Genomic DNA, 215,711 nt, shown 5'->3' with positions numbered 1-215,711 from the left:
AGTGCAGTAGATGAATTTACATCTACTGCACTTTTTAATTTACTTGATATTTAGATTTATAACAAAGCTATAATAAATGAAAGCCTACACAGAAGGATTAAACTGTGTAGGCTTGTTGTTTTTCAAATTAGCGATTAAATTTTTCGCCCTTTTCCATATGGGATGCAAAGAGGTGTACCAAAGATTGGATCTGTCGTCATTTGGCAATCAAGGTCAAACACATGATTAACTAAATCAGTGGTCATAATTTCTTCTGGTTTCCCTTGACGATAGACACCACGGTCACGCACTGTAATAATATGATCGGCATAGCGACAAGCAAGATTAATATCATGTAGTACCATAATAATAGTTCGCTTTTGCTGTTGGTTCAATTCGAATAGTAAATCTAAAACGTCTATTTGATGAGTTAAATCTAAGTATGTCGTAGGCTCGTCTAAAAGAATGATATCTGTATCTTGAGCAAGCGTCATAGCTATCCAAGCACGTTGACGTTGTCCTCCTGATAGCTCATCTACTGGTCTATCTTGTAAATGCTCTGTACCTGTAGCTTTTAAAGCGCTTAAAACGATTTCTTCATCCTTTTCAGTCCACTGTTGTCGCCAACTTTGGTAAGGATAGCGACCTTGTTTCACAAGTTGTAGGACAGTTAAGCCTTCTGGTGCAACAGGAGATTGAGGAAGAATAGAGAGGTTTTTAGCCACTTGTTTTGTAGATAATTTAAAAATATCCTCACCGTCTAATAAAACGGAGCCTTTTTTAGGTTTTAATAATCGAGCAATGGAGCGTAAGAGTGTGGATTTACCACAGCCATTCGCTCCGATTAATACAGTAATTTCATTCAAAGGAATAGATAAATTGAGATCTTCGATAATATTGAAATCACCATAACTTAATGTTAGAGATTTGGTTAATAAAGATTCAGTCATGTAGTATAGACTCCTTTATTTTTTAGGGTTTCTAAATAATAAATAGATAAAGTAAGGAGCACCGATAGCAGCAGTAAAGACGCCTGCGGGTACTTCTAATGGGCTAAATGCTGTACGACCTATAATATCTGCAACCATTACAAGCAATGCACCAATTGCTGCGGATGCCGGAATAAGTACACCGAACGATGAACCAACAATGCGTCGTGCAATATGAGGAGCCATTAATCCTACAAACCCAATAGCACCAGCAAATGCTATGGCACTCGCTACTAAACTGGAGCATAATAGAATTAAGTAAAGGCGTGTTTTTTGAACAGGCTGCCCTAGGCTTGATGCTGTATCATCACCTAATTCTTGAACATTTAACTGCCGAGTAATAAAAAAGGTGATAAGTAGAAGTACAATAATCAATGGAACAACGATTTGTACTTGATCCCAATCCGAACTTTTGACACTACCCGTAATCCATTTATTCGCTTCACTTGCTTGATAAATTGGGCCGATAATCATTAACATTGTAGTAATTGCTTGCATGAATGCCGACACGCTAATACCGATTAAGACAAGACGATTTGGTGTGACACCATCTTTCCAAGCAAATAGGTAGACTATACATCCGACGATAGTAGCACCTATGAATCCTGCTAATGGCAACCACTCTATACTAACTGTTAAAGAGTGATTAGAATCACTGAAAATGGCTAAGAAACCAACAACCGCTGCCCCACCACCAGCAGATATGCCGATTATATCAGGTGAGGCAAGTGGATTTTTAATGATTCCTTGTAAAACTGCACCTGCGACGGCTAACGCCATTCCAGCAAACAAGGCCATGAAAATTCGAGGCATTCGAAAATCAATAATAATCAGTTGATCAAAATCTGAGCCGTAACCAAAAAAAGCTTGTAAAACTTTAAATGGATTGATGAATGAATCACCAAATGATGCACTAAGAAAGAACACGGCAAGAGTTAGTATGCAAATCACTGTTAATTTTTTTATAGCTTGTACATCTATTAAAAATGAAATTTTTTGTTGAAGTAAACGAATTGTTTTTACATGTTTCATTATTTTTTTCCACCTTTTCGCGCAAGGTAAATAAAGAATGGTGTGCCAATCATAGCAGTCATGACTCCTACTGGAACTTCTTGTGGCATGATAATATAACGAGCCGCAACATCAGCCAGCAATAAAAGTATCCCCCCAAGTAAAGCAGCCATAGGAATAAGCCATCGATGATCAGTGCCGACAAACTTACGCGCAAAATGGGGAACGACAATCCCTATAAAACCAATGGGGCCAGCAATTGCAACTGCTCCCCCTGCTAAAAAAATAACAATAAGACCGACCAATATCTTCATAAGTCCTAAACGTAAACCAAGACCTCTTGCTACATCATCTCCAAGAGCGAGAATATTCATTTTGGGGGAAATGATGAGGGCAGCAATCCACCCAATTACTAGATACGGTAGAACAGATAGTAGAATTTCAAGTTTTCTACCTTGTACAGAACCTGCTAACCAAAACAAAACTTGATCAAGCTCTGCTTCATTTGTAGCGAGTAAACCTTGCGTAAATGATGCAAATAGGGCACTGATGGCAGCACCAGCTAAAGTTATTTTCACTGGAGTAACAGCATCTCTACCTGAGAAACTAATTCCATAAACGGATAAAGCAGCGATTGCTGCACCAAGAAATGCAATCCACGCAAAAGATTGCAAGCTTGAAATGTGGAAAAAAATCATGGCAAAGACAACAGCAAAGCCTGCTCCTGCATTAATGCCCAAAATTCCAGGAGAGGCTAATGGATTTTTCGTTAAGGTCTGCATAAGCACGCCTGTAATAGCTAATGAAGCACCAACGCAACTGGCTATAAGAGCTCTTGGAATTCGAACATTTTGAATAATAAGATGCTCATTTGAATTGTTAAATTGTCTAAAAGATTCATACGTAGTTTGAATAGAAGTATTTGCATAACCATACACAATACTGATCCCCATAGAAAGAAGTAATAGTATGACTCCTACTAGTAAAGCAATCATTTTAGAATAATTATTTTTTAATATCATATTTAACGTGTACTCTTTTCTTGGAAAATTAATAAATTAGTTATTGACTTTGATAGTTACATACAATACGATTAATATCGTTCTTAGACAGATGAAAGTGATTTTCATTCTCGTCAAATATGCTTAAATATTTTATCATATACAATGGAGGAAGAAAAGGTGCAAAAAGCTTTTCAAAAACTATTAGTTTTACTAGCTGTGGTTGCTATTTTTGTTCTGGCAGCATGCGGTACTTCTAAAGATAATGCCAAAGAAGAAAGTACAAAAGAAAGCAATGCTTACAGTATTGACCATGCAATGGGGACAACTGAAGTAAAAGACACACCAAAACGTATCGTTGTTTTAACTAATGAAGGAACAGAAGCATTATTAGCTCTAGGTATTAAACCAGTAGGTGCTGTTCAATCTTGGACAGGCGATCCATGGTATGATCACATCAAGGATCAAATGGAAGGTGTAGAGGTTGTCGGTATTGAACATGAAATAAATATCGAAAAAATTGCTTCTTTAAAGCCAGATTTAATCATTGGCAATAAATTACGACAAGAAAAAGATTATGCTAAACTTAGCAAAATTGCTCCAACTGTGTTTTCTGATACATTACGTGGTGACTGGAAAGAGAATTTTAAATTATACGCTAAAGCAGTAAATCAAGAAACAAAAGGTGAAGAAGTTCTAAAAGCTTACGAAGATAAGTTACAAGCTCTGAAAGAAGAACTTGGAGAACAAACCAACCAAGAAGTTTCATTTGTACGCTTTATGGCCGATAAATCTCGTATCTATTACACAGATTCATTCTCAGGTGTGATTTTTGATGCTTTAGGATTTAAACGTGTTGCAGCGCAAGCAGATTTATTTAAAGATAATGCTAAACTAGGAAACTTAGCGATTGAAGTAGGGAAAGAAGCGATCCCTCAAATGGATGGGGATGTTATTTTCTACTTCACGTACATGCCAACAGGCGATGATTCAGCACTAGCAACTGAACAAGAGTGGACACAAGACCCGCTTTGGAAAAACTTAACAGCAGTCCAAAAAGGCAATGCACATAAGGTGGATGATGTCATTTGGAATACGGCTGGAGGCATTTTAGCTGCGAATATTATGCTAGATCAAGTGAAAGAAATCTTTGTTAAATAATTTTCTTATAAACTATACATTTATCGATGTTCGATAAATGTATAGTTTTTTTACTTCCTAATATATACTCTCCTGGTACTTTAAAGTTAGATAGACTATGATGTAGATATTGACCATAAATTGAGGGGGATGACGATGAAGGAAAAATTAAGGTGGGTTTATAATCAGCATTATTTAGAGCAAGATCATATAAAACAAGCAACAGCAATACTTCCATATTTTTCACTAGATCAAGTGAGGAAAGTTGGTCAATTTCAGCGTACATATGAGCAATTTGAGAAGACACCACTCCATCATCTTGAGGCACTATCTTCATATATAGATGTAGAAAAAATTATGATTAAAGATGAATCTTATCGATTTGGTTTAAATGCCTTTAAAGTTTTAGGAGGTATTTATGCAATTGCGCAATATGTTGCCAATAAGCTTGGAAGGAATATAGAGGAGCTATCGTTTGAACAGTTAAAAACTCCAGAAGTAAGAGCGCAAGTAGGCAATTTAACATTTATTTCAACGACTGATGGAAATCATGGTCGTGGTGTGGCATGGGCTGCAAGAGAACTGGGTTTTCAAGCAAGAATATATATGCCAGCTGGTAGCGCCGCTGAGCGGTTACTGCATATTAAAAGTGAAGGGGCTTTTGCTGAAATTACGACAATGAATTATGACGATACTGTTCGTTATACCTCACAGCTTGCACTAGAAAATGGTTGGGTTTTGATTCAGGATACAATGTGGCAAGGCTATGATGAAATTCCATTATGGATTATGCAGGGGTACACAACCCTTGTACAGGAGATTGTTGAACAGATACAGCAAGCCCCAACACATGTATTTTTGCAAGCTGGTGTGGGGTCCTTTGCCGGAGCAGTAGTAGCATTTTTACAGCAATACTATGAGCAGGATATTACATTTGTCTTGGTTGAGCCACATGTCGCTAATTGCTATTATGAAAGCTTTAAGAAAAATACAGATCAATTTGTCACTGTTGGTGGAGAGATGCAAACTATAATGGCAGGTCTTGCTTGTGGTGAACCGAATCCACAGGCTTGGCAAATCTTAAAAGCCTACACAAAAATAAGTATCTCCTGTGAGGAAGAAATAGCAGCAACAGGTATGCGCGTTCTAGGAAATCCTTTAGCTACAGACACTCGCATTATAGCTGGTGAATCAGGAGCGGCGCCATTTGGTTGCTTTTATGAAATAATGACTAATGAACAATATAAGGAATTAAAACATGCCTTGCACCTAAATGAACAAGCAAGGGTGCTGTTTATTAATACAGAGGGTGATACAGATAAAGAGAGTTATCGAGAAATAGTATGGCATGGGAAATATGCGAATCAATAGCAAACTAGTGATTTACTAGTTTGCTATTTTCCTTTTGTAAAAGGATTTGAAAGTATAATTAAGTTTAATTAAATTTTTTTATTTTAACTCTTGACCTTAACGTTGCGTCAAAGCTTACAGTAGCATTAGTGGAGGTGATGAGATGGAATATACCATTCAGGAGCTTGCTCAACTATCGGGCGTTAGTACAAGAACATTGCGTTATTATGATGAAATTGGATTGCTGAAACCAGCAAGAACCAATAAGGCAGGTTATCGATTTTATGGCCAATGGGAGGTCGATATGTTGCAGCAGATTTTATTTTACCGTGCTTTGGATATGAAATTAGCGACAATTCAGGCTATTATTCAAGCACCAAATTTTCAGCATGCTGAGGCGCTCAAAACACATAGAGCTGCTTTGCTTCAACGCAAAGAGCAGTTGGAAACGATCTTACAGACAGTAGAAAAAACAATACAATCCATTGAGGAGGAACAACCAATGTCTAATGAAGAAAAATTTAAAGGCTTTAAAGAAAAGTTAATTGAGAATAACGAAAAGCAGTACGGCAAAGAAATCCGTGAGAAATATGGGAATGAAACAGTGGATGCATCCAATGCTAAGCTTATGAACATGACGGAGCAACAATATCAAGCGATGCAACAGCTAGAACAGCAAATGTTTGAACGTTTAGCAGAGGCAATGAAACTTGGAGATACTACAAGTGACATTGCGATGGAAGTTGCAGAGTTGCATAAACGCTGGCTCAACTTTACGTGGAAAGAGTATTCCAAAGAGGCACATGCAGGGCTGGCACAAATGTATATTGCTGATGAACGCTTTACAGCTTATTATGATGAACGTGGTGAAACAGGAGCAGCGCAATTTTTGCATGACGCCATTATAGCTTATACAAGTAAGTAAATAGGTCTTCCTTATGCTGACATGTTTTAGAAATCGTAAAATAGGAAAAAATGAAAGCATGAGGAGGAGATTATTGTGGATCAACAAATAATGCAACAATTAAAAAGACAACTAGAGCAAGAATTACAAGAAATAGAACAACGAATAGAAGAATCAGAGCGACCTCAAGCGACAGAATTATCGAATTATGATAATCATCCAGCTGATAATGCAAGTGATTTAACGGATCAGCTTACAGAAATGGCTATTGATGAGCATCGTGGTGATAATGCTGAAGAAATAAAAGAAGCTCTTCAAGCAATGGCAGACGGTACATATGGCAATTGTACAGTCTGTGGTAAAGAAATTCCAATTGGTCGCTTAAAGGCAATGCCGCAAGCTCTGACATGTGTGGAACATGCAGAAAAGAAAGAAGACAATTTACGACCAGTGGAAGAAGATGTTCTTTCTTCAACACCAAAATCAGATGATTTTATTGAGCTGGAGGAATTCGGCTCTTCTGATACACCACAGGATAAAATTTAGTAAGTTTTTCCTCGCAGAAGCAGTATAATAACTGTAGAGGTGAGGATATGAAGATTATTGATTTACATTGTGATGCGCTTTTAAAGTTAACTACTCTTGAAACGGCAAATTTTGCTGAGGATGTGCGAATACATGCTAATCAAAAAAGATTGCAATTAGGGCAAGTAGAGGCTCAAGTATTCGCTATCTTTATTGACCCAACAATCCCACAAAGTCTACAATTTCTTGAGGTCATGCGCCAAATCGAAGCATTCCATACTCACGTATTACAAACAGAGGGCATGGTGCATATTACAGATTGGGCACAGTTAGATCAATTAGCTCCCCACGAAATAGGAGCCATTTTAAGCTTAGAGGGCTGTAGTGCCATTGGCGAAGATTTAACAAAACTGACAGCTGTACTGGATGCAGGGGTGAAGTTGGTAGGTTTAACATGGAATGAAGGAAATGCTGTGGCCCATGGTGCTGAACAGGATGCAACTCTTGGTTTAAAGCCATTTGGTAAAGAAGTTATACAATTATTAAATGAACGCGATATTATTATTGATGTGTCCCATCTAAATGAGCAAAGCTTTTGGGATGTCTTGCCGCTTGCAAAGCATATTATTGCAAGCCATAGTAATGCACGTGCACTATGTGATCACCCGCGTAACTTAACTGATGCCCAGGCAAAGGCACTTGTTGAGGCGGGAGGACATATCCATGTAGTTTATTTCCCACTCTTTATAGGCAAAGGTGCAACACTAGACCATTTAGTGGGGCATGTGGAGCATTTAGCTAAACTGGTAGGTGTGGAGCATATTGGATTAGGCTCCGATTTTGATGGGATTGATAGGACTGTCAGTGGCTTAGCCCATGCAGGAGAGGCACAAAATTTACTAGAGGCATTACGTACACGCTTTTCAGATGAAGAAGTGTATGGTATTGCAAGCCAAAATTTCCGACGCTATGTAAAAAAAGCAGCAACCCGTTAAGGCTGCCGCATCTTAATAAAAGAAATAATGAATTAATAAACCGATTCCTAATAGGAAGCCGAAGAATGTATTTGTTTGCGCTGTATATTTCATCGCAGGCATTACCTCTTTGGCTTCTTTTTTGTCTCGGAAAATTTGAATGGCACGTAATGGTTTTGGAACACTTAGGAAGATGATTAATGCCCAAAAAGTAATACCATCAACTGCTACAAGAGCAATCACCCATAAATAAGAGACGATAAAAAAGCCTGATAACACGGAAATTGCATTATCACGTCCTACCAAAATAGCTAAAGTTTTTCGTCCGCCTTCTGTATCGCCAACAATATCACGTATATTGTTCGATAGCATAATGGCACCGACTAAAATCATGCTTGGTACAGAGAGCAAGACAGCATCTAGTGTTACTGTAAGCGCTTGAATATAGAAGGCAATTAATACAATGCCCATCCCCATTACTGCGCCAGAAACAATTTCACCAAATGGCGAATAGGCGATTGGGTATGGTCCACCTGTATATAAAAAGCCAATAAGCATACAAACAAGTCCGACAACAGCTAACCACCAAGATGTTGAGGCACATATGTAAATGCCAAGAAGCATGGCAATAGCATAAAAGCTTAATGCAATCATCATAATTGTTTTTGGCTGTACACCATGACGGACAATCGTTCCGCCAATCCCGACGGAATGCTCGTTATCTAATCCTAATTTGTAATCATAATATTCATTGAACATATTCGTTGCTGCTTGTATAAGCATACTTGCAATGAGCATAGCAAAAAATAGTCCAAAATCAATTGTTTCTTTTTCAATTGCTAAGGCAATTGCTGTTCCTAGGAATACAGGAACAAATGAAGCGGTTAAAGTATGTGGACGTGTTAAATGCCACCACACTTTAAAACCCCTATCAGCTTCAATGACTTTGGTCATAAGGTCTTTCTCTCCTTCAAATGTTGTCGACTCTTCTTATTTTAAACGAAGATTGAGAAAATGGGTAGGTTCACAGCTTATTACATACTGTTTAATGAAAAAAAGTGATACAATAGAACATGCATTTATGAACTGAAAATAAAAAAGAACAATTAGCAACAGTACGAATAACGTGTTGCCAACTAAAATATGATGTGTTATTTAACCATCATTCATTATGTACATTGCAACAACGGAGGTAATTTTCATGCAACAGAAGTGGTACCAAGCCACAGAAGTAGAAGTGGACTCTTTGGGCCAAAGCCTTCATTTTTATATGGAAACAATTGAAGTAAGTCGCCTATCTGCACTGGCGTTCTATGCAGCTGGCGAGGAATGTTATAAAGGTGAACGATTTTATTGGCAAAATAGAGAAAAAACAATGACATTAGTTGGGCTAGGACATGCTCATACTATTCAAAACAACGCTAAAGAAAACCGCTTTGATGCAGTTGAAGCGGAATGGAAAAACATAACGAAAAACTGTCCAAAAGGTCAACAAGCGGTACAACCAATTTTGTTTGGCGGTTTTACATTTGATCCTCAAAATAATGTAGACGGGGAATGGACGGATTTCCCAGAGGCTTATTTTGCATTAGCAACGTTTCAACTGGTGATACGCGATGATAAAGCATACGTAAGTATTCACCTTTTGACACAAGACCAACAGGCTGAGGATCAGTTCGAAGCGCTAAGAAAAGAGCGCGATCATTTAATCCATGCAGCTCAGGTTAAAGAAGTGAAAACGTATACAAAACCTGAAATCATAAGTTATTTTGAACCATATAAAGAGCCTTATTTAGCCTCAATCGATCAAGTGACAGCATTAATTAAACAGAAAAAGGCAGATAAAGTGGTCATTGCACGATCACTTGCTTTGCAATTTAAAGAGTATGTATCCGCACCACAAGTACTTTCTCAAATTATTCATGAACAACCAGAAAGCTATTTATTTGGTTTAGAGCATAGACATTTATTATTTTTCGGAGCATCACCTGAACGACTTGTGAAAGTAGAAGATGGTCGAGCATTTTCTTCTTGTGTTGCTGGCTCAATTAAACGAGGTAAGACTGCAGAGGAAGATGAGGCTTTTGGACAAAGTTTATTAAATGACCCTAAAAATGGCGGAGAACATCAGTATGTTGTGGATATGATTGCGGAAACATTCCGTAAAAATTGTGTGGACATGACGGTGCCAGATAGACCACGCTTGTTAAAAATACGAGATATTCAACATCTGTATACGCCTGTTGAAGGTCAGTTAAATCAGGATGCAACAATCTTACAATTGACTAAATCATTACATCCAACACCCGCTTTAGGTGGTGTACCACGCAAAGAAGCATTGGCAGCCATCCGTAAATATGAGCCGATGAATCGGGGACTGTATGCTGCGCCAATAGGCTGGCTAGATGCAGAGGGTAACGGTGAGTTTGCAGTTGCCATACGTTCAGCAGCCTTACTAAATGATAAAGCTTATTTATATGCAGGCGGTGGAATCGTCGCAGATTCAGAACCGCAATCTGAATATGAAGAAACATTAGTAAAATTCCGTCCAATGCTTCGTGCGCTAGGGGGACAATTACATGAGTGAACGAAAAATACTAACAGATTATGTTTATAAAATGGTCGCATCGCTAGTGCAAGCTGGTGTAGAGAATGTTGTCGTTAGTCCAGGCTCACGTTCAACACCGCTTGCTTATGCGGTTGCTTCTACTAAACAAGTAAAAATGTATCGGCAGGTAGACGAGCGCTCAGCAGCATTCTTTGCGCTAGGGCTTGCTAAGGCAACTACTAAGCCTGTGGTTCTTTTATGTACATCTGGTACAGCAGCAGCTAACTATTTTCCTGCGATTGTGGAGGCAAGCTATGCACGTGTACCATTAATCATTATAACAGCTGATCGCCCACATGAATTACGTGAGGTAGGCGCCCCACAGGCTATCAACCAACCCAATTTATATGGTTCACATGTAAAGTGGAGTGTTGATTTTCCGTTAGCAGATGGTGCTGAACCAACATTGCCTTTTATTGAGCGTCATCTTGCTCGTGCGGTAGCCATTGCCACGAGCGCACCTTTTGGACCAGTCCATATTAATGTACCTTTCCGTGAACCACTATTAATTGATTTACAGCAGGAGCTACCAGCAGTGACGTTTAAGCACAGCAGTATGGGACAATTAACCCCAACACGCGGGGATCAACAGGAACTATCCTCTATTATACAATCAACTAAAAGAGGTTTTATGATCATTGGTGAGTTAGCTCTTGGTACAGAATTATCCATAGTTTGGGAATTTGTACGTCAGCTGAAGTGGCCTGTCATTGTTGAAAGTTTATCGAATATGCGTACATCCGTACCAGAGGATTGTTTACCATTTATCGTGACAACCTATGATGCCATTATGAAGAGTGATGACTTCAAAGCACTGGTACAACCAGATACAGTAATCCGAATAGGGGCACAACCAGTTTCGAAGTTTATAATGCAATTTATTACAAAGTCACGCCCAAATGCGTATGTGATTATCGATGAAGACCCTATGTTTAGAGATGCTACAGGCGTATCTACGCATTTTATTCATGCGAATGTCAATCAGTGGCTAACAGAATTAGCTATCACTGAAACGGCTATCGAGGAAACATACTTAGCCGAATGGCAAAAAGCAAATCAGCTTGCTTCTATGTTTATTGAACAATACGCAGAGGTAGAAAAAGATGAAGGGGCTATAGTCAGTCGTTTACTCAAAATGATTCCTGACGGTAGTGATATTTTCGTTAGCAGTAGTATGCCAGTACGGGATATTGATACATTTTTATTGGCTACACCGAAAGATTTACGTGTTTTTGCCAATCGAGGAACGAACGGGATTGATGGTGTCGTATCAACAGCAATCGGTTTCAGTCAGGGAAATAATCGAGAAAGTTATTTACTGATTGGTGATTTAGCCTTTTTACATGATGTGAATGGACTCATTGCTTCCAGATATCAGGAATGTAACTTAACGATTATTGTGATGAATAATGATGGCGGTGGTATTTTTTCCTATTTACCACAGTCAACTGTTGAAGATCACTATGAGGATTTATTTGGCACACCAACAGCCCTTGAATTCCGTGACATTGCACATATGTATGATATGGACTATGTACGTGTGGAAACAATTTCTGAGCTTTCTGAGAAATTTTCAACATGTAAAAACCATTCTTTACGATTAGTTGAAATATTTACAGATAGAACCGAGAATGTGAATGCACATCGAGGTTTATGGAATCGAATTAATGCGGAGTTAAAAGCATGACAAAGTGGATGATTCGTGGTCTTGAAACCCATGTAGATATATGGAATGAAAACGGTGAATATACAGTCGTTGCCTTACATGGATTTACTGGTAGCTCAGCAACATGGCATAATCTAGCACAAGCTCTACCTCATGTGCGTGTTATTGCCGTTGATTTAATCGGACATGGTCAAACAGCTATTCCACAGCACGTACAGCGTTTTTCTATGGAGGAGCAATTACAGGATTTAGAAGAACTATTTTGCCAGCTTCATTTAGAGAAATTTACGCTGTTGGGCTATTCAATGGGTGGAAGAATCGCTTTATCTTATGCCATTTCGTATCCAGCTCGTATACATCAGCTCATTTTAGAAAGTGCATCTCCTGGCTTGCGAACAATGGAAGAGCAAAATGAACGTTGTAAGCGAGATGAAGCACTAGCGCAAAAAATAATGACGAATGGTGTACTGTCCTTTGTCAATGCTTGGGAAAGCATACCTCTTTTTGCTTCACAGCAACGTCTACCTAAAACTGTAAGAGAAACTATTCGAGAAGAGCGACTATCACAGAAAGAAGAGGGACTTGCTGGTAGCTTGAGAGGTATCGGGACAGGCGTTCAACCTTCAAATTGGGATAGATTGTCGCAACTAGAAATACCTGTCCTGTTAATTACAGGTTCATTGGATGAGAAATTTTGTAAAATTGCACTAGAAATGAAAGCGCTATTAAATACTGTTAAGCATTTAACAGTAAATGACGCTGGACATGCAATTCATGTGGAAAATCCCGCTGAGTTTGCTACAATAGTAGAGGAGTATTTAACGTAATATACGATTACGTTAGCGCCTCGCTAGAAACGAGACGAATTTAATGATATAGGAGGCAATTCAATGACACGTCAATGGACAACATTACATTCTTATGAAGATATTAAGTATGAGTTCTATAACGGTATCGCAAAAATTACGATTAACCGTCCAGAAGTGCGTAATGCATTCCGCCCAAAAACGGTAATGGAAATGATTGACGCATTCTCACGTGCACGCGATGATAAAAATATCGGTGTTATTATTCTAACTGGTGAAGGTGAACATGCTTTCTGCTCAGGCGGAGACCAAAAAGTTCGCGGTCACGGTGGCTACGTAGGAGAAGATGAAATTCCACGTCTAAACGTTCTTGATTTACAACGTTTAATCCGTGTAATTCCAAAACCAGTAGTAGCAATGGTAGCTGGCTACGCAATTGGTGGAGGTCACGTTTTACATGTTGTCTGTGACTTAACAATTGCAGCTGACAATGCTCGCTTTGGACAAACTGGACCAAAAGTGGGTTCATTCGATGCTGGTTATGGCTCAGGCTATCTTGCTCGTATTATTGGTCATAAAAAGGCACGCGAAATTTGGTACCTATGCCGTCAGTACGATGCACAACAAGCACTTGATATGGGCTTAGTCAATACAGTTGTGCCTTATGCGCAATTGGAAGATGAGACAGTTCAATGGTGTGAAGAAATGCTTCAAATGTCACCAACTGCACTACGCTTCTTAAAAGCAGCGATGAATGCAGATACAGATGGTTTAGCAGGTCTTCAACAAATGGCTGGAGATGCTACACTTCTTTACTACACAACTGATGAAGCAAAAGAAGGCCGCGATGCATTCAAAGAAAAACGTCAACCAGATTTCGGTCAATTCCCAAGATTCCCTTGATTAGTATGGGGTTTAAAGCTCGTATCTTTTGGAGATACGAGCTTTTTATATGTCTTAAACAGATTGAAGATAAAAATAGGGGATAGAAGTGTCTAAGAGGTGGATAAAACTCAATAGGTGAAGGATAGAGGTATTCATTAAAAAGCTAGATACTACATGGATAATAGACAAACTATATGGGAAAGCGTTAAGATGTAGGGTGATTGGAGTGACAAAGATGTATCCTAACTGGATTTTACAAAGAGCTTATTTAACACCTTTCCGTAAGGCACTTACTTTTAAAAAGCAAAGCTGGACTTTTCAAGAATTGAATGATGAATCGATAAAACGTGCTCGACAATTAGTGACACTCGGTATTCAACAGGGTGATCGAATTGCTATTATGGGGCCAAGTAAGCCTGAGCTTGTAATCATGATGTATGCCTGTATGCATCTGCAATGTGAAATGGTGATGCTTAATCGTAGACTATCACAGGATGAGCTGGCTTATCAGCTAGAGGATTCAGAGGCTGTAGCGGTATTAGTTGCCGATGAGGATGTAGAAAAGCTACCATTTGAAACAACCTATCATTTATTTTCAGCAATTGAAAAGGGTGCAGAGGGTGCAGTAGATATTGTCAAGGAATGGCCTCTTCATCAAACAACAACTATTATGTATACGTCTGGTACAACCGGCTTCCCAAAAGGGGTTCGCCAAACAGTTGGAAATCATCAGGCTAGTGCCACTGCCTCCGTTTTAAATATTGGGCTACAGGCTCAGGACGTTTGGCTATGCGCGGTCCCTTTATTCCATATTAGTGGGTTCTCCATTTTAGTGCGTTCACTGCTATATGGAAATCAAATCTTTTTATATGAGCAATTTGATGTGGAATCTATCGCACAAAATATTATGGATGGGGATGTCACCCATATGTCTGTTGTAGCGGTGACCTTGGAACGAATTCTACATACGCTAGAGCAACGCAATGCGAAAGCGTCATCTTATTTTAAGTTAATGTTAGCTGGAGGTGGACCTGTTCCCGTTGATTATTTAGCGAGAGCACATGCGTTAAATTTAGCTGTCGCACAAACGTATGGGATGACAGAAACCTCCTCACAAACAGCCACATTGGCAAGTGAAGATGCTATGAGGAAAATTGGTTCTGCTGGAAAGCCTTTATTTTTTAATCAAATTATGATTGCTGAGCCAAATGCTAAAGGTGAAGGGGAAATTTGCATACGAGGTCCTCATGTCACACCTGGCTATATTGGACGTTTTGCACAAAAAAATGCAACGAAGGCTGGCTGGCTTCATACAGGTGATATTGGTTATGTGGATGAAGAGGGTTATTTATTCGTCATTGATCGAAGGGCAGATTTAATCATTTCAGGGGGAGAAAATATTTATCCTGCAGAAATAGAAAATGTACTACTCACACACCCAGCTGTCAAAGAGGCGGGTGTATGCGGTATGCCTGATGAACAATGGGGTCAGGTACCCATTGCATTTATCGTGTTAAATGAGCAGGTATCTGTTGAGCAACTAAAGGCCTTTTGTTTACAGAAACTTGCTAAATATAAAGTGCCTAAAGAAATGATTATTACAGACAGTCTTCCGCGCAATGGTGCGGATAAATTGTTGAGACGGAAATTATTACAATAAAAATCTTGTTAAGAAGTCTTCTAAAAAGGAAGGCTTCTTTTTTATTTGAACTTTTAGCATGAAATTAATCATTTATTAACATAATAAAAAAAGAGAGGCATAAACTATTTAGTAAAGGAGAATGACTCATATGAGGAAATATATATATAATGTTGTCATTATATTATTTGTTCTACAAATGAGTCATGTGCAAGTATTTGCAAACTATGAAAAAGAAGATGTAGCAACAGCTCATTCAATTGAAACACTACAATCTCTCATTAATAAAGAAGTTATGCATCTATCATCCGAATTCTCGATTCGTTATACTGGTGACTTAGCCGAGATAAAAGATGAACTAACAGAAATTACTAAAAATGCAATTGAAAACTCTTATATTTATACTAATATTTCAAGTTTCCAATGGAAGTACGAAGGTTATAGCAATAATATTGTCATTGCCTTTGCATTTACGTACCATCTATCACAAACAGAGGCGTTATTTGTCGAGCAAACTTTGGAAAATATTATTGCACCTATGCATGGATTAAGTGACATAGAAAAACTACAGGCTGCACATGATTTTATTGTATTGTCCGCGGAATACTCTAAGGAAACAGAAGGAAGTCAATATTCTCCATATACATTATTAACGGAGAATAAGGGCGTCTGTCAGGCATATGCTTTAGTGCTATATCGAATGTTAGAAATGCTGGGTTTTGAGGTACAATATGTACCAGGAAAAGTAGGAGAACAGCTACATGCCTGGGTATTAGTGAAACTTGATCATGCTTGGTATCATATTGATGTAACATGGGATGACCCTTTGCCTGATCGTAAAGGAGAAGTTCGCTATCAATATTTTTTAGTGTCGGATCGCCAATTAGCACAAGATCATACCTGGGATTATGCAAGTTTCCCTGCTGCAACAAGCGAAAAATATATAGATTTACAGGAAGAAACAAAAAGACAAAGTTTAGCGTCACCTATACAACATCAATTGAATGAAATTATGGGGTTATCAATCATCGGAGAAAATCGGTTAGCCGTACAACCATTAGTGGAGCAGCCGATGAAGCTTGTTACTCAAAAAACAAATAAACAAGACAATTTAGTTCAGTTTAACTTTACTGAGTGGCCACCTATGCTAGTAGAAAGTAGTATAATGGCTTTTGTTGTCCTTCAGCCAAAAGCTAAGCATGTGACTAAGCAAAAAACAATGAAGTGGCTAGGGTCTTTTTATCGAACGGAAAAACGGATGCCACAAGAAAAATACGTCATAATAAAGGAGGTGTCCCAATAGAGGGGCACCTCCTTACTCATATTATTGAACGCTTAAAGCTTTTTCTAATGTTTGAATATTTTTTTGCATCAATGTGAAATAGGTTTCCTTATTTTTTTCATCATCAGCTGTTAATACGCTTAAATTATGCAAGACAAGAGATTCTGCACCAACTTCTTTTTGAATAATCTCTGCTAATTTGGAAGAGACATTTTGTTCAAATAAAATATAGTGAATGTGCAATTCATTTGCTTTGTCTACAATCTTTGTTAATTCCTTTTGAGATGGCTCATTTTGTGAATTCAAGCCAGCAATCGGCACTTGAGTTAAGCCGTATTGACCAGCAATATAGCCAAATGCAGCATGTGATACAAAGAATGTTTTATTTTGTGCTTTGTCAGTCATTGCTTCGAAATCTTGATCTAAATCCTGTAATTCTTTTACTAATGCATCATAATTAGTGTTAAAAGTTGCCTCCTGAGCTGGCATTTTTTCAACTAGTGTGTTTTTAATAGCCAGTGCTAAATCTTGACTAATTGTAGGAGATAACCAAACATGCGGATCGATATCGCCATGTTCATGCTCATCATGTCCATGTTCTTCAGCTTCATGTTCATGCTCTTCCTCGGTTGTACCGTGCTCATGCTCATCATGTGCGTCTGCTTCATGTTCTTCATCTTCTGCATGAACATGTCCTGTGCTTACAGCTAATTTATCATCTGAAACGTCATCAGCAGTTGCCACCATTGTGACATCTTCGTTCGCTAAAGTTTTTTTAGCGTTTTCTACAAAGCCTTCAAGTCCTAAACCAATATAGAAAAAGATATCAGCATCTGCTAATTTCATCATATCTTTTTGAGTTGGCTCGAAGGTGTGTTCATTCGCACCAGCTGGGTAAATTGAAGCTACTTCAACATAATCTCCACCAATGCGCTGTGCAAAATAGCTTAATGGATAAACCGTTGTATAAATACTTAATTTATCTTTTTCCTCAGTCTTTTGGGATGTGGACGATTTGTCTCCACAAGCGGCAGTAAATAAAGCAAGAACTGCGACTAACAATAATACAGATAGTTTTTTCATATAAGTAAGATACCTCTCTTAAATAGTAATCATTACGATTTGTTTTTTAGAACAGTTATTATGATAACGCACAACTTAAAAAAGTACAAGAAAAAAATGCCCTCCGAAATTAATTCTTTTTCGAAGGCCATTTTTCAGGCACAGGATCAAAGCCACCAGGATGAAATGGATGGCATTTGGATATACGTGTAATGGTTAAGAGGAAGCCTTTGAAGGCACCGTGCTTTTGAAAAGCTTCGAGCCCATAAGAAGAACAGGTAGGATGAAAACGACAAGTAGGTGGCGTCATAGGTGAAATAAATTTTCTATAAAACTGGATGAGCCAAATAAAGGGGTATTTCATCGTTGCTCTTCCTTTTGCTGAGACGTATGTTGTTCAGGCTTTGGATCAATTGTTTGTGTAAAAATATTATTTTTTTTCTTCATAATGATAATGACAGAAACACCAAACATTAGCATCATCATCGCAATCATAATGATAATTGGTAAAGGTACGCCCATTTCTTTCACTCCAAATTCAGTAATGGTATTTAATTTTCCTCTTGATGATAGTTTTGCTTCGGTTTTTCATCAACAGTATGTTTAAAGGCATAGGCACGGTTGACACTGATAATTGTCGCAATGGTGATTAAAATAACGATGATAACTGCGACTATTAAGAGCGTAGTTAAACTCATAGTATTCACTCCGTTCTTTATTCATCATACCTATTATAAATTATCTGGTTCTATTAATTGTGAAGGAAGTTTGACATAAAAGCGAATAAAACACCACCTATCACCCCATACTATGGAAAAAGGAGTGAATCGTAAAGATGGATCGTCAGCGCGTATATTTTTCACTTGCCAATAGAACGTATTATACCAACCCATATGCAGGGCCATGGAATTTCGAACTCAATGTAGATCGACAAGCATTAGATGTATTTGAGAGAATCTTTCAGCAAATGCAACTGTTAGAAATTTCGAATGCATGGCGTGCACAGTTACCGTATATACAGTATCACCAAGACAGAGAAAATGATGAAATAGATAAAAGATTAATGAAAATCTATGCACTTGTTCATGAATATGGAGATGATGATACGAAGGCATTCGTTGAGCAGCTTCCTTATTTCAACAAACGTGTCTAGCGAATAGGGGAAAAGGTCACTGAATCAGGAGTGACCTTTTCTTCTATTAACAAATGGCTTTTAAAATTGTAAAAACCGCTTCTCGAGGGACGATGATGGGGATAGTGAGTTGATCTTTAATCATGTTTTTCATTGTTGTGGAATAGCCCATACAATCAAGAATAAGCAAATCGGCTCCTTGCTCTTCTAATTGTTGTGCTTTTGACAATAAATGTTGGTTATCAAAGTGGTATGGGGAGCTTGCTGAAAAAGTTACATCGAACTGTGCTTTTTGCCATTTCTCTGCAACCGTTCGATGTTGTTCGGGTTCGGGGCCTATTAAACCAATGGCTAATTCTGTATGTAAGCCCTTCACTAAATTAGTCATCATACGATCAGGTAGTAAAAGATTTTTATAGGATAATTTATTCGTAAAATCTCCTGTACACATAAGTAGTATCCAAGTGAATTCATGTAGATCATCAATGCAGCTTTGAATATAAGGCATGAGCTTTTGTTTACTGAGCTTTACTTGTCGACCATTGGTAAGAAGTGTCACTAAAACATCTGAGTCCTCAAGAGAAGGCGAAAGTGTAGCAATTTCCTCTGAGGATAGTGAATCAAGTACACCGAATTCATGAACATGTAAACCTGCTTCTCTTAATTGCTGTATATCCTCAGCCATATCTTTACGAGGTGCCTGACCAATTGTTACAACGGCAATTTTCGAATGTTGCATTGCGCTCACTCCGCTTCGTAATATTTTTGTCCATTTACATAAGTTTGTAAAACCTTTGCTTCTGTTTCAAAAATAGGGTGCGACCAAACAACAAAATCAGCATCTTTGCCTTCCTCAAGGCTGCCAATGCGGTGATCAAGCTGTACAAGCTTAGCTGCATTGATCGTAATACTTTTGAGGGCTGTGTCTTCATCTAAACCATAACAAATCGCTTCTGTGGCACAATACTTTAAGTATTGAATTGGTACAAATGGATGATCTGTCATGATAGCAAATGGAATATTATGTTCTTTAAAAACGGCAGCAATTGCTGGTGTAGAATGACGCGTTTCGTATTTAGATGGCGTTAACATATAGGGCCCAAGCGTTGCATGGAATCCACTTTCTTTAACGGCATCCACAATGAGATAGCCTTCTGTGCAGTGCTCTAAATGAAGCTTCACATTAAATTCTTTGGCAATTCTAATTGCTGTCATAATGTCATCTGCTCTATGGCAGTGAAGGCGAAGTGGCATGTCGCCTCGAAGTACTTCAATAAACGGGCGTAACTCAGCATTTTCTTTAATTTGCTCAGTTTGTTGTTGTTCATTGAGTTGACTTGCACGTTGGAAACCATCTCGTAAAAGCTGTGCAATGGCCATACGAGTCATCGGCTTGCGCTTATACTGATTGCCAAAGACGTTTTTCGGATTTTCCCCTAGGGCCCCCTTTAAACCGCTCCGCTCTAATAAAACACGAGAGGAAAGGGTAGGTCCTGCTGTTTTAAGAATGCTCCAAATACCACCTATGACATTGGCACTACCTGGCCCAGTTTGCACAGTGGTTACGCCCCCTTCTAACGCATGTTGAAAGGAAAAGTGTCGGATATCTACACTGTCTAAAGCGTGCATAAGAGGTGTAAAGGGTTCGCTATATTCATTGGCATCATTAATGTCTTCAGTGACTTCAGCCCATGTTCCGACATGTGCATGAATATCAATTAATCCTGGTGTAACATAAGCTCCCTGTAGATCAACTAGCTCTGCTTGTGGGGGAAATTCTTTGGCTGGTCCAATATAGACAATACGCCCATCTTCGATCCATAACTGTTCACAAGTATCGTTCTGCTCATTGACTGTATGAAACTTTGCATGATGATAAATAATCATTGTGTAAACCCTTCTTCCCGTGCATAAACTTTTGTTCCTTTAATATAGGTTGCGACAACCTGGGCATCTAAATTTAATGGATGCTTATCCCAAATAACAAAATCAGCAAGAAGACCATCACGAATAGCACCTGTTTTATGGGCAATCCCTAGAAAATTTGCAGCCCCGGTTGTCAGAGCATATAGCACGTCCTGGCGTGCCATACCTTCTCTTACAGCTAAGCATCCTTCTAATGTTAGATGCGAGGTGCTACTAACAGGATGATCCGTACAAAAAACGAATGGAATATTGTTCTTATACAGTTGATGATACAGTTTGGGTGATAGTGCCATCATCTCATTGTGCTCAATATATCGAAATGTAGGACCAGCTATAACCGTATTAAAGGATGTTTCATGAAGGAATGTAATTTCAGTGCCATGGATAATATGAAAATCAAAAATTGACCCAAATTCTTGTTGAAGGCGGCTAATGAATTCAAGATCAACGGCTTTGTGCGCTCGAATAACGATTTTCGTAATGGACGGCTCCTGTTGCTGAATTTGTTGTAATGTTTCTCTTAAAATTTTGGCGATGCCCATACGAGTGAGTGGTTTTTTCTTTTCAGCGAAAAAAGTACTTTTTGCCTGATGTCCAATAGAGAAGGAATAAGCCACATCTTTTGAAATAACCATTTCATCAACCGTTGTATGTGTATGGTGAATAATAGCCGTTTTTGCACCTATCAAGCTTTTAGGAGAGGGAACAATATGAGATGCAGTCACCCCATGAGAAACAGCTTTTTGAAAAGCAGTATCAAATGGGTATATGCCATCAACTACAGAGTATTGCAAATGTGAGTCAAATTCATAGCTATCATCACCTTCCCAACGAATCCCTATTTCAGCTAGACCGATTTGTGAGCAGCTATCGATAAAACCTGGTGTAATATAGTAGCCATCTAAATCCAACTCTGTTTCAGGTGAATGAGTAGCGGGTTCAAAGTATTGCCCTTGCACTTGAAAAGATTGCTTATTAAAGCTACGAGTCTCAGAATTAAAAACAAGTCCATTTATATAGCGTGTCATCGGGTCAAATCTCTCCTTATGAAGAGAAAAGCGGAGACTGGTATCTCCACTTTTCAAGTTTAATTATTTAGTAATGGATACGTTTGTACCATTTGGATGCACAATTTGTACGGAGTTATCAGCAGAAACCTCAAAGCCCTGTACTTTTTTGTTTACACCTGCAACCGTTTGTGTTGCCTCTAATTCAATACGAGGAACATCCGCTAAAATCAGCTTTAATGCTTCTTGGTATAATTTTGCACGTTCTTCTTGCACTACTGTTTCTGATACGGCGCGTTCTAATAATTTATCCACTTCTGGATTGCTGTAGCCTTTACCATTTCCTAACGCACCAATTTGATTTGTGTGGAATAATTGATAAAGGAAGAAATAAGGATCTGGGTACCAAGTCCAGCCACCAATATTCATTGGCGCATTACCCTTTGCCACAGTATCACTGTAAGTACCCCATTCAAGCACTTTTATTTCCACATCAATATTTAAGTTCTTCTTTAACTGACTTTGGAAAATCGTTGCGTAAGGAACACGTGCTTCTGATACGAAAATCTCTGTCTTGAAGCCATCAGCGTAACCAGCCTCTGCTAGTAATTTTTTTGCTTCTTCTGGATTATATTTTGGTACCATATCAACTAACGATTTATCATATCCCCATGAACCAGGTGGTAATGGTAAATAAGAAACATCGCCGCCACCCCATTGGTTAACGCCAGAAATAATTTCCTCTACATTTGTTGCCATATAAATCGCTTCACGAACGCGTTTGTCAGCAGTTGGACCTACTTTGTTATTAAGATCAAGATAAACAATCGATAGACCTGGATTTGTTAAAAGCTCAAGGTTACTATCTTGGTTGATGATTTCTCGGTTTTGACCTTTAACGTCCATGGCAATATCAATATCACCAGAACGTAATGCGTTTGTCATCATATTTTGATCGGAGATAAACTTCATTGTTAAGTTATCGACATTTGGCTTATCGCCCCAGTAATTATCGTGACGAACTAATTTTACTTCTTGGTCTTTTTTCCATTCTGTTAGTTGGAATGGACCTGTACCAACAAAGTGTTCAGAAAAATTATCGCCCCATCCTTCAACTTCTTCTTTTGGAATAATAATATTCCCTGCATCCGTTAGCATAGCAAGTAGGGCAGCATTTGGTGTAGCTAAGTGAATCTCTACTTCATAATCCGATAACACTTTCACTTCTGTTACACCACTTAAACGATTCATAGCAGATTCTTTAGCAGAGCGTTCTAAAGAGTATTTCACATCTTCAGCTGTCATTTCACGGCCATCCTGATACTGACCTTTTTGGAATTTAACACCTTCGCGTAATTTGAATGTGTAGACTAACATATCCTCTGATACATTCCATTCAGTTGCTAACGAAGGGATGATATCAGATAGATCTTTGTTATAAACAACTAACGTATCACCCATTTGGCGCATCACCTGTGATTCATAAACCCCTGTATATTTGATAGGATCAAATGTTTTTGCATTGGCTGACAAACCAATATTTAATGTGCCTCCAGAAGTAGCTTCTCCCTCTTTTTCATCCGTTGTAGTACTTTTCTCAGTGTTTCCACCACAAGCAGCTAAAACACCAATTAGTAAAGTTAAAAAGAGTAGTAGTAAAGACTTTCTTACGTTTAATTTCTTCATATGCACTAGCCTCCTTAGTTTTTGTTTCACAATATGAACCGTTGATTCAAAAATGGTAGGTTCGAGATTAAAATTAGCACACTTGTAAATAGAAAGTAAATATAAAATTACAAAGATTCAGAAAAAAATATATTTACAAACAATTATTAAGTGGTGTACTATGTGGTTATTCACAATATGAACCACTGATTCTAATAATGAAAAGGAGGTCTTGCTAAGATGGGCTCATTTATTTTAAAAAGATTAGTTAACCTCATCCCGACACTGCTAGTAGTAGGAATTATCGTCTTTATTATTACGCGAATGATTCCTGGTGACCCGGCTTCAGTCATGCTTGGACCACAAGCGAGTGTAGAAGATGTAGAGAATTTAAGAGAAGAGCTAGGATTAAATAAATCCATGCCTTCGCAATTTATTTCATATGTAGGAGATCTAGCACAGTTAAATTTAGGATATTCCTATTCTTATAGTGAGTCTGTCATCGGACTTATTCTCGAAAGGTTCCCTAATACAGTGATATTGGCATTGGCAGCGCTGTTAATAGCAGTCGTGATTGGCATCCCAGCAGGAATATTTGCAGCGAGAAAGCAAAATACCATCATTGATTATGTTGTAATGCTTGTGTCATTAGTTGGTGTATCTATGCCAATTTTCTGGTTGGGCATCATGCTTGTCTTATTCTTTAGTGTTAACCTTGGTTGGTTCCCAGCAACTGGGATGGGGAATATCAGCGATGGCCTGTGGACCTATTTGAAGCATTTAATTTTGCCAGCATTTGCTTTAGCAACGATTCCAATGGCGACATTTGCACGGATTACCCGTTCAAGTATGTTAGAGGTTATTTCGCAAGATTATATTAAAACAGCTCGTTCTAAAGGTATTAAAGAATATTTAGTAATTGGTAAACATGCATTTAAGAATGCGCTAACACCGATTTTAACCGTGTTAGGAATGCAAATTTCTAATTTACTGGGCGGAGCGGTTTTAACAGAAACAATTTTTAGTTGGCCTGGGATGGGTCGATTAATTGTAGATGCCATTGATAAACGTGACTTTGTAGTCGTCCAAGGTACTGTTATTTTCATTGCGTTTATCTTTGTGCTTGTTAACTTAGTAGTCGATGTACTTTATAAAGTGGTTAATCCTAAGGTCAATTTAGAATCGGATGGGGGGAAAAAATAACAATGACTCAAGCAATCGTCCAAGAAACGAAAAAAAGAAATACGTTATTGCGCAAGTTGCTAAAAAATAAATTAGCGACAATTGGGTTAATCATTGTCACTTTAATGGGTATTGTTGCTATTTTTGCCCCATTAATTGCTACCCATCCACCGAATGAAATGATTGTCGGTAAATCGTTTTTACCGATGAATACAGAAGGACATTTATTAGGAACAGATAACTATGGCCGTGATCTGTTTAGTCGCTTAGTTTACGGTACACGAATCTCAATGATTGTTGGGATTGCGGCGGTGCTATTTGGTGCTGTGTTTGGCACACTGCTAGGCTTAGTGGCAGGGTATTTTGGTGGACGCATTGATTCCATTATTATGCGCACAATGGATGGTCTTTTCGCATTCCCATTTATATTACTAGCTATTACATTAATGACGGTATTAGGGCAAGGACTTGTCAATGTTATTGTTGCGATTGGTATTGCTAATATTCCAGGTTTCGCACGACTTATTCGAGGACAGGTGTTAAGTGTAAAAGAGGAAGAATTCGTTGAAGTAACGCATTCTTTAGGTGCTACACATACGAGGATCATTTTTAGCCATATATTACCGAACTGTTTAGCCCCTTTAATTGTCTATGGAACGATGAGTACAGCTGGCGCTATTATTTCAGAAGCTGCCCTTAGCTTTTTAGGATTAGGCGTTCAACCACCGACAGCTTCATGGGGCAGTATTTTAAAAGATGGCAAAGACTTTTTAGTATTAAATCCCCAAATGGCAACATTTTCAGGCATTTGTATTTTATTAACAGTTCTTGGAATTAACCTATTAGGGGATGGATTACGAGATGCATTAGATCCGAAAATGAAAGTTTAATGGAAGGGGGTGGAGTCATGACTGAACGTTTACTAGATGTAGAAAACTTAACAGTAGAATTTAAAAGTGGCGGCTCTACAATGAAAGCTGTTAATGGAGTAAATTTACAATTAAATAAGAAGGAAACACTAGGTATTGTGGGAGAGTCAGGATCAGGAAAAAGTGTTACAGCCACTGCTCTCATGCGTTTAATTCCATCTCCGCCAGGAAAAATAACGAATGGAAAAATTCTATTTAATGGCCGCGATTTAATCGAAATTTCTGAAAAGGAAATGCGCAATGTGCGAGGCAATGACATCTCAATGATTTTCCAAGATCCAATTACAAGTTTGAATCCTGTCTTAACAGTGGGCAATCAAATTATTGAAGTCATCCAAGCACATGAAACAATATCGAAGAAAGATGCCGCTATCAAAGCCGTCGATATGTTAAAAATGGTTGGGATTCCTGAGCCAGAGAAACGATTAAAAATGTATCCTCACGAATTTTCAGGTGGAATGCGTCAGCGTGTCATGATTGCTATTGCCCTAGCTTGTAACCCGAAACTACTCATTGCTGATGAGCCAACAACTGCACTAGATGTAACTGTACAAGCTCAAATTCTTGATTTAATGAAAAAATTACAACAAGAACATGATACAGCCATCATTATGATTACGCACGATTTAGGTGTAGTTTGGGAGCTATGTGACAAAGTAAATGTTATGTATGCAGGTCGTACAGTAGAGTCTACTACAACAAGACAGCTCTATGAAAAACCTTTACATCCCTATACGTGGGGATTATTAGAGTCTCAAATTACAATGGGGACTCAAGAGCAACAAAGGCTGCCGGCTATTCCTGGTAGTCCACCAGATTTAACAATGCCACATAGTGGCTGTCACTTCTCAGCACGATGTCCTTTAGCGACAGATATTTGTCGTAGTACTGTGCCTGATTTAGTGGAAGTACAGGATAACCATTTTGTAGCCTGCCATTTACAAGCAAAAGATCAAATTGTCCCTAGGAAGGAGGGAATTTTTAATGCAACAGTACAATGAACTTGTCTTAAAGGTAAGTAATTTAAAAAAGCATTTTCCCATTAAAAGTTCAATTCCTTTTAAAAAACCAACACAATTTGTGAAGGCGGTAGATGGTGTAAGTTTTGAGTTATATAAAGGTGAGACACTGGGGATTGTGGGAGAGTCGGGGTGTGGTAAATCAACGGTTGCCCGTTTAATCAACCAGCTAATTTCACCAACAGAGGGAGTAGTTGAATTTAAGGGAACGGATTTAGCAAGCTTAAATTCAAAAGATATCCGCTCTGCTCGAAAATCCATCCAAATGGTTTTCCAAAATCCTTATGCATCACTCGATCCTCGTAAAACGATTGAATATCTTATTGCTGAGCCATTAGTGATCCATGGGATTGGTGATGAGGCATCCCGTAAAAAGCGAGTGGTTGAATTACTTGAAACAGTCGGATTAAGTGCATACCATGCAAAACGCCATCCACATGAATTTTCTGGTGGACAAAGACAACGTATAAATATTGCTCGGGCTCTTGCACTGAATCCAGATATTGTGGTGTGTGATGAACCTGTTTCAGCATTAGATGTCTCTGTACAGGCTCAGGTTATCAATCTATTAAAAGATTTACAGAAAGAATTCGGTTTAACCTATATTTTTATTTCACATGATTTGAATGTGGTGAACTACATGTGTGATCGTATTGCTGTCATGTATTTAGGAAAAATAGTGGAAATTGGCACATACAAGGAAATTTATAAGAACCCTCAGCATCCTTACACACAAGCCTTGTTATCGGCCATACCTAAGGAAAATCCTTTTGATAAAAAGGACCGTATTATTTTATCTGGCGATGTTCCAAGCCCGGTTAATCCCCCGAGTGGCTGTGCATTCCATAAGCGTTGTCGTTTTGCTACAGAAAAATGTGCAGAGGTCCAACCGACACTTGATACAGTATCAGCTACACATCAAGTATCGTGTCATTTATATAAGTCGATACAGCAAGAAGTATCATCAATTTAACGAAAGATAAAATTTATTGAAGCAGAAAAAGGAGCGGACTGATTATGTCATTGAAGCATGTTATTGAATTATACGAGGTAATGGATAGTATTTATGTAAACGGAGACACGATTAAGAAGTATTTACACAATATTGATTCCACAGCAGATGTCAAGGTAAAAACTATTCAAGGCGAAAGCGGCTCAACAGATTTTGTTCGCGTCCTCGTGAAAGGAAAGAATGGCAAATCCTCTGGCGGAAATGCACCTACATTAGGAATTATTGGACGATTAGGTGGTATCGGAGCACGCCCTGAAATGACAGGTTTTGTATCAGATGGAGACGGCGCACTGGCATGTCTGGCAGGAGCAGCAAAAGCTATTGATATGGCCTTAAAGGGTGATCAATTAGAGGGTGACGTTATTTTCTCCACACATATTTGTCCAACAGCTCCAACCTTACCACATGAGCCAGTGCCATTTATGAACTCGCCAGTGGATATTAGTGTCATGAACGAAAATGAAGTAGAAGATACAATGGATGCTATTCTATCAATTGATACAACAAAAGGCAATCAAGTATGTAACCATAAAGGATTTGCGATAACGCCAACTGTCAAAGAAGGTTACATATTAAAAATTAGTGATGATTTATTGCACGTATATACACAATCTGCTGGCATTTCTCCAGTTGTCCTGCCAATCACGATGCAAGACATTACACCCTATGGTAATGGTTTATTCCATATCAATAGTATTTTACAACCAGCAGTTGCAACATCTAGCCCTGTTGTAGGTGTAGCGATTACAACTGAATCTGTTGTGGCAGGCTGTGCAACAGGTGCAACCCATGTCACAGATGTAGAAAATGTTGTGCGATTTGTGTTAGAGGTAGCAAAAACTTACGGTGCTAATAAATGCTCTTTCTTTGATGAAACACAATTTACACATATGAAAGGCTTATATGGTAGCATGAGTCATCTACAAACGAAAGGAAACGAGGTACACACACATGAATGATTTACAAGCACTTAAAGCTCAATTAGTAGAGGCAGTTGAAAATCATCAAGATGAATTGATAGCGTTTTGTTCAAAGCTCATTCAAATCCCAAGTGTCAATCCTCCAGGGGATACGACTGAAATAACAGCTTTTATCGAAAACTATTTAAATGATGTAGGCATTACTTATCAAAAATATGAAGCTGCTGATAAAATGTTTAATTTAGTAGCTTCTATTGGAAATGGGGAAGGAAAAGAACTCGTTTATTGTGGCCATACCGATGTTGTTCCTGTCGGTGATCTATCAAAATGGGATTTTGATCCGTTTTCAGGAGAAGTGAAGGATGGCTGGATGCTTGGACGTGGGGCGAGTGATATGAAAGCCGGTTTAGCAGGTATTATTTTTGCAACAAAGTTATTAAAGAAACTGAACATTGAACTACCAGGGAAATTAACTTTGGCGATCGTACCAGATGAAGAAACTGGCGGTGAATTTGGTGTTCCTTGGCTGTTAGAGCGAGGCTATGTGCAGGGAGATGGTTGTTTAATCGCTGAGCCCTCTTCACCTTTAAACCCAACTATTGGACAAAAGGGATCTTACTGGTTTGAATTAGAGGTGCGTGGGGAACCTGGTCATGGAAGCCTATCACCATTGGCTGGACGAAATGCCATTGTTGATGCAATCCGAGCTATACAAGAGATTCGTACACTATGGGATGTAGAAATCACAATTCCTGAAGAGGTAAAGCCACTTATCGAGGTATCAAAAAAATACATGCGTGAAGTGGAGAAAGATCGCTTGAAATATCAAGAAGTTTTAGAGAAAATTACTGTAAATATTGGTACAATTGAGGGAGGTACGAAGTCAAACGTAATCCCAGATTACTGTAAGGTCCAGGTCGATTGTCGTTTACCATTTGGTATTACACAAGAAGAAGTAACAGAAATCTTGACAACTAAACTAGATGGCTTGGCTATCGATTATTCAATCCAACGTTTTGGCTTTAAAAGCGTAGCCAATTATACGCCTGCTGAAAATCCTGTATGCCAATCGATAGTGGAAAATATATCATATGTTACAGGGCAAGAGGCATATGGTGTCATGCAATGGGCAAGCAGTGACGCTCGTCATTTCAGACAATATGATATTCCTGTATTGCAATACGGCCCAGCTTATTTACCAAGTATTCATGGTTATAATGAAAAAGTGCGTGTTGAGGATATCGTACGCTGTGCAAAAGTTTATATAACTGCTGTTGTTGATTTCCTATATCAAAAGTAAGAGATTAGCTACTCTCTTACTTTTGATAAAGTGATATCAGGTGCTGACGGCTGCTAAATCTGTCGATTATTTCCCCCTTAAGAGAGAGATTTGCAGCCGTTTGTACAGATAAATAGTTCAGAAGGATGAGAGATATGCTAAAGACATTAAATTTATCAATTGCGGTTTTAAAAATGTTTACAAAGGAAAAGCCCACATGGGGTGGTCGAGAGTTAGCACTGGCGATGAACATGAATCATACAAATTTATATCGCATTCTTGAAACCTTCGAAAATAATGGGTTTATAACAAAAGATCCTATAACAAAAAAATATTCTCTTGGTATTGCATTATGGGAAATAGGTATGAATATGTATGATTCATTAAACATAGATCAGCTATGTATGCCAGTTCTTGAGAAATTAAAGGATGTCACTGGTGAAACAGCTATTTTTACCGTACTGAATGGACTGGAAGCGTTAACATTACTGAAAGCAGAGCCTGTAAATAAGGTGAAGTTTACAGTTTCAAGAGGAAGTAGATCGCCACTGTATGTAGGAGCATCTTACCGTTCAATGCTTGCTTTTTTAAATGAAGAGCAAATTGCAAAGGTCATAGATGAACCATTAACAGCTTATACAAATAATACGATGACAGATGCCACAGAAATAAGGGCAGAGCTAGAAAAAATTAGAACATGTGGCTATGCACTTAGTAACAGTGAGTATTCGGTCGATGTATTGGCGCTAGCTATGCCTATATTTAATAGCGAGGAACAGGTCGTAGCGTCTATTACCGTTTCTGGACCAATTTATCGTTTTACAGAGCAACGTGTTCCTGATTTTTTGGGACCTTTAACGGAAGCTAGAAATGAAATAGAAGGAATTATTCGTAGATATCATTTGAATTTTAATTAAGGAGCCCTATTATGCATCATTTACATGATATTGCACTAAATGTTTTAAAAGGCAATTTAAATGTTCAATCTTCTGAGTCACTATTAATTTTGACAGATAGCCACAAACAAGACATCGCAAAAATTTTTTATGAAGCTGGACTGTCAATTACTGCAAATACAATGTTCATGGTGATGCCCCTGTTAGAGAAATCTGGGCAGGAGCCAATCCATGCAGTTTCTGAGCTTATGGCAAATGCCGATGTTACACTGTGTATTACCTCCCACTCCCTAACACATACACTGGCTCGTAAACATGCCTGTGAAAAGGGTGGACGTGTAGCAACAATGCCAGGGGTAACATTGGAGATGCTGGAGCAAGGTGCCCTTCATGCAGATGCACAGGAGATCGAAGCTACGGTAGAAAAATATGTCCTTTTACTTAATACGACAAAAGATATTCGTATTGTCAAGGATGGTCATGAGCTGACGTTTAGTGTAGACGGCCGTTTCGGAATTCGTTCTACAGGGGTTATTCGTCAACCTGGTGAGTACGGGAATATTCCTTCAGGAGAATCGTATATTGCACCAATAGAAACATCTGCGAATGGAGAGATTTTAGTAGATGGCTCTATTGCTAATATTGGTGTTTTAAAGGAACCATTATTATTAAAAATAAAGAATGGTCGCTTAGAAGAAGCAATCGGTCCTGATGGTCCACGACTACTGGCATTACTTGGTGAAGGCAATGGTAGAGTCATTGCAGAGTTTGGCATCGGAGCCAATAAAAGTGCTATCCTATGTGGCAATGTATTAGAGGATGAGAAGGTGTATGGGACCATCCATATCGCTTTTGGCAGTAATGCGCCATTTGGTGGAGCCAATGCGTCAGATGTTCATATTGATTGTGTTGTGAAAAGTCCTATCGTCTATTTTGACGGTCAGCAAGTAATCTAAAGAAAAGCGTGTCTTCCTATGAAGCACGCTTTTTTTCATGCTTTACAAGACTGTAGCTTAGGGTTGCTTGTCATTGTAGGTTTACAATATAGTTAATATAGATAGGAATAGGAATGATGATTAAATTTCGTCCATAAAATAGAAGTAATGATAAAGAAAGTAACTTTTGTTTTGCAACAAGAAAGAACGTGAGGTTGAAGAGATGTTAACATTTACAGATTTACATGGCCTACAAGTAGATTTGAGTTTTACAAGAGGCGAATTTAAAGTAGAACCTAAACACGTCCTTGTCCTTTTAAAGCATGAAAATAAATGGTTATGTACTGTCCATAAACGACGTGGTGTAGAAGTGCCAGGAGGGAAATTAGAAGAAGGGGAAACCTTAGAGGAGGCGGCGATTCGAGAAGTTTTTGAAGAGACAGGTGTTCATGTGAAGAATCTTCAATGGTTTGCAGAGTATGCAGTGTATGATGAAATCGTTTTTTGTAAATCCGTTTTCACTGCACAATTTTTAGCGCAAGAGGATATAGAATTTGATTTAGAAACGTCAGGCATGCTTTGGTTAACCGATGAAGAATTTGCTCAGCATCCTAACTTGAGTTTTCACATGAAGGATGAGGGGATGAAGAAAATGCTGGAGGAGCTGAAACATCGTGACACACAATGGTGATATTATCGAAAAACGCCCCTATCCTTCACCAAATCCAGCTATACGTTTAACGGAAATAACCTATCTTTCACAGGGCTTACGTATAAAAGGACTATTAGCAGAGCCAAAGACTGAAGGTACATATGATGGCTTTTTATATTTAAGAGGCGGCATGCAAAGCATTGGGATGGTAAGACCCTCTCGTATTGCACAATTTGCGGCGCAGGGCTTTATCGTATTTGCCCCATATTATCGTGGGAATCGTGGGGGAGAGGGGCGTGACGAGTTTGCAGGGGCAGACCGTTACGATGCGGTCTATGCCGTAGATGTACTCAAACAATTCTGCAATGACAATATCCATGTTTTTGGTTTTTCACGAGGTGGTATTATGGCTCTGTGGACAGCTATTTTAAGAAGGGATATTACTTCTGTTGTAACATGGGCAGGTGTTTCTGATGCAACGGCCACTTATTGGGAGCGTACAGATATGCGCAGAATGATGAAGCGTGTTATTGGAGGAACACCTAATCGTGTACCAGAAGCGTATGATGCAAGAACACCACTTTTTGAGATAGAGCGTATAACAGCTCCCGTTCTTATCATTCATGGCTATCGTGATGAAAATGTGGATATTGAACATGCCAGACAATTGGCATTTTTTTTAGAGGAAGCAAATAAATCATTCGAAACTTGGTATGATCTTAACTATGCACATCAATATCCACCAGCAAAAAATCGTGAAACTGTCCGTGCTCTTTGCAAGTGGATGAAACAACAATAAAGCATAGAGAAAACAAAAAGACAAAGGGAACGAATAAATTGTTCCCTTTGTCTTTTATATAGACGTTATTTTAATGGACCACCAAGTGTAGTGATGGCTTCAGAAACGTTTGAGAATTTCTTGAAGTTTTCGTTGAATAAGCCTGCAAGCTCAGCAGCTTTTGCATCGTATGCAGCTTTATCTGCCCAAGCTTCACGAGGATTTAACACTTCTGAAGGTACGCCTTCAACTGCTTTTGGAATGTGTAAACCAAACACAGCATCTTGTGTTGTTTCAACATCTGCTAATTTACCATCGATTGCTGCACGGACCATTGTACGTGTGTAAGATAGTTTCATACGGCTACCTGTGCCATATTCGCCACCAGTCCAACCAGTGTTTACTAAGTATACCTGTGCACCGTGCTCGTCAATTTTTTGTCCTAACATTTCTGCGTATACTGTTGCAGGAAGTGGAAGGAATGGAGACCCGAAGCAAGTAGAGAATACTGGTTCTGGCTCAGTCACACCACGTTCAGTTCCAGCAAGTTTAGAAGTGAACCCGCTTAGGAAGTGATACATCGCTTGTTCTTTTGTTAATTTACTGATTGGAGGTAACACGCCAAATGCATCAGCTGTTAGGAAGATGATTGTTTTTGGATGACCTGCAACAGAAGGATCAACGATATTTTCGATGTATTGGATTGGATAAGCTACACGTGTATTTTCTGTTAGTGAACCATCATCATAGTCACAAATACGAGTTTCTGGATCAACAGCTACGTTTTCTAATACAGAGCCGAAGCGGATTGCATTGTAGATTTCTGGTTCTTTTTCAGCAGAAAGGTTGATTGTTTTTGCATAGCAGCCACCCTCAATGTTGAATACACCATTATCAGACCAACCGTGTTCATCGTCACCGATTAGCTTACGATCAGGATCAGCTGATAACGTCGTTTTACCAGTACCAGATAGACCGAAGAATAACGCTACATCGCCAGCTTCACCAACGTTTGCTGAGCAGTGCATTGAAAGAATACCTTGTTGTGGTAATAAGTAGTTCATGATACCAAAGATAGATTTTTTCATTTCACCAGCATATTCTGTACCACCAATTAAAATAATTTTCTTTTCAAGTGATACGATGATGAATGTTTCAGAAGCAGTACCATCAACCGCAGGATCTGCTTTAAAGTTAGGAGCTGAGATGACAGTGAAGTCGGCAACATGAGAAGCTAATTCATCTGCTGTTGGACGGATAAATAATTGATGAGCAAAAAGATTGTGCCATGCGTATTCATTGATAACTTGAATGCTTAATTGTGAGTCTTTGTCAGCACCTGCAAAGCCTTTGAATACGAATAACTCGTCACGTTCTTTTAAATATTTTATTACTTTTACATATAGGTTATCGAACACTTCAGAAGAAATCGGTTGGTTGACTTTACCCCAGTCAATTTGATCTTTTGTGCTTTCTTCTTCTACCGTATATTTATCTTTAGGTGAACGACCAGTGTATTTGCCAGTTTCTGCACGAACTGCGCCATCTACTGTTAACATTGCTTCACCACGAGATGTAGCTTTTTCTGCTAATTGTGGTACTGAAAGTTGAACATTTATGTTACCGCCGTTTAATAATTCCTTCAGTTCGTTTGCAATTTCTACTGAATTCATCGATTAAATACCATCCTTTTTTATAGTATTCCCTTGATTTAGAGGGATTTTTTCTTAATTTCAAAAATAGTATAACACAATTGCTTAAATAATCTATACTAATTAAGAAATTATTTTAGAGTTTTTACCACTTTTCAATAAACTGACAAAAAATAATGTTTTTCGAGTAGAATACCATCAATCCTACTGTAATTAGGCACGAAAATTGAGCCACACATATGTTACCACAAGTAGCTAGGTATGTTGTAGGGATTAATTTGCTTCTATTTACATCATCATCCAAGTATGAAAAGTTTTTGTGTAATAAGTTCTTTCCTTTCTATACAGTAATACATAAGAAAATATTTGACAACGTTCGACCTTTTCAGTAACATGAGATTGAACGGATACTCTTATCCCGAGCTGGTGGAGGGTCAGGCCCTGTGAAACCCGGCAACCTGCATGAACTATTTCACGACATGCGTTGGTGCCAACCTGATGCAAGGGAACATCCCTTGAACGATAAGAGTGAAAGGTTACGCAGTCATTATTCCTTTCCTCATGTAAAGTAACGTGAGAAAAGGATTTTTTTATTGCTATAAATCAATGTAAAGGTAAGTATATGTAGTTCTTTCCTTATTATAATGACGGATCTTTCGAAATCCTCGTGTTAAAAGCAGCAGTAACGGCTTGAGAGTTCAATCCTTAGGAGCGGACTTGACATGGGTAATGAGTACCGTATTCATACACAACTACTTATTGTAAGAGTATTTAGGAGGAAAACCAAATGACAAACCGTCGACTGTTTACATCAGAGAGTGTAACAGAAGGACATCCAGATAAGATTTGTGACCAAATCTCGGATGCCATTTTAGATGCTATTTTAGCAGAAGATCCAAATGCACGTGTAGCGTGTGAAACAACTGTAACAACAGGATTAGTATTAGTAGCAGGAGAAATTACTACTTCTACTTATGTGGATATTAAAGGTATTGTTCGTGACACTGTAGCTGAAATTGGCTATACACGAGGTAAATATGGCTTTGATGCTGAGAACTTAGCGGTGCTTGTGGCAATTGGCGAACAATCACCTGATATAGCTCAAGGTGTTGATCAGGCATTAGAGGCACGTGAAGGCTCTATGACAGATGCTGATATAGAAGCAATTGGTGCTGGTGACCAAGGCTTAATGTTTGGCTATGCATGTAATGAAACACCAGAGCTAATGCCATTACCAATTAGCTTGGCACACAAATTAGCACGCCGTTTAACAGAAGTACGTAAATCAGGTGAACTTGCCTATTTACGTCCTGATGGTAAAACGCAAGTAACGATTGAATATGATGACAATAATGTACCGGTTCGCGTGGATACAATTGTTATTTCAACACAGCATGATGAAGAAGCAACACTTGAACAAATTCAAGCAGATTTAAAAGAATTTGTTATTGCACCAGTTGTACCGAGTGAATTATTAGATGCTAATACGAAATACTTCATCAATCCAACTGGCCGTTTTGTAATTGGTGGGCCAAAAGGTGATGCTGGATTAACAGGACGTAAAATCATTGTTGATACATACGGTGGTTATGCACGTCACGGTGGTGGTGCCTTCTCAGGTAAGGATGCAACCAAGGTAGACCGTTCGGCGGCATATGCAGCACGTTATGTAGCAAAAAACATCGTAGCAGCTGGCTTAGCAGAGCGTGCTGAAGTGCAACTTGCCTATGCGATTGGCGTTGCTCAGCCTGTTTCCATTGCTGTCGATACATTTGGCACAGGTAGAGTGAAAGAAAGCGAGATCGTTGAATGGGTACGCGAGTTATTCGATTTACGCCCAGCAGGTATCATTAAAATGCTTGATCTTCGTCGTCCAATTTATAAACAAACTGCTGCGTATGGACATTTTGGTCGTACAGATTTAAATGTACCATGGGAGCAAATTGATAAAGCAGACGCGCTACGAGAAAAAGCACGTTTATAAACTATTGAACTAAAGTAATGAAGTCATTAGAAAATTATTCTGATGTATTAATAAGCAAAGGGGCAACATTGCTCCTTTTGTTTTTTTTACAAAAATACCTCGCTAGGATTCGTGAACATATTCGGTACACGAAAACGCGAGGGATTTTTTCGTTAGTATTGATTTTTTGTGTAGGTTATTTATTTCTGAAGTGATTTATAATATTGACCTTTTTCTGCGTATTCTCGTACGATGCGTTCCATATCCTCTTTATCTTCAGCATTTAATTCTCGGACAACTTTTGCTGGACGACCTAATGCTAAACTATTTGGAGGAATGACTTTACCAGGAGGTACTAGGCTTCCAGCTCCAATAAATGCACCTTCTCCAATCTCAGCTCCGTCTAAAATAATGGATCCCATACCAATTAAGGCATTTTTGCGAATTGTACAACTATGTAAAGTGACTTGGTGTCCAACTGTTACCTCATCTTCAATAATGAGCGGATATTTTGGGCTTTGGTGTAAACAGCAAAGATCCTGGATACTGACACGTTTACCAATAATCGTTGGGGAAACATCACCACGAATAACCGTATTAAACCAAATAGTTGTTTCGGCGCCAATTGTTACGTCGCCCGTAACAGTTGCGTAATCAGCAATGAAAACAGACGGATCGATCTTTGGCGTTTTATCTTTAAATGGATAAATCATGAAAATCGCCTCTTTTCTTTCTATAATGTAGTATTATCGTATCAAATACGCAACTTTATGGAAATATAAAATTAAAATGTGCTATTTATTTCGATATAATCAAAGTGTAATCATTTTTTAGGAGGACTATGTAATGTGGAAATGGGAAGCTGATGGACAAGCAAAAGCTGTGATTGCTATTCTTCATGGTGCTTATGAAAATCACCGTTGGTATGCATGGCTGATAGAGAAATTAAGATTAGAAGGCTTCCACATAGTCATGGGAGATTTACCGAATCATGGAGGTAATGCAAGGTTTGCTCGAGTCCATGATGAAGACTTCAAATTGTACAATAAGTATACAAGAAACCTGATTGAAAATGCTTTTTCATATAATTTACCAACCTTTGTAATAGGGCATGGACTAGGTGCAACATTAATCCTCCATACACTGCAAAAGAGACAATATGAATGTGCAGGCATTATTTTAACATCACCTTGGTTGCAACTAAAGCTATTACCAGGTAAATTAACAAATGCTTTAACAAGTCTAAGTGCGTTAACAGCCAATGTTAAGTTGACACATGATATTACATTAGAGAAATTAACGCGTAGTGTTGAAGGCAGAGAAGAAATGAAAGATGATGTACCCCTCATGTCTGTTGTTTCTGTGAAATGGTATCGAGAACTTCAGCAGATGATGAAAAATTTAGTGATGCTGCCTAAAGGTGAAATGCCTAATATGCCTATGCTAATTATGACAGCTGAGAAGGATAAAATTACGGACACTCGCCAAACTCGAAATTGGCTTCATCAACAGGAATTCACGGAATTTCAGTTTAAAGAATGGGCAAATTGTTATCATAATTTATTTCATGAGGGAGAGCGCGAAGAGATTTTTATGTATATACGAGATTTTATTAATAATGCTCTTCGAAGAATTGGTTATATAATTAAATAGGTTTATACCCTTCCATTTACTAGGTTACTTACTTAAATATTGTTACTTAAAAATAATATTGTAATTTTCAGAAAAGTGTAATACTATAATGACTTAAAGTAAGGTAATTCAAATTGGAGGGGTAAAATGGATGTAATTGTAGAGAAGTTGAATGGTATTTTATGGGGACCATGGTTTATTTATGGCATCTTATTAATTGGGTTATTTTTCTCAATTATTACAAGGTTCCTACAAGTAAGGCACATTAAAGATATGTTTGTTTTAATGTTTAAAGGGGAGAAGTCAGAAAAGGGAATATCTTCATTCCAAGCAATGTCTATCGCATTATCAGGACGTGTAGGTACAGGTAATATTGCTGGTACTGCGACAGCGATTGGAATGGGAGGACCTGGTGCTGTCTTTTGGATGTGGGCAATCGCTTTCATAGGTGCGGCTACCGCGTATGTAGAGTCAACATTAGCTCAAATCTATAAAGAAGAGAAAGATACAGAATATCGTGGTGGACCAGCCTTTTACATAGAAAAAGGAATGGGCCAAAAATGGTTTGCAGTTATTTTTGCTGTGGCGGCTTTAATAGCAATGTTAATTTTGATGCCTGGTGTGCAGTCGAATGCCATCGCAGGTGCTGTTGAAAACGCTTTCGGTTTGGAAACATGGATCACAGGACTTATTATTGTTGTTTTATTAGGTGCTATTATCATCGGGGGTGTTAAATCAATCGCAAATGCTGCCCAGATTATTGTACCGTTTATGGCATTAGCCTATATCATTATGGCCATTATCATTATTTTTATGAATATTTCACAAGTACCAACGGTTATCGGATTAATTTTTTCTAGTGCATTTGGGGCTCAAGAAATTTTTGGAGGCATTATTGGTTCAGCGATTGCTTGGGGTGTTAAACGTGGAATTTACTCTAATGAGGCTGGTCAAGGAACTGGTGCTCACCCTGCGGCAGCTGCGGAAGTATCACATCCTGCTAAGCAAGGAATTGTACAAGCGGCGTCTGTTTATATTGATACATTATTAATTTGTTCTGCTACGGCATTTATGATTTTATTTACAGGCATGTACAATGTACAAGATGAAAAGGCAGCTGAGGGAGCAGATCCATTTATCCATATTGGAGAATTTAATAGTGGTGGATTAGCAGGCGATGAGCAAATGACTTTTGCGAAAAGTATTGAAGCAGGTGCAGCCTATACACAATATGCAGTTGACTCATCATTACCTGGCTTTGGTGCTCCATTTGTAGCCATTGCGTTATTCTTCTTTGCCTTTACAACAATCATGGCTTACTACTATATTGCAGAGACAAATGTCGCTTACTTATTTAGAGGTAGCACAGAAAAGGTATTCATTTGGATTGCGAAAATTGCCATTTTAGTTGCAGCCTTTTATGGTACAATCCGTACGTCTGGTCTGGCATGGGCAATGGGAGATGTAGGTCTTGGTTTGATGGTTTGGATTAACGTTATAGCTATTTTAATTATCATGAAACCAGCTATTGTCGCATTAAAAGATTACGAGAAACAGAAAAAAGAAGGAAAAGACCCAGTCTTTGATCCTCGTAAACTAGGAATTAAAGGTGCAGATTTCTGGGTTGACTATAATGAAAAACGCAATAACAAGTAGATAAAGAGCAAGGCGATCAGCTAGTTTGATAGAAACTAGCTGATCGCCTTTTAGCATGTAATTATTGAATAGGATGTTCTTTCATTTTCTCTAATGCAATGACGAAGGGTGGATCATTTTGTTGATTCAGAAATGCATATTTTAAGACATGAACATATTTTTGTGGCAGTTGGCTTACATAATCAATGACCTTATCACGCTCTTCTTTTCCACCTGGATGACCATGATAAATAACAAGAACAATCAAACCGCCCACTTTTAAGAGCTTTAATATATTCTCAATGGCTTGGATTGTTGTATTAGGTCTTGTAATAATATCATGGTTGCTACCAGGTAAATAGCCGAGATTGAAGATTGCCGCAGTTACTGGCTTGTGTACAAACTGCGTAACTTCTTCATGCCCTTTATTTAAAACGAGTGCTCGATGTTCTAAACCATGATCTAAAAGTCGGAGGAGTGTCGCGTCAACCGCCTCTTTTTGGACATCAAAGGCATAAACTTGCCCTTCATCCCCAACAAGCTGTGCCAGAAACAATGTGTCATGGCCGTTTCCAGCAGTTGCATCAACAACTGTATCTCCCTCTTTTATATTATCTTTTAATAACTGCTGGGCATATTGTAAAACGCGTTGTAGTATCATTTCATAACCTCTGCCTTATACAACTTCCCTTGCCAACTACCACGACGTTCAAGCTCAGCATCAATGCCATTCAGTACTTCCCATTTATTTACACTCCACATGGGTCCAATCATTAAATCAATCGGTCCATCACCTGTAATACGATGAATGACCATCTCTGGTGGTAAAATTTCTAATTGGTCTGCTACTAGTTTTGTATATACATCTTGATCTAAAAATTCTAGCATACCTTTTTCATATTGCTTCACCATAGGCGTTCCTTTTAATAGATGAAGTAAGTGGATTTTAATGCCTTGGACATCTAATTGTGCAACTGCTCGTGCCGTTTCCATCATCATGTCATAGTCTTCGAGAGGCAATCCGTTAATGATATGTGAGCAAACACGAATGCCATGCTTACGCAATTTTTCAACGCCTTCCACATACGTTGCATAATCATGGGCACGATTAATAAGATTAGCCGTTTTCTCATGCACCGTTTGTAGACCGAGCTCAATCCATAAATACGTCCGCTCATTTAGCTCTGCTAAATATTCGACAACATCATCGGGTAAACAGTCAGGACGAGTAGCAATAGAAAGACCTACTACACCTTCTTGCGCTAAAGCTGCCTCAAATTTTTCTTTTAAAACTGGCAAAGGGGCATGTGTATTTGTGTAGGCTTGGAAATAGGCCATGTATTTGCCATCCTTCCATTTCTGGTGCATTTTGTCTCGGATTTCAGCAAATTGAACATCAATTGGATCTACCTTATTACCAGCAAAATCACCAGAACCTGCAGCACTGCAAAATGTACAGCCACCGAAAGCGACTGTGCCATCGCGGTTAGGGCAATCAAATCCTGCATCTAATGCCACTTTAAATACTTTATGACCAAATTGGTCACGTAAATAGCGATTCCATGTATAGTATCTTTTCCCCTCTGAAGGAAAAGGAAAATTCGTCTCTGTCATTTATTTCACTCCTCTAACGCTCTATTCTATCATGTGCATTTCGTTCCGTCATGGGGTAAGGGTAATATCATGATTTGGATAAAGAAAAATGGAAAGGAACAAAACTAAATACGATTGAAAATAGGATAGAAGTCTTGTAAAAAAGGTAAAATTATTTTCCTTGTACTTTTAAGTATTTCAGCATACACTAACTATTTAGAGAAGCGAAATAATGGAGGTCATCCTATGCCAAAACGTGTTTGGTTTTTAATTATCGGAATGCTTGTGAACACAACAGGCAACTCTTTTTTATGGCCTTTGAATGCCATTTATATGCATGATTATTTAGGCAAATCTTTAGCTATGGCTGGTTTTGTCTTAATGCTGAATTCTGCTGCTGGCGTATTAGGTAATCTATTAGGTGGTTACTTATTTGATAGAATTGGTGGCTATAAAGCTATTATGCTTGGTATCCTGTTAACGATTGCTTCATTAATTGGCTTAACAATTTGGCACGGTTGGCCACATTATGTGTGGTTTTTAACGATACTAGGCTTTAGTGGGGGTATTGTTTTCCCAGGTATGTTTGCCTTAGCTGGGGCTGCCTGGCCAGAAGGTGGACGTAAGGCTTTTAATACTATCTATTTAGCACAAAATGTCGGTGTTGCCGTAGGTCCCGCTCTTGCCGGTATAGTGGCAGATTATCAATTTGACTATGTGTTTAAAGTGAATTTAGGTATGTATATTTTATTCTTTTTCATTGCCTTATTTACATTTAAGCGTTTGGAGGCGGGCAGTATTGCACCTAAAAATGTCTTGAGCGAAAGTAAGCGAATCGTAAACAAGGCACCTTTCTATGCTTTGTTAATAATTAGTGCATCCTCCGTTTTATGCTGGCTAGCATATTCTCAATGGAGTGCAACCATTTCATCTTATACACAAGATTTAGGATTGGGATTAAAGCAATATAGCTTACTTTGGACAATCAACGGTCTTCTAATTGTCATTGGGCAACCACTCATTGCACCGCTCGTAAAGCGGTGGGAACACAATTTAAAGCGTCAGTTAGTATTTGGTGTAACGCTGATTGCACTTTCCTTTGGTATTATTGCCTTTGCAAACGATTTTAAAATGTTTGGAGCAGCGATGCTTGTCTTAACATTTGGTGAAATGTTTTATACGCCTGCATTACCAACGATTGCTAATCAACTGGCACCAAAAGGTCGTCAAGGATTCTATCAAGGGATTATCAATAGTGCTGCTACTGGAGGACGGATGATTGGTCCACTATTTGGTGGTATTATGGTAGATCAATTTGGCATGATTCCTCTCGTTTTAACATTGGTGGTCATCGTACTATTGGCGATTATTCCATGTTTAACATACGATTATCCTTTAAAGAAGAACAAAATAGTAGCAGATTAATAATGTCGCACTGAAAAGAGCAAAAACAAGTGTTAAGCACTTGTTTTTGTTCTTTTTTTAATAGTAGATATTGAAAAAATGTTGTGACAGGATTACAATCATACATATTCAAATATTTGAATATGTAGTTATATGGAGGGGTTTTTTATGGACGAGGGCTTACAACAGTTCAAAGCGGATTTTTTCAAAGCATTAGCACATCCGTTACGCATCAGAATACTTGAACTCCTTGTAGATGGACAGAAAAGTGTCAATGAGATTCAAGATTGCTTAGAGAAAGAGGGTTCTGCTGTTTCTCAGCAATTAAGTGTATTGCGTGCTAAAAATATTGTTTATGGCGTGAAGGAAGGAAAAAAAGTTTATTATTCTTTAAGTGACCCAATGATTGGTGCATTACTTGGGGTGGCAAAGGATATTTTTAATAACCATTTGGTTAATACCATTTCGAGATTAGAGGAAATGACAAGTAATGAAGGTGACGAAGAGAATAAGTAAATCAATGATGATGAAAAATTGGGCTTTGCTTATTATTTCGAAGGGAAGATTTATCTATGAAGTCACTGTTTACAGGACGCTTTGAAGGATATTCAGTTCAACATGTAAAGAAGGATTTATTGTCAGGGATTATTGTGGGAATCGTTGCTATTCCACTTGCCATGTCCTTTGCCATAGCATCGGGTGTGAAACCTGAATATGGGATTTATACGGCTTGCATTGCAGGTATTCTTATTTCTCTCTTTGGAGGTTCTAAATATCAAATAGGTGGGCCTACGGGGGCGTTTGTGCCAATTCTATTGGGGATTGTTCTTACCTATGGCTATGAAGATTTATTACTTGCGGGTTTGATGGCAGGGGTATTGCTTTGTGTCATGGGCTTTTTTAAGTTAGGGACTTTAATTAAGTTTATTCCACGTCCTGTAACAGTTGGTTTTACAGCAGGGATAGCAGTGATTATTTTTACAGGTCAAATCGCTAACTTTCTAGGGCTCACAAATGTTAAAAGGCATGAATATTTTATCGCCAACATACAGGAAATCATTAAGCAGCTTGGTACGACAAATACGTATAGTATTCTTACTGCTGTCGTATGCTTGGCGACAATAATGATAACTCCAAAGTTTTTTCCAAAGGTTCCAGGAGCATTAGCGGGTATCGTTGTCTCTACACTTATGGCAACTTTCTTCTTTTCAGGACAAGTTGCTACCATTGCAACGGCTTATGGGCAAATTCCTAATACATTACCTCATTTCGCCTTACCAAACATCACGCTCGAACGATTACAACAACTTATTGGCCCAGCGTTTGTCATTGCAATGCTAGGTGGTATTGAGTCTCTATTATCGGCAGTTGTGGCGGATGGGATGACAAATAGTAAGCATAACAGTAATCGTGAGTTAATTGGTCAGGGGATTGCTAATATTGTGACGCCTTTATTCGGTGGTATTCCAGCAACAGGCGCCATTGCACGCACAGCGACCAATATCAAAACAGGCGCAGTATCTCCTATGTCGGGTATCATTCATGGTGTGTTTGTTTTAATCACATTATTGTTATTAGCTCCATATGCATCTCATATTCCGTTAGCAAGCATGGCTCCGGTACTGATGGTCGTAGCTTGGAATATGAGTGAACGACATCATTTTTCACATATCGCAAAACTAAAATCAGGCGACTCACTGGTATTATTGATTACCTTTTTATTAACGGTATTCACTAGTCTTACATTAGCAGTAGAGGTAGGGCTTGTGCTGGCTGTGCTATTATTTGCGAAACGCATGAGTGAAAAGCTTGTTGTTACAAAAGTACTTCCAGATCATTCAAATAAAAGTGAAAAGGTACAGCCACATGTAGTGCATCAGCAGCATGATTGCCCGCAAATTAGTATGTACACAATTGAAGGGCCGTTGTTTTTTGGTGCTGCACAAATGTTTGAACAAACGATTGAAAGTACTTTGCATCAGCAACCAAGAGTTTTGATATTACGGATGGGGAAAGTGCCCTTTATGGATTCTACTGGAGAAGCATATTTTAGCAATATCATTGAAAATTATACAGCACAGGGCGGTACTATTTTGGTAACGGGTGTGCAAGGAGATTTAAAGGATGCTCTTCAGCACAATGGACTTTACGATAAAATAGGCGCGCAGCATTTTTTTCAGCATACTGGAGAAGCGATTACAAAAGCTTTCCATTATTTAAACGTCAATCAATGTATTGGTTGTCAGCACTTTGCTTTTCATGAATGTCAGGATTTATCAAAGTCTAAGGAAGAAAAGGATTTAATTGTTCAGTAATGGGTAAGCTGTAAACAAAGGCTTGTGCTTTTCAATACTTTCCATTAGAATAAATGCAATATCATGTAAAGACTGTGATGAGGAATAGTAGATTTGTGGTTCTTTTTAGAGAGCTAGCGGTTGGTGGGAGCTAGTAAGAATGCAAGTTGAACTCGCCTTCTGAGTCTGCCCGCGTGAAACAACGTGTGTCGTTTCTTCCGCGTTAAGGAAGCTTGAGCCGAGTGTAATCACTAATTTGGGTGGTACCGCGGGAGTACAAATTCTCTCGTCCCTTCTATAAGAAAGGGGCGAGTTTTTTTATTTTTTAAATATTTTGTCAATTATGATGGAGAGCAGCACGATCAATCGAAGGAGGAAAAAAAATGAGTTTTAATCATGAACAAATTGAAAAAAAGTGGCAGCAATATTGGGCTGATAACAAAACATTTAAAACTGAAAATGAAACAGCGAAGCCTAAATTCTTTGCTTTAGATATGTTCCCTTATCCATCTGGCGCAGGACTACATGTAGGCCATCCAGAGGGGTATACGGCAACTGATATTCTATCACGCTTTAAACGTATGCAAGGCTATAATGTACTTCATCCAATGGGCTGGGATGCTTTTGGTTTACCAGCTGAGCAATATGCACTTGATACAGGGAATGATCCAGCTGAATTTACAGCTAAAAATATTGCGACATTTAAACGTCAAATTCAAGAGCTAGGCTTCAGCTATGATTGGGATCGCGAAATTAACACAACTGATCCAGAGTATTATAAATGGACACAATGGATTTTTATCCAGCTTTATAAGAAAGGTTTAGCTTATGTAGATGAAGTAGCTGTTAACTGGTGTCCAGCACTTGGCACGGTATTAGCTAACGAAGAAGTAATTGATGGGAAATCAGAGCGTGGTGGTCATCCAGTAGAACGCAGACCAATGAAGCAGTGGATGCTTAAAATTACAGCCTATGCTGATCGTTTAATCGATGACTTAGAAGAAGTTGATTGGCCTGAATCTATTAAAGATATGCAACGCAATTGGATTGGCCGTTCAGAAGGGGCAGAAGTGACATTTGCCATTGACGGTTCTGATCAAAACTTCACAGTTTTCACAACACGTCCTGATACATTGTTTGGTGCTACATACTGTGTGCTTGCACCAGAGCATAAATTAGTGGAACAAATTACAACAGCTGACCAACGCCAAGCTGTTGAGGCTTATTTAGAGAAAGTTAAAATGAAATCCGACTTAGAGCGTACAGATTTAGCGAAAGAAAAAACAGGTGTATTTACAGGTGCTTATGCAGTGAATCCGATTAACGGTAAAAAAGTGCCGATTTGGATTGCTGACTATGTGTTAGTGTCTTATGGTACAGGTGCTATTATGGCGGTGCCAGCACATGATGAACGTGACTATGAATTCGCAACTGAATTTGGCTTAGACATCGTTCCTGTACTTGAAGGTGGAGACATTAGCAAAGAAGCATTTACAGGTGATGGTCAACATATTAACTCTGAATTCCTGAATGGCTTAAATAAAGCAGATGGCATTGCGAAAGCCATTGAATGGTTAGCGGAAAAAGGTGTAGGGGAGAAGAAAATTTCTTATCGTCTACGTGACTGGTTATTCTCCCGTCAGCGTTATTGGGGTGAACCAATTCCAATGATTCATTGGGAAGATGGCACGATTACGCCAGTTCCAGAATCAGAATTACCTTTAATGCTACCAAAAACAGATAATATCCGTCCATCAGGTACTGGTGAATCACCATTAGCAAATATTGAAGAATGGGTAAATGTTGTCGATCCAGAGACAGGTAAAAAAGGACGTCGTGAAACAAATACAATGCCGCAGTGGGCAGGTTCGAGCTGGTACTTCCTACGCTATATCGACCCTACAAATACAGAGGCGATTGCAGACCCAGAGTTACTAAAACGTTGGTTACCTGTTGATATTTATATTGGTGGTGCGGAGCATGCTGTATTACATTTACTATACGCTCGCTTCTGGCATAAAGTTCTCTATGATTTAGGTGTTGTTCATACAAAAGAGCCATTCCAAAAATTATTTAACCAGGGAATGATTCTAGGTGAAGGTAACGAGAAAATGTCTAAATCTAAGGGCAATGTTGTCAACCCGGATGAAATCATTACGTCACATGGTGCCGATACATTACGTTTATATGAAATGTTCATGGGCCCACTAGAGGCTTCTGTTGCATGGTCTACAAATGGTTTAGATGGAGCACGTCGCTTCTTAGACCGTATCTGGCGTCTATTTGTCAGTGAAGAAGATGGCGCAATTTCAGCAAAAATTCAAGTGTCTAACGATCAATCACTTGAAAAATCATACCACCAAACAGTGAAAAAAGTGACAGAGGATTATGAAGGCATCCGCTTTAACACAGCTATTTCACAAATGATGGTCTTTATTAATGATTGCTATAAAGCTGATGTGATTCCAACGACTTATGCTGAAGGCTTTGTGAAAATGCTAGCTCCAATCGCTCCACATATTGCAGAAGAACTATGGCAACTATTAGGACACGATTCAACTCTTTCATATGAGCAATGGCCAACATATGATGAAGCAAAGCTTGTGGATGATGAAGTAGAAATTGCTGTACAAGTTGCTGGTAAAGTTCGTGCTAAGATCGTCGTAGCAAAAGATGCTTCAAAAGAGGATATTGAAAAAGTAGCACTTGCCGATGAAAAGGTTCAAGAATACATGGCAGGAAAGAGCTTAGTGAAAATCATCGTTATTCCAGGCAAACTTGTCAATATTGTCGTAAAATAAAGAGATATAAAGTAAAAATGTACATTACTAAATTCAATTTTAGTAATGTACATTTTTTAATTTAGAGCTTAAGCAATAAAATAAGGATTGCACCCATCTAACTGAGTGCAGTTCAATAAATAGCTCCTGATACAATTAAATAATCAATCCCACAATAATAGCTGTTAGGATACTTACGAGTGTAGCACCGTACAACAACTTTAGTCCAAATCGAGCAACGACATTCCCTTGCCTTTCATTCAAACCTTTTACAGCTCCCGAAATAATCCCGATTGATGAAAAGTTGGCAAAAGATACGAGGAATACAGAAATAATACCTAATGTACGTTCACTCATGGACTCAGCAACATCGCCAAGGTTAATCATAGCAACAAATTCGTTTGTTACTAATTTGGTTGCCATAATACCGCCAGCAGCCACAGCATCTGCCCATGGGATACCCATTAGGAAAGCGATTGGCGCAAAGATATAGCCTAATATTTCTTGGAAAGATATACCGATAATCATATCGAATAATGAATTGATTAAATCCATTAATGCTACGAAACCAATAAGCATTGCCCCAACAATGATGGCTACCTTAAAGCCATCCATAATATATTCGCCAATCATTTGAAAGAAAGCTTGCTTCTGTTCATCTTCAATTGTTAAGATATCTTCTTTTTCATCCACAGTATATGGATTAATGATGGAAACAATAATAAATCCACCAAACAGGTTTAATACAATGGCCGTAACAACATACTTTGGCTCAATCATCGTCATATAAGCTCCAACTACTGACATCGAAACAGTCGACATAGCAGAAGCGCATAATGTATACATACGTTGTGGTGCAATCTTATCTAATTGCTTTTTAACAGTTATGAACACTTCGGATTGGCCTACCATAGCAGAAGCAACAGCATTATAGGATTCCAATTTCCCCATGCCACTTACTTTACTTAAAAATAAACCTACCCATTTCATCAGAAAAGGAAGAATTTTAAAATGCTGCAAGATCCCAATCAGAACAGATATAAAGACGATCGGTAATAAAACTGTTAAAAAGAAGGGTGATTCGCCTTCATTTGCTAAGCCACCAAAAACAAATGATATACCTGCATTTGCATAGGACAATAAGTGATCAAACACTTTGGTGATTCCTTTGATTAGCACATAGCCGACCGTTGTATTAAGTAGTAAAGCTGCCAATAAAAATTGGATGATCAACATAATCACTATATATTTATATTTTATTTCTTTTTTGTTTTTACTCATTAATAAAGCTAAGGCAAAAACAAGTAACAATCCACAAAAGGATATTAAGTATCTCATAAGTTCCTCCATAAGTTCGGTGATATTTTGTCCTGATGTTCCAATTTCAGAAGAACAGCTAAAGATCTTAATTAGTCAGACGTCAGACAAACAATCTCACTATAACAGTTTTTTTGCTAGTTATTCAATAGATAAAAGAAAAAAAGTATGCAACATGGCATACAAATAAATTCACTCTTAAAAATGTAGGTTATTTCTTTAGGAGTTACTATTCATAAAAAATACCCTCTTATTGTGTGAGGATTTTTTCTTTTTATGACCTTCATGTTAACGAAACTTTTCGATTTTTTTTGAAACCAACTAAGTTCGGATTACGACTATAGGGTGAATGTTTATAGGAGGTGTTTGGATGAGTGAGCATTTAGTGGCCATTATGGAAGAACACGGAGAATATTGCTTACGAGTGGCTTATCTTTATGTAAAGGATTGGGCGATGGCAGAAGAAATAGTCCAGGATGTCTTTTTTTCTTATTATCTGCAGCAGGATCGCTTTGAACAAAGAGCATCTCTAAAGACCTATTTAGTTAAAATAACTGTACATAAAAGTCATGATTATTTGCGAAGCTGGAAAAATAAACGCCATCAACTGTTGGAAAAATTGCATATTGGTGCAAGTAAACGAACACCAGAAACGATGCTATTAGCACAGGATGAACGGACAACATTAACAAATGCTTTATTTGAGTTACCTATTACTTATAGAGAAGTCGTCATCCTTTATTATTATCAGGAATTAAAGGTTAGAGAAATTGCAGATATTCTTACATGTGCAGAAAATACAGTTAAAACCAGATTGCATCGAGCAAGAAAAATGTTACAGGAAAAATTAGCGAATAATAAGTGGGAGGTGTTAATGAATGACAACTTTTAAAGAGAAATTGGATCAAGAACTTGGCGAAGCACCACGATTTACGAAATCCTTACAGGAGGATATTTTACGGCAAGTGCGGCAAACAAAAAAGACAAGACGCTGGTCATATCCATTGATTATCATAGGCGCGATAGTTATGTTTCTATTGATAATAGAAATCGGTCCATTAGGGCAGATAGAGCAAACGCAACATGCTTCAATTGTTCAATTAGCACAGCAGCAATCAATAAAAAAATATACAATGATTTACAATTCGGATGAGGAGATCTTTAAGGCTGGAAGACCTGGGTGGGTCATTGGACAACGAGTAATGGAGCAAAGTTCAGAAAAAGTGTTATTACAACAACTATTACAGCAAGCTACAGTGACTCAAATGAATGAGCGTACTTTTTTTAGATTACAACGTGATGTCTGGGTAGAATTTGAAAAAGGTCAGGTTATGAAGCTGAAAATGTTCATAAACGAGGAGGATATCGGAATTGTTGATTATGATAACAATTCATTTTATAAAGTAGAAAATAAAGATTTGGCCAAGGCTTATTTAGATCTTATTCTCAATGATGATGCTAAATTTGGAATGTCAGGTTTAATCGTTATGCTAGTTATTTTTCTAGCTATCCAAATGCTTGGCGATAAACTAATGAGGAAAATGTTTAATATACCAAAGGAGTATGTCAATAGTCATCATAGACGTGCTGTTTGGGCTATTAAAATTTTGAATACCATGATGCTCATGGTGATCATAATTAAAGGGTGGATTTTATTTACTGTTATCATTGGAGGATATTTAGTTGTCAGCCTTTTCAGCTCTATTTTCATTGACTATTACTATGGTCGAGAGGAAAAAAGACATTATCTTTCCATTAGTTCGGCCATTGTTGGCTTGCTATCACTAATCCTATTTTTATTTTATATCAGTTAAATAACTTATAAACCTGAACCCGAATAAATCTCGAGTTCAGGTATTTTTTTCTATCGTTTCAGTCTGAAGCATTAATTGATAAATACTCGAGATCATAAAGCTGGTAGCTAATCCGTAAAGCGTATTAAAGCTTAAACCAACACCAATTCCAATGATGATGGATAGCAGGATGACAAGCCAGCTATGCTTATGAATATGGCGATTCGTAAATAAAAGGATTAACACAAACGGTAGCATGGTAATGTGCAGAAAGGCAAAAGAATAAATAACACCTAAAATCGTTAAATCGATAGATAAGAAACAGGTGAATAAAATAATCATCAGGCCAATCAAATAGAAATAATAGGGTCTTTTCGTCACAAAAAAACGTTTCGTTGCCCGCATGTCTACAAGCAAGGTTGTGACAATGGCTAATAGGACAATGACGAGAAAAGCAAATGTCAGAAAGCCTGGTTGTACTTCATATAAAAACGTAAAAATCAGTACTTGGAATTGGCCAAATGATCCGCTGTATAGAGCAATCATTAAAATTGCCGTAAATGATAGCGTTAATAACGCTAAAATTACACCTGAGGAAAACAGACTGCTACGTACTTTTTTAGGTTTTATAAAGGCAATTAAATACCATGTTGATTTATCAAAAAATACTTGTCCTAAAACGGCTAGTTGAATAATGACATAGAACAGCAGAATTTCGCTATTTTTAAAATAAAATAAATAAGGGTGATATAAGCGAATACCCTCATATACGGTGCTTGCCCCATTTAGTACAAAGTAATAAATAGGGATAAAAATAAGTAATGAAAAAAGAGCAATAATAAATAAAATTTCCAACCATAGTATACTTTTCACTGACATGATGCGGTCAAGAAGTAAGATGCTGATTAAAAAGAAAAAAAGTGTAATAGGGACTGGAATATTTAACATAATTTCAGACAATACACTAATGCTTATTAATTGAATAAGCCAAAGTTCAATACCTGTTAACAAGTAAAATAGACGTATAACCTTTAAATTCATTCCAGACAATTTACGCTGTATGGTAAAGAGCAAAAAGCTTTGTGTATGCTGATTTTGTGTGTAATCGCTCTTATTCAGCAATGAGCCAAGTATGATAAACGAAATAGCTGTTGCTAATGTATAACAAATGCCCGCCATAAAACCAAAAGAAATAAGGGCTGAAGGAGAGGACAATAATAAATTACCATTAATCCATCTCGCTAAAAGAATAATGACTCCTGCTGCTGTGCTTAAACTTGCAAATGGAACAAGCAATGAAAACTTCCTTAGCATACTATTAAAGACCTTTACTCATTTTAGAGGATTTATATTGACGTGGTGATTGATTATATTTTTTCTTAAACGCAACACTAAAATAGTGCTGACTATTAAAACCACAGCTCTCAGCAATTGCAGACATACTTGTGTCTAGATTTTCATTGATTTTCTTTACAGCCATTTCTAGGCGATAATTATTAATATATTCATTAATGCCAATAGACTGCTCCTCCAAAAATTTACGACTTAAATAGCTCGGATTCAAATGAATTTTTTCAGCAATAATATTGAGACTCAGTTTTTCATAATAGTTTTCATGAATATAGGAAAGTGCGCTTTGAATCGCATCATGGTTAGAACTCCACACCTTATATTTCTCCACAATAGCATCTAATTCACTTGCAATGACTGGTTTTGTAAGATAATCCTTTACCCCGATACGCAATGCTTGTTGGGCATATTCAAAGGTTTGATAAGCTGTTACCATGATGATGTCTACCTCATAAAGCGCTTTTAATTCCTTGCTCAACGTGATTCCATCTTTCCCAGGCATTTGAATATCCAAAAAGGCGATAGTCATACGGTGCTTCTTAGCTAATTGCAGAGCTTGTGAGGCATCTTGGGCAGTATGGAAGGTCCAATTCGGAAAATGTGGCTTTAATAAATAAATCATTTGCTCAAGCTCTAATGGCTCATCATCTGCGATTAAAATATTCATGGCGAGATACTCCTTTCTCCTTCCAGTTGATAGAATGCCTAAGCGGGAACATGGATGGTAACAGTGTAATGCTGTTCATTGTTTTGAATCGAGAATAAAATATTTTCGAGCCCGTAAATGAGCTCAAGCCGTTTTCTAATATTTTCGAGCCCATAACCTTGCTGCAGTTCGTCTACTACCTGTTCAGTAGTCATTTCTATTTTTTCTAAAGGCTGTGTATTTTTAATTTCAATTAATAAGCTATTATCCATTTTTTTGATTGTAATGGATAGCTCTGCAGGTCCTATATGTTTTTCAAAGCTATGTTTATAGGCATTTTCAATAATAGTCTGCAGAATAAAAGGTGGTATTTGGACGGATAGTGCTTCATCATCAACATATTTATTTACAGTCAAACGATGGCCAAATCGCAAATGTTGAATATTTAAATAACTATCGACAAATTGTACCTCGTTCTTTAACGCAATTAACACCTCATGATTATTATATTTAAATTTAAAAAATGTTGCCAAAGCCTCAATGCCCGCAACCAAATCTTCCTTCCGATTGATGCGAGCTAGGCTTAATAATGAATTTAATGCATTAAAAAAGAAATGTGGCTGTATTTGCTGATTCAACTGGAGAATATTTGCTCTTTGTAAATCCTGCTCAAGCTCTAAATTTCTTTTTTCCTCCTCAAGGCTATCGATTTGCTTTTCGAAAATAAATATAAAAGTAAGCAGAAAAGCTCCAATAATTGGAGCAATTACACATAGGAGAATATATATGTTGAAGGTTTCTGGTTGTAACATAATGACCTCTCCGTTTATTTTGTAAGTGTAAGATACATTAAACTAAATTTTCTGCGAAATGGCAAGCTACCTTATGTGTTGCAGTGATCGCTCGTAGTGCTGGCACTTCTGCTTTACATTTATCCGTTGCGAATGGGCAACGTGTGTGAAAGCTACAGCCAGTAGGGGGACTAAGAGGTGATGGTAGGTCACCTTTTAAAATAATACGCTCCTTACGATACTGCTTATCAATAACAGGTATAGAAGAAAACAGTGCTTTTGTATAAGGATGATGTGGCTGAGTAAAAAGGGGATGCTTATCAGCAATTTCTACGACCTTTCCAAGATACATCACCATAATTCGGTCTGAAATATGTCGAACAACACTTAAATCGTGTGAGATAAATAAAAAGGTTAAATCTAAATCTCTTTGTAGTTGTTTTAGTAAATTTAGTATTTGAGCTTGAATGGAAACATCTAGGGCAGAAACAGACTCATCACAAATAATAATTTTAGGATTAACAGCAAGGGCTCTGGCAATACCAATCCGCTGACGCTGACCACCCGAAAATTCATGTGGATAACGCTCTAAGTATTCAGGACGTAACCCGACAAGAGACATTAATTCAATCATGCGTGCTTCTTGATGCTCAGGTGGTACAATTTTTTGAATAGACATGGCCTCTGTTAACATTTTACGAATGGTTCTTCGTGGGTTAAGGGACGCATAGGGATCTTGGAAAATAATTTGAATGTCCTTGCGTGCAGCACGAAGCTCTTTTTTGTTCATATTCACTAAATTTTTACCGAATAATAATACCTCTCCAGCAGTAGGCTCATCTAATCTTAAAATAGAACGACCAGTAGTTGATTTTCCGCAGCCAGATTCTCCAACAATACTGAGCGTCTCACCAGGCATGATGTCGAAAGACACCCCATCCACAGCTTTTACAACCTGCTGTGGACCGAAGAGCTTTTCTTTTTTTAAGAAAAAATGCTGCTTTAAATCATTTACTTGTAATAGTGGTTGTGTATGTTGCGCTGTTGTCATACTGTCAGCTCCTTCATAAGTGTTTCTCCTTGCCATTCATTACTGTACATCCAGCATCTTACCTTTTTTCCTTGCTCAACAGTCAAAAGCTCAGGCTGTTGTTCACGACATAAATCTGTAGCAAATGGGCAACGTTCTGCATAACGGCAGCCAATTGGATAATTATAGGGACTTGGGACAGTTCCGTGAATAGTAGATAATTCTTCTTGGTCTTCATATAGCTTTGGTAATGATTGAATTAATCCATTTGTATAAGGGTGTAGCGGTTTTTCAAAAAGACTTTCTGTTGTGCCTTCTTCTACAACCTGTCCCGCATACATAACAGCAATCTTATCGCAGATTTCTGCTACAACACCAAGGTCATGGGTAATGAAGATAATGCTCATGCCTAGTTGTTTTTGCAGGTTTTGAATAATATCAATAATTTGAGCTTGAATAGTTACATCAAGGGCAGTTGTCGGTTCGTCAGCAATTAACACATCTGGTGTACACGCTAGTGCCATGGCAATCATAATGCGCTGTCGCATCCCACCACTTAACTGATAAGGCTCCTGCTTCGCTCTTTTTTCGGGTGCAGGAATCCCAACTAGGCGAATCATATCGACAGCCTTTTGCCATGCTTCTTTACGTGATAAGCCTTGGTGCAATCGAATGGATTCAGCAATTTGCTCTCCAACGGATAATACAGGATTTAAGCTTGTCATAGGCTCTTGAAAAATCATCGATATTTTATTGCCCCGAATTTTACGTAGCTCTTCATCTGAGAGCTTCAAAATGTCTGTATTATTTAATAAAATTTCGCCATTGATGATTTTACCAGGAGGCGATGGTACTAAACGAAGTAATGACAGGGAAGTCATGGATTTTCCACAACCAGATTCACCAACAATGCCCAGTGTTTCTCCTTTTTGAAGAGTAAAGGATACCCCATCGACAGCTTTGGCAACCCCTTCACTCGAATAAAAATAGGTTTGTAAATTTTTTACTTCCAACACGGTTTCTTGTTTCATCCGTTTTTCCCCTCCTTAGTTTAAATCCATTCGTTTATTAAAGAATCGGTACAATATGTCTACAAAAAGATTAATGAAAACAAATATTAATGAGGCAACAAGAACGCCACCTTGTACGACTGGTATATCACGTGTTCGAATGGCATCTACAATCATTCGTCCTAATCCGTTTACAGCGAAAACCGATTCAACTAAAACTGTTCCGCCAAGTAAACTACCAAACTGTAAGCCTACTACTGTAATAACTGGAATCAAGGCATTGCGTAATGCGTGCTTTAAAATGATGATGTATCCTTTTAAGCCTTTTGCTTTCGCTGTTCGTATATAGTCTTGGTTTACAACCTCTAACATACTAGAGCGAGTCATACGAGCGACGATGGCAGCTCCACCAGCACCAAGTGTGACAGCTGGTAGAATAATATGTTTGGCACTATCCCAGCCTGCTACAGGAAGCCAGTGTAACTGTACAGAGAATACATACATTAATAAAATTCCTAACCAGAAGCTTGGAAGGGAAATCCCTAATAAAGCGACAACCATTAATCCTACATCCATCAAAGAATAAGGACGGATAGCGGAGATAATACCCGCAATAAGCCCCAGAACAATGGTGATTAAAATACTATAAAAGGCTAGCTCTATGGTAATCGGTAATCGGGAGGTAATTTCCTCGAATACTGGTTGATTATTTTTTAAAGAGTTACCCATATCTCCTTGTAGAAGATTTTTAATATAGTCTGTATATTGAACTGCTAATGGTTTATTGAGCCCTAAATTTTCACGTAATTCTGCAACCGTTTCTTGAGAAGCTCCTTCTCCTGCTAAAATAATCGCTGGGTCTCCGGGAATCATCTGCATAATTAGAAAAACAACAAGCGTTACACCAAGTGTTACAGGAATAATTTGAGCTAGTCGTTTTAAGATAAATAATGTCATGTGTCTTCTCTCCTTTAATTTTTCATTCTTGGGTCTAGCGCATCGCGTAAACCGTCACCAAATAAGTTAAAGCCTAATACAAGTATAGAAATCATAATACCTGGGAATAGCGCCATATAAGGAGCAGTAAATAGGAAATCTCGTCCGTTAGAAAGCATGGCACCCCATTCAGGAGATGGTGGCTGAGCACCTAAACCTAAGAATGATAGTCCTGCTGCAGATAGAATAGCGGTTGCTAAGCGCATTGATGCTTGTACAATAATAGGTGATAAAATATTTGGAAAAATATGCTTAATTAAAATCGTCATATCATTTGCTCCAAGTGTTTTGACAGCATCGATATATTCTAATTTTTTAACCTCCATTGTTGAGCCACGTACAATACGAGCAAACATAGGAATAGAGAAAAAACCAACAGCAATTGTGACATTGATAAGGCTCGGCCCCAATGCACTAACAATCGCTAAAGCTAGCAAAATACCTGGGAACGCAAGCATGATATCTAAAATTCGACTAATAATAGAATCAACCCATCTGCCATAATAGCCAGCAATAAGACCTAAGAAAGTGCCGATTGTACCACCGAATAAAACAGCTGAAATACCAACACCAATTGATAAACGTGATCCATATAAAATTCGACTTAAAATATCTCGCCCTTTGTCATCCGTTCCCATTAGATGTTCAACGCTTGGTCCTTGTAATTTTTGATCTAATTGTACGTCGTAGGGATCGTAAGGGGCTAAAATGGGCCCGATAAGAAACATCAATATATATAGAAGAATGATGATGCCTCCTACGACAGCTGCTTTATTCTTTTTGATTTTGTTTAGGAAAGAAACAAGATTCTTTTTTCTAGATGCCTTGCGTGCATTCACTAAAACAGAATGATCAATAGTAGTTGTTACTTTATTCATATCGAATACTCCTTTTCTATTTGATTTGATTTCAATTTAGTGAAAAGCGTAAAGAATGTAAATATTTTATGGCTTATTAGTCAGAAAATTTAAAAAACACGTAAAAATTTTAAAAAACAAGTGAATTTTATTTCTTTATAATTCGAAATGTAAGGAACAAATCACACAAGGAGGAAATGTTGATGAAGAAAATGAAGTTGTTTTTATTCATGTCACTAATAACTGTACTTATTCTGCAAGCCTGCTCTACTGCTAGCAATAATAGTACAGAAGGTTCCAAAGAGGGATCAAAAAGCGTAGGAGGAGAATTAGTTGTTCTAAGAGCAGCAGATGCGACAAGTCTTGATCCTCACTTTATTACAGATATTCCATCAGCAAATATTATTCATGGCAAGGTATATGAAACACTTGTCGCTTTTGATAGAGATCGTAAAATTGTTCCATTACTTGCAAAAGAGTGGGAGCAAAAAGATGAAGTCACTTGGACATTTACATTAAATGAAGGCATTAAATTCCATGATGGAGCAGATTTTAATGCAGAGGCTGTAAAAGCGACATTTGACCGAATTCTAGATCCTGCAACTGGATCACCACAGCGTGATAAATTATCTATGATTAGTGAAGTAGTGGTAGATGATGAATATGTTGTAACGTTGAAATTAAAAGAACCATATGCTCCGCTTCTATCTATTTTAGCCAGTCAAGAGGGTAGCATGATAAGCCCGAAAGCGATTGCTGAAGCAGCGGACGAATTAGCAACTCATCCAGTAGGGACAGGCCCATTTGTATTTGAAACTTGGAAATCTGGTCAAGAAATTACTTTAACTTCGAATAAAGACTATTGGGGAACTGTACCGAAAGTAGATAAAGTAACATTTAAAGTTGTACCAGAGGATTCTACTCGTCTAGCAATGATTGAAAGTGGAGAAGCACATATTGCTGAACAAGTACCTGTAACAGAGATTGATCGTATTGAAAATTCTTCAACGATGAATTTATTCCGTGCAGAAGGACTAGCAGTAGAATTTATCGGATTCAACGTGAAAGATACGTTATTATCTGATGTAAAAGTACGTCAAGCTATTAGCTATGCTGTTGACCGTGAAGCAATTATTAGCGGTATTTATGATAATGTAGGAACACTTGCAAATTCTGCAATGAGTCCAAAAATTATTGGATATTCTAGTGAAACGAAACCGTATGACTATGATGTAGTGAAGGCTAAAGAATTGTTAAAAGAAGCTGGCGTTCAAGAGGGAACAAAAGTTAAATTACTGACAAGTGACCGTAAAGAGCGTATCAACATGGCGGAGGTTATTCAATCTCAATTAAAAGGAATCGGATTAGATGTTGATATTCAAGTAATGGAGTATGGTGCCTTTATTTCTGAAATTACGAAAGAACAGCATCAAATCTTTATTAGTGGTTGGGGTAATGCAACGGGTGATGCTGATTATAACCAATACAATCTATTCCACACTGCATCTATGGGGCCTCCAGGAAACCATTTCTACTATTCAAATCCAGAAGTAGACAAGCTAATTGAGCAAGGGCGTTCTGAAGCAAACCAAGAGGCACGTAATGAAATCTACAAAAAAGCAATGCAAATCGAGTTAGACGAAGCTGTGTATATTCCAGTGCGTAACTATGAGCATTTAGCAGTTTACAGCAATGCTGTAAAAGGTTTCTGGTTAGATGCATCTAACTACACGATGATCAGTGGCGTTGAAATTGTAGAGTAATCAAATTTGGTGATAGACGAAAAAATACCAATTGGGAGGAAACTATGAGTAAACTATTGCTGAAAAATGTGAGATTAGAAGAAGCATATGAGCGCGAAAATGAACACATTGTTGCTACTCGTACAGGTATTTATGATGTTCTAATCGAAGATGGACATGTTCAACAAGTAGATAAGGATATAGTGGCTGATGAAGATGTAGAAGTAATAGATGCACAACAGCAATTATTAGTCCCTTCATTCCGAGAAATGCATATTCATATTGATAAAACGTATTTCGGCGGAGAATGGCAGGCACCAAGACCCATTACTAAAGGGATTTTAACACGCATTGAAGAAGAAAGAACACTACTACCTAAACAATTGCCGACAGCTGCTTATCGAGCTGAGGAAATGGTGAAGTGGCTCATTTCCCAAGGACACACACATATTCGTTCACATTGTAATGTTGACCCACAAATTGGGACAAAGCATATTGAAATTACAAAACAGGTTTTAGCAAACTATCAAGATCAAATCACCTATGATATTGTAGCCTTTCCACAGCATGGCTTATTACGCTCCAATGTAGAGGGACTAATCCGTGAGGCAATGGCGATGGGAGCAACGCTTGTTGGAGGCGTTGACCCATCCATTGTAGATCGCAATATCGAAAAGTCATTGCAAACAACGATGGGTATTGCACAAGACTATAATGCAGGGATCGATATTCATATTCACACAGCAAACACACTAGGCGAATTTGAATTTTATAAACTGATTGAGTTAACGAAACAGGCGAAAAAAGAAGGTCAAGTCACAATTAGCCATGCGATGGCACTTGCTGATTTAGAACAGTCACGTTTAGAGAATTTAGTTCAAGCCATGGCTGAGGTACAAATGGATGTAACAACAACTGTACCAATCGATTTGAACCGTTCGACAATACCAATTCCTTATCTTTATAACAATGGTGTAAAGGTATCTGTGGGACATGATAGCTTAACAGATCATTGGTCACCATATGGTACTGGTAATACGATTATGAAATTAAATGTCATGGCGGAGAGATTCCGTTTTATTGATGAATATTCATTAAGTCGAGCTTGGAAATACGCCTCTGGCGGTATCACACCATTGAATGATGCAGGAGAACGTGTTTGGCCACAAGTTGGTGATAAAGCGAATATGCTGTTAGTGGATGGCGTGAGCACTGCACATGCGATAGCAAGAAGATGCCCAATTACTACGGTCATTTCACAAGGCAAAATGATTCACCAACAGGATGTAGGAGAGTTGAAAGGAGAATTCAGATGAAGCACTGGCTTACAAATGTTCTACTTGAAACAGGAGAATATCTAAAGGAAAATGATACAGTTGGAACGAAAGTGGAGCTTTTTCACCTTGAAATTACAGATGGCTTCATTTCGCAAATTGTACCCGCAACAGACGCAATCGATTCTCAAAACGAAGTCACAGATATGAAAGGGAAGCTGCTATTACCTGCCTTTAAGGAAATGCATAATCATTTAGATAAAACATACTTATCTTTACCGTGGAAGGCTTGTGTGCCCGTAAAGAATTTAAAGGAACGACTTGATCGTGAAGCACAAAAGTTATCCGTTCTTGCTACAACAGGTAAACAACGTGCGGCTGCAATGATTGAAAAAATCCTTAAGAATGGTGCGAATCATATTCGTACACATGTCAATATCGATCCATACATTGGATTAAAAAATTTAGAAGGTGTACTAGCGGCATTGGACGATTATAAAGATGTCGTGACATCCGAAGTCATTGCCTTTCCACAGCATGGTCTACTAAGAGATGATGTCCCTAAATTATTGCGTGAAGCTTTACGCAATGGAGCGACGATGATTGGCGGCCTAGATCCAGCTGGCATCGATAACTCGATCGAGCCTTCTCTTTATGAAGTGATGGATATTGCACAGGAATTTAATGTTGATGTCGATATTCATTTACATGATGGTGGACATGTTGGGTATTATACAATCGATAAATGGATAGACATCGTGGAGGATGCCAAATATCAGGGGAGAACGGCAATAAGTCATGCCTTTTCACTTGGTGATGTATCAATCATGGAGCAACATAAAATTGCAGATCGTTTAGCACAACAACAAGTAAAAATAATGTCAACGGTGCCATTTGATTTGCGACGTTTAATTCCACCGATTGAATTACTAACAGAGCACGGCGTGGATGTCCATTTTGGTTGTGACGGCTTTTATGATTCTTGGAGTCCTAATGGCTCAGGAGATATTTTAGAAAAAGCGACTACTTTTGCAGATATTTCTCGTAAACTTGATGAACGCTCTATTCGACAAACATTAAAATATATTACAAGTGGTGTCACGCCATTAGATGCAAATGGTCAGAAGGTTTGGCCGAATGTGAAGGACGAAGCAAGTTTTGTATTCTTTGACGCAGTATCAAGCGCGGAAGTTATTGCACGTAAACCATCCAACCGAGTGGTTATGTCTAAAGGAAAGTTTATCAATTAAGCATAAATCTAAATCCCCCTTATTTAGATAACATAGCAAACTAGAAATTTTCTAGTTTGCTATACTTATGTTTTAATAGAAAAGATGAATAAAGGAAAGGGAAGTAGATTTGCCATTACTTATGTAGAAATCTCTTTATTTGCGGGTGCGATAAAATATGAAACAACTAACAATCTATATGATTTTATTTAGCTGTGTATTTTTTTGGGCCAGTAACTTCATTATTGGCTCTATTTTAATTGAACATTGGGATCCTTTAACGGTTGCCATTTTTAGATTGATTGTCATTGTTCTCTTTTTAGGAGGGATTAGTTGGAAAGCAATCTACCGAACAACATTTACAAGAATTGATTTATTGTTATTGATCCTTGCAGGAATACTGGGCGTTTCCATTAATCACTATAGCTTTTATGCTAGTCTCCAGCACACTTCTCCTATCACTGCGGCTTTAATATTAGCCTGTGCACCGATTGTCACATCTCTGCTGAATAAAATGATCTATCATGAATCACGTAACGGCATATTTTGGCTAGGTGCAATACTTTCATTTGTTGGTGTTGGCCTCATCATTACAAAAGGGGCACTTATCACCATTTCAATCGGTAAGGGTGAGGTGCTGAGCTTAATTACAATGCTAAGCTTTGCTTTGTTCCTCATTATTGTCAATCATCTTAGTCTGAAAATGTCAGCCCAGTCGATTACGTTCTATACAAATTTAATAGGTTTACTGGTGCTTGTGCCGTTTTCATTTACTATTTTGCCGCAGACGAATTGGCAAGTTGCAATACCCTACTGGTTTTTGCTCATTTTATCAGCGATTATTATTCATGGGGTAAGCAATTTAATGTGGAATCAAAAAATGAAAGAGGTCGGCTCAACAAATGCGTCGCTGTTGTTAAACTTTGAGCCAGCTATAGCCATGCTATTGAGTGCTGTATTTTTAAAACAATTCCCTACAAGTGTTCAAATATATGGCTCTTTATTAATTTTAGTAGGAATTTTGTTGTGTATTTATTATAAAGAAATTAAAGCAATTGTCCTTGTAAAAAAAACAATGAATTAGCAAAAAAAGAGATGCTCATTTTTTGAGTACATCTCTTTTTTGCTGTTTCTGTAGCGAATTTAAAATAAATAGGTATGTTATTGGCAGAAAAGCAGTAATGATTACGATACCATGCCACTGAAATAATGACCAAACAGGGCTTAGTATTGTACTTCCAGAGGCCACCCCAAGGTAATAAGCGACCAAATATAGACTAGAGGCGCTTCCTTTTTGATAAAGAGCTAGCCGACTTACCAATGAGGAAGTTAATGCATGAGCAGTAAAAAAACCTAAACATGCTAGACAAAGTCCAATTACAATAATGAACAGTGACTTGCTTAATGTAAAAAGTATTCCCACAGTTAATAAACAAACACCAAATGTTCGAATGGTATGTAATCCAACTTTTCCTGCAAGTGCATTAGCAATAGGCGAACCAATAATACCTAAACCATAGGCTAAAAAAATAAAAGAAATGCTTTGTAAAGATAATAGAAAAGGAGGCGCTGTTAAGTAATAGGGAATAAATGACCAAACTCCAGTAAAGGATAATTGTAAAATAACTCCTAATCCAAAAAGCATCAATAATTGAGGGTTTTTCAAATGAAACCAAAAGCCTTGTAAATCCTGTTGAATCGTACGCTGTTGTACCGAAAAATTTTTGGATTTAGGTAGCATCCACCAGACAATTACCATAACGATGCACCCCATAATGGCTAATGAAACAAATGCCATTTTCCATGAAAAATATTCAGTGACATACCCCATCATGAGTCTACCAATTGTTCCGCCTAGTGCATTACAAGAAATATATAATGCAGTGGCAAAGCCCATTGATTGTTGATTAATTTCTTCGCTAAGATAGGCAAGTGCTGCTGCAGGTACACCTGCAATAGCAAAGCCCTGAATAAAGCGTAATAAAATAATAGTAGAAAAAGAATCAGTTAGTGGCATGAAAAAAAAAGGTATGATAGTAAAAACTATGGATAAATGAATGAACAAAACTCTTCCATAACGATCTGATAAAAAACCTAGCACGATTAATCCAAGAATTACTGATAGAGTAGTCATAGATACGGATAGACTTGCAACGGATACAGAAATATGAAATTGCTCTGTAAAGAAGGGGAGCAGGGGCTGAACAGAATACATTGCTGCAAAGACAAAAACAGAAGCCCCGCCCAAACTAATGACAATTGTCCAAAAAGAGCGATCTCTTATTGAATAACCCTTTGTATTTATGCCCATCTTAAAACCTTATTTCATTTGCTCTGGTAACCAGAGAGAAAGTTGTGGGATTAAGACAACAAGTGCTAAGAAGATAATCATTAAAATGATAAACGGTATAACGCCTTTTACCACTTCCCCAAGTTTTTCTTTTGCAATACCGCTAACCACGAAGAGATTCAATCCAACTGGTGGAGTGATCATTCCTAATTCCATATTAATCGTCATAATAATGGCAAAGTGGATTAAATTTATATCGAAGTGTGCAAGGATTGGTAATAAAATTGGTAAAGTAATTAGAATAATGGAGACGGCTTCTAAGAACATACCCATGATAAAGAACAAAATATTGACAACTATCATAAAAATCCACTTATTTAAATCACTTTCTGCAATCCATGCACCCACTTGCTGTGGTACTTGTGCATTTGTTAAATAGAGTCCAAATAACGAAGCGGCACCTATTATTAAGAAAATCATAGCGGTAATATTAATAGATTCTACTAATACTTCGCGGAAATCCTTTAGCTTCATTTCACGATAGATAAACAAGGATACAATAAGACCATAGAAAACAGCTATCACCGCTGATTCAGTTGGTGTCACAACTCCTGAATAGATTGTTCCTAAAATTAAAAAAGGTAAAAATGCTCCCCAAATGGCTTTTAAAGATTTACGCCCACGTTCTTCCCAAGAAGCTGGTTGATCTCCATTAAATCCATTGCGTTTCGCATAAACGATAGCAGCAATAATTAAAATTCCTGTTAAAGCTAATCCAGGAAGAACCCCAGCCATAAATAACTCACCAATTGATTGCTCCGAGGTGATACCATAAATAATTAGTGGAACACTCGGTGGTATTAAAATTCCTAATGTACCACCTGCTGCCACAAGTCCCATGGAATAACGTTTTTTATAGCCTGCTGAAATCATTGCAGGGATCATAATAGAGCCGATTGCTGCTGCTGTGGCAGGTGAAGAGCCTGAAATAGCGGCAAAAATAGCACATGCAACAATTGTAACAACTGCAAGACCACCTGGAAGGTGCCCAATCCATGCACGTAAAGCTTCAATTAAATATTTTGATATCCCACCGCGCGCCATTAATACGCCAGCCAGCACGAATCCTGGGATGGCCATCATAGGGAAGGAATCTAATGCAGTAAAAATGCGCTGTGGAATCATATTCATATTAAAATCTATTTGGAAGAACACTAGAATTGTCGAAAGTGCTAAGCTAATAGCAACAGGTACGCGTAGAAATAATAGCAAAAAGAAACTAAGTAAGAGGATTAGCATATTCTTCATCCTTTCCTCGTAGAATATTAACTAATCGTTCTACGAATCTTAGTAAAAATAAAATACCTGAAAGAGGTAGGACTAAATATACAATCCACATTGGAATCCCGATATCAAGTGAAACCATACCAGATGTATAGCGATTTTCCACTAAAACAAAACCATAGTACGTGTAAATTAAGCAAAAGGCGATGCTCAAGCCTGTTGCTACTAAATCTAATAGACGTTTTTTCGATGGCTTTAATTTGTCATATAGAATATCCACCTGTATATGCTGATTGTGGCGAAGAGCTAAGCCAAACCCCAAAAATGTACCCCAAATTATAGAATAGCGTGCTAATTCCTCTACCCATGCTTGTGGTTCATTAAATATGTAGCGCATAATAACCCCATAAAAAATGAGCACGACACCTGCTACGAAAAAAATTCCAGCAAGAATTTCTTCTAAGTAGCCCCATATTTTATAAACGGCCTTCATGTTGTAGCCTCCTTTATTTAAAGTTAAAAACGGATGCTTTTATTCCCACTGTAAATGTTGCTGTTTGAAGTGAGCTTCTTAGCACCCGTTTGTAAGTAAGCGATATACTAATAAAATTATTGATATTGACGATAACTCACTACTACGGGCAACTTCCTAACAAAGAATACCCAAGAAATTGTTGCGATTTCCTATTCCTTACATCAACTAATTGTTGGAATAGTAAGTTTTTTTAAGAACCATGTTTATTTTAAATCACGAATACCATTAATTAGTTCTTCTGTGATAACATCAGTAAACTCTTCATAAACTGGTTCCAGTTGTTTTTTGATGGCTTCTTTTTCAGCATCTGATAGCTCAAGGACTTCAATACCAGAGTTTTTAATGTTTTCGAATGATTTTTCGTTTTCTTCCGCAGCTAAATCCCAAGCTAACGTTGTTGCCTCATTTAATGATTCTTCAACTGCTGTCAATAGCTCTGAAGGTATTTTTTCCCAGAATGTTTTGTTTACAAAGATAGCATAGTCTAGACGACCATGTTCAGATACGGAGAAGTATTTTTGAACTTCTTGATATTTTTGAGTATCAAAGTTATTAAATGTGTTTTCTTGTCCATCTACTGTTCCTTGTTGTAAGGCAGCGTACGTTTCACCAAATGCAATGGTCGCAGAACCAGCATTCAAAGCTTTAAACTGCGATTCTAAAACTTTACCTGCTTGTGCTCTGAATTTTAGTCCTTTAAAATCGTCCACTGTCACAAGTGGATGTTTGTTATTGGAAAAGTGTTTAAAGCCATTTTCCCAGAACACGAGACCTTTAATATCGTTAGCTGCTAGTTGGTCAGATTCTAGAATCAGTTTTGCAACATCTGAATTAAAGAACTTACGAGCATGCTCTTGATTTTCAAAAAGGTATGGCATATCAACATATTGCCAACGAGGATCGATTTTTACCATTTTCGTTACAGAAGGAGCAATCATATGCACATTTCCTGATACTAAGGCATCTAATTCATCATTATCTCCATATAGTTGTGAGGATGGATAAACCTCAACGTTCACTTTACCTTCTGTTTTTTCATCCACTAGTTTTGCAAATGCCTCAGCTGCTTTACCTTTAACACTATCAATTGAAGTTACATGAGAGAATTTAATAACAAGAGGTTTTTCTTTGGTGTAGCCACCATCTCCCTCAGCTGCTGGAGCAGAAGCTGCTTCTTTTTTGTCGCCACCACAAGCCGCAAGTACTAGTAAAAGCAAAGCCATGAATGACATGAAAAGCCATTTTTTCATTCTATATCCCCCTAAAATTTATATTTATAGTTAAAAGGGCAACCTTTTAAACCCTAGTTAATGAAATTGATTTTTAGGAAGTGCCTCAATATATTTAAAACCATAATTTTCTGCATAATAGTCGTATACAGGTTTAAAGGCGTTCTCCCAATCCTCTATTTCTTCCTCCGTTAAATAATGAATTTGTATGCATTGACATGCTTCCATTTCCTGAAGTCTTTCCGTACTTAAATTCTCTGCTTGTTGCCACTCCCATTTTTGTACTTCCTCAAGAGTATCAATCAAAAGCTCCTGTACATTTTTAGGGAGGGAATTCCAAAATTCATTATTCATTAATAACAAATAGCCTAGATAACCATGATTACTAATAGTTAAGTAATCTTGAAGTGAATGTAGATTTTTGCTTGTAATATTAGTGAGCGTATTTTCTTGCCCATCAACATTGCCTTTTTGTAGTTGATGGAAGACCGTATTAAAATCAATTCGTCTAGGATAGGCACCGGCAATGGAAAATTGCTCTGCTAAAATATCACTTGGCATTATTCTCATGCGTAAACCTTGTAGATCAGTTAAGTTTTGGATGGGACGAATACTATTACTTAACTGTTTAAAGCCACTATCCCATACGCCCATCGAGATTAGATTGTGTTTATTTAATCTCTTCATTAATGATTGTCCAACTTCGCTTTCAACATATGTATGAACTTCTTGTGCATTTTTAAATGCATAAGGTAAATCCATGACAGACCATTCGGGTACAAACGTAGTAATTTTTGAAATGGCAGGGGCAATCATCTGAATATCTCCTCTTAAAAGAGCATTCATCTCCTCACCATCCTTGTACAGTACACCATTCGGGAAAACTTGAATTTCTACATGACCATTACTTCGTTCCTTAATAAGCTCTGCAAATTTAATTGCTGCCATTCCTTTAGGGGTGTTTTCACCAACAACATGTGAAAAGCGAATGACAATTTGTTCTTCATGACTTAATTGCTCATTGTCAGTTGGATAGGTCTGCTGTTGACAACCTATGAGGATGGTTAAAAAACATAAGTTTAAGAAAAGTACTTTTATAGGGTTACGCCACATGTTAATTCACTCCTAACTGTATAAGATGTGAACGCTTTCTATTGTATTTTATACGAATAAATATTCAATATTATGGTTATAATGAACATTTTGGTATTTATGGTATATAACAATTAGTTATATTGATAAATTGTTATAATACAAGATAATTGCTAGAGAAAAAAGAATCTGCTTACTTTTCTTTTATTAATGTGCATAGTAAAGCATCATAAACCTATGCATAATAAGAAAAATAGCAGATTCTATATGAGTTTTTATTTTAATAACTATTTATGCTTAACTATTTTATGGAATAATATTTCGTTGGTCGTCCAACTGTTCCATATTGTAGTTCAATGCTAACGGTTCCTTTAGTTGCTAAAAAATCTAAATATTTCCTAACTGTGACCCTTGCCATTCCAACATTTTGAGCCAGCTGCTCGGAGGTTATAGCTACTCGATATGTTGTTAAATAATCTAATATTTGTTTCATCGTTAAATTGTTTAAGCCTTTAGGTAATTCATTTGACTCTTGTTGTATACCTAGCCAACTATCAATATCCTCTTGATTGAAGGCTGTGCAATTAGTAAACAATTTAGAGCTATTTTTATATTGCTGTAAAGCTTTTTCAAAACGTTCGAAGCGAAAGGGCTTAATGAGATAATCGCTTGCACCAAATCGTAAAGCCTCTTGAACAGTCGGTGCATCTCGCGCAGCAGTTATCAGAATAATATCTGAGGGAATCCTTTCTGAACGGAGTTTTAAAAATAAATCCATACCGGTCATATCTGGTAAAAACATGTCTAGTAAAATTAAATCTGGTTTTTTCACTTTAATTTTTTCGTAAGCATCACGACCAGTGATAGATTCGCCTACAAGCTGAAAACCAATCATTTTATTTAAAAAACCTTTATTTATTTCAAGCACCATTGGATCATCTTCTACAATAAAAACTGAAAGTTTGCTCATTGTTCTTCTATCACCCCTACCTCAATAGTAATATTTGTACCGATATTGACCGTTGATTCAACTTGTATATTTCCGTTATTAGATTCTACAATTTGTTTAACAAGTGCAAGGCCAATACCATGTCCTTCCTTTTGTTTGGTAGTAAAACCATATTCGAAAATTCGTTGCGGTAAACCTATTATCCCCAAGCCACTATCCTGTACTTCTATATATAGATAATGCTTATCGCCAATTAACGTTAATCGTACATCTTTATACGTACATTCAAAGCATGCTTCCATCGCGTTATCAAGCAAATTTCCAATTATAGTTACCAAATCACCACTAGAAAAACCGCTCATAATATCGGCTAGCTTTGAATCATCATCAATGGTCAGTTCCACGCCGAGTTCTTTTGCTCGCGAGTACTTCCCAAGTAGTAAACCTTGAATCGAGTAATCAAGTATTTTATCATGTAAAATTTGTATAATTTCCTCTTCATCAGTAATTTCATCAATAATAAGACTCAGAGCTTCATCATTACGATCTAGTTGAATTAATCCTGCAATACTATGTAAACGGTTCATATATTCATGTTGTTGAGCTCGTAAGGAATCCACAAGCATTTTAATCCCTGTTAATTCTTCAGCTAACATATTTGCCTCTTTACGATCCGTTAACATTATAAGATATCCGGCATTTTGATCTAAAATTCGAATAGGGAAGGTGCGTACTAAATACATCTGGTCATGTATAAGTAGAGGTCTATATATTTCATGCTGCTGTAAAATGTCTTCCGCAAGCCATGTCCCATTAAATAATTCTTTGCGAGAAATACTCTGTTCAAAGAAATGAGTATATTGCCTTGCGAGGCGGTTAATAAATGATACATTACCTCTTTCGTCGGTTGCTAATATACCAATATCCATTGCCTGTATAATGCCAGATCGCTCTTCCACTAAGCGAGCGATTTCGTATGGCTCTAAATTAAATGTTTGACGCTTTAGGTGATTAGCCACCCAGACTGAACCACCTAATCCAATAGCTAGTCCCCAAAAAAGAGAAATCAATATATCAAATTGATATTCATCTAGTAGGTTGTACCATTTTGGGGTGAGTAACCCAACTGTAATAACACCAACTTGTTGTGTACCTTCTTCATTCATTATAGGAACGAATGCACGGATGGAATAGCCAAGCACTCCCTGAGCTTTTGATATGTATTCATGCTGTGAAAAAGCTTCTATTTCGTCTCCACCCTCAAAAACTGTGCCAAGTTTGCTCTCAGAAGGGTGAGAATAGCGGATTTTCTTCATATCAATAATCACGATATAATCAACATCAGTTGTTAAACGAATTCTCTCTGCAATGGGTTGAATAACTTCAAATCCATTCGGTTTCCCAACATTATTTTGTACATCTGTCAGTTGTGAAACGGTTCTCGCAATAGCAATGGCTCGTGCTCCAAATTCTTTCTCAAATGCACCCGAAAGGTTATGGATCATGATAGCACCACTTGTTGCTATAGAAAAAAGGACAATAATAAATGAAAAAATAAACATTTTTAGACGTAAAGATATATTTTTCATAGACATATAAAAGAGCGATAGCTATTAGCTTTCTTTTATACATTCATCACCCCAATTCTACAAAATAAGCATGTTTACCTTAAAACCTGCTAAAAATTCTTAGTTTATACTAAATTACCATAAATAACAAAGCTGTTGTAATACAAGATTTGTTGAAGAGTATTTTTTTTATTGTGTAGTATAACAAAACAAATGATAAATATGATTTATATTGTTGTAGTGGCGTACATATGCCAGAAAATTGCACTCTAATATATATATTTGAATAATAAAAAATATTTCACTTTCAATAAATAATTTGAAATATACATTGATTGTATTGTTGATTTTTTAAATAAAATAAAAAATATGGAAATAAAAGACGGGAATCAGCTTTTTATTCATACATATAAAAGTGAAAATCTTGTAGAAAATAGTTTCGAATTTCTCTTCTGTTCTTAAAAATTCTAGCGTAAATAAACTAAAGAAAACGTTCTTTCTGTAGATAAATAATAGAATTAATATTCTAATTAAGATTTTATTCATAAACAGTATGTGAATATATACACAAAAATAATTATTTAAGAATAATTAATATATAACGATAAAGTAGAGTAGAAAAATAATAAAATCTAGTATATGCGGATTTTTTAGTTTGTAAAACTTCATTTTTCTTAGAGGCTGTAAGATTTGTTTGATTTTAATTTTTAAGAAAAGAATGAAAAACTTTTTGGAGAAATAATATTTTTTAGAAAAACATCTTGCATTTGAATAATTCTAAGTGGTAAATTGTTTTACATGGACGTTCATAGAATTTTCACAGGTAGCAAAAGAGGGGAGAAATGAGAATTTATGAATAAAAATAGATGGTTAATTGCATTATCTGCAATCGCTATTCACCTTTCAATCGGTGGAGCCTATGCATACAGTGTATACAAGCTACCGATTGTCACAGAAATGGGATGGAGTGAAACAAAGGTAACGATTGCCTTTACCATTATGATGGGATTAGCTGGTTTCTCAGCTGCATTATTTGGTAGTTTAGTAGAAAAAATGGGACCACGTAAATCGGCGATGGTAGCAGCTGTCTTATTTGGAGCAGGACAAGCTGGTGCTGGTGTAGCCATTTCAATGGATTCTGTTGTTATGTATTGGTTAACATATGGTGTTCTTAGTGGATTAGGAATGGGGATTGGCTATATTGCACCTGTATCAACACTTGTAAAATGGTTCCCAGACCGTCGTGGTCTAGCAACAGGTATGGCCGTACTTGGTTTTGGATCGGGTGCACTTATTACAGCACCAGTCGCAGCCAACTTAATGGAGGCAGTTGGCATTTCTACAACATACTTTATTCTAGGGGCAAGTTACTTCACGTTAATGATTTTAGGGGCTTCATATATAGCACCACCTAAGCCAGGTTATATGCCTGCTAATATGAAAGCAGCTGCCAATAATGGTAAGGACGTAGTTAAGAAAGATTTAGCTGTTATGTCAGCACGAGAAGCTGTTAAAACAAAGCACTTCTGGATGCTTTGGTCCATGCATTTAGTTAATGTAACAGCAGGGATTATGATGATTTCTGTTGCTTCACCAATGGCACAGGAAATTGTCGGTCTATCAGTAGCAGGTGCTGCCGCAATGGTAGGAATTATGGGGTTATTTAATGGTGGTGGTCGTTTAATCTGGGCCGCTGTGTCTGATTATATCGGTCGTTCTAACGTTTTCGTTATTTTCTTTACTGCACAGCTAATCACATTTATCGTTTTACCACATACAACTAACGTAATTATTTTCCAAGCACTTATCTTCTTAGTTGTTAGTTGCTATGGTGGTGGGTTCTCAAATCTACCTGCATTTGCAAGTGATTTATTTGGCACAAAGCAACTTGGTGTGATTCATGGTTATTTATTAACAACGTGGTCATTGGGTGGAGTTTTTGGACCATTGTTAGTAAGTGCAATCAAAAATGCGTATGGAAGCTATATTCCTGTATTCTATGTATTCGCAGGTTTAATCGCAGCTTCGTTGATTATTTCCTTAACGTTACGTGCAGATGTACGTAAGCAAACAGCTTTAAAAGCAGCGCAAAATGTTGGAGATGTATCTGCTACACAATAATATGAACTTTCAATTACTATATAGGTGTCATTTCGTGGATGGCACTTATATAGTTATTTTTTTGAAGTGCTTGTTATATAACAATTGTAATTTCTTTGTTTAATGTATAACAGCACATGTCTGAAGTCAATAACATTACTGGAAATAAAGTGATTTCGTAATTAAAAGAGAAATTTTGTAACGAAATGCACGATGAGGAACAAACTATTAAAAATTGAATCTTTTCTCAAAGAACAACGTATATAAAGTAATTAGGGAGGGATCAATCATGGGGAAATTTTCTTTAGATGAATTTGTTCATAAAACACAGCAGGACGATAATGAGAATGATTATTTTGAATTGGAAACTGAACGTGTATTAGAGGTTAATCTAAACGGTGAAGTGTGGTCAAAAATGGGCGCTATGATTTCCTATACAGGTGATATTAAATTTGAACGTGAGCGCGTCTTGGAGCATGGTCTTGGCAAAATGTTTAAAAAGGCTTTAACGGGTGAAGGTACGCAATTGATGAAAGCTAGTGGAAAGGGCAGACTTTACTTAGCGGATCAAGGAAAGAAAGTAACTGTTTTTGATTTGAAAAACGACAGTATTTGTGTCAATGGCAATGATTTACTTGCCTTTGAGCCTAGCATCGAATGGGATATACGTTTGATGCGTAAAATGGCTGGCATCATGTCAGGTGGTTTATTTAATGTAACCCTTCAAGGAACAGGGAAGGTTGCGATTACAACTCATTTTGAACCACTGACATTATTAGTGAAACCAGGTGAAACAGTATATACTGATCCGCATGCTACTGTTGCATGGTCAGGCAACTTAACACCTGAATTTAAAACAGATATTAGCTTCCGTACATTTATCGGCCGAGGCAGTGGAGAATCCATCCAGATGGCGTTTTCTGGTGAGGGCTTTGTTATTATCCAACCATTTGAAGAAGTTTATATGTCTAGTGAAAGCTAAAAAAGCGTGTCCGTTGTTCCACGGACACGCTTTTTCTCCTATTATAATGCCGCATGCATTCCTGCAATACGTCCCGTTACGAGGGCTGAAGTGATGTTATAGCCGCCTGTATAGCCATGAATATCAAGAATTTCTCCACAAAAGAACAGTCCTTCTTTTTTCTTTGAGGCCATTGTTTTTGGCTCGATTTCTTTTACGGAGACACCGCCACCTGTTACAAACGCCTTATCAAGTGACTGTGTGCCACTCACTGTTAACGTGAAGTTTACTAGTAAACGTGCTAGTTGACGAATTTTCTCTTGGGATAATTCAGCGCCAGTCAATTGAACATCAATATGTGCTCGCTCACATAAGAACAAGAGCCATCGTTCAGGTGCTATGCCTTTCCAAACATTTTTCACAGCCTTTTTCGGATCTTCTTTTATTAATTTATTTAAATATTGTAGACATGTTTCTTCATTATAATGTACCAGTGTTTGAATACGCATTGTCACGGGCTCATAGCCTGTTTTCATTAATTCTTTCACAACGAATTGACTACAACGCAAAATAGCAGGACCACTTAAACCAAAATGGGTAAAGAGCATATCCATTTGATGGGTGACGAGTGTCTTGCCTTTTTTATTTAGCACGGAAACAGCAACATCACGCAATGCTAGTCCTTGTAGTTCACGTGCTTGAATAAAATCTTCTTTTGAAATAACAGGGACTTCTGTTGGGAATAAGGTAGTGATTGTATGACCCGCACGTTCAGCCCAAGGATAGCCATCACCTGTTGAGCCTGTTTGTGGAACCGCCTTGCCCCCAACGGCTACAACGACTGCTTGACTACGGACTTCGGTGCCATCAGCAAGACGTACACCCAAAATTTTATCTTCATCCATTAGAAGCTTACTGACAGCTGTGTGTAAACGAACTTCAATATGAAGACGCTGTAGCTGTCTAATCAGCGCATCAACGACATCTTGTGCGCGATTGGATACAGGGAACATTCTACCGTGGTCCTCTTCCTTTAGGGCGACACCAAGCCCTTCAAAAAATGCAATTATATCTTCATTATTATAAACGGTAAATGGACTATAGAGAAAACGGCCATTACCGGGTATATGCTTCACAATTTCTTCAACAGGCAAACGATTTGTAACATTACAGCGTCCTCCGCCAGAAATGGCCAATTTCTTGCCTAGTTTTGTGCCTTTTTCTAACAATAACACCTTCTTTTTGCGCTCTCCAGCAGCAATCGCCGCCATTAAACCAGATGGGCCACCACCAATCACGATTACATCATACATAGTTAGAAACTCACTTTCTGTTCAAATTAGGAATCTTTCCTATTATACATGAAGTCTATATAGAGAGGGACTTTCTTTGACATTGAAAATAATAGAAAAGTGTTTTATAATTCTTTATCTCTTCTTTTGGGATGAAGAGCTTATACAGTAGAATGAAACACAATATTCTTTGTTATACAATTGGATGAATGAAAGTTTTCCTTTATTAGCATTGTCAGCATGAAATGAATGTCTTTTCGTGCTATTATGGTAAAGGTTATGCACTAAATTATGAGGTGAAAAATAGAATGTGCGGATTTATAGGTTATATTAATGGAACAAATGTGATTGATCATCATCAGACGATAGAAAATATGATGAATACAATTATTCACCGCGGACCGGATAGCGGCGGTATTCATAGTGACGATAAAGTAACGTTAGGTTTCCGTCGATTAAGTATTATTGACTTATCAGACGTAGCGAATCAACCATTATATAGTGAAGACGGCAATATCGTGCTTGTATTTAATGGAGAGATTTTTAACTTCCAAGAGCTGCGTGCAGATTTAATTGAAAAAGGTCATACGTTTAAAACGCAGTCAGATAGTGAAGTCATTATTTATGGCTATGTAGAATATGGCGTAGATTTTGTGAAGAAACTGCGTGGGATGTTTGCCTTCTGTATTTGGGATAAAAAGAATGATTTACAGTTCATTGCGCGCGATGGCTTTGGAATCAAACCATTGTATTACTCTGAGCATACAACAGACGGTACGTTTATTTTTGGCTCTGAGATTAAATCATTTTTACCACACCCATCATTTATTAAAGAGTTAAATAAACAGGCACTTCGCCCCTATTTAACATTCCAGTATTCATCTATGGATGAAACATTCTTTAAAGGTGTCTTTAAATTACCACCAGCTCACTATATGCTGATACAAAATGGACAAAAGCAAATCGTGCAATATTGGGATAAAAAATTCCATGCAAAAGAAGCACCAATCGAAAAATATATTGAAGAAATTCGTTCAACTGTTAAAGAATCTGTAGAGGCTCATCAAATCAGTGATGTAAAAGTTGGTTCATTCTTATCGGGTGGTATTGACTCTAGTTATATTACGTCTTTATTACGCCCAGATAAATCCTTCTCAGTCGGGTTTGCGGACTATGAAGATATGTTCAATGAGACAAATCTTGCAAAAGATTTATCAGATACGTTGAATATTCAAAATGAACGTAGATACATTACCGCTGATGAGTGCTTTGAAGCGCTACCTAAAATTCAATGGCATATGGATGAACCACAATCCAATCCATCTTCAGTGCCACTTTACTTCCTTTCGGAGCTTGCTTCAAAAGATGTAACGGTTGTCTTATCAGGTGAAGGTGCTGATGAAATTTTTGGTGGGTATGCTTGGTATCAAAACTCAGGAAGAATGCAAAAATACGAAAAATTACCATTAGGTCTTCGTAAAACATTACGTGGAATGGCAGAAGCCCTACCGAAAAATCAATACACGAATTTCCTTATTAAAGGTGCTCAAACAGTAGAAGAGCGTTTTATTGGGGAAGCGGTAGTTTGGGATGAAGTGGATGCTATTAATGTTTTAAAGCCAGCTTATAAAAATGCGCCATCTGTAAAATCGATTACAAAACGTATTTATGATGAAGTACCTGGCGATGATGATGTGACAAAAATGCAGTATCTAGATCTAAATCTTTGGATGCCTGGTGATATTTTATTAAAGGCAGATAAAATGAGTATGGCACACTCAATTGAATTACGTGTACCATTTTTAGATAAAGAAGTAATGGAGTTAGCGAAAAATATTCCTTCAAGATACCGTGTGAATGATATCGATACAAAATATGTTCTACGTCAAGCTGCGCATCAGGAATTGCCAGAAGAATGGGCAAAGCGTCCGAAGCTTGGATTCCCAGTGCCAATTCGTCACTGGTTACGTGAAGAAAAGTATTACAGTATGGTAAAAGAAATGTTTACAACTGACTTTGCAAATGAATTTTTTGATACAAAACAATTAGTTGGCTATCTAGATGAGCACTACGAAGGGAAAGCAAATCGCGGTCGTTATATTTGGACAGTTTATGTATTCCTAGTATGGTACAAAAAGTTCTTTGTGGACATGGTATAAGAAATACCTAATCGGTGGGGATGTTCAATTCCTCACCGATTATTTTAAGGCCTTTTTTCATCAAGTTTCTTTATGAATGAACTTTTTGGTGTTTTTATGCGTCTCATTTCCTATAAATATGTTAAGATTACAGTTGGTTTACTTTATTGCTTTTAGAGTGACAGCGCTTGCATATCGTTTGTTTTAAAACGAAAAAGTTTTATAAGTATGCTTTGAAGTGTTACGATAATAATATTGATTTTACAATGAATGGATGGGTATGATGTCCAATTTAATGAAAGGTACTGCGATATTAACAATGGGGATGTTTTTATCGAAGGTACTCGGATTAATTTATATTTTTCCGTTTTATGCAATTGTTGGCGAGAAGAACATTGCGCTTTACCAATATGCATATATTCCCTATTCAATTATGCTGGCAATCGCCATTTCAGGTGCGCCAATAGCCGTCTCTAAATTTGTATCCAAATATAACGCAATGGGAGATTATCAATCGGGTCGCAAGCTGATGAAATCTGGCATTCTTATTATGATGATGACTGGCTTTGCAGCATTTATTGCCCTCTTTCTACTTGCTACGCCAATTGCAGGGCTAGTTATTAAGAGTGAGGAACAGGTCTTTACAGTTGAACAAATTGCTTCAGTAATACGATGGGTTAGTTTTGCCTTAATCGTAGTGCCATTTATGAGTCTATGGCGGGGCTTCTTCCAAGGCTACGACAAAATGGAGCCTACTGCCGTTTCACAATTGGTGGAACAAATTGTGCGAATTGTTGTGTTACTTGGTGGATCTTTCATAGTGGTGATTGTGTTTAAAGGAAAACCAGAGACAGCCATCTCCTTTGCTGTGTTTGCTGCATTTATCGGAGCAATCGGTGGATTAGGTGTTCTTTATTACTACTGGAAAAAATATCAGCCTGAATTTAATCTACTACGTAGCCAAAGTGTGACTTCCACACAGCTACCAATGTCCAATATTTATAAAGAAGTGATTACCTATTCCATCCCAATGGTGTTTGTAGGGGTGGCGAATCCATTGTTCCAATTAGTCGACATGCTTACGTTTAATGGAGCAATGACGTCCATTGGTTTAGCAGAAGTAACAGATACTTATTTATCAATGATTAACTTTATGACACATAAAGTTGTTATCATCCCTGTTATGCTAGCGACTGGATTTTCGATGGCGCTTGTACCAACAATTACAAAGTATTTTACACAGGGGGAGTATTTAGCGCTCCGCCATGCAATGGATAAGACCTATCAAATTTTAATCTTTATTACATTGCCAGCTGTGGTTGGTATTTCTTTATTAGCCAATGAAATTTATTTTATGCTTTATTCAGAAAGCGAAATGGGGGCAACCATTTTAGCGCATTATGCACCTGTTGCGATTTTATTTGCGTTATTCCAAGTCACAGCAGCCTTACTTCAAGGAATTGATTTTCAAAAGTGGATTGTTTTTAGCTTATTATCCGGAATTTTCGTAAAGCTAGCATTAAATATTCCTTTAATTCGCTGGTTAGAGGCTGATGGTGCTATAGTAGCTACAGCTATTGGCTACAGTGTTTCGATTATCATTAATATGCTTGTTTTGCGAAAAACGTTGAATTATCGATCAGAAATGGTTGTGCGTCGTGTCATGCTAATTGCTTTATTGACAATGGCGATGGCCATTAGCGTGCTGATTGTGCATAAATTATTGGAATTACTAATGGGACCAGTTGATAGTAAATTCTCAGCATTACTATTCTCAATTATTTGTGCGGGTGTTGGTGCGGCTGTTTATGGCTTTTTATCATTACGCCTAGGTTTAGCCCAAAAGCTATTAGGTGAACGATTAACCCGTATTATGAGTAAACTGGGATTGAAATAGGAGTGGAACGATGCGTTTAGATAAATTACTAGCAAATATGGGGTACGGCTCTCGTAAGGAAGTGAAGCAGCTATTAAAGCAAAAAGCTGTCACAGTAGACGGTGATTATGTCAAGGATGCAGCTTTACACGTAGACCCAGAAAAGCAAATTGTATCAGTGTTTGGAGAGCGCGTTGTTTATACAGAATTTGTTTATTTTATAATGAATAAACCGCCTGGTGTTATTTCTGCCACTGAAGATTTAAGAGATGAAACAGTCATTGATTTATTAGAGCCATTACACCAGCATTTTCAACCGTTTCCTGTTGGTCGATTAGATAAAGACACAGAAGGGTTGCTGTTATTAACAAACGATGGTCAATTAGCTCATAATTTATTGTCTCCCAAAAAGCATGTGCCAAAAGTTTATTACGCACAGATTGAAGGCGTTGTGACAGAAGAAGATGCCCAGAAATTTGCAAATGGTGTTGAGCTAGATGATGGCTATGTTACAAAGCCTGGAAAGCTTGTGATCTTAAAGTCTGCACAGCAATCTGAAATAGAGCTAACGATTCAAGAAGGCAAGTTTCATCAGGTAAAGCGAATGTTTGAGGCTGTAGGAAAACGTGTAACATATTTAAAGCGTATTTCCATGGGAAGCCTGAAATTAGATGAAAATCTAGCGTTAGGTGAATATCGTGAGCTCACTGCTGAAGAGCTAAACGGTCTACAAAACAATCATTAAACATATTATTCCTCGATGCATCACATAGCATCGGGGATTTTTATATACAGTAATATGACTGTAACTGTATAATATGAAATGAGTTATTGTGATATAGTCATAGAATGTATCATATTTTGAAATATTCCCCAAAAGACGATGGTATAAAATAAGTAGAGGACAATTAAATGAAGAACCTGCGTATTAAATTATTACTATCTCTAATAGCATTTGCAGTCATACTTGTTGCTGTTATTTCATATGTGAACCGACAAATACTGGTAACAGAGATAGAAAAGCAAGTGAGCATGAATAAAATATTAATTGAAAATCATATTTTGACAGATATGCAAACTGTCGATGATGCCCATTTTTATTTTGATAATAATATTTCAGACAAAATGGAACAGGAGCTTAGACAGCTAAAAAACTATTACCATGAAAACCCTAATGTTTCTACTTGGGATTTGCAGCAAATGAAAAAGAAACATGGTATGGATATTTACATAGTGGATCAATCAAATACAGTAGTTTACACAACTTTTGCCAAAGATATTGGCTTGAATTTCTCGCTTTGCTGTCAACGTTTTTCTGCTTTATTAGATGAACGGCGCGCTAGTGGCGAATTTTTTACAGATGGACTCGATATTTCAACATCAACAGGTGAATATCGGAAATTTGGCTATCTGGCAACACATGATAAGAAATATTTGCTCGAGTTAGGTATAGACCTACTAAATGATCCTGTCTTCCAAACCTTTAATTTTGAGAAAACTGCACAGTACTTAATAGGTAAGTATATTGATTTAGTGGATGTGCAAGCTATTAATGCAGGTGGCGTTTTCTTTAATGATTCAAGATCAAAGAGAATCACTGTACAGGAGCAATCTAAGAAATTTCAAGAATACTTCGAGCTAGCAAAGAAAACAATGGAGCCAGTTGAGTATGAAAAGGCTTTAGACAATGGTTATATAGAAACACATCGTTTTCTGCCCTATGAAGCAGAGACAGTGAGAGGGGAGTCATCCAAAAGAATTGTCTATGTGAAATTTATCAATTTCACTAAAATGGAAGCTCTCCAAAAAAATACGAAACAATTTTGGATTCTACTGTCTATTGCCCTACTAACATCCTTTATTATGCTGTTAGTTATTAATAAAATTTTATCTAAAACAATACACCTAGCTACCTTCGATCCGTTAACTGGTGTCTTTAACCGTGCTACATATATTAGGAAAATTGATAATTTATTAAGAAAAAGAAAATTGAATGTGCCAGGTTTATTGTTAATTGATTTAGATAACTTTAAACAAGTAAACGATCAATTTGGTCATGTAGAAGGAGATCATATCCTCATTGAAACAGCGAAAATTTTAAAGCATGTTGTGAAACAAAGTGGCTTTGTTGTACGCTTCGGTGGGGATGAATTTGCCATTGTTTTATACGATACAACAGAGGAACAGATGCAGCACATAGCAGAGGACATTTTGACTCAAATAAGGTCAGTTAGATATGATGGCCAAGCTAGCGAGAAATGGTCTGTGTTGTCTGTGAGCATGGGCGGAGCCATTTATAATCATGCTGAGGATACAGAAATGAGCTTATTTGAACGGGCCGATAAAGCGCTTTATCAATCCAAAAATGCTGGTAAGGATCAATATTCTAGTTTTGCAGAGGTCGCTGCTGACGAGGATTATATTAGTTAAAAAACGCCCCATTCTATCGATAGCATAATTAGCTATTTTGATAGCAATGGGGCGTTTATTAATGAGCAGCTATTTTTGTTCTATAAAAGATACAACTACATAATACAAGAACAGCGATGACTGGAAACATAGCGTTCATATAATGAGTCAAGAGCCAACCGCCTATTATTGGGCCAACAAAGCCACCTAAATTTTTAAATTGTGCAGCACCTAAATAGGTTGCCTTTTGAGTATCTGGCGCAATTTCATCAATCATGACATTCATTGTAGGGAAGGCAAAGATTTCACCTATGGTAAAAATAATCATGGCAATGATATAGAGCGTATAATTATTGGAGAATCCAAACATACATAATCCAATAGCAAAGAACAGTACACCTACTAATAATGTTGCTGTAGATGAAAAGCGCTCTGATACTATACTAATAGGTAATTGTAGTAATAACACAACTGCTGCATTGAGAGAGATTAATAACGAATAAAGTTTCGCACCTTCATCAATTTTTAATTCGATAATTTGTGGTAGCGTTGAGTCAAATTGCGAGTAACCAATATTGATTAAAATGGCACCCAATATGAAGCTAAGCAGCACACGATTTGTCAAAAGAATCGTGAATGTACTGAGTATTTTTGTTTGTGTAACCGCTTTGGGCTGCTGCATTTGATAGCGATTTAACACAAAAAATAAAAAGACTGCGTAAATAATATACATCATCCCTGTCAGCATAAAAGGGATACTTGGACTGGAGAGCTGTGAGATATACACGCCAATAATTGGACCAATAACCGCTGCAATATTAATGGCTGTATAACGTAAGGAAAATAGTCTTTTTCTTTTATCGGCAGGTGTAAAATCAATCATCAATGCCTGTGTGGAAGGTTCAAAAAATGATCGACAAAGTCCATTCAAAGCATTGAATAGGATAAAAAGCCAAACAGCATGAACTGTTGCGAAGCCAAAGAACACAAGACTCCAAACGATAATTGTTAATAGAATAACGCTTTTTCTACCAAAGCGATCTGTTAAATAACCCCCGAAAAATCCACCTACTGTGGAAATGAGCGGCGCGATACCAATTGTCAATCCAATTTGTAAGGGAGAGGCTTGAATTTCATTATGTAAATAAATTGCTAAAAAAGGCATTGCCATAAAGCTTGCAATACGTGTAAAAATTGTTCCACCTAAAATAATCCAAACTAATGGATGAAACAACTTTGACAAAGTCATATAAAATCCTCCTCTCAACATTTAGAATGTTTCGAGTTTAACGGATTGTTAAGCAACTGTAAATAGTTAAAATAATCTTGAAAGAGCACAGAGCAGATAATGGCGCGCAGATTTATGTTGCTATGCTAAGATGTGAAGCTTAGATTGAAGGGTAAAGGAGCAATGTAAATAATCGTTTTATATAGATGAATGGAAGTAAGATAAAAATCATTGCTTTGCATAGATAGATGACTAAAAAAGTGATGTAAATAATTACTTTACACAGAAAGCAAGCTGGAGAAGTCAGTAAGCAAAGTGGGAAAAAAATCTAAAAATCTTCTAACGACAAAAAAGAATGACCCCGACGAAAGGTCATTCTTTTTCCATACACAATGCTTTACGTACAAAACGTAAAACTAAGACGTTAATTTTACTTTTTTCTTCGTCGTTGTCCATCTGCCTCGACTTGGACTCGTCACCAAATCGTTAAAGGCTAACACGTTCAAATCTCTTTGAACGGTGCGAGGAGTGATACTAAACTCTTCGACTAAATCCTGTGTAGACACGGTTCCTTTGTCTAAAATAAACATGTACACGTCTTTAATACGATTAAGCATTCGATCAGTAGTTGGTTTCATTAAATGAACCACTCCTTCATCTTAATTCTCTTGGCAAAGACTAGCGGACGACAATATGTGCGGAGTGCACTTAGGCTAATAAGTAGCTGCCTTAGACATCCCCTTTTCTAATTTTATAGTCAGAACAATTATTCTGATAACTTTATTATATAGAAAAACTACTTAATTTTCTAGTGAATGCAAGAGAAATTTACAATTAATATATAAAATTTATACTGTATTTTGTGGGAATACGTGAAAAACGTGCTATATATGGTAGTGACAGTAGAAGTTACTGAAAATAGTTGTCAGAAAGCTGATTGTCATATATGTTGTAAGGTGTAGAATAATGTTAATACTTTGAAGGAGGTACATGGTATGGATTGGTTACAAGCTGCAAAAGAAAGGCAAGACGAATTAATACAAGAGTTACAGGAGCTTGTGCAAATAAATAGTGTGCTCGATGAGGATACAATAACTACTGAAGTACCTTTTGGAGATGGTCCACTTCAAGCGCTTGAATGGTTACTAGCAAAAGGTCAAAGTGAAGGCCTGCTCACGAAAAATGTTAATAATTATGCTGGACATATTGAAATGGGAACTGGTGAAGATTTACTTGGTATTTTATGTCATGTTGATGTTGTCCCAATTGGAGAAGAAGCAGATTGGACTTACCCTCCTTTCAGCGGCACAGTAGCTGATGGTAAATTATTTGCACGTGGTGCGATTGACGATAAAGGGCCTACGATTGCGGCATGGATGGCCATGAAACTTGTGAAAGATGCAGGTATTCCGTTAGAAAAAAGAGTACGAATGATTATTGGTACAGACGAAGAAACAGGATTCCGCTGTGTCGACCACTATTTTAAACAGGAGGAAATGCCGACAATTGGTTTTGCACCAGATGCGGATTTCCCGCTCATCAATGCAGAAAAAGGCATTGCAGAGCTTGTGTTCTCTCAAAATAAAGTGGGTGATGCAACGAAAGAACAACTACTACTATTTAATGCAGGAAAGCGCCCAAATATGGTACCTGATTTTGCAAAAGCAATAATTCAGCACGTAACAGCATCATTCGAACAGAATTTTCAAACATTTTTAAGTAAAAATCAGCTAGAAGGCTCTTTATTAATGGAGGAGTCTCGCTATATAATAACTATCAAAGGTAAAGCAGCCCATGCAATGGAACCAGATAAAGGTATCAATGCAGCTGTTTATCTTGCAGCATTTTTACAACAAGAGTTGACGACAGAAGCAAGTAAACAATTTGTCGACTTTATTGCAGATGTTTTTTATCAGGATCATTATGGTAGTCAGCTCGATCTGCAGTTTGAGGATACAATGTCAGGACAAACAACATTAAATCCAGGGATCGTAAGCTATGATGTCCATAAAGGCGGCAGTTTAGTAATTAGTATGCGCTATTCAGTTTCCTATCCATTCGATGAAAAAATAACAGCAGCACAACGCTTAACGGTAGAAAAAGGGTTTTCTCTAGACATACAAGACGACTCCAAGCCACATTATGTCAGCGAAGATGATCCGTTCATCCAGACATTAGCAGCTATCTATAGACGTCAAACGGGAGATACAGAAACACCTTTATTATCAACTGGTGGTGGGACGTATGCACGTGTGATGAAAAAAGGCGTGGCATTTGGCATGCTCTTCCCAGGGGAGCCAGATGTAGCGCATCGAGCGGATGAGTTTGTTGTCGTTGAAAACCTTGTAAAAGCAGCGGCAATTTATGCTGAAGCAATTGTTGAACTTGCAGGAAAAAAATAACTCAAAGACGAAAAGGATGAACAAAACATGGCATATTCATTATGGAATGATCAAATTGTTGAAGAAGGATCCATTGCAGTATCACCAGAAGATAGAGGCTATCAATTTGGTGACGGTATTTATGAAGTAATCAAAGTTTATAACGGAAATATGTTTACAGCACAAGAGCATATTGATCGTTTCTATGCAAGCGCCGAAAAAATTCGTCTTGTTATTCCTTATACAAAAGACGTTTTACACAAATTATTACATGAGCTGATTGAAAAAAATAATCTTGATACAGGGCATGTTTATTTCCAAATTACACGTGGTGCCAATTCACGTAATCACGTTTTCCCAGATGCAAGTGTTCCAGCTGTATTAACGGGTAATGTGAAAGCTGGTGAACGTGCATATGAAAACTTTGAAAAAGGGGTTAAGGCTACGTTTGTAGAGGATATTCGTTGGTTGCGCTGTGATATCAAATCTTTAAACTTACTTGGTGCAGTATTAGCAAAACAAGAGGCAGCTGAAAAGGGCTGCTACGAAGCAATTTTACATCGCGGGGATATCGTAACAGAATGTTCATCAGCAAATGTTTATGGGATTAAAGACGGTAAGCTTTATACACACCCAGCAAATAACTTCATTTTAAACGGTATTACTCGTCAAGTCATTTTAAAATGTGCAGAAGAGATTAGTTTACCTGTAGTTGAAGAACCAATGACAAAAGCTGATTTATTAACAATGGATGAAATTATTGTATCCTCTGTATCTTCAGAAGTTACTCCTGTTATTGATGTGGATGGAAACCAAATCGGTACTGGTGTGCCAGGTGAATGGACGCGTAAATTGCAACAAGCTTTTGAGGCGAAATTACCACTTTCTTTGAATACAAAATAAAAGAACCGTTTAAGAGAACTATCGATAAGGGTAGTTCTCTTTTTTATGGATGTAATGTTTGGTATCGTCATGTAAAATAAAAAGGATAGTAATGAATAATTTTACAGATTGAAATTTGTAGAATAATTGTCGATGTATTGAATACAATGCCTCTTTTCTACCAAAGCAATCTAGATAAAAAGAGAACTATAGATATGGTGAGTAAGAATGGAGTGACCTTTACATGGCACAATTGGTGAAATTACAAGATTACATTTCACGCTATCAAATTGATTTAGCGAGATACCCAACACAATTTGTGCGCTTGAAGAAAAACCAATGGGAGCGCATTAAGCGACAGTGGGAATTGGGAGAAGATATTAGCGAGTGGCAACATGTCGACAATGAGGTGGAAGCGGAGGCTTACGAGGAAAAAGAACGTTTTACCTTCATAAAAAAATGGTTTGCTGGGCGGCAAAAGGAAACAACAGATGATGTTGAAGAAGTAGAAATATCAAATGAGCTTGTCAGCGATGAGGATATAATTCCTGAAGAAGAAACGACACTCACATTTGAACCTAAAATTGTGTATGCACCACAATCCATCCATGAGTTGAAACGAATGTTTATTGATCAGTTCTTTCATTTTCAAATGAAATGGGCTAGTTCAACATTACGGGAAAAATCATATGTAGATCCTCGCTTCATGCGTGACTCATTGCTCCGTATGCTATTGCAAACATTGCCAGATAATTATCTATTGTTTTATTATCCAATACTACAAATTAGAAAAGCACCTATAGAGCTAGATGTAGTGTTAATGTCGCCGACAGAGTGTATTTGTATTACGGTCTTAGAGGCTGAAAATCAAGCTGTATATGTAGGTGGCAGCGATCGCTTCTGGATTAAAAAAGTAGGGACGAAGGATTCTAAAGTTTTGAATCCAACGATTAACTTAGGGCGGATGGAATCGGTACTGTCGCAATTATTTAAACAAGAGGATATTGATATGCCCATCCGTAAGGTTGTGCTATCTCGTAATGGGTATTTTGATTATCCTGGTTCACCATTTGGGGTACGCTTTGTTGATCGTCGAAATTACCATGAATGGATAGAGCATTTAAGAAAAGTTTCCTCTCCTATGAAGCATATGCAAATCCGAGCTGCACAGACAATTTTAAATACGGTCCAAACCACCTCCTTTAACCGAGATATATGGCAGCAAGCATCTCAGCCAACAGAGGAATGATGTATGAACGTTCTATTTATTGTCAATGAGGCCGCTGGGAATGGAAAAGGAAAAAAAGTTTGGCTCCAACTTCAAGAGCATCTAACGATTTCCTATCAAGTGGCTTTTACTGAATATGCAGGACATGGACAGGAAATCGCTCAACAATGGGCACACCAGCAACAAGAGAAGAAATTGCTTGTCGTTGTTGGTGGTGATGGCACCATTCATGAAGTAGTTAGTGGTGTTATACATAATAAACACATCATAATTGGTGTAGTTCGTGCTGGCTCTGGTAATGACTTTGCACGTTATTTTCATACCTTTTCCAATGCCCAGCAAATCGAGGATTATGTAAAGACTACCTTGGCTAATGTAAGAATGGATGCAGGGATCGTTCAGATTGATAATCAACGAAAAGAAATATTTGTTAATAATGCTGGCATAGGCTTCGATGCCTTTGTGACAAAATCAATTAACACTTCTCCTCTTAAGTTTTATCTCAATAAGATTGGACTAGGGAAACTTTCGTATGCTGTCGCTGTAATTAGAGGGTTATTTCGCTTTGAACGCTTTGACATAACGATACGTTCAGAGGGACAGGAATGGCAATTTCAGCAGACGTGGTTTGTGGCGATGAGTAATCAACCTTATTTTGGAGGCGGCATGAAAATATCACCTGCCGCAAAAGCAGATGATGGGCAAGTGGATATCACAATTGTACATGGTATTTCTCGTATCAAATTATTACTGGTATTTGTCACTGTGTTTTTTGAAAAACATACAAAATTTAAGGAAGTTACTTTTTTACAGGGGCAGGTCTTTGATCTTATCGTAGCAGATAAGGTTGACTGCCATACGGATGGTAATTATATTGGCATTGTCAATCAAGAGACCAATATCCACTGTACAATACAACAAAATGCTTGGCAGGTTATTGTTAAGGATTCATAAAAATATCATTGTGCAATAATTTCATGCGAATTATAAGGGAATACGTTATACTATAAAAAAATCAATAATTTCACAAGAAAGAAATGAGGAACAACATTGAGATTAAGAAATAAGCCTTGGGCAGAGGAAATGATTACAGATCACCCAGAGGTGATTATTCCAAATCCTGAAGACTTTAAAGGAAATTGGCAGGCTGTTTTCGGCAATGACAACCCTATTCATATTGAAGTAGGGTCTGGAAAAGGACAATTTGTGACCGGTATGGCTTTGCAAAATCCAACAATCAATTATATTGGCATTGAACTTTACGATAGTGTGATTGTTTGTGCACTAGAAAAAGTGCTAGAGGCAAAATCTCCAGCGAATTTACGTTTACTAAAAGTAAATGGCGCAGATTTATATAAATTCTTTGACAAAAACGATGTATCACGTGTATACCTGAATTTCTCAGATCCTTGGCCAAAAACACGACATGCAAAAAGACGTTTAACGCACGGGGATTTTTTGAAATTATATGAGTCGATTTTAGTGGATAATGGGGAAGTCCATTTTAAAACGGATAACCGAGGTCTTTTCGAGTATTCTTTAATCAGTATGTCTGAATATGGGATGTTATTAAAGTATGTATCTCTCGACCTGCATGCAAATATGCCAGAGGATAATGTGATGACAGAATATGAAGAGAAGTTTTCTGCGAAGGGGCAGCCGATTTATCGCTTAGAATCGCAATTTATCACTAAATTGTAGGGGGAATATGGATGGATCAGTTACAGTTTCACAATATGTCATTATCATGGCTAAACGGGGGTGTTACGTGCCTAGATGGTGGTGCGATGTTTGGTGTTGTACCAAAGCCTCTTTGGTCCCGCAAATATCCAGTCAATGAAAAAAACCAAATTGAATTACCAACAGAACCTATTCTTATTCAATTTGGGGGCAAAAACTACCTTATTGATACGGGTGTTGGCTTTAACAAATTAAATGAAAAGCAGCTACGAAACTTTGGTGTAACAGAAGAATCTTCGTTAGCTGATAGCTTACAAGAGTTAGGATTAACGACAGCAGATATTGATGCAGTGTTAATGACGCATTTACATTTTGATCACGCTGGGGGGTTAACACAGTGGGAAGGGGATGTACTTGTACCAACTTTCCCAAATGCCAAGATTTTTGTAACGAAAATTGAATGGGATGAAATGCGTAACCCCAATATCCGTTCTAAAAATACTTATTGGAAAGAAAATTGGGAGCCAGTTCAGCATTTAGTTGAAACCTACGAAGAGTCATTGGAAGTAATACCTGGAATCGAAATGCTTCATACTGGTGGTCATAGTGAGGGTCATGCTGTCATCAAGCTAACGCAAAATGATGAAGTGTTATTGCATATGGCAGATATTATGCCGACTCATGCTCATCAAAATCCATTATGGGTATTAGCCTATGACGATTATCCAATGACAAGTGTATTTGCAAAAGAGCGACTGATGAAAGAAGCCCTTGCAAATAACTATGGCTTTATTTTCTATCACGATGCTTATTACCGTATGATTCGATGGGATGAGTCAGGCAAAGAGATTGTGGATAAACTAGAGCGTAGTAGACAAGCTGTTATTACATTTTAATCGAGCAAGCAAAGGCGAGGTATTTGGCATATAAATTGTCAATACCTCGCGTTTTTGTTCGTGAACAGGATAGAAAATATGATACACTTAACACGATACTAAAATACAAAAGAGAGTTGAAATAAACATGGCAACTGAACAACCATTTTTACCCGTTTTACTTGGATCAGATATGAATGCATATGGTATGGCACGTGCGTTTTATGAAGCATATGGTATTAAACCACTTGTTTTAGGACGTTCTCATTTAACAGCAACACAAGATAGCCATATCCTACAATTTCAAGAAATAGACCGTTTAAATGAACAAGATGTTTTTGCACCTGCCCTTGCAGAAGTTGCAAAAAAATATGCTGATAAAAAACTATTACTTTTAGCATGTGGGGACGATTATGCCAAGCTGATCATCAAAAATAAGCCAGCATTACAAGAGCATTTTACCGTACCTTATATCGACGAATCATTGATGGATGAAATTTTATTGAAAGAAAATTTCTATAAAATGTGTGATCAATATAATTTTAAATATCCAGGTACAACAACGGTGACAGCTGACAACTATGAAAACTTTACACCACCATTTGCTTACCCTATCATTTTAAAGGCTTCCAACTCTGTAGAATATTGGGCTTGTAAATTCCCTGGGAAGAAAAAAGTATTTGTTGCACATGATGAAGCGGAAAAAACGGCTATATTAAAAGCTATTTATAGCTCTACTTATCAGGATACAATGATTATTCAAGAATTTATTCCTGGGGACGATTCCTATATGCGTGTGTTAAATGCCTATGTAGGAAAGGATGGAAAAGTGAAGCTGATGTGTCTAGGTAACCCTATTCTAGAAGAACATTCTCCTGAAGGAATCGGAAGTTATGCAGCCATCGTGACAACCTATGATAAAGAATTAATGGATCAAGTACGTTTCTTCCTAGAGGACATTGGCTATACAGGTTTTGCGAATTTTGATATGAAATATGATATTCGAGACAAGCAATATAAACTTTTTGAAATCAATTTACGTAATGGGCGTTCTAGCTATTATGTAACAGCAAGTGGGCATAATTTAATGAAGTATGTTGCGGATGACCATATGTTAAATATCGAGCAAGAAGTCACATATGTGGAGGACAAGCATTTATGGATGATTATTCCTAAAGGTGTATTATTCAAATATGCATCGAATGAAAAGCTCAAACTAGAAGCAAAAAAATTAATTAGTGAGGGTAAATACACAAATTCTCTTTACTTTAACGAGGATATGAATGCGAAGCGTTGGGTGAAACTAACACTCAATAATTTAAATTATTACCGTAAGTATAAAAAGTACTTTAATAATAAAGGTTTATCAGAATAACATAGAGAAGCCATCTTCATTTTATGAGATGGCTTCTTATGTTGTTGAATTAGATATTATGAGTAGCAGAAAAGGCCCTTTAGCAAGGTGAGGGGTTGATTTCCGTTCCGCCAGCGCATTGGAAATCTCTTTTCACCTTTCACAAAAATGTTTTGTTTTTTAACATTATAAGAAGCCATCTTCAATTTATGAGATGGCTTCTATTGTATATACATAATTAAACTTCTGTTAGTTCCACGACAACACCAGAGCGTGCATCGGCAGCAAATTCGAATGTCTGCATCTCACCTTCATGCATACGCGAGATCCCCCCACGATATACTGGGATGGTAATAATACCGTTTGTAAAATCTTCAGTTTTCATAAAAATCCAAGAACCATCAATCGGTGAATCCTTTTTAAATTCTCTTTTTATGTTTTCAAGTACTTGTCCTGCAGGTACGAACGGAGAAACTTTTTCACTAGCTTCTTTAATAATGACTGCGGCAGCTAAGCCAGTTGCGACACCAATTAAAAAATCACGTAATTTCATACTTTTTTCCTCCTTTTTCTATACCTTTATTTTAGCATAGCCTATAGAGTGAATGCACGTTCACAATTAAGCGGATTGAGGAAATGTATCAATATTTCGAATTCGGAAATAATTGTGTTACAATAGGCAAGGAAGAATATTCTACTTCGTGGGGAGAGAGTCATCATGAATGAGGAAACATTACAATTATTTAAAACATTAACAGAATTACCAGGCGCTCCGGGTAATGAACACGCAGTACGCGCGTTCATGCGTTCTGAGTTAGAAAAGTACTCGGATGAAATCGTTCAAGATAATTTGGGGGGTATTTTTGGTGTTAAGCACAGTGATGTTACGGATGCACCGAAAATATTAGTTGCTGGTCATATGGATGAGGTAGCATTTATGGTTACTTCTATCACAGATAACGGAATGATCCGTTTTCAAACATTGGGCGGCTGGTGGAACCAGGTTATGCTTGCACAGCGTGTAGAAGTATATACGAAAAATGGGGCAATTCCTGGTGTAGTTTCATCCATCCCACCCCATTTATTAACAGATGCAGAACGAGCGAAGCCAATGGATATAAAAAATATGCTTATCGATGTTGGTGCTGATAATAAAGAAGATGCTATGTCTATGGGTGTTCGTCCTGGACAATCCATCATACCAATTTGTCCATTCACACCAATGGCTAATCCGAAGAAAATTATGGCTAAAGCTTGGGATAACCGCTATGGCTGTGGTCTAGCGATTGAACTAATGAAAGAAGTACAGCACGAAAAATTAGGTTCACATTTATACTCAGGTGCAAATGTAATGGAAGAGGTTGGCTTGCGCGGTGCACAAGTATCAGCAAACATGATTAAACCAGATTTATTCTTTGCACTAGATGCTTCTCCTGCCAATGATATGTCAGGTGAAAAAAGTCAATTTGGACAGCTCGGCAAAGGTACTTTACTTCGTATTTTAGATCGTACAATGGTAACACATCGTGGTATGCGTGAATTCATTTTAGATACGGCCGAATCCAATCATATCCCTTATCAATACTTTGTCTCCCAAGGTGGAACAGATGCTGGTCGAGTGCATACAGCAAACGATGGCGTTCCAAGTGCAGTTATTGGTGTATGCTCACGTTATATTCATACATCAGCATCAATTATTCACATTGATGATTATGCAGCTGCCAAAGCTTTAATTGTTGAATTAGTGAAAAAAGCAGATCGTTCGACATTAGAGTCAATTCACGCTAATGTATAAGAAGCTAGGAAGATGCCTTTTAGAGGCATCTTTTTCTATGGAAAGAAAGTGGGGATTAAATGAAAATAGCCATTGGCACAACCAATAAGGCCAAAACAGAAGCAGTTGAAGTAATTGTTCGCAAATACTTTGAGGATTCTCTCTTTACTCATGTCAAAGCTGCTTCTGAAGTATCAGATCAACCGATAAGTAATGAAGAAACTAGATTAGGGGCAATGAATCGTGCTAAAAACGCCTTGATTTTAACGGATGCAGAATTATCATTTGGCTTAGAAGGTGGCGTAACTGAAATCGATGATGACATGTATGTTTGTAACTGGGGTGCATTAACTGTGTCAGATGGAACAATGTTTACAGCTGCTGGCGCACAAATTATTCTGCCAAAAGAAATTGCCCAGGAAATAAGAACTGGTGGAGAACTTGGACCGATTATGGAGCAATATACAAAGCGTCGAGATATTCGTCAAGGCGCAGGTGCTGTAGGTATTTTTACGCAAGGTTTAGTTAGTAGACAGATGATGTTTGAGCATATTGTCTCGCTTTTAGTTGGTCAATATTTGTTCACATTTTCACAAAAATAGTTAAAAAGAATTAGTGATGAGAGGATAGTTAGGTTGCATCTTATGATTAATTTTTTTAAAATAGAAAAAAGTTAGTAGTGAAAGGAAGAGAGACATGTTATTTTCATGGCTAAGAGCAATTGGCCTAATGCTTATACTTCTTGTCCTTTCTGGCTGCAATCAATCTATTGATGATCAAATTGCTAATGGGCTCCAATTAACGGAGAAGGTTTTTGCTGAAGAGCCAGAAGAACATACAGTAGAAATTGGGGATATCAAATTATACTTACCTTCAAACTTTAAAATTGAAGACAGTTCAGATGCTTATAATATTGTGATTTCAAAAGGCAAAGAAAGCTACATTCTTTTTATCAATGATCGTGAAGCACAAGACAGTAAACTTTATTATAATCTTTTAAAAGAAAATGAAGCGGACAAAATTATCGAGGAATCGACTTTTGATAAGGATGGTCGTTATGGCTTCACAGCGGTTCTAAAAACGGACGAAGAAAATGAAATGGAGCTCATTGTTAGTAGTGGTGGTGTGAAGATGACAACCATTTCAAAAGCAAAACAAATTGAAAATAATTTGCGTGAGATGACGAAAATCGTTCATTCGGTTAAGATGAAGTAAATAGAAGGAATGAACAGAACGGTTCACAAACATGTGAGCCGTTTCATTTTGAAGTTAGGATGTGAAAAAGATGAAGCGAATGAAGTCTGAACAACTAGTCGAGCTATTAAAAAAGCAATTAACTGAAGAGAAATATGAATTTCATTTTGATAAAAAGTACGATAAATTACGCTTGAATCATAAGACAATTGAAAAAGGGATGGAGCTCTCCTTACCTGGGATCTTAGCAAAATATAATGACAAGCAAGAGTCAGCGATTGAAGAAGTTATATATACAATTGAGCAAACCTTTAATGCAATGGTACAAGAAAAAGAACAGGGTTTCCAAACGACTACACAGATTTATCCCGTGATTCGTGCCACTTCTTATCCACAGGCATCGAAAGAAGGGCATGCCTTTATTACAACTGAGCATACAGCTGAAACGCGCGTTTTTTATGCACTCGATTTAGGTAAAACCTATCGCTTTATTGATGAATCCATGCTAGAAGCCTTACAATTAACGGTAGAACAAATTCGAGAAATGGCACGCTTTTCGGTGAAACAACTACCAACCGCCTATAAAAAAGATGAGGTAGCAGGTAATATTTTTTATTTTGTCAATGTGAATGATGGCTATGATGCTAGCCGTATTTTAAATGAGAGCTTTTTAAAAGAAATGCAGGCACAAGTGGAGGGCGATATGACATTATCCGTGCCTCATCAAGATGTATTAATTATAGGTGATATTCGTAATGAAACAGGGTATGATGTATTAGCACAGATGACGATGCATTTCTTTGCAGTCGGTACTGTACCGATTACGTCATTATCTTTTATTTATGAAGATGGAGAACTAGAACCAATCTTTATCTTAGCAAAAAACAGAGTGAAAAAGGAGCAAGAATAACAATGAACGTATTTTACAACAAAGAGCATGTAGGAGATGTCTTACTAGTTCAACTAGCAACGGAGGCTATTGTGAAAACAGAAGTAGAACGTGCTGGTGATATTGCTATTTTAAGGGAAGCTCAAACGGGAGAAATTAAAGCCTTCAATTTATTTAATGCGAGCAGTTACATCCAAACAGATGCTAAAGGCTTAGTAGAAGTGACACCAGAATTAGTAGCACAGCTAGCAGTGGCAATCGAAAAAAATGGAGCTAATATTAATCTTGATGTTGATTTTTCACCAAAATTTGTGGTTGGTTATGTAGAAACAAAGGACAAGCATCCAAATGCTGACAAATTGAGTATCTGTTCAGTCAATGTAGGAGATGAGATACTACAAATTGTATGTGGAGCTCCTAATGTAGAAGCAGGTCAGAAGGTAGTTGTTGCGAAAATTGGTGCCGTAATGCCTTCGGGAATGCTTATTAAAGAAGGAAATTTACGTGGTGTTGAGTCTTACGGCATGCTTTGTTCAGCGCGTGAATTAGCGATTCCTAATGCACCATCTGAAAAAGGAATTTTAGTATTACCAGAGGATGCTATAGTTGGTAGTGCTTTTGAATCACCAACTAAATAAAAATTCCCCTATTTAAAAAAGAAATTATTAAAATTTAAATGTTTTATCATGATATTATTCCTTGTGTCAAGGTGAAATGCCCTAAATCGTTATGTTACTAATATGCTAGTAGCATAACGATTTTTTTGTTTAGAATGAGCCTCTAAATGCAAGTTTCAAGACCGTTTTTATGGTATGCTTTTTGATGTAGACATTGAGCTATTGATAAATATAAAACTAGACAATGCTATAAATGAAGTGTAAGAGAAATGAGTGAAACGAAGTGAACTGGTTTAAAAAACAAATTAGTAAATTTATTAATAAAGAAGATGAAGACTATGAGTATGAAGAATATTATGAGGATTATGGAGAAGTTCAGTCGGAGCAATTACATACACAAAAAGAACCACCAATCGCTAAGCAAAAGACTTTCCGTTTCCCTTTGATTGACGATGATGAAGGTGAAGCATCCTATACGCCCTCAAAAGAAATGTTTGATCAAATGGAAGATGATGATTATGGACAAATTGGGGATTTATCGTTACCAAAACATTTAAATCATCATATTGTCGATTCTAGTGTTTATGATGTTGAGGTTTCAGGAATTCGAGATTTACTAGCAAATCGCTCTAAACGTACAGGTAGAAAAACAATGATGAAAAGTCAGCCTTCAGAACAAGAATTTCGTTCAAGAGCAAGCTTAGTCTTTCGAGATGCACAAAATGAAACAGCTACTATAAGTCCTATGACTGCACCTGCACCAAAAGAAAAGAGTCAGCGAAAAGAACAAAAAGTTGAAAATATTATGCCTGAGAATCGCAAACGATTTGTTCCAACAGATGTGCCTTCACCTGTCTATGGTTTTGCAAAACCAAGTCCCATTAAAGATTTATTAGATAAAAGAAAAGAGGAATATGAGAAGCAAGAAACCGATGTACAGGCAGTTGAAAGGGTTACTGTTGCAAAGCCTTTAAAAGAAGCGACAACAAATGAGGTCAATGAAAATATACTAGAAGAAAAAGAGCCGGCTAGCACAAACCAAACGGTTTTAACGGAACACCATGAGATTATTCAATCGAAAGAACTTTCGACAGTAAGTGAACCAATTATTTTTGAGGAAGAACTGTTGGTTGAAGAGAACGATGATAAGGAAAATTTGTCATCAAATGTAGCTGTGCCTCAAACTACTTCTTTTGCTATGGATTTTGAAGGGCAAGAGAAGGAAGCTGTTGTTCAAGATCAAACAGTTCAACAACTTTCAGCAGATCAATCGGAAATCCATGTCAAAGAAATGATTGTGGAACAAGTACAAATAGAAAATTCTACGATCCATATTGGAGAAGTTACTGTCGTTCAACCATCAATGGATGACCAATCTCCTGATACTGCATCGAGGGAAGAAAAAAGTCGAATTCCATTTAATGTACTAATGTTAAAAACAGATAAAGAAAAATGGAGAATCCAACAGCAATTGAAGATGGCTCAGCAGCCTATACGTGTAGAGAGCATGCCAGAAACAGAGAAAAACAAACTAGTGGATGTGATGCCAGAAAAATCATCGTCCTTAGACAGCATGACAACAAGCGAAATGTCCGTTTCACCACCAGAAGATGACAACGATTTCCATATGTCAGAGACTGTTCAATTGCAAGTAGATGGTCCAGTGCAACTTGAGGTAAAAGATGAAGTAGAAAGTGTCCCTACAACAAGTAGTGCTGAAGAGCCTATTGCTGTAATTACAATGGCTCCTGTTACATCAATGTCAAGTATCTCAATAAATGAAAGAATAGAAATTGAAAAAGCAGCTGCTGATGAAATTTCTGCAACTATTGAGCCAGAGCTTGAATTAGAACCAGAACTTGAACTATCTTCAGAACGGGACCAAGTGTCAGAACCAGAACTAGCTATCGAACCTGAAGTAGTTTCAGAAATTGTAGATTATGCTCCGGTAGAATCTGTTGAGAATCAAGTAGCACCACAAGAAGTAGAAGTAGAAGTAGAAGTAGAAGTAGAAGTAGAAGCTGAGATACCAGCAAAGCCTGTACACGTCTATCAAAAGCCAACGGATGAATATCTAGAGCCACCAGAGGAAAAAACACAGGATACGGATTGGATGGAGCAACAGGGCGAGACATTAGTCGAAGCACTATCTTATTTCCAAGTTTCTGCGCAAATTGAATCGATTATGCAAGGTCCTGCTGTTACTCAATTTGAAATAACGGTGAGCCATGGTACAAAGGTGAGTAAAATTCGAAACTTAGCAGATGATTTAAAACTTGCCCTAGCAGCAAAAGATATTCGTATTCAAGCACCAATTCCTGGGAAAAGTTCGATCGGTATTGAGATCCCAAATAGAGTATCACGAGCTGTTCGCTTATCTGAGGTAACAAATAGTGCCTCCTTCGTTGAGTCAGATTCACCATTAGAGGCAGCATTAGGACTTGATTTGACTGGAAAACCTGTTACGTTAGATCTGCGTAAAATGCCACATGGCTTAATCGCTGGTGCAACGGGTTCGGGTAAATCCGTTTGTATTAATTCTATTTTGGTTAGTTTATTATATAAAGCTGCACCACACGAGCTAAAACTCATGCTGATCGACCCTAAAATGGTAGAGCTGGCGCCATTTAACCATATTCCGCATTTAGTTAGTCCTGTCATTACAGATGTAAAGGCGGCAACGGCGGCACTAAAATGGGCAGTTGAGGAAATGGAGCGTCGCTATCAACTATTCGCTCATGCAGGTGCACGTGATATTACACGTTTTAATGCCATAGCTGATAAAAATAATGAACATAGCCTGAAGTTGCCTTACATTTTAATTGTCATTGATGAGTTAGCAGATTTAATGATGATGTCTCCAGCAGATGTAGAGGAGGCCATTTGCCGTATTGCTCAAAAGGCACGTGCATGTGGTATTCATTTAATTGTTGCAACGCAAAGACCTTCAGTGGATGTTATTACAGGGTTAATCAAATCAAATATCCCTACACGTATTGCCTTTGCAGTTTCCTCTCAAATTGATTCTCGTACCATTTTAGATGGGCAAGGAGCTGAAAGGTTACTTGGTCGAGGGGATATGCTATATTTAGGTAATGGTATGTCAGCGCCCGTGCGTTTACAGGGAACTTTTGTTACAGATGATGAAATTGAATCGATTATTGAGCATGTTCGTGAACAGGGTGAGCCTGATTATATTTTCGATCAAGAGGAATTATTAAAGAAAACAGAGGTGTCCGCAGAACAGGACGATTTATTTGAAGATGTTTGTCGATTTGTCTATGAGCAAGGTGGCGCTTCTACCTCATTGATTCAACGAAAGTATCATATTGGCTATAATCGTGCTGCTCGTTTAATTGACATGTTAGAATCACATGGTTTTGTTTCGGAAGCAAGAGGAAGTAAGCCACGTGAAAGTTACATTACAGAAGAAGATTTAATTACTATGTTTGAATAAGAATTGCATTGTTTTCGTCTAGATTATCTAATTTACGTCGAATTTAGTTTTTTTAGAAAAGTTACACATCTATCCTTATGCATAAAAAGTGCTATAATAGACAAGATGTGTTGAATAGTACGTATTTTTTAACACTTGTGAAGGTATTAATACCTAACCATTCGTGAAATAATACGATACACCTAATAGATGATAGATGGGATATTGAAATTCCCGGGGGGTTTAATTAATGACAGTTTTTCATTTCACAGGCATTAAAGGTTCTGGCATGAGTTCGCTTGCACAAATCTTATTTGATGCTGGTGAACAAGTACAGGGCTCAGATGTCGATAAATATTTCTTCACGGAGCAACCGTTACGTGAACGTAATATTCCAATTTTTACATTTAATGCAGATAATATTAAAGAAGGTATGACAGTGATCGCAGGTAATGCATTTTCCGATGATCACCCTGAATTAGTACGTGCTCGAGAAATAGGTGTAGAAGTCATTCGTTACCATAAATTTTTAGGTGAATATATTGGCAACTATACATCTATTGCCATCACAGGTGCACATGGTAAAACATCTACGACTGGTTTAATGGCACATGTGGTAGGTGGCTATAAACCGACATCTTATTTAATTGGTGATGGTACTGGGGCAGGTCATGAAAATGCTGATTTTTTTGTAATGGAGGCGTGTGAATACCGCCGTCACTTTTTAGCATATAATCCTGATTATGCTGTGATGACGAACATCGATTTTGATCATCCAGATTACTTCGCTAATATAGAGGACGTATATTCTGCATTTCAATCATTAGCATTACAAGTGAAAAAAGCAATTATAGCATGTGGTGATGATGAACAGCTTCAACGTATTCAAGCAAAAGTACCAGTTGTGTATTATGGATTTGGTGCTGAAAATGACTTTGAAGCTCGTAATGTTGAAAAAACAACTGAGGGTACAAAATTTGATGTTTTTGTACGTAATGAATTTTATAGCACTTTCTTTATCCCATTATTTGGGGATCATGCTGTTTTAAATACATTGGCGGTTATAACGCTATGTGAATATGAAGGCATTTCTCCAGATATTATTCAGGAGCGTTTACACACGTATAAAGGTGTAAAAAGACGTTTTACTGAGACGGATATAGGGGATAATGTTTTAATAGATGACTATGCACACCATCCAACGGAAATTCGCGCGACAATTCAATCAGCACGACAAAAATTTCCTGAACGTGAGCTAGTTGCGATTTTCCAACCACATACATTTACACGTACACAAGCTTTTTTACAAGATTTTGCGGATAGTTTGAGCCTTGCAGATACAGCCTATTTATGTGATATATTTGGCTCTGCGAGAGAAACGCAAGGCGCGCTTTCTATTCATGATTTAGCGTCACTTATTGAAGGCAGTGCAGTGATTACCACTGAAGGAATTGATATATTAACAAAACATAATGGCGCAGTATTTTTATTTATGGGCGCTGGTGATGTTCACAAGTTCCAAGATGCTTTTGAAGACGTGCTTAAAAACAATGAAACAGCTTAGTCCGTAGGGGTTAAGCTGTTTTTTCTCAAATTTAAGCAGGAATTCCGTTTTTTTTGTCGAAGATAGGGAAAGTAATAGTAAAGACAATTTACTAGCAGGAGGTCAACTTATGGAAGTGATTTTGTATATTGCAGCCATTATTGCTGCAATCGGTTTTTTAATTTTATGTGTGAGCGTGGGCATGACATTATTCTCGCTTAAATCCATCTTAAACAGCTTAGCAGGGACATTATCTGGGATTGAAGGCCAAATGGAAGGCATTACACGCGAAACAACTTCTTTATTATCAAAAACAAATAGCTTAGCAGAGGATATTCAACATAAATCTGAACAATTAAATTCAGTTGTTCAAGCTGTTAAAGGTATTGGTGACTCCGTTAATGGTTTAAATAATTCTGTTCAGCAGATCACTTCTTCTGTCTCTAAAAGCGTAGAACAAAATGAAGAAAAAATTGCACAAGTTGTACAATGGAGTAATGTTGCGATGGGTATTGCTGATAAATGGAAAAAGCGAAAAATCATCGAGCAGGAAACGGTATCACCTGATGCCTATGCATTTGAAACTGTGCAAGTAGAAGAAACACCAAAAAGAAAATGGGGTCGTAAAAAATGATAATTATTCAGTGAGTATTCTATGCTGGCTGAATAAAAATAAAGTCTTAGACATATAAGTTGAAGATGCATCTGTGAAAATAGATGGACAACCAGTCTAGACAAATTTGATAATTAGATGGGGAGGAATTGTTGCATGACAACTCAAAAGCCAAATTTTAACGAAGTAAAGGAACAGCAGCTTGAAAGTTCTTTGCCTCAGCTTTATCATCCGCAAGACTCGATTTATGAAGAGGAGCGTGTAAACATGAAAGATTTTGTGATTGGCGCATTAGTTGGTGGAATCGTAGGGGCTGCTGCAGGTCTACTGTTAGCTCCAAAATCAGGAAAAGATTTACGCAGTGATGTGGCTGTACAAGCTGTTCAGCTAAAAGATAAGAGTGCAGACTTCTCGACAACTGCAAAAGATAAAACAGTTCAACTTTCTAAACAAATTCAAGAGCAATCTACACAATTAGTAGAGAAAGTAAAAACACTAAAAACAGCAAAAGCACCAACTGTTTTTGATGATGGTACGGTTTCCTTTGAAGGGGAAGAACCATTAGAGGATTATATTCCAAGTGAGGAACCAAAAGCCGAAGAAACGACAGAAAAAGCAGATCAAAAAGAAGAAACAAATGAAGAAGTTCGTGCATAATGCATAATATAAAGGGATACGTTACAAGATAAAGTTGTAACGTATCCCTTTTTTTAAATGATAGGTGTAGCTTCTAATATTATTTCTAATTGATCACCACCAAATATCTCTGTATCAAAGCTCGCTGGCTGACCATTTCTTAAAATCGTAAAATTCCCCTTAAAGGCACTTGGCAGCTGCCAATTAGAGAATCGGAAAACATCTTGATAAATCCAACGACTACGATCCTTTTCTTTAAATACTAAAGTCGCTCCATTGGGTACAGTGGATTGTGGTGACACAACCATTTTATTAACAATCGCTTCATTTGCAGTCTTCTTTAGTTCCAAAACTTCCTGTTGGAAATGAATAATGATTTTATCCTCTAGCAAAAGATTCATTTGGTCTGCGATATGCTGTACTGTTGGTAGAGATGGTTGTTGGAAGCTTATCACATCTCCATTTTGTACAGCATAGCTCAATTTGGCTACTTTTCCATTAATCATTAGCTGAGAAGAGAACTCTGGTAAATATAAAGGTTGTCCATCTACTTGAATCGTATAGGACTCAAATTGCTTTAACAAATGCCAATTATTAGTGATTTTGAATACATCCTCAATTGTTTCGGCAATATCAAAAACGACGATATCACGATCATTTAAAACGGTATCGAGTGATGCAGAAGAGTTATTGACAGAAATTTTGGGCTCAATCACATATTTGGTGTTTTGGATTGTCACAGTCTTTATTGCTGCATCATCTATAAGATCTCTTACTGTAGCCGTCGCCTGTTGCCCATCTTGGCCTTCTATTAACTGAATGGCATCTCCAGTTTTAATCAGGCTTTTTGTTGATGCCTGTTGCCCGTTTACCAATATTTCAGCAGGCTGACCATGTCCACCTGGTATAAATATGTCCTGTCCGTTGACACTGATAGATAGTCCATGTCCTGGCTTTCCATATAATTGCTTTGCACGAATATTTGCAGCTAGAAAGGCATCTGCAACAGTCATTTCTTTTAGTTCAAAAAGGCGTACCACTTGGTTATTGACTGTTAAACTCATATATTGAATCGGCATTTTTTTAGCAGCAATGGCAATACCAATAGGTGTGACTAATTCAGGTGAGGCTTTTATATGATCTTCTTTTGTTAAGTTTTGAATAGCATCAATGCCTCGAACAGCAATACGATTAGCTGGTAAATCTAGAACTTGACCTAGTTCTGTAGTAAGGTTGGGTGTTAAACTACCGCCACCAACCAGCATAACGGCTTTGGGTGCTACTCGATTATTGAGTCGTAGAATTTCTTCTCCGATAGACTTCGCCAACTGTTTCACTGCAGGCTCAATTGCTAAAAAAACCTCTTCCTTTGGATAGAACTGATCAAAGCCTAGAATATCTTGAATCAATATCTCTTCAGAGGTTTGTAGCTGACGTTTAGCCTCTTCAGCTACAGGGAAGTCTAGCAAATAGTGGTCGCTTAAAGCTTCTGTTATTTCATCGCCAGCTGTAGGGACCATGCCATAAGCTACAACTGTACTTTTATCCGTAATGGCAATATCTGATGTACCTGCCCCTATATCAACAAGTGCCACATTTAGGCGACGCATCGTTGGAGGAATCAGCACATTAATGGCAGCAATCGGTTCTAACGTCAATGCTTCCATCTCTAAATCAGCTCGTTTAAGAGCGGCAATCAATGATTCCACAACTACACGAGGTAGAAACGTTGCTATCACTTCGATTTGGGCTTCATCCCCTTGTTGATCCAGCAAGCTTCCGATCTCCTCGCCATCCAAGCGATAATACAGGACTGAGTAACCTACACAATAATAGTGGCTAATTTTTGCATCCTCTTTTTGTTGCAAGAGTTGCTGCTGTGCTTGTTGAACAGCCTGAAGTTCCAAGCGACTAATATCTTCTTCAGTAAAAATTGGTCGATTACGAATATTGATGGTCACACTAGCTTGTTCAGTTTTCAAAGATCGACCTGCTGCAGCGACACTTACCTTTGTGAGAGGCCCATGTTTCTCTTCAAGTTCACGTTTTATTTCATTAATTAATTCTGCCACATACATGACATTATGTATTTGTCCATCTACCATGGCACGTTCTTTATGCTCTTTTACTAAAATATCTTCCACATGAAAATGATCATTTTCTTCTTGGAGAATAATCCCGACCACTGAGCGAGTGCCAATATCAAGTGCGAATAGTTTAGAACTCAATGTAATCGCTTCCTTTCGCGTCATACTTGAAAATAATTTAGCGAGTTGAAGCGCTAAATTAAAAATGCGTGACATTCTGAACAACATTGATTATAATAATGCTATTATCTAAAAATGTAACATACATTTCAGAGTTCTGAAAGTGTCTGTCATGAGGAGAGGAGCAAGAAAGCATGAGCCAAAAAGATTTAGAAAGCTTACGTAGTCAAATAGACGGTTTAAACTTAGAAATTCTTCGTCTAATTAATGAACGTGCAGCTGTAGTTGATGAAATCGGTAAAATTAAGGAAAAACAAGGTGTGAATCGCTATGATCCGCTGCGTGAAAGACACATGCTTGATCTTATTAAAGAACACAATCAAGGTCCATTAAACCAAATGACGGTTGATTATATATTTAAGCAAATCTTTAAAACAGCTTTAAAACAACTTGAGGCTGATAAAAAGAAAGAGTTGCTTGTATCTCGTAAGAAGAAGTCAGAAGATACAATTATTAATATCAATGGTGAATTAATTGGGCAAGGAAAACCATCTTTCGTATTTGGTCCTTGTGCGGTTGAGTCTTATGAGCAAGTAGCAGCAGTTGCTGCTTCTATTAAAGCAAAAGGCGAAAAGTTAATTCGTGGTGGTGCTTATAAGCCACGTACTTCTCCTTATGACTTCCAAGGTCTTGGATTAGAAGGTCTGAAAATCTTAAAACGTGTGTCCGAGGAATATGGTTTAGGTGTTATTACAGAAATCGTGACACCAGGTCATTTAGAGGAAGCATTGGATTATATTGATGTCATCCAAATTGGTGCACGTAATATGCAGAACTTTGAATTATTAAAAGCAGCAGGTGCAACAAATAAACCTGTCTTATTAAAACGAGGTTTAGCTGCAACAATTGATGAATTCATTCATGCTGCAGAATACATTATGTCTAAAGGAAATGAAAACATTATCCTTTGTGAACGTGGTATTCGTACTTATGAAAAAGCAACTCGTAATACATTAGATATTTCAGCCGTACCAGTTTTAAAACAAGAAACGCATTTGCCAGTATTCGTAGATGTTACACATTCAACAGGGCGTCGTGATTTATTATTACCATGTGCAAAAGCAGCAATTGCAATTGGTGCTGATGGCGTCATGGCAGAGGTGCATCCAGATCCATCTGTGGCATTGTCTGACTCACAACAACAAATGGACATCCCAACATTTGACGCATTCTATGAAACGCTACAAAAATTCATGAAAAATCATGAAATTCATGCTTAATTGTTAACAGCGAACACCGCTTGCTTACTTCGGCAGGCGGTGTTTGTTATATCGTGACAAAATAATGTCTAGAATAGGACTATTAGTACTTGGTTTTTACGTAGTTCTTCTTGAAAATAATATGAAAATTATCGTATGATAAGGCTATAATAGGAAAAAAGGGAGGCACGTACGATGACTGTTACAATTTATGATGTTGCAAGAGAAGCAAATGTTTCCATGGCAACGGTTTCTCGTGTAGTCAATGGTAATCAAAACGTAAAACCAGCAACACGAAAAAAAGTACTAGAAGTAATTGAACGATTAGAATACCGTCCAAACGCAGTAGCGCGAGGTTTAGCAAGTAAGAAAACAACAACAGTTGGCGTGATTATCCCAGATATTGCAAACAATGTTTATGCGGAGCTGGCTCGTGGTGTAGAGGATATTGCCACAATGTATCGTTACAATATTATTTTAGCCAACTCAGATCAACATGAAGATAAAGAGTTACAGCTACTGGATACAATGCTTGGAAAACAGGTTGATGGTATTGTCATGATGAGTGATGAGGTTACAGAAAAGATGCAGCAAACGATGGATCATTCGCCAGTACCAATTGTGCTTGCAGGCTCTGTGGATGAATCCCAAACAATTGCGACTGTGAATATCGATTATTTCCAGGCGGCCTATGAAGCTATTTCATTACTTATTCAAAATGGCCATACACGGATTGGTTTTGTAACTGGCCCACTTTCGTATACAATTAACGGAAAATTCAAGCTAGCAGCCTATAAGAAAGCATTGCAGGATGCTGGTTTACCAATAGATGAAGCATTAATTGCTGCAGAAGAGTCCAGCTATGATATGGGCTTAGAGGCTTGGGAGATTTTATCTGCTCTTGAACAGCCACCAACAGCTTATTTTGCAGGAAGTGATGAATTGGCCATCGGTTTAATTCATGGCGCACAAGATGCGGGCAAAAATGTTCCAGAAGATATTGAAGTTATCAGCTTTGAGAACTCAAAGTTAGCACGAATGGTTCGCCCACAGTTAACAAGTGTCGCGCTACCGCTTTACGATATTGGAGCTGTTGCAATGCGCCTGCTGACAAAATTAATGAGCAAGGAAACTGTCGAGGACGAAGCGGTTATTTTACCACACCGTATTGAGCATCGACAATCTGTCAAAAGTAAATAATGATACTAACACGTAAATCGCTTATGAAGGATTTGCGTGTTTTTATTTGCTGGATGGAACGTCAAAAATAGAGGATAGCGTTTCAAAAGTGAGGGATAGAACAATAGAAGTGATGGATATACCACCAAAAGCATTCATCTAATTTAAAAAGCCCCACGAATATCGTGAGGCCAAGAAATTAATCCCGTCTTTCATTCCGAATAATATGTAGCGATTTGGCTAACATTTGAGCATTCTTTTCCTCTATTTCCGCTTTACGAGGAATTGGCTCATATAAAGGAATCGGATCCTCCCATGTTGGAATAAAAGGAACAGGTGCTTCTGGTTGCCAGCGATCCAGCCATGCTTGAGGGAGTGGCCCCATTGGTAACGCTTGGTCAGTCATTTCCAACCATAACATGGACCAGGCACGGGGCACCACTCGCCAAATATCGTAGCCACCGCCCCCCACTGCAATCCATCGACCATCACAATACTCATGTGCTAATTGATGAGCTAGCTTAGGAATTTCGCGATAAATATTCATTGTTCCATGTAAATGTGTTAATGGATCAAAATAATGTGCATCTGCACCATTTTGTGTTAATACAACATCTGGCTTGAAAAATTCAAAAATCTCCCGCATTGACTGTTCATAGATCTCTAGGAAACTTTCATCCTCAGTAAACGCATCCATTGGAAAATTAAAGGAGGTTCCATAGCCTTGCCCATTGCCGCGCTCAGTAATATTTCCGGTTCCAGGGAATAGATAACGACCAGTTTCATGTATGGACAGTGTACAAACATTAGGATCCTCATAAAAGCTCCATTGGACACCATCCCCATGATGAGCATCTGTATCTACATAAAGTACACGAGCGTTGAACTTTTCCTGCAAGTAACGAATAGCCACTGTGCTATCATTGTAAATACAAAAACCTGATGCACGACCACGGAAACCATGATGGAGTCCTCCACCAAGGTTAAGGGCGTGTTCGGCTTTTCCTTCCATTACATAATCAACAGCGGTTAAAGTTCCACCAACTAGCTGTGCACTTGCTTCATGCATATTTTCAAAAATAGGGGTATCTTCAGTGCCAATCCCATAGCTTTCACATTGTGCTTCTGATAATTCACCATGTCCTGCTTTTTTTACAATATCTATATATTTTGAATCATGTGCAAGCAATAGCTCTTCTTCCGTTGCAACACGTGCTGGTACAATATCTACATCATCGAGTGCATTAATATTTTTTAGTAGATCCATAGTTAGCGTCAAGCGTTTATGATTGAAAGGGTGTGTATCTGAAAATTTATATCCGAGTTGTTCTGGCGAGTATACGAATACGGCCTTTTTCATTATAGCGAAACACCCGGTAAATTTGGCCATAGGACATCAAAGCCCTCTTTGCGTAGATCTTCAATCATTGCTAAAGGATTTAGTGTTTTTACTCGGACGCTTAAAATTTTGTTTTGTGTATTTTCAGAGTCAGGATAAACTAAGACGCTTTGGACATTGGCATGATGTTGATGAAATATTTTTGTAATTTCAAATAAAACTCCCGGGGTATCGGATACCCGAATCTCGATTTTTGACCCAGGCTCTGTAGCACCAGTCAGCTCTATATATGTATAGAGTAAATCTGTTGTCGTAACAATGCCTACCAATTTTCCACCAGAGACGATAGGTAAACAGCCTATTTTTGATTCGTAAAACGTTAGTGCCACCTCTTCAACAAAATCTAGTGGATGACCTATAAGGGGGTCTTTCACCATAATATCCTCTACTTTGGCATTAAAAATAGGAGAGTTTGGTTCGTCCTGCAAAGATGAGGGCAAGACCTCTTTAATATCTCGTTCAGTAATTACACCTAAAACGTGGTGTTCATCATCTACAACTGGTAAATGACGAACTTTCTTTTCACGCATTAACTTTAGTGCCTCCTGCACTGTATTGGTAGGAGCTAATGTATAAGGCTTATCATTCATAATTTCTTCTACAATCATATATGCATCCCCTTTGTATTAGTTTTAATACATGAAACGATTTCTAAAACGAAGTCTATCAAATCTTTCCATTGTCTCAGGAGGCACCCGTTTTCCTTCGCGCGCCATCAGGCAATTGGCTGGATGTGATGTAATTTCAGGATCATCTGTTGCAAAATATTCGAAACCAGCAGAGCTCATCATTTTCTCCATCATTTTGCGGTAATCCCAAACATTTAAACCAGTTCCCTTTAAATCCCAATGCCAATAGTACTCGGTAGTAATCACAAGATAATCTTCCATTTCATCCCCCATAAATGAAACGGCTAGTAGTGCCTTCCCAGCACCAGTACCACGGTAGTTTGGAATGACTTCAATGGCACCTAATTCAATCATGTCATCGATACGATCTTCTGCCCATCGTTCAAGTGGATCAGGGTAAAGATAGGTAACATAGCCTACAATAATATCTTCGTTTCGAATAATAATAATACGGCCTTCGGGTAGTCCAGCAATTTCTATAATGGCCTGCTGTTGCTGTTTTGGAGGTCTGAAGGCAACCAAGCCTTCATGGAATGAATATGTAGCTAATTTTTCTGGAGGCACAGGTCCTTCCACATACACAGTACCATGCTTTGTTTCCTTTGTGACAGAAAAAAAAGTTTTTTTATGTTCCATAATTACACCACCTGAGTTTAATAATTCCATTATAGCTGATTTCTTGCGTAAAAACGCTTATTTTTGCAAAATATACCTGTATTTTTGGAAAAATAAAAATATTGAGACAATCTATCTGAATTCGTGTAAAATAAGATTATATTGCTTCTGTTATTTAACAGATAAAAGTAGTACTATTAGGGATTCGAACATTAATACTATGGATAACTGTTATATAACAATTGCTACATATCAATTTTGCTTTTGGAAAATTCTCTGAATTTCAACAGGGGGGATTGTTGAAATTTAGTCAAAAACAAAAGCAAAGAAAGGGGTATTTTCATGGGGATGAAAATGAAGGAGAAGTTAATGGCTTTACCTGGTCAACACCATTTAACGAATTATGAAGAAGTGGCAGAATCTCATAATTGGGCAGATACGGAAAAGGCATTTAGTTGGAGCGAAACAGGTTTAGTGAATATGGCATATGAGGCTATTGATCGCCATACAGAAACACATCGCAAAAATAAGGTGGCATTGTATTTTAATGATGGTAAACGGAAAGAGGCATATTCATTTAATGAAATGAAAAGGTTAACAAACAAAGCAGCAAATGTTTTTAAAGCGACTACTAATCTGCAGAAAGGTGATCGTTTATTTATTTTTATGCCTCGTTCACCTGAGCTTTATTTTTCATTATTAGGTGCGTTGAAAATGGGGGTTATTGTTGGACCATTGTTTGAAGCTTTTATGGAAGGTGCTGTGTATGATCGACTTGCTGATAGTGAGGCGAAAGTATTAGTCACGACACCTGCTTTACTTGAACGTGTACCTTTAGCTAAATTACCTAAATTGGAGCATATCTTTTTAGTAGGGGAGGGCGTTGAGGAAACAGCTCAAATACTAGACTTTACTAAACATTTAAAAGAAGCTTCAGCTCATTTTGATATAGAGTGGGTAGACAGAGAAGATGGGATGATTCTTCACTATACCTCTGGATCAACAGGTGCTCCAAAGGGTGTATTGCATGTCCATAATGCTATGATTCAGCAATATCAATCGACACAATGGGTACTTGATTTACGTGAAGATGATATTTATTGGTGTACAGCTGATCCTGGATGGGTTACAGGAACAGCCTATGGCATTTTTGGTCCGTGGTTAAACGGTGTAACAATGCTAATCGTCGGAGGAAGATTTTCACCACAAGCATGGTATCAGGCTATTGAAGATTATAGTGTGACAGTGTGGTATAGTGCACCAACAGCGTTCCGAATGCTGATGGGTGCAGGTAGTGGCTTGCTTGAAAGCTATGATCTCACATCTTTACGCCATGTGCTGTCTGTTGGTGAGCCTTTGAATCCAGAAGTTATTCGCTGGGGAGTAGAGGAACTAGGTCATCGTATACATGATACATGGTGGATGACAGAGACGGGAGCGCATATGATTTGTAATTATCCATCGATGGATATTAAGCCAGGTTCAATGGGGAAACCTCTTCCTGGTATTCATGCGACGATTGTAGATGATGCAGGCAATGAGGTTCCACCATTTACAATGGGGAATCTAGCTATTCGTCGTGGTTGGCCTGCCATGATGCGCCAAATTTGGGGCAATCCAGAGCGCTATGAATCTTATTTCCTAAAAGGAGAATGGTACGTGTCTGGAGATTCAGCCTATATGGATGATGAAGGTTACTTCTGGTTCCAGGGGCGTGTGGATGATGTCATTATGACGGCTGGTGAACGTGTAGGACCTTTTGAAGTAGAAAGTAAGCTACTTGAGCATCCAGATGTGATTGAAGCGGGTGTTATCGGGAAACCAGATCCGGTGCGAGGTGAAATCATTAAAGCCTTTGTATCCTTACGAGAAGGGGTAGAACCTTCTGATGCATTAATTGAAGATATACGTGATTTTGTTAAAAAAGGTTTATCTGCACATGCAGCACCACGTGAAATAGAATTTAAAGATAAATTGCCAAAAACACGTAGTGGTAAAATTATGCGTCGCGTTTTGAAAGCTTGGGAATTAAATTTACCAACTGGTGATTTATCAACCATGGAAGATTAATTATCTAAAACATCAATTGATATTTATACAACATGTGCATAAAAAGAAGGCAGGGATTCATTCGATGGACGAAAGGATTCTTGCCTTCTTTTTTCTGGATTTACAATAGTATAGAGGTGAGAGTAGGTGAAATATTATCTATTTCAAAAAACAATGAATTAAATAAAAATTCAGTTGACTTAATAAATATGCAGACGTATACTATTTTTAACTTATTTCAGAGGTGAGTGCAGTGAAAGTAGGTATTATTGGAGCAACTGGATATGGTGGTCTAGAACTTATTCGATTTTTACATAATCATCCAGCTGTAGAACGAATTGATTTATTTACTTCTTCAGAAGAGGGTGTCCAATTTTCTTCGAAATTTGGCCATCTTGTTAGGATAGCTGATACACCGTTACAAAAGATTGCGTATGACACTTTAGAAAAATTCAATGTTATTTTTACGAGTACACCATCTGGGGTGACAAGTGAGCTATTACCGCCTTTGGTTGGGAAAGGACCAAAGCTAATCGATTTATCTGGTGATTTTCGGTTAAAAGATCTAGCAAGCTATGAAACCTGGTATGGCAAAAAAGCTGCACCGTTCCATAGTGTTCAACAAAGTGTATATGGTTTAACAGAATGGAATGAAGAGCTTATACGTCAAGCAACACTTGTTGCTAATCCGGGTTGCTACCCAACAGCAGTTTTATTATCCTTACTACCACTTGTAAAAGAACGTTTAATTGATCCTAGTTTTCTAGTTATTGATGCAAAGAGTGGTATTTCAGGAGCAGGCAATAAGCCCTCACAAACTACCCATTTTAGTGAGACAAATGAGAATTTTTCAATCTATAAAGTAAATACACATCAACATATTCCCGAAATTGAACAGGCACTTTCCATGTTTGCTCAAGCAGATACAAAGGTTACTTTTAATACGCATCTGGTTCCAATGACCAGGGGAATTTTGGCGACATCCTATGCACCAGTAATGCAGGGAATTACAGAGTCGCAATTGATCACTTGCTTACAGGCAACCTATGAGAATCATCCATTTGTTCGAATCGTTACGGATGCATCTAGTTTAGGGACAAATCGTGTCAAGGGATCAAATTATTGTGACATTCTAGTGAAAGTAGATTCCCGTACAAATCGCGCCACAATTGTTAGTGTAATTGATAACCTTGTCAAAGGAGCAGCAGGGCAAGCTATCCAAAATATGAATGTGCAATTTGACTTACCACAAACGACAGGGCTAGATGTCGTACCGTTCTTTATTTAACAGCATGCAGGCAACTGTATGCTTCTCTTATTTATTAATCTAAGGAGGAATTTCGGATGACAGTTACCACTTCAACGAATGTAATGAAAAAATTATCAAGTAAAAATATTGTTTCACCAAAAGGCTTTAAGGCAGCCGGATTACACTGTGGTTTAAAACATAAGAAAAAGGATTTAGCCCTTTTAGTAAGTGAAGTCCCAGCAAGTGTTGCGGGTGTTTTTACTACAAATGCTGTGCAAGCAGCACCATTAAAAGTCACGAAGGAAGTTGTTTATGCAACTAAGAAAATGCAAGCGATGATCGTGAATTCAGGCAATGCGAATGCTTGTACAGGTAAACAAGGTGTAAAAGATGCCCAAACAATGCAAGCGCTAGCTGCTGAAAAATTAGGGATTGCACCAAATTTGGTGGGAGTTTGCTCGACAGGTGTTATTGGAGAAATGATGAAATTAGAGCCAGTAGCAAATGGTATTCTTCAGTTAGAGCCAAAGGACAATTTAGAAAGTGCGATTGACTTTGCGCAGGCTATTTTGACAACAGATACCGTCATGAAAAACACAAGCTATAGTACAACTGTGGATGGCAAGGAAGTTATCATTGCTGGTGTAGCAAAAGGTTCAGGTATGATCGAACCTAATATGGCAACAATGCTAGGCTTTATTACAACAGATGCCAACATTGAATCTGATGTGTTACAAGCAGCTTTATCGACTATTACTAATTTAACATTTAACGCTATTACAGTTGACGGGGATACATCCACTAATGACACAGTGGTAATATTGGCTAATGGCTTGGCAGGGAATAATTCTTTAACTCCAGAGCATCCAGATTGGCAAAATTTCTTTAACACTTTGCAAACAGTAGCGGAAGATTTAGCAAAAATGATTGCCAAAGATGGTGAAGGAGCAACGAAGCTTATCGAAGTGGAAGTTGTTGGTGCAATTTCAGACGAGGAGGCACGTAAAATTGCAAAAACAGTCGTTGGTTCACCACTTGTAAAGACTGCAGTTTTCGGCTGTGATGCCAACTGGGGGCGTATTATTGCAGCAGTAGGGTATAGTGGCGCAACAGTTGATCCAGATAAAATTACTATCCAAATCGGTGGTGCTACTATGGTAGAAAACGGTGAACCAATTCCCTTTTCTGAGGACGAGTTAATTCAAATATTAAAAATGCATGAAGTAAAAATCTATGTGTCCCTTGGTGTGGGTGATGGTAAGGGGCATGCTTTTGGATGTGACTTAACATATGACTATGTCCAAATCAATGCATCATACCGCTCATAAACGTGTGGTCATTAAGCTTGGGGGCAGTACACTGGAAGGTTTAAATGAGGCTTTCTTTGATAATTTTAAAAGATTACAAGAGAGTGGGGTAGAGCTTATTATTACCCACGGGGGTGGGCCAGCCATAAATCGAGAACTAGCTGCTCAAGGCCTACAATCACATACATTAAATGGAATACGTGTCACGAACGAGGCTGCAATTAAAGTTGTCCAATCGACCCTAATAGGGCAAGTAAACACTGCATTAGTTCATGAGTTAACAACAGCTGGTATAGCAGCCATCGGATTAAATGGCTTTGATAATCAGTTGATAGTCGTAGACTTTTTAGATAAAGAGACTTACGGGTATGTAGGAGCTATTAAAAATATCAATACATCCTTATTGGAAGCTTTAATGGGTGTAGGGATTGTACCTGTTATTGCCTGCGTAGGTACGACCGAAGCAGGTCAGGCTCTTAATATTAATGGCGATACGGTAGCAAGTGAAATTGCTTTAGCCGTCGGAGCAGATAGCTTACTACTCGTGACAGATGTGAGTGGTATCCGTATTGAAGATGAATATCAAGCAATAGCTACACCTAGTCTTATAGATCAATGGACAGAGCAGGGCCATATTTACGGTGGAATGATTCCGAAAGTGCAAGGAGCGATTGACTGTTTACGGGCAGGGGTTCCTTCTGTACAAATTGTAGGCGCAACTTTAATTGGTACAACAATTGTAGCCACAAGTGAACTTCTTTCTTCCTAGTGTTCTAAATAGGATAGCTTGAGAAGTATAGTTGTTGAAAGAAACTATTTTAAATGATAGTGGAGATGATAACATGAGTGTTTTATTTGAGAATTACGGCAAGCGTCGTGCACAAATTGTTAAAGGTCAGGGGACAATTGTTGAGGATTCAACAGGGAAGCAATACTTGGATTTTACTAGTGGCATTGCTGTGGTGAGTCTTGGTCATGCCCATCCAGCCGTTGTACAGGCACTTCAAGAGCAAAGCCAAAAGCTATGGCATATTTCAAATCTTTTTGAAATACCAGGTCAGGAAAAGGTGGCAGAAAAATTAATTGCTAATACACACTTTTCACATGCCTTTTTTTGTAATAGCGGGGCTGAGGCTAATGAAGCGGCCATTAAATTAGCTCGTAAGCATACAGGCAAACATCATATTATTACATTTGAAAAATCATTCCACGGTCGTACTTTTGGAGCAATGTCTGCAACAGGTCAAGGCAAAGTACATAATGGCTTTGGACCACTCGTAGAAAAATTTTCGATTTTGCCATTTAATGATGCTGCTACACTTGAAGCAACCGTTGATGATTCAGTTGCAGCTATAATGCTAGAAATGATTCAGGGAGAGGGTGGCGTCAATAGTGTATCAGCAGAATTTGCCGCAGCTATTGCAAAAGTCTGTGAGGAGCAAGGTGTACTACTAATTGTTGATGAAGTGCAAACGGGCATTGGAAGAACAGGAACACGCTATGCATTTGAACAAACGGTATTAAAGCCACATATCGTAACTTTGGCAAAAGGCTTAGGTGGTGGTTTCCCTGTTGGTGCAATGCTCGGAACTGCTGAGCTTCATGCTACATTTAGTCCAGGAACACATGGTACAACATTCGGTGGAAACCCTCTTGCGATGAATGTGGCACAAGCTGTTTTAAATCATGTGTTTGAGCCGGATTTTTTACAGCAGGTACGAGAAATATCTGCCTATTTTGTGGCACAACTAAGGGCTCATTTATCTTCTAGCTATACTGTTCAAGGCCAGGGTCTCTTGTTAGGGATTGGCTGTGGGGACACGGAAGTTGCGCCTTATATCGCGGCAGCGGAAGAAAGTGGTCTTTTATTAGTAGGGGCAGGGCCAACAGTTATTCGTCTTTTGCCTCCATTAACGGTCACAAAGGAAGAGATTGACAAAGCAGTAGCTATTTTAAAGAACATATTACCGTGAAAATACACTTTCGTTCAGCAGAAAGTGAGGCATTAGCGGCAAAAATGACTAGACATTAGGATGAACAAAGAATCTGCTAGATATGAGCAGATTCTTTGCGCTATAAATGCTATTGTAGCTGTTTTACTAATGTTGCCACTAATTTTGGTAACCAATCTTCAAGCTGACTAAACGTAAATCCTGCCTTCTCAGCCTTAGCATTAGACATATACCAATCAGCAGGCACCCCATAAGGAGACTGTGATTCCTCATCACCACCAATGAGGGATATTTTTGCGCGCTGACCACTTGCTTCTTCAATTAGCGCAATTAGATCTTTGAGAGATATGGCCCCTGATGCGGTAGCATTGTATGGTCCCTCAATAGGAGTAACGCCCGCAAAGTATAAAAATTCAGCAGCTTCCCCATCTGTAATATAACTCATCTTTGCATCAATGTTCGGTAAAGTAATCGGCTGATTCTGTAAAATATGTTCAACGTGGAAATGTAAACGTCGAGTATAATCATCTTCACCCATCACAATTGGGAAACGTACAGCTACGACTGGGAATGAAGCTTCTTTGAATAAGACTGCCTCCGCTTGTCGTTTTCCTTCTCCATAAGAAAATTCCTCTTGATGTCCCATACGAATTTGATACTGGTATGGATCAAAGTCTTCTTCCTTTTTTATCTTACCATCTACCTCATATGTTGAAAGAGTAGAAGTAAAGACGAGCTTTTTCGTTTTTCCCTTTAATATCTCGCAAATCGCTTGTGCCTCGTTGGGCGAATAGCAAATATTATCATAGACAATGTCCCATGTTGTATTGGCTAGTGCCTGTTCTAAAGCATCACGATCATTACGATTTACTACTAATTGCTTAACATGTGTACCAAAGGGGTTGCCACTTTGACCACGTGTTAAAATCGTTACATTATGTCCATTTTGAATACAAAGATCAACTAGCTTTTTTCCAAAAAAACGTGTGCCTCCTAAAATCAATATGTTCATATATTTTCACCCCTTCAAAATAGTAGTCCTCTTAATAATGACAAAAAAACAGACTTACTACAATTCATAAGTAATATGCAGTAAGTCTGTTTAATTGATTATCTAATACAAATGCTTTTGCTAAGGCATAATGGATTAGCGCCTTGATGTTTCAGTTGGAGTAGTGGTATTACCATTGTCTCCTCCATTTGTGCCATCTCCGGGGTTATCAGATCCATCGCCATTGCTTCCGGAGCCATCCCCGTTATTGGAGCCATTGCCATTGTTACCAGAACCATCCCCGTTATTGGAGCCATTGCCGTTATTACCAGACCCGTTCCCATTATTGGAGCCATTGCCGTTACTACCCGAACCATTACCATTACCATTGCCATTAGTAGGTGGTGTTGTAGGTGGTATTGGCTCTTGGTCGTTTTCCTCTGGGTCAGGTTCATTTTCACTACCGCCAGTAGACACAACATTGGAGTGTGGTGATGTTAAACCTGTAATATCTACAGCGACCACTACATAAGCTTGTCCACTAGCAACCGTAATGCTTTGTGTTGACTCTAGTACGGACGTTACAAGTGTATTACCGCCATTCGTAACGTTGTAGATACGATAACCAACAACATCATTCGATGACTCTGACCATGATAATGTAGAGCCATTTACTGAAGCTGAGACAGCTCCTGGAGGGCTACCATCCGCTGGGAAATCAACTGCTGATACAGATGAATTCGACAATGTAGAATTCTTTGGTAACAGACTAGCAGGGTTCCCGCCAAGTCTACCTAACATTCGTTTAATAAAGTCTTGATTAATGCCTGCGCCACCTGCTTTTACAAACTCTGCTGGTGTATTTGGCAACGCATTATAAGTTTTTCCTTTAATCGTCACAACACTTGAAGAGGCTAAGCTATCATCAGGTTGTGATGGTAAAAATACTTTCGCATTAAATAAATCTGAGCGTACAAGACCTGCGCTAGCACAAGCTGCAGAAGGGGCCATGCCGGAAATGCCACAGAATGATGCTGTCACAACATTTTTAGGCGCCTTAAAACTTGTTGGAGGGTCAATTAGCTGAGGGTCCGCATCGTAAACAGCATTCATTAAAGTACCCCATAGCTTATTCACCCGAACGCTTGGCTGTAAATAGGTGTTGTTAAATGCATAAAGTGTACGAGGTTGATCGTAACCCATCCAAACACCAAGAGATACATTAGGGTTATAACCAACTAACCAAACATCTTTATATTCTTGAGAAGTCCCTGTTTTTGCAGCGAAATCAGAAGAGAATTTTAATGTATTTCGTGCCATTGTCCCTGTTCCTTTAGTGAGAACATCACGTAGCATATCTGTCACGATATAAGATGTTTCTGGGCTAAATACTTGAACAGGTTCTACTTCATGTTGGTAAACAATATTTCCTTCTTGGTCTTCAATTCGATCAATCATATAAGCGTCAATGAATTGGCCACCATTTGCAAAGGTAGCAAATGCATTTGTATTTTCTTCAACAGTAGTTCCTTCGCTTAAAGCACCGATCCCAGTTGCTAGGTTAGTAAAATCATCTGGATGTAATTTTGAGAATCCCATTTTTACTAACAAATCTGCAGGGCGTCTACTAATAATATCATTATATAAACGTAGTGCTGAAATATTTTGAGAATCTGCTAAAGCTTCACGTGCTGGAATAAGACCTCGCTCATCACTCGTAATATAGTTACTTGGACTCCAAGAACCGATTGAGAATTTCACGTCAACTAATGGACTACCCGCACCGATTACGCCATACTCAATGGCAGGTCCATAAACAAGTAATGGTTTCATTGTAGAACCGTTAGAACGATAAGCTTGTGTTGCATGGTTTACTTGAGTGGTTTTAAAGTCTCGACCACCGACAAAGCTTAAAATACGACCTGTCGTATTCTCTATTAAAATACTACCTACTTGTACCGGCATCTCAATATCAATTTCTTCACCAGTAACAGGATCTTTCCCTTTACCAGTATACGTATGACCATAATACTGGAAGTCTTTTGCTGCTTTTTGCATCGCATCATACATATCTTTATTAATGGTTGAATAAATACGATAGCCTTTTGAACGAACATCACGATCTGCTAAAATCGTATATTTATCCTTTAATTTTTTTTCTGACTTTAAGCGCTCTGGGTCAATCCCATCATCTTTTGCTAATTTTTCAGCAATAATATCTTTTGCACGAGCTTCAAGCTCATAAGTCAACCAAGGATAACGATCCTCCGCTCGCATTTCTGGTCCACGGAAATCGGCAGCAATATCATAGTTTAACGCTTCATTATACTGTGCATCATCAATATAACCAGCTTCTTTCATACGATAAAGTACTGTTTTCATACGATCAATACCTGGTTTCAAAGCTTCTTCACTTTTCAGTTCACCTGTATTTGTAAATGGTGTATAAGCAAATGGTGCCTGTGGAATACCAGCTATGTACGCAGCTTGAGGAAGAGTCAATTCTTTTGCTTTTACGCCAAAAATTCCTTCCGCAGCTGTTTCAACACCTGCAATATTTCGTCCTGAAGAGTTACGACCATAGGGAATGATATTTAAATAAGCCTCTAATATTTCTTCCTTCGTCATAAAATGTTCTAAACGCATCGCTAGTAAAATTTCCTTAGCTTTACGCTCGTATGATACTTCATTAGTTAGTACTTGGTTTTTAATAAGCTGCTGGGTAAGTGTAGAACCACCTGTCTGCGTTGCAGAGTTTGTGACATCTTGTAATAACCCACGAATAACTGCTTTAGGAACAATTCCGTTATGCTCTCGGAAATATTCATCTTCTGTTGCCAGAACAGCATTCACGACCTCTGGTGCAACATTGCTAAGCGAAGTTTCACGTCGATCTAAATCTGTCCTTAATTTCCCAATATAAATATCGTTGGCAAAATAAATCTCACTGGTTTCTTCATAGCTAAAAATTTGATCCCTTAACTCTTGTTTTGAGCGTAACGGTTCTTCTTTTACAAGAGAAGCAAAATAACCAGCTCCAACTGAACCGACAAATACAGTGCCAACCAATGCAAAGACTAAAAATAGTAAAAATAAGTTCCAGGTAACACTACCTGAAATACGTAATTTCTTCATCCATTTTTGTTCAAGTAATTCATCGATCTTTGCATTGATTTTTTCAATCCAATCTTTCAATGTATCGACCTCCTAAAATCTTGTCTATTATAGCACATATTGTTTTAGCACGAACATAGTTATTGACTTTGAAAAAGAATCGTATAAAATTATGTTTATAGTTTTCTGGTGATGAAGAGCTTGCAGTAGTGTCTATATTCCCTGTTTAGAGAGCCAGTGGTTGGTGAAAACTGGTCATATTGTAGAGACGAATTACGTGCTTGGAGCTTAGACGTGCGCGCCTGCGATAAAGGCGGCTGAATGAAGTGGAAGGTGGATGACATCTTCAAGCTGGGTGGTACCGCGTTAGTTTGCAACTTAACGTCCCTGCATGCAATTGTTTGCGTGTAGGGACTTTTTTTATTTAAACATGTCCATGCACGTAATGAATTTAACCATTTTAGGAGGAATGAACATGACAAACGAATTATTACAAGATTTAGAATGGCGTGGTTTGCTATACCAACAAACAGATGCGGAAGGCATGGCAAAATTATTAGATGAACAATCTGTATCTTTATACTGTGGGGTAGATCCAACAGCTGACTCCATGCATATTGGACATATTGTTCCATTGTTAACACTTCGTCGATTCCAAAAAGCGGGCCACCGTCCAATTTTACTTGTTGGTGGTGCGACAGGGATGATCGGTGACCCATCTGGCCGTTCAGAAGAGCGCCAATTACAAACAGTAGAGCAAATCGATAAAAACGTTCAAGGAATCCGTAGTCAATTAGAACGTATTTTCGAATTTGCGGAAGATGGCAATGGTGCTCAGCTTGTGAACAATCGTGACTGGATTGGTAATATAAACACAATTGAATTTTTACGTGATTACGGGAAACTAATTAACGTAAACTATATGTTAGCAAAAGATACGATTGCTTCTCGTCTTGACACAGGAATCTCGTTTACAGAGTTTGCCTATACGTTAATTCAAGGTATTGATTACAATCATTTATACAATCACTACAATTGCCGTATTCAAGTAGGTGGCTCTGACCAATGGGGTAATATTACAACAGGGTTAGAGGTTATTCGTAAAACACACGAGGAAGAAACGAAAGCCTTTGGAATTACGATTCCATTAGTAACAAAGGCAGATGGTACAAAGTTTGGTAAAACCGCAGGTGGTGCTGTTTGGCTAGATAGTAAGAAAACATCTCCATATGAATTCTACCAATTCTGGATCAATGCAGCTGATGCAGATGTCATAAAATACTTAAAAATCTTCACGTTCCTATCTCGTGAAGAAATTGAAGCTTTAGCCGTATCTGTAGAGGAGGAGCCACATTTACGTAAGGCACAAAAGGCGCTAGCTGAAGAAATGACTCGTTTAATACATGGTCAAGAGGCATTAGAGCAAGCCATCCGTATTACAGCTGCTTTATTCTCAGGAGATCTAAAAGCACTTTCAGCCGAAGAAATGAAGGACGCTTTTAAAGACGTTCCTTCTATTGAAATGGCTAAAGAGGATAAAAACATTGTGGACCTACTTGTGGAGGCCGGCATTTCCTCTTCAAAACGTCAAGCACGTGAGGATGTATCAAATGGTGCTATTAGTGTAAACGGTGAAAAGGTAACAGATTTAGAATATGTAGTCGATGCGAAGGATCGTTTAGAGGATGCATTTAGCATTGTCCGTCGAGGTAAGAAAAAATATCATATGGTGAAATTTATCTAATTTCTATTTGCAAAACCACATCCCAAAAAACGCTGGATGTGGTTTTTTCATCATAAGAAACTTGGAGGTTTTATTTGTTCATATTCTTTAGGATGCAGTATTTTTCCAAGCTTTATAGCACCTTCAATAAGTCGTGGAGAAGGGCGACAATACAGCCATTCTTCCATTACATGGAGCTGTTCCGATTGAATGGCATGTAACTCTTTGGCATATGGACGTTTTAATAAATTAGCAGGTTGGATACGCTCAAATGCGACACCAACCCAAGCCATCATGATATAGTCAGGCTGGCGTTTAACAACATCTATCCAATCTGTTTGAACACTAGCAAGCTCAACATCTTGAAATAGATTAATGCCACCAGCAAGAGCGCTAATTTCTGTTAGCCAATTTATTTTCCCAGGAGTGAAAATAGGGTTCGGCCACCATTCCCAATACAGGGTAGGTTTCTTCGGAATTGTTTGTGCAATGGAATACATTTTTTCGATGGAATGCATGTACTCTTCAGCAATTGTCTTTGCTTGTTCCTCCACTTGACAAGCTTTCCCGAGTGTCAGAAGATCTTGCGCAATTTCTTCTAATGAGTTTGCATTAAAAATAATATGAGGGATATTTCTTTCTTTTAGTGCCTCAATGTTTTTTTCCATACCAGGTACACTCAAGGAAGCCAGAACAAGATCAGGCTGTAATGCCTCTAATGCATCCATGTTAATTGATAAATCAGGCCCAAGCTGTGGTAGATCTTTAACCGATGATGGCCAATCGGAATAATCATCAACTCCAACGAGCTGGTCTGTCAGCCCTAAATAGGCGACTAATTCTGTATTGCTAGGACAAATTGAAATTAAACGCATATTATTTTCTCCTATTCTTTTTAAGAAAAGTATAACGAGAGTTCCCGTGATAGACAATGTGTGTGTATCGAGTCCATAAAAAAGTGGAGAAAACATTTGTTTTCTCCATCCTTTGTATAGGCTTATAGGAAACCGTCGATTAAGAAAGGGCAACTGCCTCGAGTGACTCTTCTTTTTTCACAATAGGACCCATTGCATTTGTGATGATTTGTTTGATATCCTCTAGTGTTGCTTTACGAGGGTTCGTCTCAGCACACACATCTAATAATGCATTTTTTGCTAAGATCTCAATATCCTCATCTTTTGCACCTAATTCACGGAAGCCGCTAGGAATATTTAAATCTTGTGATAACTTCTCAATAGCTGTAATAGCCTTTTCAGCCGCATCTCGCTTACTTAAACCTTCTACATTTTCTCCTAATAATTCAGCGATACGAGCAAAGCGCTCTGTACGTGCTGTGACATTAAATCGACAAACATGTGGCAATAAAATAGCGTTGCACACGCCATGTGGTAGGTTATAGAAACCGCCCAATTGATGAGCAATTGCATGAACATAGCCAAGTGATGCATTATTAAAGGCCATTCCCGCTAAAAATTGTGCATATACCATTTGTTCACGCGCTTCTATATCAGCTCCATTTGCATAGGCACGTGGTAGATATTCAGGAATTAGCTGAAGGACCTTTTCAGCACATGCGTCCGTGATTGGTGTAGCATTCGTAGAAACGAATGATTCAATAGCATGTGTTAGTGCATCGACCCCAGTAGCTGCCGTAAGAGCAGGAGGTAAACCAATCATTAATTCAGGATCGTTTATAGAAAGTAACGGTGTCACATGCTTATCAACAATGGCCATTTTTACTTTGCGTGCTGTATCTGTGATAATAGTGAAACGAGTCATTTCACTGGCAGTACCAGCAGTTGTATTAATTGCAATTAATGGCACAAGTGGATTTTGTGATTTATCAACGCCTTCATAATCATGAATGCGTCCACCATTCGAAGCAATAAGTCCGATACCTTTTGCTGCATCGTGTGCGCTGCCTCCTCCAAGAGAAACAATAGAATCACAGTTTTCCGCATGATACACGGAAATGCCATCTTCTATGTTTTGATCTGTTGGATTTGGTTCTGCTTTAGGGAAAATTGCTACATCAATTCCAGCAGCTGTAATGATGTTTGCAATTTGTTCTGAGAGACCTAATTTGTGTAGACCCTCATCTGTTACGATTAATGTCTTTTTCACTTCTAAATCATTTAAGCGTTTACCAACTTCTTGAATTGCTCCAGGTCCAAATAAGTTTGTTTTCGGCATAACAAATTGCTTTAGAACGTCTGACATATTTCCAACCCCTTTTAAAAAATTATTATTGCTTGAATGATGGTGAACCACCTTTCGCAATTCATCGTATTCTATTTTTTGTAAAAGTTCAACTCGTATTTTTATTAAAATTGTTAAATTTCTTCATGTTATTATTTTACAAAAAAGTTAAGGTGATGATAGGAGCGTTGGAATGTTGTTTTGTTGTAGAATATTGAATTTAAAAAGGTTTTAAAAATATTTTACTATGAAAGTAAAATATATTTTTTGGAAAACAGTTCTATTTTGAGGATCTAATGAATAGTAAATAACTGATATTTTGTTTTTATTATAAAGGTAGTGATTATGTTATTTTGAAACTATGTAATTGTTATTTTAAAGTACATAAAATTGCCACAATATAAGAGAAAAAATTATTGTTGGTTATAATAATCTGGGCAATGCGTCTGCGCTAAAAAAGTAGTGCATCATTTTGAAGAAATCAGTGAAAATAAAAATTCTTGCTTTGGATTAAATTTATAGTTAGATAATCTAATTAAAAGGTGATTGTAATGACAAAAAGTAAGAAAACGTACACACATGAAGATGATTTACCTGTATTAGGGGTAGAGCCGTATATTGAACTGATTCAAATGTCTTCTTCAAGTGATACAAATCGAGAAGATGCCAAGCTGGGATTAATGTTGTTATGGTTAAGTGATTATGTGCTGGATGTAGCAGACAATGAGTTAGCTCCTTTTGGCATTACGGAAAGTAAATTAGACTTATTACTATTGCTGACTCTACATGAAGATAGACGAGCGACTCCATCCGCTTTAGCTCAACGATTAGGAATTACGAGAGCATCAGCAACGTCAATGCTTGATTGGCTAGAAAAGAGAAATCTTGTTGTACGGAATCATAGTAAAGAAGATCGGAGGAAGGTCTATGTAAGTTTAACGGATGAAGGTCGTGCTTTTATAACGAAAGTGTTACCGACTTATTGGTCGTCATGTGCTTCTAATTTAATTGATTTGGAGCCTGATGAACGAAAAGTATTTGAGAAGCTAGTGAGTAAATTATTAACATCAATACAAAGAAAATTAAAGGTGGAACGTTAAACTGTAGCTATTTTGGTACAGTTTAATTTTTAAACATTTAATTAGATTATCTAACTATAAGTTAATCGAACTAAAAGGGTGATGTATTTAATGAACATTGTAATTTCAGGAAATCGAGCAAATTATGCTTTAATGACAACTATTTTATCCTGGACAGGTATGGTAGTGATGTCGAGTCTCTATTTAACAATACCTCTGATTAGTGTATTCAGTGATTATTTTCATATTTCATTGACTAAAGCGGGTTTTACATCTAGTGTTTTTTCACTTGGATTTGCACTAGGGTGTTTTTTCTATGGTGTGATATCAGAAAAATATGGTCGTAAAAATATCATTGTATTTGGGCTTTTTTCATTAAGCGTAATAACGTTACTTCTAGGTTTAGCTAATGACTTTTCTTTTATCCTTCTATTGAGAGGATTACAGGGGCTTGCGGCAGCAACATTTTCACCAGTAGCACTTGCCTATACTCTTGAGGTTTTTTCAAATGATCGAAAAGTTGGGGCAGTAGGTTTTATCAGTACGGGATTTCTTGTAGCGGGTATAGTTGGTCAGGTGTTTAGTGGATATGTAAGCGACCATAGTCATTGGCGCGTCATCTTTTATGTACTTGCTGTAGTGTATGTTATGACTGCTTTGTTAGTCGTGTGGATCTTACCGAAGGGAATAATTCAGAATGAAACTAAAAATATATGGGCTCCTCTGAAGAGAATTGGTATTATTTTCAACAATAGAAATTTGATCTTTAGTTATATCATTGCGTTTGTATTATTAATGTCATTTGTCGGTATGTACATTATTTTAGGGGCTTATTTAACGAGTGATTTCTTTGGTATGAAAAGTCAGAACCTTATTTACATTCGTATCTTTGGGATAGTGGGGATGGTTATGTCACCATTTGCGGGGAAAATAGCAAAGCGTTTTAATGTGCTGTTTGTACTGAAAATGGCCTTAACTCTTTCGATTATTGCACTGACAGCGATGAGCTTTATTTCAACTATAGCTGGTTTAACCATCAGTAGTATTTTATTTGTTGGTGGGATTGCCCTTGCTGTTCCTTCATTAGTAACGCTTGTTAGTCAGTTAGGTTGGAATATGGGAGGGATTGCAGTTTCTATGTACACAGTAATTTTATTTGCTGGAACAAGTGTTGCACCGTTCATATCTGCTTATTTCATACAATTTGGTAGCTTTACTGTAGCCTTCCTCCTACTTGCTACAATACTCGGTACTGGATTAGTTTTTGCGCTAATGATTAAAAGCGGAAAAAACGTAGGTTCTAATTGATTGTTCATAGAAAAAAAGCCCTGAAGCCTTGGTATACAAGGGATTTCAGGGCTTTTATTAGCACCAATTGATTAACGAGAGTAGAACTCTACGATGAATGCTTCGTTGATTTCAGCTGATAATTCAGAACGCTCTGGAAGGCGAGTGAATGTACCTTCTTTTTTGTCAGCATCGAATGTTAAGTAGTCAGGTACGAAGTTGTTTACTTCGATTGCTTCTACTACTACAGCAAGGTTTTGAGATTTTTCACGAAGAGAAATCGTTTGACCTGGTTTTACGCTGTATGATGGGATATCAACGCGTTTGCCATCTACTAAGATGTGACCGTGGTTAACTAATTGACGAGCTCCACGACGAGTACGAGCTAAACCTAAACGGTAAACTAAGTTGTCAAGGCGAGTTTCAAGAAGGATCATGAAGTTTTCACCGTGAACACCTTTCATTTTACCAGCGCGGTTAAATAGAGTACGGAATTGACGTTCGTTCATACCATACATATGACGAAGTTTTTGTTTTTCTTGAAGTTGTAAACCGTATTCTGATAATTTTTTACGTTGGTTTGGACCGTGTTGTCCTGGTGCGTAAGGACGTTTTTCGATTTCTTTACCTGTACCGCTTAGTGAGATACCAAGACGACGTGATAATTTCCAAGATGGACCTGTATAACGAGACATATTGTTGTCTCCTCCTTTAAATTTGGTTTTTTTGTTGTAAAACAAAAACCAGTAGTACCCATTCTTACACGCATTTTATTTTCATGTACTTTCGCCTATGCAGCCGTTAGGTTACACAATACACCATCTAATTTTCATTGCTGGTCATCTAAGTAGTTGTACATCAGAAAATAGAGGAATAAAATACAATCATAAGCTTATACCACTGCTGCGTTTATTTTACACAACCTCCATTGTAACTGCTTTGGACAAGGACGTCAATTATTAGCTAGTAAAAAAATATAAAAGAACATAGTAGGAAATTCCTCACTACCTATTTTAAATAATATGGGAATAGTTAATGATACGCTGTGTTATGTAAATTGTAAAAGTAAGGGATAATTACATAGTCAAAATGACACAAATTATGTATAATATATTATAAGTTAATAGTAATTGATTTGGACGTTATATAGAAAAGGTGATTTCATGACAGACCATTTACAAACGCTAAAATATATAAAATCTGATGTTTTGAGCTTTTGGGTGAGTTCTTATGAAGAACAAACTAGTTTTAATGGGTATTTTTGTTCATTGAAACAGTTTCTAAAGAAGCGCTTGAAAATTGATAATGCTGCTTTTCTTAGTTTTGAAGGTAATTCCTTAATCCCAATCGAAGAGATGGCTTCATTAACAATTGAAACAAAGCTAAATGCTGTGTCATGGCTGATGATTGAAGCTAGTTTTTATCAACAAAAAGTAGTGAAAATTCCTTATATATTGAAAGCAAGACAGGCCTATTCAATGATGACAGATATGGTGCTTTTCCAAGCAGAGGGCAAAAATCCCATTGGTATATTACTTGTGGAGGCAACAGAGTCTTGGACAGACTTTATGACCTCGGAGTATGGTGAAGAGTGTATAGAAACACTTTCAAAGGTTCTTCAAATGATTAGAGACAATTTAGATGTCAAAATAAATGAAGATCAATATAGAAAACTATATAACATGACTGACTTATTTCATTCAACAATGGATATTGATTTAATTTTAGAAAATGTATTAAAAAATATACGGGATAATTTTCCTGAGTTTAATGTGGAGCTTATTTTATCGAATGATCAAGATCGACACACGACCATCGATATTAAGCTTTTTGATTATTTATCAGAAAGACCTGCTACAATTGAAGCCTTTGTATCAGGAGAGTTGACGACAGAGCTAGCGAGCGATTTAAATTGTCGGTTGTTAAATGCACCGATTAAGGGCAGGCAAGCTATTTATGGCATCTTGCAAGTAAGTGCACCCACCACTTATCTTTTTTCAACAACCGAAAAAGATTTTGTACGGATGCTGGCACAAGCTTCAGGAAATGCTCTTGAAAATGCAAAGTTATATCATCAATCGCATCGCCTCGTAAGTGACTTACAACTCATCAATGAAACTTCGCATCGTTTAAATATGCGAATTGACATTCATGAAATGTTACTTTTCCTACAAAAGCAGTTACTGAAATCCTTTCAGCCAATGGAAGTATGTTTCGCATTTAAAAAACACGATACATTTGAAATAACAGGTGCAAGTACCTCCCTGTTCCATTCAGAAAACGGTCAAAGTTATATAAAACATGTTGAACAGCACTTTGCTCAAACGAATGATCCACTATTTGTTGCGGATTTCAGCCGTCTAACTCCTAATCAAATTGAGTATCGCTCTATTATGGCGATTCCTATACTTATGGAGGAAAAGATTAATGGTTTTAGTATTGTCTTACATAAAGAGCCATATTTCTTTTCATTCGATAGTTTCAAATTAATGCAATCTTTAATTCACCATTCATCATTAGCCATTGCAAACTCAATTTTACGAACACAGCTTCAGGAAATGGTCGATTTGGATCATTTAACGAAACTGTATGCTCGTAGTTACCTCGATCAGTTTGTAGAAAAATCGCTTGAATATGATCAATCTGGTATGTTTTTGTTAATTGATATTGATAATTTTAAACGCATTAATGATACGTATGGTCACCAAGTTGGAGATAAAATTCTTGTTCAGATTGCGGTTCAATTAAAAGAAACTATTGGAAGTCGTGGAATTTGTGCAAGATGGGGTGGAGAAGAAATGTCTGTCTATGTCCCTAACATCGATGAAAAAGAAGCTTTAGAATTAGCATCAACCATTGTGGAAGTCATCCCAAGTACCACAGATCCACAAGTAACCATTTCTGCGGGTCTTATAACATGGGATGAGCGAGATCGACCAGCATTCCAATCTGTGTTTTTACATGCAGATACAGCCTTGTATGAGGCGAAAAACAGCGGGAAAAATCGCTTTTGTACTCACAATGGATCGTTCCAAACGAATTCATAGGATTATAAAGCAAAACGTAAATGGTTGTTTAAATAAATCGCCCTGAAATGACAATATAAAACATTTCAGGGCAATTTTTAATATTGTATTATAAATGGTTAAGAAGTGTTTTAACAAATTTCTCTAGGCCATTACGATCTTCCACTGAAAATCGATTCACGATAGGACTATCGATATCTAACACACCAATAATTTCACCTTGCTTCATTAGCGGTATAACAATTTCAGACTGCGATGCAGCATCACAGGCAATATGCCCTGGAAAATCATGTACATCTTTTACAACAACTGTTTCTCTTGTTGCCACAGCTGTACCACAAACACCACGCCCAATAGGAATTCTAACACAGGCAGGAAGACCCTGGAATGGTCCTAACACAAGCTCATTATCCTGCAAGAGATAAAAACCAACCCAGTTAATGTTCGTTAAAAATTGATTTAACAGAGCAGAGGCATTACTTAAATTGGCGATTTGATTGGTTTCGCCAGTTAATAGTGCATCTAATTGTTTTGATAATGTCAGATACTGGTCAGCAATTGATCCTTCGTAATTAATTTGTGTAAACATACTAAGCACCTCGTTTAAAAGTTATTTAAATTGGTAATATAACATTATAGTGTTGATGTAAATCTTCTGCGCAATGTGCATCTGAACCAAATACATATGGTAGTTTAATAGTTTGACTATAATTGATAAGGGCAAATGGTGGATAAGGCTCCTGACAATATTGTTTACTTAAACCTGCACTATTTAAATCTAATTCATAGCCCGCGAATTTCATGCTGTCTAATACTTCTTTGATACGTGGGGTGTCATTGATTTTTTCGTTGTGCGCTAGTTGGAATTTATGAATAAGTGATGGATGTCCAATCCGTTTTGGTTTGTATGGTCCAAGATCTGCACTAATCGATTGTAGGACAGTATCATAATATAAATCATATACCAGTTCAACAGAGCCAACTTTTTTTGAAAAATCAATAAAGCATTCAGAAGAAAAGTCGATACATACAAAGGTATCTTGCCATTTTAAAAAATGGACTGATAAAATAGCGTCATCTAAAAGATGTCCATAGGTATCAAGGAATTGACGAGTTTCTTGTTCGTAGCCTTGGATGTAGTCAACTTCTAGTCCGATGCGGATACGAATATCTTGTGCATACTGTTGTTGTAGATGTTGCAATTCTTCAATGTAAGACATGAGATCATCAGGATTCATGCCACTATCTTGTTGCGGGGTTGGATCGACAAAACTTTTGGGCAATGGGGCGTGTTCTGTAAATGTTATATCTGTGAAATGTTGAGAAATTGCTTTTTCAATATATTGCTTGAATGAGTCCGTAGTGCCATGTGGACAAAAAGGACTATGTATATGCCCATCACGTTTCATAATTTACCACTCCTTTAGCTCTATAGATACGCTATTTAAATATTTCACAATAGCGAAAATACAGTTTTCTGAAAAACACTTAAATTTTAGTACAAAAGGCGAAAACATAGTATATAATAAATACAACTAGCCAATTCGTTTATTGTAGAATAGGAGGCTTACGATGGAGTATATCATCATTCCGATTATCCTACTATTAATTTTAGCCATAGTAGGATTTATAATGCGAAGAAAACATGTTGCAATTATTGCAAAACTAGAAAATGAAAAATTACAAATACAACATAATCCTATAAATGAAGAAATTTCAAAAGTAAAATCTTTAAACATGAACGGTGAAACGGAAGAAATGTTTGAACGATGGCGCAATACTTGGGATGAAGTCATCGACGTACATATGACTAAAATCGATTCTCTTCTATTTGATGCTGAGGATCAAATTAATCGACTTCGTTTTAAAAGGGCAACTTTAATAGAACGTGAAATTGAAGATTACATTGAGAAATGCGACCAAGATAAAAATAAAATTTTAGAAGAACTGAATGAATTAATTGGCAGCGAAGAAAAAAATCGAATTGAAATCGAACAATTAAAAGAATACTATCGCTCTGCAAGAAAGACATTGCTGGCTCATCAGCATTCATTCGGTGTAGCATTACCTGCATTAGAGAAGAAGCTAGAGACATTTGTTCAAAAATTTGAAGAGTTCGATGTCCTAACGAATGAAGGTAATTATTTGCAAGCGCGAGAAATTGTCATTAGCTTAAATCAAGAATCGCAGCAGACATTCGAATATATTAATGATGTTCCAACCATCTTAACGGAAATTCAAGTGAAGCTACCAGGTGCGGTTCAGGAATTGCGTAATGGTCAGCGTGAAATGGAAGACCAATCTTACTATTTACAGCATTTAGAATTGACAGATGCACTTAATAAATATGAAAAAGAATTCGAGGCATTAAAACTCGAACTTGCAGAGCTGAATTTAAAAGTTGTTAAACCGCGTGTGACAGAAATAAATGAAGAAATCGACCATTTTTATGATTTACTTGAAAAAGAGGTTATTGCTAAAAATTATGTAGATCAAAATTGTGATCGTTTATTAAGTTCTATTACCAATGTCATTTCTTCAACAAAATTAGTGAATGACGAGGCAACGTATGTACAGCAAAGTTATCATTTAAATGAAAAAGATGCCGAAATTCCAAAAGCCGCTTTAAAACAATTGGAAGCACTGCAACGTCGCTATGATCTATTAGCTATGCGAGTTAGGGAAGAAAAATCAGCTTATTCTAGCTTACAGGAAGAGTTAATCGAAATTAGTGAAGAGCTTGAACGAATTCACGAAGAACAAGGTCATCTGTCGAATACAATGAAGAAACTTCGAATAGATGAAAATAAGGCACGCGCTCAAGTCGAAAACTTAAAGAAAATATTACAGGATACTGATCGTTTATTGAACAAGGCAAATATTCCAGGAATTCCTGAGGAGATGGATGCACGACTTGATGAGGCAGCAGAGCACATCTATGTTGTCATGCAAAGCTTGCAAGAAGTACCACTTAATATGGGTACTGTTCATAATAATCTAAATGCAGCAACACTCTGTGTAGAGGATGTTAAAGTAAAGGCACATGAGTTAATAGAAAATGTGATGCTCATTGAGCGTATTATTCAGTACGGTAATCGTCATCGTGCATCGAACCCAAAATTGAACGGACGTTTAAGAGAAGCAGAAGAGGCTTTCCATCAATTCCGTTATGCAAAGGCTTTAGAAGAAGCAGGTACAGCAGTGGAAGAAATGGAGCCAGGTGCCTTAAAGCGTATTCAAGAAATGGTTGCCGAAGAATTCATAGCAAAATAATTCAAATAACATTTTGAGCTGTCTAAAAAGTATAGCGATTACTTTTTAGACAGCTTTCTATTTATGCTTAGATTAGGATGTGATTCAGTATGAAATTGTCCATCAAAGAAATGAATGAACATTTCGCAAGTGAAATTTTACAATGGCAATATGTAGCACCTTACGATTTTTACAATAATGAATTATCGGGTGAAAATGTACAAGAAATGCTTGATAATCCTTACTTTGCGATCTTTAATAATCATAGTGAACTAATTGGCTATTATTGTACAGGTAAAGCAGCCCAAGTGCCAAAAGGGCAAGGTTTTGGGGCGTATGAAGAACACTGTATAGATATTGGAATTGGGTTGAAGCCAAATCTAACGGGTCAAGGATTAGGAACGGCATTTTTTTCGTTTATTGTTCAAACAGTTCAAGAAGAATATCAGCTGCCATTACGTTTAACAGTTGCACTATTTAATAAGAGAGCAATCCATCTTTATGAAAAATTTGGTTTTGTTAAAGCAATTGAATTTAGTACACCAACAGAGTTTGTCACGATGGTGAAAAAAATGTAGGATATCAATTAAAATTTAAATAATTGTTAAAGTTAGTGGTCAATCGCCAAAGATTGCGTTATGATAAATACCGTTAAATCAACGTTTTGAAAGTGTGTGAAAAGTTATGGTTAATACAATTTATTTGGATAATAGTGCAACAACTAAGCCTTTAAAAGAGGTTATGCAGGCTTTTATGGTTGTAAATGAGCAGTATTATGCTAACCCTGCTTCCATCCATGCTATGGGTGTTGAAGCAAATGATTTATTAATACGTGCGCGTGAGCAAGTAGCAGATATTTTGCAGACAGAGGCAAAAAATGTGCTATTTACTTCAGGTGGTACAGAATCAAATAATGCAGCTATTTTTGGCATAGCACGTAGTAATACGCATATAGGAAAGCATATTTTAACGACTGAAATTGAACATCCATCAGTGCTAGAAACAATGAAACAACTTGAAAAAGAGGGCTATGATGTTGAATATCTTCGTGTCGATCGAAGAGGTGTGATTTCTCTAGATGAGCTTCGTACTAAAATACGAAAAGAAACAATTTTAGTTAGCATCATGCATGTGAATAATGAAATGGGTGCAATTCAGCCTATTAAGGAAGCAGCAAAAATGATTCATGAAATGAGTCGTGCTGCCTTTCATGTTGATGCTGTGCAAAGCTTTGGGAAATTAGCAATATCCTTTAAAGAAGAAGGACCTGACATAATTTCTATCTCTGGTCATAAAATTCATGGCTTTAAAGGCTCAGGAGTGTTAGCATTCCGTAAACCCATAAGATGGCAGCCCTTTGCTCTTGGTGGAGGTCAGGAATTTGGTATGCGTAGTGGTACTGTAGCAGTTCCGCAAGCTGTTGCTTTAGCGAAAGCGGCTCGACTTGCTGTTGAAACAATAAACGAACGCTCAAATAAATACCGTCAATGGCACGATGAAATCCGAACTCAGCTAGAAAGTTATGGCGAAGCAGTCCATGTTTTATCAACGCCACAGGGAGCTGCGCATATTGTGTCATTTAGTGTTCGTGATTTAAAAGGGGAAGTCATTATTAATGCTATGCAAAAACGTGGTGTCATTGTGTCGACATCAAGTGCATGTTCTTCCAAGCAAACGAAAACAAGTCATGTCGTCGAGGCGCTTCACCTTGATGAGCATTATAAAAAAGGCGTGATTCGCCTTAGCTTTGGCGCACATAACACAATAGAAGATATAGAAAACTTTAAACAAGTACTAGCAGAAGTAATGTTGGAACTCAAAGGAGAAAAAAAGTAAATGATTTGGAAAGAAATTTTAATTAGATATGGTGAACTTTCTACAAAAGGTCGCAACAAAATGGATTTTATCCGCCGTTTACGTGAAAATATTCGTCATGCCTTTGCAGATTTAGGACAACTGCATATTCGCACAGAACGTGACCGTATGTTTATTGCCATAGAAGACGAAGCACAAATGCAAATGCTAATTACAGGTTTACCTAAAATTTTTGGTATTCAATCATTTAGCCCTGTCGCTGCATGCGAAAAAGATATGGACAGTATGAAAAAGCTCGCTATCACTATTATGGAGACATTTAAAGATGAGCCACATACATTTAAAGTAGAGGTAAAACGTACTGATAAAACATTTCCTTTAGAATCTCATGCCATCCAACGTGAGATCGGTGGCTATGTTTTACCACAATTTCAAAATTTATCTGTTAAAGTGAAGCAGCCTGATATTGAGCTACGTGTAGAAGTTCGTCATGATGCAACTTATATGATGGCACAAGTCATTCCTGGTGCAGGTGGAATGCCTGTAGGATCAAATGGCAAGTCTTTATTAATGCTATCTGGCGGTATTGATAGCCCTGTCGCAGGTTATTTAATGATGAAGCGTGGTGTGCGATTAGAGGCAATTCACTTCTTTAGTCCACCTTATACAAGCCAAAATTCATTGGAAAAAGTTAAAGTGCTTGCCAATGAATTAACAAAATTTGGTGCTAGTATTCGTTTGCATGTCATTCCTTTTACTGAAATACAAGTTCTTATTAAAGAAAAAGTACCTTCTAATGTATCGATGACGACAACACGCCGAATGATGTTGAAGGTTGCTGATCAGGTGCGTGAGGAAATTGGTGCACTTGCTATTGTAACGGGCGAAAGTCTTGGACAAGTGGCGAGTCAAACGCTTGAAAGTTTAACAGCAATAAACGCAGTAACAAATACACCTATCCTTCGTCCGCTGATTTCAACTGATAAATTAGAGATTATTGATATTGCAGAAAAAATCGGCACATACGAAACATCTATTCAGCCATTTGAAGATTGCTGCACGATTTTTACACCAGCAAGTCCAAAAACAAAACCGAAGCTTGAAAAGGTTGAGCATTATGAAAGCTTCTCTGACTTTGATGAATTGATCGAGCGAGCAGTGAAGAATCGCGAGGTCTATATTTTCCCTAAGAAAGAAGAACAACAAGATAAATTTGCAGATCTACTATAAGGATTCAAAAGCTGTCTCAAAGCCCATTTTGAGACGGCTTTTTTGTATGGATATTGTTATTCCAATAGAGGTACAATTTACCTCTAAATTTTTTGTATTAAAAATCTAATATCGCACATTCTATATTCACAAGGAGGTGAGAAACATGGCTTCAAACAACAACCGTAGTTCAAACCAGCTTGCAGTACCTGGTGTACAACAAGCACTAGATCAAATGAAATACGAAATTGCACAAGAATTTGGTGTTCAATTAGGAGCTGAAGCTTCAGCTCGTGCCAACGGTTCCGTTGGTGGTGAAATCACTAAACGTCTTGTACAAATGGCAGAATCTCAATTAAAAGGTATGCCAAACAACAACCAATAAATGCTGATTAAGCATTTATAAACTTAAAACCAGTGACCGTAAAAGGCACTGGTTTTAGTTTGTTTATTGATCATTTATTTATACGAGATAAGGATCTAAATGTAGCTACTGTATGATCAACATCTTTGCTTTGACAAATAGCTGAAATAACAGCAACACCATCAACCCCCGTTTGAAATACAGAATGTGCATTTGTGAAATTAATTCCACCGATTGCTACAATTGGTAATTCAGGATGTAATGAATGAGCCTCCTGTAAAAAAGATGTACCACATGGTGGTTGTGCATCACTTTTAGAGGATGTTGGAAAGATTGGACCGATACCAACATAATCAGCTTGATGGTTAATAGCTATTTGCAATTCTTCCTCGCAATGGACAGATACACCAAGAATCATGTTCCCGATTCTTTTACGTGCTACACTTACAGGTAAATCATCTTGTCCGATATGAACACCATCAGCTCCTAGTCGTATCGCTAGATCAACATCGTCATTAATGATAAAGGGCACATGATAGTGATGACATAGTTTTTGGCATTGGCGTGCAAATTGTTCATAGGCAAGTCCAGTTAACGCGTGAGGACCTTTTTCACGAAATTGAAACATTGTAATGCCTGCTTGCAAGGCTTTTTCTAGGATATAGATAGGTTGTTCTTGAGGAGGAACATTGCTCGTACCCATAATAAAATAAAGCTCCAAATCCTCACGTTTCATGAATAATCACCTCACAGCCTTCCTTATACTGTTGATAAGCAAAATGATTAGTGGGTCCATGACCATTTCCAATCGATAAATTAAACATAATAGCTAATTGGATATATTTTTTAGCTTCCATAATGGCATTTTCCAGAGCAAATCCTTGTCCAAGAAAAGCAGTAAGTGCTGCGGAAAATGTACATCCAGTACCATGCGTATTTTTTGTTTGGATTCGTGGAGACTGCAAAGAAAAAGAACGTCCATTTTTGCAAAATACATAATCAATGGCATAAAGTGGATCTGCTATATGACCACCTTTAATGATGACACATTGTACACCTAGCTGTAACAAGCTTTGAGCTACTTCTTTCATATCTTCAAAATGATGAATAGATCTCCCAGTAAGTGTCTCTGCCTCGGGTATATTGGGCGTAACAACCGTAGCAAGTGGTAATAAAGTTGAGCGTAAGGCATCGATAGCTTCTTGCTGTAATAGGCTTTCCCCACCTTTTGCAATCATCACCGGATCAACAATCAGTGGAATGTTTAGCTCCCTGATCTGGTGTGCAATTGCTTTGATAATTTCTGAGGAATAAAGCATTCCTGTTTTAATCGCAGCGATTGGAAAATCTTCTACTAAGGCCTCTAATTGTTTTTTTATAAAGGAAACGTCAATAGGGCAAACACCTGTTACACCCAAAGTATTTTGAGCAGTTAGAGCAGTAATAACAGAAGTACCGAACACTTCTAATTCCTGAAATGTTTTTAAATCAGCCTGTATACCCGCGCCTCCACCACTATCTGAGCCAGCGATTGTTGTTACAATATGCATGAAGCTGCACCATCCTTTGATAAGCGATGTATAGCATTGAGTAAGGCTATTTGAAAATCACCAATGTCTGCAGTAAATGCGGATGCCAGTACACCTGCTTTTTTATAGTAAGTAAGTGTTTCTGTTAATTGTTGGTAAGGATTATGGCTTACACTATAGGCTGCGCCACAAATTGCGCTAAGTAAACAACCTGTACCCGTTACTTCCGTCATTTGTGGATGACCACCAGCGATCCATTGGCTATGCTTGCCATCAGTTATAAAATCGCGTTCTCCTGTGACAATAACAATGCATTGATAGCGTTGAGCCAATGATGTGGCTTCTAATTCCGTAGCGATAGTGCCATGACCACTATCTACACCCTTTTGTTGCCAATTTACACCAACTATTGCTGCTAGCTCGCCGAGATTACAGCGAATCACGGCAAAGTGTATGTTTTCAAGTAAGTATCTTACGGTTTCCTTACGATAAGTTGTGGCTCCAACTCCGACAGGATCTAAAATAACAGGAATACCAAGTTTATTGGCTTTTTCACCTGCTAATAACATGGCACTTTTTGTGCGATCATTAAGTGTTCCAATATTAATTAATAATGCTTGAGCAATGGCCACCATCTCCTCTACCTCTTGGTAGTCATCGGCCATTACTGGTGAAGCACCTATCGCTAATAAACCATTTGCTTGAAAATTTGCCACTACATAATTGGTTATACAATGGATAAGTGGTTGCTGTTGACGAATTGTTTGAAAAATCATTGTAGTCCTCCTTTAGGGATGGACGTAAGCATGCAAAAAAGGCTCTTTTTGTGTAAAAATGCACGAAAAGAGCCTTTCATCTGAAAACGATGTTTATTGCTCCCTACGTCAGTATTAACTAACAGGTTCAAAGGGTCAGGTTTTACCTTCTCAACTCTTACGAGTCCCCCTGCAATCTTGCTTTTAGTTGACCAAAATGTACCATACTTTTCATTTGTATTCAATAGCAAGTTTTCCTATAGATAAAATGTGACCGATGCCATATAGGAGGGTATGATAGTTGTCATGACTTTACCGAAATTAAGCACAAACCATTGAAAATGCTGAAAAAAGAGTTTTATAATGTGTCATAACAAAAGGGGGCAATTGCCATGAAAAGACAAGATTTAGTTGCACCAGAATGGTATAACATAGTAGAGGAAATTGAAAAATATGCTCAGGATGCAGCCAAAAATGCTTTAATCATTTATGAAGAAAACCAAGACATCCAATGTATTACATATGCACATTTATTGGAAAAAGCAAATCAAGCAGCACATGTATTCACCAAGCAAGGTTTAAAGAAAGGTGACGTCATTTTAGTAATGGTACCACGTTCGGTTGAAGCATATATTGTGTATATTGCTGCATTGAAAGCGGGTTTAACTATTATTCCAAGTTCTGAGATGTTAAGAACAAAGGATATTGAGTATCGAATTCATCATGCAAATGCTAAAGCAGTTATTGCATTTGAACCCTATATTGAACAGTTCGATAAAGTGAAAAATTTACAAGACATACTGCAATTTGTCATAGGGAATGCACATGAACCTTGGCAGAACATACTTGAAAAAATGAATAATCAACCTACAACCTACATAAATCCTATCCCAACAAAAAGCACAGACAATGCATTTTTAGCCTATACAAGCGGAACAACAGGAAATCCAAAAGCAGCAGTGCATACGCATAGTTGGGGCTATGCTCATTTACGAACAACAGCACCATATTGGTTGGGTGTACAAGAAAATGATATTGTTTGGGCGACTGCAGCACCAGGGTGGCAAAAATGGATTTGGAGTCCATTTCTAGCTACTTTAGGCAGTGGTGCTACTGCATTTGTCTACAAAGGTAAATTTGAAGCAGCTTCTTATTTAGCATTGCTTGAGAGATTCAAAATCAATGTACTATGTTGTACACCAACTGAATATCGTTTTATGGCAGCGCTTGAAAATTTACATGAATATGATTTAAGTGCAATTCGCCAAGCTGTATCAGCTGGTGAGCCATTAAATAGTGAGGTTATTAGAGTATTCTTGGAAACATTCAAATTACAAGTGCGAGATGGCTATGGACAAACGGAAAATACATTATTGGTAGGCACAATGGTAGGGATGGAAGCGAGAGTTGGCTCTATGGGAAAACCTACTCCTGGCAACACTGTTGAAATTATTAATGATTTGGGCAAACCTGTTACAATCGGAGAAGTTGGTGATATTGCTGTTCATCGCGAAACGCCAGCACTCTTTAAAAAATATTTAAATGATCCTGAACGTACAAATTTACAATTTCGTGGGGATTGGTATATTACAGGAGATCGTGCCTATAAAGATGAAGATGGCTACTTTTGGTTTGACGGACGAGGAGACGATGTTATTATATCCTCAGGCTATACAATTGGCCCTTTTGAAGTAGAGGATGCTTTAATGAAACATCCAACTGTAAAAGAGGCTGCTGTTATAGCGAGCCCTGATAAAGTAAGAGGAAATATTGTCAAAGCATTTATTGTTCTGCGCAATGGTGAAAAAGGTGATGGAGCGCTTATTCAAACACTCCAAAGTCATGTTAAATCATTGACTGCTCCTTATAAATATCCACGTGCTATTGAATTTGTAGAGGAACTACCAAAAACATCTTCTGGGAAAATTAGACGTGTCGAATTACGGCAACAAGAAATCAAACACCTCCAATTATAATATTTCCTAGGAAATAATGTCGAAAATCAAAGTTCATCAAAGGTATGGACTTTGATTTTTTTATTTTTTTTAGGTAAGGTAATATGAGGAAATACATAGCTTAAAGCTTTTTGTGTTTAATTATTGCAAAAAAATGAAACAAATTGGCAAGTCATACGTATTACGTGTTGAGGAGGCGGAAAGACATGAATGTAAAAAGGTGGGTTGCTTTAGTAGTGGCAGGTGTTCTTTTACTATTTTCGTTAGGAATTAATACCATTTTTGCGCTATTTAAAGCAGATTTCCTAGGTAATTTTGATAGCTTAATGGCAGGTAATAGCTTAGATGTATATGAAAATGTCATTGAAGGGGAGAATTTTGATAAGCGAATTGCTTATTTAAAGGTAGATGGAACAATTCAAGATATCGGCTCAAGTACATTGTGGCAACCAGTTGCCTATGATCATCAATTTTTCTTAGAACAATTGGATAATATTTTATATGATGAGTCCATACAGGGTGTTGTTTTAAGCGTTAATTCACCAGGTGGTGGTGTAAAGGAATCTGCAGATATCTATAAAAAGCTACTAAAAATAAAAGAAGAACGACAAATTCCAATTTATGTATCAATGGATTCTATGGCAGCTTCAGGTGGTTATTATATTTCTGCACCAGCAGATAAAATATTTGCCCATCGTGATACAATAACAGGCTCTATTGGTGTCATCATGCAATCAATTAACTATCAAGAGCTGGCTGAAAAAGTAGGAGTCAAATTTGAAACGTTTAAATCGGGAGAGCATAAAGATATGCTAAGTCCAATGCGTGAAGTGACAGCAGAGGAACGTGCAATGATGCAAGATATGATTAATGAAACGTACGAAGAATTTGTAGATATTGTAGAGCAGGGACGTAATATGTCTGAAGCAGAAGTAAAGAAGGTTGCAGATGGTCGTATTCTTGGCGGTACAAAAGCACTTGAAGCAGGGTTAATTGATGAAATTGGTGATGAAGAAGCGGCCATTGCAGCTCTTCGTGAGGATTATGGACTTGAAGATGCAGCTTTATTTGAGTATTCATACGATATGGGTGGCTGGCAATCATACGTAGGTATGAAAATTGGCTCCATGTTCGGTCCCTCTGCCGAAGAAAAAATGCTAATGAAAATCATGACGGACTATAGCGCTCCGAAAATGATGTATCTATATGGGGAATACTAAGGGGGGAGCACAATGACAAACAATGAAATTGTTATGCAAGGTTCACCCTCATTGGAAAATGGCTTCTATATAAACACTTCAGGAGAATCGGCACATGAAAAAAACTATGCATTAAAAACTGCTGGTTTTTGGGTACGATTTTGGGCATTTTTATTAGATGGATTCATCATTTCTGCTGTAGGTGGAATACTCGTCAATCCTATCTTCTATTTAATGGATTGGTCTTTATCTGATTCGGTTTGGTATGCGCCAATTTCTATTATTACAGCAATTTTCTACTATAGCTATTTTGTGCTGATGACCAAGTTCTTTGGGCAAACACTAGGGAAAATGGTGTTCGGATTACGTGTAATTTCATTAAAGCACGATCAGCTAACTTGGTCAGATGTGTTATTCCGTGATTGGATTGGTCGTATCATCAATAATATTTTTATGCCACTGTATATTTTGGTAGTGATTTTGCCAGAAAATCAAGGCTTACATGATTATTTTGCCGATACAACAGTGGTGCACGAAAAGATCTTTATTGAAAAGGCTTCAACACCGACTACTTTACCAAAACAAGAAGAACATATAGAAATTACTGTGCAAGAAGAAAAAATAGACTTAGCCAAGCTAGAGGAAAAAAATGAACAATAAACATAAGACTGTCTCAAATTAGGAGACAGTCTTATCTATTTCTATGTATGTAAGCTATCATAGTTGCAATTAATTCCCTTCATTTAGTAATATTATGTACATATGATGATTAGGAGGCGTTTAGATGGCACAAGTAACATTTAAAAATGGTCCAGTGACACTAGTAGGAAATGAAGTAAAGGTGGGCGATCAAGCTCCAGATTTTACGGTATTAGCGAATGACCTATCACCTGTAACATTAAATGATTCAGAAGGAAAAATTCGTTTATTTAGTGTTGTACCATCATTAGATACTGGTGTATGTGATGCGCAAACACGTCGATTCAATGAGGAAGCAGCGAACTTAGGTGATAATGTAGTCATTTATACAGTATCTGTTGATCTTCCATTCGCTCAAAAGCGTTGGTGTGGTGCAGCAGGTATAGATGCTGTCCAAACTGTATCAGATCACCGCGACCTTTCATTTGGTGAGGCATATGGCGTATACATTCAAGAATTACGTCTTCTGACACGTGCAGTATTCGTTGTGGATGCAAACAATAAAGTAACATATGTTGAATATGTACCTGAAGCTACAGATCATCCAAACTATGAAGCGGCCATTGCAGCTGTCAAAGCACTAGCATAATAAGCTGCTTTTAGGCTAAGATAATACTAGACAAAGGGGCTGTGACAAGTGTTTGTCACGGCTCTTTTCTGCGTGAAAGGAAGTTAGATATGGAAAATATCGAAAAGTTATTTGGTTTGCTAAATGAGCATGCCGAAAAAATTGAAAAAGAACACAATATAACGTTACTAGAAGGATTATTAGATGGGTTAGAGGCATGGCTTGATGGCGAAGTTGATTTTTCTCAAAAAGATGCAACAAAAGAGGATATTCGTAAAGCTATTCAAATTGCTATTTTAAAAGGGATGCGCAAAGGCTCACAGCCGAATCATCAAATGACTCCTGACACGTTAGGGCTATTAGTGGGCTACTTTGTGGAGCAGATTTTTGCAGAGCGTCTTGAAAATGAAAAGATCTCGATCATGGACCCAGCAGTAGGCACGGGCAATTTATTACTGACGGTTATGAATTTATTAGATGGAAAAGTGGAAGCAACAGGTGTAGAGGTGGATGAGCTACTTATTCGTCTTGCTGCGGCAACTGCTGACTTAACAGAACAACCTATTTCTTTATACCGTCAAGATGCCTTAGAAGATTTATTGGTCAATCCAGTGGATGCCGTTGTTTGTGATCTACCTGTAGGTTATTATCCAAATGAAGAAGTGGCGCTCGATTATGAATTATGTCCAGCGGAGGGGATGAGTTATGCCCATCATTTATTCATCGAGCAATCAATGAATTATACAAAGGATGGCGGCTATTTATTTTTCCTTGCACCATCTCATCTGTTTGAGTCAGAGCAGTCTAAGCAATTACACAAATACATTCAAAAACATGCGTGGATTCAAGCGATTATTCAATTACCTGACTCGATGTTTGCAAATAAATCATTAGAGAAGAGCATTGTGATTTTACAAAAACAATCGAAGGAATTGAAAGCACCTAAAGAAGTCCTATTAGCTAAAGTACCAAATATGCAGAATAAGCAGGCACTTGCGCTATTCTTTGAAAAAGTGAAGATGTGGAAAGAGGGCAAGTAATTGCTCTTGAGTGCAAGTAAAAAGGTATCCTATACAAGGATACCTTTTTATGTATTACAAATTAGTTTTCAGGCGTACGGATAACTAGTACGTCACATTTAGCTGAACGTACAATAGCCTCAGATACAGAACCGATTAGGAAGCGTTCTACTGCATTTAGACCAGTTGCACCACAAATGATTAAATCTGCGTCTACGATGTTAGAAAGCTCTTTTGTTATGATATTTTTTGGAGAGCCATACTCGATGATAAGATTAACATTCGTTAAACCTTCATCTTCAGCTTGCTTTTTGTAACCATTTAATAGTTCTTCAGAAAATGCTTGAGCACGCTCTGCAATGGAACGGTCATATGCTTCGATAGCAGCAAATGAACGAGTATCGATTACATTTACTAGATTTAACACTGCACCTTCGTTTCGTTTTGCAACATCAATTGATTTACGAAACGCGTATTCAGCTTCTTTTGAACCGTCTACTGCAACAACAATGCTTTTATAATGATTAGCCATTTGAAAAACCTCCCTGATTTGTATATGTTGATTATACCAAATGATTTTCTAAAGGAAATACTTTCCGCAAGAAAAATTATGAAAATGTGAAGGCATTTCATGTAGAAATGTTAATTAATTATAAATATCTAATTCCCACTATTTGCAGTGTGTAAACGTCTTTTGATTGGTTTCAACTACACATGAATCAGCTCCATTAACTGCTACCTATACTCCTTTTTAGTTTTTAAATATAGTAATTTATAATGATATACAACGTTTGAATATTTGTTATTTTGGAAATCTTATAAATTTTATCTGTATTTGCATTAGTTAAAGCTTTTTTTGCAATTGTTTGGTAATATGGAAGTGCAAGGGGTGCATCAAGTTTAGTTACATAAATGATGCTTATTTCTTACGTTATGGAAGGGGATAGGAAACAATGAAGATTGGTATTCCAAAGGAAATTAAAAACAATGAAAACCGTGTAGCAATGACACCAGCAGGAGTTGTCACTTTAACACATGCAGGGCATGAAGTGTACATTGAAACAGGAGCGGGGCTAGGTTCAAGCTTTACGGATGCTGATTACATTGCAGCAGGTGCTCATATTGTTCAAACAGCTAAAGAAGCTTGGTCCCAAGAAATGATTATGAAGGTAAAAGAACCTGTAGCTTCTGAGTATGATTACTTCTACGAGGGTCAAATTTTATTCACTTATTTACACTTAGCGCCAGAGGTTGAATTAACTCAGGCACTTTTAAATAAAAAAGTTGTAGGAATTGCCTACGAAACAGTACAATTAGCAAATGGTTCATTACCTTTGTTAACACCAATGAGTGAAGTCGCTGGTAAAATGGCTACACAAATTGGTGCACAGTTCTTAGAGAGAAACCATGCTGGTAAAGGTATTTTACTAGGTGGTGTATCGGGTGTACAACGTGGAAAAGTGACAGTAATTGGCGGTGGTATTGCGGGTACAAATGCTGCAAAAATTGCTGTTGGCATGGGTGCTGATGTGACAGTTATCGATTTAAGCCCAGAACGTTTACGTCAATTAGAAGATATGTTTGGACGCGATGTTCAAACATTAATGTCTAATCCATATAATATTGCAGAATCAGTGAAAGATTCAGATTTAGTTATTGGTGCTGTATTAATTCCAGGCGCAAAAGCACCGAAACTTGTATCGGAAGAAATGATTCAATCAATGCAAGCCGGCTCTGTTGTAGTTGATATTGCAATTGACCAAGGTGGTATTTTTGCAACATCTGATCGTGTGACAACACATGATGATCCAACATATGTGAAGCATGGCGTTGTACACTATGCAGTTGCAAATATGCCTGGTGCGGTACCACGTACTTCTACAATTGCTTTAACAAATAATACAATTCCATATGCACTTCAAATTGCCAACAAAGGCTACAAACAAGCTTGCCTTGATAATGCAGCACTGAAAAAAGGTGTGAATACATTAGATGGACAACTTGTTTATAAAGCAGTGGCAGATTCGCAAGGACTACCATTTGTCAATGTGGATGAGTTAATTCAATAAACTTTGCTAGACAGAGAAAAAGGAAGCACACTAGTTGCTTCCTTTTTTGCATTATAGAATGATTAAATCTTTCGGGAATTTTGTTAATACTTCAACGCCATCTTTTGTAACGACAACATCATCCTCAATACGTACGCCTGTTACATCTGATTTATAAATGCCAGGCTCAATCGTAAAGACCATACCTTCTTCCATCGTCATCTCATTGGCACCTGTAACAGATGGGAATTCATGCACAGAAATACCAAGACCATGTCCAAGGCGGTGCGTGAAATATTCACCATAACCAGCCTCTGTAATTGTATCACGCGCAATTTTGTCTAAGTCCATCGCACGAACACCTGGTTTTACTGCTGCGACAGCATTTGTATTGGCAGCTAAAACAGTTTGATAAATTTCTTTTTGTGCTTCACTAGGCTCCCCAAAAGCTACAGTACGTGTAATATCTGAGCAATAGCCATCGTAAATAACGCCAAGGTCAAATAGTACCATATCACCTTTTTCAATTTTACGTGCACCTGGCTTCCCGTGAGGAGAGGCAGTTTTTGGACCACTCAATACCATTGTTTCAAAAGACATTTTACAGCCTTTATCTTGAATGGCACTTTCGATTGCTGTTAGGATTTCCATTTCTGTTTTACCTTCAGCAATTTCCTTGCAACCGATTTCAATTGCATAATCGGCCAATTCAGCAGCTTTACGTAATTTTTCTAATTCACTTTCATCTTTGATTACGCGCATCGCATTAATTTTTTCGTCAAGACGCACAAAGCTAGCTTGAGGGAAAGATTGCTGTAAAGCTTCCAAGCGCTCAACAATGAGTTGTGCTTTTTCAATAGCAAATGTAGCTGGGGTGATTTGGCGTGCTACAATCGCTTGAGCAAGAACTTCCATCGAATTTTCTGTATCTTGATGACCAATTACCTCATAAGACCAACCAGCAGCCTTTGCATCTGGAATCTCCATTTGTGGACAAATTAGAAAAGGCTCCGCATCTTTAAAAATCATGACTCCTAGTAATCTTTCATGTGGATTACTTTTAAAGCCTGAAACGTAAAAAACATTGTCAGGTGTTGTTACGAATGCTGCATCGATATGATTTTGCTGCAAGTAACGTTGGATTTCTTCAACCTTTGACATTAATATGTCCTCCTTTTAGTGCATGGAAAATTTTTTACGTAAGAAAGCTTCGACTGCCGAAAAAAGTAGCGAGGTTTCTTATCGAGTACTGAATAATTATGCTCTAACAGGGTATAAAGCTGTTAGAGAATACTACCATTATTCTCTGTACAAGCATATCAAAAAAAGGGAAAAAGCGCATGGGTAGCGAATTAAAATGTTGGACTGTACTTTGTTAATCGAGGAGGATGTTAAGATGAAAATAAGTTATCATGGACATTCAGTTGTCAAAATTCAAACAAATGGAAAAACGATATTAATTGACCCTTTTATTAATGGCAATGGGCAAACAGACTTAAAAGTGGCTGACGAAGCGCCAGATATTATTTTACTTACACATGGCCATAATGATCATGTTGGAGATACAGTAGAATTAGCGAAGAAAAAAGATGCGCTAGTCATTGCGCCAAATGAACTGGCTAATTGGATTTCTTGGCAAGGTGTAAAAACACACCCAATGCATATAGGTGGTGCAAAGGAATTTGACTTCGGTAAAGTAAAGTTTACACAAGCCTTTCATGGCTCTTCTTATGTAACAGAAAATAACGAAATAATTTATATGGGCATGCCTGCTGGAATTTTATTATTTATTGAAGGATTAACAATTTATCATGCGGGCGATACAGCTCTTTTTGGTGATATGAAACTAATTGGTGAACGACATCCAATTGATATTGCATTCTTACCAATTGGTGATAATTTTACAATGGGGCCAGAGGATGCAGCGTGTGCAGTTTCGTTTTTAAAGCCGAAAATTGTCGTACCGATTCATTACAATACATTCCCACCAATCGAGCAAGATCCACAGATTTTTGCAGATTTAGTACAAAATACAGAAGTTCAAATTTTGAAAGCTGGTGAAAAAGTAAACTGTTTCTAATCGTTGGTAATGCTGTACTATATGAATTGACACCACGCTGGTAGTTGAAATGATGGGGAAAGTTAAACAATTTCATCACTTTATATTAAATATTTTCATAAAAAATATGGTACACTAAGAGCAGAATTGAAGCTTAGGAAATAGGTGATATTTTGTCTACAAAACATGAGAAAATTTTACAATACATCGAATCACTACCCGTGGGCGATAAAATTTCAGTACGGCAAATAGCAAAGGAAATGCAAGTGAGTGAAGGAACAGCTTACCGTGCAATTAAGGAAGCTGAAAATCGTCGCTTAGTAAGTTCTATTGAACGTGTTGGAACAATTCGTATTGAGAAAAAAAAGAAAGAAAATATTGAGCGCTTAACTTTTGCAGAAATTGTTAATATTGTAGATGGCCAAGTTTTAGGTGGTAAATCAGGTCTACATAAAACACTAACAAAATTTGTTATTGGGGCTATGCAATTAGAGGACATGATGCGTTACACTGATGCAGGTAGCTTATTAATTGTTGGTAACCGTATTAAAGCACATGAGAATGCTCTTCGAGCGGGGGCAGCTGTTTTAATCACCGGCGGTTTCGATACTACGGAAGATAATAAGTTGCTTGCAGATTCATTAGATTTACCAATTATTTCAACAAGCTACGATACGTTTACAGTAGCAACAATGATTAACCGGGCAATCTATGACCAATTGATTAAAAAAGATATTCTTTTTATCGAAGACATTTATGTACCGATGACTGACACTGCAGCATTAAAAAATGATGAAACAATTCATCATTTCCAGAAGCTGAATGAACGTACAACCCATGGTGCATTTCCTGTAGTTACCCACCAAAATAAATTGGTCGGTATGATTACCGTAAAAGACGTCATTGGTCGTGAAGAAAACGAGCTTATTGAAAAAGTAATGACGAAAAACCCAATTGCAGGCTCCATGAAAATGAGTGTCGCTTCGGCAGGGCATCGAATGATTTGGGAGGGGATTGATCTCTTACCAATTGTAGATGACGACAATATTTTACAGGGTGTTATTAGCCGTCAAGATGTACTGAAGGCGTTGCAATTAGCACAAAGACAGCCACAGCATGGTGAAACGATTGATGATTTAGTGAAAAATGAAATGAAGGTATTAGGTGATGAAGAACTCATCGTTGAATTTAAAGTCACACCACAAATGACCAATCAATATGGAGCAATTTCATACGGTGCTTTTACAACTTTACTAGCTGAGGTCGGTTCATTCGCATTAAAACGACGTAAACGTGGAGATGCAGTGGCAGAGAATATGACTATTTACTTTATTAAACCAGTCCAAATGGAAAGTACGCTAACTGTTAAGCCTCGGATTTTAGATATGAGTCGTAAGTTTGTGAAGATGGATTTTGAAGTGTATAATCAACAAATGCTTGTTGGTAAGGCAATGATGATGTTCCAACTATTAGAACGTTAAGTATTGAAAAGGGATGGCCTAGCGCAATTGCTTGGTCATCCCTTTGTTACATATATTATTGATTAATGCGGAATTCTTCCTCAACAAATTGTCCATAATGACGTGCTTTTTTTATATTTTCTACAATAACTAAGATGCCGAGCGCGGCAAGAATTGCTACAATAATAAATGTAAATAAGCTCGGGAATAAATAAGCTTGATTTAAAGCAAATGACAATATTAAGGAACCTAAGCCGATGTTCGCTTTGCTTTTATACCAGTTTTTAGCAATAGGTAATGGAGAACGGAATTGTTTTGTTTTAAAATAAAAATAAAAAACAAAAGATATGATAATCGCAAACACAAATATTAAATTGAGCATAGTAAACCTCCTAGCATAACTAGACATTATTGTAACGATAATTATGTAAAAATGCTAACGGTTCTTACTATCATTTTGGGGGAAATTATTGTGAAAAGACAAATCATCGACACAATTGAGGCCAATGAAACCATTATTATCCACCGTCATGTACGTCCTGATCCTGATGCTTATGGCTCGCAGCAAGGCTTAAAGGAGATTATTTTAGCCAATTATCCTGAGAAAAAGGTTTTTGCTGTAGGGGAACATGATGCTTCTTTATCTTTTATGGCACAGCCTGATGAAATAGCGGATGAAGTGTATGAAAATGCTTTAGTTATTGTCACTGACACGGCTAATACAGAACGTGTTGACGACCAACGCTACACAAAAGGAAAAATGGTGATAAAAATTGATCATCATCCAAATGATGATGCTTATGGTGATCTTTTATGGGTGGACACGACAGCAAGCTCTTGTAGTGAAATGATCTATGAATTATATGAAGAAGGCAAGGAAGTAGCAAACTGGAAACTTTCAGATGCTGCTGCACGCTTATTATTTGCAGGAATAGTGGGCGATACAGGCAGATTCCAATTCCCAAGTACAACAGCTAAAACATTTAAAGTTGCTGCGGATCTGATTACATATGATTTTGATCGAAACCAACTATTTGATGGCATGTACGAAATGGAGCAAAAATTACTTAATTTACAGGGATATATTTATCAAAACTTTACAATGGATGAGCATGGAGCTGCCTATGTGAAGCTAACAAAAGAATTACTGGCAGAGCATGACACTGTGCCATCTGAGGCTTCTTTATTAGTAGGCTGCCTAGGCAGTGTTAAAGATATATGCTCATGGGTTGTTTTCATTGAAGAGGGGGATCAGATCCGTGTACGATTACGTTCGAAGGGTCCCGTTATCAATACATTAGCAAAAGAATTTAACGGTGGCGGACATCCGCTTGCATCTGGTGCTACTGCCTATTCATGGGAAGAAGCAGACCTCGTTATTGCAAGATTAAAAGAGATTTGTAAAGCGTATCATTAACAGAGAAAAGGAAGGGATTCATTTGACACATGTATATACAAAGATGCATACGAGCGCGGATTTATTGAAAAGCACAATTCGGCTTGAGCAATTGATTCCTTTTTTACAAGAACAAAAGACACAAGCCTGTGCAATCGTTAATACGAAATTGTACGGGCTTTTGCCTTTTTGTAAAGCATTGCAGCAAGTAAATATCCATGCGGTTATAGGGCTTTCGGTTAACGTTCAGTGGCATGATAAAACGCTTCCCCTCGTCCTGTATGCGCAGACACAGGAGGGCTATCAACATTTATTAAAGATTAGTAGTGCGATTTCAATTAGACAAGATGATATGCTGCCTTGGAAATGGCTTGAGGGATATTCAGCAGGTTGTATAGCGCTACTTTCTTCAGACGATTTAACAGATGTAGATGACTGGCAGGCAATGGTTTCTGCTTTGGTCCAACTGTTTAACCATCACCTCTATATGGGGATTGCTAGACCTGGAGGGATAAAAGCTGAACAAGAAGATGATTTCGTTTCTTGGTGTGAAGAACATGCTATTGCACTTGTAGCCTCTCAAAGCTGTTATTTCTTGCGTCCAGAAGATCATTTTGCTTATGAAGTAGCAAGAGCAATTGATACAGGAGAAAAGCTTGGTAATACTATGCAAACAGCTGATGTACAGGGCTATTTTGCCCCAACAGCATTCGAATGGCAAAATTGGTTTGCGGATCGTCCAGATTGGCTTGATGCCAGTACGAAAATGCTTGCTTGCTGTAAAGCTGATTTACCAAAAATGCCTGTGCAAATGCCTAAATTTCCTGTACCTGAAGGTGAAACAGCTGAAAGCTTGCTTGTTAAAGAAGCATTTACTGGATTAGAAGAGCGATTCAAGCAACTGGCAATACCCGGTGCTTACCATGAACGATTACAGTATGAACTAGAAATTATTTGCTCTATGGGCTTTGCTGACTATTTTTTGGTTGTGGCGGATTTTATGCGATATGCAAAAGAAAATCGAATTTTGACGGGACCTGGACGTGGTTCCTCAGCAGGTTCGCTTGTGGCATATAGTCTTTCGATTACCCAAGTAGATCCACTTGCCTATGGTTTATTATTCGAACGTTTTTTAAATCCTGAAAGAATTACCTTACCTGATATTGATATCGATTTTGTTGATAGTAAAAGGCATCAAGTCATTCAGTATGTTGCCCAAAAGTATGGCAAAGCAAATGTCGCACAAATTATTACATTTGGTACATTGTCTGCAAAAGCAGTTGCCAGGGATGTTGCACGGGTATTTGGCTTTGATGCGGAAATGCTAGAAAAAATTTCGAAGATGATTCCAAATAAGCCGGGAATTACATTACAAAGAGCTGTAGCAGAGTCACAGGACTTTCAAGGCTGGTTAGCGGAGAATGATAAGCATTTGCGTTGGTACGAGGTGGCGTTAAAATTGGAGGGCCTACCAAGAAACTCGTCTATACATGCAGCTGGTATTGTCATCGCTCCATCGCCTTTAGTGAATACTGTACCGATTGAAGAAGGGCATGATGGTATTTATAGTACGCAATGGCCAATGGGAGATATTGAAGCATGTGGTCTCGTCAAAATGGATTTTTTAGGCTTGCGCAATCTCACTATTTTAGAGCAAATACGTTGGTCAATTTATAAAGCTGGTGGTCCTTGGATAGAATTTGAGCGAATCCCACTGCATGATGACAAGACGTTTCAACTATTACAAAGAGGGGATACGCTGGGGATTTTTCAATTAGAATCAGACGGTATGAAGCAAGCCTTGCGTGATATCTGCCCTACAACCTTTTTAGATATTGTGGCTGTAAATGCACTTTATCGCCCAGGTCCAATGGATTTTATTCCTGTCTATGCAAAACGGAAGGCTGGCAGAGAAATGGTAACGATGCCACATCCAGTGCTAGAGCCTATTTTACAAGAGACCTTTGGTGTGATCGTTTATCAAGAACAAATTATTAAAATTGCATCAGTACTGGCCGGCTTTACAATGGGACAGGCAGATTTGCTTCGCCGAGCAGTGAGTAAAAAAAATCGACAAGTTTTAGAGGAGCAACGCACAGCATTTGTTCAGGGGGCGCTACGCCAAGGCTTTGATCAGCGTTTAGCTGAAGAAGTATACGAACTGATTGTACGCTTTGCGGATTATGGTTTCCCTAAAAGTCATGCAGTGGCCTATAGTGTTATTTCCTATCAAATGGCTTATTTAAAGGCGCATTTCCCTCAAAACTTTTATGCAGCGTTATTATCAAATGCCACGGGAAATGTAGAAAAGATTCAACAATTTGTCCATGAGGCAAAAGATAAGGGCATCCCATTTTATCCACCTTCATTAAAAAGTAGTACGAAATATTTTACGGTGGAAAAGGAAGGCATTCGCTACAGCTTATCAGGAATTAAAGGTGTGCCTCATACATTTATAGAAAAAATACATGGACTCCGTCAAATAAATCCAGAGGTATTAAATAACCTATTTGATCTAGCTGTTGCCTTAAGTGCGCAGCATTTTAAGCCAAAAGTGTTGGAATCATTGATATATGCTGGGGCGCTTGATTATCTAGAAAAAGATAGAGCCGTCCTCATCATGACAGTTGAGGCAGCTTTGAAACACGCAGAACTTTTAAGGCCAACTGAAGATATTGATTTAGCATCAGCAATGGCATTTAGTTTTGGTAAACCAAAATATATGCAGGCAGAAGCAATGTCCCAGAAGGAAAAATTGATGCATGAAAAAGAGAGCTTGGGCTTTTATATTTCTACCCATCCAGTTGCACAGGAAAGACTCTTCTGGGCGGATATCAATAGTACCTGTCGAGAGTTGAAGCAGAAGCGTGATGGTACCTCCATAAAAATGATTGGTCTGATTGAAGAAGTGAAGAAAATCCGTACGAAAAAAGGTGAGCAAATGGCTTTTGTTCAGCTACAGGATGAGTTTGGAACAGTTTCCACTACATTTTTTCCACAAACCTTTCAGTTGGTCCAAGACCTGCTGGTAGAGGAGGAAATGTTATGGATTGAAGGTGTTTTAGAAAGACGTTTTGGCAAGCCGCAAATCAAAGTAAAACATGCGCAAACGACGAAAAAGATATAAAATGAAACAAGAAATTAGAAACTGCATTAAATTTTATGCAGTTTTTTCTTTACTTTTGCACAGTTATTTTGTAAGCTAGAGTCAACGTTAAAAAGTGGTCAGACCACTTTTTTGATAAGGGGAGTTAGTCGTATGGATAAAAAAACCGAACAAAAAAAAGTGTTTTTAGAAATCGTCCAACAACTACGTCAACTCATTAAAATGGAAAAAATTCAAGCAGGTGAGAAGCTACCTTCCGAACGAGTTCTATCAGAGCGTCTAGGTGTCGGGCGATCCTCTGTGAGAGAGGCTTTGCGAAGCTTAGAGTTGCTAGGGCTTATTGAAACGAGACATGGTGGTGGTACTTTTCTTGCGTCCACACATAAGCATCAGCTCGTAGAAATACTGTCGATGTTTATATTAGAAGATGAAAAATCAAAAAAAGATGTCGAATTAACGCGACAAATTCATGAAATGGAAGCAATCCGCGTAATAAGTTGTACAGAGATTCTTCGCACACTACCTGTGTGGGATAGTTTTTTTGTGAAACTAGAAATAGAAGGTACAATTAATTGTCGAGATATTTTAAGAGAACTATTAATTACGACAGGTAATCGTCTTTCATTAAAAATCTGGTTTCAATTAGCAGCTTATGATGGCGACCGTTTAAATCGAAACTCAACAGAAGATGAAAAATTAATCATTCAAACGATGTTGAAATCGATGCAGCTGGGTTACGAAAAAGAAGCATTAAAAGCTTATGAGCAGTGGATGAGTACTGTACAGAGCATTTAGACAACAACAAAGGGGGAGTCGAACATGGCAATACGTAGCTTATTTAGTGGTAATCGAAAAAAGAAAGAGGACGGGCAAGAAAAGGCATTTCCAGAAGGGTTAATGACAAAATGTCCTGAATGTCGTCACATTCAATTAACAAAAGAATTAGAAAAAAATCATAAAGTATGTACAAAATGTAGTCATCATTTCAAAATGACTGCTCAAGAACGTGTGGACTATTTCTTAGATGAAGGCTCATTCGAATCCATGGATGATCATTTACAAACAAGTAATCCTCTTAATTTCCCAGCGTATGTTGAAAAAATTGCAGCAGACCAAGAGAAAACAGGCTTGAATGAGGCTGTCCTAACAGGCGTTGGTACAATAGATGGGGAAGAAATTGTCGTAGCGATTATGGATTCGCACTTCCGTATGGGGTCAATGGGCTCTGTAGTCGGTGAAAAAATTACGCGAGCAGTAGAGAAGGCAACTGAACTAGGTGTACCATTTATTATCTTTACCGCTAGTGGTGGTGCTCGTATGCAAGAAGGCGTATTATCATTAATGCAAATGGCGAAAACTAGTGTCGCATTAAAACGCCACAGTGATCAAGGCTTATTGTTCATCTCCATCTTAACGCATCCAACAACAGGCGGAGTTTCAGCAAGCTTTGCTTCTGTTGGTGATATAAATATTGCAGAGCCACAGGCTTTGATTGGCTTTGCAGGGCGACGTGTAATTGAAGAAACTGTACGAGAAAAACTACCAAGTGATTTCCAAACAGCAGAATTTTTATTAGAGCATGGTCAGCTTGATGCCATTTTCCATCGCAAAGATTTACGTAAACAAGTTTCTTTACTTGTAAAAATGCATACGAAAGGCGGCGTACAACATGTCTAAAAATTTAGCATTTGAAGAACCAGTCGTACAATTACGTGAGAAAATTGATGAATTAAAAACAATTGCTGCTGAAGCAGAAGTTGATATGTCTGGTGAAATCGAGAAGCTTGAAACACGTTTATCACAATTAGAGCAATCGATTTATGCCAATATGAAGCCGTGGGATCGTGTGCAAGTAGCAAGGCATCCAGAAAGACCTACAACGCTTCAATATATTGAAGCAATGTGTGAAGATTTTATTGAATTACATGGTGATCGTACATTTGGTGATGATGCAGCCATTCTTGGTGGGATTGCCATTTTCGAAGGGCAACCAGTAACAATAATTGGACATCAACGTGGTAAGTCTACTAAGGAAAATATCCGTCGTAATTTTGGTATGCCTCATCCAGAGGGGTATCGAAAAGCACTACGCTTGATGAAGCAAGCTGAAAAATTCAAACGACCAATTATTTGTTTTATTGATACAAAAGGTGCTTACCCAGGGAAAGCTGCTGAGGAACGTGGTCAAAGTGAAGCAATCGCTAGAAACCTTGTAGAAATGGCTGGCTTAACTGTGCCTGTAATTAGTATCGTTATTGGTGAAGGAGGAAGTGGTGGTGCATTAGCATTAGGTGTAGCAAACCGTGTCTTTATGCTTGAGAACTCGACTTACTCTGTTATTTCGCCAGAGGGAGCGGCATCTATTTTATGGCGTGATGGTAGTCTGGCTAAGCAGGCAGCAGAAGCCATGCGTATCACAGCACCTGATTTGAAAGAACTTGGTGTAATTGATGGCATTATTCCTGAAATTATTGGTGGAGCACATCGCAATGTAGCAAAACAGGCCCTTTCTATTAAAGAATGCATTAGTGACACACTTCATGCATTAAATTCTTTAAATGGAGAACAATTAGTTGAAGATCGCTATGAAAAATTTAAAAAAATTGGACAGTATACAGAAGTGTAAATCTGTTTGTAAAAAGATGAATGTTGTTTACTTTAATAGGATATAAAATTTAAAAGCTATATATTTGCTCGTTAAGAGACAAAATTTGTTTCTTAACATATTAAAAAGCTATAAAAATTAAAGAAGATAATAGCGCATAATAAACGCCAGACTTCTTGAAAAAATGTTAGATTTAGGATGTTTTTAGGTGGAAAGAGTGTGTGAAAGCGCATTCTTTTCATTTTTTATGTAAAAGTTATGTTTTTGTATCCCCAGAACCCTTACATAGTTTGTTTTTTCATGTTAATGTGAATAATAATAGTAACTGCAGGAGGTTCGACAATGAAAAAAATTGCTGTATTAACTAGTGGTGGAGATGCGCCTGGAATGAACGCTGCTATTCGAGCGGTCGTTCGTAAGGCAGCATTTCATGGAATTGATGTTGTCGGAATTAAGCATGGTTATGAAGGCTTAGTAAAAGGATTTATGGAAGAACTTGATTTAGGTGCAGTTGGTGGTATTATCCAACGCGGTGGCACGCATTTGAATTCGGCAAGATGCCCAGAATTTAAAGAAGATGCTGTTCAGCAACGAGGTATTGAGAATTTACGAGCTGCTGGTATTGAAGGACTTGTTGTCATTGGTGGTGATGGATCTTATCGAGGTGCCATGGATTTGGTGAAAAAAGGCTTCCCTGTTGTAGGGGTACCTGGAACAATTGACAATGATATTCCTGGAACTGAATATACGATTGGCTTTGATACAGCCCTAAATACAGTAGTAGAATCCATTGATAAAATCCGAGATACTGCTACATCTCATGAAAATTCTTTCATTGTAGAGGTAATGGGACGTGATGCAGGAGATATCGCTTTATGGGCAGGTCTTGCTGCTGGTGCTGAAACAGTTTTAATTCCAGAAGAAGATTATAATTTAGATGATATTGTCGCACGCTTAGATCGTGGTGCTGCACGTGGTAAAAAGCATAGTATTATTATTGTGGCAGAGGGTGTTATGTCAGGAAGTGAGCTGGCAAAACTGTTAAAAGAAAAAACAGGAAAAGAAACACGTGTTTCAGTATTAGGTCATATCCAACGTGGTGGATCACCTACAGCAAGAGATCGCGTATTAGCGAGTCAGTTTGGCGCACATGCAGTTGAATTACTTATGGAAGGCAAGGCTGGTCGAGCAGTAGGTATTCGCAATCATCAAGTCATTGATTATGATATGCCAGAGGCTTTTGAAAAGAATCATGAGGCTGATGTAAGCCTATATACACTAATGAAAGAACTATCAATATAATTTGTTATAAAACGGAGTGGGCAAAAATGAGAAAAACAAAAATCGTATGTACAATTGGACCTGCAAGTGAGTCACCAGAAATTTTAGAAAAATTAATCGAAGCAGGTATGAATGTAGCCCGCTTGAATTTTTCACACGGATCACATGAGGAACATGCAGGGCGTATTCATTTAATTCGTGAAGTGGCACAAAAATTAAATAAACCAGTGGGAATTTTACTTGATACAAAGGGACCAGAAATTCGTACACATAACATGAAAAATGGCGAGCTTCATTTGTCAGCAGGTCAAGTAATTGATATTTCAATGACAGAAGTAGAAGGTACTGAGACGAGCTTTTCTGTCACATATGAGCGCTTAATTGAAGACGTTGAGCAAAATTCAATTATTTTACTTGATGATGGACTAATTCAACTACGTGTATTAGCAACGGATATGGAAAAAGGATTAATTCATACAATTGTTGAAAATGCTGGCGTACTAAAAAATAAAAAGGGTGTTAACGTACCAGGTGTTTCTGTACAACTACCAGGTATCACAGAAAAAGACGCACAAGATATTTTATTTGGTATCGAACAAGGTGTTGATTTTATTGCTGCTTCATTTGTTCGTCGTGCAAAAGATGTTCTTGAAATTCGTGAATTGCTTGAACAAAATGGTGGTAGTCATATTCAGATCATCCCCAAAATTGAAAACCAAGAGGGTGTCGATAACATCGATGAAATCATCCTGGTATCTGACGGTTTAATGGTTGCTCGTGGAGATCTTGGTGTTGAAATTCCAGCAGAAGAAGTACCACTTGTACAAAAGAAATTAATTCTAAAATGTAATCAAGTTGGTAAACCGGTAATTACGGCAACTCAAATGTTAGATTCCATGCAGCGTAACCCACGACCAACACGTGCAGAAGCAAGTGATGTAGCCAACGCAATTATTGATGGAACAGATGCTATCATGTTATCTGGTGAAACTGCCGCAGGTCTTTATCCAGTTGAATCGGTACAAACGATGAATAAAATTGCACAACGTACTGAAAATTCATTAGATTATCGATCAATTGTTTCTACACGTAGTCGTGAGAAAGAAGCAAATATGACAGAGGCAATTTCACAAGCTGTAGCTTATACTTCTATCAACTTAGGGGTGAAAGCCGTATTAGCTCCAACTGAAAGTGGTAATACAGCGAGAATGATTGCGAAATATCGACCAGGAGTGCCAATTGTTGCCGTAACAGGCTCTACAAATACAGCTCATACATTAACACTAGTATGGGGCGTATACCCAATTGTGTGTCAACGTGTGACAACAACAGATGAAATTTTAGAACTAGCTGTGGATGAAAGCTTGAAGCATGGTTTTGTTACACATGGAGACGCAGTTGTCATTACAGCAGGTGTACCTGTAGGTGAAGCGGGTACAACAAACTTAATGAAAGTTCACATTATTGGAGATTTACTTGCACGCGGACAAGGGATCGGAAAAGCATCAGTTGTTGGTAAAACAGTGGTTGCTAAAAATGCTGCTGAGGCACTTGCCTACGATACAGACGGATGCATTCTTGTTACAGTCGGTTCAGATCGTGATATGATGCCTGCTTTAGAAAATTGTATTGGCCTAATTACTGAAGAAGGTGGACTTACTAGCCATGCAGCAGTTGTAGGGTTAAGCCTAGGTATTCCAGTAATCGTTGGTGTAAAGGAAGCAACTACATTAATCCGTCATGGTCAAGAAATTACAATGGACGCTGAAACAGGTGTGATTTACAAAGGACATGCAAGCGTTCTTTAATAATTAACAAAAAGCTCTAGTGCGGTTTGTTGTACTAGAGCTTTTCCATAAAGGTTGTACACACACTTTATGGAAACTATTAATTCCTTCCTTTAACAGAAGTTGCTTTCTCATAGAATAGGTCTATTCATTTTTTTATGAAACTAAACGGGCTATAATAACGTATAAAAGGTATAGCTTTTCAAGTAGAAAGGAGAAAAATATGCGAAAAATTTTTCTTGGTTTCATTGTCTACACATTAGCCGAATTGACGTTATTAATAGTCATTGGACAAAATATTGGTGTTTTAAGTACATTATTGCTCATTATTGCTACGAGTGTGATTGGGATTTATGTCATGAAAAATAAAGGTATGAACTCTGTTCAAAATGTGAAAAATACATTGGCACGCGGAGAAGCGCCAGGAGCTGCATTAGTGGATACTTTCTTAACTTTTGGTGGTGGTTTGCTTTTAGCGTTACCTGGATTTTTAACAGATGTCCTAGGTTTATTCCTACTCATGCCATTTTCTCGAAAAATGTTCCAACCTATTGTCTATTACTGGATGCGTAAAAAAATGAAAAAAGGTCAATTCATCATCGTTCAAAGATAGAGTTTTCTTTCAGTTTTACAGCTAGAAATAAAAAGATAGGGCTCAGTAATATACCATAAAAGCCAAATAATAGAATAGAGGCAGCGCTGATAAAGAATGTATGGAATGTGCGTAGCTGAAGCGTATTGGACCAAAGCATTGAATCGGCTAGCTGCCTTGTTAATTGTACAAATAAATAGAGTAGTAAAATGGCCACACATAAAAAGGTATTGCCATTGAAATAAAAATAAATGCTCATTGGCACAAGAAAAACGCCAATTCCGAAAAACGGTAGTACATCTGCAAATGCTACAATAAATGCTTTAATAATGGCTTGTTCAAATTGAAGGATCATAAAGCCAGCACAAAGAATGAGTAGGGTAATCGTAAATAATTGAAACTCTACAAATAAGAAATAATGAAAAAGTTGCATGATTTTTGCAAAATGAGATTGCCACTCTTGACGATATTTTTTAGGCACATATTGAAAGAACCAATAGCGTGATTTACGTGTTTCTAGAAGCGCAAAGTAATAAGCGACTAAAAAGATGAAAACCTCAATGACATGCTTCATTAATAATTGGAAAAGATCTGCTGTATATACGATGATGGAATCGAAAATGGACAGTGATTTTTCTTTTAAAACTTGTACAAACATGGATTCATATTCACTGAAAAGCGGGAAATTTTGTAAAGTCTCTCGAATTTCTGGAAAAATGACGATAATACTGTTAATAGATATGACAACTAGTAGAAAAATACAGGTTAATATTAATACTTCCACAATAATTGCTGCAATCCAATACGCAATCCTACAATATTTGTGTAAAAAATTTATGATAGGATACGTCGAAAATGATAAAAAAATTGCGAGTGACACAGGTAATACAAACCAAAGTATGACTAAATAAAAAATAAATAGCAAAACGCTCGTAGTTCTTTCGTATGAAAAATACTTTAAATTCCTCATTTTTACAAATTCACCCCAAACCAATTGATAAATTAATGTCAAAATATACAAAAAAATCTCTTTAGGACAATTATATAGTCGTTCGGACGTCTTTTTCTTTATTTGGAGGATTTTCATTCACAAAGCTGTCAAAAATGATTATAATAGCAATGTAAGCGATTTACTTAATGGTTCATATGAGCAAAATTCGTAAATGCAACATAAAAAACGCATTTGCAACAAAAAAATAAGTATGAGGGAGCGATAATTTATGTCAGCAACTAAAGGTTTAGAAGGTATCGTAGCAGCGGAATCTAAAATCAGTTCAATTATCGATGACACACTTACATATGTTGGTTACAACATTGATGATTTAGCAGAAAATGCGTCATTCGAAGAGGTAATTTACCTGTTATGGCATACTCGTTTACCAAAAGAGGACGAGCTAGCTGAATTAAAACAACAATTGGCAGACAACATGTCAATTCCGCAAGCGATTGTCGACCAATTTAAAACATACCCACTTTCAACTGTACATCCAATGGCTGCATTGCGTACTGCAGTATCTTTACTTGGTGTATTCGATGAAGAAGCGGATGTTATGGATCCAGAAGCAAACTACCGTAAAGCAATTCGTCTTCAAGCTAAAATTGCTACAGTAGTAACTGCTTTTGCACGTGTTCGTAAAGGTTTAGAACCAGTTTCACCAAAACCTGAACTAGGATATGCGGCAAACTTCTTATACATGCTTAAAGGCGAAGAGCCAGCAGATATTGAAATTGAAGCATTCGACAAAGCATTAGTATTACATGCTGACCATGAGTTAAATGCATCTACATTCACTGCACGTGTATGTGTAGCTACATTATCTGACGTTTATTCAGGTGTAACTGCAGCGATCGGTGCATTAAAAGGACCACTTCACGGTGGAGCAAATGAGCAAGTTATGAAAATGTTAACTGAAATTGGCTCACTTGAAAATGTTGAATCTTATATTCAAAATAAATTAGACAACAAAGAAAAAATCATGGGCTTCGGTCACCGTGTATATCGTAAAGGCGACCCTCGTGCTCCGCATTTACGCGTAATGTCTAAAAAATTAACTGAGCTAACTGGTAAACCAGAGCTTTACGAAATGTCAGTTAAAATCCATGACATGATCGTAGAACAAAAGAAATTACCTGCAAACGTAGATTTCTTCTCTGCGTCAGTGTATGATTCTTTAGGTATTGATCATGACCTGTTCACACCAATTTTCGCAGTATCACGTACTTCAGGTTGGGTGGCACATATCCTTGAGCAATATGCTAATAACCGCCTAATCCGTCCACGTGCTGAGTATGTTGGACCAGGCATGCAAAAATATGTTCCAATCAGCGAGCGCTAATTTGGAAAATATGCTAGAATGTTTGGGACTGTGTTATCACTAACACAGTCCTATGATTATGAATTTAGGAGGCAACAGAATGTCAAACAAAATTGTAGTTGAAAATGGCGTACTTAATGTACCAAACAATCCAGTAATTCCTTTCATCGAAGGTGATGGAATTGGTCCAGATATCTGGGCAGCAGCATCACGCGTAATTGACGCAGCAGTAGAAAAAGCTTATAACGGTGAAAAGAAAATTGAATGGTTAGAAGTTTTAGCTGGTGAAAAAGCATTTAACCAAACTGGTGAATGGTTACCACAAGAAACTTTAGACAAAATTAATGAATACTTAATTGCAATCAAAGGTCCTCTTACTACACCAATCGGTGGTGGTATCCGCTCTCTTAACGTAGCATTACGTCAACAACTTGACTTATATGTATGCTTACGCCCAGTACGTCACTTTGATGGAGTGCCTTCTCCAGTTAAACGCCCAGAAGACGTTGATATGGTTATCTTCCGTGAGAACACTGAAGACATCTACGCTGGTATTGAATTCGAATCTGGTTCAGAACAAGCTCAAAAAATCATCAACTTCCTACAATCTGAATTTGGTGTAAATCAAATCCGCTTCCCAGAAACTTCTGGTATCGGTGTTAAACCTGTATCTAAAGAAGGTACTGAGCGTTTAGTACGTTCTGCTATCGAATACGCAATTAAACATAAACGCCCATCTGTTACTTTAGTTCATAAAGGTAACATCATGAAATTCACTGAAGGTGGATTCAAAAAATGGGGTTATGAATTAGCAGAAAAAGAATTTGCTGATCAAACTTTCACTTGGAACCAATACGATGCTATCAAAGCTGAACAAGGTGAAGAAGCAGCAAACAAAGCTCAATCTGATGCTTTAGCAGCTGGCAAAATCTTAGTGAAAGATTCTATCGCTGATATCTTCTTACAACAAATCTTAACTCGTCCAACTGAGTTCGATGTAGTAGCTACAATGAACTTAAATGGTGACTATATTTCTGATGCTTTAGCTGCACAAGTTGGTGGTATCGGTATCGCTCCAGGAGCTAACATTAACTATGTTACTGGCCATGCGATCTTCGAAGCTACTCACGGTACAGCTCCAAAATATGCTGGTTTAGATAAAGTAAACCCATCTTCAGTATTACTTTCAGGTGTATTAATGCTTGAACACTTAGGATGGCAAGAAGCTGCTGACATGATCACTCAATCTGTTGAGAAAACAATTTCTTCTAAAGTTGTTACTTATGACTTCGCACGTTTAATGGACGGCGCTACAGAAGTGAAATGTTCAGAATTCGCTAATGAGTTAATCAAAAACCTATAATTTTCTATTCTACAATAGAATTTATCGCTAAAGCGGATGCTTTTTTCTGCCGATATAATTAGGGTGACAGTAAATTTAAATTGAATATTTACGATAAACTTGTTTAATTGAGGGAGTGAGATGTAAGTCTCCTCCCTCTTTTAAAATATATAACCTAATTTTAAAGGAGCGTATTCAAATGTCTCTGAAACGAAAAAAAATCTCAGTTATCGGTGGCGGTTTTACAGGCGCTACTGCAGCATTTTTAGCAGCTCAGAAAGAACTTGGTGACGTCGTATTAGTGGATATTCCACAAGCAGAAAACCCTACAAAGGGTAAGGCGCTAGATATGTGGGAGGCAGCACCAATACAAGGGTTTGACTCTTATGTGCAAGGTACTTCTAATTATGCAGATACGGCGAATTCTGACGTAGTGATCATTACCGCTGGTGTTGCACGTAAACCAGGTATGAGCCGTGATGACCTTGTTCAAATCAATCAGAGTGTTATGAAAACTGTTTCAAAAGAGATTGCTACGCATTCACCAAATGCTACAATCCTTGTACTGACAAACCCAGTTGATGCCATGACATACACAGTATACAAAGAAACTGGCTTCCCTAAAAACCGTGTAATTGGTCAATCAGGTGTTCTTGATACGGCTCGTTTCTGTGCATTTGTGGCAGAAGAACTTAAGATTTCAGTGAAAGATATTACTGGTTTTGTATTAGGTGGTCACGGTGACACAATGGTACCGTTAACACGTTATTCATTTGCTGGTGGTATTCCGTTAGAATCACTTATTTCTGCTGAACGTTTAGAAGAAATTGTTGACCGAACGCGTAATGGTGGAGCAGAAATTGTCAACTTACTTGGTAACGGCTCTGCCTATTATGCGCCTGCTGCGGCACTAATAGAGATGGCTGAAGCTATTGTAAAAGACCAAAAACGTATTTTACCATCTATTGCTTATTTAGAAGGCGAGTACGGCTATCATGATTTATACTTAGGTGTTCCTACATTACTTGGCGAAAACGGTATTGAAAAAATCTTTGAGCTAGAATTAACGGACAAAGAAAAAGCAGCTTTAGATCAATCAGCAGAAGCAGTTCGTAATGTGATGAAAATTTTAGTGTAGAATATCAGTCTAAATCTTAAAACGAGTAGGGAATGTTCCTGCTCGTTTTTTTATGTTTCCAGGGTCGAGAAAGGTAAGGTTCTTCTGCTTTTCATTGTACTTTTAGCATAAAATTGATACTATGAATGTAGTATGATAGAAAAGGGGTTGGCGTATCTTTGCTTCAAAAAAATAGTAAACTTGGTCTCACAATCGATGAAATTACAGTTGGCGAGAAAATCCATATCACTGAAAAAATTGAAGATAGGGATCTATTGCTTTATTTAGGCCTTACAAACGATAGTAACCCGCTTTATATTCAACATGATTATGCTGCTATGACACCTTTTCAAAAGCCAATTGTGCCGACAATTATGTTAAATGGTATTATTACATCAGCTGTGTCAAAGTATATTCCAGGACCAGGTGCACGAATTATTGAGCAACATTTAAAATATTTAGGACCTCTCTATCATTATGAATTGTTCGATACGCTATTAGAGGTTACAGCAATCAATAAATATGACAATACCATCACTGTATCTGTCCACTCATATAATGAGCAGAAGCAGCTTGTAATTGAAGGTTTATTGCTTGTGACTCCACCACTTGCGCTATAGACGTCTTGAGATTTGAAATGGGGGTTTCAAATCACTAACGGAGGCATTAGACATGACAAAAACGATTTTAGTAATTGAAGATGAATTTTCGATTGCAACATTATTGAAATATAATTTAGAACAGGCAGGCTATGTAGTAGAAACAGCTGCTGATGGTCAGGAAGGGCTTGAAAAAGCAATCGACTTACAGCCAAATTTAATTCTTTTAGATTTGATGCTTCCAAAACTAGATGGCATGGAGGTCTGTAAACAAATACGACAGCAACGTATGAATACGCCAATTATTATGCTAACTGCTAAAGATGACGAATTTGATAAAGTTCTTGGTCTTGAGTTGGGAGCAGATGATTACATGACAAAGCCTTTTAGTCCTCGTGAAGTTTTAGCGCGTGTCAAGGCTGTATTAAGACGTTTCACGCAAAATGTTGTCGCAGATGATAAGGATGAGGCGCAGGAAAAAATGTATGAGTTTGGACAATTGCGAGTGTACCCAGAGCGATTTGAAGTATTTTTACAGGATGAGGCACTGGAATTTACACCAAAAGAGTTTGAGCTACTCATCTATTTACTTGAAAATAAAAATCGTGTATTAACACGTGATCAGCTATTAAGTGCTGTATGGAAATATGATTTTGCTGGCGATACTCGAATTGTGGATGTACACATTAGCCACCTTCGCGATAAAATTGAAGAAAATAGCCGTAAGCCGATGTTTATAAAAACAATTAGAGGTCTTGGTTATAAATTTGAGGAGCCGAAAACGACATGAAATCGATGAGCAACCGCTTATTCTTGACATTCATGCTTTTACTTGGAACGATACTAGCTGTCCTAATGATTGTTATAGGTCAGCTTTTTCCTGTTTATATCGAGCAATATAACGAGCAAGCAACCACTGAGATACGGACATCAATGGACCAAGTAATCGATGAACGCAAAATGGATTTAACGAAGGAAGATCAGGAAGCTTTGTACGCAGCTCAGGCTATGGAACGAGACGAATCCTTATTGAACTATGTGCGTGCTCGCCTTTACGGAGTACTGGCTATTCTCTTTACCATCACGTTGATATTAATAGCAATTATAAGCCGTTATATGATACGTAACTTTACTGCACCGATTGATAATGTGACAGACACTGCCCTTGAGCTTGCAAAGGGTAACTATCGTGCACGTGCTCAAGAAAATGAGCATGAACGGATGATACCACTGAGTCATTCCATAAACATATTGGCACGGAATTTGCAAGATATTACAACGATACGTGAAGTAGAGGAAGAAAGACTGAAAACCTTAATTGAAAATATGGGGAGCTCCCTTATGATGATTGGTCGTGAGGGGAATATTTCCATTGTAAATCGAGTATTTCTAGAGCGCTTTGGAATGCAGCTTGATGATGTACAAGGAAAGGTTTTTCGTACAATAGGCTTACCTAAATCATTAGAACAATTTATCGATCATGTTTTTCTGACAGAAATGCCTTATCGACAACAAATTAAAATGGAAGTACAGCAAGAACTTTATAACAAAGAAGTTTATGGGGCACCGGTCATCGGGGACCACGGACGATGGCTAGGCGTTGTTATCGTTATGCATGATATAACTGAACTAGTTCGATTAGAACAAATTCGGAAAGACTTTGTTGCGAATGTATCACATGAATTACGCACACCTATTACATCTATTAAAGGCTTTTCAGAAACTTTATTGGATGGGGCCTATAAAGACGAAAAAATGCTGATTTCCTTTTTGGAGATTATATATAAAGAAAGTAATCGACTTCAAATGCTGATTCAAGATTTACTAGAGCTCTCAAAGATCGAGCAGCATGGTTTTACTGTCAATATTATGCCGATGGGCTTACAGGATGTTCTAATTCGTGGAGCAGAATTGACAGCTCCGCGATTGGATGAAAAAAATATGAGCTTCCAGGTGGATATCGAACGAGATGTCCAGGTTATGGGGGATGCCAATCGTATCATTCAGATTGTGACGAATTTAATTACCAATGCGATTACATATTCACCTGAAAACACGACTGTTTCTATTCGATTAAAGGAAAATGAAACACATGGCATTATCGAAATAGAGGATCAAGGAATTGGTATTGAAAAACATGAAATAGCGCGCGTTTTTGAAAGATTTTATCGGGTGGATCGAGCGAGAAGTCGTAATTCTGGTGGAACAGGCTTAGGCTTAGCGATTGTTAAGCATCTAGTCGAGGCGCATCATGGCCGAATTCAAGTAGAGAGTGAAGTCGGCATAGGAACTAAAATGATTGTCATGATTCCGAAAAATTAACAAATCCTTTACATGAACAACATGTTACATTCATATTTGGGCACTATACTTATTTCTAGAAACCCCCAATATGATTGTTAAGACGATGACCATAAAAATCTAATAGAAGATTTTTAACTGCTTTATATTCCCCACAGAAAGAATTTAGTGTTTTTTAGACACTAGGTTCTTTTTCTGTTTTACAGGGAACGTAAATAGGTGTAAAGTATAGTAGCATAAAGTTTAACAACCATCTTACCCGCGATTGTCTGTTAGACGAACGCTTTGACAGTCAGTGAATCAACCTTCTTATCATTCGAATCGTGTTTTCCTGACTGTTGAGGCAGAGAAAAAAATGAGAGAAGGATGACCATGAAAATCGTCAAAAGTATCGTGCAAATCGGCTATCTTTATATCCTATTATTAATCGGAAATACTATTGCACGCCTACTTCACTTGCCGATTCCAGGGAGTATAATAGGACTTGTCCTATTATTTTTGCTGTTACAGTTTCATATAATCAAGCTTGAATGGATTGAATTAGGAGCAGCCGTACTATTAAGTGAACTCTTATTATTCTTTATTCCATCTGCCATCGGTGTTATTGATTATCATGCCTTATTTGGTGTGCAAGGAATGAAGGTTGTGCTGGTCATTGTCGTGAGTGCCATTGTGGTAATGTTTGTAACGGGGTATACAGCACAATGGCTAGAGCAGCGAAAGAAGGGTGATGCGATATGACTTTATTAATCGCCATTGTCAGCTTACTTGGGACCGTTGCTATTTTTTATATTTGTAAAATGTTTTATAAAAAATATAAAAAAGAATGGTTGACACCTATGCTGATTACACCTTTAGTCATTATAGGTATTTTACTACTGACAGATGTATCTTATAAATCCTACAATTCTGGAGCGAGTGTCTTAACAAATTTACTAGGACCAGCAACCGTTGCGTTTGCCGTTCCTATATATAAAAATGTCAACCTATTAAAAAAACACGCATTTGAAATTTTCATCAGCATTGCTGTTGGTTCAGCGGTTGCTATTGTGTCATCTTTTATGATGGCTCTATTGGTGGGCTTAAATGATGAGTTGGTGCATAGTTTAGTGCCACGTTCTGTAACAACACCTATTGCGATGGATATTTCTAATATGATTGGTGGTTCTCCTACGCTTACAGCTGTTTTCGTTATGACGACTGGTATTTTAGGAAGCTTGTTAGCACCAATCGTTATCAAAGTATGTCGTTTTCACAGACCTTCATCTAGAGGATTAATGCTTGGTATGGGTGCTCATGGAACGGGTACATCAAAAGCATTTGAATTTGGAGAGCTAGAAGGCACATTTGCTAGTCTAGCGATGATCGTTGCTGCATTAATTAGTATTGTATTATCCACTACCATTTTCCCAGTATTTGAACATCTGGTTATCAATATCCTGTTGCCCTAAAGGTAACAGGATTTTTTTGCATTGATAAGCTTTTGTTAAGAGTGAGATACAGAGGATTCTGTCCTTTACAATCATTATATGAAAATATTTTGAAACTTTTTATAAGGGTTCACCGTAAACAATAGTACTAAGCAAAAGGAGGAACAGACATGAGTGTGAAAAGGACACTAATGATTGTTGGACTTGGAATATTTGGAATTATTGCACTTATTACAGTTTTTACTTCATGGTACACGGTAGATGAATCAGAGCAAGCTGTGGTTATTACATTTGGTCGTGCCGATGATACAGTAACAAATCCAGGTCTTCATTTTAAATTACCTTGGCCCGTCCAATCCGTAGAAATTTTGTCAAAAGAAACGTTTAGTCTGCAATTTGGTTATAAGCAAAATAAAGCAGGTGAGTTAGAGGCATACGATGCCGAAACAAAAATGATTACGGGGGATGAAAATATTGTCTTAACAGACCTTGTTGTTCAATGGAAAATTACAGAGCCTAATAAGTTTTTATTTAATTCACAGGATCCAGAAAGAATATTACATAGCGCGACATCGAGTGCCATTCGTTCTATAATCGGAAGCTCTTCTATCGATGCAGCGTTAACAGAAGGTAAAGCTGACATCGAAGCAAATACTCGCCAATTATTAGTTTCTCTTATTGAAAAATACGATATTGGAATAAGCGTTTTAGGTGTGAAATTGCAAGATGTAGAATTGCCAAATAAAGATGTGCGTGCTGCATTCACTGCTGTAACAGATGCACGTGAAATGAAAAATACAAAAATAAATGAAGCTGAAAAATATGAAAACCAACGCATTAGTGAAGCTGAAGGCGAACGTGATGCTATTATGTCGAAAGCAAAAGGAACTAAAACAGCCCGTATCGAGCAAGCACAAGGGGATGTAGCGGTCTTTAATAAAATGTATGAGCAATACAAGGGCAATCAGCAAATTACACGAGAGCGGTTAATTATAGAGACGCTTGAAAATGTCCTACCGAAAGCACAAATTTACATTATGAATGATGATGGTAGTACGATGAAGTATTTACCACTACAGCAACTACAGCCTCAACAGTCGCAACAGACACAAACAGAGAAAAAAGAGGGGAGCGGTAACTAATGGACCAAAAAAATAATGATCTAGAAAAATTCCTCAATTTCTTATCTGGCAAAAGTAAAAAAGCTGCTCCTTCAGAAGGTGATTCGGGAGACAATGTAGTTAAAATGTCGAAGAAAGGACCGAAGAATCCTAAAAAATATATCTCTCTAGCTGTAACCTTAACGGTCATATTCGCTCTAGTGATTACTTTATTAACGAATATTTATATAGTTAAAGAATCAGAGTATGCTGTTGTTCGGCAGTTTGGAGAGGTTGTTAAGTTTGAGCGTGAACCAGGTTTAAATATGAAAATTCCTTTTATTCAAAGTGTCACAAAGTTACCAAAAAACCAAATGACATATGAGATTTCGGAAGAAGAAATTAATACAAAGGATAAAAAACGAATTATTATTGATAATTATGCTGTATGGCGTATTACGGATCCTAAGCTCTTGATTTCGAATGCTGGTACGATAGAAAAAGTTGAATCACGTATGGAAGAGTTCATTTATTCTGTTATTCGCTCTGAACTTGGCCGAATTAACTATACGGAGATTATAAATGATGAGGATTCTTCTCGAGGCAGCATAAACGATCAAGTAACTGAACGTGTTAATGAACTTCTTTCCAACGATAACTATGGTATTGAAGTAGTAGATGTACGTATACGTCGCATTGATTTACCGACTGAAAATGAACAATCCGTTTTTACGAATATGATTTCAGATCGTGAATCAATTGCACAAAAGTATCTTTCAGAGGGAGATGCACAGAAACGTCGTATTGAGGCACAAACGGATCAACACGTACAAGAAATGCTTGCTAAAGCAAGTAAAGAAGCTGCTTTAATTCAAGCTGAAGGAGAAGCAGAGGCTGCAAAGATTTACAATAAATCTTTCTCTCAAGATCCTGAATTTTATTCTTTATACCGCACATTAGAATCCTATAAGAAAACGGTTGGGGAAGATACGGTTATTATCTTGCCAGCTACTTCACCATATGCCAACATCTTGTCTGGTTATATTAAATAAACGCAGTTTAAAGTCGTCTCTGTCTTGAAGGAGACGACTTTTTTGTTGCACGAATTATAACTATCCGTGAAATCGAATTACTATAGTATGAAAATAATAGAAATTTATAAGTTTGTATTCCCGAATCAGCTATAATTTGATAGAATGATAATGTTTAAAAAAGAATAGTTGGGGGTAAGGGCTTTGAAATTACAAATTAGCAAATGGCTCCAAAATTTAGGGATTGCTTGTAGTATAGCTTCGATATTAACACTTTTCTACCGTCTATCCGATTTTTCGTGGGTGACGAAAAGTGTTTATCATATACCAGTATTTTTTGTTTGTATCTTTTTAATCAGTATCATTATTGCAGATGATGTAAGAAACCTTTTTAAGAAATTATTTTGGTATGAAAAAAGAAAGGTCAAGCGTCCTATTTGGCAAGTTGGAATTGGCTTAATCTTCTTTTTGGCACAAATTAGTACAGTAATGGTATTTAATCAAGAGCTAACATATCCACAATTAGGCGGCATGCCGTTATTTCTTGTGTTTGCTTTTATGAATGCATTTATATTAACTGTCATCTATGAAGAAGTTTTTTATCGTACTTCAAATCAATAATAACTATTAAGAACTTTCATTTACAGGAGACTTGTCCTTGAATGAAAGTTTTTGCTTTTTAGTAATGGATGTAATACGTCTTATGCCTTGTAAATACGTAAATTATTAACATTTGTCAGTATTGCCCTTATTTAATCTGTAGTACAGTCAAGTTATTGAGAATAGTCAATGACTAAACTTGATAGGCAGATGCATACATACCATATTGAATTTTTTAACCTAGTTTTAACCTTTAGTATGTATGATAAGCAAAGATTCATTTTAATAGGAGGTAATAAAGATGAAAAAGGTCGTGTTTGGAAGTGCTTTAGCAGTCGGATTATTATTTAGTGGGGCAGGGCAATCCTCTGCTAATAGCCTAATTCAACCAATTGATATTCAAGGCATGGATCTAGAATCAGCATTACAAGCAGTCCAATCACAGCGAGCACAGCTGTTAGAAAATCAGCTTAAGGATCAACTAGAGGATGTTCAACAACGAAATCAACAGCTAGCTGATTTGAATGCACAGCAAGGTCAAATGGATATGCTCCGTTTACAAAGTATGAATAGTAAACGAAATGAGGCTTTTGATGTAATGACTAATTTTGTGAAAAAAATGCAGGATAGTCGTTCATCTATTATAGGTAATATGCGTTAAGGAGTTAAAATATTTTAAACAAGTCAACCGCTGCGCGCGCGGTTGGCTTTTTTGAATGAATAGGAATGCTAAAGTAGCGGATAAAGTCTTAAAAGTGGTGGATAAACCATTAAAAATAATGGATAACCTTGAGGGTGGACACCTGCTTTTTTTACTTGAAATGTATTGTTATGATAAAGTAGAAGAAGAAGACAACGCAGGAGGATAAAATCATGACCAAGGAAAAATTACTATTATTGGACGGTAATAGTTTAGCGTATCGCGCGTTTTTTGCGTTGCCATTGCTAACGAATGATAGTGGCATTCATACTAATGCTGTATACGGCTTTACAACAATGCTACAAAGAATATTAGAGGAAGAACAGCCAACCAAAATATTGGTTGCTTTTGATGCTGGGAAAACAACATTCCGCCATGAAACCTTTACAGAATATAAAGGAGGACGTCAAAAGACACCACCAGAATTATCAGAGCAATTTCCTTATTTACGAAAGCTCATTGATGCGTATGGTATTAAGCAATATGAGCAGGAGTTATATGAAGCGGATGATATTATCGGAACGCTTGCTAAAGAGGCTTCGTCGCAGGATATGGATGTTATCATCGTTTCTGGAGACCGTGATTTAACTCAGCTGGCGACAGAGCAAGTAACCGTTTATATAACGAAAAAAGGTATTACGGAAATAGAGAAAAATACACCAGCCTTTATTGCGGAAAAGTATGGGTTAACGCCGCTCCAAATTATTGATATGAAAGGCTTGATGGGGGATTCCTCCGATAATATTCCTGGTGTACCAGGCGTCGGGGAAAAAACGGCTGTAAAATTATTAAAAGAGCATGGCTCCGTTGAAGCACTTTATGAAGCAATGGATACATTGAAAGCTTCTAAAATGAAGGAAAAGCTTGTAGCTAATGAAGAGCAAGCCATCATGAGTAAGAAGCTGGCAACGATTTATACGGATGCTCCAATCACCATTTCACTGGCTGATCTTGCATATAATGGGCCAAAAGAAGATGAATTAATCAATGTGTGGCGTGAGCTTGGCTTTAAATCGCTGCTTGATAAAAGTGACTTTACAGTGCAAGAAGAAGAACAGGCGCCTCTCGATTATGACCTAGTCCAGGAAGTTCGACCTGAGGATTTAAAAGACGTGATGGCTGTGCATGTAGAGCTTGAAAACGAGCACTATCATACTTGTCAGCAGCTGGGAATTGCCTTATCAGATGGCGTAAAGACGCAATATATTCCATTTGATAAAGCAGCAAAATCAGATATTCTCCGTCGTTGGCTAGAAGATGCCACAAAAATAAAATATATGTCCGATTCTAAGGCAGCTCAAGCATCATTAAAGCGAGCTGGAATTCAATTAGCTGGCGTTGACTTTGATTTGCTACTTGCCTCTTATATTAATAATCCAGCATTAAGTGGCGATGATATCGCAACACTTGCAAGGGAATTAGGCTACTATGATGTCCAAGCAGATGAAGCGGTATATGGAAAAGGTGCCAAGCGTGCAATACCTGATTTGGACCAACTTGCACAGCATGTTAGCCGTAAAGCTTTTGCAGTATGGTCATTACAGCCGAAACTGGAAGCCTTATTAAAGGAAAATGAACAATTCGATCTTTATAAAAACCTAGAGCTACCATTGGCAGGAATTTTAGGTGAAATGGAAAGCGAAGGGATTACGGTTAACCGCGCTACGTTAGAGAAAATGGGGCAAGAGCTTAATGATAAACTTGTAGTAATTGAGCAAGAAATTTATGCAGAAGCTGGAGAAACCTTTAATATTAACTCACCAAAACAATTAGGTGTGATTCTATTCGATAAGCTAGGGCTACCTGTGATTAAAAAGACTAAGACAGGCTATTCAACTGCTGCAGATGTCCTAGAAAAATTACAGTCAGAGCATGCTATCATCGAACATATTCTGTTGTATCGCCAACTTGGAAAATTACAATCCACATATATTGAAGGCTTACTAAAGGAGATTCATGTATCAGATAGTAAAGTGCATACGCGCTTCCAGCAAGCTTTAACTGCAACAGGGCGTTTAAGCTCAACAGATCCGAATTTACAAAACATCCCAATTCGTTTAGAGGAGGGCCGCAAAATTCGTCAAGCCTTTGTACCTTCAAAAGAGGATTGGATATTATTTTCTGCTGACTATTCGCAAATTGAATTACGCGTTCTTGCACATATGTCAGAAGATAAAAACCTTGTTGAGGCTTTCCGTGAAGGAATGGACGTTCATACACGTACAGCTATGGATGTATTTCATGTGTCAGAAGATGAGGTTGATAGTAATATGCGTCGCGCAGCGAAAGCTGTTAACTTTGGAATAGTCTACGGTATTAGTGATTATGGTCTATCACAAAACTTAGATATTACACGTAAGGAAGCGGCTAATTTTATTGAAAAGTATTTCGCAAGTTTCCCTGGTGTAAAACAGTACATGGATGACATTGTACAAAATGCAAAATTTAATGGTTATGTGACAACGATATTAAATAGACGCCGTTATTTACCGGATATAACAAGCTCAAACTTTAATTTAAGAAGCTTTGCTGAGCGTACGGCGATGAATACGCCAATTCAAGGTAGTGCAGCTGATATCATTAAAAAGGCAATGATTGATATGGATGCTCGATTGAAAAAAGAAAAGATGCAGGCAAAACTGCTACTTCAAGTGCACGATGAGCTAATCTTTGAGGCACCAAAGGAAGAGATTGCCTTACTCGAAAAAATTGTACCTGAAGTCATGGAAAACGCTATTGAGCTTGCTGTACCGCTTAAAGTAGATTTTAACCATGGCTCAACTTGGTACGAGGCAAAATAAGGAGGGATTCAAATGCCTGAATTACCAGAGGTAGAGGGTGTCGTCCAGGCATTGAAGCCAACAGTTGAAGGACGTACCATTCAACAGGTTCAGCTTTCTGAACGAGTACATTTCTCTTTTAGTGAGGGTAAACAATGTATTGTCAAACAAGCAGCGCCTGATGCATTTGAAAGTACTTTGTCCCAGATGACCATTACCAAAATTGAACGAAGAGCAAAATATATTTTCTTTCATTTGCTGAAGGATGATGTTCCATATGTTCTTGTTAGTCACTTAGGGATGACAGGTGCTTGGTTTGTTGTGAATTCACCCGAAGAAATCAATGAGACGAAATTTCAAAAGCATATCCATGCGACATTTGAAATGGCAGATGGGGGATACTTGATTTATTCGGATATTCGTCGATTCGGTGAACTTCGTTTTCTGACAAAAATTGAAGATCATGCGCCATTGACAAAAATGGCACCAGAGCCATTTGATGAGCATGCATGTGATTTTTTTATAACAAAATCTAAGCTACCGAAATATGAAAATAAAGCCGTAAAAGAAGTAATTATGGATGGGCAAGTCATTTCGGGCTGTGGCAATATTTATGCAACAGAGGCATTGTTTGCTCAGAAAATTCACCCTGCACGCAAAATGAGCCGCATTAGTGAAAAGCGGAAGCGAGCATTATTTGAGGAGATTGTTGCTGTCCTACGTCAAAGCATTGAAGCGGGTGGTTCAACTATTTCTGATTATCGGAATATTAATGGGGAAGCAGGGAGTATGCAGAATCGATTAAAAATGTATGGGAAAAAGGTATGTCCAGCATGTGAAACGGCAACAAGTCAAATGACAATTGGAGGGCGTACCTCTGTCTATTGCCCAAATTGTCAACATTAAAGGGGATTTAGCAATGATTATCGGACTAACAGGAAGTATTGCAAGTGGAAAAAGTACAGTAGCTAAAATGATGAGCGAACTGGGTTTACCGATTGTTGATGCAGATGTTGTAGCACGAGATGTCGTAGAACCTGGAACTGAGACATTAGCATTGATTGCTGAAAGCTTCGGACAAGCTATCTTGCTTGAGGACGGCAATTTAAATCGAACTATGCTGGGAGATATTATATTTCATGAGCCTGCCAAACGCAAAACGTTAAATGATATCATGCATCCAGCAATCAGAAAAGAAATGTTACGTCAGCGTGATGCTTATTTAGAAGCAGGACATGAACATGTTGTGATGGACATTCCTTTGTTATTTGAGAGTAAGCTTCAACATTTTGTGGAACGTATCATTGTGGTATCGGTCAGTGAAGAAGTTCAGCTTCGACGTTTAATGGAACGAAATAATTTATCTAAAGAAGATGCATTGGCACGTATGCACTCTCAACTGCCGATGTCTGTCAAAGAAAAGGGTGCACATGCGGTCATTTATAATAATGAAAATATAGAAAGTACAGAAGAACAATTAAAAAAAATCCTGCATTATTGGGATGTTATTTCATGAGTTCTTTTATAATGCGTAGCAAGCCGACCTTGCTACGCATTTTTTTATGGGGAAACGCCATAATAAAGAATAATTTTTCAGAAAATAAGAACTTTTATATTCTCAATATATAATGTTCATCTTTTTTGAAATTGTGTTATACTAATCACCATAAAGTATATAATTAATTAATCTGAGTATGTACTCACAGGAGGATATTATAAATGACAGTATCAATTGCTATTAATGGTTTCGGGCGTATCGGACGTATGGTTTTCCGCCAGGCTATCGTACAACAAGATTTAAACATCGTTGCAATTAACGCTAGCTATCCTGCAGAAACGTTAGCACATTTGATTAAGTATGACACAAATCACGGAACATTTGAAGGTACGGTAGAACCAGCAGGCGATGCTTTAGTTGTAAATGGTAAACGAGTTCAAATTATTAGTGAACGTGATCCTTTAAAATTACCTTGGTCTACAATGGGTGTAGATATCGTTATTGAAGCTACAGGAAAATTTAATGAGCGTGATAAAGCAGCGATGCACTTAGCAGCTGGCGCGAAAAAAGTAATTTTAACAGCACCAGGTAAAAACGAGGATGTCACAATTGTTTTAGGTGTAAATGATGACAAATTGGATATTGCGAAACATGATGTTATTTCAAATGCTTCTTGTACAACAAACTGCTTAGCGCCAGTAGCAAAAGTATTGAATGACACGTTTGGTATTGAGAATGGTTTAATGACAACAGTTCATGCTTATACAAATGACCAAAAGAACTTAGACAATCCGCATAAAGATCTACGTCGTGCACGTGGATGCGCCCAATCCATTATCCCAACATCTACAGGTGCAGCGAAAGCATTAAAATTAGTGTTACCTGAATTAGAAGGTAAAATTCATGGTATGGCACTTCGTGTTCCAACACCAAACGTATCTTTAGTTGACCTTGTAGTAGATTTAAATACAGATGTAACAGTTGATGCAGTTAATGCAGCATTTGTAAAAGCGGCAACAGAAGGTCCAATGAAGGGTATCCTTAATTTCTCTGTTGAGCCATTAGTATCTTCTGATTACAATACAACAACTTATTCTTCAACAGTTGATGGACTTTCTACAATGGTGTTAGGCAACCGCAAAGTAAAAGTACTTGCTTGGTATGATAACGAGTGGGGCTACTCTGCACGCGTTGTTGACCTTGTGAAAAAAGTGGCAAATGCTTTAGAAACGGTAAACGCGTAATAATTTCTATAGATAGCACATTGAAATCGAAAAGGTTTCAATGTGCTCTTTTTTTACAGAAACTTTTCTTGTACTTCAGGTGCTTTAGATTTATCATGAGCCCACAAACGTGAATGCACTTTTCTTACATGTAGGAAATTTGTTATAATAGATATATTAAATTGTTGTAAACCAGGAGAGTAATTATATGAGATGTCCATCTTGCCAATTTAACGGAACGCGTGTTGTGGATTCGAGGCCAGTAGATGATAATAAAGAAATTCGTAGACGTCGTGAATGTGAGTCATGTGGCTTCCGTTTTACAACGTTTGAAAAAATTGAAGAGACACCATTAGTCGTTGTGAAAAAGGAAGGTTCACGAGAAGAGTTTAGCCGTGAGAAGGTACTTCGTGGGCTTATTCGTGCTTGTGAAAAACGCCCAGTGGCACTTGATGTGCTGGAGGAACTTGTTCTGTCCATTGAAAAAGATCTTCGTCGTATTGGAAATTCGGAAGTACGCTCAGAAGATGTTGGCGAAATGGTCATGGACCGCCTAGCCAAAATTGATGAGGTTGCCTATGTGCGTTTTGCGTCGGTCTACCGTCAGTTTAAAGATATCAATGTCTTTATTGAAGAAATAAAGGACATTATTCAACGTCAAACGGAGAAGAAATCATAGCAAACAGAGAGGATGAATGACGTTGATTCATTTATATAAGGAATTGCAGCCTGGCGATCCTTTCGACATTCGTCTACCTCATGCATTTTCTACACAAGAGCGTCAATTAGTTACATTATTTTATCAACCATTAACAGGATCAGAGCCAGTTAGCCTCTATTTAACATTATGGGCAGAAGCAGAGCAAATGCCAAAGCAGCAAATGACACATTATTATTTAATGAATGTGCTAGGGCTACCAATTGGTAAAGTGTTTGAGGCTCGTATTGCTTTAGAAGCTATTGGTTTGCTGCGTACATGGAAAAAAGAAAATGCTGGTGAGCGTAGTTTTTTATATGAGCTACAGCGCCCATTAGATGCAGATAGCTTTATGAAAGACCCGCTGCTGTCGATGTTTTTGTTTAGTAAAATTGGAGAGCAGGCTTATCGCAACTTACGTCAGCGCTTTATGTCACCTGTAAAGGACTCGGCGTTTAAGGATGTATCTCGTGCTTTTATTGATGTCTATAAGCCTGTTCATGCCAATATCCCATCAGATTTACAAGTGGATACGAGTCATAAGGATAAACAACAAAAAGTATATCCTTTTTATTTGGAGCAATTCGATTTTGATTTATTGCAAGCTGGTTTGTCTGAGCAATTGGTACCTTCCAATTTGTTGACATTTGAAGTGCGTGAAGCTATAGCCAAGTTGGCATTTTTATATCATTTAACAGCCCTTGATATGCAAAAAGTAGTCATACTTGCTTTAGATGATGATTTAGGAATTTCTCAGGAACGTTTACGAAAGGCTGCTGCTGATTTTTATAAATTAACCGTATCCAAGGAGCCGCCAAAACTTGCCCGTGTCACCGATCCTCTACCAGTAGCAGAAGCGGGACAAAAAACCAAGGATCAGGAACTTCAACACTATTTAGAAACAACGGCACCTGTCCAAGTTTTAAGAGATATAAATAATGGTAAAGAACCATTACAAACCTCAGTCCAACTTGCAGAAAATTTAATCGTTCAACATGGCATGCCAATTGGAGTGGTTAATGCATTGTTAGAATACGTTATGCTAACAACAGATATGAAGCTCCCTAAAAAATATGTGGAAACGATTGCTGATCATTGGGTACGAAAAAATGTCCAGACCGCTAAGGAAGCAATGGAACTTGCACGTCAAGAGCATGATAAATATACAGCTTGGAAAAACAAGCCGCAAACGTCCAATAAAACGAGTCAACAGACTAAAGGACGTTCAAGATATCAACGTGAAGAAAAAGTGCCTGAATGGTTCTATAAACGAAATGACAATCAAGAGGAATCTACCTCTAGTACTATAGATTTTGAAAAAGAGCGACAAAAAATATTAGAGATGCTAGGAAAAAGCGAATAGTAAAGAAGGTGAGCAGTAATCGAACCTATAAATGGACCACTAAAGCGAGCAATTAATGTACCCTCGTTCCAAGAACGCTATGAAGCCATGCGACGTGAAATTTTAGAGCACCCGCATGTGCAGGAATTTTTAGCGCAGCATGCAGATGAATTAAACTATGACAATGTTGAGCGAAATTTACCTAAACTGCATGAGTTTATTAGTCAATCTACTGAGTGCTGTGGGTGTGATAATACCGAACATTGTACAAACTATTTAAAAGGATTCATCCCGACATTAAGGGTTGTTCGGAATTCTATTGAAATGGACTATGTGCGCTGTGAGCAAAAGATTAGGGAAGAAGAACGCCGAGATGTTGCGAATATGATTGCAAGTATGCATATGCCAAAAGATGTGCTACAAGCAACAATTCATGATTTAAGTATTGATGATGAATCACGTGTGGCGATTGCACAAAAAGCAGCTCAATTTGTTAAAATAACAAAAGAAACTGGTCAATTACCTGCAAAAGGTTTTTACCTATATGGTAAATTTGGTGTAGGGAAATCCTTTGTACTTGGTGCATTGGCCAATGAATTAGCATCTATTAAAATCCGCTCTGTGGTAGTTTTCGTTCCAGAATTTTTACGAGAAATGAAAAATGCCATTGGCGATAATACATTGAATGAGAAAATAGATTATATTAAAAAGGCTCCTGTCTTAATGCTAGATGATTTAGGTGCGGAGACAATGACTGCCTGGACACGTGATGAAATATTGGGGACTATTTTCCATTATCGGATGGCAGAGCAATTGCCAACTTTTATTACGTCTAATTTTAACTATGAAGAATTAGAGCATCACTTAGCTCAGTCACAAAAAGGTGATATTGAGGTTGTTAAAGCGGGACGAATTATGGAGCGAATTAAAGCCCTAACAGTGCCGATCGAAATGCGAGGCAAAAATCGTCGGATGTAACATTGATAGTTGCATTTTTCGACAATCGAGCGTATACTGACTCATATACTTAATATCAATATGCATTGATGAGGACATGAATTTTGTGTATCAGCTTTTAGAGAGGGAAGTCATCGGCTGAAAACTTCCTAGTATGGGCACATTATTTACTACCTACTGAGCAGCGAAAGGGATAATCTTTCGCCGGTCCCTAGCCCGTTAGCTAGCCTTGAGCTTCGTCTGACTTTATGTAAGTCGGAAGGAAGAAGGGTGGAACCACGAGCATACGCTTCGTCCCTTTTGTGAGGGATGGAGCTTTTTTTATTTTTCTTAGATTTCATTGAAATAGTGGTGGATCCGCTCATATAGGGAGATAAGTCGCTCGCGAAAGTGGTAAATTCGCTCATAGAGAGTAAGAAACCGCTCAGAAACATGAAGATGCCGCTCCGATTGAACAGAGAAATGCTTAAAAAAGCAATGACTCCGCTCAAACCAAGCCGTAGAGTCACACAAACATTGCTCCAGCCAATCATCAAGCATTATGTATTTATCAAAAACAAAGGAGTGCAAAGGATATGTCAGAAATGATTAAATTAACTTTCCCAGATGGCGCTGTAAAGGAATTTGCAAAAGGCACATCAACTGATGACGTAGCATTATCTATTAGCCCTGGCTTACGGAAAAAAGCGTATGCAGGTAAAATTAATGGTGTGTTAGTAGATTTAAAAACACCAATTGAAGAGGATTCAACAATTGCAATCATTACACAAGATGATGAGGCAGCACTTGAAATTTTACGTCACTCAACTGCCCATTTAACAGCGCAAGCTATTAAACGTCTATTCCCAGATGTAAAGCTTGGTATTGGTCCAGTAATTGAAGGTGGTTTCTACTATGATATCGACTCACCAACACCAATCACTGCTGAAGATCTACCAGCCATTGAAAAAGAAATGAAGAAAATTATTGCTGAAAACCTTGAGGTAGAACGCAAAAATGTAAGCCGTGCAGAAGCACAAGCCCTTTATGAAGAAATTGGCGATGAGTATAAATTAGAATTACTTGAAGCCATTCCTGCAGATGAGCAAGTATCTATTTATTATCAAGGCGAGTTTTTTGATCTTTGCCGTGGTATCCACGTACCATCTACGGGTAAACTTCGTGAATTCAAGCTTTTATCATTAGCGGGTGCTTACTGGAGAGGGAACTCTGATAACAAAATGTTACAACGTATTTATGGTACAGCGTTCTTCAAAAAAGAGGAATTAAAACACCACCTTCAAATGCTAGAAGAAGCAAAAGAACGTGATCACCGTAAAATCGGAAAAGAATTAGAACTGTTTACAACTTCCCAAAAGGTTGGCCAAGGTTTACCACTTTGGTTACCAAATGGTGCAACAATTCGTCGTGTTATTGAACGTTATATTGTCGATAAAGAATTATCACTTGGCTATAAGCACGTTTATACACCAGTATTAGGTTCTAAAGAGCTTTATCAAACTTCTGGTCACTGGGATCATTATCAAGATTCAATTTTCCCACCAATGGAAATGGATAATGAAACATTAATTATGCGTCCAATGAACTGTCCTCACCATATGATGGTGTACAAAAACAGCATGCATTCATATCGTAACCTACCATTGCGTATTGCAGAGCTTGGCACAATGCACCGTTACGAAATGTCAGGGGCTGTTTCAGGCTTACAACGTGTTCGTGGGATGACATTAAATGATGCCCATATTTTTGTTCGCCCAGATCAAATTAAAGCGGAATTCCAAAAAGTAGTACAGTTAATTTTAGAGGTTTATAAAGATTTCGATCTTAATGATTACTCATTCCGTTTATCTTATCGCGACCCAGCAGATACTGAGAAATACTTCGATGATGATGCAATGTGGGAAAAAGCACAAAGTATGCTAAAAGAAGCAATGGATGAACTTGGCTTAGACTACTTTGAAGCGGAAGGTGAGGCTGCATTCTATGGTCCTAAACTTGACGTTCAAGTAAAAACAGCGATTGGTAAAGAAGAGACTTTATCTACAGTTCAATTAGACTTCTTATTACCAGAACGCTTCGACCTAACTTATGTTGGGGAAGATGGTAAGCCTCATCGTCCAGTTGTTATCCACCGTGGTGTTGTATCAACAATGGAACGTTTTGTTGCCTTCTTAATTGAAGAATACAAAGGAGCATTCCCAACTTGGTTAGCACCAGTACAAGTTGAAGTTATTCCAGTATCGAATGAAGCTCACTTCGACTATGCAAAGCAAATTGAAGAGCAACTTACAGCGGCTGGTTTACGTGTCGAAATGGATGATCGTGAAGAGAAATTAGGCTATAAAATCCGTGAAGCACAAATGAAAAAGATTCCTTATATGCTTGTTATCGGGGATAAAGAGGTAGAGGCAAATGGCGTAAATGTGCGACGTTATGGCTCGAAAGATTCCGAAACAATTAGCTTTGAGGATTTCCTAGCAGCTATTAAAGCAGAAATTACAAAATAAGCTTCAACGAGAAACCCTTGCTTGCCAAAGTGAGGGTTTCTGTATAAAATAAATCTTGCATTTGTATAGAATAGCTTCATTTTGGTTATGTTAGCACTGATAAGAAAATAAATATTTGACAGCTTATCATATACATGCTAATATAATTAAGGTTAATGAATACAAAGTTTGTGGTTGAAGTAGAGGCTGCCCGCTTCTCACCTGATACAACGCTTTAAAGGCTGTGAACAGGTATGACACGTTGAATTGTTTTGCGTAGACTTGCGCATGCACATATAGCGGGCGGACATCTTCAAAAATGTCCGTCCTTTTTTTATGGACATGACGAGAGGATGTACCGTTCAACCGGGCAAGGCTTTGCCCAAACCATGTATTCGCGACAACTACTTGGAGGTGGATTACTATTAGCAAAGACATGTATGTAAACGAAGGCATTCGCGCACGTGAACTTCGATTAATCGATCACAATGGTGACCAGCTTGGTGTAAAGACACGTAATGAAGCGCTAGAAATCGCCGCTCGTGTAAACTTGGATCTTGTCCTTGTGGCCCCTCAAGCCAAGCCGCCAGTCGCTCGTATCATGGACTATGGTAAATTTAAGTTTGAACAGCAAAAGAAAGACCGTGAAATTCGTAAAAATCAAAAGGTCATCGTAATGAAAGAGGTTCGTTTGAGCCCAACAATCGATGAGCATGATTTCCAAACGAAGTTACGTAATGCGATTAAATTCCTTGAAAAAGGCGATAAAGTAAAATGTAGCCTACGTTTCAAAGGTCGTGCGATCACACACAAAGAGATTGGTCAACGTGTGTTAGATCGTTTTGCTGAAGCTTGTGCTGAAGTATCAACGGTAGAACAAAAACCGAAGATGGAAGGCCGAAGCATGTTCTTAGTTCTTCAACCAAAGAACGAGAAATAATATTAGACGAACAGTTTAGGAGGAATTCGACATGCCAAAAATGAAAACTCACCGTGGAGCTGCGAAACGTTTCAAAAAAACGGGTTCAGGTAAATTAAAATACGACCGTGCTTATGGAAGCCACTTATTCGCAAACAAATCTACGAAACAAAAACGTCACCTACGTAAAGCGAACATCGTATCATCTGGTGACTTCAAACGCATCAAATCTTTACTTGTTTACATGAAATAATTGACTACAAAAAAATACTAACATTCATTTTTTAATGAAAAGCAGGAGGTAATTCATATGCCACGCGTAAAAGGCGGAACAGTGACGCGCAAACGTCGTAAAAAAGTATTGAAATTAGCTAAAGGTTACTATGGTTCAAAACATACATTATACAAAGTTGCTAACCAAGCAGTAATGAAATCAGGTCAATATGCATACCGTGACCGTCGTCAGAAAAAACGTGATTTCCGTAAATTATGGATCACTCGTATCAACGCAGCTGCTCGTATGAACGGTCTTTCTTATAGCCGTTTAATGCACGGTTTAAAAGTTGCTGGTATTGAAGTTAACCGTAAAATGTTAGCTGACCTTGCAGTAACTGATGCTGCAGCATTCACTCAATTAGCAGACGCTGCTAAAAAAGCAGTAGCTAAATAATAGCTGACAACATTCACTATTATTTCTGCACCGAAAGCTAAGCGACAGGTGTAAAATATCATAAGTGCAATAAAAAGACTGATGGGTTTTTCCATCAGTCTTTTTTGTGTTAGATTAATAGTATCACGGTTTTAAAGGAGTAAGAAATGGGACAAGCATTATTAGCTTATATGAGCATTGTATCAATTGTATTGCTCATTTTAATGGGGATGGATAAATCACGCGCAAAGAATCATGAATGGCGTATAGCAGAGCGTACATTATTTACACTAGCCATAGCAGGAGGGGCAGCTGGGGGTGTATTGGGTATGTATTTATTCCGCCACAAAACACGTCATAATCGTTTTGCATTTGGTTTTCCCCTACTAGCAGCCATACAAATTTTTATCATTGTGCAGCTCTGGACATAAATGAGAATAATTAAAACACATCCTCATGATGGGGATGTGTTTCGCATAAGCTGTTCAATGGGCTGCTTCCAATTGATTTTGGCGCTTGGATAGTTCAATAATATTTCTTGCTGCAAATATTCAAAGTCGCTTTTGCTGAAGCCTTGTAATGTTGCAGCATCGCGCGCACCAACGAAAATGGTTACAACCTCAAATGCATCCTCTGTTGTGCCTAGGTATTTTTCACCTTCAAAAAGAGCACCCTTATAGGAAATAAAGAAATTTTTTCGGACATTTTTAACGTCATCATAGAAATAATACTGGCCTTTTTCATAGGCTTCATCAAGTTTGCGTTTAGGATCAGTTATATAACGAATCGCTTTGTAAAATACATAGATAATAAGCGCTATTACAGCAAGTCGAATTAGTAACGGCAACATGTTTAAATTTCCCCCTTGAAGAAAGGTTATTCTTTCCTATACGGTTAGAAGGGTCAAATAGTTTCACTTTTTATAAAAAATTTTTTAGAAATTTAGGAGAAAAAAATGAATTTACAACAATTGTTTACCATGCAAAAAGAGCTTGATGATTTTATCGAGCAAACACAAAATATTCAGCAAGATGTGTTTCAGGAAAAGGGCTTAGCCTTACTAGTGGAACTAGCTGAGCTTGCTAATGAAACACGTTGCTTTAAATTTTGGAGCACAAAGGGACCATCGGCACGTGAAGTCATTTTAGAAGAATATGTAGATTCGATTCATTTTATCTTATCTCTTGGCTTATTAAAGGGCTATACATCGATTGACATGTGGCCTTTCGTAGAAGAAAACAAAGATTTAACAGCTACTTTTTTAGAAACACAAAGTGTTATTTTAGCATTTATTCATCAACCTACAGAGGAGCGTTATTTAGCTATTTGGCAATACTATGGATTAATAGCGTATAATCTCGGTTTTACATTTGAGGATGTAGTTGGTGCTTATCTTGAAAAAAATCAAGAAAATTATCATCGGCAGCGTTCAGGTTATTAAATTAAGAAATACACCAATTTTCAGACGATTAAGCTAGGAATATTTCGGTAAACGAAGTATAATAAAATAGATACAAGAAGTAGGAGGCAAAAGGATGACACAACTAGATCCAACATTACAAATGTTTAAAGATTTAACAGATGCGAATGGTATCGCAGGTAATGAACGTGCACCGCGTGAGGTCATGAAAAAATACATTGCACCATATGCAGATACTGTAGAAACAGATAACTTAGGTAGTGTCATTGCTAAAAAAGTTGGCGATGAAAACGGTCCTAAAATTGTTGTAGCAGGACATTTAGATGAAGTAGGCTTCATGGTTACACAAATTGATGACAAAGGCTTTATCAAATTCCAAACAGTGGGTGGCTGGTGGAGCCAAGTTATGCTTGCACAGCGTGTAACGATTACTACACGTAAGGGCGATGAAGTGATTGGGGTTATTGGTTCAAAGCCACCTCATATTTTACCTGCGGATGTACGTAATAAGGTAGTAGACATTAAAGATATGTTTATTGATATTGGTGCAGCTTCTAAAGATGAAGTACTTGAGTGGGGCGTACGTCCTGGCGATATGGTAACACCGTACTTTGAATTTAATGTAATGAAAAATGATAAGTATCTATTAGCTAAAGCTTGGGATAACCGTATCGGCTGTGCAATCGCGATTGATGTTATGAAATCGTTACAAAATGAAAAGCACCCTAATATTCTTTATTCTGTAGGGAATGTACAAGAAGAAGTTGGACTTCGCGGTGCAAAAACTGCTACACATAAAATCCAACCAGATATTGGATTTGCAGTGGACGTAGGTGTAGCAGGAGATACTCCTGGAGTTACAGCAAAAGAATCAACGAGTAAGATGGGTGCAGGCCCTCAAATCGTTGTGTATGATGCATCTATGGTTTCACATCGTGGCTTACGTGAATTCGTATTAGATGTAGCAGATGAGCACAATATTCCATATCAATTTGAAGCGATGGCTGGCGGTGGTACAGATGCTGGCTCCATCCACGTAACAGCAAATGGTGTACCAGCACTATCAATCGGTATTGCAACACGCTATATTCATTCACATGCAGGTATCCTACATCGTGATGATTATGATAATGCCGTTAAATTAATGGTAGAAGTCATTAAAAAATTAGACCGTGATGCAGTCAATAAAATTACTTTTGACTGATACTGCTAAATAGATATAGCATGATTTTGCCTTCTAACAAAATGTTAGGAGGCTTTTTTACTCATTCCAAGACAATTAGACTTGCTAATATGAATAGTAATTATAAACACAAGTCCCATTCTTATTAGTGAGTAAGACTCTTATAGAAATCAAAATATAGAGAAGTATTAATTTGTAGGTTAATGGAAAATATCTGCAAGTAAATTGATAGTTGCTGTGCTGAGCAACAGCCCATGTTAAGTTAGCTTATGACAAGAATCATTGCTAGCTTCTAGAAGCGTTTAACAAGCATAGAACTATTAAGAATGAGTAAAGGTTGACAGGTTTCAAGCTATGTATAGGAGCTACAAGTAGTTCTTGTGAAGAATAGGGTATTCCCGTTTATACCATTCAAGAAACACCCCATTTTCGCTATAAAGAATTTTGCAAAAGCTGTAGAATATTTTTCCCCATTTCAAGAGGGTTTGTTGCTAGTATAGAGGATCGATAATTGGATAGAATCACGACACCTGTTTGCTGTTTTTTATTAAATCCTAGATAACTAGAGAAGCCTTTCGTTGATCCGTTATGCCAAATAATATCGTCTTCAAGTACCCATCCTAATCCGATGCTTACATCTTTTGAAATAGTATGAGTAGCTTGATGTGTTAATAGATAGCCTGAATTTTGATTGCCAATGTGTATTTTTAAAAATTTTAATAAATCATCAACAGTGGATCGTAGAGCGCCAGCTGCCATAAATTCATTCATTTCAAGTGGGGGCTTGTTATGTCCCCGAACAGAATATCCCTTCAATACGGTATTTTCTTTAGAGGGGGGGATAGAAATAAAGGTATTCGTTAAATTTAAAGGTTCTACGATTCTACGAGTAATGGCTGTTTCAAAGTCAGTGTGAAGTTCATTTGCTAATAAATATCCTAAAAGGCCCATTCCTACATTAGAATATCTAAACTTAACTTTAGGCTCCTGGGTATGGGTTTTAAAATACTGTATTGCCTCATTCAATGAGTAGGGACAAAAGGGGTCACGAGGCGTTTGGCTATCAAAAAGATTATAGATGTTCTTCAGAACACCAATTCCCGGTAGACCAGATGTGTGATTTGACAAATGCCTCAAAGTTACAGGGTGATTATCGGGAATTTCAGAAAAGTATTTGGCGATAGAATCTTCTATCTTCACGATTCCTTCTTGAATCATTTCCCCAAACATGGATGTTGTTAAAACTTTAGAGATTGACCCAATTTCATAGACATAGGGTTTTTTATCATATGTGACATTTGAGCCGTTGAATATAAAAGCAGCATCTAGATTACGACAAATAACACCAATGGATAGGATTACATTCGGACGAGTCTTTACGTAAGGATAAGCAATTTTAAAAATATCCTTTTTTAAATCATTTAAATCCACAAATATTCCTCCTTTTCAATCTCTAATTTTTTTGATCGCTAGAGACGATAGCATGGAGTTTCGTGTATATTTCTTTTAATTGCAGTAAATCCTCTTTAGAGAGCTGTGAATAGTATTTATTGATAATGGCTAGTTCAATTTCTTCCTGTTTTTGAAAATAATCAAAGCCCCGCGTATCTAACTCGATGATGATCTCTCTACGGTCCTTTTGATTTATGGTTCTTTTTATAAAGCTCTCCTGTTCTAATCTTCCTACTAATTGACTTACAGCACTAGCAGATGTCCCCATCAACTTTGCTAATTCGAAGGTTTGCAAAGGGCCATGTGTTTGAAGAAGACTTAAAAATAGTGCCTGCTTTGTAGTTAATGTTTCATCTAATAGGGTGGAGAATTCTTCTGTTAGCATCACATTTGTTTCATATTCTACTTGGTTCAGCTCTTTGACCAGCTGTATCAGCTCTTTTTCCATTTTTTCACCGCCTCAATAGTTAATGCATATTAATTATAAATATATATAAACTATAATGCAATTATTTAAGAATATGAATGTTTAGTAAAAAAAGAAAACATGTATAAATATTCGATTTGACGAATTTTTGACACATTTAATAACAAATGAATAATAATTAAGATTAATTATAAAAATTCAGTTGATTTTATATTTATGCATGTTATACTAATTTCAACAGCAACGATATAAGGAGCGAAGGCTATGAAATTACTCGAAGAAGTACAGTTAAAGTTAGTGTCTAGTTTAAAGGGAAAAGATTTACTAACTTTGCTAGACTATACAAGTCAAGAGGTCCAGGATCTTATTGAATTAGCAACACAGCTTAAGATGATTACAAAAGAGGGGAAATGTCCAAGATTACTAGAAGGTAAAACGCTTGGCATGATTTTCGAAAAACATTCAACTCGTACACGTATTTCATTTGAAGTTGGTATGAATCAATTAGGTGGGAAAAGCATGTTTATGCATGCGCGTGATTTGCAAATTGGTCGTGGTGAATCAATTTACGATACAGCGCATGTATTATCTGGCTATTTAGATGGCATTATGATTCGCGCCAACTCTCACAAAATGGTAAAAGAGCTTGCAGAGCATGCAGCAATCCCTGTCATCAATGGATTAACGGATATTTATCATCCTTGCCAGGCATTAGCTGATTTAGAGACGATTGCAGAAAATAAAGGCATGTTAAAAGGACTTAAAATTGCCTATGTAGGTGATGGCAACAATGTAGCACACTCACTCGTAGTAGCTTCAGCACACGTTGGCATGAATGTAGCTGTTGCGACACCTGTAGGGTATGAATGTGATGGGGAAGTCATCGCTAAAGCACAGGCCATTGCGGCAGCAAATGGCAGTACGATTATGATCACGAATGATCCTGTTGAAGCAGTATTAAATGCAGATGTCGTCTATGCTGATGTTTGGACATCTATGGGTCAAGAGGAAGAAACAGCAAAACGTTTACAAGATTTTGCTGGCTATCAAATTAATGATGAGCTAGTAGCCTATGCAAAACCAAATTATATGTTCTTACATTGCTTACCAGCACATCGTGAGGAAGAGGTTGCGACTTCAGTTATTGACGGACCTAATTCTTACATCTTTGAGCAAGCCGAAAATAGATTGCATGCTCAAAAAGCTGTATTAGCATCGATTTTAGCTTAAATTGAGACATATGCTTTCTCGAGTTGAGAAGTACGATAGATAGAGTTTACATGGACAACAGAGGGTGTTCATGTGAATAACATAAAAGTGGTAGGCAGACAGAGGGATGTTCACCACGTGCGATGTTTGTTGTCAAGATGGATGGCTACATCGCTACATAGTAAAGTAACCTGGGAGACGCTAGGTTACTTTTTTTCTTTGTCAAAAATATAAAACATGGTTTTCTTATAAGTTATAGAGAATATAAGGAATTATTTATATAATAGGTTAAATAAGTAATGAAGGAGTGAACTCCTCGTGAATATAGACCATATCGAGGCATTTTTATATGTTGTCCATTACAAAAGTATCCATAAAGCAGCCAATGCATTATTTCTTTCACAGCCGACTGTAACTGCACGTATTAAGTCATTAGAACGAGAGCTAGGTGTTGAGTTATTTTACCGAGATGGAAGGAGTGTGAGCGTATCAGAGAAAGGGAAAGATTTTTTACCATTTGCCACGCAAATTGTGCAAACATTTCAGCAAGGAAAGAAGCAATTAGAAGAAACGCAGGAGACCGATGAGGTATGTATTGGTGCAAACGGTGTAACAGCCCAGTATTTTTTAGCCTATGCATTGCCTAAATGGAAAGAGCAATTTCCTTATTTGCGTTTTCAATTATTTACAGGTTCCACAACAAACATTTTAGAAAAGCTACAAAGCCACCAAATTCATCTAGGGTTTATTCAATATGTACATGGGGATGACATAGAGAACGAGCTTTTATTGAACAATACAGTGAAACTTGTCAAACACCGTGATCACCCATTACAACTAAATGAACTTATTCAAGCAAAAGAATTAGCTCAACAGAAAATGGTGTTTTTTGAATGTGGCGCGTTTGATTGGAATTATGTGCATAAAATGTTCGAGGTAGAGGGAGTAGCAGCCAATATTGAGGTACGAACAGATCATTTAGAAGTTGCCAAAGAGTTTATTCGGACAAAAGACTATCTAAGCTTTTTACCACATCTATGCATTAAAAAGGAACTGGAAAGCGGTGAATTTGTGGAGATAGACGTTAAGCATTTGCTGGATATGAATCAACATATATTTTTAACCTATAAAGAGAAAGAGACGTTGCCATCAGCCTTTTGGCAGACAATTTGTGAAACAGCTAAATATTTTGAAAGCATAGGAGACACGTATTGATAAAAAATTTTATCACCACATAAAATTTTTTCTATTACTGTACCTATTGCATATCGTCTAAAGGAACGGTAATATCATTCTCAATCCAACAAAACATACTTAACCACTATGTTTAGTAAAATAAAGATTGAGGAGGAATTGACATGGCTAGACAGGATAAAATTCGATTTGGAGCAATTATTCATGGGGTAGGAGGAAATATTTCTGGTTGGCGTCATCCAAAGGTGGCGAGCAATCAAAGTGTAAGCTTACCTTTCTATATTCAGCAGGCTCAGAAAGCAGAGCAGGGAAAATTTGATGTAGCATTTATTGCGGATGGTTTATTTATTAACGAAAAATCCATCCCTCATTTTTTAAATCGATTTGAACCTATTACAATCTTATCGGCTTTAGCAGTAGCGACGAAAAACATTGGGTTAGTTGGAACAGTCTCAACTTCCTATAGCGAACCATTTACAGTAGCACGCCAATTCGCTTCATTAGATCATATTAGTGCTGGGCGTGCTGGATGGAATGTTGTAACGACACCATTAGAAAGTACTGCTTTGAACTATAACAAAACAATCGACCAACATCCTAGCCATGCAGAACGCTATCTCATTGCGGAAGAATACTTAGAGGTTGTCCAAGGCTTATGGGACTCGTGGGATGATGATGCGTTTATTGCAGATGTCAACAAAGATCAATTTTTTGATCCAGAAAAATTACACACATTACATCATAAAGGGCGATATTTTTCAGTCCAAGGACCACTCAATATTGGTCGAACAAAGCAAGGCCAGCCCGTTATTTTCCAGGCTGGGTCGTCTGATGCAGGCATTCGATTAGCTGCAAAAGATGCAGATGCCATTTTCACACATGGGGCATCTATTGAAGAGGCACAGAAATTTTACTCGAGAGTAAAAAAAGAGGTGGCAACATTTGGACGAAATCCCGAAGAAGTAAAGATTTTTCCAGGTATATCACCAATTATTGGCGATACGGTGGAGGAAGCAGAGGCGAAATATCAAGAAATTGTTGAGTTAGTTTCCATAGACCGTGCTCTTGCTTATCTTGGACGTTACTTTGACCATCATGATTTTACCCAATACGATGTGGATGCACCGTTTCCTGATCTAGGGGATATTGGAGCCAATAGCTTTAGAAGCACAACCGATTATATTAAACGTTATGCTAAGCAGGAGGGTCTGACATTACGTCAAGTCGCTTTACGCGAGGCGACACCAAAAACAGCCTTTTTTGGGACAGCTGAGCAAGTAGCAGATCTTGTACAAGAATGGTTTGAAAAGGAAGCAGCAGATGGTTTTATTATTGGCGTGACAGTACCTGGTGCTCTTGAAGATTTTGTTGATAAAGTAGTGCCAATTTTACAAGCAAGAGGGCTATATCGTAAAGATTATGAGGCAGATACTTTGCGTGGGAATTTAGGTTTACCATTCAAGGAAAGTCGCTATGTTAAACAGTCTGTCTAAAAACCTAGTAAGTTTATTTGAATAAAAGAAATTAGGAGGGGTTATATGAGTTATACATTAGGCATATTAGATCAAAGCCCTATTATTGAAGGAGCAAGCAATGAACAAACATTACAAAAAACGGTGGCTTTAGCACAACGAGCTGAGCAGTTAGGCTATTCACGTTTTTGGGTATCGGAGCATCATCATACAGAGTCATTAGCAGGTTCTTCTCCAGAAGTATTGGTTTCTTATTTACTTGCTAAAACCAAATCCATTCAAATTGGATCAGGTGGGGTTATGCTACAGCATTATAGCCCCTATAAAGTAGCCGAAAATTTCCATGTTCTAGCATCATTGGAGCCGGGACGCGTAGATTTAGGAATCGGTAAAGCCCCTGGTGGCTTGCCACTTTCCACGAAGGCTCTACAATATGGCACACTCAATCAAGGGGAAGATTTTGAAGAGAGACTAATATTTTTACAGCAATTAATTGAGCAATCCATACCAAAAGAGCACGAATTATATGGCATACAAGCAACGCCGATTCCAAAGGCAAAGCCGACATTATTTTTGCTTGGCGCTAGCCCTGAAAGTGCTGCTCTTGCAGGAAAACTAGGCATTGCATTTGTCTTTGCTCGATTTATTAATAGTGATAATGATGTTTTGGCGCAAGCGGCTAGAATCTATCGCAGTCATCATCCAAACGGCACTTTTGCGATTTCCATTGCTGCACTTGCTGCTCCAAGTAAAGAGGAAGCGAAAGAGCTAATAGGAGATCAAAAAATTACAAAGGTGCATTTAGCAAGTGGCAGAAGCCTGACGCTACAATCAGTAGAGCAAGCAGAGAAATTTGGTCAGGAATCTGGAGAGGAATATACAGTGGAACAGTATGAGGCCGATATTTTATACGGTACAGCAGAAGACATTAGAGCCAATTTAGATGACTACCATGTACGATTCCAAATTGATGAATTTATTTTGCATACGCCCATCTTGAAGGAATTTGAACGTCAACGTTCGTTTGAGCTTTTAAGTCCTGTCCATTTGCAGTTACAGCAAAAGGTGAAGGTAATCTAAGGGAGGTCATGATATGACAAAAAGTTTAGATATAATCATTTGGTCGAAGCAAGGTTGTAGTTATTGCGAGGAAATAAAAGCATATCTACAAGAACGACATATTTCCTACAAAACAGTTGATGTCACGTCTAATGATAATTTTAGAGACATCCTTGATATAAAGTATGGTGTTCGACATGTACCCGTTGTAGAAATTGGTTCAAGTGAAACAGGTATCTATAGAGCCGTAACAGCAATTGGTTTAGAGCATCTACAGAAGGCACTTGCTGTGAATCTACCCTCATATGCATGACAGAAGGAGAGAGGAATCTTATGAAAAAAATATCATTTTATTTGCTACTTGTGCTAGCAGCGCTATTAACTGCGTGTGCAAACTCAGAAAAAACAGTTGGTGACGCAAGTGCTCAAAAAACAGCACAGAGTGGCAAGGATGTTCAAAAAATTATAGTTGGTACGGGAACTCAGTTTCCAAACATCTGTTTTTTAGATGACAAGGGAAATTTAACTGGTTATGATGTAGAGCTTGTTCGTGCAATTGATGAGAAGCTACCAGAATATGAGTTTGAATTTAAAACAATGGAATTCTCCAATTTATTACTAAGTTTAGAAACAAGAAAAATAGATTTTATTGCCCATCAAATGGAAGTTAATAGTGAGCGTGAAGAGAAGTTTTTATTTAATAAAGAGCCGTATAATGTTTTCCCATTAAAGGTGACAGTCAACGAGAAAAATAATGCAATTCAATCCATTGAGGATTTAAAAGGGAAAAATGTGAGTGTTTCACCAACAAGTAATTCTGCTGTTTTTATTGAAAAGTATAATAAAGAGCATAATTTAGGAGCAAATATCGTTTATTCTTCTGGCTCTGTCGATGTTAATAATCAACTTGCAACGGGACGAATTGATGCCATTATTACCACACCGTTTGCTGTTCGATACTATAACGAAAGCAATGAGGCGCAGCAAAAGGTTGTAGGTGATGCATTATTAAATTCAAAGGTCTACTTTTTACTCAATAAAGATGAAGTGAAGTTACAGGAGCGCTTAGATGAAGCGATCGTTGAATTAAAGAATGAGGGGGTAGTGAGTGAGCTTAGTAAAAAGTGGTTGGGTGATGATTATACAGTAGACTTCTAATGAACAGGAAAGGAAGATGGCAGTATGGAAAATAACTTTGATGTCGTGCTAATTGCGAGAGTACTTCCAACATTGCTTCAGTATTTACCCATAACTTTCGAGATTCTAGTATTCTCCATACTTTTTGGTATGATGCTTGGGATTGTGCTAGCCATACCAAAGCTACTTCACATACCGATATTGAAGCAAATTATTACAATCTATATATCCTTTATTCGTGGTACACCCATTTTAGTGCAGTTGTTCTTAGTATTTTACGGTATACCCGCATTGTTAAAGCTCATTCATATTGATGTGACACGAATGGATGCAATGTATTTTGTTATTATTACGTACACATTCAGCAATGCGGCAGCCTTTGCCGAAATATTTCGTGCAGCAATTTTAACCGTTGATCGGGGTCAAATGGAGGCGGCCTATTCAGTAGGCTTAAGTGGATCACAGGCTTTTATGCGAATTGTTTTTCCACAGGCAATACGTGTTGCTTTTCCAAATATAGCAAATACAATGATTAGTTCATTAAAAGATACATCGTTAGCATTCTCCATCGGTGTAATGGATATGGTGGGGAGGGGAGAAACCTTGATTGCTTCTACGACACGAGCGTTTGAAATCTATGTAGCTTTGTCAATTGTTTACTATGTCATCGTGATAATCCTTGAAAAAGTATTTAAATTTAATGAACGCTATTTTAATCGCTATATGCCAAAGGAGCTTGCTTCACAATAGGGGGAATATGCTATGACCATTGATATCGCTTTTATAGTAGAAGCATTACGAGAAATTAGTAAAGTAATACCGTTAACCTTATTCATGACTATTACACCTGTTTTATTAGGAATCGTTATTGGCATAATTGTAGCTTTCGTGCGCATTCAACAGATAAAAATAGTCTCATCTGTACTTAATTTTTATGTTTCATTTTTCAGAGGAACACCTATCATTATGCATATCATGCTCGTTTATTTTGGCTTGCCAATGCTAGTTGATAGTGTAGCTAATTTGCTTCATTTAAAGATACAATCAAATTCTATTCCTATTTTATTTTTTGTCATACTAGCCTTAACACTTAGTGCAGGGGCTTATGTCTCAGAAATTATTCGTTCAGGGATATTAGCTGTACCTAAAGGACAATTAGAAGCAGCATATGCGATTGGATTAACATTTCCTCAAGCGATGCGACGTTATATTTTACCACAAGCATTTGGGCAATCTATTCCCAACTTGACGAATGTTTTTATTGGTTTTTTACATGCTACATCATTAGCATTTTTCCTATCCATTAAAGAATTGACCGGTGTGGCAAATATTATTGCTTCCATGAACTTAAAGTTTTTAGAGTCATTTATTGCTGTTGGTCTTATTTATTGGGGAATTTCAATCATAGTAGAATGGGTTTCACACCGTATTGAAAAAAGAGTAACAGCCTATAGTAAAGGCGGTTTTTCATCATAGAAAGGGGAAATTAGAGTGACAGTAGCGAACATTGTGATTGAACATTTACAAGAGGAAGATTATGCAAGCTATCTTGAAGTTTTAGTTGAGAGCTATGCGCAATATGAAAAGGACTATGAAGACCCAGAGCGCTGGCAATCATATTTAAGTGATATCCGTGCTTCGGTTGGTAATCCGAATGCAGAAACAATTCTAATTGCAAAACGCGGAGATGACATATTAGGTGGATTACAACTATTTACGGATGCAGGGAAAGCGTATGGCTTGCCGGAGCTAAATATTCAATCGACGATTGTGCGCTTATTAGGTGTGCATCCAAAAGGAAGAGGACAAGGGGTTGCTAAGAAATTATTAAATGAAAGTTTTGCCTTTGCTAGAAAAAGACAGGATCAGGCACTTTATTTACACTCAGGTGATATGATGCAGGCTGCCATAAATCTTTACTTATCATTAGGTTTTGTGCGAGATGAGTCGAAGGAATTTTACAAGGGAGATATATTAGTCAAGAGCTTCCGTTATGATTTATAATGATAAACCCGCTGATGCTCTAGTCAATCAGCGGGTTTTAATGTTAATTATAGTGTGAAAATCTTTCCTGGATTCATAATGTTAAGTGGATCAAGCGCTGCTTTTATGCTTTTCATGACGACTAAAGAGGTACCGTGTTCAGTGGCTTGGTATTTCATTTTGCCAATGCCAACACCATGCTCGCCCGTACATGTGCCACCTCGAAGTAATGCATATTGCACGATTTGTTCATTGAAGCGATCCGCTTTTGCCTGTTCCTCGGCGTCATTTGGATTTAACATTAAAAGTGCATGGAAATTTCCATCGCCCACGTGGCCCACAAGCCCACCTGCGAGTCCAACATGATCAAGCTGTTCTCGTGCATATAAAATGGTTTCAGCAAGCACAGAGATTGGTACACAGACATCCGTTGACATGAGCTTCTTACCAGGATAAGCATGAATATATGCATAGGCTAAAGAATGTCGTGCTTCCCAAAGCTTATTACGAGCAGCATTATCTTGCTCGAATTCGACGGATAGACAGCTGTAGTCCTCAAAAATTTCTGTAGCAAATGCGATGTCCGCATGCATACCCGCTTCGTTTCCGTGGAATTCTAAAAACAATGTTGGTTTTTCGCTAAAGGATGTATCGTTATAGACATTGGCCTGCTTCATAGAGGATTCATCGACCAATTCCACTCGACCAATTGAAATACCAGCCTGTAATAAGGCGGTAACAGCACTAACAGCATCTCCAACTGTGTCAAAAACAGCTTGCCCCGCTGTCACAAATTCAGGTATACCATACACTTTTAACGTTAACTCCGTAAAGCAGCCAAGTGTTCCTTCAGAGCCGACAAATAGACCATTTAAATGATAACCAGAAGAGGATTTCGCGGCTAAATTACCTGTATGGATGACAGAGCCATCTGCAAGGACAACCTCTAAATCACGAACCTGATCACGCATAACACCGTAACGCACAGCAGTCGTACCACTAGCATTCGTCGCAGCCATGCCACCTAGTGTTGCATCTGCACCTGGATCCACTGTGAATTGTAGACCGTGTTTTTTTAACTCCTTATTCAGTTGAGAGCGCGTGACGCCAGGCTGAACTTTTACAAGAAGGTCGTCAGGTCGAACTTCTAAAATCTTATTCATTTCAGAGAAATCAATAGAAATACCATGTGCAATAGGAATCGCGTTTCCTTCTAAGCTGGAGCCAACACCGAATGGTACAACTGGTACACGTTGTGCATGTGCAATTTTTAAGATGGCACTGACATCAGCTGTGGAACGGGGAAAGACAACGATATCAGGTAATCTCATCATATGATGAGATTCATCCTTTCCATGTAGCTGTCGTACCGTTTCGTTTGTTGACACTTGTTCTTCTAATAAAACCTGTTTGAGTTGATTGACAAGTAATTCTACTGCAACAGTCATTCCAATCCCTCCAAAATTTTCTGATAAGTAAAACTTTATCACGCATTTATTGGAAATGGAATGCACAGTTCATTAAAAATCAGTTAGCAAATACTTTTTCTAGTTTTTGAACAAATTCATCTTGTTCTGATGGACTGGATTGCTTCCACCATTTTTCAAAAAACACCCCAAGCCCTGGTAGTAAATGCTCTTCTCCGCGATTAATAGCATCTTCCACAATGTCTTTGAATTCTGCGGCAGATTGACCATGTACATTCGCTGTAATTGCATCTCTTATTTGAAAATTCATCTATATCGCCTCCTTAGTAGTAATTTGTCCAACTATCGTTTAAATATGTATGAAATACCAAAGAAAATAGATAATTTTTGCAATAACTTTGGAGGAATTATGACTAAATATGCCAGGCATTTTATTCTTTCTGCGCGCTGAAATGTTGAAAATGGGCATTAGCTCTCAAACAACATGACAGTCTAAGATTGTGTTACCTAGGAATATTAAACTGTGCACAGTTGACAGGAAGAGTGGTATGTCCATTCGCAACAATCGCAAGCTTTCATTAACACAATCTTTTGAAGAAATTTTAGAGGCTGTGCAACCAATGATTACAGCCATTTTTACGCAGCTTCATATTTACAAGGATTTTGATTACTATCGTCATATTGCTTCTATTGCGGTATGGAGGGCATGGCTAAAAGCAGATCCAGCAAAGGGACAATTTTCTGCTTATCTTTATTCTTCGATAAAAGGTGAGATTCTAAATGAATTATCAAAGGAAAAAAACTATTCAGAGCGAATAACGGTTGTTGATGGTGAAACACTCAATTTTATTCTTAGTGACTTGGAGGGATGGGACAATCAAAAAAATCCTAGCTTACTTGAAATTAAGTTGTCTCAGCTTAAGCAGATAGAAAGAGAAATATTACTACTTTATTATGTAGAAGGTTACAGTGATCAAGAAATAGCTAATGCATTAGGCTTATCCGCTGTTGCTATTAAAAAAAGAAGAGGTAGAATCATCCAGAGATTGAAACATCAACTTTCCAGGGTGGAATAAAGAACTAAAAATATCAAAAGTATGCTAATATTGAAATAAAATGAATATTAGCATACTTCACATAGGTGCATACAAATTCCGATAAAAGTGTTATGATTTGTAAGAAGTCAAAGAAATATACAATTCAAATTTAAATAATCGATATAGATAGATAAAATTTCCTAGTGAATGTTTATATAGTAGTATGGAGGGTTTGGAGTGGAGAGATGGTTTAATCAGATAGAGAAAAAAGAAATTTGGTACATGGTATTACCCTTATTACTTGTCATACCATTACTGAGCTTTAGCAATCAAATATATGGTGTTTTCCAAGGTAACATGTATCAAGATATAAAATTGGTGATACAAATATTAATCATTGTTTTTACAATGGCAATTGCGATCCAATCCTATTTAGTATTTTCACACTTATTATCCAATCAAACTTTATACATAGGAAACATGTTTTTCATTATTGCCTTATTAGAATTAGTTAGCTTGTTTTTTAGCCAATCGAGAGAATGGAACTTTATGAACGAGCCCCTACATATATTAATACGTTTATACTTAGCCATTGGATTTATACTTATTATTTTAAACCCTAAAAAGCGATTAACCATGAATCATCGGATACTGACATATGGTTGTTCGATGCTTTTCGTTCTAGGAAGCGTTTTTCTGGCTTATTATTCGCCCAAAGTATTGCCTAAAAATTGGTTAGATACGATTGATAATATGGTACACTTAATTGCTATTATTCTTCAAATTTTAACCATTGCTATTGTTAGTACATATGTAAAAAAATTACCAAAGCGTTCCATGTGGCTAATTAGCGCAGCTATTTCCCTTATTGTGAGTGATGTCTTCTTTATTGTTAGTCAAGATCAAAATGCGATATGGGATTTCTCAGCACTGATCTATCAGTTTTTAGCATTCTATTTTTTCCTAAAGGCGATTTATTATACATCTGTGGAAAAACCCTTTCAGCAGCTGTTGAAAATAAAAAAGGATCTTGAACAATCTCAACAGGAGCTTCGATTTCAAGCTTATCATGATGATATTACATTGTTGCCAAATGAACATTTTTTACTTAAGACGTTAAAAGAAAATTTACATGAACATAAAGCGCAAAAGGCTATCATTGCCATAGAAATTGATCGCTTTGCGGCGATTCGTTCGTCCATTGGGATTAGTAACTCTAATAAAATGATGAAACTTGTTGCAGAGCGAATTCAATCGATTGTACCTCCACATTATTTTGCAACTAAACTGCGTGAAGGACAATTTGTTATTTATATTGACCATGTAAAGACGATTGAGGAACTACTACAATTTTGCTTAAATCTTAAAAGTGCCATGGCAGATCCTTTACAGGTCCAATTATTTTCATTGAATGGCAGTCTAAATATTGGGATTGCTCTTTATGAGGAGCAATGGACTGGTGAAGAGCTATTAATGCATGCACAGTTAGCGATGCGAGAAGCTAGACAAATACCTCAAAGATTTCTTTTTTATAAACCATACATGTCTAAAGGTATTGCAGATCGAATATTGTTAGAGCAAGACTTACATAATGCGTTAGCCAATAATGAATTTTATTTAGACTATCAACCACAGGTCAACTTAAAAACAGGCACCATTGAATCGGTCGAAGCTTTGGTTCGCTGGCGTCATCCAACTCGGGGATTTGTTCCACCTGATGTCTTTATTCCTATTGCTGAAGAATGTGGCCTTATTATCCCGCTAGGTAAATGGATTTTAGAAAACGCATGCACTCAAGCGAAAATATGGGAGAAACAAGGCTTACCTCCGATGAAAGTGGCAGTGAATTTATCACTTGGCCAGTTATTTCAACAGGATTTAGTAGAAATGGTACAAGATATTTTACATCGTACCAATTTAGATCCGTCATTTTTACAATTAGAAATTACAGAAAGTATGACGATGAATATTGATCAAATGACACAGCTATTACATGAGTTAAAGGCATTAGGCATCCAAATTGCTGTAGATGATTTTGGAACAGGTTATTCCTCTCTATCTTATTTAAAGGAATTCCCAATTGATTGTTTAAAAATTGACCGAACATTTGTGAGAAACGTGCCACATAATCCGAATGATGAAGCACTTGTTTCCATGATTATTTCGATGGCTAAACATTTACGTTTGAAGGTTGTGGCAGAGGGCATTGAAGAAGTGGAGCAATTATCTTTTCTAATAGATGGTGGCTGTGATTATATTCAGGGCTATCTATTCAGTAAGCCAATATCCCCACAGCAAATTACGGAAACCTATAAAGATTTACATCATCGTGTGGAGGAAGTATTAACACAACTTCAATATATTGAAGATTATAGTATTTAAAAAAAGAACCTGCTTATTGCTATTGAGTAAGCAGGTTCTTGCTGTTTAGTGAACGAGATATTCTTCTTTTAATTCGGATATAGCTACTTCAGATCGCTCTTCTAAAGAACGGCGTAGGTGAACTGTCGCTGTTTTTTCATCATCGTGGAGCTGATCGATCCAGATGGAAACACCATTATAGCTCACTTCAAATTCTAAAGGTGAGGCGACAATTTCTTGTGCACGTTGAAAATCCAACTGAAGCCCCCCTTATTTTTTCTGCTTATTCTTATTTTGCGTGACTGTGTTAATTAGCTCCATAAACTCTTGAGAAAATTCCTCACTCACCTTGTTTGGTGCAATCTTTTGGTTTTTTGGCGTTTGAGGTAATGAGCCTTTATTATTGCTTTGACCTTGTTTATTGTCTCTTCCCATGTGAGTTGCTCCTTTCCTGTTGATATAAATTAATATGGCTTTGAAATGAACTTTTTATCCCGTCAGCACAGATCGCACTTCACAAGGAAAAATTCGCATAGCTCTTTGTTTATTGCGAACAATAATGAGTATTAAGATTTTTTAACAGAAAAATTATCGTTTAATAAAACCCAATTTTGAGGAAACGGGAATCCTAATGCCCAATAACTAATGCCACGTAAATTGTAATGTTTAGTCATGTCGAATTTGGCTTGTGCACTTCTCGCATCTTCAAACCATACCTCGTGCTGCCTTCCTTGCTCATCAACATATCGATAAAAAGGAGATTGGGCCGTTGGATCATATTGGATTGTTGCCCCGTACTTGATGGCCCTATTGAGCGCTTCCTGGGGGCTAAACGTTTCGGCTTCTTGGCCTTTGACATGAGGTAGGAGCCAATCACGCGCATACAACTCAAAACCCAATAAGATTTTATCAGCTGGTATTTCAGTTAAAGCATACTCCACGACTCTTCGCATTTCATTAATCGGGGAAATAGCTTGTGGAGGGCCAAGACGATAGCCCCATTCATATGTCATTAATACAACAAAATCTGCTATTCTCCCATGTGCTTCGTAATCATGCGCTTCATATAATGTCCCAGTTTGTGAAGCACTTGTTTTAGGTGCGAGCGCTGTTGAAACTAAATAGCCTTTTGGATGAAGGGTATCCACAGCCAATTGAATAAAGGCATTGAAATTTTCGCGATCAGCAGGTAAAACATTTTCAAAATCAATATTTAATACTTGATAACCTTTATCTTGCATCACCTGTAATACATTATTCATGACCTTTTTACTTAACTCTGGACTGGACAAGACGACATGTACTAAATTAGAGCCTTCTTCTGTAGAAGTAAAATTAGTGAGCGTTAACATTGGGATAATATGTTTAGCCTTTGCTGCCGCTATCATATTTTCATCATTAATGGGCTGTAATGTCCCATCTTCCTTCATCTTATAAGCAAAAGGACTAAAATAAGTTAGTAGATGACCAATAGCATTAATGGAGTCTACAGCTTCATCTGAAGGTTGGTAGGAATAAGCATTGACTTCAATCGTTGGTAATTTTCTTGGAATCATCAATTGTGAACCAACATAAAGCATATTGGGAGTGTTTAGTTTATTTTCTATAGTAATGGCTTGAACGGTCGTACCATAGCGCTGTGCTATTTGCCATAAAGTTTCTCCTGGCTGCACGATATGAACAATGGGTGGAATAATTAATTTCGTTCCTGGTGTTAATTGATCGGGATTCGTTAGATGATTTTCTAATATGATAGATTGCAAGGGAACGCTAAATTTCTGTGCGATTGACCATAACGTATCTCCTTTTTGAACGGTATAAATTGTATAAGGAGAAGGGATAACCAGTGATTGTCCGATGGCTAATTGATCAGGAGTAGCTAATGCATTTAATTGGCTAATAGATTGTACGGGTACAGCATAACGATTAGCGATTTGCCACAGTGTTTCGCCAGCACTTACCACATGGATAAGCATAGAACACCTCCAACACGTTGTTGTTATTAGTGCATCATATGTTTCAAGTGTGAAAAAGAGTATTTTAGTGTGATTCTAGAAAAAAGCTGAAATTTTAAATTCTTTCTCAATGAGTTGCATAGGATAAGTATCATTGTGAGAAAGGGGCTTGATGTTGAAAAAGGCGAAGCTCACAGGAAGAATCGTCACGCCTGAAGATTCGGATTATGAACAAGCGAGAACGAATAATAATTTAAATAATCCCAAATATCCGAGTGTCATTGTGTTTTGTCAAAAAACGAAAGATGTGGTTAATGCCTTAAAATGGGCTAGAGAAAACAATGAGCCTTTCAGAATTCGAAGTGGTCGTCATAGCTATGAAAATTTTTCTTTAGTAAATAAAGGGCTTGTCATTGATGTAAGTGATATGAATGATATTTCGGTAAATCTATCAGAAATGACGGCTAGAATTGATGCTGGAGCTAATATGGGAAACGTATACCGTACATTATGGGAGCATGGTGTTACCATTCCTGCTGGTACAGAAAGTAGTGTTGGGGTGGTCGGTTTGACCCTTGGTGGTGGGATTGGGATGCTATCACGACCATTTGGATTAACTTGTGACAATCTTATTGAAATCGAAACGGTGGTAGCTAGTGAACATGAGGGTGCTCAGGTAATCAGAGCGAATAAGCAACAACATCATGATTTGTTTTGGGCAAGTCGTGGTGGAGGAGGAGGCAATTTTGGTATAGTCACTTCTTTGACATTCAAGCTTCATGCGATTAATGAGGTATCACTGTTCTCTATTACATGGGGATGGGATGACTTTGAAGTGGCCTTTGATGCATGGCAAAAATGGGCTCCCTATACAGATAAGCGTCTAACCTCACAGATTGAGCTAAAAACAAAGGAAGTAGGTGAGATAGTCGCACAAGGTGAGTTTATAGGAACAGCAGCTGAATTAAAGAAATTGCTTCGCCCTCTTAGAAAAACAGGCTTGCCAACAAGTATTTGGATAAAGGAAGTGCCATATAGCAAGGCAATAGAATTTTTTGATTTACCAAGCGGTAATCAGCCTGCCTATCGAAAAAGATCAGGGTCATTTTTGGAGAGACCGTTTCCATATAAGGCGATTCAGAGGATGAAAGAATTTTTAGCCCATGCACCTAATTCAAATACAACAATATGGCAACAGTCTTTAAGAGGAGCAGTAGGTGAAATTGCTCCCCAGCATACAGCCTATTACTATCGCAATGCGATAATAGCTCAAGAATATAATACTTCCTGGAAAAAACCGAAAGAGGAAGAACAAAATATTAAGTGGGTAGAAAATTTACGTCAAGCTTTATCACCTTATACGTCTGGTGATTATGTGAATTTTCCAGATCGATATATTAAGGACTGGCATACAGCCTATTACGGACGTAATTTTAGAAGGCTTCGTGAAGTGAAAACAAAATATGATCCGTATAATGTATTTCAATTTCAGCAGAGTATCCCACCTATTAGGAAGTGGTTGTAGCTGGAGAATGGAGCAGGTGAAGCGGCACTCCTGCTCCTTTTTGATTTTCACGTTTTAGCTTGATAAATACTGTTTAAGAGGTCACAATAAAACTATTACATATATTTCTAAAAGGATTGATTGGAATGGAAAATATTGTTGTTCGTAATAATGTAACAATACTCGGACAAGGGGACCAACCGCTTATTTTTGCACATGGATTTGGCTGTGATCAAAATATGTGGCGTTTCATTACGCCTGCATTTATGGACAAATATAAGATTATATTATTCGATTATGTAGGCTCAGGTAACTCAGATATAAATGCCTATTCATCAGAGAAATATCAATCGTTACAGGGCTATGTACAAGATTTATTGGACATTATTGAAACGCTATCATTACAAAATAGTATTTTTGTAGGGCACTCCATTAGTGCCATGATAGGACTGCTCGCATCTATCCAGCACCCTGACTATTTTAAGAAATTGATTATGATTGGTCCTTCTCCCTGTTATTTAAATGATGATGGTTATCGAGGGGGATTTGAGCGAAGTGATATAGCAGAGTTACTAGACATGATGGAAATGAACTTTACAGGTTGGGCTAGCTATATGGCACCTATTGCAATGAGTAATCCTGAACAGCCAGCATTAACACAGGAATTGAAGCAAACCTTTATAGCAGCAGACCCTATCATTGCAAAGGAATTTGCTGAGGTCACATTTTTATCTGATCATCGAAGTGAATTACCAAAGGTCTCTGTTCCTTCGTTAATTATCCAATGCTCGGAAGATAGTATTGTGCCAAGTAGTGTTGGAGATTATTTGCATCAGCATCTCAAAAATAGCACGTTACAATTAATGGAAGCAAAAGGTCATTATCCACATATTAGTCACCCAAATGAAACGATACAATGTATTGCAGATTTTTTGTAGGGAAAAATGAAAGGATTTTCAACAATGGAAAAACGACTCAACAATGCACCATGTGGATTTCTTTCCATCACACATGAAGGGCTTATTTCAGAAATCAATCGAACCCTGCTAGATTGGATCGGCTATGAGCAAGAGGAATTATTACATATGCATCTAGAAATTCTTCTATCTACGCCCAATAAGATGATTTTTCACTCTTATTTTTATCCTATGATTAATCTAGAGGGGCAAGTAGAGGAATTATTCATTCATCTCAAACAGAAGGACGGAATGTCGGTTCCGTTTTTAATGAATGCCAAATTGTACAAAGAGGATTTGGTAGAGCGCATTGATTGTATTTTAGTAAAGATGAAAAAGCGCATAGATTATGAACAAGAATTACGATCAGCCAAAAAACTACTTGAGGCTGCCTATCAAGAAAAGGATCGTGCATTAGCTAATTTGGAGCAAATTCATGTAGAAATAGAACATCAGCAGGCGAAATTATTGGAAATGAATGCTGCTTTAGTAGAATTATCAATGACTGATAAACTGACCGGCTTGAAAAACAGGAGATTTTTCCAGGAACAACTCGAAAAACATTTTAATCATTTTCATGAGACAGCAGAAACTTTTTCGTTATGCATTTTAGATATCGATCATTTCAAAAAGGTCAATGATACATATGGTCATCAAGTTGGAGACGATGTCCTCGTACAATTGGCACAACTATTACAAATACAAGTACGTCTAGAAGATATCGTCGCTCGTTATGGTGGGGAGGAGTTTATTATCATCCTACCTGAGACCGAGATACCTGCGGCAAAAGAAATCGGCGAAAAAATTAGACACACCGTGGAGCAGGATGGTTGGCCAACAGGCAGTCTTACGATCAGTATGGGAATTGCCACAGTAACTTCAGAAGATACAGAGACGACATTGATAAAAAAAGCAGATAAAGCATTGTATGGATCGAAAGAGCATGGACGAAACAAAGTCACTCATTTTCATGAGATAAAGTGACTAGCCTTTACAATTCCGCCATTAATTTTTGAATAGAAGGAAGATCTGCTGGAGCAAATGGAAGGTCAAGCAATTGGTTGCGGGGAACCCATCTTGCTTCAGCATGTTCTAGAATTTGGGGTGTGCCTTTAATAATTGAAGCTTTGTATGTTTCTAAATGAACGAAAAATTGTTCGTATTCATGGAGTGTTACAGCCACTTGTTTACCTACTTGAATCGTACAGTTAAATTCCTCAAGAATTTCTCGAGAAAGTGCCTGTTTTGGTGTTTCACCCTGCTCTATTTTACCGCCAGGGAATTCCCAATAATTTGCTAATACCATTTGGGGGTTTCTTAAAGCACAGAAAATTTCTTGTTGCTCATTTTCAATTATAGCCCCTACTACATGTATTGTTTTTTTCATTTATATACCTCACTTTGTGTCTTCGTTAGATATGTATGATTATAGCATGTTTAAGTTGTACGCCACTTGCCACCACAGGAAAATAACAGTTTTCTTACTTAGTTATGAAATTTGCTATTTCGTAGGGTATAATAGTGGTCAATATATAGGAAAAAGGCGGTAAGAGGTAGCGATGAAGAGAATTGAATCTACGCAAAATGCGTTAGTGAAATATTGGAAAAAGTTAGCGACAACAAGAAAAGAGCGTGAACGTTCGGGTGAATTCCTAGTAGAGGGCTTTCATCTTGTTGAAGAAGCATTAAAAAATAAAAACCAAGTATTACAAATTATAGTGCGTGAAGGTATCGATTTGCCAATGTTATGGCCAATCGATGATATAGCTATTGTAGAGGTATCGACTGCGGTAGCGAAGGAATTTGCGGAGACAGAAACTTCCCAAGGTGTTTTTGCTGTATGTAAACAGCCCGTCTTAGAGGATAATGTGATGACTACTTGGCGAAAAGTGTTATTAATTGATGCTGTCCAAGATCCTGGTAACATTGGAACAATGATTCGTACAGCAGATGCTGCAGGTTTAGATGCTGTAATTTTAGGAAAAGGCTGTGCCGATCTTTATAACCCTAAAACACTACGTGCTGCTCAAGGTTCGCATTTCCATATTCCGGTAGTGCGTGGAGATTTAGCAGAATGGATAGATATATTACAGGATCAAGGTGTACCAGTATTTGGTACTGCATTAGATGAGGAAGCGGTGCCGTATAGTGATATTCAGCATACGGGTGCATTTGCGATTATTATGGGGAATGAAGGAAGTGGCATTCAGCCTCAGTTATTAGCGATGACAGATCAAAATATGATCATTCCTCTTTTTGGACAGGCCGAATCATTAAACGTCGCAGTAGCAACAGGTGTTGTTTTATATGGCTTTGCCAAATAATTAATTGCTCATTGTGGGATTGAGGCAGTTGTCTCTTGATTTGCTACAGTCCATTATTGTATAATTTATTCTAAAATGTATGTTTAAATAATAAATGCTTTGACCGGGAAGTAGTAAAGATTGTGAATGGACGACAGGGAGCGTAGGCCAGAGATTGAGAGCCAACGCCGTATCAATGCAGTTTTGAATTCAGCCTGCGAGCAGCTACCGGGACCAGTGTACTGCTGTAAAGGTAAGCCGGCTTTATCAAGTCGTTATGTCAATGAAGTGATTGTAAGGCTTTGCTTTGCAATAACTAGGGTGGTACCGCGAAAATGTCCTCGTCCCTTTTTAGGGGCGAGTTTTTTTATGCCTAAAAAGCAGGCATTTATTTTCTGAGGAGGTTTTAACATGGAAGAGCAATTAAAACAATTAGAGCAAGAAGCACTTTCTAAAATTGAAGCAGCTGCAAATTTAAAAGAATTGAATGAAGTACGTGTTGCGTATTTAGGAAAAAAAGGACCTATCACTGATTTACTAAAAGGGATGGGCAAATTATCAGCTGAAGAACGTCCGAAAATGGGTGCTTTAGTGAATAATGTTCGTGAAAATGTAACGGCAGTATTAGAAACAAAGATTACCGTGTTGGAAGAGGCAGCCATTGCTGAAAAATTAGCGAGTGAGTCGATTGATGTCACTTTACCAGGTCGTGAAATTAAAGTGGGGAACCGTCACCCTTTAACACGTGTCATTGAAGAAATTGAAGATTTATTTATTGGAATGGGCTATGAAATTGCTGAAGGTCCAGAAGTGGAGAAGGATTACTATAACTTTGAAGCACTAAATTTACCAAAAGGTCATCCAGCTCGTGATATGCAAGATTCGTTCTATATTTCCGAGGAAATATTATTACGTACCCATACTTCACCAGTACAGGCTCGTACGATGGAAGCCAAAAAAGGTGAATCGATTCGCATAATTTGTCCTGGTAAAGTATTCCGACGTGATAATGATGATGCAACACATTCACATCAGTTTATGCAAATTGAAGGTTTAGTCATTGGCGAAAATATTCGCATGAGTGACCTAAAAGGAACATTAGATACGTTAGCGAAAAAAATGTTTGGTGCAGACCGCGAAATTCGACTACGTCCGAGCTTCTTCCCATTTACTGAGCCATCTGTAGAGATGGATATCTCTTGTTTCAAATGTGGTGGAGCAGGCTGTAACGTATGTAAGGGCACTGGCTGGATTGAGATTCTAGGAGCAGGTATGGTGCATCCAAACGTATTAGAAATGGCTGGCTATGATCCAAAGAAAGTTTCTGGATTTGCATTTGGTATTGGTGCAGAACGTATTGCGATGTTGAAATATGGTGTTGACGATATTCGTCATTTCTATACAAGTGACACTCGCTTCTTATCACAATTCGAGCGAACAGAAGCGTAAGGGGGATAAAACATGTTAGTATCATTAGAATGGTTAAAAGATTATATCAATACGCAGGACTTAGCACCTGAGCTATTAGCAGAAAAAATTACACGCTCTGGGATCGAAGTAGATGCAGTAATTGATCGTGCTAATGCTATGGATAAAGTTGTAGTTGGTTATGTAGTTTCTAAGGAGAAACATCCAGAGGCTGATAAGTTAAATATTTGCCAAGTTGACGTTGGCGAAGCAGAGCCCCAACAAATAATTTGTGGTGCACCGAATGTTGATGCTGGTCAGAAAGTCATTGTTGCTCGTCCAGGTGCACATTTACCAGGTGGCATTAAAATCAAAAAAGCAAAACTTCGCGGTCATGAATCGAACGGAATGATTTGTTCCTTACAAGAGCTTGGAATCGAAGGAAAGCTTGTTCCTAAGGCGTATTCAGAAGGTATCTTTGTCCTACCAGCAGATGCAGAAGTAGGCACAGATGCACTGGCTATATTGGGCCTACGTGATACAGTGTTGGAGTTAGGACTAACACCAAACCGCTCAGATGCTCTTTCAATGCTAGGTGTAGCATATGAAGTAGGTGCTATTCTTTCAGAGGAAATTAAATATCCAGAAATTTCCTATCAAACTGCTAGTGAAAAAGCACAGGATTACCTGAAGCTTCATGTAGAAGATTTACAAGCAAATCCTATGTATGTAGCAAAAGTTGTGAAAAACGTAAAAATCGGTGAATCACCAATGTGGCTACAAAATCGTCTAATGGCTGCGGGAGTACGTCCACACAATAATGTCGTAGATGTAACGAACTATGTATTAATGGAATATGGTCAACCTCTGCATGCTTTTGACTATGATAGCCTAGAAACGGGTGAAATCGTTGTTCGTAAAGCAACAGAAGGTGAAAAAATTACAACATTAGATGACCAAGAACGTACATTAAAAGCTTCAGATTTAGTCATTACAAATGGCAAAGAGCCAGTAGCCATTGCTGGTGTAATGGGTGGTGCTAATTCAGAGGTAACAGATTCAACAACGACTGTTGTCATTGAATCAGCCTATTTTGATGGTTTAACAGTGCGTCAAACGTCTCGTCATCTTGGCCTACGTTCAGATGCATCGGCTCGTTTCGAAAAAGGGGTAGACCCAAATCGTGTCTTACCAGCTGCTGAACGTGCTGCTGCTCTACTTGCTGAATTAGCAGGAGGCGAAGTATTAGAAGGTACATGTTTAGTAGATGAGTTAGATAAAACACCAGCGCGAGTAGTCGTTTCCCCAGATTTTATTAATGAACGTTTAGGTATGAAGATTGCATTAGAAGATATGCTTTCTATTTTAGAGCGTTTAAAATTTGGTGTAGAGGCAGCAAATGGTTTATTAATTATTGATGCACCAACACGTCGCCAAGATATTAAAATTGAAGAGGATATCGTGGAGGAAATTGCTCGTCTTTATGGTTATGATGAAATCCCAATGACATTACCAGAGGGTGCAACACAAGTAGGTAATTTATCACCTTACCAAGCAAATCGACGTGTTGTTCGTCATTACATGGAAGGGGCTGGCCTATATCAAGCGGTAACTTATTCGTTAACGTCGGATGCATTGTCACAACGTTTTGCTTTGAAAGCAGAGCCGGTAACTCGCTTGCTTATGCCAATGAGTGAGGAGCGTTCTACATTACGTCAAAGCCTTATTCCACATTTAATCGAAGCGGCGGCTTATAATGTTGCACGTCAAGCTGAAGGCGTGGCTTTATATGAAATTGGCTCCGTGTTCCTTGGTCAATCAGATGAGGGGCAACCATATGAGGAAGAGCATGTGGCAGCAGTACTAACTGGCAAATGGCTAGACCATGCTTGGCAAGGTGAGAAAAAAGCTGTAGATTTCTTTGTGCTAAAAGGTATCATCGAAGGTGTCATTGGCAAACTTGGCTTAGCAAATCGCATGACATTTGTGAAATCACAAGTGGATGGCTTACATCCAGGTCGTACGGCTAGCATTTTATTGGATGGCAAGCAAGTCGGCATCATTGGTGGACTTCACCCAGCAGAGCAAAAAGCATGGGGTGTAAAAGACACGTATGTAATGGAAATGAATTTAGTGGCGCTATTAAGTGCAACGGCACAAGAAGCACCACTTGCCTATACACCAGTACCTCGTTTCCCAGCTATGTCTCGCGATATCGCTCTTATAATGGACCGTACAACAACAGCGGGCGAAGTAATGGAAGCTATTGATGCAGCGGGTGTGAAACTATTAAAAGATATCCGCGTATTCGATGTTTACGAAGGGGAGAAAATGGAAGCAGGTAAAAAATCGGTTGCCTTCTCACTCACATACTTTGATCCAGAACGTACTTTAACAGACGAAGAAGTAGTGGCCGCACATAACAAAGTGTTAAAAGCCATTGCTACGATTGCAGGCACAGAAGTACGCTAATATATGAAAAAAGACTGTCTTACGAGGCAGTCTTTTTTTGTTTGAGAATGGTGAAGATGATGATCCAAAAGGTGAAGAATGAATGATCCAAAAAATGAGGAAAGCGCTCAAAAAGGTTCCTAATGCGTCTCACGCTCATCAGGAACCCCAAAAAAGCTTTTTTAAGCAACCAATAGTATGATTTACTTCATCTTCCGTGCTTTATCAGTGTTGGCGAAATGCCATTTTGTGATGGAGCGTAGAAATTCTTCGCCCTGATTACGCCAGATTCGGGCTGCTTGCACATCTACCTTGTTAGAGGCGCCCTTCATTAATGTAAGCCCTGTAATGTCACTCAAACGGTCCATTTCCTTTAAAAAGGCAGCACGAGCTAAAATAGATGCTGTAGCCACAGCTACATGTAATTGTTCTGCTTTAGTAGAAAAGTAGACATTCTCTTGTACAAGTTCACGTTCATTTTTTAAATAATTGTAATAGACACCACGTTCAGCAAACTGGTCGATTAAGATAAATTCAGGTTTTTCAGGTGCCATTTTTGATAGTGTGTTTTGTAGTGCCTTGTTATGCATCATGGCTTTCATTTTACCTTGGGAATAGCCTTTCGCTTGTAAGTTGTTATATTTCTCGTTGCGTAAGACGAGAACACTATGGACACAGGCTGCACGCAAATCAGGTGCAATTTTCCTCATATAGTCATCTGTTAGCATTTTTGAATCTTTTACGCCAAGCTCATTCATGAGTTCGATTTTGGAAGGAGGTACATATACTGCTGCTACAGTGATTGGACCAAAATAATCACCTGTGCCTGTTTCGTCTGAGCCTAAGACAGACATGGTTGCGAAATTGTTAGGCAGTACATCCCCTTTTGCCCCGATAGTGGAGAGTGGAGTAGCAGTTTTTTCAACAGTTCCCCAACGTGCTGCCTCACGTTCAGCACCGCCCCCCTGAAACATTAATTTGCCTGATTTATACATAGTTATGGCTGTATCTGGTAGTTTTGCCGCAAAAATGACTCCCGGAGCCTTTCGTTCTATAAAGTGCGATGCATAGTAAGCCATCACCTCTTTTTGAATATTTGTTGAAATGGAAAGCACAATATTTGCCATTTAATCGTTCCTTTCTGTCCTCGTTGTTCACAATTTTATACCTTTCATGGTATGATAATAAATAGCTTTTTTGTGTGATGGTGCTCACAAGCCTCTAAAATCGTGTGTGCATCGAATTTATAGGAGGGTGCGACTATGGAAAAACAAGAAAAGAATAAAATTTCTGTTGAAATATATGGTCATACATATAAAATGGTCGGCTCTGAATCCATTGGCCATATGAGACTTGTTGCTTCGATTGTTGATGACCGTATGCGCGAGATGAACGTACATAATCCCTCACTTGATAGCACAAAACTTGCTGTTCTGACAGCAGTAAATACAGTTCATGATTATTTACTATTAAAAGAACGAATGGAGCAATTAGAAGAAGAATTGAAAAAGTTAAAGGGTTGAAGAGAATGTTAGATTTAATCATATTAGTGGTACTGTTAGCTGGTATAGGCGTCGGTGCAAAACGAGGTTTTATTGTACAGATGATGCATATTGTCAGCTTTGTAGTAGCCCTAATTGTTGCGTATATTTATTATAAGCCATTAGCACAAAAATTTGTATTTTGGGTTCCGTATCCAGGTGTCACTGACACAGGTAGCCTTGGCGTTGTCATTGATAGTCTAGATTTAGACCGCACCTTTTATCGGGTAATTGCCTTTGCTGTTATTTTCTTTGCAGTAAAAATAACGTTGCAAATCGTGGCATCGATATTTGACTTTATCGCGTATTTGCCTGTGCTAAATACAGTGAATCGTTGGCTTGGGGCGTTACTTGGCATGATTGAAAACTATTTAATTATGTTTATTTTGCTATATGTGTGCGCTTTATTACCAGTAGATGCCATACAAAATTTAATGTCGAAGTCATTGTTAAGTGGTCTGATGTTGGAGCATACACCAATTATTACAAAGATGTTCCAAAACTGGTGGTATATTTATATGCAATAGTAACTGTGCACTTCTCTCTGTCTTGAGGGAAGTGTTTTTACGATAGGAGGAATTACCAATGAATAAAAAAACAATTATTCGCACACTCGAAAAAATTGCTTTATATATGGAACTACAGGGAGAAAATCCATTCAAGGTATCAGCCTTTCGAAAGGCTGCGGCAGCACTAGAGGGGGACGAACGTTCATTAAGCGAAATGGATGATGTAACAAAACTCAAAGGTATTGGCAAGGGTACTGCGGCTGTAATAGAGGACTTAATGTTAACAGGTGAATCGAGTTTGTTAAAGGAGTTAGAAGAGGTTGTACCTAAAGGGTTACTGCCATTGCTAAAATTACCTGGCTTGGGAGGAAAAAAAATTGCGAAACTACACCAAGAGCTTAGTATTGACTCTGCAGAAAGCTTGAAGGCAGCTTGTGAGGCAGGAAAAGTACGTGAATTAGCTGGATTTGCTGTAAAAACTG

At 37.7% G+C, this 215,711-nt stretch carries 199 protein-coding genes, 2 riboswitches and 2 other annotated features (1 of these 203 running past the window's edge); of the genes, 136 read left to right on the top strand and 63 right to left on the bottom strand.

The features are described 5' to 3' along the window. Positions 1-134: 134 nt before the first annotated feature. Genes AC1RFD_RS12320 through AC1RFD_RS12310 form a run of 3 tightly spaced genes read right to left on the bottom strand, consistent with a single transcriptional unit; the run spans position 135 to position 3,001 of the window. Complete coding sequence (locus tag AC1RFD_RS12320; protein WP_054549894.1) at positions 135-929, bottom strand: ABC transporter ATP-binding protein; 795 nt, start codon at positions 927-929, stop codon at positions 135-137. A 15-nt stretch (positions 930-944) separates the two neighbouring features. Then, on the bottom strand, positions 945-2,000 hold the full coding sequence (locus AC1RFD_RS12315; RefSeq protein WP_048391031.1) for a FecCD family ABC transporter permease: 1,056 nt from the start codon (positions 1,998-2,000) through the stop codon (positions 945-947). Next, complete coding sequence (locus tag AC1RFD_RS12310; RefSeq protein WP_048391034.1) at positions 2,000-3,001, bottom strand: FecCD family ABC transporter permease; 1,002 nt, start codon at positions 2,999-3,001, stop codon at positions 2,000-2,002. Before AC1RFD_RS12310 ends, AC1RFD_RS12315 begins: the two co-directional genes overlap by 1 nt. A gap of 144 nt (positions 3,002-3,145) precedes the next feature. Between AC1RFD_RS12310 and AC1RFD_RS12305 the strand changes: the two genes are divergently transcribed. The 5 genes from AC1RFD_RS12305 (at position 3,146) to AC1RFD_RS12285 (ending at position 7,894) form a co-directional block, all read left to right on the top strand. Beyond that, positions 3,146-4,141 carry an ABC transporter substrate-binding protein gene (locus tag AC1RFD_RS12305; RefSeq protein ID WP_281216024.1) on the top strand — a complete coding sequence of 332 codons (996 nt, stop codon included), beginning with the start codon at positions 3,146-3,148 and terminating at the stop codon, positions 4,139-4,141. A 135-nt stretch (positions 4,142-4,276) separates the two neighbouring features. Then, positions 4,277-5,491, top strand: coding sequence for a diaminopropionate ammonia-lyase (locus AC1RFD_RS12300; protein WP_281216025.1), 1,215 nt, complete (start codon positions 4,277-4,279; stop codon positions 5,489-5,491). A gap of 142 nt (positions 5,492-5,633) precedes the next feature. Further along, entirely contained in the window at positions 5,634-6,395 is a 762-nt protein-coding gene (locus tag AC1RFD_RS12295) for a MerR family transcriptional regulator (protein WP_492474939.1), read from the top strand. Positions 6,396-6,470: 75 nt separating this feature from the next. Beyond that, the gene (locus AC1RFD_RS12290; RefSeq protein WP_333879445.1) at positions 6,471-6,920 is read left to right on the top strand and encodes a TraR/DksA C4-type zinc finger protein; all 450 of its coding nucleotides are present in this window, start codon (positions 6,471-6,473) and stop codon (positions 6,918-6,920) included. A 47-nt stretch (positions 6,921-6,967) separates the two neighbouring features. Further along, positions 6,968-7,894, top strand: coding sequence for a dipeptidase (locus AC1RFD_RS12285; protein ID WP_492474938.1), 927 nt, complete (start codon positions 6,968-6,970; stop codon positions 7,892-7,894). Positions 7,895-7,906: 12 nt separating this feature from the next. Here the strand turns inward: AC1RFD_RS12285 and AC1RFD_RS12280 are convergent, their stop codons facing one another. Then, positions 7,907-8,827, bottom strand: a complete 921-nt coding sequence (locus AC1RFD_RS12280) for a 1,4-dihydroxy-2-naphthoate polyprenyltransferase (RefSeq protein ID WP_054549900.1) — start codon at positions 8,825-8,827, stop codon at positions 7,907-7,909. A 247-nt stretch (positions 8,828-9,074) separates the two neighbouring features. On the opposite strand from AC1RFD_RS12280, the gene AC1RFD_RS12275 reads away from it, so the two are divergent. The 6 genes from AC1RFD_RS12275 (at position 9,075) to AC1RFD_RS12250 (ending at position 16,780) form a co-directional block, all read left to right on the top strand. Continuing rightward, positions 9,075-10,460, top strand: coding sequence for an isochorismate synthase (locus AC1RFD_RS12275; RefSeq protein WP_492474937.1), 1,386 nt, complete (start codon positions 9,075-9,077; stop codon positions 10,458-10,460). Next, entirely contained in the window at positions 10,453-12,168 is a 1,716-nt protein-coding gene (gene menD / locus AC1RFD_RS12270) for a 2-succinyl-5-enolpyruvyl-6-hydroxy-3-cyclohexene-1-carboxylic-acid synthase (protein ID WP_066038111.1), read from the top strand. The genes AC1RFD_RS12275 and menD overlap by 8 nt, the downstream gene beginning before the upstream one ends. Further along, positions 12,165-12,974, top strand: a complete 810-nt coding sequence (gene menH, locus AC1RFD_RS12265) for a 2-succinyl-6-hydroxy-2,4-cyclohexadiene-1-carboxylate synthase (protein WP_416141066.1) — start codon at positions 12,165-12,167, stop codon at positions 12,972-12,974. The genes menD and menH overlap by 4 nt, the downstream gene beginning before the upstream one ends. Positions 12,975-13,037: 63 nt before the next feature. Then, positions 13,038-13,856: a 1,4-dihydroxy-2-naphthoyl-CoA synthase gene (gene menB, locus AC1RFD_RS12260; RefSeq protein WP_492474936.1), complete on the top strand. Its 819-nt coding sequence runs from the start codon at positions 13,038-13,040 to the stop codon at positions 13,854-13,856. 217 nt (positions 13,857-14,073) lie between these two features. After that, a complete protein-coding gene (locus AC1RFD_RS12255; RefSeq protein WP_349532116.1) occupies positions 14,074-15,498 on the top strand; it encodes an o-succinylbenzoate--CoA ligase in 1,425 nt (474 codons plus the stop codon). A 130-nt stretch (positions 15,499-15,628) separates the two neighbouring features. Beyond that, positions 15,629-16,780, top strand: a complete 1,152-nt coding sequence (locus tag AC1RFD_RS12250) for a transglutaminase domain-containing protein (RefSeq protein WP_048391056.1) — start codon at positions 15,629-15,631, stop codon at positions 16,778-16,780. Between the two features lie 21 nt (positions 16,781-16,801). Here the strand turns inward: AC1RFD_RS12250 and AC1RFD_RS12245 are convergent, their stop codons facing one another. From AC1RFD_RS12245 to ytzI, 4 genes are all read right to left on the bottom strand, one after another. Next, complete coding sequence (locus AC1RFD_RS12245) at positions 16,802-17,842, bottom strand: metal ABC transporter solute-binding protein, Zn/Mn family (protein ID WP_313870370.1); 1,041 nt, start codon at positions 17,840-17,842, stop codon at positions 16,802-16,804. A 109-nt stretch (positions 17,843-17,951) separates the two neighbouring features. Next, the gene (gene yidD / locus AC1RFD_RS12240; protein WP_016992521.1) at positions 17,952-18,185 is read right to left on the bottom strand and encodes a membrane protein insertion efficiency factor YidD; all 234 of its coding nucleotides are present in this window, start codon (positions 18,183-18,185) and stop codon (positions 17,952-17,954) included. After that, a complete protein-coding gene (locus AC1RFD_RS12235) occupies positions 18,182-18,343 on the bottom strand; it encodes a hypothetical protein (protein ID WP_004225927.1) in 162 nt (53 codons plus the stop codon). The genes yidD and AC1RFD_RS12235 overlap by 4 nt, the downstream gene beginning before the upstream one ends. A 29-nt stretch (positions 18,344-18,372) precedes the next feature. Continuing rightward, positions 18,373-18,519, bottom strand: coding sequence for a YtzI protein (gene ytzI, locus AC1RFD_RS12230; protein WP_004225932.1), 147 nt, complete (start codon positions 18,517-18,519; stop codon positions 18,373-18,375). A 137-nt stretch (positions 18,520-18,656) separates the two neighbouring features. Between ytzI and AC1RFD_RS12225 the strand changes: the two genes are divergently transcribed. Then, positions 18,657-18,974: a hypothetical protein gene (locus tag AC1RFD_RS12225; protein ID WP_009371464.1), complete on the top strand. Its 318-nt coding sequence runs from the start codon at positions 18,657-18,659 to the stop codon at positions 18,972-18,974. A 46-nt stretch (positions 18,975-19,020) separates the two neighbouring features. Here AC1RFD_RS12225 and AC1RFD_RS12220 read toward each other — a convergent pair whose 3' ends face one another. The 4 genes from AC1RFD_RS12220 to AC1RFD_RS12205 form a co-directional block, all read right to left on the bottom strand. After that, entirely contained in the window at positions 19,021-19,692 is a 672-nt protein-coding gene (locus AC1RFD_RS12220) for an AroM family protein (RefSeq protein WP_054549906.1), read from the bottom strand. Between the two features lie 5 nt (positions 19,693-19,697). Then, entirely contained in the window at positions 19,698-20,840 is a 1,143-nt protein-coding gene (locus AC1RFD_RS12215) for an amidohydrolase family protein (protein WP_492474935.1), read from the bottom strand. Continuing rightward, entirely contained in the window at positions 20,837-21,907 is a 1,071-nt protein-coding gene (locus tag AC1RFD_RS12210; RefSeq protein WP_009371458.1) for an amidohydrolase family protein, read from the bottom strand. The genes AC1RFD_RS12215 and AC1RFD_RS12210 overlap by 4 nt, the downstream gene beginning before the upstream one ends. Before the next feature lie 63 nt (positions 21,908-21,970). Continuing rightward, positions 21,971-23,572 (bottom strand): ABC transporter substrate-binding protein, encoded by a 1,602-nt coding sequence (locus tag AC1RFD_RS12205; protein ID WP_066038103.1) that lies wholly within the window; start codon positions 23,570-23,572, stop codon positions 21,971-21,973. A 219-nt stretch (positions 23,573-23,791) separates the two neighbouring features. Here AC1RFD_RS12205 and AC1RFD_RS12200 point away from each other — a divergent pair, with 219 nt between their 5' ends. From AC1RFD_RS12200 to AC1RFD_RS12155, 10 genes are all read left to right on the top strand, one after another. Beyond that, on the top strand, positions 23,792-24,754 hold the full coding sequence (locus tag AC1RFD_RS12200) for an ABC transporter permease (RefSeq protein WP_004225947.1): 963 nt from the start codon (positions 23,792-23,794) through the stop codon (positions 24,752-24,754). 2 nt (positions 24,755-24,756) lie between these two features. Next, a complete protein-coding gene (locus AC1RFD_RS12195; protein WP_259948550.1) occupies positions 24,757-25,623 on the top strand; it encodes an ABC transporter permease in 867 nt (288 codons plus the stop codon). A gap of 17 nt (positions 25,624-25,640) precedes the next feature. Beyond that, positions 25,641-26,663 (top strand): ABC transporter ATP-binding protein, encoded by a 1,023-nt coding sequence (locus AC1RFD_RS12190; RefSeq protein WP_016995144.1) that lies wholly within the window; start codon positions 25,641-25,643, stop codon positions 26,661-26,663. Beyond that, positions 26,647-27,654 carry an ABC transporter ATP-binding protein gene (locus AC1RFD_RS12185; RefSeq protein ID WP_048391072.1) on the top strand — a complete coding sequence of 336 codons (1,008 nt, stop codon included), beginning with the start codon at positions 26,647-26,649 and terminating at the stop codon, positions 27,652-27,654. Before AC1RFD_RS12190 ends, AC1RFD_RS12185 begins: the two co-directional genes overlap by 17 nt. Before the next feature lie 44 nt (positions 27,655-27,698). Beyond that, complete coding sequence (locus AC1RFD_RS12180) at positions 27,699-28,652, top strand: DUF1177 domain-containing protein (RefSeq protein WP_048391073.1); 954 nt, start codon at positions 27,699-27,701, stop codon at positions 28,650-28,652. Further along, the gene (locus AC1RFD_RS12175) at positions 28,645-29,913 is read left to right on the top strand and encodes a M20 family metallopeptidase (RefSeq protein WP_492474934.1); all 1,269 of its coding nucleotides are present in this window, start codon (positions 28,645-28,647) and stop codon (positions 29,911-29,913) included. The genes AC1RFD_RS12180 and AC1RFD_RS12175 overlap by 8 nt, the downstream gene beginning before the upstream one ends. Before the next feature lie 134 nt (positions 29,914-30,047). After that, positions 30,048-30,809 (top strand): IclR family transcriptional regulator, encoded by a 762-nt coding sequence (locus AC1RFD_RS12170; protein WP_004225962.1) that lies wholly within the window; start codon positions 30,048-30,050, stop codon positions 30,807-30,809. An 11-nt stretch (positions 30,810-30,820) separates the two neighbouring features. Next, positions 30,821-31,744, top strand: coding sequence for an aminopeptidase (locus AC1RFD_RS12165; protein WP_048391078.1), 924 nt, complete (start codon positions 30,821-30,823; stop codon positions 31,742-31,744). Positions 31,745-31,946: 202 nt separating this feature from the next. Then, positions 31,947-32,414, top strand: a complete 468-nt coding sequence (locus tag AC1RFD_RS12160; protein WP_054549912.1) for an NUDIX domain-containing protein — start codon at positions 31,947-31,949, stop codon at positions 32,412-32,414. Beyond that, complete coding sequence (locus tag AC1RFD_RS12155; RefSeq protein ID WP_048391082.1) at positions 32,398-33,174, top strand: alpha/beta hydrolase family protein; 777 nt, start codon at positions 32,398-32,400, stop codon at positions 33,172-33,174. The genes AC1RFD_RS12160 and AC1RFD_RS12155 overlap by 17 nt, the downstream gene beginning before the upstream one ends. Before the next feature lie 65 nt (positions 33,175-33,239). Here the strand turns inward: AC1RFD_RS12155 and pckA are convergent, their stop codons facing one another. After that, entirely contained in the window at positions 33,240-34,826 is a 1,587-nt protein-coding gene (gene pckA / locus AC1RFD_RS12150; protein WP_048391084.1) for a phosphoenolpyruvate carboxykinase (ATP), read from the bottom strand. A gap of 389 nt (positions 34,827-35,215) precedes the next feature. Then, positions 35,216-35,334, top strand: a riboswitch (SAM riboswitch). A gap of 258 nt (positions 35,335-35,592) precedes the next feature. Between pckA and metK the strand changes: the two genes are divergently transcribed. Then, positions 35,593-36,789, top strand: coding sequence for a methionine adenosyltransferase (gene metK / locus AC1RFD_RS12145; RefSeq protein WP_004225981.1), 1,197 nt, complete (start codon positions 35,593-35,595; stop codon positions 36,787-36,789). A gap of 179 nt (positions 36,790-36,968) precedes the next feature. Here the strand turns inward: metK and AC1RFD_RS12140 are convergent, their stop codons facing one another. After that, positions 36,969-37,481 (bottom strand): gamma carbonic anhydrase, encoded by a 513-nt coding sequence (locus AC1RFD_RS12140; protein ID WP_016994472.1) that lies wholly within the window; start codon positions 37,479-37,481, stop codon positions 36,969-36,971. A 133-nt stretch (positions 37,482-37,614) separates the two neighbouring features. On the opposite strand from AC1RFD_RS12140, the gene AC1RFD_RS12135 reads away from it, so the two are divergent. Both AC1RFD_RS12135 and AC1RFD_RS12130 read left to right on the top strand, forming a co-directional pair. Beyond that, positions 37,615-38,421: an alpha/beta hydrolase gene (locus AC1RFD_RS12135; RefSeq protein ID WP_054549914.1), complete on the top strand. Its 807-nt coding sequence runs from the start codon at positions 37,615-37,617 to the stop codon at positions 38,419-38,421. A 126-nt stretch (positions 38,422-38,547) separates the two neighbouring features. Continuing rightward, a complete protein-coding gene (locus tag AC1RFD_RS12130; protein WP_048391090.1) occupies positions 38,548-40,056 on the top strand; it encodes an alanine/glycine:cation symporter family protein in 1,509 nt (502 codons plus the stop codon). A gap of 61 nt (positions 40,057-40,117) precedes the next feature. Here AC1RFD_RS12130 and mnmM read toward each other — a convergent pair whose 3' ends face one another. Together mnmM and mnmL are read right to left on the bottom strand one after the other, a co-directional pair. Beyond that, the gene (gene mnmM / locus AC1RFD_RS12125) at positions 40,118-40,696 is read right to left on the bottom strand and encodes a tRNA 5-(aminomethyl)-2-thiouridylate-methyltransferase MnmM (RefSeq protein ID WP_048391092.1); all 579 of its coding nucleotides are present in this window, start codon (positions 40,694-40,696) and stop codon (positions 40,118-40,120) included. Next, complete coding sequence (gene mnmL / locus AC1RFD_RS12120) at positions 40,693-41,649, bottom strand: tRNA modification radical SAM protein MnmL/YtqA (protein ID WP_048391094.1); 957 nt, start codon at positions 41,647-41,649, stop codon at positions 40,693-40,695. Before mnmL ends, mnmM begins: the two co-directional genes overlap by 4 nt. Before the next feature lie 225 nt (positions 41,650-41,874). Between mnmL and AC1RFD_RS12115 the strand changes: the two genes are divergently transcribed. From AC1RFD_RS12115 to leuS, 4 genes are all read left to right on the top strand, one after another. Further along, on the top strand, positions 41,875-43,053 hold the full coding sequence (locus AC1RFD_RS12115) for an MDR family MFS transporter (protein WP_048391096.1): 1,179 nt from the start codon (positions 41,875-41,877) through the stop codon (positions 43,051-43,053). A gap of 147 nt (positions 43,054-43,200) precedes the next feature. Next, entirely contained in the window at positions 43,201-43,548 is a 348-nt protein-coding gene (locus tag AC1RFD_RS12110) for an ArsR/SmtB family transcription factor (RefSeq protein WP_048391099.1), read from the top strand. A gap of 56 nt (positions 43,549-43,604) precedes the next feature. Then, a complete protein-coding gene (locus AC1RFD_RS12105) occupies positions 43,605-45,347 on the top strand; it encodes a SulP family inorganic anion transporter (RefSeq protein WP_054549915.1) in 1,743 nt (580 codons plus the stop codon). 65 nt (positions 45,348-45,412) lie between these two features. Then, positions 45,413-45,623 (top strand) — a binding site (T-box leader). Between the two features lie 86 nt (positions 45,624-45,709). After that, complete coding sequence (gene leuS, locus AC1RFD_RS12100) at positions 45,710-48,127, top strand: leucine--tRNA ligase (RefSeq protein ID WP_054549916.1); 2,418 nt, start codon at positions 45,710-45,712, stop codon at positions 48,125-48,127. A gap of 135 nt (positions 48,128-48,262) precedes the next feature. On the opposite strand, the gene AC1RFD_RS12095 is transcribed toward leuS, so the two are convergent. Continuing rightward, the gene (locus AC1RFD_RS12095) at positions 48,263-49,444 is read right to left on the bottom strand and encodes a NupC/NupG family nucleoside CNT transporter (protein WP_048391105.1); all 1,182 of its coding nucleotides are present in this window, start codon (positions 49,442-49,444) and stop codon (positions 48,263-48,265) included. Positions 49,445-49,793: 349 nt separating this feature from the next. On the opposite strand from AC1RFD_RS12095, the gene AC1RFD_RS12090 reads away from it, so the two are divergent. After that, complete coding sequence (locus AC1RFD_RS12090; RefSeq protein ID WP_066038093.1) at positions 49,794-50,315, top strand: sigma-70 family RNA polymerase sigma factor; 522 nt, start codon at positions 49,794-49,796, stop codon at positions 50,313-50,315. After that, positions 50,302-51,237 carry a DUF4181 domain-containing protein gene (locus AC1RFD_RS12085; protein ID WP_492474933.1) on the top strand — a complete coding sequence of 312 codons (936 nt, stop codon included), beginning with the start codon at positions 50,302-50,304 and terminating at the stop codon, positions 51,235-51,237. Before AC1RFD_RS12090 ends, AC1RFD_RS12085 begins: the two co-directional genes overlap by 14 nt. Positions 51,238-51,273: 36 nt before the next feature. Here AC1RFD_RS12085 and AC1RFD_RS12080 read toward each other — a convergent pair whose 3' ends face one another. The 7 genes from AC1RFD_RS12080 to AC1RFD_RS12050 are packed head-to-tail and all read right to left on the bottom strand — an operon-like array spanning position 51,274 to position 57,917. Then, positions 51,274-52,512, bottom strand: a complete 1,239-nt coding sequence (locus AC1RFD_RS12080; RefSeq protein WP_313870355.1) for a permease — start codon at positions 52,510-52,512, stop codon at positions 51,274-51,276. Positions 52,513-52,534: 22 nt separating this feature from the next. Further along, positions 52,535-53,233: a response regulator transcription factor gene (locus tag AC1RFD_RS12075; RefSeq protein ID WP_004226027.1), complete on the bottom strand. Its 699-nt coding sequence runs from the start codon at positions 53,231-53,233 to the stop codon at positions 52,535-52,537. A gap of 38 nt (positions 53,234-53,271) precedes the next feature. Beyond that, positions 53,272-54,024, bottom strand: coding sequence for a sensor histidine kinase (locus AC1RFD_RS12070; RefSeq protein ID WP_492474932.1), 753 nt, complete (start codon positions 54,022-54,024; stop codon positions 53,272-53,274). 37 nt (positions 54,025-54,061) lie between these two features. Further along, positions 54,062-55,054, bottom strand: coding sequence for an ABC transporter ATP-binding protein (locus tag AC1RFD_RS12065; RefSeq protein ID WP_492474931.1), 993 nt, complete (start codon positions 55,052-55,054; stop codon positions 54,062-54,064). Then, the gene (locus AC1RFD_RS12060) at positions 55,051-56,064 is read right to left on the bottom strand and encodes an ABC transporter ATP-binding protein (protein WP_054549920.1); all 1,014 of its coding nucleotides are present in this window, start codon (positions 56,062-56,064) and stop codon (positions 55,051-55,053) included. The genes AC1RFD_RS12065 and AC1RFD_RS12060 overlap by 4 nt, the downstream gene beginning before the upstream one ends. Positions 56,065-56,079: 15 nt before the next feature. Next, complete coding sequence (gene nikB, locus AC1RFD_RS12055) at positions 56,080-57,000, bottom strand: nickel ABC transporter permease (protein WP_048391119.1); 921 nt, start codon at positions 56,998-57,000, stop codon at positions 56,080-56,082. A gap of 14 nt (positions 57,001-57,014) precedes the next feature. Beyond that, positions 57,015-57,917 carry an ABC transporter permease gene (locus AC1RFD_RS12050; protein WP_048391122.1) on the bottom strand — a complete coding sequence of 301 codons (903 nt, stop codon included), beginning with the start codon at positions 57,915-57,917 and terminating at the stop codon, positions 57,015-57,017. Positions 57,918-58,099: 182 nt separating this feature from the next. Here AC1RFD_RS12050 and AC1RFD_RS12045 point away from each other — a divergent pair, with 182 nt between their 5' ends. From AC1RFD_RS12045 to AC1RFD_RS12030, 4 genes are all read left to right on the top strand, one after another. Then, positions 58,100-59,659 carry a glutathione ABC transporter substrate-binding protein gene (locus AC1RFD_RS12045; protein ID WP_492474930.1) on the top strand — a complete coding sequence of 520 codons (1,560 nt, stop codon included), beginning with the start codon at positions 58,100-58,102 and terminating at the stop codon, positions 59,657-59,659. Positions 59,660-59,703: 44 nt separating this feature from the next. Further along, a complete protein-coding gene (locus tag AC1RFD_RS12040; protein ID WP_281216040.1) occupies positions 59,704-60,954 on the top strand; it encodes an amidohydrolase family protein in 1,251 nt (416 codons plus the stop codon). Next, positions 60,951-62,162 carry an amidohydrolase gene (locus AC1RFD_RS12035; RefSeq protein WP_492474929.1) on the top strand — a complete coding sequence of 404 codons (1,212 nt, stop codon included), beginning with the start codon at positions 60,951-60,953 and terminating at the stop codon, positions 62,160-62,162. Before AC1RFD_RS12040 ends, AC1RFD_RS12035 begins: the two co-directional genes overlap by 4 nt. A gap of 157 nt (positions 62,163-62,319) precedes the next feature. Next, the gene (locus tag AC1RFD_RS12030) at positions 62,320-63,225 is read left to right on the top strand and encodes a DMT family transporter (protein WP_492474928.1); all 906 of its coding nucleotides are present in this window, start codon (positions 62,320-62,322) and stop codon (positions 63,223-63,225) included. 15 nt (positions 63,226-63,240) lie between these two features. Here AC1RFD_RS12030 and AC1RFD_RS12025 read toward each other — a convergent pair whose 3' ends face one another. The 7 genes from AC1RFD_RS12025 to AC1RFD_RS11995 form a co-directional block, all read right to left on the bottom strand. Further along, positions 63,241-64,452: an MFS transporter gene (locus AC1RFD_RS12025; protein WP_288582082.1), complete on the bottom strand. Its 1,212-nt coding sequence runs from the start codon at positions 64,450-64,452 to the stop codon at positions 63,241-63,243. A gap of 9 nt (positions 64,453-64,461) precedes the next feature. Further along, on the bottom strand, positions 64,462-65,730 hold the full coding sequence (locus tag AC1RFD_RS12020; RefSeq protein WP_048391134.1) for a TRAP transporter large permease: 1,269 nt from the start codon (positions 65,728-65,730) through the stop codon (positions 64,462-64,464). Then, positions 65,711-66,208, bottom strand: coding sequence for a TRAP transporter small permease (locus AC1RFD_RS12015; RefSeq protein WP_048391136.1), 498 nt, complete (start codon positions 66,206-66,208; stop codon positions 65,711-65,713). The genes AC1RFD_RS12020 and AC1RFD_RS12015 overlap by 20 nt, the downstream gene beginning before the upstream one ends. A gap of 245 nt (positions 66,209-66,453) precedes the next feature. Then, the gene (locus AC1RFD_RS12010) at positions 66,454-67,500 is read right to left on the bottom strand and encodes a DctP family TRAP transporter solute-binding subunit (RefSeq protein ID WP_066038083.1); all 1,047 of its coding nucleotides are present in this window, start codon (positions 67,498-67,500) and stop codon (positions 66,454-66,456) included. Between the two features lie 57 nt (positions 67,501-67,557). Next, the gene (locus tag AC1RFD_RS12005) at positions 67,558-68,592 is read right to left on the bottom strand and encodes a DctP family TRAP transporter solute-binding subunit (protein ID WP_066038082.1); all 1,035 of its coding nucleotides are present in this window, start codon (positions 68,590-68,592) and stop codon (positions 67,558-67,560) included. 280 nt (positions 68,593-68,872) lie between these two features. Continuing rightward, entirely contained in the window at positions 68,873-69,541 is a 669-nt protein-coding gene (locus AC1RFD_RS12000; RefSeq protein ID WP_066038081.1) for a response regulator, read from the bottom strand. Next, positions 69,538-71,025 (bottom strand): ATP-binding protein, encoded by a 1,488-nt coding sequence (locus tag AC1RFD_RS11995; RefSeq protein WP_083225408.1) that lies wholly within the window; start codon positions 71,023-71,025, stop codon positions 69,538-69,540. The genes AC1RFD_RS12000 and AC1RFD_RS11995 overlap by 4 nt, the downstream gene beginning before the upstream one ends. A 915-nt stretch (positions 71,026-71,940) precedes the next feature. Here AC1RFD_RS11995 and AC1RFD_RS11990 point away from each other — a divergent pair. Next, complete coding sequence (locus tag AC1RFD_RS11990; RefSeq protein WP_004226054.1) at positions 71,941-73,209, top strand: L-lactate MFS transporter; 1,269 nt, start codon at positions 71,941-71,943, stop codon at positions 73,207-73,209. A gap of 268 nt (positions 73,210-73,477) precedes the next feature. Next, positions 73,478-74,170 carry an AIM24 family protein gene (locus AC1RFD_RS11985; RefSeq protein WP_036118779.1) on the top strand — a complete coding sequence of 231 codons (693 nt, stop codon included), beginning with the start codon at positions 73,478-73,480 and terminating at the stop codon, positions 74,168-74,170. A 41-nt stretch (positions 74,171-74,211) separates the two neighbouring features. Here AC1RFD_RS11985 and AC1RFD_RS11980 read toward each other — a convergent pair whose 3' ends face one another. Then, entirely contained in the window at positions 74,212-75,462 is a 1,251-nt protein-coding gene (locus tag AC1RFD_RS11980) for a BaiN/RdsA family NAD(P)/FAD-dependent oxidoreductase (RefSeq protein ID WP_048393473.1), read from the bottom strand. A gap of 287 nt (positions 75,463-75,749) precedes the next feature. Between AC1RFD_RS11980 and asnB the strand changes: the two genes are divergently transcribed. The 4 genes from asnB (at position 75,750) to AC1RFD_RS11960 (ending at position 81,885) form a co-directional block, all read left to right on the top strand. Continuing rightward, positions 75,750-77,600: an asparagine synthase (glutamine-hydrolyzing) gene (gene asnB / locus AC1RFD_RS11975; protein WP_048393475.1), complete on the top strand. Its 1,851-nt coding sequence runs from the start codon at positions 75,750-75,752 to the stop codon at positions 77,598-77,600. Positions 77,601-77,862: 262 nt separating this feature from the next. Further along, on the top strand, positions 77,863-79,476 hold the full coding sequence (locus AC1RFD_RS11970; protein WP_492474927.1) for a putative polysaccharide biosynthesis protein: 1,614 nt from the start codon (positions 77,863-77,865) through the stop codon (positions 79,474-79,476). A gap of 10 nt (positions 79,477-79,486) precedes the next feature. Beyond that, positions 79,487-80,200 carry a pseudouridine synthase gene (locus tag AC1RFD_RS11965; protein ID WP_492474926.1) on the top strand — a complete coding sequence of 238 codons (714 nt, stop codon included), beginning with the start codon at positions 79,487-79,489 and terminating at the stop codon, positions 80,198-80,200. A gap of 167 nt (positions 80,201-80,367) precedes the next feature. Continuing rightward, entirely contained in the window at positions 80,368-81,885 is a 1,518-nt protein-coding gene (locus AC1RFD_RS11960; RefSeq protein WP_112116372.1) for a GGDEF domain-containing protein, read from the top strand. 58 nt (positions 81,886-81,943) lie between these two features. Here AC1RFD_RS11960 and AC1RFD_RS11955 read toward each other — a convergent pair whose 3' ends face one another. Both AC1RFD_RS11955 and AC1RFD_RS11950 read right to left on the bottom strand, forming a co-directional pair. Continuing rightward, on the bottom strand, positions 81,944-83,113 hold the full coding sequence (locus AC1RFD_RS11955; protein WP_048393481.1) for an MDR family MFS transporter: 1,170 nt from the start codon (positions 83,111-83,113) through the stop codon (positions 81,944-81,946). 395 nt (positions 83,114-83,508) lie between these two features. After that, complete coding sequence (locus AC1RFD_RS11950) at positions 83,509-83,730, bottom strand: DeoR family transcriptional regulator (protein ID WP_004226074.1); 222 nt, start codon at positions 83,728-83,730, stop codon at positions 83,509-83,511. Between the two features lie 357 nt (positions 83,731-84,087). Here AC1RFD_RS11950 and pepV point away from each other — a divergent pair, with 357 nt between their 5' ends. From pepV to AC1RFD_RS11915, 7 genes are all read left to right on the top strand, one after another. Continuing rightward, complete coding sequence (pepV, locus tag AC1RFD_RS11945) at positions 84,088-85,494, top strand: dipeptidase PepV (protein ID WP_115674511.1); 1,407 nt, start codon at positions 84,088-84,090, stop codon at positions 85,492-85,494. A gap of 27 nt (positions 85,495-85,521) precedes the next feature. Continuing rightward, the gene (dat, locus tag AC1RFD_RS11940; RefSeq protein WP_048393484.1) at positions 85,522-86,376 is read left to right on the top strand and encodes a D-amino-acid transaminase; all 855 of its coding nucleotides are present in this window, start codon (positions 85,522-85,524) and stop codon (positions 86,374-86,376) included. 223 nt (positions 86,377-86,599) lie between these two features. Further along, positions 86,600-87,604 (top strand): nuclease-related domain-containing protein, encoded by a 1,005-nt coding sequence (locus tag AC1RFD_RS11935; protein WP_048393486.1) that lies wholly within the window; start codon positions 86,600-86,602, stop codon positions 87,602-87,604. Between the two features lie 3 nt (positions 87,605-87,607). Further along, positions 87,608-88,537, top strand: a complete 930-nt coding sequence (locus AC1RFD_RS11930) for a diacylglycerol/lipid kinase family protein (RefSeq protein ID WP_048393488.1) — start codon at positions 87,608-87,610, stop codon at positions 88,535-88,537. A gap of 96 nt (positions 88,538-88,633) precedes the next feature. Further along, a complete protein-coding gene (gene trmB / locus AC1RFD_RS11925; RefSeq protein ID WP_016991781.1) occupies positions 88,634-89,284 on the top strand; it encodes a tRNA (guanosine(46)-N7)-methyltransferase TrmB in 651 nt (216 codons plus the stop codon). An 11-nt stretch (positions 89,285-89,295) separates the two neighbouring features. After that, positions 89,296-90,159 (top strand): YtnP family quorum-quenching lactonase, encoded by an 864-nt coding sequence (locus tag AC1RFD_RS11920; RefSeq protein ID WP_326140665.1) that lies wholly within the window; start codon positions 89,296-89,298, stop codon positions 90,157-90,159. 127 nt (positions 90,160-90,286) lie between these two features. Then, entirely contained in the window at positions 90,287-91,513 is a 1,227-nt protein-coding gene (locus AC1RFD_RS11915; RefSeq protein ID WP_326140666.1) for a carboxylate--amine ligase, read from the top strand. A gap of 217 nt (positions 91,514-91,730) precedes the next feature. Here AC1RFD_RS11915 and AC1RFD_RS11910 read toward each other — a convergent pair whose 3' ends face one another. Then, entirely contained in the window at positions 91,731-92,045 is a 315-nt protein-coding gene (locus AC1RFD_RS11910) for a hypothetical protein (RefSeq protein WP_004226089.1), read from the bottom strand. A 165-nt stretch (positions 92,046-92,210) separates the two neighbouring features. Between AC1RFD_RS11910 and AC1RFD_RS11905 the strand changes: the two genes are divergently transcribed. From AC1RFD_RS11905 to AC1RFD_RS11865, 9 genes are all read left to right on the top strand, one after another. Further along, positions 92,211-93,287: a M42 family metallopeptidase gene (locus tag AC1RFD_RS11905; RefSeq protein ID WP_054549933.1), complete on the top strand. Its 1,077-nt coding sequence runs from the start codon at positions 92,211-92,213 to the stop codon at positions 93,285-93,287. Positions 93,288-93,346: 59 nt separating this feature from the next. Next, positions 93,347-93,868: a DUF84 family protein gene (locus AC1RFD_RS11900; protein ID WP_054549934.1), complete on the top strand. Its 522-nt coding sequence runs from the start codon at positions 93,347-93,349 to the stop codon at positions 93,866-93,868. A gap of 94 nt (positions 93,869-93,962) precedes the next feature. Next, complete coding sequence (locus AC1RFD_RS11895; RefSeq protein ID WP_281216049.1) at positions 93,963-94,481, top strand: hypothetical protein; 519 nt, start codon at positions 93,963-93,965, stop codon at positions 94,479-94,481. Positions 94,482-94,551: 70 nt separating this feature from the next. Next, positions 94,552-95,370 carry a DUF1444 domain-containing protein gene (locus AC1RFD_RS11890; RefSeq protein WP_081011002.1) on the top strand — a complete coding sequence of 273 codons (819 nt, stop codon included), beginning with the start codon at positions 94,552-94,554 and terminating at the stop codon, positions 95,368-95,370. A gap of 2 nt (positions 95,371-95,372) precedes the next feature. Further along, positions 95,373-95,987, top strand: a complete 615-nt coding sequence (gene ytpR / locus AC1RFD_RS11885; protein ID WP_048393499.1) for a YtpR family tRNA-binding protein — start codon at positions 95,373-95,375, stop codon at positions 95,985-95,987. Between the two features lie 262 nt (positions 95,988-96,249). Next, positions 96,250-99,423 (top strand): DNA translocase FtsK, encoded by a 3,174-nt coding sequence (locus AC1RFD_RS11880; RefSeq protein ID WP_492474925.1) that lies wholly within the window; start codon positions 96,250-96,252, stop codon positions 99,421-99,423. A 229-nt stretch (positions 99,424-99,652) separates the two neighbouring features. Continuing rightward, positions 99,653-100,966, top strand: a complete 1,314-nt coding sequence (gene murC, locus AC1RFD_RS11875) for a UDP-N-acetylmuramate--L-alanine ligase (protein WP_004226102.1) — start codon at positions 99,653-99,655, stop codon at positions 100,964-100,966. Between the two features lie 109 nt (positions 100,967-101,075). Continuing rightward, positions 101,076-101,579 (top strand): DUF948 domain-containing protein, encoded by a 504-nt coding sequence (locus tag AC1RFD_RS11870; protein ID WP_115674508.1) that lies wholly within the window; start codon positions 101,076-101,078, stop codon positions 101,577-101,579. A gap of 135 nt (positions 101,580-101,714) precedes the next feature. Further along, on the top strand, positions 101,715-102,215 hold the full coding sequence (locus tag AC1RFD_RS11865; RefSeq protein WP_004226105.1) for a YtxH domain-containing protein: 501 nt from the start codon (positions 101,715-101,717) through the stop codon (positions 102,213-102,215). Positions 102,216-102,268: 53 nt separating this feature from the next. Here AC1RFD_RS11865 and pilM read toward each other — a convergent pair whose 3' ends face one another. Continuing rightward, a complete protein-coding gene (gene pilM, locus AC1RFD_RS11860) occupies positions 102,269-104,422 on the bottom strand; it encodes a pilus assembly protein PilM (protein ID WP_048393505.1) in 2,154 nt (717 codons plus the stop codon). Positions 104,423-104,595: 173 nt separating this feature from the next. Here pilM and AC1RFD_RS11855 point away from each other — a divergent pair, with 173 nt between their 5' ends. After that, entirely contained in the window at positions 104,596-105,681 is a 1,086-nt protein-coding gene (locus AC1RFD_RS11855) for a bifunctional 3-deoxy-7-phosphoheptulonate synthase/chorismate mutase (RefSeq protein WP_004226108.1), read from the top strand. Positions 105,682-105,855: 174 nt separating this feature from the next. After that, on the top strand, positions 105,856-106,860 hold the full coding sequence (ccpA, locus tag AC1RFD_RS11850) for a catabolite control protein A (RefSeq protein ID WP_048393506.1): 1,005 nt from the start codon (positions 105,856-105,858) through the stop codon (positions 106,858-106,860). A 178-nt stretch (positions 106,861-107,038) separates the two neighbouring features. Here ccpA and AC1RFD_RS11845 read toward each other — a convergent pair whose 3' ends face one another. From AC1RFD_RS11845 to AC1RFD_RS11835, 3 genes are read right to left on the bottom strand one after another with little or no spacing between them, the layout of a single operon-like run. Next, positions 107,039-108,199 (bottom strand): acetoin utilization protein AcuC, encoded by a 1,161-nt coding sequence (locus AC1RFD_RS11845; protein ID WP_492474924.1) that lies wholly within the window; start codon positions 108,197-108,199, stop codon positions 107,039-107,041. Beyond that, positions 108,199-108,846 carry an acetoin utilization AcuB family protein gene (locus tag AC1RFD_RS11840; RefSeq protein WP_048393508.1) on the bottom strand — a complete coding sequence of 216 codons (648 nt, stop codon included), beginning with the start codon at positions 108,844-108,846 and terminating at the stop codon, positions 108,199-108,201. Before AC1RFD_RS11840 ends, AC1RFD_RS11845 begins: the two co-directional genes overlap by 1 nt. Before the next feature lie 24 nt (positions 108,847-108,870). Further along, a complete protein-coding gene (locus tag AC1RFD_RS11835) occupies positions 108,871-109,503 on the bottom strand; it encodes a GNAT family N-acetyltransferase (protein WP_492474923.1) in 633 nt (210 codons plus the stop codon). 321 nt (positions 109,504-109,824) lie between these two features. Between AC1RFD_RS11835 and acsA the strand changes: the two genes are divergently transcribed. The 5 genes from acsA to argD all read left to right on the top strand — a co-directional run bounded on the left by acsA (position 109,825) and on the right by argD (position 116,060). Beyond that, on the top strand, positions 109,825-111,552 hold the full coding sequence (gene acsA, locus AC1RFD_RS11830) for an acetate--CoA ligase (protein WP_375543413.1): 1,728 nt from the start codon (positions 109,825-109,827) through the stop codon (positions 111,550-111,552). Positions 111,553-111,784: 232 nt separating this feature from the next. Further along, positions 111,785-112,819, top strand: coding sequence for an N-acetyl-gamma-glutamyl-phosphate reductase (argC, locus tag AC1RFD_RS11825; protein ID WP_259948506.1), 1,035 nt, complete (start codon positions 111,785-111,787; stop codon positions 112,817-112,819). A 56-nt stretch (positions 112,820-112,875) separates the two neighbouring features. After that, positions 112,876-114,108 carry a bifunctional glutamate N-acetyltransferase/amino-acid acetyltransferase ArgJ gene (gene argJ, locus AC1RFD_RS11820; protein WP_492474922.1) on the top strand — a complete coding sequence of 411 codons (1,233 nt, stop codon included), beginning with the start codon at positions 112,876-112,878 and terminating at the stop codon, positions 114,106-114,108. Further along, on the top strand, positions 114,071-114,856 hold the full coding sequence (argB, locus tag AC1RFD_RS11815; RefSeq protein ID WP_492474921.1) for an acetylglutamate kinase: 786 nt from the start codon (positions 114,071-114,073) through the stop codon (positions 114,854-114,856). The genes argJ and argB overlap by 38 nt, the downstream gene beginning before the upstream one ends. 73 nt (positions 114,857-114,929) lie before the next feature. Continuing rightward, a complete protein-coding gene (gene argD / locus AC1RFD_RS11810) occupies positions 114,930-116,060 on the top strand; it encodes an acetylornithine transaminase (protein ID WP_048393719.1) in 1,131 nt (376 codons plus the stop codon). Positions 116,061-116,169: 109 nt separating this feature from the next. On the opposite strand, the gene AC1RFD_RS11805 is transcribed toward argD, so the two are convergent. Both AC1RFD_RS11805 and AC1RFD_RS11800 read right to left on the bottom strand, forming a co-directional pair. Then, positions 116,170-117,051 (bottom strand): NAD-dependent epimerase/dehydratase family protein, encoded by an 882-nt coding sequence (locus AC1RFD_RS11805; protein ID WP_259948500.1) that lies wholly within the window; start codon positions 117,049-117,051, stop codon positions 116,170-116,172. Between the two features lie 135 nt (positions 117,052-117,186). Next, positions 117,187-120,225: a transglycosylase domain-containing protein gene (locus AC1RFD_RS11800; RefSeq protein WP_115674506.1), complete on the bottom strand. Its 3,039-nt coding sequence runs from the start codon at positions 120,223-120,225 to the stop codon at positions 117,187-117,189. A 102-nt stretch (positions 120,226-120,327) separates the two neighbouring features. Beyond that, positions 120,328-120,536, top strand: a binding site (T-box leader). Positions 120,537-120,619: 83 nt separating this feature from the next. On the opposite strand from AC1RFD_RS11800, the gene tyrS reads away from it, so the two are divergent. Further along, positions 120,620-121,888: a tyrosine--tRNA ligase gene (tyrS, locus tag AC1RFD_RS11795; protein WP_115674505.1), complete on the top strand. Its 1,269-nt coding sequence runs from the start codon at positions 120,620-120,622 to the stop codon at positions 121,886-121,888. Between the two features lie 50 nt (positions 121,889-121,938). On the opposite strand, the gene AC1RFD_RS11790 is transcribed toward tyrS, so the two are convergent. Beyond that, positions 121,939-122,742 carry a cobalamin-binding protein gene (locus AC1RFD_RS11790; protein WP_054549940.1) on the bottom strand — a complete coding sequence of 268 codons (804 nt, stop codon included), beginning with the start codon at positions 122,740-122,742 and terminating at the stop codon, positions 121,939-121,941. 139 nt (positions 122,743-122,881) lie between these two features. After that, entirely contained in the window at positions 122,882-124,087 is a 1,206-nt protein-coding gene (locus tag AC1RFD_RS11785; RefSeq protein ID WP_004226138.1) for an iron-containing alcohol dehydrogenase, read from the bottom strand. A gap of 530 nt (positions 124,088-124,617) precedes the next feature. On the opposite strand from AC1RFD_RS11785, the gene AC1RFD_RS11780 reads away from it, so the two are divergent. After that, positions 124,618-125,166 (top strand): MarR family winged helix-turn-helix transcriptional regulator, encoded by a 549-nt coding sequence (locus AC1RFD_RS11780; RefSeq protein WP_328013000.1) that lies wholly within the window; start codon positions 124,618-124,620, stop codon positions 125,164-125,166. 90 nt (positions 125,167-125,256) lie between these two features. Further along, entirely contained in the window at positions 125,257-126,453 is a 1,197-nt protein-coding gene (locus AC1RFD_RS11775) for an MFS transporter (protein ID WP_492474920.1), read from the top strand. A gap of 71 nt (positions 126,454-126,524) precedes the next feature. Here AC1RFD_RS11775 and rpsD read toward each other — a convergent pair whose 3' ends face one another. Then, positions 126,525-127,127, bottom strand: a complete 603-nt coding sequence (rpsD, locus tag AC1RFD_RS11770; RefSeq protein WP_016991579.1) for a 30S ribosomal protein S4 — start codon at positions 127,125-127,127, stop codon at positions 126,525-126,527. 573 nt (positions 127,128-127,700) lie between these two features. On the opposite strand from rpsD, the gene AC1RFD_RS11765 reads away from it, so the two are divergent. Then, positions 127,701-129,479: a sensor domain-containing diguanylate cyclase gene (locus tag AC1RFD_RS11765; RefSeq protein WP_231595662.1), complete on the top strand. Its 1,779-nt coding sequence runs from the start codon at positions 127,701-127,703 to the stop codon at positions 129,477-129,479. 88 nt (positions 129,480-129,567) lie between these two features. On the opposite strand, the gene AC1RFD_RS11760 is transcribed toward AC1RFD_RS11765, so the two are convergent. Together AC1RFD_RS11760 and hisJ are read right to left on the bottom strand one after the other, a co-directional pair. Then, positions 129,568-130,047, bottom strand: coding sequence for a GAF domain-containing protein (locus AC1RFD_RS11760; protein WP_259948494.1), 480 nt, complete (start codon positions 130,045-130,047; stop codon positions 129,568-129,570). A gap of 25 nt (positions 130,048-130,072) precedes the next feature. Next, on the bottom strand, positions 130,073-130,867 hold the full coding sequence (hisJ, locus tag AC1RFD_RS11755) for a histidinol-phosphatase HisJ (RefSeq protein WP_259948491.1): 795 nt from the start codon (positions 130,865-130,867) through the stop codon (positions 130,073-130,075). Positions 130,868-131,030: 163 nt separating this feature from the next. Between hisJ and ezrA the strand changes: the two genes are divergently transcribed. From ezrA to AC1RFD_RS11730, 5 genes are all read left to right on the top strand, one after another. Beyond that, positions 131,031-132,731: a septation ring formation regulator EzrA gene (gene ezrA / locus AC1RFD_RS11750; RefSeq protein WP_492474919.1), complete on the top strand. Its 1,701-nt coding sequence runs from the start codon at positions 131,031-131,033 to the stop codon at positions 132,729-132,731. A gap of 89 nt (positions 132,732-132,820) precedes the next feature. Beyond that, positions 132,821-133,288, top strand: coding sequence for a GNAT family N-acetyltransferase (locus AC1RFD_RS11745; RefSeq protein WP_259948488.1), 468 nt, complete (start codon positions 132,821-132,823; stop codon positions 133,286-133,288). Between the two features lie 106 nt (positions 133,289-133,394). Next, positions 133,395-134,546 (top strand): cysteine desulfurase family protein, encoded by a 1,152-nt coding sequence (locus AC1RFD_RS11740; protein ID WP_259948487.1) that lies wholly within the window; start codon positions 133,395-133,397, stop codon positions 134,544-134,546. Beyond that, entirely contained in the window at positions 134,547-135,755 is a 1,209-nt protein-coding gene (thiI, locus tag AC1RFD_RS11735; protein WP_048393538.1) for a tRNA uracil 4-sulfurtransferase ThiI, read from the top strand. It abuts the gene before it with no gap. A gap of 145 nt (positions 135,756-135,900) precedes the next feature. Further along, the gene (locus AC1RFD_RS11730; protein ID WP_004226165.1) at positions 135,901-136,119 is read left to right on the top strand and encodes an alpha/beta-type small acid-soluble spore protein; all 219 of its coding nucleotides are present in this window, start codon (positions 135,901-135,903) and stop codon (positions 136,117-136,119) included. A 70-nt stretch (positions 136,120-136,189) separates the two neighbouring features. Here AC1RFD_RS11730 and thiE read toward each other — a convergent pair whose 3' ends face one another. From thiE to thiM, 3 genes are read right to left on the bottom strand one after another with little or no spacing between them, the layout of a single operon-like run. Next, entirely contained in the window at positions 136,190-136,834 is a 645-nt protein-coding gene (gene thiE, locus AC1RFD_RS11725) for a thiamine phosphate synthase (protein ID WP_048393540.1), read from the bottom strand. Beyond that, positions 136,824-137,648, bottom strand: a complete 825-nt coding sequence (thiD, locus tag AC1RFD_RS11720) for a bifunctional hydroxymethylpyrimidine kinase/phosphomethylpyrimidine kinase (RefSeq protein ID WP_259948485.1) — start codon at positions 137,646-137,648, stop codon at positions 136,824-136,826. Before thiD ends, thiE begins: the two co-directional genes overlap by 11 nt. Further along, a complete protein-coding gene (gene thiM / locus AC1RFD_RS11715) occupies positions 137,636-138,403 on the bottom strand; it encodes a hydroxyethylthiazole kinase (RefSeq protein WP_259948483.1) in 768 nt (255 codons plus the stop codon). The genes thiD and thiM overlap by 13 nt, the downstream gene beginning before the upstream one ends. A gap of 83 nt (positions 138,404-138,486) precedes the next feature. Next, a riboswitch (TPP riboswitch) is annotated at positions 138,487-138,584 on the bottom strand. A 190-nt stretch (positions 138,585-138,774) separates the two neighbouring features. Here thiM and mbcS point away from each other — a divergent pair. The 5 genes from mbcS (at position 138,775) to AC1RFD_RS11690 (ending at position 143,843) form a co-directional block, all read left to right on the top strand. Beyond that, a complete protein-coding gene (gene mbcS / locus AC1RFD_RS11710) occupies positions 138,775-140,358 on the top strand; it encodes an acyl-CoA synthetase MbcS (protein WP_115674498.1) in 1,584 nt (527 codons plus the stop codon). 185 nt (positions 140,359-140,543) lie between these two features. Further along, positions 140,544-141,557 carry a signal peptide peptidase SppA gene (sppA, locus tag AC1RFD_RS11705; RefSeq protein WP_048393549.1) on the top strand — a complete coding sequence of 338 codons (1,014 nt, stop codon included), beginning with the start codon at positions 140,544-140,546 and terminating at the stop codon, positions 141,555-141,557. A gap of 12 nt (positions 141,558-141,569) precedes the next feature. Continuing rightward, positions 141,570-142,196 carry an RDD family protein gene (locus tag AC1RFD_RS11700; protein WP_054549949.1) on the top strand — a complete coding sequence of 209 codons (627 nt, stop codon included), beginning with the start codon at positions 141,570-141,572 and terminating at the stop codon, positions 142,194-142,196. Between the two features lie 124 nt (positions 142,197-142,320). After that, positions 142,321-142,824, top strand: a complete 504-nt coding sequence (gene tpx / locus AC1RFD_RS11695) for a thiol peroxidase (protein WP_004226187.1) — start codon at positions 142,321-142,323, stop codon at positions 142,822-142,824. An 89-nt stretch (positions 142,825-142,913) separates the two neighbouring features. Continuing rightward, on the top strand, positions 142,914-143,843 hold the full coding sequence (locus AC1RFD_RS11690; protein WP_259419417.1) for a class I SAM-dependent methyltransferase: 930 nt from the start codon (positions 142,914-142,916) through the stop codon (positions 143,841-143,843). 61 nt (positions 143,844-143,904) lie between these two features. On the opposite strand, the gene AC1RFD_RS11685 is transcribed toward AC1RFD_RS11690, so the two are convergent. Then, complete coding sequence (locus AC1RFD_RS11685; RefSeq protein ID WP_004226191.1) at positions 143,905-144,354, bottom strand: universal stress protein; 450 nt, start codon at positions 144,352-144,354, stop codon at positions 143,905-143,907. A gap of 421 nt (positions 144,355-144,775) precedes the next feature. On the opposite strand from AC1RFD_RS11685, the gene ald reads away from it, so the two are divergent. Then, positions 144,776-145,891, top strand: coding sequence for an alanine dehydrogenase (ald, locus tag AC1RFD_RS11680; protein WP_004226195.1), 1,116 nt, complete (start codon positions 144,776-144,778; stop codon positions 145,889-145,891). Between the two features lie 51 nt (positions 145,892-145,942). On the opposite strand, the gene AC1RFD_RS11675 is transcribed toward ald, so the two are convergent. Further along, on the bottom strand, positions 145,943-147,031 hold the full coding sequence (locus AC1RFD_RS11675) for a M24 family metallopeptidase (protein WP_004226198.1): 1,089 nt from the start codon (positions 147,029-147,031) through the stop codon (positions 145,943-145,945). A gap of 235 nt (positions 147,032-147,266) precedes the next feature. Between AC1RFD_RS11675 and AC1RFD_RS11670 the strand changes: the two genes are divergently transcribed. Together AC1RFD_RS11670 and AC1RFD_RS11665 are read left to right on the top strand one after the other, a co-directional pair. Continuing rightward, positions 147,267-147,950, top strand: coding sequence for a metal-dependent hydrolase (locus AC1RFD_RS11670; protein WP_016994815.1), 684 nt, complete (start codon positions 147,267-147,269; stop codon positions 147,948-147,950). A gap of 152 nt (positions 147,951-148,102) precedes the next feature. Further along, positions 148,103-149,410: a DRTGG domain-containing protein gene (locus tag AC1RFD_RS11665; RefSeq protein ID WP_004226205.1), complete on the top strand. Its 1,308-nt coding sequence runs from the start codon at positions 148,103-148,105 to the stop codon at positions 149,408-149,410. Between the two features lie 55 nt (positions 149,411-149,465). Here the strand turns inward: AC1RFD_RS11665 and AC1RFD_RS11660 are convergent, their stop codons facing one another. Next, positions 149,466-149,771, bottom strand: coding sequence for a YtpI family protein (locus AC1RFD_RS11660; RefSeq protein ID WP_048393558.1), 306 nt, complete (start codon positions 149,769-149,771; stop codon positions 149,466-149,468). A 90-nt stretch (positions 149,772-149,861) separates the two neighbouring features. Between AC1RFD_RS11660 and AC1RFD_RS11655 the strand changes: the two genes are divergently transcribed. From AC1RFD_RS11655 to AC1RFD_RS11620, 8 genes are all read left to right on the top strand, one after another. Then, positions 149,862-150,806: a DHH family phosphoesterase gene (locus tag AC1RFD_RS11655; protein ID WP_082148153.1), complete on the top strand. Its 945-nt coding sequence runs from the start codon at positions 149,862-149,864 to the stop codon at positions 150,804-150,806. A gap of 22 nt (positions 150,807-150,828) precedes the next feature. Further along, the gene (dnaE, locus tag AC1RFD_RS11650) at positions 150,829-153,912 is read left to right on the top strand and encodes a DNA polymerase III subunit alpha (protein ID WP_288583843.1); all 3,084 of its coding nucleotides are present in this window, start codon (positions 150,829-150,831) and stop codon (positions 153,910-153,912) included. 132 nt (positions 153,913-154,044) lie between these two features. Then, positions 154,045-154,686 (top strand): FadR/GntR family transcriptional regulator, encoded by a 642-nt coding sequence (locus AC1RFD_RS11645; protein ID WP_048393566.1) that lies wholly within the window; start codon positions 154,045-154,047, stop codon positions 154,684-154,686. A gap of 24 nt (positions 154,687-154,710) precedes the next feature. Next, positions 154,711-155,568 (top strand): acetyl-CoA carboxylase, carboxyltransferase subunit beta, encoded by an 858-nt coding sequence (gene accD / locus AC1RFD_RS11640; protein WP_048393568.1) that lies wholly within the window; start codon positions 154,711-154,713, stop codon positions 155,566-155,568. Then, positions 155,561-156,517 carry an acetyl-CoA carboxylase carboxyltransferase subunit alpha gene (locus AC1RFD_RS11635; RefSeq protein WP_004226227.1) on the top strand — a complete coding sequence of 319 codons (957 nt, stop codon included), beginning with the start codon at positions 155,561-155,563 and terminating at the stop codon, positions 156,515-156,517. The genes accD and AC1RFD_RS11635 overlap by 8 nt, the downstream gene beginning before the upstream one ends. Positions 156,518-156,838: 321 nt before the next feature. Continuing rightward, positions 156,839-157,798: a 6-phosphofructokinase gene (gene pfkA, locus AC1RFD_RS11630; protein WP_048393573.1), complete on the top strand. Its 960-nt coding sequence runs from the start codon at positions 156,839-156,841 to the stop codon at positions 157,796-157,798. Positions 157,799-157,824: 26 nt separating this feature from the next. Continuing rightward, positions 157,825-159,585 (top strand): pyruvate kinase, encoded by a 1,761-nt coding sequence (pyk, locus tag AC1RFD_RS11625; protein WP_048393575.1) that lies wholly within the window; start codon positions 157,825-157,827, stop codon positions 159,583-159,585. A 202-nt stretch (positions 159,586-159,787) separates the two neighbouring features. Then, entirely contained in the window at positions 159,788-160,177 is a 390-nt protein-coding gene (locus AC1RFD_RS11620) for an FxsA family protein (RefSeq protein WP_054549955.1), read from the top strand. Here AC1RFD_RS11620 and AC1RFD_RS11615 read toward each other — a convergent pair. After that, positions 160,161-161,126, bottom strand: a complete 966-nt coding sequence (locus tag AC1RFD_RS11615; RefSeq protein ID WP_048393721.1) for an AI-2E family transporter — start codon at positions 161,124-161,126, stop codon at positions 160,161-160,163. The genes AC1RFD_RS11620 and AC1RFD_RS11615 overlap by 17 nt on opposite strands. A 250-nt stretch (positions 161,127-161,376) precedes the next feature. Here AC1RFD_RS11615 and citZ point away from each other — a divergent pair, with 250 nt between their 5' ends. The 25 genes from citZ (at position 161,377) to AC1RFD_RS11490 (ending at position 185,673) form a co-directional block, all read left to right on the top strand. Then, complete coding sequence (citZ, locus tag AC1RFD_RS11610; RefSeq protein ID WP_048393579.1) at positions 161,377-162,492, top strand: citrate synthase; 1,116 nt, start codon at positions 161,377-161,379, stop codon at positions 162,490-162,492. A 79-nt stretch (positions 162,493-162,571) separates the two neighbouring features. Next, complete coding sequence (icd, locus tag AC1RFD_RS11605; protein WP_048393581.1) at positions 162,572-163,834, top strand: NADP-dependent isocitrate dehydrogenase; 1,263 nt, start codon at positions 162,572-162,574, stop codon at positions 163,832-163,834. A 178-nt stretch (positions 163,835-164,012) separates the two neighbouring features. Continuing rightward, positions 164,013-164,951, top strand: a complete 939-nt coding sequence (gene mdh, locus AC1RFD_RS11600) for a malate dehydrogenase (protein WP_048393582.1) — start codon at positions 164,013-164,015, stop codon at positions 164,949-164,951. Positions 164,952-165,109: 158 nt separating this feature from the next. After that, positions 165,110-165,550: a MaoC/PaaZ C-terminal domain-containing protein gene (locus AC1RFD_RS11595; protein WP_004226245.1), complete on the top strand. Its 441-nt coding sequence runs from the start codon at positions 165,110-165,112 to the stop codon at positions 165,548-165,550. 52 nt (positions 165,551-165,602) lie between these two features. After that, positions 165,603-166,319: a response regulator transcription factor gene (locus AC1RFD_RS11590; protein WP_016993215.1), complete on the top strand. Its 717-nt coding sequence runs from the start codon at positions 165,603-165,605 to the stop codon at positions 166,317-166,319. Then, positions 166,316-167,851, top strand: a complete 1,536-nt coding sequence (gene pnpS / locus AC1RFD_RS11585) for a two-component system histidine kinase PnpS (protein ID WP_048393584.1) — start codon at positions 166,316-166,318, stop codon at positions 167,849-167,851. The genes AC1RFD_RS11590 and pnpS overlap by 4 nt, the downstream gene beginning before the upstream one ends. Positions 167,852-168,202: 351 nt before the next feature. Beyond that, the gene (locus AC1RFD_RS11580) at positions 168,203-168,571 is read left to right on the top strand and encodes a CidA/LrgA family holin-like protein (protein WP_048393586.1); all 369 of its coding nucleotides are present in this window, start codon (positions 168,203-168,205) and stop codon (positions 168,569-168,571) included. Continuing rightward, positions 168,568-169,281 carry an LrgB family protein gene (locus AC1RFD_RS11575; protein ID WP_421924892.1) on the top strand — a complete coding sequence of 238 codons (714 nt, stop codon included), beginning with the start codon at positions 168,568-168,570 and terminating at the stop codon, positions 169,279-169,281. The genes AC1RFD_RS11580 and AC1RFD_RS11575 overlap by 4 nt, the downstream gene beginning before the upstream one ends. 149 nt (positions 169,282-169,430) lie before the next feature. After that, positions 169,431-170,402 (top strand): FtsH protease activity modulator HflK, encoded by a 972-nt coding sequence (gene hflK / locus AC1RFD_RS11570; protein ID WP_048393591.1) that lies wholly within the window; start codon positions 169,431-169,433, stop codon positions 170,400-170,402. Further along, positions 170,402-171,412 (top strand): protease modulator HflC, encoded by a 1,011-nt coding sequence (hflC, locus tag AC1RFD_RS11565; protein ID WP_103118649.1) that lies wholly within the window; start codon positions 170,402-170,404, stop codon positions 171,410-171,412. The genes hflK and hflC overlap by 1 nt, the downstream gene beginning before the upstream one ends. Positions 171,413-171,595: 183 nt before the next feature. Next, on the top strand, positions 171,596-172,012 hold the full coding sequence (locus AC1RFD_RS11560) for a hypothetical protein (RefSeq protein WP_048393595.1): 417 nt from the start codon (positions 171,596-171,598) through the stop codon (positions 172,010-172,012). A gap of 280 nt (positions 172,013-172,292) precedes the next feature. Next, on the top strand, positions 172,293-172,652 hold the full coding sequence (locus AC1RFD_RS11555) for a hypothetical protein (RefSeq protein WP_048393597.1): 360 nt from the start codon (positions 172,293-172,295) through the stop codon (positions 172,650-172,652). A 55-nt stretch (positions 172,653-172,707) separates the two neighbouring features. Then, entirely contained in the window at positions 172,708-172,860 is a 153-nt protein-coding gene (locus AC1RFD_RS11550; protein WP_403018247.1) for a hypothetical protein, read from the top strand. A 4-nt stretch (positions 172,861-172,864) separates the two neighbouring features. Next, on the top strand, positions 172,865-175,492 hold the full coding sequence (gene polA, locus AC1RFD_RS11545) for a DNA polymerase I (protein WP_115674491.1): 2,628 nt from the start codon (positions 172,865-172,867) through the stop codon (positions 175,490-175,492). 12 nt (positions 175,493-175,504) lie between these two features. Continuing rightward, positions 175,505-176,377 (top strand): bifunctional DNA-formamidopyrimidine glycosylase/DNA-(apurinic or apyrimidinic site) lyase, encoded by an 873-nt coding sequence (mutM, locus tag AC1RFD_RS11540; RefSeq protein WP_112116325.1) that lies wholly within the window; start codon positions 175,505-175,507, stop codon positions 176,375-176,377. 13 nt (positions 176,378-176,390) lie between these two features. After that, entirely contained in the window at positions 176,391-176,987 is a 597-nt protein-coding gene (coaE, locus tag AC1RFD_RS11535; protein WP_103118646.1) for a dephospho-CoA kinase, read from the top strand. Positions 176,988-177,190: 203 nt separating this feature from the next. Next, positions 177,191-178,213, top strand: coding sequence for a glyceraldehyde-3-phosphate dehydrogenase (locus AC1RFD_RS11530; protein WP_004226274.1), 1,023 nt, complete (start codon positions 177,191-177,193; stop codon positions 178,211-178,213). A 187-nt stretch (positions 178,214-178,400) separates the two neighbouring features. Beyond that, on the top strand, positions 178,401-178,871 hold the full coding sequence (gene nrdR, locus AC1RFD_RS11525; protein WP_004226277.1) for a transcriptional regulator NrdR: 471 nt from the start codon (positions 178,401-178,403) through the stop codon (positions 178,869-178,871). Positions 178,872-178,887: 16 nt separating this feature from the next. Then, positions 178,888-180,252 carry a replication initiation and membrane attachment family protein gene (locus tag AC1RFD_RS11520; protein WP_048393607.1) on the top strand — a complete coding sequence of 455 codons (1,365 nt, stop codon included), beginning with the start codon at positions 178,888-178,890 and terminating at the stop codon, positions 180,250-180,252. Between the two features lie 27 nt (positions 180,253-180,279). Then, complete coding sequence (gene dnaI / locus AC1RFD_RS11515) at positions 180,280-181,209, top strand: primosomal protein DnaI (protein ID WP_255349866.1); 930 nt, start codon at positions 180,280-180,282, stop codon at positions 181,207-181,209. Positions 181,210-181,763: 554 nt separating this feature from the next. Further along, complete coding sequence (thrS, locus tag AC1RFD_RS11510) at positions 181,764-183,695, top strand: threonine--tRNA ligase (protein WP_288585724.1); 1,932 nt, start codon at positions 181,764-181,766, stop codon at positions 183,693-183,695. 415 nt (positions 183,696-184,110) lie between these two features. After that, entirely contained in the window at positions 184,111-184,614 is a 504-nt protein-coding gene (infC, locus tag AC1RFD_RS11505) for a translation initiation factor IF-3 (RefSeq protein ID WP_016994853.1), read from the top strand. A gap of 31 nt (positions 184,615-184,645) precedes the next feature. Beyond that, the gene (gene rpmI, locus AC1RFD_RS11500; protein ID WP_004226312.1) at positions 184,646-184,846 is read left to right on the top strand and encodes a 50S ribosomal protein L35; all 201 of its coding nucleotides are present in this window, start codon (positions 184,646-184,648) and stop codon (positions 184,844-184,846) included. A gap of 57 nt (positions 184,847-184,903) precedes the next feature. After that, positions 184,904-185,263 carry a 50S ribosomal protein L20 gene (rplT, locus tag AC1RFD_RS11495; RefSeq protein WP_004226314.1) on the top strand — a complete coding sequence of 120 codons (360 nt, stop codon included), beginning with the start codon at positions 184,904-184,906 and terminating at the stop codon, positions 185,261-185,263. Between the two features lie 146 nt (positions 185,264-185,409). After that, positions 185,410-185,673 carry a DUF1294 domain-containing protein gene (locus AC1RFD_RS11490; RefSeq protein ID WP_048393614.1) on the top strand — a complete coding sequence of 88 codons (264 nt, stop codon included), beginning with the start codon at positions 185,410-185,412 and terminating at the stop codon, positions 185,671-185,673. A 23-nt stretch (positions 185,674-185,696) separates the two neighbouring features. Here the strand turns inward: AC1RFD_RS11490 and AC1RFD_RS11485 are convergent, their stop codons facing one another. Further along, positions 185,697-186,092 carry a hypothetical protein gene (locus AC1RFD_RS11485; protein WP_004226335.1) on the bottom strand — a complete coding sequence of 132 codons (396 nt, stop codon included), beginning with the start codon at positions 186,090-186,092 and terminating at the stop codon, positions 185,697-185,699. Between the two features lie 105 nt (positions 186,093-186,197). Here AC1RFD_RS11485 and AC1RFD_RS11480 point away from each other — a divergent pair, with 105 nt between their 5' ends. Continuing rightward, entirely contained in the window at positions 186,198-186,683 is a 486-nt protein-coding gene (locus AC1RFD_RS11480) for a dUTP diphosphatase (RefSeq protein ID WP_492474918.1), read from the top strand. Positions 186,684-186,777: 94 nt separating this feature from the next. Next, positions 186,778-187,866, top strand: a complete 1,089-nt coding sequence (locus tag AC1RFD_RS11475; protein ID WP_492474917.1) for a M42 family metallopeptidase — start codon at positions 186,778-186,780, stop codon at positions 187,864-187,866. 411 nt (positions 187,867-188,277) lie between these two features. Here AC1RFD_RS11475 and AC1RFD_RS11470 read toward each other — a convergent pair whose 3' ends face one another. Both AC1RFD_RS11470 and AC1RFD_RS11465 read right to left on the bottom strand, forming a co-directional pair. Continuing rightward, positions 188,278-189,276, bottom strand: coding sequence for a serine hydrolase domain-containing protein (locus AC1RFD_RS11470; RefSeq protein ID WP_492474916.1), 999 nt, complete (start codon positions 189,274-189,276; stop codon positions 188,278-188,280). A 22-nt stretch (positions 189,277-189,298) separates the two neighbouring features. After that, positions 189,299-189,745 (bottom strand): MarR family winged helix-turn-helix transcriptional regulator, encoded by a 447-nt coding sequence (locus AC1RFD_RS11465; RefSeq protein ID WP_054549962.1) that lies wholly within the window; start codon positions 189,743-189,745, stop codon positions 189,299-189,301. Between the two features lie 243 nt (positions 189,746-189,988). Between AC1RFD_RS11465 and argF the strand changes: the two genes are divergently transcribed. The 9 genes from argF (at position 189,989) to AC1RFD_RS11420 (ending at position 197,799) form a co-directional block, all read left to right on the top strand. Beyond that, the gene (gene argF, locus AC1RFD_RS11460) at positions 189,989-190,954 is read left to right on the top strand and encodes an ornithine carbamoyltransferase (RefSeq protein WP_048393624.1); all 966 of its coding nucleotides are present in this window, start codon (positions 189,989-189,991) and stop codon (positions 190,952-190,954) included. Between the two features lie 297 nt (positions 190,955-191,251). Then, on the top strand, positions 191,252-192,148 hold the full coding sequence (locus tag AC1RFD_RS11455; protein WP_492474915.1) for a LysR family transcriptional regulator: 897 nt from the start codon (positions 191,252-191,254) through the stop codon (positions 192,146-192,148). A gap of 143 nt (positions 192,149-192,291) precedes the next feature. Beyond that, positions 192,292-193,620 (top strand): LLM class flavin-dependent oxidoreductase, encoded by a 1,329-nt coding sequence (locus AC1RFD_RS11450; protein WP_115674484.1) that lies wholly within the window; start codon positions 192,292-192,294, stop codon positions 193,618-193,620. A gap of 45 nt (positions 193,621-193,665) precedes the next feature. Next, positions 193,666-194,679 carry an LLM class flavin-dependent oxidoreductase gene (locus tag AC1RFD_RS11445; protein WP_281216074.1) on the top strand — a complete coding sequence of 338 codons (1,014 nt, stop codon included), beginning with the start codon at positions 193,666-193,668 and terminating at the stop codon, positions 194,677-194,679. Between the two features lie 13 nt (positions 194,680-194,692). Then, positions 194,693-194,971, top strand: coding sequence for a glutaredoxin family protein (locus AC1RFD_RS11440; protein ID WP_004226351.1), 279 nt, complete (start codon positions 194,693-194,695; stop codon positions 194,969-194,971). Positions 194,972-194,991: 20 nt separating this feature from the next. Next, on the top strand, positions 194,992-195,816 hold the full coding sequence (locus tag AC1RFD_RS11435; protein ID WP_048393633.1) for a transporter substrate-binding domain-containing protein: 825 nt from the start codon (positions 194,992-194,994) through the stop codon (positions 195,814-195,816). A gap of 24 nt (positions 195,817-195,840) precedes the next feature. Continuing rightward, positions 195,841-196,545 (top strand): amino acid ABC transporter permease, encoded by a 705-nt coding sequence (locus AC1RFD_RS11430; RefSeq protein WP_048393635.1) that lies wholly within the window; start codon positions 195,841-195,843, stop codon positions 196,543-196,545. Positions 196,546-196,557: 12 nt separating this feature from the next. After that, complete coding sequence (locus tag AC1RFD_RS11425; RefSeq protein ID WP_115674482.1) at positions 196,558-197,271, top strand: amino acid ABC transporter permease; 714 nt, start codon at positions 196,558-196,560, stop codon at positions 197,269-197,271. A 15-nt stretch (positions 197,272-197,286) separates the two neighbouring features. Next, positions 197,287-197,799: a GNAT family N-acetyltransferase gene (locus AC1RFD_RS11420; protein WP_009373866.1), complete on the top strand. Its 513-nt coding sequence runs from the start codon at positions 197,287-197,289 to the stop codon at positions 197,797-197,799. Positions 197,800-197,846: 47 nt separating this feature from the next. Here the strand turns inward: AC1RFD_RS11420 and AC1RFD_RS11415 are convergent, their stop codons facing one another. Next, on the bottom strand, positions 197,847-199,226 hold the full coding sequence (locus AC1RFD_RS11415; RefSeq protein ID WP_492474914.1) for an FAD-binding oxidoreductase: 1,380 nt from the start codon (positions 199,224-199,226) through the stop codon (positions 197,847-197,849). A 79-nt stretch (positions 199,227-199,305) separates the two neighbouring features. Next, positions 199,306-199,515, bottom strand: coding sequence for a small acid-soluble spore protein SspI (gene sspI / locus AC1RFD_RS11410; protein ID WP_004226361.1), 210 nt, complete (start codon positions 199,513-199,515; stop codon positions 199,306-199,308). A 238-nt stretch (positions 199,516-199,753) separates the two neighbouring features. Between sspI and AC1RFD_RS11405 the strand changes: the two genes are divergently transcribed. Continuing rightward, positions 199,754-200,281 (top strand): RNA polymerase sigma factor, encoded by a 528-nt coding sequence (locus AC1RFD_RS11405; RefSeq protein ID WP_492474913.1) that lies wholly within the window; start codon positions 199,754-199,756, stop codon positions 200,279-200,281. A gap of 198 nt (positions 200,282-200,479) precedes the next feature. Beyond that, positions 200,480-202,624 (top strand): bifunctional diguanylate cyclase/phosphodiesterase, encoded by a 2,145-nt coding sequence (locus tag AC1RFD_RS11400; protein WP_254660031.1) that lies wholly within the window; start codon positions 200,480-200,482, stop codon positions 202,622-202,624. Positions 202,625-202,669: 45 nt separating this feature from the next. Here AC1RFD_RS11400 and AC1RFD_RS11395 read toward each other — a convergent pair whose 3' ends face one another. The 3 genes from AC1RFD_RS11395 to AC1RFD_RS11385 all read right to left on the bottom strand — a co-directional run bounded on the left by AC1RFD_RS11395 (position 202,670) and on the right by AC1RFD_RS11385 (position 204,579). Next, on the bottom strand, positions 202,670-202,861 hold the full coding sequence (locus AC1RFD_RS11395; protein WP_004226369.1) for an H-type small acid-soluble spore protein: 192 nt from the start codon (positions 202,859-202,861) through the stop codon (positions 202,670-202,672). 12 nt (positions 202,862-202,873) lie between these two features. Then, positions 202,874-203,038 (bottom strand): YfhD family protein, encoded by a 165-nt coding sequence (locus tag AC1RFD_RS11390; RefSeq protein ID WP_004226371.1) that lies wholly within the window; start codon positions 203,036-203,038, stop codon positions 202,874-202,876. Positions 203,039-203,169: 131 nt separating this feature from the next. Beyond that, a complete protein-coding gene (locus tag AC1RFD_RS11385; RefSeq protein WP_269897626.1) occupies positions 203,170-204,579 on the bottom strand; it encodes a LysM peptidoglycan-binding domain-containing protein in 1,410 nt (469 codons plus the stop codon). A 154-nt stretch (positions 204,580-204,733) separates the two neighbouring features. Between AC1RFD_RS11385 and AC1RFD_RS11380 the strand changes: the two genes are divergently transcribed. The 3 genes from AC1RFD_RS11380 to AC1RFD_RS11370 all read left to right on the top strand — a co-directional run bounded on the left by AC1RFD_RS11380 (position 204,734) and on the right by AC1RFD_RS11370 (position 208,002). Then, positions 204,734-206,083, top strand: coding sequence for an FAD-binding oxidoreductase (locus AC1RFD_RS11380; protein WP_054549973.1), 1,350 nt, complete (start codon positions 204,734-204,736; stop codon positions 206,081-206,083). 125 nt (positions 206,084-206,208) lie between these two features. Beyond that, a complete protein-coding gene (locus tag AC1RFD_RS11375; RefSeq protein WP_048393651.1) occupies positions 206,209-207,000 on the top strand; it encodes an alpha/beta fold hydrolase in 792 nt (263 codons plus the stop codon). 24 nt (positions 207,001-207,024) lie between these two features. Next, positions 207,025-208,002, top strand: coding sequence for a sensor domain-containing diguanylate cyclase (locus AC1RFD_RS11370; RefSeq protein WP_259948419.1), 978 nt, complete (start codon positions 207,025-207,027; stop codon positions 208,000-208,002). A gap of 7 nt (positions 208,003-208,009) precedes the next feature. On the opposite strand, the gene AC1RFD_RS11365 is transcribed toward AC1RFD_RS11370, so the two are convergent. Beyond that, positions 208,010-208,405, bottom strand: coding sequence for a (deoxy)nucleoside triphosphate pyrophosphohydrolase (locus AC1RFD_RS11365; RefSeq protein WP_048393654.1), 396 nt, complete (start codon positions 208,403-208,405; stop codon positions 208,010-208,012). A gap of 172 nt (positions 208,406-208,577) precedes the next feature. Between AC1RFD_RS11365 and AC1RFD_RS11360 the strand changes: the two genes are divergently transcribed. From AC1RFD_RS11360 to pheT, 3 genes are all read left to right on the top strand, one after another. Continuing rightward, a complete protein-coding gene (locus tag AC1RFD_RS11360) occupies positions 208,578-209,342 on the top strand; it encodes a TrmH family RNA methyltransferase (protein WP_492474912.1) in 765 nt (254 codons plus the stop codon). A gap of 390 nt (positions 209,343-209,732) precedes the next feature. Then, positions 209,733-210,770 (top strand): phenylalanine--tRNA ligase subunit alpha, encoded by a 1,038-nt coding sequence (gene pheS, locus AC1RFD_RS11355; protein ID WP_492474911.1) that lies wholly within the window; start codon positions 209,733-209,735, stop codon positions 210,768-210,770. A gap of 12 nt (positions 210,771-210,782) precedes the next feature. Further along, positions 210,783-213,200, top strand: a complete 2,418-nt coding sequence (gene pheT / locus AC1RFD_RS11350) for a phenylalanine--tRNA ligase subunit beta (protein WP_492474910.1) — start codon at positions 210,783-210,785, stop codon at positions 213,198-213,200. Between the two features lie 182 nt (positions 213,201-213,382). Here the strand turns inward: pheT and rnhC are convergent, their stop codons facing one another. Next, positions 213,383-214,306: a ribonuclease HIII gene (rnhC, locus tag AC1RFD_RS11345; RefSeq protein ID WP_115674477.1), complete on the bottom strand. Its 924-nt coding sequence runs from the start codon at positions 214,304-214,306 to the stop codon at positions 213,383-213,385. 135 nt (positions 214,307-214,441) lie between these two features. On the opposite strand from rnhC, the gene zapA reads away from it, so the two are divergent. The 3 genes in view from zapA to polX are tightly spaced (at most 58 nt apart) and all read left to right on the top strand, a layout consistent with a single transcriptional unit that may run on beyond the window. After that, a complete protein-coding gene (gene zapA, locus AC1RFD_RS11340) occupies positions 214,442-214,702 on the top strand; it encodes a cell division protein ZapA (protein WP_016991554.1) in 261 nt (86 codons plus the stop codon). 5 nt (positions 214,703-214,707) lie between these two features. Next, positions 214,708-215,247, top strand: coding sequence for a CvpA family protein (locus AC1RFD_RS11335; protein WP_004226395.1), 540 nt, complete (start codon positions 214,708-214,710; stop codon positions 215,245-215,247). Between the two features lie 58 nt (positions 215,248-215,305). Beyond that, on the top strand, positions 215,306-215,711 hold the start of the coding sequence (gene polX / locus AC1RFD_RS11330; protein WP_259948401.1) for a DNA polymerase/3'-5' exonuclease PolX. 1,304 nt of this gene lie beyond the right edge of the window; only the first 406 of its 1,710 coding nucleotides appear in the window; the start codon lies at positions 215,306-215,308; the stop codon falls past the right edge of the window.

The sequence above is a fragment of the Lysinibacillus sp. GW823-FHT02G10 genome, from assembly GCF_058797135.1.
This window is presented reverse-complemented; position numbering and strand designations above follow the sequence as displayed.

Coding starts and splice junctions, on each gene's coding strand:
- AC1RFD_RS12320 (WP_054549894.1), bottom strand. CDS start 929: ATGACTGAATCTTTATTAACCAAATCTCTAACATTAAGTTATGGTGAT.
- AC1RFD_RS12315 (WP_048391031.1), bottom strand. CDS start 2,000: ATGAAACATGTAAAAACAATTCGTTTACTTCAACAAAAAATTTCATTT.
- AC1RFD_RS12310 (WP_048391034.1), bottom strand. CDS start 3,001: ATGATATTAAAAAATAATTATTCTAAAATGATTGCTTTACTAGTAGGA.
- AC1RFD_RS12305 (WP_281216024.1), top strand. CDS start 3,146: ATGGAGGAAGAAAAGGTGCAAAAAGCTTTTCAAAAACTATTAGTTTTA.
- AC1RFD_RS12300 (WP_281216025.1), top strand. CDS start 4,277: ATGAAGGAAAAATTAAGGTGGGTTTATAATCAGCATTATTTAGAGCAA.
- AC1RFD_RS12295 (WP_492474939.1), top strand. CDS start 5,634: ATGGAATATACCATTCAGGAGCTTGCTCAACTATCGGGCGTTAGTACA.
- AC1RFD_RS12285 (WP_492474938.1), top strand. CDS start 6,968: ATGAAGATTATTGATTTACATTGTGATGCGCTTTTAAAGTTAACTACT.
- AC1RFD_RS12280 (WP_054549900.1), bottom strand. CDS start 8,827: ATGACCAAAGTCATTGAAGCTGATAGGGGTTTTAAAGTGTGGTGGCAT.
- AC1RFD_RS12275 (WP_492474937.1), top strand. CDS start 9,075: ATGCAACAGAAGTGGTACCAAGCCACAGAAGTAGAAGTGGACTCTTTG.
- menD (WP_066038111.1), top strand. CDS start 10,453: ATGAGTGAACGAAAAATACTAACAGATTATGTTTATAAAATGGTCGCA.
- menH (WP_416141066.1), top strand. CDS start 12,165: ATGACAAAGTGGATGATTCGTGGTCTTGAAACCCATGTAGATATATGG.
- menB (WP_492474936.1), top strand. CDS start 13,038: ATGACACGTCAATGGACAACATTACATTCTTATGAAGATATTAAGTAT.
- AC1RFD_RS12255 (WP_349532116.1), top strand. CDS start 14,074: ATGTATCCTAACTGGATTTTACAAAGAGCTTATTTAACACCTTTCCGT.
- AC1RFD_RS12250 (WP_048391056.1), top strand. CDS start 15,629: ATGAGGAAATATATATATAATGTTGTCATTATATTATTTGTTCTACAA.
- AC1RFD_RS12245 (WP_313870370.1), bottom strand. CDS start 17,842: ATGAAAAAACTATCTGTATTATTGTTAGTCGCAGTTCTTGCTTTATTT.
- yidD (WP_016992521.1), bottom strand. CDS start 18,185: ATGAAATACCCCTTTATTTGGCTCATCCAGTTTTATAGAAAATTTATT.
- AC1RFD_RS12235 (WP_004225927.1), bottom strand. CDS start 18,343: ATGGGCGTACCTTTACCAATTATCATTATGATTGCGATGATGATGCTA.
- ytzI (WP_004225932.1), bottom strand. CDS start 18,519: ATGAGTTTAACTACGCTCTTAATAGTCGCAGTTATCATCGTTATTTTA.
- AC1RFD_RS12225 (WP_009371464.1), top strand. CDS start 18,657: ATGGATCGTCAGCGCGTATATTTTTCACTTGCCAATAGAACGTATTAT.
- AC1RFD_RS12220 (WP_054549906.1), bottom strand. CDS start 19,692: ATGCAACATTCGAAAATTGCCGTTGTAACAATTGGTCAGGCACCTCGT.
- AC1RFD_RS12215 (WP_492474935.1), bottom strand. CDS start 20,840: ATGATTATTTATCATCATGCAAAGTTTCATACAGTCAATGAGCAGAAC.
- AC1RFD_RS12210 (WP_009371458.1), bottom strand. CDS start 21,907: ATGACACGCTATATAAATGGACTTGTTTTTAATTCTGAGACTCGTAGC.
- AC1RFD_RS12205 (WP_066038103.1), bottom strand. CDS start 23,572: ATGAAGAAATTAAACGTAAGAAAGTCTTTACTACTACTCTTTTTAACT.
- AC1RFD_RS12200 (WP_004225947.1), top strand. CDS start 23,792: ATGGGCTCATTTATTTTAAAAAGATTAGTTAACCTCATCCCGACACTG.
- AC1RFD_RS12195 (WP_259948550.1), top strand. CDS start 24,757: ATGACTCAAGCAATCGTCCAAGAAACGAAAAAAAGAAATACGTTATTG.
- AC1RFD_RS12190 (WP_016995144.1), top strand. CDS start 25,641: ATGACTGAACGTTTACTAGATGTAGAAAACTTAACAGTAGAATTTAAA.
- AC1RFD_RS12185 (WP_048391072.1), top strand. CDS start 26,647: ATGCAACAGTACAATGAACTTGTCTTAAAGGTAAGTAATTTAAAAAAG.
- AC1RFD_RS12180 (WP_048391073.1), top strand. CDS start 27,699: ATGTCATTGAAGCATGTTATTGAATTATACGAGGTAATGGATAGTATT.
- AC1RFD_RS12175 (WP_492474934.1), top strand. CDS start 28,645: ATGAATGATTTACAAGCACTTAAAGCTCAATTAGTAGAGGCAGTTGAA.
- AC1RFD_RS12170 (WP_004225962.1), top strand. CDS start 30,048: ATGCTAAAGACATTAAATTTATCAATTGCGGTTTTAAAAATGTTTACA.
- AC1RFD_RS12165 (WP_048391078.1), top strand. CDS start 30,821: ATGCATCATTTACATGATATTGCACTAAATGTTTTAAAAGGCAATTTA.
- AC1RFD_RS12160 (WP_054549912.1), top strand. CDS start 31,947: ATGTTAACATTTACAGATTTACATGGCCTACAAGTAGATTTGAGTTTT.
- pckA (WP_048391084.1), bottom strand. CDS start 34,826: ATGAATTCAGTAGAAATTGCAAACGAACTGAAGGAATTATTAAACGGC.
- metK (WP_004225981.1), top strand. CDS start 35,593: ATGACAAACCGTCGACTGTTTACATCAGAGAGTGTAACAGAAGGACAT.
- AC1RFD_RS12140 (WP_016994472.1), bottom strand. CDS start 37,481: ATGATTTATCCATTTAAAGATAAAACGCCAAAGATCGATCCGTCTGTT.
- AC1RFD_RS12135 (WP_054549914.1), top strand. CDS start 37,615: ATGTGGAAATGGGAAGCTGATGGACAAGCAAAAGCTGTGATTGCTATT.
- AC1RFD_RS12130 (WP_048391090.1), top strand. CDS start 38,548: ATGGATGTAATTGTAGAGAAGTTGAATGGTATTTTATGGGGACCATGG.
- mnmM (WP_048391092.1), bottom strand. CDS start 40,696: ATGATACTACAACGCGTTTTACAATATGCCCAGCAGTTATTAAAAGAT.
- mnmL (WP_048391094.1), bottom strand. CDS start 41,649: ATGACAGAGACGAATTTTCCTTTTCCTTCAGAGGGGAAAAGATACTAT.
- AC1RFD_RS12115 (WP_048391096.1), top strand. CDS start 41,875: ATGCCAAAACGTGTTTGGTTTTTAATTATCGGAATGCTTGTGAACACA.
- AC1RFD_RS12110 (WP_048391099.1), top strand. CDS start 43,201: ATGGACGAGGGCTTACAACAGTTCAAAGCGGATTTTTTCAAAGCATTA.
- AC1RFD_RS12105 (WP_054549915.1), top strand. CDS start 43,605: ATGAAGTCACTGTTTACAGGACGCTTTGAAGGATATTCAGTTCAACAT.
- leuS (WP_054549916.1), top strand. CDS start 45,710: ATGAGTTTTAATCATGAACAAATTGAAAAAAAGTGGCAGCAATATTGG.
- AC1RFD_RS12095 (WP_048391105.1), bottom strand. CDS start 49,444: ATGAGATACTTAATATCCTTTTGTGGATTGTTACTTGTTTTTGCCTTA.
- AC1RFD_RS12090 (WP_066038093.1), top strand. CDS start 49,794: ATGAGTGAGCATTTAGTGGCCATTATGGAAGAACACGGAGAATATTGC.
- AC1RFD_RS12085 (WP_492474933.1), top strand. CDS start 50,302: ATGACAACTTTTAAAGAGAAATTGGATCAAGAACTTGGCGAAGCACCA.
- AC1RFD_RS12075 (WP_004226027.1), bottom strand. CDS start 53,233: ATGAATATTTTAATCGCAGATGATGAGCCATTAGAGCTTGAGCAAATG.
- AC1RFD_RS12070 (WP_492474932.1), bottom strand. CDS start 54,024: ATGTTACAACCAGAAACCTTCAACATATATATTCTCCTATGTGTAATT.
- AC1RFD_RS12065 (WP_492474931.1), bottom strand. CDS start 55,054: ATGACAACAGCGCAACATACACAACCACTATTACAAGTAAATGATTTA.
- AC1RFD_RS12060 (WP_054549920.1), bottom strand. CDS start 56,064: ATGAAACAAGAAACCGTGTTGGAAGTAAAAAATTTACAAACCTATTTT.
- nikB (WP_048391119.1), bottom strand. CDS start 57,000: ATGACATTATTTATCTTAAAACGACTAGCTCAAATTATTCCTGTAACA.
- AC1RFD_RS12050 (WP_048391122.1), bottom strand. CDS start 57,917: ATGAATAAAGTAACAACTACTATTGATCATTCTGTTTTAGTGAATGCA.
- AC1RFD_RS12045 (WP_492474930.1), top strand. CDS start 58,100: ATGAAGAAAATGAAGTTGTTTTTATTCATGTCACTAATAACTGTACTT.
- AC1RFD_RS12040 (WP_281216040.1), top strand. CDS start 59,704: ATGAGTAAACTATTGCTGAAAAATGTGAGATTAGAAGAAGCATATGAG.
- AC1RFD_RS12035 (WP_492474929.1), top strand. CDS start 60,951: ATGAAGCACTGGCTTACAAATGTTCTACTTGAAACAGGAGAATATCTA.
- AC1RFD_RS12030 (WP_492474928.1), top strand. CDS start 62,320: ATGAAACAACTAACAATCTATATGATTTTATTTAGCTGTGTATTTTTT.
- AC1RFD_RS12025 (WP_288582082.1), bottom strand. CDS start 64,452: ATGGGCATAAATACAAAGGGTTATTCAATAAGAGATCGCTCTTTTTGG.
- AC1RFD_RS12020 (WP_048391134.1), bottom strand. CDS start 65,730: ATGCTAATCCTCTTACTTAGTTTCTTTTTGCTATTATTTCTACGCGTA.
- AC1RFD_RS12015 (WP_048391136.1), bottom strand. CDS start 66,208: ATGAAGGCCGTTTATAAAATATGGGGCTACTTAGAAGAAATTCTTGCT.
- AC1RFD_RS12010 (WP_066038083.1), bottom strand. CDS start 67,500: ATGAAAAAATGGCTTTTCATGTCATTCATGGCTTTGCTTTTACTAGTA.
- AC1RFD_RS12005 (WP_066038082.1), bottom strand. CDS start 68,592: ATGTGGCGTAACCCTATAAAAGTACTTTTCTTAAACTTATGTTTTTTA.
- AC1RFD_RS12000 (WP_066038081.1), bottom strand. CDS start 69,541: ATGAGCAAACTTTCAGTTTTTATTGTAGAAGATGATCCAATGGTGCTT.
- AC1RFD_RS11995 (WP_083225408.1), bottom strand. CDS start 71,025: ATGATCCATAACCTTTCGGGTGCATTTGAGAAAGAATTTGGAGCACGA.
- AC1RFD_RS11990 (WP_004226054.1), top strand. CDS start 71,941: ATGAATAAAAATAGATGGTTAATTGCATTATCTGCAATCGCTATTCAC.
- AC1RFD_RS11985 (WP_036118779.1), top strand. CDS start 73,478: ATGGGGAAATTTTCTTTAGATGAATTTGTTCATAAAACACAGCAGGAC.
- AC1RFD_RS11980 (WP_048393473.1), bottom strand. CDS start 75,462: ATGTATGATGTAATCGTGATTGGTGGTGGCCCATCTGGTTTAATGGCG.
- asnB (WP_048393475.1), top strand. CDS start 75,750: ATGTGCGGATTTATAGGTTATATTAATGGAACAAATGTGATTGATCAT.
- AC1RFD_RS11970 (WP_492474927.1), top strand. CDS start 77,863: ATGTCCAATTTAATGAAAGGTACTGCGATATTAACAATGGGGATGTTT.
- AC1RFD_RS11965 (WP_492474926.1), top strand. CDS start 79,487: ATGCGTTTAGATAAATTACTAGCAAATATGGGGTACGGCTCTCGTAAG.
- AC1RFD_RS11960 (WP_112116372.1), top strand. CDS start 80,368: ATGAAGAACCTGCGTATTAAATTATTACTATCTCTAATAGCATTTGCA.
- AC1RFD_RS11955 (WP_048393481.1), bottom strand. CDS start 83,113: ATGACTTTGTCAAAGTTGTTTCATCCATTAGTTTGGATTATTTTAGGT.
- AC1RFD_RS11950 (WP_004226074.1), bottom strand. CDS start 83,730: ATGAAACCAACTACTGATCGAATGCTTAATCGTATTAAAGACGTGTAC.
- pepV (WP_115674511.1), top strand. CDS start 84,088: ATGGATTGGTTACAAGCTGCAAAAGAAAGGCAAGACGAATTAATACAA.
- dat (WP_048393484.1), top strand. CDS start 85,522: ATGGCATATTCATTATGGAATGATCAAATTGTTGAAGAAGGATCCATT.
- AC1RFD_RS11935 (WP_048393486.1), top strand. CDS start 86,600: ATGGCACAATTGGTGAAATTACAAGATTACATTTCACGCTATCAAATT.
- AC1RFD_RS11930 (WP_048393488.1), top strand. CDS start 87,608: ATGAACGTTCTATTTATTGTCAATGAGGCCGCTGGGAATGGAAAAGGA.
- AC1RFD_RS11920 (WP_326140665.1), top strand. CDS start 89,296: ATGGATCAGTTACAGTTTCACAATATGTCATTATCATGGCTAAACGGG.
- AC1RFD_RS11915 (WP_326140666.1), top strand. CDS start 90,287: ATGGCAACTGAACAACCATTTTTACCCGTTTTACTTGGATCAGATATG.
- AC1RFD_RS11910 (WP_004226089.1), bottom strand. CDS start 92,045: ATGAAATTACGTGATTTTTTAATTGGTGTCGCAACTGGCTTAGCTGCC.
- AC1RFD_RS11905 (WP_054549933.1), top strand. CDS start 92,211: ATGAATGAGGAAACATTACAATTATTTAAAACATTAACAGAATTACCA.
- AC1RFD_RS11900 (WP_054549934.1), top strand. CDS start 93,347: ATGAAAATAGCCATTGGCACAACCAATAAGGCCAAAACAGAAGCAGTT.
- AC1RFD_RS11895 (WP_281216049.1), top strand. CDS start 93,963: ATGTTATTTTCATGGCTAAGAGCAATTGGCCTAATGCTTATACTTCTT.
- AC1RFD_RS11890 (WP_081011002.1), top strand. CDS start 94,552: ATGAAGCGAATGAAGTCTGAACAACTAGTCGAGCTATTAAAAAAGCAA.
- ytpR (WP_048393499.1), top strand. CDS start 95,373: ATGAACGTATTTTACAACAAAGAGCATGTAGGAGATGTCTTACTAGTT.
- murC (WP_004226102.1), top strand. CDS start 99,653: ATGACAGTTTTTCATTTCACAGGCATTAAAGGTTCTGGCATGAGTTCG.
- AC1RFD_RS11870 (WP_115674508.1), top strand. CDS start 101,076: ATGGAAGTGATTTTGTATATTGCAGCCATTATTGCTGCAATCGGTTTT.
- AC1RFD_RS11865 (WP_004226105.1), top strand. CDS start 101,715: ATGACAACTCAAAAGCCAAATTTTAACGAAGTAAAGGAACAGCAGCTT.
- AC1RFD_RS11855 (WP_004226108.1), top strand. CDS start 104,596: ATGAGCCAAAAAGATTTAGAAAGCTTACGTAGTCAAATAGACGGTTTA.
- ccpA (WP_048393506.1), top strand. CDS start 105,856: ATGACTGTTACAATTTATGATGTTGCAAGAGAAGCAAATGTTTCCATG.
- AC1RFD_RS11845 (WP_492474924.1), bottom strand. CDS start 108,199: ATGAAAAAGGCCGTATTCGTATACTCGCCAGAACAACTCGGATATAAA.
- AC1RFD_RS11840 (WP_048393508.1), bottom strand. CDS start 108,846: ATGATTGTAGAAGAAATTATGAATGATAAGCCTTATACATTAGCTCCT.
- AC1RFD_RS11835 (WP_492474923.1), bottom strand. CDS start 109,503: ATGGAACATAAAAAAACTTTTTTTTCTGTCACAAAGGAAACAAAGCAT.
- acsA (WP_375543413.1), top strand. CDS start 109,825: ATGGGGATGAAAATGAAGGAGAAGTTAATGGCTTTACCTGGTCAACAC.
- argJ (WP_492474922.1), top strand. CDS start 112,876: ATGACAGTTACCACTTCAACGAATGTAATGAAAAAATTATCAAGTAAA.
- argB (WP_492474921.1), top strand. CDS start 114,071: ATGACTATGTCCAAATCAATGCATCATACCGCTCATAAACGTGTGGTC.
- argD (WP_048393719.1), top strand. CDS start 114,930: ATGAGTGTTTTATTTGAGAATTACGGCAAGCGTCGTGCACAAATTGTT.
- AC1RFD_RS11805 (WP_259948500.1), bottom strand. CDS start 117,051: ATGAACATATTGATTTTAGGAGGCACACGTTTTTTTGGAAAAAAGCTA.
- tyrS (WP_115674505.1), top strand. CDS start 120,620: ATGACAAACGAATTATTACAAGATTTAGAATGGCGTGGTTTGCTATAC.
- AC1RFD_RS11790 (WP_054549940.1), bottom strand. CDS start 122,742: ATGCGTTTAATTTCAATTTGTCCTAGCAATACAGAATTAGTCGCCTAT.
- AC1RFD_RS11785 (WP_004226138.1), bottom strand. CDS start 124,087: ATGTCAGACGTTCTAAAGCAATTTGTTATGCCGAAAACAAACTTATTT.
- AC1RFD_RS11780 (WP_328013000.1), top strand. CDS start 124,618: ATGACAAAAAGTAAGAAAACGTACACACATGAAGATGATTTACCTGTA.
- AC1RFD_RS11775 (WP_492474920.1), top strand. CDS start 125,257: ATGAACATTGTAATTTCAGGAAATCGAGCAAATTATGCTTTAATGACA.
- rpsD (WP_016991579.1), bottom strand. CDS start 127,127: ATGTCTCGTTATACAGGTCCATCTTGGAAATTATCACGTCGTCTTGGT.
- AC1RFD_RS11760 (WP_259948494.1), bottom strand. CDS start 130,047: ATGTTTACACAAATTAATTACGAAGGATCAATTGCTGACCAGTATCTG.
- hisJ (WP_259948491.1), bottom strand. CDS start 130,867: ATGAAACGTGATGGGCATATACATAGTCCTTTTTGTCCACATGGCACT.
- ezrA (WP_492474919.1), top strand. CDS start 131,031: ATGGAGTATATCATCATTCCGATTATCCTACTATTAATTTTAGCCATA.
- AC1RFD_RS11745 (WP_259948488.1), top strand. CDS start 132,821: ATGAAATTGTCCATCAAAGAAATGAATGAACATTTCGCAAGTGAAATT.
- AC1RFD_RS11740 (WP_259948487.1), top strand. CDS start 133,395: ATGGTTAATACAATTTATTTGGATAATAGTGCAACAACTAAGCCTTTA.
- thiI (WP_048393538.1), top strand. CDS start 134,547: ATGATTTGGAAAGAAATTTTAATTAGATATGGTGAACTTTCTACAAAA.
- AC1RFD_RS11730 (WP_004226165.1), top strand. CDS start 135,901: ATGGCTTCAAACAACAACCGTAGTTCAAACCAGCTTGCAGTACCTGGT.
- thiE (WP_048393540.1), bottom strand. CDS start 136,834: ATGAAACGTGAGGATTTGGAGCTTTATTTTATTATGGGTACGAGCAAT.
- thiD (WP_259948485.1), bottom strand. CDS start 137,648: ATGCATATTGTAACAACAATCGCTGGCTCAGATAGTGGTGGAGGCGCG.
- thiM (WP_259948483.1), bottom strand. CDS start 138,403: ATGATTTTTCAAACAATTCGTCAACAGCAACCACTTATCCATTGTATA.
- mbcS (WP_115674498.1), top strand. CDS start 138,775: ATGAAAAGACAAGATTTAGTTGCACCAGAATGGTATAACATAGTAGAG.
- sppA (WP_048393549.1), top strand. CDS start 140,544: ATGAATGTAAAAAGGTGGGTTGCTTTAGTAGTGGCAGGTGTTCTTTTA.
- AC1RFD_RS11700 (WP_054549949.1), top strand. CDS start 141,570: ATGACAAACAATGAAATTGTTATGCAAGGTTCACCCTCATTGGAAAAT.
- tpx (WP_004226187.1), top strand. CDS start 142,321: ATGGCACAAGTAACATTTAAAAATGGTCCAGTGACACTAGTAGGAAAT.
- AC1RFD_RS11690 (WP_259419417.1), top strand. CDS start 142,914: ATGGAAAATATCGAAAAGTTATTTGGTTTGCTAAATGAGCATGCCGAA.
- AC1RFD_RS11685 (WP_004226191.1), bottom strand. CDS start 144,354: ATGGCTAATCATTATAAAAGCATTGTTGTTGCAGTAGACGGTTCAAAA.
- ald (WP_004226195.1), top strand. CDS start 144,776: ATGAAGATTGGTATTCCAAAGGAAATTAAAAACAATGAAAACCGTGTA.
- AC1RFD_RS11675 (WP_004226198.1), bottom strand. CDS start 147,031: ATGTCAAAGGTTGAAGAAATCCAACGTTACTTGCAGCAAAATCATATC.
- AC1RFD_RS11670 (WP_016994815.1), top strand. CDS start 147,267: ATGAAAATAAGTTATCATGGACATTCAGTTGTCAAAATTCAAACAAAT.
- AC1RFD_RS11660 (WP_048393558.1), bottom strand. CDS start 149,771: ATGCTCAATTTAATATTTGTGTTTGCGATTATCATATCTTTTGTTTTT.
- AC1RFD_RS11645 (WP_048393566.1), top strand. CDS start 154,045: ATGGATAAAAAAACCGAACAAAAAAAAGTGTTTTTAGAAATCGTCCAA.
- accD (WP_048393568.1), top strand. CDS start 154,711: ATGGCAATACGTAGCTTATTTAGTGGTAATCGAAAAAAGAAAGAGGAC.
- AC1RFD_RS11635 (WP_004226227.1), top strand. CDS start 155,561: ATGTCTAAAAATTTAGCATTTGAAGAACCAGTCGTACAATTACGTGAG.
- pfkA (WP_048393573.1), top strand. CDS start 156,839: ATGAAAAAAATTGCTGTATTAACTAGTGGTGGAGATGCGCCTGGAATG.
- pyk (WP_048393575.1), top strand. CDS start 157,825: ATGAGAAAAACAAAAATCGTATGTACAATTGGACCTGCAAGTGAGTCA.
- AC1RFD_RS11620 (WP_054549955.1), top strand. CDS start 159,788: ATGCGAAAAATTTTTCTTGGTTTCATTGTCTACACATTAGCCGAATTG.
- AC1RFD_RS11615 (WP_048393721.1), bottom strand. CDS start 161,126: ATGAGGAATTTAAAGTATTTTTCATACGAAAGAACTACGAGCGTTTTG.
- citZ (WP_048393579.1), top strand. CDS start 161,377: ATGTCAGCAACTAAAGGTTTAGAAGGTATCGTAGCAGCGGAATCTAAA.
- icd (WP_048393581.1), top strand. CDS start 162,572: ATGTCAAACAAAATTGTAGTTGAAAATGGCGTACTTAATGTACCAAAC.
- mdh (WP_048393582.1), top strand. CDS start 164,013: ATGTCTCTGAAACGAAAAAAAATCTCAGTTATCGGTGGCGGTTTTACA.
- AC1RFD_RS11590 (WP_016993215.1), top strand. CDS start 165,603: ATGACAAAAACGATTTTAGTAATTGAAGATGAATTTTCGATTGCAACA.
- pnpS (WP_048393584.1), top strand. CDS start 166,316: ATGAAATCGATGAGCAACCGCTTATTCTTGACATTCATGCTTTTACTT.
- AC1RFD_RS11580 (WP_048393586.1), top strand. CDS start 168,203: ATGAAAATCGTCAAAAGTATCGTGCAAATCGGCTATCTTTATATCCTA.
- AC1RFD_RS11575 (WP_421924892.1), top strand. CDS start 168,568: ATGACTTTATTAATCGCCATTGTCAGCTTACTTGGGACCGTTGCTATT.
- hflK (WP_048393591.1), top strand. CDS start 169,431: ATGAGTGTGAAAAGGACACTAATGATTGTTGGACTTGGAATATTTGGA.
- hflC (WP_103118649.1), top strand. CDS start 170,402: ATGGACCAAAAAAATAATGATCTAGAAAAATTCCTCAATTTCTTATCT.
- AC1RFD_RS11555 (WP_048393597.1), top strand. CDS start 172,293: ATGAAAAAGGTCGTGTTTGGAAGTGCTTTAGCAGTCGGATTATTATTT.
- AC1RFD_RS11550 (WP_403018247.1), top strand. CDS start 172,708: ATGAATAGGAATGCTAAAGTAGCGGATAAAGTCTTAAAAGTGGTGGAT.
- polA (WP_115674491.1), top strand. CDS start 172,865: ATGACCAAGGAAAAATTACTATTATTGGACGGTAATAGTTTAGCGTAT.
- mutM (WP_112116325.1), top strand. CDS start 175,505: ATGCCTGAATTACCAGAGGTAGAGGGTGTCGTCCAGGCATTGAAGCCA.
- coaE (WP_103118646.1), top strand. CDS start 176,391: ATGATTATCGGACTAACAGGAAGTATTGCAAGTGGAAAAAGTACAGTA.
- AC1RFD_RS11530 (WP_004226274.1), top strand. CDS start 177,191: ATGACAGTATCAATTGCTATTAATGGTTTCGGGCGTATCGGACGTATG.
- nrdR (WP_004226277.1), top strand. CDS start 178,401: ATGAGATGTCCATCTTGCCAATTTAACGGAACGCGTGTTGTGGATTCG.
- AC1RFD_RS11520 (WP_048393607.1), top strand. CDS start 178,888: ATGACGTTGATTCATTTATATAAGGAATTGCAGCCTGGCGATCCTTTC.
- thrS (WP_288585724.1), top strand. CDS start 181,764: ATGTCAGAAATGATTAAATTAACTTTCCCAGATGGCGCTGTAAAGGAA.
- infC (WP_016994853.1), top strand. CDS start 184,111: ATGTATGTAAACGAAGGCATTCGCGCACGTGAACTTCGATTAATCGAT.
- rpmI (WP_004226312.1), top strand. CDS start 184,646: ATGCCAAAAATGAAAACTCACCGTGGAGCTGCGAAACGTTTCAAAAAA.
- rplT (WP_004226314.1), top strand. CDS start 184,904: ATGCCACGCGTAAAAGGCGGAACAGTGACGCGCAAACGTCGTAAAAAA.
- AC1RFD_RS11490 (WP_048393614.1), top strand. CDS start 185,410: ATGGGACAAGCATTATTAGCTTATATGAGCATTGTATCAATTGTATTG.
- AC1RFD_RS11485 (WP_004226335.1), bottom strand. CDS start 186,092: ATGTTGCCGTTACTAATTCGACTTGCTGTAATAGCGCTTATTATCTAT.
- AC1RFD_RS11480 (WP_492474918.1), top strand. CDS start 186,198: ATGAATTTACAACAATTGTTTACCATGCAAAAAGAGCTTGATGATTTT.
- AC1RFD_RS11475 (WP_492474917.1), top strand. CDS start 186,778: ATGACACAACTAGATCCAACATTACAAATGTTTAAAGATTTAACAGAT.
- AC1RFD_RS11465 (WP_054549962.1), bottom strand. CDS start 189,745: ATGGAAAAAGAGCTGATACAGCTGGTCAAAGAGCTGAACCAAGTAGAA.
- argF (WP_048393624.1), top strand. CDS start 189,989: ATGAAATTACTCGAAGAAGTACAGTTAAAGTTAGTGTCTAGTTTAAAG.
- AC1RFD_RS11450 (WP_115674484.1), top strand. CDS start 192,292: ATGGCTAGACAGGATAAAATTCGATTTGGAGCAATTATTCATGGGGTA.
- AC1RFD_RS11445 (WP_281216074.1), top strand. CDS start 193,666: ATGAGTTATACATTAGGCATATTAGATCAAAGCCCTATTATTGAAGGA.
- AC1RFD_RS11440 (WP_004226351.1), top strand. CDS start 194,693: ATGACAAAAAGTTTAGATATAATCATTTGGTCGAAGCAAGGTTGTAGT.
- AC1RFD_RS11435 (WP_048393633.1), top strand. CDS start 194,992: ATGAAAAAAATATCATTTTATTTGCTACTTGTGCTAGCAGCGCTATTA.
- AC1RFD_RS11430 (WP_048393635.1), top strand. CDS start 195,841: ATGGAAAATAACTTTGATGTCGTGCTAATTGCGAGAGTACTTCCAACA.
- AC1RFD_RS11425 (WP_115674482.1), top strand. CDS start 196,558: ATGACCATTGATATCGCTTTTATAGTAGAAGCATTACGAGAAATTAGT.
- AC1RFD_RS11415 (WP_492474914.1), bottom strand. CDS start 199,226: ATGACTGTTGCAGTAGAATTACTTGTCAATCAACTCAAACAGGTTTTA.
- sspI (WP_004226361.1), bottom strand. CDS start 199,515: ATGAATTTTCAAATAAGAGATGCAATTACAGCGAATGTACATGGTCAA.
- AC1RFD_RS11405 (WP_492474913.1), top strand. CDS start 199,754: ATGTCCATTCGCAACAATCGCAAGCTTTCATTAACACAATCTTTTGAA.
- AC1RFD_RS11390 (WP_004226371.1), bottom strand. CDS start 203,038: ATGGGAAGAGACAATAAACAAGGTCAAAGCAATAATAAAGGCTCATTA.
- AC1RFD_RS11385 (WP_269897626.1), bottom strand. CDS start 204,579: ATGCTTATCCATGTGGTAAGTGCTGGCGAAACACTGTGGCAAATCGCT.
- AC1RFD_RS11375 (WP_048393651.1), top strand. CDS start 206,209: ATGGAAAATATTGTTGTTCGTAATAATGTAACAATACTCGGACAAGGG.
- AC1RFD_RS11370 (WP_259948419.1), top strand. CDS start 207,025: ATGGAAAAACGACTCAACAATGCACCATGTGGATTTCTTTCCATCACA.
- AC1RFD_RS11365 (WP_048393654.1), bottom strand. CDS start 208,405: ATGAAAAAAACAATACATGTAGTAGGGGCTATAATTGAAAATGAGCAA.
- AC1RFD_RS11360 (WP_492474912.1), top strand. CDS start 208,578: ATGAAGAGAATTGAATCTACGCAAAATGCGTTAGTGAAATATTGGAAA.
- pheS (WP_492474911.1), top strand. CDS start 209,733: ATGGAAGAGCAATTAAAACAATTAGAGCAAGAAGCACTTTCTAAAATT.
- pheT (WP_492474910.1), top strand. CDS start 210,783: ATGTTAGTATCATTAGAATGGTTAAAAGATTATATCAATACGCAGGAC.
- rnhC (WP_115674477.1), bottom strand. CDS start 214,306: ATGGCAAATATTGTGCTTTCCATTTCAACAAATATTCAAAAAGAGGTG.
- zapA (WP_016991554.1), top strand. CDS start 214,442: ATGGAAAAACAAGAAAAGAATAAAATTTCTGTTGAAATATATGGTCAT.
- AC1RFD_RS11335 (WP_004226395.1), top strand. CDS start 214,708: ATGTTAGATTTAATCATATTAGTGGTACTGTTAGCTGGTATAGGCGTC.